The organism is Streptomyces sp. NPDC032822 (assembly GCF_055578825.1).
Genome location: NZ_JBVIOL010000005.1, coordinates 113173 through 343858, shown reverse-complemented (window position 1 = coordinate 343858; position 230686 = coordinate 113173). Strand labels below are relative to the sequence as shown.

General features: G+C 72.2%; 192 protein-coding genes and 6 pseudogenes (2 of these 198 running past the window's edge). 98 read left to right on the top strand and 100 right to left on the bottom strand.

The window, feature by feature from the left end; all coding sequences use genetic code 11:
- Positions 1–524 carry the 3' portion of a Tat pathway signal sequence domain protein gene (locus ACZ5VD_RS17120; RefSeq protein WP_468682595.1) on the top strand. 130 nt of this gene lie to the left of the window's left edge, so the window shows 524 of its 654 coding nt (coding positions 131–654); its start codon lies beyond the left edge, outside the window; its stop codon occupies positions 522–524.
- A gap of 107 nt (positions 525–631) precedes the next feature.
- Here ACZ5VD_RS17120 and ACZ5VD_RS17115 read toward each other — a convergent pair whose 3' ends face one another.
- The gene (locus ACZ5VD_RS17115) at positions 632–1591 is read right to left on the bottom strand and encodes a lytic polysaccharide monooxygenase (RefSeq protein ID WP_468682594.1); all 960 of its coding nucleotides are present in this window, start codon (positions 1589–1591) and stop codon (positions 632–634) included.
- Between the two features lie 530 nt (positions 1592–2121).
- Between ACZ5VD_RS17115 and ACZ5VD_RS17110 the strand changes: the two genes are divergently transcribed.
- A complete protein-coding gene (locus ACZ5VD_RS17110) occupies positions 2122–3927 on the top strand; it encodes a S8 family peptidase (protein ID WP_468682593.1) in 1806 nt (601 codons plus the stop codon).
- A 102-nt stretch (positions 3928–4029) separates the two neighbouring features.
- On the opposite strand, the gene ACZ5VD_RS17105 is transcribed toward ACZ5VD_RS17110, so the two are convergent.
- Positions 4030–4884: an SDR family oxidoreductase gene (locus ACZ5VD_RS17105; RefSeq protein ID WP_468548133.1), complete on the bottom strand. Its 855-nt coding sequence runs from the start codon at positions 4882–4884 to the stop codon at positions 4030–4032.
- A complete protein-coding gene (locus ACZ5VD_RS17100) occupies positions 4881–5528 on the bottom strand; it encodes a ScbR family autoregulator-binding transcription factor (protein ID WP_468548132.1) in 648 nt (215 codons plus the stop codon). Before ACZ5VD_RS17100 ends, ACZ5VD_RS17105 begins: the two co-directional genes overlap by 4 nt.
- Positions 5529–5745: 217 nt before the next feature.
- On the opposite strand from ACZ5VD_RS17100, the gene ACZ5VD_RS17095 reads away from it, so the two are divergent.
- The 9 genes and pseudogenes from ACZ5VD_RS17095 (at position 5746) to ACZ5VD_RS17055 (ending at position 15027) form a co-directional block, all read left to right on the top strand.
- The gene (locus ACZ5VD_RS17095) at positions 5746–6612 is read left to right on the top strand and encodes a ScbA/BarX family gamma-butyrolactone biosynthesis protein (protein WP_468548131.1); all 867 of its coding nucleotides are present in this window, start codon (positions 5746–5748) and stop codon (positions 6610–6612) included.
- A 70-nt stretch (positions 6613–6682) separates the two neighbouring features.
- Positions 6683–7330 (top strand): ScbR family autoregulator-binding transcription factor, encoded by a 648-nt coding sequence (locus ACZ5VD_RS17090; protein ID WP_468548130.1) that lies wholly within the window; start codon positions 6683–6685, stop codon positions 7328–7330.
- A gap of 193 nt (positions 7331–7523) precedes the next feature.
- Positions 7524–7766 (top strand): annotated as a pseudogene (locus tag ACZ5VD_RS17085) (AlkA N-terminal domain-containing protein); the annotation flags it as partial.
- 89 nt (positions 7767–7855) lie between these two features.
- Positions 7856–9034: a damage-control phosphatase ARMT1 family protein gene (locus tag ACZ5VD_RS17080; protein ID WP_468548129.1), complete on the top strand. Its 1179-nt coding sequence runs from the start codon at positions 7856–7858 to the stop codon at positions 9032–9034.
- A 6-nt stretch (positions 9035–9040) separates the two neighbouring features.
- Positions 9041–9466 (top strand): hypothetical protein, encoded by a 426-nt coding sequence (locus ACZ5VD_RS17075; RefSeq protein WP_468548128.1) that lies wholly within the window; start codon positions 9041–9043, stop codon positions 9464–9466.
- 114 nt (positions 9467–9580) lie between these two features.
- A complete protein-coding gene (cyc2, locus tag ACZ5VD_RS17070) occupies positions 9581–11737 on the top strand; it encodes a germacradienol/geosmin synthase Cyc2 (protein ID WP_468548127.1) in 2157 nt (718 codons plus the stop codon).
- Between the two features lie 160 nt (positions 11738–11897).
- On the top strand, positions 11898–12509 hold the full coding sequence (locus tag ACZ5VD_RS17065; protein ID WP_468548126.1) for a PDZ domain-containing protein: 612 nt from the start codon (positions 11898–11900) through the stop codon (positions 12507–12509).
- Positions 12510–12904: 395 nt separating this feature from the next.
- Positions 12905–14068 carry an aminopeptidase P family protein gene (locus ACZ5VD_RS17060; protein ID WP_468682592.1) on the top strand — a complete coding sequence of 388 codons (1164 nt, stop codon included), beginning with the start codon at positions 12905–12907 and terminating at the stop codon, positions 14066–14068.
- On the top strand, positions 14065–15027 hold the full coding sequence (locus ACZ5VD_RS17055) for an aminoglycoside phosphotransferase family protein (protein WP_468548124.1): 963 nt from the start codon (positions 14065–14067) through the stop codon (positions 15025–15027). The genes ACZ5VD_RS17060 and ACZ5VD_RS17055 overlap by 4 nt, the downstream gene beginning before the upstream one ends.
- Before the next feature lie 41 nt (positions 15028–15068).
- Here ACZ5VD_RS17055 and treZ read toward each other — a convergent pair whose 3' ends face one another.
- Complete coding sequence (gene treZ / locus ACZ5VD_RS17050) at positions 15069–16817, bottom strand: malto-oligosyltrehalose trehalohydrolase (protein ID WP_468548123.1); 1749 nt, start codon at positions 16815–16817, stop codon at positions 15069–15071.
- 176 nt (positions 16818–16993) lie between these two features.
- Between treZ and ACZ5VD_RS17045 the strand changes: the two genes are divergently transcribed.
- The 3 genes from ACZ5VD_RS17045 to ACZ5VD_RS17035 all read left to right on the top strand — a co-directional run bounded on the left by ACZ5VD_RS17045 (position 16994) and on the right by ACZ5VD_RS17035 (position 19464).
- Entirely contained in the window at positions 16994–17545 is a 552-nt protein-coding gene (locus ACZ5VD_RS17045; protein WP_468548122.1) for an FHA domain-containing protein, read from the top strand.
- Between the two features lie 138 nt (positions 17546–17683).
- Positions 17684–19048, top strand: a complete 1365-nt coding sequence (locus ACZ5VD_RS17040; RefSeq protein WP_468682591.1) for a M14 family zinc carboxypeptidase — start codon at positions 17684–17686, stop codon at positions 19046–19048.
- A complete protein-coding gene (locus tag ACZ5VD_RS17035; protein ID WP_468548120.1) occupies positions 19045–19464 on the top strand; it encodes an SSI family serine proteinase inhibitor in 420 nt (139 codons plus the stop codon). Before ACZ5VD_RS17040 ends, ACZ5VD_RS17035 begins: the two co-directional genes overlap by 4 nt.
- Positions 19465–19556: 92 nt before the next feature.
- Here ACZ5VD_RS17035 and ACZ5VD_RS17030 read toward each other — a convergent pair whose 3' ends face one another.
- The 3 genes from ACZ5VD_RS17030 to glgX all read right to left on the bottom strand — a co-directional run bounded on the left by ACZ5VD_RS17030 (position 19557) and on the right by glgX (position 25892).
- Positions 19557–20807: a M14 family zinc carboxypeptidase gene (locus tag ACZ5VD_RS17030; protein ID WP_468548119.1), complete on the bottom strand. Its 1251-nt coding sequence runs from the start codon at positions 20805–20807 to the stop codon at positions 19557–19559.
- Positions 20808–21344: 537 nt separating this feature from the next.
- On the bottom strand, positions 21345–23693 hold the full coding sequence (gene treY, locus ACZ5VD_RS17025; RefSeq protein ID WP_468682590.1) for a malto-oligosyltrehalose synthase: 2349 nt from the start codon (positions 23691–23693) through the stop codon (positions 21345–21347).
- Positions 23694–23774: 81 nt separating this feature from the next.
- The gene (glgX, locus tag ACZ5VD_RS17020; protein ID WP_468548117.1) at positions 23775–25892 is read right to left on the bottom strand and encodes a glycogen debranching protein GlgX; all 2118 of its coding nucleotides are present in this window, start codon (positions 25890–25892) and stop codon (positions 23775–23777) included.
- A 209-nt stretch (positions 25893–26101) separates the two neighbouring features.
- On the opposite strand from glgX, the gene ACZ5VD_RS17015 reads away from it, so the two are divergent.
- From ACZ5VD_RS17015 to ACZ5VD_RS17000, 4 genes are all read left to right on the top strand, one after another.
- A complete protein-coding gene (locus ACZ5VD_RS17015; protein ID WP_468682589.1) occupies positions 26102–26932 on the top strand; it encodes a Tat pathway signal sequence domain protein in 831 nt (276 codons plus the stop codon).
- A gap of 55 nt (positions 26933–26987) precedes the next feature.
- Positions 26988–28319 (top strand): copper amine oxidase, encoded by a 1332-nt coding sequence (locus tag ACZ5VD_RS17010; RefSeq protein ID WP_468682588.1) that lies wholly within the window; start codon positions 26988–26990, stop codon positions 28317–28319.
- A 103-nt stretch (positions 28320–28422) separates the two neighbouring features.
- Positions 28423–29661: an SAV2148 family HEPN domain-containing protein gene (locus tag ACZ5VD_RS17005; protein WP_468682682.1), complete on the top strand. Its 1239-nt coding sequence runs from the start codon at positions 28423–28425 to the stop codon at positions 29659–29661.
- A 121-nt stretch (positions 29662–29782) separates the two neighbouring features.
- Complete coding sequence (locus ACZ5VD_RS17000; RefSeq protein WP_468548114.1) at positions 29783–30505, top strand: exonuclease domain-containing protein; 723 nt, start codon at positions 29783–29785, stop codon at positions 30503–30505.
- A 12-nt stretch (positions 30506–30517) separates the two neighbouring features.
- Here the strand turns inward: ACZ5VD_RS17000 and ACZ5VD_RS16995 are convergent, their stop codons facing one another.
- Positions 30518–31522: a DMT family transporter gene (locus tag ACZ5VD_RS16995; protein WP_468548113.1), complete on the bottom strand. Its 1005-nt coding sequence runs from the start codon at positions 31520–31522 to the stop codon at positions 30518–30520.
- Positions 31523–31616: 94 nt separating this feature from the next.
- Here ACZ5VD_RS16995 and ACZ5VD_RS16990 point away from each other — a divergent pair, with 94 nt between their 5' ends.
- Positions 31617–32540: a LysR family transcriptional regulator gene (locus ACZ5VD_RS16990; protein WP_468682587.1), complete on the top strand. Its 924-nt coding sequence runs from the start codon at positions 31617–31619 to the stop codon at positions 32538–32540.
- Between the two features lie 87 nt (positions 32541–32627).
- On the opposite strand, the gene ACZ5VD_RS16985 is transcribed toward ACZ5VD_RS16990, so the two are convergent.
- Entirely contained in the window at positions 32628–33491 is an 864-nt protein-coding gene (locus ACZ5VD_RS16985; protein WP_468682586.1) for a phosphotransferase enzyme family protein, read from the bottom strand.
- 177 nt (positions 33492–33668) lie between these two features.
- Between ACZ5VD_RS16985 and ACZ5VD_RS16980 the strand changes: the two genes are divergently transcribed.
- Genes ACZ5VD_RS16980 through ACZ5VD_RS16970 form a run of 3 tightly spaced genes read left to right on the top strand, consistent with a single transcriptional unit; the run spans position 33669 to position 36717 of the window.
- Complete coding sequence (locus ACZ5VD_RS16980) at positions 33669–34604, top strand: carbohydrate ABC transporter permease (RefSeq protein ID WP_468548110.1); 936 nt, start codon at positions 33669–33671, stop codon at positions 34602–34604.
- Entirely contained in the window at positions 34601–35434 is an 834-nt protein-coding gene (locus ACZ5VD_RS16975; protein WP_468548109.1) for a carbohydrate ABC transporter permease, read from the top strand. Before ACZ5VD_RS16980 ends, ACZ5VD_RS16975 begins: the two co-directional genes overlap by 4 nt.
- Positions 35434–36717, top strand: a complete 1284-nt coding sequence (locus ACZ5VD_RS16970; protein ID WP_468682585.1) for an ABC transporter substrate-binding protein — start codon at positions 35434–35436, stop codon at positions 36715–36717. The genes ACZ5VD_RS16975 and ACZ5VD_RS16970 overlap by 1 nt, the downstream gene beginning before the upstream one ends.
- Positions 36718–36734: 17 nt before the next feature.
- On the opposite strand, the gene ACZ5VD_RS16965 is transcribed toward ACZ5VD_RS16970, so the two are convergent.
- Positions 36735–37655, bottom strand: coding sequence for a DUF3152 domain-containing protein (locus ACZ5VD_RS16965; RefSeq protein ID WP_468548107.1), 921 nt, complete (start codon positions 37653–37655; stop codon positions 36735–36737).
- 139 nt (positions 37656–37794) lie between these two features.
- Between ACZ5VD_RS16965 and ACZ5VD_RS16960 the strand changes: the two genes are divergently transcribed.
- The 4 genes and pseudogenes from ACZ5VD_RS16960 (at position 37795) to mgt (ending at position 41867) form a co-directional block, all read left to right on the top strand.
- Positions 37795–38484 (top strand): response regulator, encoded by a 690-nt coding sequence (locus tag ACZ5VD_RS16960; protein ID WP_468548106.1) that lies wholly within the window; start codon positions 37795–37797, stop codon positions 38482–38484.
- Between the two features lie 50 nt (positions 38485–38534).
- Positions 38535–39983: a sensor histidine kinase gene (locus ACZ5VD_RS16955; protein WP_468682681.1), complete on the top strand. Its 1449-nt coding sequence runs from the start codon at positions 38535–38537 to the stop codon at positions 39981–39983.
- A complete protein-coding gene (locus ACZ5VD_RS16950; protein ID WP_468548105.1) occupies positions 39980–40552 on the top strand; it encodes a hypothetical protein in 573 nt (190 codons plus the stop codon). The genes ACZ5VD_RS16955 and ACZ5VD_RS16950 overlap by 4 nt, the downstream gene beginning before the upstream one ends.
- 66 nt (positions 40553–40618) lie before the next feature.
- Positions 40619–41867 (top strand): annotated as a pseudogene (mgt, locus tag ACZ5VD_RS16945) (macrolide-inactivating glycosyltransferase).
- 67 nt (positions 41868–41934) lie between these two features.
- On the opposite strand, the gene ACZ5VD_RS16940 reads toward mgt, so the two are convergent.
- Entirely contained in the window at positions 41935–44181 is a 2247-nt protein-coding gene (locus ACZ5VD_RS16940; protein ID WP_468548104.1) for an MMPL family transporter, read from the bottom strand.
- 267 nt (positions 44182–44448) lie between these two features.
- Between ACZ5VD_RS16940 and ACZ5VD_RS16935 the strand changes: the two genes are divergently transcribed.
- Positions 44449–45000 carry a DUF1697 domain-containing protein gene (locus ACZ5VD_RS16935; protein ID WP_468548103.1) on the top strand — a complete coding sequence of 184 codons (552 nt, stop codon included), beginning with the start codon at positions 44449–44451 and terminating at the stop codon, positions 44998–45000.
- Here the strand turns inward: ACZ5VD_RS16935 and ACZ5VD_RS16930 are convergent.
- Complete coding sequence (locus ACZ5VD_RS16930; RefSeq protein ID WP_468548102.1) at positions 44969–45850, bottom strand: transglutaminase-like domain-containing protein; 882 nt, start codon at positions 45848–45850, stop codon at positions 44969–44971. The two genes, ACZ5VD_RS16935 and ACZ5VD_RS16930, sit on opposite strands and share 32 nt — an antisense overlap.
- A gap of 95 nt (positions 45851–45945) precedes the next feature.
- Here ACZ5VD_RS16930 and ACZ5VD_RS16925 point away from each other — a divergent pair, with 95 nt between their 5' ends.
- The 3 genes from ACZ5VD_RS16925 to ACZ5VD_RS16915 all read left to right on the top strand — a co-directional run bounded on the left by ACZ5VD_RS16925 (position 45946) and on the right by ACZ5VD_RS16915 (position 48560).
- The gene (locus ACZ5VD_RS16925) at positions 45946–46548 is read left to right on the top strand and encodes a TIGR03086 family metal-binding protein (protein ID WP_468548101.1); all 603 of its coding nucleotides are present in this window, start codon (positions 45946–45948) and stop codon (positions 46546–46548) included.
- A gap of 124 nt (positions 46549–46672) precedes the next feature.
- Positions 46673–48157: a hypothetical protein gene (locus tag ACZ5VD_RS16920; RefSeq protein ID WP_468548100.1), complete on the top strand. Its 1485-nt coding sequence runs from the start codon at positions 46673–46675 to the stop codon at positions 48155–48157.
- A gap of 79 nt (positions 48158–48236) precedes the next feature.
- Positions 48237–48560, top strand: a complete 324-nt coding sequence (locus tag ACZ5VD_RS16915; RefSeq protein WP_468682584.1) for a hypothetical protein — start codon at positions 48237–48239, stop codon at positions 48558–48560.
- A gap of 36 nt (positions 48561–48596) precedes the next feature.
- Here ACZ5VD_RS16915 and ACZ5VD_RS16910 read toward each other — a convergent pair whose 3' ends face one another.
- The 27 genes from ACZ5VD_RS16910 to ACZ5VD_RS16780 form a co-directional block, all read right to left on the bottom strand.
- Complete coding sequence (locus ACZ5VD_RS16910) at positions 48597–49934, bottom strand: protein kinase domain-containing protein (protein ID WP_468548098.1); 1338 nt, start codon at positions 49932–49934, stop codon at positions 48597–48599.
- On the bottom strand, positions 49935–50858 hold the full coding sequence (locus ACZ5VD_RS16905) for a protein phosphatase 2C domain-containing protein (protein ID WP_468548097.1): 924 nt from the start codon (positions 50856–50858) through the stop codon (positions 49935–49937).
- Positions 50852–51514 (bottom strand): vWA domain-containing protein, encoded by a 663-nt coding sequence (locus ACZ5VD_RS16900; RefSeq protein ID WP_468548316.1) that lies wholly within the window; start codon positions 51512–51514, stop codon positions 50852–50854. Before ACZ5VD_RS16900 ends, ACZ5VD_RS16905 begins: the two co-directional genes overlap by 7 nt.
- 206 nt (positions 51515–51720) lie before the next feature.
- Entirely contained in the window at positions 51721–53364 is a 1644-nt protein-coding gene (locus ACZ5VD_RS16895) for a TRAFAC clade GTPase domain-containing protein (RefSeq protein WP_468682583.1), read from the bottom strand.
- Complete coding sequence (locus ACZ5VD_RS16890; RefSeq protein WP_468682582.1) at positions 53361–56078, bottom strand: GTPase-associated protein 1-related protein; 2718 nt, start codon at positions 56076–56078, stop codon at positions 53361–53363. The genes ACZ5VD_RS16895 and ACZ5VD_RS16890 overlap by 4 nt, the downstream gene beginning before the upstream one ends.
- A complete protein-coding gene (locus ACZ5VD_RS16885; RefSeq protein ID WP_468548094.1) occupies positions 56075–57331 on the bottom strand; it encodes a TRAFAC clade GTPase domain-containing protein in 1257 nt (418 codons plus the stop codon). Before ACZ5VD_RS16885 ends, ACZ5VD_RS16890 begins: the two co-directional genes overlap by 4 nt.
- A gap of 3 nt (positions 57332–57334) precedes the next feature.
- The gene (locus tag ACZ5VD_RS16880; RefSeq protein ID WP_468682581.1) at positions 57335–60223 is read right to left on the bottom strand and encodes a hypothetical protein; all 2889 of its coding nucleotides are present in this window, start codon (positions 60221–60223) and stop codon (positions 57335–57337) included.
- Between the two features lie 115 nt (positions 60224–60338).
- Entirely contained in the window at positions 60339–61088 is a 750-nt protein-coding gene (locus ACZ5VD_RS16875; protein WP_468682580.1) for a sirohydrochlorin chelatase, read from the bottom strand.
- A gap of 4 nt (positions 61089–61092) precedes the next feature.
- On the bottom strand, positions 61093–61971 hold the full coding sequence (locus ACZ5VD_RS16870; protein WP_468548091.1) for an ABC transporter permease: 879 nt from the start codon (positions 61969–61971) through the stop codon (positions 61093–61095).
- On the bottom strand, positions 61958–62743 hold the full coding sequence (locus tag ACZ5VD_RS16865) for an ABC transporter ATP-binding protein (protein WP_468548090.1): 786 nt from the start codon (positions 62741–62743) through the stop codon (positions 61958–61960). Before ACZ5VD_RS16865 ends, ACZ5VD_RS16870 begins: the two co-directional genes overlap by 14 nt.
- A 36-nt stretch (positions 62744–62779) precedes the next feature.
- Positions 62780–63889, bottom strand: coding sequence for an aliphatic sulfonate ABC transporter substrate-binding protein (locus ACZ5VD_RS16860; RefSeq protein WP_468682579.1), 1110 nt, complete (start codon positions 63887–63889; stop codon positions 62780–62782).
- A 230-nt stretch (positions 63890–64119) separates the two neighbouring features.
- On the bottom strand, positions 64120–65448 hold the full coding sequence (locus ACZ5VD_RS16855; RefSeq protein ID WP_468548088.1) for a sulfate adenylyltransferase subunit 1: 1329 nt from the start codon (positions 65446–65448) through the stop codon (positions 64120–64122).
- A gap of 2 nt (positions 65449–65450) precedes the next feature.
- Complete coding sequence (gene cysD, locus ACZ5VD_RS16850; protein WP_468548087.1) at positions 65451–66395, bottom strand: sulfate adenylyltransferase subunit CysD; 945 nt, start codon at positions 66393–66395, stop codon at positions 65451–65453.
- Complete coding sequence (gene cysC / locus ACZ5VD_RS16845) at positions 66392–66979, bottom strand: adenylyl-sulfate kinase (protein ID WP_468548086.1); 588 nt, start codon at positions 66977–66979, stop codon at positions 66392–66394. The genes cysD and cysC overlap by 4 nt, the downstream gene beginning before the upstream one ends.
- Positions 66979–67686, bottom strand: coding sequence for a phosphoadenylyl-sulfate reductase (locus tag ACZ5VD_RS16840; RefSeq protein WP_468682578.1), 708 nt, complete (start codon positions 67684–67686; stop codon positions 66979–66981). The genes cysC and ACZ5VD_RS16840 overlap by 1 nt, the downstream gene beginning before the upstream one ends.
- Positions 67683–67862: a hypothetical protein gene (locus ACZ5VD_RS16835; RefSeq protein WP_468548084.1), complete on the bottom strand. Its 180-nt coding sequence runs from the start codon at positions 67860–67862 to the stop codon at positions 67683–67685. Before ACZ5VD_RS16835 ends, ACZ5VD_RS16840 begins: the two co-directional genes overlap by 4 nt.
- A complete protein-coding gene (locus ACZ5VD_RS16830) occupies positions 67859–69556 on the bottom strand; it encodes a nitrite/sulfite reductase (RefSeq protein ID WP_468548083.1) in 1698 nt (565 codons plus the stop codon). The genes ACZ5VD_RS16835 and ACZ5VD_RS16830 overlap by 4 nt, the downstream gene beginning before the upstream one ends.
- 126 nt (positions 69557–69682) lie before the next feature.
- Positions 69683–69766 carry a putative leader peptide gene (locus tag ACZ5VD_RS16825; RefSeq protein ID WP_374208414.1) on the bottom strand — a complete coding sequence of 28 codons (84 nt, stop codon included), beginning with the start codon at positions 69764–69766 and terminating at the stop codon, positions 69683–69685.
- Positions 69767–69893: 127 nt separating this feature from the next.
- Positions 69894–70466, bottom strand: a complete 573-nt coding sequence (locus ACZ5VD_RS16820; protein WP_468548082.1) for a GNAT family N-acetyltransferase — start codon at positions 70464–70466, stop codon at positions 69894–69896.
- Between the two features lie 87 nt (positions 70467–70553).
- On the bottom strand, positions 70554–71825 hold the full coding sequence (locus ACZ5VD_RS16815) for a hypothetical protein (protein WP_468682577.1): 1272 nt from the start codon (positions 71823–71825) through the stop codon (positions 70554–70556).
- 168 nt (positions 71826–71993) lie between these two features.
- Positions 71994–73301, bottom strand: coding sequence for a GAF domain-containing protein (locus ACZ5VD_RS16810; RefSeq protein ID WP_468548080.1), 1308 nt, complete (start codon positions 73299–73301; stop codon positions 71994–71996).
- 310 nt (positions 73302–73611) lie between these two features.
- Positions 73612–75246 (bottom strand): acyl-CoA dehydrogenase family protein, encoded by a 1635-nt coding sequence (locus ACZ5VD_RS16805; RefSeq protein WP_468682576.1) that lies wholly within the window; start codon positions 75244–75246, stop codon positions 73612–73614.
- Between the two features lie 78 nt (positions 75247–75324).
- Positions 75325–76299, bottom strand: coding sequence for a 2,3-diaminopropionate biosynthesis protein SbnA (sbnA, locus tag ACZ5VD_RS16800; protein ID WP_468548078.1), 975 nt, complete (start codon positions 76297–76299; stop codon positions 75325–75327).
- A gap of 37 nt (positions 76300–76336) precedes the next feature.
- Positions 76337–77365 (bottom strand): 2,3-diaminopropionate biosynthesis protein SbnB, encoded by a 1029-nt coding sequence (sbnB, locus tag ACZ5VD_RS16795; RefSeq protein ID WP_468548077.1) that lies wholly within the window; start codon positions 77363–77365, stop codon positions 76337–76339.
- Positions 77362–78354 (bottom strand): TauD/TfdA family dioxygenase, encoded by a 993-nt coding sequence (locus ACZ5VD_RS16790; RefSeq protein ID WP_468548076.1) that lies wholly within the window; start codon positions 78352–78354, stop codon positions 77362–77364. The genes sbnB and ACZ5VD_RS16790 overlap by 4 nt, the downstream gene beginning before the upstream one ends.
- 57 nt (positions 78355–78411) lie before the next feature.
- Positions 78412–80499, bottom strand: a complete 2088-nt coding sequence (locus ACZ5VD_RS16785; RefSeq protein WP_468682575.1) for a non-ribosomal peptide synthetase — start codon at positions 80497–80499, stop codon at positions 78412–78414.
- Positions 80500–80546: 47 nt separating this feature from the next.
- Positions 80547–82988 (bottom strand): Pls/PosA family non-ribosomal peptide synthetase, encoded by a 2442-nt coding sequence (locus tag ACZ5VD_RS16780; RefSeq protein WP_468548074.1) that lies wholly within the window; start codon positions 82986–82988, stop codon positions 80547–80549.
- Positions 82989–83337: 349 nt separating this feature from the next.
- Between ACZ5VD_RS16780 and ACZ5VD_RS16775 the strand changes: the two genes are divergently transcribed.
- Positions 83338–84486, top strand: coding sequence for a YihY/virulence factor BrkB family protein (locus ACZ5VD_RS16775; RefSeq protein ID WP_468548073.1), 1149 nt, complete (start codon positions 83338–83340; stop codon positions 84484–84486).
- Positions 84487–84581: 95 nt separating this feature from the next.
- Here ACZ5VD_RS16775 and ACZ5VD_RS16770 read toward each other — a convergent pair whose 3' ends face one another.
- Complete coding sequence (locus tag ACZ5VD_RS16770) at positions 84582–85424, bottom strand: Rossmann-fold NAD(P)-binding domain-containing protein (protein ID WP_468682574.1); 843 nt, start codon at positions 85422–85424, stop codon at positions 84582–84584.
- 80 nt (positions 85425–85504) lie between these two features.
- On the opposite strand from ACZ5VD_RS16770, the gene ACZ5VD_RS16765 reads away from it, so the two are divergent.
- On the top strand, positions 85505–86440 hold the full coding sequence (locus tag ACZ5VD_RS16765; protein WP_468682573.1) for an AraC family transcriptional regulator: 936 nt from the start codon (positions 85505–85507) through the stop codon (positions 86438–86440).
- Positions 86441–86531: 91 nt separating this feature from the next.
- Complete coding sequence (locus ACZ5VD_RS16760) at positions 86532–87224, top strand: helix-turn-helix domain-containing protein (protein WP_468682572.1); 693 nt, start codon at positions 86532–86534, stop codon at positions 87222–87224.
- On the opposite strand, the gene ACZ5VD_RS16755 is transcribed toward ACZ5VD_RS16760, so the two are convergent.
- Positions 87201–87608, bottom strand: a complete 408-nt coding sequence (locus ACZ5VD_RS16755; RefSeq protein ID WP_468548069.1) for a VOC family protein — start codon at positions 87606–87608, stop codon at positions 87201–87203. The genes ACZ5VD_RS16760 and ACZ5VD_RS16755 overlap by 24 nt on opposite strands.
- A 228-nt stretch (positions 87609–87836) precedes the next feature.
- Between ACZ5VD_RS16755 and ACZ5VD_RS16750 the strand changes: the two genes are divergently transcribed.
- Positions 87837–88676, top strand: coding sequence for a putative adhesin (locus ACZ5VD_RS16750; RefSeq protein WP_468548068.1), 840 nt, complete (start codon positions 87837–87839; stop codon positions 88674–88676).
- Between the two features lie 27 nt (positions 88677–88703).
- Here ACZ5VD_RS16750 and ACZ5VD_RS16745 read toward each other — a convergent pair whose 3' ends face one another.
- Entirely contained in the window at positions 88704–89336 is a 633-nt protein-coding gene (locus tag ACZ5VD_RS16745; protein WP_468682571.1) for a VOC family protein, read from the bottom strand.
- A gap of 112 nt (positions 89337–89448) precedes the next feature.
- Positions 89449–90489: a DUF5954 family protein gene (locus tag ACZ5VD_RS16740; RefSeq protein ID WP_468682570.1), complete on the bottom strand. Its 1041-nt coding sequence runs from the start codon at positions 90487–90489 to the stop codon at positions 89449–89451.
- A 153-nt stretch (positions 90490–90642) separates the two neighbouring features.
- Here ACZ5VD_RS16740 and ACZ5VD_RS16735 point away from each other — a divergent pair, with 153 nt between their 5' ends.
- The gene (locus tag ACZ5VD_RS16735; RefSeq protein ID WP_468682569.1) at positions 90643–91299 is read left to right on the top strand and encodes a ThuA domain-containing protein; all 657 of its coding nucleotides are present in this window, start codon (positions 90643–90645) and stop codon (positions 91297–91299) included.
- Positions 91300–91319: 20 nt separating this feature from the next.
- On the opposite strand, the gene ACZ5VD_RS16730 is transcribed toward ACZ5VD_RS16735, so the two are convergent.
- The 3 genes from ACZ5VD_RS16730 to ACZ5VD_RS16720 form a co-directional block, all read right to left on the bottom strand.
- A complete protein-coding gene (locus tag ACZ5VD_RS16730) occupies positions 91320–91835 on the bottom strand; it encodes a hypothetical protein (RefSeq protein ID WP_468548315.1) in 516 nt (171 codons plus the stop codon).
- 135 nt (positions 91836–91970) lie between these two features.
- The gene (locus ACZ5VD_RS16725; RefSeq protein ID WP_468548064.1) at positions 91971–93014 is read right to left on the bottom strand and encodes a LacI family DNA-binding transcriptional regulator; all 1044 of its coding nucleotides are present in this window, start codon (positions 93012–93014) and stop codon (positions 91971–91973) included.
- 258 nt (positions 93015–93272) lie between these two features.
- Positions 93273–93689 carry a hypothetical protein gene (locus ACZ5VD_RS16720; RefSeq protein WP_468682680.1) on the bottom strand — a complete coding sequence of 139 codons (417 nt, stop codon included), beginning with the start codon at positions 93687–93689 and terminating at the stop codon, positions 93273–93275.
- 213 nt (positions 93690–93902) lie between these two features.
- On the opposite strand from ACZ5VD_RS16720, the gene ACZ5VD_RS16715 reads away from it, so the two are divergent.
- Positions 93903–95501 (top strand): carboxylesterase/lipase family protein, encoded by a 1599-nt coding sequence (locus tag ACZ5VD_RS16715; protein WP_468682568.1) that lies wholly within the window; start codon positions 93903–93905, stop codon positions 95499–95501.
- A 450-nt stretch (positions 95502–95951) separates the two neighbouring features.
- Here ACZ5VD_RS16715 and mmuM read toward each other — a convergent pair whose 3' ends face one another.
- Positions 95952–96899 (bottom strand): homocysteine S-methyltransferase, encoded by a 948-nt coding sequence (gene mmuM / locus ACZ5VD_RS16710; RefSeq protein WP_468682567.1) that lies wholly within the window; start codon positions 96897–96899, stop codon positions 95952–95954.
- Between the two features lie 133 nt (positions 96900–97032).
- Here mmuM and ACZ5VD_RS16705 point away from each other — a divergent pair, with 133 nt between their 5' ends.
- On the top strand, positions 97033–98418 hold the full coding sequence (locus tag ACZ5VD_RS16705) for an amino acid permease (RefSeq protein WP_468682566.1): 1386 nt from the start codon (positions 97033–97035) through the stop codon (positions 98416–98418).
- 178 nt (positions 98419–98596) lie between these two features.
- On the opposite strand, the gene ACZ5VD_RS16700 is transcribed toward ACZ5VD_RS16705, so the two are convergent.
- Entirely contained in the window at positions 98597–100696 is a 2100-nt protein-coding gene (locus ACZ5VD_RS16700) for an autotransporter (protein ID WP_468682565.1), read from the bottom strand.
- 191 nt (positions 100697–100887) lie between these two features.
- Here ACZ5VD_RS16700 and ACZ5VD_RS16695 point away from each other — a divergent pair, with 191 nt between their 5' ends.
- Together ACZ5VD_RS16695 and ACZ5VD_RS16690 are read left to right on the top strand one after the other, a co-directional pair.
- The gene (locus ACZ5VD_RS16695; protein WP_468548057.1) at positions 100888–101994 is read left to right on the top strand and encodes a glycoside hydrolase family 43 protein; all 1107 of its coding nucleotides are present in this window, start codon (positions 100888–100890) and stop codon (positions 101992–101994) included.
- A 1-nt stretch (position 101995) separates the two neighbouring features.
- Complete coding sequence (locus tag ACZ5VD_RS16690; RefSeq protein WP_468682564.1) at positions 101996–103408, top strand: RICIN domain-containing protein; 1413 nt, start codon at positions 101996–101998, stop codon at positions 103406–103408.
- 22 nt (positions 103409–103430) lie between these two features.
- On the opposite strand, the gene ACZ5VD_RS16685 is transcribed toward ACZ5VD_RS16690, so the two are convergent.
- Positions 103431–105110 carry a rhamnogalacturonan lyase B N-terminal domain-containing protein gene (locus tag ACZ5VD_RS16685; protein ID WP_468548055.1) on the bottom strand — a complete coding sequence of 560 codons (1680 nt, stop codon included), beginning with the start codon at positions 105108–105110 and terminating at the stop codon, positions 103431–103433.
- Between the two features lie 225 nt (positions 105111–105335).
- Between ACZ5VD_RS16685 and ACZ5VD_RS16680 the strand changes: the two genes are divergently transcribed.
- From ACZ5VD_RS16680 to ACZ5VD_RS16670, 3 genes are all read left to right on the top strand, one after another.
- Positions 105336–106379, top strand: coding sequence for a rhamnogalacturonan acetylesterase (locus tag ACZ5VD_RS16680; protein WP_468682563.1), 1044 nt, complete (start codon positions 105336–105338; stop codon positions 106377–106379).
- A 91-nt stretch (positions 106380–106470) separates the two neighbouring features.
- Positions 106471–108183, top strand: a complete 1713-nt coding sequence (locus tag ACZ5VD_RS16675; RefSeq protein ID WP_468548053.1) for a DUF2264 domain-containing protein — start codon at positions 106471–106473, stop codon at positions 108181–108183.
- A 5-nt stretch (positions 108184–108188) separates the two neighbouring features.
- The gene (locus tag ACZ5VD_RS16670) at positions 108189–110207 is read left to right on the top strand and encodes a PE-PGRS family protein (protein ID WP_468682562.1); all 2019 of its coding nucleotides are present in this window, start codon (positions 108189–108191) and stop codon (positions 110205–110207) included.
- On the opposite strand, the gene ACZ5VD_RS16665 is transcribed toward ACZ5VD_RS16670, so the two are convergent.
- Positions 110197–110346 carry a hypothetical protein gene (locus ACZ5VD_RS16665; RefSeq protein ID WP_468548051.1) on the bottom strand — a complete coding sequence of 50 codons (150 nt, stop codon included), beginning with the start codon at positions 110344–110346 and terminating at the stop codon, positions 110197–110199. The genes ACZ5VD_RS16670 and ACZ5VD_RS16665 overlap by 11 nt on opposite strands.
- 123 nt (positions 110347–110469) lie before the next feature.
- Between ACZ5VD_RS16665 and ACZ5VD_RS16660 the strand changes: the two genes are divergently transcribed.
- Positions 110470–111252 (top strand): isocitrate lyase/PEP mutase family protein, encoded by a 783-nt coding sequence (locus tag ACZ5VD_RS16660; RefSeq protein WP_468682561.1) that lies wholly within the window; start codon positions 110470–110472, stop codon positions 111250–111252.
- A 7-nt stretch (positions 111253–111259) separates the two neighbouring features.
- Here the strand turns inward: ACZ5VD_RS16660 and ACZ5VD_RS16655 are convergent, their stop codons facing one another.
- On the bottom strand, positions 111260–111844 hold the full coding sequence (locus ACZ5VD_RS16655; RefSeq protein ID WP_468682560.1) for a TetR/AcrR family transcriptional regulator: 585 nt from the start codon (positions 111842–111844) through the stop codon (positions 111260–111262).
- A gap of 101 nt (positions 111845–111945) precedes the next feature.
- Positions 111946–113265 carry a jacalin-like lectin gene (locus ACZ5VD_RS16650; protein WP_468548048.1) on the bottom strand — a complete coding sequence of 440 codons (1320 nt, stop codon included), beginning with the start codon at positions 113263–113265 and terminating at the stop codon, positions 111946–111948.
- 362 nt (positions 113266–113627) lie between these two features.
- Here ACZ5VD_RS16650 and ACZ5VD_RS16645 point away from each other — a divergent pair, with 362 nt between their 5' ends.
- Together ACZ5VD_RS16645 and ACZ5VD_RS16640 are read left to right on the top strand one after the other, a co-directional pair.
- A complete protein-coding gene (locus tag ACZ5VD_RS16645; protein WP_468548047.1) occupies positions 113628–113750 on the top strand; it encodes a hypothetical protein in 123 nt (40 codons plus the stop codon).
- A gap of 69 nt (positions 113751–113819) precedes the next feature.
- Positions 113820–115145, top strand: a complete 1326-nt coding sequence (locus ACZ5VD_RS16640) for an MFS transporter (RefSeq protein WP_468682559.1) — start codon at positions 113820–113822, stop codon at positions 115143–115145.
- 14 nt (positions 115146–115159) lie between these two features.
- Here ACZ5VD_RS16640 and ACZ5VD_RS16635 read toward each other — a convergent pair whose 3' ends face one another.
- The 9 genes from ACZ5VD_RS16635 to ACZ5VD_RS16595 form a co-directional block, all read right to left on the bottom strand.
- Positions 115160–115960, bottom strand: a complete 801-nt coding sequence (locus ACZ5VD_RS16635) for an ABC transporter permease (protein ID WP_468548045.1) — start codon at positions 115958–115960, stop codon at positions 115160–115162.
- 5 nt (positions 115961–115965) lie between these two features.
- Positions 115966–116769: an ABC transporter permease gene (locus ACZ5VD_RS16630; RefSeq protein WP_468682558.1), complete on the bottom strand. Its 804-nt coding sequence runs from the start codon at positions 116767–116769 to the stop codon at positions 115966–115968.
- Positions 116769–117773: an ABC transporter ATP-binding protein gene (locus tag ACZ5VD_RS16625; protein WP_468548043.1), complete on the bottom strand. Its 1005-nt coding sequence runs from the start codon at positions 117771–117773 to the stop codon at positions 116769–116771. Before ACZ5VD_RS16625 ends, ACZ5VD_RS16630 begins: the two co-directional genes overlap by 1 nt.
- A gap of 131 nt (positions 117774–117904) precedes the next feature.
- Complete coding sequence (locus ACZ5VD_RS16620) at positions 117905–120799, bottom strand: glycoside hydrolase family 2 TIM barrel-domain containing protein (protein WP_468682557.1); 2895 nt, start codon at positions 120797–120799, stop codon at positions 117905–117907.
- Between the two features lie 28 nt (positions 120800–120827).
- A complete protein-coding gene (locus tag ACZ5VD_RS16615; protein ID WP_468548313.1) occupies positions 120828–121721 on the bottom strand; it encodes a carbohydrate ABC transporter permease in 894 nt (297 codons plus the stop codon).
- 8 nt (positions 121722–121729) lie between these two features.
- A complete protein-coding gene (locus ACZ5VD_RS16610) occupies positions 121730–122695 on the bottom strand; it encodes a carbohydrate ABC transporter permease (RefSeq protein ID WP_468548041.1) in 966 nt (321 codons plus the stop codon).
- Between the two features lie 20 nt (positions 122696–122715).
- Complete coding sequence (locus ACZ5VD_RS16605; protein WP_468682556.1) at positions 122716–123978, bottom strand: ABC transporter substrate-binding protein; 1263 nt, start codon at positions 123976–123978, stop codon at positions 122716–122718.
- Positions 123979–124220: 242 nt separating this feature from the next.
- Entirely contained in the window at positions 124221–125477 is a 1257-nt protein-coding gene (locus ACZ5VD_RS16600; RefSeq protein WP_468548039.1) for an ROK family transcriptional regulator, read from the bottom strand.
- Between the two features lie 112 nt (positions 125478–125589).
- Positions 125590–126843 (bottom strand): FAD-binding protein, encoded by a 1254-nt coding sequence (locus ACZ5VD_RS16595; protein ID WP_468682555.1) that lies wholly within the window; start codon positions 126841–126843, stop codon positions 125590–125592.
- Between the two features lie 129 nt (positions 126844–126972).
- Between ACZ5VD_RS16595 and ACZ5VD_RS16590 the strand changes: the two genes are divergently transcribed.
- The 7 genes from ACZ5VD_RS16590 to ACZ5VD_RS16560 all read left to right on the top strand — a co-directional run bounded on the left by ACZ5VD_RS16590 (position 126973) and on the right by ACZ5VD_RS16560 (position 135544).
- Positions 126973–127980, top strand: a complete 1008-nt coding sequence (locus ACZ5VD_RS16590; protein ID WP_468682554.1) for a hydroxyacid dehydrogenase — start codon at positions 126973–126975, stop codon at positions 127978–127980.
- 128 nt (positions 127981–128108) lie between these two features.
- On the top strand, positions 128109–129464 hold the full coding sequence (locus ACZ5VD_RS16585; protein ID WP_468548036.1) for a radical SAM protein: 1356 nt from the start codon (positions 128109–128111) through the stop codon (positions 129462–129464).
- Positions 129465–129807: 343 nt separating this feature from the next.
- A complete protein-coding gene (locus ACZ5VD_RS16580) occupies positions 129808–131295 on the top strand; it encodes a cellulose binding domain-containing protein (RefSeq protein WP_468548035.1) in 1488 nt (495 codons plus the stop codon).
- 468 nt (positions 131296–131763) lie between these two features.
- Positions 131764–132900, top strand: coding sequence for a ribosome small subunit-dependent GTPase A (gene rsgA, locus ACZ5VD_RS16575; protein ID WP_468682553.1), 1137 nt, complete (start codon positions 131764–131766; stop codon positions 132898–132900).
- A 132-nt stretch (positions 132901–133032) separates the two neighbouring features.
- On the top strand, positions 133033–134466 hold the full coding sequence (locus ACZ5VD_RS16570; protein WP_468682552.1) for a DNA-3-methyladenine glycosylase 2 family protein: 1434 nt from the start codon (positions 133033–133035) through the stop codon (positions 134464–134466).
- Positions 134466–134963 carry a methylated-DNA--[protein]-cysteine S-methyltransferase gene (locus ACZ5VD_RS16565; RefSeq protein WP_468548032.1) on the top strand — a complete coding sequence of 166 codons (498 nt, stop codon included), beginning with the start codon at positions 134466–134468 and terminating at the stop codon, positions 134961–134963. The genes ACZ5VD_RS16570 and ACZ5VD_RS16565 overlap by 1 nt, the downstream gene beginning before the upstream one ends.
- A 65-nt stretch (positions 134964–135028) precedes the next feature.
- On the top strand, positions 135029–135544 hold the full coding sequence (locus tag ACZ5VD_RS16560; protein WP_468682551.1) for a GNAT family N-acetyltransferase: 516 nt from the start codon (positions 135029–135031) through the stop codon (positions 135542–135544).
- Here ACZ5VD_RS16560 and ACZ5VD_RS16555 read toward each other — a convergent pair.
- Together ACZ5VD_RS16555 and ACZ5VD_RS16550 are read right to left on the bottom strand one after the other, a co-directional pair.
- Positions 135541–135930 carry a PPOX class F420-dependent oxidoreductase gene (locus ACZ5VD_RS16555; RefSeq protein ID WP_468548030.1) on the bottom strand — a complete coding sequence of 130 codons (390 nt, stop codon included), beginning with the start codon at positions 135928–135930 and terminating at the stop codon, positions 135541–135543. The genes ACZ5VD_RS16560 and ACZ5VD_RS16555 overlap by 4 nt on opposite strands.
- A gap of 142 nt (positions 135931–136072) precedes the next feature.
- Positions 136073–136555 (bottom strand): DUF456 domain-containing protein, encoded by a 483-nt coding sequence (locus ACZ5VD_RS16550; RefSeq protein WP_468548029.1) that lies wholly within the window; start codon positions 136553–136555, stop codon positions 136073–136075.
- Positions 136556–136893: 338 nt separating this feature from the next.
- Between ACZ5VD_RS16550 and ACZ5VD_RS16545 the strand changes: the two genes are divergently transcribed.
- Together ACZ5VD_RS16545 and ACZ5VD_RS16540 are read left to right on the top strand one after the other, a co-directional pair.
- Positions 136894–138615, top strand: coding sequence for a protein phosphatase 2C domain-containing protein (locus tag ACZ5VD_RS16545; protein WP_468682550.1), 1722 nt, complete (start codon positions 136894–136896; stop codon positions 138613–138615).
- A 66-nt stretch (positions 138616–138681) separates the two neighbouring features.
- Positions 138682–140424 (top strand): pyruvate dehydrogenase, encoded by a 1743-nt coding sequence (locus ACZ5VD_RS16540; protein ID WP_468682549.1) that lies wholly within the window; start codon positions 138682–138684, stop codon positions 140422–140424.
- A gap of 29 nt (positions 140425–140453) precedes the next feature.
- Here the strand turns inward: ACZ5VD_RS16540 and ACZ5VD_RS16535 are convergent, their stop codons facing one another.
- A complete protein-coding gene (locus ACZ5VD_RS16535; RefSeq protein ID WP_468548026.1) occupies positions 140454–141896 on the bottom strand; it encodes a helix-turn-helix domain-containing protein in 1443 nt (480 codons plus the stop codon).
- 177 nt (positions 141897–142073) lie between these two features.
- On the opposite strand from ACZ5VD_RS16535, the gene ACZ5VD_RS16530 reads away from it, so the two are divergent.
- The 3 genes from ACZ5VD_RS16530 to ACZ5VD_RS16520 all read left to right on the top strand — a co-directional run bounded on the left by ACZ5VD_RS16530 (position 142074) and on the right by ACZ5VD_RS16520 (position 144704).
- Positions 142074–142709 carry a hypothetical protein gene (locus ACZ5VD_RS16530; RefSeq protein WP_468548025.1) on the top strand — a complete coding sequence of 212 codons (636 nt, stop codon included), beginning with the start codon at positions 142074–142076 and terminating at the stop codon, positions 142707–142709.
- A 123-nt stretch (positions 142710–142832) separates the two neighbouring features.
- Positions 142833–143300 (top strand): hypothetical protein, encoded by a 468-nt coding sequence (locus tag ACZ5VD_RS16525; RefSeq protein WP_468548024.1) that lies wholly within the window; start codon positions 142833–142835, stop codon positions 143298–143300.
- A 921-nt stretch (positions 143301–144221) separates the two neighbouring features.
- Positions 144222–144704, top strand: a complete 483-nt coding sequence (locus tag ACZ5VD_RS16520) for an ATP-binding protein (RefSeq protein ID WP_468548023.1) — start codon at positions 144222–144224, stop codon at positions 144702–144704.
- A gap of 73 nt (positions 144705–144777) precedes the next feature.
- Here the strand turns inward: ACZ5VD_RS16520 and ACZ5VD_RS16515 are convergent, their stop codons facing one another.
- Both ACZ5VD_RS16515 and ACZ5VD_RS16510 read right to left on the bottom strand, forming a co-directional pair.
- Positions 144778–145818 (bottom strand): DUF2637 domain-containing protein, encoded by a 1041-nt coding sequence (locus ACZ5VD_RS16515; protein WP_468548022.1) that lies wholly within the window; start codon positions 145816–145818, stop codon positions 144778–144780.
- A gap of 304 nt (positions 145819–146122) precedes the next feature.
- Complete coding sequence (locus tag ACZ5VD_RS16510; protein WP_468548021.1) at positions 146123–146980, bottom strand: (2Fe-2S)-binding protein; 858 nt, start codon at positions 146978–146980, stop codon at positions 146123–146125.
- A 156-nt stretch (positions 146981–147136) separates the two neighbouring features.
- On the opposite strand from ACZ5VD_RS16510, the gene ACZ5VD_RS16505 reads away from it, so the two are divergent.
- The gene (locus ACZ5VD_RS16505; protein WP_468548020.1) at positions 147137–147925 is read left to right on the top strand and encodes a GntR family transcriptional regulator; all 789 of its coding nucleotides are present in this window, start codon (positions 147137–147139) and stop codon (positions 147923–147925) included.
- 57 nt (positions 147926–147982) lie between these two features.
- Here ACZ5VD_RS16505 and ACZ5VD_RS16500 read toward each other — a convergent pair whose 3' ends face one another.
- Positions 147983–148762: a hypothetical protein gene (locus ACZ5VD_RS16500; RefSeq protein ID WP_468548019.1), complete on the bottom strand. Its 780-nt coding sequence runs from the start codon at positions 148760–148762 to the stop codon at positions 147983–147985.
- A gap of 138 nt (positions 148763–148900) precedes the next feature.
- Positions 148901–150583, bottom strand: coding sequence for a PucR family transcriptional regulator (locus tag ACZ5VD_RS16495; protein WP_468548018.1), 1683 nt, complete (start codon positions 150581–150583; stop codon positions 148901–148903).
- A gap of 346 nt (positions 150584–150929) precedes the next feature.
- On the opposite strand from ACZ5VD_RS16495, the gene ACZ5VD_RS16490 reads away from it, so the two are divergent.
- The 5 genes from ACZ5VD_RS16490 to ACZ5VD_RS16470 all read left to right on the top strand — a co-directional run bounded on the left by ACZ5VD_RS16490 (position 150930) and on the right by ACZ5VD_RS16470 (position 157893).
- A complete protein-coding gene (locus ACZ5VD_RS16490) occupies positions 150930–151829 on the top strand; it encodes an FAD binding domain-containing protein (RefSeq protein WP_468548017.1) in 900 nt (299 codons plus the stop codon).
- The gene (locus tag ACZ5VD_RS16485) at positions 151829–152413 is read left to right on the top strand and encodes a (2Fe-2S)-binding protein (RefSeq protein ID WP_468548016.1); all 585 of its coding nucleotides are present in this window, start codon (positions 151829–151831) and stop codon (positions 152411–152413) included. The genes ACZ5VD_RS16490 and ACZ5VD_RS16485 overlap by 1 nt, the downstream gene beginning before the upstream one ends.
- Before the next feature lie 2 nt (positions 152414–152415).
- Positions 152416–154812 (top strand): xanthine dehydrogenase family protein molybdopterin-binding subunit, encoded by a 2397-nt coding sequence (locus ACZ5VD_RS16480; protein WP_468548015.1) that lies wholly within the window; start codon positions 152416–152418, stop codon positions 154810–154812.
- A 378-nt stretch (positions 154813–155190) separates the two neighbouring features.
- Positions 155191–156690: an NCS2 family permease gene (locus ACZ5VD_RS16475; RefSeq protein ID WP_468548014.1), complete on the top strand. Its 1500-nt coding sequence runs from the start codon at positions 155191–155193 to the stop codon at positions 156688–156690.
- Between the two features lie 51 nt (positions 156691–156741).
- The gene (locus tag ACZ5VD_RS16470; protein WP_468548013.1) at positions 156742–157893 is read left to right on the top strand and encodes an XdhC family protein; all 1152 of its coding nucleotides are present in this window, start codon (positions 156742–156744) and stop codon (positions 157891–157893) included.
- Here ACZ5VD_RS16470 and ACZ5VD_RS16465 read toward each other — a convergent pair.
- The 6 genes from ACZ5VD_RS16465 to ACZ5VD_RS16440 all read right to left on the bottom strand — a co-directional run bounded on the left by ACZ5VD_RS16465 (position 157845) and on the right by ACZ5VD_RS16440 (position 164344).
- Complete coding sequence (locus ACZ5VD_RS16465; RefSeq protein WP_468548012.1) at positions 157845–159155, bottom strand: lanthionine synthetase LanC family protein; 1311 nt, start codon at positions 159153–159155, stop codon at positions 157845–157847. The two genes, ACZ5VD_RS16470 and ACZ5VD_RS16465, sit on opposite strands and share 49 nt — an antisense overlap.
- A gap of 5 nt (positions 159156–159160) precedes the next feature.
- A complete protein-coding gene (locus ACZ5VD_RS16460) occupies positions 159161–159352 on the bottom strand; it encodes a hypothetical protein (protein WP_468548011.1) in 192 nt (63 codons plus the stop codon).
- A gap of 452 nt (positions 159353–159804) precedes the next feature.
- Positions 159805–160245 (bottom strand): SRPBCC family protein, encoded by a 441-nt coding sequence (locus ACZ5VD_RS16455; RefSeq protein WP_468548010.1) that lies wholly within the window; start codon positions 160243–160245, stop codon positions 159805–159807.
- Between the two features lie 146 nt (positions 160246–160391).
- A complete protein-coding gene (locus ACZ5VD_RS16450; RefSeq protein ID WP_468548312.1) occupies positions 160392–161813 on the bottom strand; it encodes a family 43 glycosylhydrolase in 1422 nt (473 codons plus the stop codon).
- A 56-nt stretch (positions 161814–161869) separates the two neighbouring features.
- Complete coding sequence (locus ACZ5VD_RS16445) at positions 161870–163345, bottom strand: family 43 glycosylhydrolase (RefSeq protein ID WP_468548009.1); 1476 nt, start codon at positions 163343–163345, stop codon at positions 161870–161872.
- An 87-nt stretch (positions 163346–163432) separates the two neighbouring features.
- Entirely contained in the window at positions 163433–164344 is a 912-nt protein-coding gene (locus tag ACZ5VD_RS16440; RefSeq protein ID WP_468682548.1) for an EamA family transporter, read from the bottom strand.
- A gap of 68 nt (positions 164345–164412) precedes the next feature.
- Between ACZ5VD_RS16440 and ACZ5VD_RS16435 the strand changes: the two genes are divergently transcribed.
- The gene (locus tag ACZ5VD_RS16435) at positions 164413–165267 is read left to right on the top strand and encodes a LysR family transcriptional regulator (RefSeq protein WP_468548007.1); all 855 of its coding nucleotides are present in this window, start codon (positions 164413–164415) and stop codon (positions 165265–165267) included.
- Positions 165268–165321: 54 nt separating this feature from the next.
- Here ACZ5VD_RS16435 and ACZ5VD_RS16430 read toward each other — a convergent pair whose 3' ends face one another.
- A complete protein-coding gene (locus tag ACZ5VD_RS16430; RefSeq protein WP_468548006.1) occupies positions 165322–166278 on the bottom strand; it encodes a threonine/serine dehydratase in 957 nt (318 codons plus the stop codon).
- 54 nt (positions 166279–166332) lie between these two features.
- Between ACZ5VD_RS16430 and ACZ5VD_RS16425 the strand changes: the two genes are divergently transcribed.
- The gene (locus tag ACZ5VD_RS16425; protein ID WP_468548005.1) at positions 166333–166980 is read left to right on the top strand and encodes a TetR/AcrR family transcriptional regulator; all 648 of its coding nucleotides are present in this window, start codon (positions 166333–166335) and stop codon (positions 166978–166980) included.
- Positions 166981–166992: 12 nt separating this feature from the next.
- Here ACZ5VD_RS16425 and ACZ5VD_RS16420 read toward each other — a convergent pair whose 3' ends face one another.
- Positions 166993–168210, bottom strand: coding sequence for a magnesium and cobalt transport protein CorA (locus ACZ5VD_RS16420; protein WP_468548004.1), 1218 nt, complete (start codon positions 168208–168210; stop codon positions 166993–166995).
- Between the two features lie 122 nt (positions 168211–168332).
- Here ACZ5VD_RS16420 and ACZ5VD_RS16415 point away from each other — a divergent pair, with 122 nt between their 5' ends.
- Positions 168333–169436 (top strand): winged helix DNA-binding domain-containing protein, encoded by a 1104-nt coding sequence (locus ACZ5VD_RS16415; RefSeq protein WP_468682547.1) that lies wholly within the window; start codon positions 168333–168335, stop codon positions 169434–169436.
- Between the two features lie 110 nt (positions 169437–169546).
- Here the strand turns inward: ACZ5VD_RS16415 and ACZ5VD_RS16410 are convergent, their stop codons facing one another.
- The 3 genes and pseudogenes from ACZ5VD_RS16410 to ACZ5VD_RS16400 all read right to left on the bottom strand — a co-directional run bounded on the left by ACZ5VD_RS16410 (position 169547) and on the right by ACZ5VD_RS16400 (position 174433).
- Positions 169547–170335 carry a S1 family peptidase gene (locus ACZ5VD_RS16410; RefSeq protein ID WP_468548002.1) on the bottom strand — a complete coding sequence of 263 codons (789 nt, stop codon included), beginning with the start codon at positions 170333–170335 and terminating at the stop codon, positions 169547–169549.
- A 252-nt stretch (positions 170336–170587) separates the two neighbouring features.
- Positions 170588–173434 (bottom strand): helix-turn-helix transcriptional regulator, encoded by a 2847-nt coding sequence (locus tag ACZ5VD_RS16405; RefSeq protein WP_468548001.1) that lies wholly within the window; start codon positions 173432–173434, stop codon positions 170588–170590.
- Positions 173435–173574: 140 nt separating this feature from the next.
- Positions 173575–174433, bottom strand: a pseudogene (locus tag ACZ5VD_RS16400) (helix-turn-helix transcriptional regulator).
- Positions 174434–174547: 114 nt separating this feature from the next.
- Here ACZ5VD_RS16400 and ACZ5VD_RS16395 point away from each other — a divergent pair.
- The 3 genes from ACZ5VD_RS16395 to ACZ5VD_RS16385 are packed head-to-tail and all read left to right on the top strand — an operon-like array spanning position 174548 to position 179014.
- Positions 174548–176218 carry an AMP-binding protein gene (locus tag ACZ5VD_RS16395; protein ID WP_468682546.1) on the top strand — a complete coding sequence of 557 codons (1671 nt, stop codon included), beginning with the start codon at positions 174548–174550 and terminating at the stop codon, positions 176216–176218.
- Positions 176215–177855: an AMP-binding protein gene (locus ACZ5VD_RS16390; RefSeq protein ID WP_468682545.1), complete on the top strand. Its 1641-nt coding sequence runs from the start codon at positions 176215–176217 to the stop codon at positions 177853–177855. The genes ACZ5VD_RS16395 and ACZ5VD_RS16390 overlap by 4 nt, the downstream gene beginning before the upstream one ends.
- Before the next feature lie 22 nt (positions 177856–177877).
- A complete protein-coding gene (locus ACZ5VD_RS16385) occupies positions 177878–179014 on the top strand; it encodes an NADAR family protein (protein WP_468547997.1) in 1137 nt (378 codons plus the stop codon).
- A gap of 55 nt (positions 179015–179069) precedes the next feature.
- Here the strand turns inward: ACZ5VD_RS16385 and ACZ5VD_RS16380 are convergent, their stop codons facing one another.
- Positions 179070–179399: a hypothetical protein gene (locus tag ACZ5VD_RS16380; RefSeq protein ID WP_468547996.1), complete on the bottom strand. Its 330-nt coding sequence runs from the start codon at positions 179397–179399 to the stop codon at positions 179070–179072.
- Between the two features lie 603 nt (positions 179400–180002).
- On the opposite strand from ACZ5VD_RS16380, the gene ACZ5VD_RS16375 reads away from it, so the two are divergent.
- The gene (locus tag ACZ5VD_RS16375) at positions 180003–183251 is read left to right on the top strand and encodes an RHS repeat-associated core domain-containing protein (RefSeq protein WP_468547995.1); all 3249 of its coding nucleotides are present in this window, start codon (positions 180003–180005) and stop codon (positions 183249–183251) included.
- Positions 183252–183753: 502 nt separating this feature from the next.
- On the opposite strand, the gene ACZ5VD_RS16370 is transcribed toward ACZ5VD_RS16375, so the two are convergent.
- Both ACZ5VD_RS16370 and ACZ5VD_RS16365 read right to left on the bottom strand, forming a co-directional pair.
- Positions 183754–184320: a GNAT family N-acetyltransferase gene (locus ACZ5VD_RS16370; protein ID WP_468547994.1), complete on the bottom strand. Its 567-nt coding sequence runs from the start codon at positions 184318–184320 to the stop codon at positions 183754–183756.
- Between the two features lie 57 nt (positions 184321–184377).
- Positions 184378–185058, bottom strand: coding sequence for a hypothetical protein (locus tag ACZ5VD_RS16365; RefSeq protein ID WP_468547993.1), 681 nt, complete (start codon positions 185056–185058; stop codon positions 184378–184380).
- Between the two features lie 173 nt (positions 185059–185231).
- Here ACZ5VD_RS16365 and gcl point away from each other — a divergent pair, with 173 nt between their 5' ends.
- On the top strand, positions 185232–187016 hold the full coding sequence (gcl, locus tag ACZ5VD_RS16360) for a glyoxylate carboligase (RefSeq protein WP_468547992.1): 1785 nt from the start codon (positions 185232–185234) through the stop codon (positions 187014–187016).
- Positions 187017–187025: 9 nt separating this feature from the next.
- Here the strand turns inward: gcl and ACZ5VD_RS16355 are convergent, their stop codons facing one another.
- From ACZ5VD_RS16355 to ACZ5VD_RS16345, 3 genes are all read right to left on the bottom strand, one after another.
- Positions 187026–187400: a hypothetical protein gene (locus ACZ5VD_RS16355; protein ID WP_468547991.1), complete on the bottom strand. Its 375-nt coding sequence runs from the start codon at positions 187398–187400 to the stop codon at positions 187026–187028.
- A gap of 760 nt (positions 187401–188160) precedes the next feature.
- On the bottom strand, positions 188161–189051 hold the full coding sequence (locus ACZ5VD_RS16350; protein WP_468547990.1) for a 2-hydroxy-3-oxopropionate reductase: 891 nt from the start codon (positions 189049–189051) through the stop codon (positions 188161–188163).
- A 26-nt stretch (positions 189052–189077) separates the two neighbouring features.
- Positions 189078–189899 carry a TIM barrel protein gene (locus tag ACZ5VD_RS16345; RefSeq protein ID WP_468547989.1) on the bottom strand — a complete coding sequence of 274 codons (822 nt, stop codon included), beginning with the start codon at positions 189897–189899 and terminating at the stop codon, positions 189078–189080.
- Between the two features lie 156 nt (positions 189900–190055).
- Between ACZ5VD_RS16345 and ACZ5VD_RS16340 the strand changes: the two genes are divergently transcribed.
- The 7 genes from ACZ5VD_RS16340 (at position 190056) to ACZ5VD_RS16310 (ending at position 195847) form a co-directional block, all read left to right on the top strand.
- Complete coding sequence (locus ACZ5VD_RS16340; RefSeq protein WP_468547988.1) at positions 190056–190322, top strand: YkoF family thiamine-binding protein; 267 nt, start codon at positions 190056–190058, stop codon at positions 190320–190322.
- Positions 190319–190687 carry a helix-turn-helix domain-containing protein gene (locus ACZ5VD_RS16335; RefSeq protein ID WP_468547987.1) on the top strand — a complete coding sequence of 123 codons (369 nt, stop codon included), beginning with the start codon at positions 190319–190321 and terminating at the stop codon, positions 190685–190687. The genes ACZ5VD_RS16340 and ACZ5VD_RS16335 overlap by 4 nt, the downstream gene beginning before the upstream one ends.
- A gap of 198 nt (positions 190688–190885) precedes the next feature.
- Complete coding sequence (gene uraD, locus ACZ5VD_RS16330; RefSeq protein WP_468547986.1) at positions 190886–191395, top strand: 2-oxo-4-hydroxy-4-carboxy-5-ureidoimidazoline decarboxylase; 510 nt, start codon at positions 190886–190888, stop codon at positions 191393–191395.
- 7 nt (positions 191396–191402) lie between these two features.
- Positions 191403–191801 (top strand): hydroxyisourate hydrolase, encoded by a 399-nt coding sequence (gene uraH, locus ACZ5VD_RS16325; RefSeq protein WP_468547985.1) that lies wholly within the window; start codon positions 191403–191405, stop codon positions 191799–191801.
- 2 nt (positions 191802–191803) lie between these two features.
- A complete protein-coding gene (gene pucL, locus ACZ5VD_RS16320; protein ID WP_468547984.1) occupies positions 191804–192730 on the top strand; it encodes a factor-independent urate hydroxylase in 927 nt (308 codons plus the stop codon).
- Positions 192731–192830: 100 nt separating this feature from the next.
- The gene (locus ACZ5VD_RS16315; RefSeq protein ID WP_468547983.1) at positions 192831–194210 is read left to right on the top strand and encodes an 8-oxoguanine deaminase; all 1380 of its coding nucleotides are present in this window, start codon (positions 192831–192833) and stop codon (positions 194208–194210) included.
- Positions 194211–194443: 233 nt separating this feature from the next.
- Complete coding sequence (locus tag ACZ5VD_RS16310; RefSeq protein WP_468547982.1) at positions 194444–195847, top strand: nucleobase:cation symporter-2 family protein; 1404 nt, start codon at positions 194444–194446, stop codon at positions 195845–195847.
- A gap of 116 nt (positions 195848–195963) precedes the next feature.
- Here the strand turns inward: ACZ5VD_RS16310 and ACZ5VD_RS16305 are convergent.
- Both ACZ5VD_RS16305 and ACZ5VD_RS16300 read right to left on the bottom strand, forming a co-directional pair.
- Positions 195964–196020, bottom strand: a pseudogene (locus tag ACZ5VD_RS16305) (hypothetical protein); the annotation flags it as partial.
- A 122-nt stretch (positions 196021–196142) separates the two neighbouring features.
- Positions 196143–196310 (bottom strand): annotated as a pseudogene (locus tag ACZ5VD_RS16300) (chitosanase); the annotation flags it as partial.
- Between ACZ5VD_RS16300 and ACZ5VD_RS16295 the strand changes: the two are divergent.
- Positions 196242–196579, top strand: a pseudogene (locus tag ACZ5VD_RS16295) (winged helix-turn-helix transcriptional regulator); the annotation flags it as partial. The pseudogenes ACZ5VD_RS16300 and ACZ5VD_RS16295 sit on opposite strands and share 69 nt — an antisense overlap.
- Before the next feature lie 51 nt (positions 196580–196630).
- Here the strand turns inward: ACZ5VD_RS16295 and ACZ5VD_RS16290 are convergent.
- From ACZ5VD_RS16290 to ACZ5VD_RS16270, 5 genes are all read right to left on the bottom strand, one after another.
- The gene (locus ACZ5VD_RS16290) at positions 196631–197053 is read right to left on the bottom strand and encodes an acyl-CoA thioesterase (protein ID WP_468682544.1); all 423 of its coding nucleotides are present in this window, start codon (positions 197051–197053) and stop codon (positions 196631–196633) included.
- 52 nt (positions 197054–197105) lie between these two features.
- Positions 197106–197756, bottom strand: a complete 651-nt coding sequence (locus tag ACZ5VD_RS16285; protein ID WP_468547980.1) for a hypothetical protein — start codon at positions 197754–197756, stop codon at positions 197106–197108.
- Positions 197757–197851: 95 nt separating this feature from the next.
- Entirely contained in the window at positions 197852–198451 is a 600-nt protein-coding gene (locus tag ACZ5VD_RS16280) for a histidine phosphatase family protein (protein WP_468547979.1), read from the bottom strand.
- Positions 198452–198454: 3 nt separating this feature from the next.
- Entirely contained in the window at positions 198455–199000 is a 546-nt protein-coding gene (locus ACZ5VD_RS16275; protein ID WP_468682543.1) for an HAD domain-containing protein, read from the bottom strand.
- 112 nt (positions 199001–199112) lie between these two features.
- Positions 199113–200321 (bottom strand): pyridoxal phosphate-dependent aminotransferase, encoded by a 1209-nt coding sequence (locus ACZ5VD_RS16270; protein ID WP_468547977.1) that lies wholly within the window; start codon positions 200319–200321, stop codon positions 199113–199115.
- Between the two features lie 86 nt (positions 200322–200407).
- Here ACZ5VD_RS16270 and ACZ5VD_RS16265 point away from each other — a divergent pair, with 86 nt between their 5' ends.
- The gene (locus tag ACZ5VD_RS16265) at positions 200408–201034 is read left to right on the top strand and encodes a winged helix-turn-helix transcriptional regulator (protein WP_468547976.1); all 627 of its coding nucleotides are present in this window, start codon (positions 200408–200410) and stop codon (positions 201032–201034) included.
- 61 nt (positions 201035–201095) lie between these two features.
- Here the strand turns inward: ACZ5VD_RS16265 and ACZ5VD_RS16260 are convergent, their stop codons facing one another.
- The 3 genes from ACZ5VD_RS16260 to ACZ5VD_RS16250 are packed head-to-tail and all read right to left on the bottom strand — an operon-like array spanning position 201096 to position 204745.
- Complete coding sequence (locus ACZ5VD_RS16260; RefSeq protein ID WP_468547975.1) at positions 201096–201920, bottom strand: hypothetical protein; 825 nt, start codon at positions 201918–201920, stop codon at positions 201096–201098.
- Positions 201920–203188: a VWA domain-containing protein gene (locus tag ACZ5VD_RS16255; protein ID WP_468547974.1), complete on the bottom strand. Its 1269-nt coding sequence runs from the start codon at positions 203186–203188 to the stop codon at positions 201920–201922. The genes ACZ5VD_RS16260 and ACZ5VD_RS16255 overlap by 1 nt, the downstream gene beginning before the upstream one ends.
- Before the next feature lie 45 nt (positions 203189–203233).
- A complete protein-coding gene (locus ACZ5VD_RS16250; protein WP_468547973.1) occupies positions 203234–204745 on the bottom strand; it encodes an IucA/IucC family protein in 1512 nt (503 codons plus the stop codon).
- A gap of 128 nt (positions 204746–204873) precedes the next feature.
- Between ACZ5VD_RS16250 and ACZ5VD_RS16245 the strand changes: the two genes are divergently transcribed.
- The 4 genes from ACZ5VD_RS16245 (at position 204874) to ACZ5VD_RS16230 (ending at position 209258) form a co-directional block, all read left to right on the top strand.
- The gene (locus ACZ5VD_RS16245; protein ID WP_468547972.1) at positions 204874–206394 is read left to right on the top strand and encodes an IucA/IucC family protein; all 1521 of its coding nucleotides are present in this window, start codon (positions 204874–204876) and stop codon (positions 206392–206394) included.
- A 141-nt stretch (positions 206395–206535) separates the two neighbouring features.
- Positions 206536–208011 (top strand): condensation domain-containing protein, encoded by a 1476-nt coding sequence (locus ACZ5VD_RS16240; protein WP_468547971.1) that lies wholly within the window; start codon positions 206536–206538, stop codon positions 208009–208011.
- 42 nt (positions 208012–208053) lie between these two features.
- Entirely contained in the window at positions 208054–208968 is a 915-nt protein-coding gene (locus ACZ5VD_RS16235) for a HipA family kinase (protein WP_468547970.1), read from the top strand.
- Complete coding sequence (locus ACZ5VD_RS16230; RefSeq protein ID WP_468547969.1) at positions 208965–209258, top strand: Rdx family protein; 294 nt, start codon at positions 208965–208967, stop codon at positions 209256–209258. The genes ACZ5VD_RS16235 and ACZ5VD_RS16230 overlap by 4 nt, the downstream gene beginning before the upstream one ends.
- 1 nt (position 209259) lies before the next feature.
- On the opposite strand, the gene aceB is transcribed toward ACZ5VD_RS16230, so the two are convergent.
- Positions 209260–210894, bottom strand: coding sequence for a malate synthase A (gene aceB / locus ACZ5VD_RS16225; RefSeq protein WP_468547968.1), 1635 nt, complete (start codon positions 210892–210894; stop codon positions 209260–209262).
- A 209-nt stretch (positions 210895–211103) separates the two neighbouring features.
- Positions 211104–211739: a nucleotidyltransferase family protein gene (locus ACZ5VD_RS16220; protein ID WP_468547967.1), complete on the bottom strand. Its 636-nt coding sequence runs from the start codon at positions 211737–211739 to the stop codon at positions 211104–211106.
- Positions 211740–211957: 218 nt separating this feature from the next.
- Between ACZ5VD_RS16220 and ACZ5VD_RS16215 the strand changes: the two genes are divergently transcribed.
- The gene (locus ACZ5VD_RS16215; RefSeq protein WP_468547966.1) at positions 211958–212245 is read left to right on the top strand and encodes a DUF5955 family protein; all 288 of its coding nucleotides are present in this window, start codon (positions 211958–211960) and stop codon (positions 212243–212245) included.
- A 60-nt stretch (positions 212246–212305) separates the two neighbouring features.
- Here the strand turns inward: ACZ5VD_RS16215 and ACZ5VD_RS16210 are convergent, their stop codons facing one another.
- On the bottom strand, positions 212306–213106 hold the full coding sequence (locus tag ACZ5VD_RS16210) for an IclR family transcriptional regulator (RefSeq protein ID WP_468547965.1): 801 nt from the start codon (positions 213104–213106) through the stop codon (positions 212306–212308).
- Between the two features lie 246 nt (positions 213107–213352).
- Between ACZ5VD_RS16210 and allB the strand changes: the two genes are divergently transcribed.
- The 4 genes from allB to ACZ5VD_RS16190 all read left to right on the top strand — a co-directional run bounded on the left by allB (position 213353) and on the right by ACZ5VD_RS16190 (position 217081).
- Complete coding sequence (gene allB / locus ACZ5VD_RS16205) at positions 213353–214690, top strand: allantoinase AllB (RefSeq protein WP_468682542.1); 1338 nt, start codon at positions 213353–213355, stop codon at positions 214688–214690.
- Between the two features lie 71 nt (positions 214691–214761).
- Positions 214762–215877 (top strand): allantoicase, encoded by a 1116-nt coding sequence (gene alc, locus ACZ5VD_RS16200; protein ID WP_468547963.1) that lies wholly within the window; start codon positions 214762–214764, stop codon positions 215875–215877.
- 99 nt (positions 215878–215976) lie between these two features.
- A complete protein-coding gene (locus ACZ5VD_RS16195) occupies positions 215977–216600 on the top strand; it encodes a dihydrofolate reductase family protein (RefSeq protein ID WP_468547962.1) in 624 nt (207 codons plus the stop codon).
- Between the two features lie 85 nt (positions 216601–216685).
- Positions 216686–217081 carry a ribonuclease domain-containing protein gene (locus ACZ5VD_RS16190; protein ID WP_468547961.1) on the top strand — a complete coding sequence of 132 codons (396 nt, stop codon included), beginning with the start codon at positions 216686–216688 and terminating at the stop codon, positions 217079–217081.
- Positions 217082–217093: 12 nt separating this feature from the next.
- Here the strand turns inward: ACZ5VD_RS16190 and ACZ5VD_RS16185 are convergent, their stop codons facing one another.
- Positions 217094–217288, bottom strand: coding sequence for a hypothetical protein (locus ACZ5VD_RS16185; RefSeq protein ID WP_468547960.1), 195 nt, complete (start codon positions 217286–217288; stop codon positions 217094–217096).
- A 169-nt stretch (positions 217289–217457) separates the two neighbouring features.
- Between ACZ5VD_RS16185 and ACZ5VD_RS16180 the strand changes: the two genes are divergently transcribed.
- From ACZ5VD_RS16180 to ACZ5VD_RS16170, 3 genes are all read left to right on the top strand, one after another.
- Positions 217458–218717, top strand: coding sequence for a sensor histidine kinase (locus ACZ5VD_RS16180; RefSeq protein WP_468547959.1), 1260 nt, complete (start codon positions 217458–217460; stop codon positions 218715–218717).
- 89 nt (positions 218718–218806) lie between these two features.
- Complete coding sequence (locus ACZ5VD_RS16175; protein ID WP_468547958.1) at positions 218807–219487, top strand: response regulator; 681 nt, start codon at positions 218807–218809, stop codon at positions 219485–219487.
- Between the two features lie 55 nt (positions 219488–219542).
- Positions 219543–220727, top strand: a complete 1185-nt coding sequence (locus tag ACZ5VD_RS16170; protein ID WP_468547957.1) for a cytochrome P450 family protein — start codon at positions 219543–219545, stop codon at positions 220725–220727.
- 238 nt (positions 220728–220965) lie between these two features.
- Here ACZ5VD_RS16170 and ACZ5VD_RS16165 read toward each other — a convergent pair whose 3' ends face one another.
- Positions 220966–221988: a Gfo/Idh/MocA family protein gene (locus ACZ5VD_RS16165; RefSeq protein WP_468547956.1), complete on the bottom strand. Its 1023-nt coding sequence runs from the start codon at positions 221986–221988 to the stop codon at positions 220966–220968.
- Between the two features lie 130 nt (positions 221989–222118).
- Here ACZ5VD_RS16165 and ACZ5VD_RS16160 point away from each other — a divergent pair, with 130 nt between their 5' ends.
- The 6 genes from ACZ5VD_RS16160 to ACZ5VD_RS16135 all read left to right on the top strand — a co-directional run.
- Complete coding sequence (locus ACZ5VD_RS16160) at positions 222119–222856, top strand: GntR family transcriptional regulator (RefSeq protein WP_468548311.1); 738 nt, start codon at positions 222119–222121, stop codon at positions 222854–222856.
- Between the two features lie 397 nt (positions 222857–223253).
- Positions 223254–224402 (top strand): ROK family glucokinase, encoded by a 1149-nt coding sequence (locus ACZ5VD_RS16155; RefSeq protein ID WP_468547955.1) that lies wholly within the window; start codon positions 223254–223256, stop codon positions 224400–224402.
- Positions 224399–224986: a sugar kinase gene (locus ACZ5VD_RS16150; protein WP_468547954.1), complete on the top strand. Its 588-nt coding sequence runs from the start codon at positions 224399–224401 to the stop codon at positions 224984–224986. Before ACZ5VD_RS16155 ends, ACZ5VD_RS16150 begins: the two co-directional genes overlap by 4 nt.
- 165 nt (positions 224987–225151) lie before the next feature.
- Positions 225152–227974, top strand: a complete 2823-nt coding sequence (locus tag ACZ5VD_RS16145) for an SNF2-related protein (RefSeq protein WP_468682541.1) — start codon at positions 225152–225154, stop codon at positions 227972–227974.
- Positions 227971–230259 (top strand): SWIM zinc finger family protein, encoded by a 2289-nt coding sequence (locus tag ACZ5VD_RS16140; protein WP_468682540.1) that lies wholly within the window; start codon positions 227971–227973, stop codon positions 230257–230259. The genes ACZ5VD_RS16145 and ACZ5VD_RS16140 overlap by 4 nt, the downstream gene beginning before the upstream one ends.
- Before the next feature lie 308 nt (positions 230260–230567).
- Positions 230568–230686: the start of a sulfite oxidase gene (locus tag ACZ5VD_RS16135; protein WP_468682539.1), read on the top strand. The gene runs 1132 nt beyond the window's last position; 119 of the gene's 1251 nt are visible here — the first part of the coding sequence; its start codon is at positions 230568–230570; its stop codon lies beyond the right edge, outside the window.

Below are 230686 nucleotides of genomic sequence, written 5' to 3'. Positions count from 1 at the left end.
TCGGCGACGTCCTCGTGGCGCCGCTGGCGACCGGCACCGCCGCCACCCTCTACTCCAGCGCGACCGGCACCAGCGGCATCTCGTGCACGTCCTCGCAGTTCACCGCCACCGTGACCGACAACCCGGCCGCGCCGGGCACGGCCACCGAGGCGGTCGACGCGCACACCTTCAACAGCAGCAGCTGCACCACCAACGTGGTCGGCGTGCTGGGCGTCACCAGCATCACGGTCAACAACCTGCCGTACACCACCACCGTGACCTCCGAGGGAGTCGTCACCGTCAGCCCGGCGAGCGGCTCCACGATCCAGACCACGGTCGTGCTGCGCACCCTGCTCGGCAGCATCAACTGCGTCTACCAGGCGCCCAACCTGGTCGGTGTGGCCGACAACGCCGACAACAGCATCGCCTTCACCCGCCAGCAGTTCACCAAGACGTCCGGCTCCACGCTCTGCTTCGCCAACGGCTACTTCACCGCGAAGTACGCCCCGGTGAGCGACGGCGAAGCGCTGGTCTACGTCAACTGACCGGCTGACCGGCCGGCCGACGGGTCGGCCGATCACCCCGGCCGACGGGCCGGTTGACCAGTCCGCCCACCGGTCGGCCGGTCAACCGGCCCACAAGTAAAGAGCGTTCAGCGTCGACGCAGACGCAGCGCCAGGGCGGCGCCGCCGGTGAGCACCAGCACCGCCGCGGCGCCGCCCGCCAGCATGGGCGTGGCCGGGCCGGAACCGGAGTCCCCGGAGGAGGCCACCGGGGTGCTCTCGGGAGCGGCCCCGGCCTCGGCGTGCGTACCGGCCGAGTGGCTCACCGCGGGGGACGGACTCGTCTGCGCGGTGCGCTTCTTGGCGGCGGTGGCCGCGGCCGAGGGGCTCGCACTCCGACGGTCCCGGTCCTTGTCGCCGGCTGCCGAGGGCGACGCGGCGCCCGCTCCGGTCCCGGAACTCTTCGCTGCCGGGAACACCACGTCCGAGCACGAGTAGTACGTGTCCGGCGTGCTGCTGTTCTGCCAGATCGTGTACAGCAGCTGGCGTCCCGTCCGGTCGGCCGGGAGCTTCGCGCTGATCCGGTACGCGCCGTCCGTCAGCGCCGGGTCCGTCACCTGTGCGAAGGGCTTCTCCGGCAGGTCGGACCAGGTCAGCGGCTGAGTGGGGTCGTATCCGGGCTTCGTCAGGAACAGCTTGAAGGTCCCGGTGTGCGGGATCGTCGAGACGTACCGCATGGTCAGGTTCCCGCCGGGTGTGAGCCGGGTCGAGGGCCAGTCGGAGCGGGCGAGGTCGAGCCCCTTGTAGGCGGCCAGCCCACCGCTGCACAGCTTCCCGTCGGGGATCGTCTGCCGATCCCGGCCGTTCACGTTCGCGACGCGCAGGTTGTCCCAGGCCGTGAAGGGCGCCCCGTTGGCGGCGACCCCCGCCGCGCAGGCCGCCGACCGGGACGGGGCGCCGCCGTCGGGGGAGCAGGCGAAGACCCGGCTGGCCGGATCCGTGGGGGCGCCGTGCGCCAGCGCGGGCGCCGCCGCCCACAGGCCGAGCAGCAGCGAGCTGGTGACGGAGGCCGCCAGGGCGGCGGTGCGGTGTGCGGTGGTCCGGAGCATCCGGAACGTCTCCTCGGCCGGGACGGGACGCACTGCCTGCGTGCGGTGAACGGTGAACGCTCTGCGGTGCATGGTGCGCGGTGAACGGTCTGCGGTGATCGGTGCGCTCCCCGGCGACAACGGGGTGCTCCCCAGCAGTACGGGAAACCGGCCCGGCGCGTTCACGGAGCCACCAACCGGAGCAAAGCGGTCTGTTCCCGGTCGACCGGCCGATGCCGAGGGTGTGTTTCCGGCCCGATCAAGGGTTTCCCCTGTATCCCCGTGACCTTTCCTTTGCCTATCGTTCGAGCACAGCCGCCCCACAGGCAACCCCGGACGGGCCGGCTCCCACGTTCGGCCGGCCACCGCCCGCCGCCTCGCAGGCCCCTCGCGGAGCCGCGCCCCTCCCTGGCCTCACCGCATTCCTGGCCTCACCGCTTCCTGTCTTCCTGGCTTCACCACCTCTTGGCCTCACCCCCTGCCGCTTCATCGCCGAAGCGATTCGCCCGCCGCTCCGCGCTGCCCGGAGCACGGCCACGAAAGGCAAGCCCTTGCGCCCCACCCCCGCTTCCTCCGGACGGAAACTCATATCCGTCGCCGCGGTCTCCGCCGCCCTGCTGACGGCCGCGACCACCACCGTCGCCGTAGCTGCCCAGGAACCCGCCCCGCGGGAGGCCGCCGTCCCGGCCGCGCTGACCGAGGCGGCCCCCGGCGCCCCGGCCGAGCGCCTCATCGTCGGCTACCGGTCCGGCGCCGCCGAGGCCAAGTCGAACACGGCCGCCGAGGCCGACGCCGCGGCCAAGGGCAAGGAGGCGGGCGAGGACCTCGACTTCAGCCGCCGCCTCGGCACCGGCGCCGCCCTGGTCGACCTGGGCGCCGACCTGACCAAGGCCGATGTCGCCGACGTCGTAGCCGAGTTCGAGGCCGACCCGCAGGTCGCCTACGTCGTACCGGACCGCCTCAACCAGGCGAAGGCCGACCCGAACGACACCGAGTACGCCAAGCAGTGGGACCTGTTCGAGTCGACGGCCGGCATGAACGTGCCCGGCGCCTGGGGCAAGACCACCGGCACCGGTGTCACCGTCGCCGTCATCGACACCGGCTACGTCACCCACACCGACCTCGCCGCGAACATCGTCGCCGGCTACGACTTCATCGCCGACACCGCCGTCTCGGTGGACGGCAACGGCCGTGACAGCAACCCGGCCGACCCGGGCGACTACTACGCCGCCAACGAGTGCGGCACCGGCGTCCCGGCCGGCTCCTCCTCCTGGCACGGCACGCACGTCGCCGGCACCATCGCCGCGGTCACCAACAACGGCAAGGGCATCGCCGGCATCGCCCACGGCGCGAAGATCTCCCCGGTGCGGGTGCTCGGCAAGTGCGGCGGCTACGACTCCGACATCATCGACGCCATCACCTGGGCGTCCGGCGGCACCGTCTCCGGCGTCCCCGCCAACACCAACGTCGCCAAGGTCATCAACATGAGCCTGGGCGGCGACGGCGCCTGCACCAGCGCGACCCAGACCGCGATCAACGCCGCCGTGAACCGCGGCACCACCATCGCCGTGGCCGCGGGCAACGACAACGAGAACGTGTCGGCGCACTCGCCGGGCAACTGCAACAACGTGATCTCGGTCGCCGCGACCAACCGCGCCGGCGCCAAGGCCTCGTACTCCAACTTCGGCTCCCTCGTGGACATCTCGGCGCCCGGCGGCCAGACCAGCACCGGCACCGCCAACGGCATCCTGTCCACGCTCAACTCCGGTGCCAGCACGCCGTCCTCGGAGTCGTACGCCTACTACCAGGGCACCAGCATGGCCACCCCGCACATCGCGGGCCTGATCGCACTGCTGAAGTCCGCCAACCCGTCGCTGACCCCGGCGCAGATCGAGACGGCCATCAAGAGCAACGCCCGTGCCCTGCCGGGCGCCTGCTCGGGCGGCTGCGGCGCGGGCCTCGCGGACGCGGCCAAGACCGTGGCGGCGGTCAGCGGCGGTACGACCACGGGCACGACCTTCTCCAGCACCACCGCCCTCGCCATCCCGGACAACGGCTCCGCGGTCGAGTCCTCCCTCGCGGTCACCGGCCGCAGCGGGAGCGCCCCCTCGGCCCTCCAGGTCGGTGTCGACATCACCCACACCTTCCGCGGTGACCTGGTCCTCGGCCTGGTCGCGCCCGACGGCACGGTGTACCCCCTGAAGGCCGCGAGCACCTCGGACTCCGCGGACAACGTGGTGACCACCTACGCGGTGAACGCGTCCTCGGAGACGGCCAACGGCACCTGGAAGCTGCGGATCCAGGACACGGCCGCGCAGGACACCGGCACGCTCAACGGCTGGAAGCTGACCTTCTGAGACAGGGCCCCCGCGGGGGCGAGTGAGCGGGCGGGCCGGCCGGTGCGGATGGGCACCGGCCGGTCCGCCGTTCGTCAGCTCCGGAACGCGCGGAGGCGGTCGTCAGGCCGTGAACGCGGACAGGTTCTCGCCCGCCCAGTCCCGGTAGGAACGCGCGGGCCGGCCCAGCACCTCGGCGAGAGCCGGTTCCACCCGCGCCTTCGTTCCGCTCCGCCCGCGTACGGCACTGTCCACCAGCGCCCGCGCCACCTCGGCGGGGTAGCGCTCCAACAGCCCCCGCATCACCTGATCCTCCGTCAACTCCACGAACTCCAGAGGCCGTCCGAGCAGCTCCGCGAGGATCTCCGTCTGCCGTACGGGACTCACGGCCTGCGGACCGGTGAGCGGGTACGCCCGGCCCGCGTGGCCCTCGGGGTCGGTCAGAGCCCGCACCGCCACCTCCGCGATGTCCCGCGGATCGACCGCCGCGACCGCCGTGCCGCCGTGCGGGGCGCGCACCACACCCGCCTCCCGCACCGAGCGGGCCCAGCCCAGGGTGTTGGACATGAAGGCCCGCGGCCTCAGCAGCGTCCACGCCAGGCCCGAGGCGCGCAGCAGCCGCTCGTTGCCGCGCTGCCACTCGGTGACCAGATCGGTGGCGTCGGGCTCGGTCACCGACAGGGTCGTCAGCTTCACCACATGGCGGACCCCCGCCGCGCGGGCCGCCGTCAGGAAGTTCTCGTCATGGACGTGCGTCAGCGGGTTCGCGGTGACGAGCAGCGCGGACCGCACGCCGGTCAGCGCTCGCCGCAGGCTGCCGGGATCGTCGAGGTCCCCGCCCACCACCTCGGTGTGCGGACCCTCCAGTCCGGCGGCACGGCGCGGGTCACGGGTCAGCAGCCGCACCGGTCCGGTGCCCGGCAGCAGCCGGGCCACGTGTCCGCCCACCGTGCCGGTCGCCCCGGTCAGCAGGATCACGAGGCCGCCACCTCCAGGGAGGCGAGGACCCGGGCGCCGCGGTCGGCGCTGCTGTCGAGGGCGATCAGCAGGCCGGGAACCGCGATGCTGGGCAGGACGTGCTTCCACAGCACGGAGAGCCGGTGGGCGAGATCGGCGCGGTCGGTCAGCGCCCGCGACATCAACTGGATGCCGGTGAACGAGCCGACCAGCAGTTCCACCGTCTCCCGCGGCCGTACCGTCGGCAGCAACTCACCCTGTACGCGGGCCTGTTCCAGCAGCGGCGTCAGCCGGTACGACCACTGCCGGAACGGCTCGCCGTGATCGACGCCGGTCGGCGTCTCCTGGTCCACCGCCAGCCGGACGCTGCCCCGCAGCAGGGAGTTGCCCAGCAACCGCTGCCCCACCACGAAGGTCATGTCGATGACCTCCTGCAACTTGCAGGGCTGCGGCGGGACGGCGCCGAACGGCACCTGCTCGTCGAGCACCGCCTGGGCCAGGGCCTCCTTGGAGGGGAAATGGAAATACAGGGCGCCCTTGGTGACTTCGGCCCGCTCCAGCACCATGGCGATGGTGGTGGACATGTATCCGTGCTCGTCGAAGACCGCGCCCGCCGCTTCCAGGATCGCTCTGCGCGTCCTGATGGCGCGCTCCTGTTGTGCCATAAGAGCCCCTCCACCGCACCGGGTTGTCCCATGCCGGCGATCGTCTGCCGTGGCGGCCCGATCATAGGATGCCGCCCACTGATCTCATTGAAAACAAACCGATCGGCTCGTACTCTAACGCCACCCGGAGCGGTGGCCTCACGGACTGTGCCATGGCCTTCGGAGGACCGTAGGGAGAGTTATGCCTCAACCGCGGCACCTTGCCGAAACCCCCTCCATGACGGCGACCGTCCCCTGTCAACTGGTCCATCGCACGGCGGTCGCGGAGACGTTCCTCACCGGCTGGAACCGGACCGCGGCCGACCGCTTCTCCGTATCGGCACAATGGCCGCGCGCCCACGGCTTACACGTGTCGCCGGACCGGTCCGCCTATGAACCCCTGCTCGTCGTGGAGACCGTGCGACAGAGCGGCACCCTGATCGCGCACACCGAGTACGACGTGCCGCTGGGCCACCACTTCGTGCTCCAGGAGTTCGAAGTCGACACGTTTTCCGAGCACTTGGCCGTGGGAGCGGTTCCTGCCGAGCCGTCTGTCGACGTCACCTTCACCGAGGTCCAGTACCGCGGCCGGCGCCCGGTGGCCGCCCGCTACACCGCGGACGTGCGGCGCGGGGGCGACCTCGTCGCGAGTGCGCGGGTGGCGTTCTCCTGCACCGGCGAGCCCGTCTACCGGCGGCTGCGCGGCGGCCGTACGCCCGCCACCGTGTCCCCTCTGCCGTTGCCGCCGGCCCTGCCGCCCGCGGCGGTGGGCCGCGCACTGCCCGAGGACGTCGTCCTCGCCGCCGCCGACCGCCCGGACCGCTGGCAGCTGCGAGTAGATACCGCACATCCCGTTTTCTTCGATCACCCGCTGGACCATGTCCCCGGCATGCTGCTCCTCGAAGCCGCCCGCCAGGCCGTCTGGGCGCGGAACCCCGCCGCGGGGTTGCCCACCTCGTTCCGGATCGCCTTCCATCGCTACGCAGAGCTGGACGAACCCACCTGGATCGAGGTTTCGGAAGACGGCGACGGCACCGTCCAAGTGGTGGGGAGACAGGGGGAGTCAGCGGTCTTCGCATGTGCCGTCGGCACGGCCACGGTGTGAGTTATCGTGGGGAGAGAGCAAGAAACAAACGGCGTGACCCGTTCTTTCCCGCACCAGGAGTGTCCCGTCGATGCCGAGGCAGTTACGCGCCGAGCAGACCCGCGCGACGATCATCACGGCCGCAGCCGACCTGTTCGACCGGCACGGCTACGAATCGACCAGCCTGAGCGACATCGTCGAACACGCCCAGGTCACCAAGGGTGCCCTCTACTTCCACTTCGCGGCCAAGGAGGACCTGGCCCACGCGATCATGGAACTCCAGTCCCGGGCCTCGCGCGGCCTGGCGCACGAGATGGAGGCCCGGAGCTCCTCCTCGCTCGAAGCCCTGATGCGTCTCACGTTCGGCATCGCGCACCTCTCCGTCGAGGACCCGATCCCGCGGGCCGGCCTCCGGCTCGCCACCGGGGGAGTGGAGGTACGCGATCCGCTCAGACACCCGTTCACCGAGTGGCTGGACATCGCCTCCCGCAAGCTCCTCGGCGCGGTCAAGGAGTCCGACCTGCACCCGGACACCGACATCGACGCCGCCGCGCACTCCCTCGTCTGCTCCTTCGTCGGCACCCGCGTCGTCAGCCGCCACCTCGAACCCGTCACCCGCCAGCCCCGCCGACTCGCCGAAATGTGGCACCTCCTCATCCGAGGCCTGGTCCCCGTCCCCCGCCGCGCCCGCTACCTGACCCTGGTCACCCAGCTGGAACGGGAGACCCGGGCCGTCTGAGCGGCGGCATCGTCGGGTTCGAGACGCGACGGCATCGGACGCGGGCGGCGGGAGCGACGGATCCGGGGTGGGTGCGGTGCAGGGCCGGTCCGGGGTGCACGGGGTGTCGTGGCCGGGCGTTGTGCGGGCCGCGGGACCGCCTGCCCGGGCGGGCACGCGGCGCCGCCGAGCCGCGTGCCCGCCCGGCCTGCGGAGCCGCTGCCGTCGCCTGCTCGACCTGGACGCCGACCCCGTCGCCGTGGACGACCAGCTGCGCACGGATCCGCTGCGCACAGATCCGTTGCTCGCGGCCCTGGTGGACAAGGCCCCCGGCCGGCGCGTCCCGCGGACCGTCGACGAGGCCGAGTTCGCCGTCCGCGCGGTCCTGGGCCGGCAGGTCTCCACGGCGGCGCCCCGTACCCACGCGGCCCGCCTTCCTCGCCGCACCGCGCGCCCGCCCGCCCCTCTCGCGGCGTCGCCGCCCCCGACCCCGCCGCCCCCCGTCGCACCCCCGGCCGCCTAGACCCGCGCGATACCGTGAGCCGCATGCCCTCCACGCCACCCCCGCCCCCGCCGGTGATCCTTGGCAACGAACCCGGCTCGTTCCCGTACAGCGTGCTCGCCGAGCGGCATCCGGCCATCGTCCGGCAGGTGCGGGAGGCGTTTCCGTACGGTCCGGAGCAGCACCGGGCTCTCGACGAGCTGGTCGCACAGTGCACCGAGGGGGTCGTCGAGCCGCTGCCCGTCGACGCGCACGACCGGGACCACTGGAAGAGCTGGGGGATCGACGGGTACCTCGGGCGCTCCTGGTTCGACGTGCCCTGGCTGTGGTCCGAGAGCTACTTCTACCGTCGGCTCCTGGACGCCGTCGGCTACTTCGGCCCGGGCCCCTGGCAGGGCATCGACCCCTTCCGCCCCTCCAAGCTGGCCGAGCTCGGCTCACGGGAGACCGACGAGGAACTGGCCGCCCTGGACGACCTCGCCGGCCGGCCCGAGGACGAACAGGCCGCGGCCCTGCTGCACGGCTCGCTGTGGGGCAACCGCGCCGACCTCGGCTTTCGTCTCTCCGATGCCGAGGCGGAGGCGCGGGACGCCGCCCCGGGTCTGGTCGCCGACGACAGCGACACCCTCCGGTCGCTCCTGACGGGCGAGGGCACGCTGTGCCTGATCGCCGACAACGCGGGCCGCGAACTGATCCCCGACCTGCTGCTCATCGCCCACCTCCTCACCCACGGCCGGGTCGAGCGGGCCGTACTGCACCTCAAGCCGTACCCCTACTACGTCTCCGACGCGACCACCGCCGACCTGGTCGACGCGCTGCGCCGGATCGCGGACGCCCCGGGCCGGGCCGCCGAGTACGGCCGCCTCCTCCGGTCCGCCATGGCCGACGGCCGCCTCACGGTCCGCGCCCACCCCTTCGCCGCCGCCCCGCTGCCGTACGCGGACCTGCCCGACGACCTCCGCGTCGAACTCGCCGGGGCCGCCCTGACCGTGGTGAAGGGCGACCTCAACTACCGCCGTCTGGTGGGTGACCGGCGATGGCCCCCGACCACGCCCTTCGCCGACGTCACGGCCCACTTCCCCGGCCGGGTCGCCGCCCTGCGCACCCTGAAGTCCGACGTGATCACCGGCCTCGCCGCGGACACGGAGGCCGCGTTGGTCGCCGCCGAGGGACAGCGCTGGCGGACCGGCGGGACCCATGCGCTGATCCAGGTCAGGCAGTGAGGGGCGGTGCGCCGCCGACCCGTACCGGTGGGTGCCGTACGTCCCGCCGACGGGCAGTCGAAGGAGACCGGCGCATCGTGGTCCGCCGTCCCTCGCACCCCGGCCGTCGGCGCGTCGCCCTGCCACCCTCCTCCTCATGACGAACCCTTCGGCTCCCTGGACGCCCAGAGCCGCGAGGACCTGGAGGACCTGCTCCTGAAGGTCCACCACACCGACGGCACGACCATCGTCTTCGTCACCCACGACATCGACGAGAGCGTCTGCCTCGGCGACCGGGTCGTCGTCCTCACCCCCGGACCCGGCTCGAAGACCGCCCTGGACCTGCCGGTCCGGCTGCCCGGCGAACGGGACCAGATCCTCACCCGGGGCCTGCCGGAGTTCGTGGCGCTGCGGGCGCAGGTGGGCCGGGCGGTACGCGGCCGGACGAGGTGAGCCGGACACCCACAAGGACGAGCCGCGTCCCCGATTCGCCCCCGATTCACGCGATGGTGTGATCATGTCCGCGCGCGCGGATGCCCTTGCGGAGCCCTGGGTAAGGCCCCGGCCATGACGCAGCAGCCCTTCGAACTCCCGCACTTCTACATGCCGTATGCCGCGCGGCTGAACCCGCACCTCGACGAGGCCCGGGCCCACTCCACCGAGTGGGCCCGCGAGATGGGCATGCTGGAGGGGTCCGGGGTCTGGGAGCAGGCCGACCTGGACGCACACGACTACGGCCTGCTCTGCGCCTATACCCACCCCGACTGCGACGGACCCGCCCTCTCGCTGATCACCGACTGGTACGTGTGGGTCTTCTTCTTCGACGACCACTTCCTGGAGATCTTCAAGCGCACCCAGGACCGCGCCGGAGGCAAGGCCTACCTGGACCGGCTGCCCCTGTTCATGCCGATGGACCTGTCCACGCCGATGCCCGAACCGCAGAACCCGGTCGAGGCGGGCCTCGCCGACCTGTGGACGCGGACCGTGCCCTCGATGTCCGCGGACTGGCGCCGCCGCTTCTCGGTCGCCACCGAGCACCTCCTCAACGAGTCCCTGTGGGAGCTGTCCAACATCAACGAGGGACGGGTCGCCAATCCCGTCGAGTACATCGAGATGCGCCGCAAGGTGGGTGGCGCCCCCTGGTCGGCCGGGCTGGTGGAGTACGCGACCGCCGAAGTCCCGCAGTCCGTCGCCGAGTCGAGGCCGCTGCGGGTCCTGATGGAGGCCTTCTCCGACGGCGTGCACCTGCGCAACGACCTGTTCTCCTACCAGCGCGAGGTCGAGGACGAGGGCGAGCTCAGCAACGGCGTGCTCGTCCTGGAGACCTTCTTCGGCTGCACCACCCAGGAGGCCGCCGAGACCGTCAACGACGTCCTCACCTCCCGCCTCCACCAGTTCGAGCACACCGCGCTGACCGAGGTGCCCGCCCTGGCCCTGGACCGGGGGCTCGCCCCGCACGAGGTGGCGGCGGTCGCCCAGTACGCCCAGGGGCTCCAGGACTGGCAGTCCGGCGGCCACGAATGGCACCTGCGGTCCAGCAGGTACATGAACGCACGGGGACGGTCCACCGCGCCCTGGCAGGGGCCGACCGGCCCCGGCACCTCCGCCTCCGACGTCCGCGCGCTGCTCGCCTCGGCCGGTGCCGAACGCCTGCGCGCCTACACACATGTGCCGTACCAGAAGGTCGGGCCGTCCCGACTCCCCGACTTCCACATGCCTTTCGCGGTCACGCACAGTCCGCACCTGGCCGCCGCCCGCCCTCGGCTCACCGAGTGGATGCACAGCGTGGGCATGCTCGAAGAGGGGGTCTGGGACGAGGACAAACTCGCCGCCTCCGACCTCCCGCTGTGCGCGGCGGGCCTCGACCCGGACGCCACCGCCGAGGCCCTGGACCTCAGTTCCCAGTGGCTGGCCTGGGGGACGTACGGCGACGACTACTACCCGCTCGTCTTCGGCAACCGCCGCGACCTGGCCGCCGCCCGCGTCACCACCGAGCGGCTGGCGACCTGTATGCCCGTCGACGGCGAGCCGGTCCCCGTCCCGGTCAACGCCATGGAACACGGGCTCATCGACCTGTGGGCCCGCACGACCGCGCAGATGACGCCCGACCAGCGGCGCACCCTGAAGGACGCGGTGAACAAGATGACCGAGAGCTGGGTGTGGGAACTGGGCAACCAGCTCCAGAACCGCATCCCCGACCCGGTCGACTACCTGGAGATGCGCCGCGCCACCTTCGGCTCCGACCTCACCCTGAGCCTGTGCCGCATGGGCCACGGCCCGGCCGTACCGCCGGAGGTCTACCGCAGCGGCCCCGTCCGCTCCCTGGAGAACGCGGCCATCGACTACGCGTGTCTGACCAACGACGTCTTCTCCTACCAGAAGGAGATCGAGTACGAGGGCGAGGTCCACAACGCGATCCTCGTCGTGCAGAACTTCTTCGGCATCGACTACCCGACCGCGCTCGGCGTCGTCCACGACCTGATGACCCAGCGGATGCAGCAGTTCGAGCACGTCGTCGAACACGAACTGCCCGTCGTGTACGAGGACTTCGCCCTGTCCGAGGAGGCCCGCGGCATCATGCGGGACTATGTGGACGACCTGCGGAACTGGCTGGCGGGCATCCTGCACTGGCATCGCGAGGTCGACCGCTACAAGGCCGAGTACCTGGCCCGCCGGGCCCACGGCTTCCTCCCGGACCGGCCTCCCGCCGTGCCCATCGGCTGACGCCCACCGGCGTGCGGGGGCTTCCCGGATGGCTTCCCGCTCCCGCCCGCCGGTCAGTCTCACTCGTTCGTGGCTCGTGGTGGGCCCGCGCGCCGGGTAGTGCTCAGCCGGGATCGATCCGCGTGGGCCGGAGGCGATCCGGAGCAGCCGGAGGCGAGCCATGGAACAGACTGCGTTGCGTCCCAAGCCGATGCCCGGTCAGGAGCCCGGCGGCGGCACCGGGCCCAGTGCCCGGCGTCCGCACGCCGCGCGGCGGCGCGGCCGGCGGCTGCGGGCCCTGCTGTTCGCCCTGTGCGTCGGCACGGTCCTGGTGCTGTCCGGGGTCGGCCTCGGCACGGTCGGCGCCACGGTGATCGGCATGAGCAGGCTCGCCGAACTCCAACGGCAGGCCGGGCAGCAGGGGCACCCCACCGGGTCGGCGCAGGCAGCGCAGGGCGGCCGGGGGAACGCGTCCGCCCCGGCGCACCCCGGCGCCTCCGCGTCGGCCGGGAGGTCCCCGGCGCATGTCGGCGCGACCCTGGGCCTGGAGGCGGTGGACGCCGAGAAGGCCGGCGCGCTGGTCGTCGGCGTCCATGTCCCCGGCCCGGGGTACACGGCGGGCCTGGTCCGCGGGGACGTCCTCCTCGCGTTCGGCCGTACCCGTGTCGACTCGGCGGCCGACCTCGCCCGAGCCGTCGCCGCCACCCGCCCCGGCAGGGAGATCGTGCTGACGGTGCGCCACAAGAGCGGGGGATACCAGCAGTTGACGGTCGTCCCGGGCGTCGTCACCTGACCACCCGGGAGGGCCTCGTCGGCCGCCCCGCGTCGGCCGCCCCGTGAAGGGGCGGCCCGAACCGGCACGTCCCGATCGGTACCCCCCTTCGCCGTCCCCGGGGCAGCCACGGCGTCCACGCCACCCCCGGCCCGACGACCGGCGGGCGCCCGGCATCGGATCACCGGTGTGCGCGGGGACGGCCACGGCGGGTGCCTCCCCGTGAGGTGTGCCTGATGGGGTGCGTCCGGTGGATGGAGCCGATCCGGGCATTGCCGCTCATGGTCACGCAGCGATCGGCCATGGGGCGAGATGCCCCAGGACACACACAAAAGACACGGCAACCGGCTCGCGCGGGCCTCGCTGTGCGGGCAGGATGCTGCCCGTAGTCCCTTCACCCGCCCAGGGAGGCCCGGATGACCGGCAGCACGGCCGCGCCCTTCACCGCCGACGACTACCGGGCCCGCATGGAGCGGGCGGCGAGCGAGGCCGCCGAGGCAGGGCTGGCCGGTCTGCTGGTGGCGCCGGGACCGGACCTGGTGTGGCTGACGGGCTACGCGCCCACCGCGACCACCGAACGGCTCACCCTGCTGGTCCTCGCACCCGGACAGGACCCCGTCCTGGTCGTCCCCACCCTGGAGGCCCCGGACGCCGCGAAGGCGTCCGGAGCGTCCGCCCTGACCCTGCGGGACTGGACCGACGGCAAGGACCCCTACGCCGCCACCGCGGCCCTCCTCGACGCCTCCGGCCGCTTCGGCGTCAGCGACAACGCCTGGGCGCTGCACCTCCTGGGACTCCAGAAGACGCTGCCCGGCACCTCCTACGCCTCCCTCACCGAGGCCCTGCCGATGCTGCGCGCCGTCAAGGACGCGGCCGAGCTGGAACTGCTGGCCGCCGCGGGCGCCGCGGCGGACGCCACGTTCGAGGAGATCAGGAACGTTCCCTTCGCCGGCCGCAGGGAGACACAGATCGCCGCGGACCTCGACCGGCTGCTGCGCGAGCACGGCCACGAACAGGTCGACTTCACCATCGTCGCCTCCGGTCCGAACGGCGCCCATCCGCACCACGAGGTCGGCGACCGGGTGGTCGAGCGCGGCGACATGGTCGTCCTGGACTTCGGCGGCCTCAAGGACGGCTACGGCTCCGACACCTCCCGCACGGTCCACGTCGGCGAGCCCACCGACGAGGAACGCCGGGTGCACGACCTGGTGCGCGAGGCCCAGGAGGCGGGCTTCCGGGCGGTACGGCCCGGCGTCGCCTGCCAGGAGGTCGACCGGGCGGCCCGCGCGGTCATCGCCGACGCCGGGTACGGCGAGTACTTCGTCCACCGCACCGGGCACGGCATCGGCGTCACCACGCACGAGCCGCCGTACATGATCGAGGGCGAGGAACGGCCCCTCGTGCCCGGCATGTGTTTCTCCGTGGAGCCCGGCGTCTATCTGCCGGGCCGGTTCGGGGTCCGCATCGAGGACATCGTCACGGTCACCGAGGACGGCGGCCGTCGCCTCAACGACACGAGCCGCGAGATGGTGATCGTGGACGAGCCGGCCCCGTCAGCGGCACGACCGGCGCGACCATGACCCAGGCACCGACCCCCACCGCGGACACCGTCCGACGCCTGGTCCGCACCCTGCTCAAGGAGGGCGCGGCCGACGCCGCCGGGCGGGACGTCCGGACCGGACCCGACGTGCGGCCCGTCACCGAGGGCGGCGAACCCGCCACCTGGTGGGTCGGCGGCCGCCATGTGCTGCGCCTCGCCCCCGACCGCGAGGCCGCCGCCCGCCGACGCCGCGAACTGCGCCTGCGCGACCTCGTCCGCCCCCACCTGCCGGTCGCGGTGCCGACGAGCGTGGCGCACGGCGAGTGGGCGCCCGGACTGACCTACACGCTGGACACCAAGGTGCCCGGCGGCTCGGGCGAGGACCACGAGGTGTCCGCCGTCGGCGAGGCCGACCTGGCCGGGCTGCTCACGGGCCTGCGCGAGGTGCCCGTACGGCAGAGCGAGGCGCTCGGGGTGCCCCGCGCAGGCCCGCGTTCCCTGGAGGGGCTGCGGCGGGAGGCCGAGCGGGCCGCCGGACACCTCGGCAAGGCCGACGAGTTCGACCCGGCCCGCCTCCAGCAGCTCACGGCCGCAGCCGCGGTCCAGCTCGCCGCCCAGCCCGGCACCGCCGTCCTCGTCCACCACGGCCTGACCGGCGACCACCTCGTGGTCAGCGCCGACGGCAGGGTGCGCGGGGTCCTGGACTGGACCGAGGCGGTCCTCGGCGACCCCGCCGAGGACATCGCCGGTCTCGCCCGCGCGGTGGGCTCCCCGGCCGCCGTCCGCGCCGCCACCCTCGCCGGCTACGGTGCCCGCCCCTGTCTGCGCGGCCTCTGGCTGGCCCGCTGCGACGCCGTCGTCCACCTCGCCGCCCGGCTGGAAGGCCGCGACGACACCCCGCTGCCCCTGCTCAGGACCCGGCTGCGACGCACCTGGGAGGCGATCCTGCTGGAACGGGTGACGGAACTGCGCGACGACGACCCGGACGACAGCCTCTAGCAGCCCCCCGCGACCGCTCCCGGGGAGCGCCGGGCCCGGTCTCAGTCCTGGAGGAACACCACGCACGACTCGCCGGGCACATGCAGCGTCCCCCCGTCCGCGCCCGGCACCTCCACCGGCTCCCACGCGGCGAGGACCCGGGCGGGCCGGGAACCGAGGGGGATCGCGGCGGGCTCCTCGGCCAGGTTCACGACCACCCGCACGTCCCCGCGCCGGAAGGCGAGCCAGCGCCTCTCCTCGTCGTAGGCCACCTTCGTGTCGGCCAGGTCCGGGTCGGTGAGGTCCGGCTGTTCGTGGCGCAGGGCGATGAGCCTGCGGTACCAGGCCAGCACGCGCGCGTGCGGCTCACGCTCGGGCTCGGACCAGTCGAGGCAGGAGCGGTCCCGGGTGGCGGGGTCCTGCGGGTCGGGGACGTCCTCCTCGGCCCAGCCGTGCGCGGTGAACTCCCGCCGCCTGCCCCGCCGTACGGCCTCGGCGAGGTCGGGGTCGGTGTGGTCGGTGAAGAACTGCCAGGGCGTGCCCGCCGCCCACTCCTCGCCCATGAACAGCATCGGGGTGAAGGGGGCGGTGAGCGTCAGGGTCGCCGCGCAGGCCAGCAGGCCGGGCGAGAGGGAGGCGGCGAGGCGGTCGCCCCGGGCGCGGTTGCCGACCTGGTCATGGGTCTGGCTGTAGCCGAGGAGCCGGTGCGCCGCGACCCGGTTGTGGTCCAGGCGGCGGCCGTGGTGCCGCTCCCGGAACGTCGAGTACGTGCCGTCGTGGAAGTAGCCGCCGGTCAGCGTCTTGGCGACGGCCGCGAGCGGGGCGCGCGCGAAGTCGCCGTAGTAGCCCTGGGACTCACCGGTGAGCGCGGTGTGCAGGGCGTGGTGGAAGTCGTCGTTCCACTGCGCGTGCAGTCCGAAGCCGCCCCCCGCGCGCGGGGTGACGACCCTCGGGTCGTTCAGGTCCGACTCGGCGATCAGGAACAGCGGCCTGTCCAGGTCCCCGGACAGGCCGTCCACGGCCGCCGACAGCTCCTCCAGGAAGTGGCACGCGCGGGTGTCCGCCAGCGCGTGCACCGCGTCCAGGCGCAGCCCGTCGATCCGGTAGTCGCGCAGCCACGACAGCGCGCTCTCCAGCAGATACGCCCGCACCTCGTCCGAGCCCGGCGCGTCCAGGTTCACCGCCGAACCCCAGGGCGTGTGGTGGGTGTCGGTGAAGTACGGGCCGAACGCGGGAAGGTAGTTGCCCGAGGGGCCCAAGTGGTTGTGCACCACGTCCAGGACCACGCCGAGACCCAGCTCGTGCGCCCGGTCGACAAAGCGCTTCAGCGCCTCGGGGCCGCCGTAGGGCTCGTGCACCGCCCACAGCGAGACCCCCTCGTACCCCCAGCCGTGCCGCCCGGGGAAAGGGCACAGCGGCATCAACTCGACGTGGGTGACGCCCAGTTCGACGAGGTGCCCGAGTCGCTCGGCCGCCGCGTCCAGGGTGCCCTCGCGGGTGTACGTGCCCACGTGCAGCTCGTACAGCACCGCGCCCGGCAGCGGACGGCCCGCCCACCGCGCGCGCCACGCGTACCGCTCGTGGTCGACGACGGCGCTCAGCCCGTCCGGGCCGTCGGGCTGCCGGCGCGACCGCGGGTCGGGCAGCACGGGCCCGTCGTCCACCGCGTACCCGTACCGCGAGCCGTCGCGCGCCTCCGCCTCGGTCCGCCACCAGCCGGCGCGGGCCGGATCGCGCGCCAACGCGCGCGTGAAGCCCTCGCCGTGCAGCGTCACACGATCGGCCTGCGGTGCCCACACCTCGAACTGCACGGACGGTTCCCCTAACGTCTGTTCACCGGGATGTCGCCGGTCTCCATGGTGCGTCACACGCGATCAATGCGCCGGTGAATCGGCCCCATTGCGGCAGGTGTCGCCAGGTGCGCACGCGTGGCGGCCGTTTCCGTGTCTTCTGGACACCCGGCGTCCGCTGCCCGACAATCACGAACGTGACGTCGTCATTCGAGTTCAACACGTACCCCGCGCGGCTGTCCGACGCGGAGCGCGACAAGGCGCTCAAGGTGCTGCGTGACGGCGCCGCGCTGGGCCGGCTCTCGCACGACACGTTCGTGCGCCGGATGGAACTGGCGCTCTCGGCCCGCCGCTCCGAGGAACTCGTGGCGCTCACCGCCGACCTGCCCACGGAGAGCCGCCTGTCACGGGCGGTGTTCGGCACCGTCGAGGCGGTCTCCGGCTTCACCGTACGGCTGCGCAGCGCCTGGCAGGCCGAGCGGCTGCCCAAGCTGCTGCTGCCCCACCCCGGCGCCGGCCACCCCCTGCGCATCGGCCGCGACCCCGCCAACGGGCTGCGGCTGACCCACGAGACGGTGTCCCGGGTGCACGCCGAACTCAGTCGCCAGGGCGGCCTGTGGGTGCTGCGCGACCTCGGTTCGACCAACGGCACGACGGTGAACGGACGTCGGGTCATCGGCGCGGCCGTGGTCCGCGAGGGCGACCAGGTCGGCTTCGGCCGGATGGCGTTCCGGCTCTCCGTCCACTGAGCCAACCCTTAGGCATGGCCCACGCCTTACGCACCGAAGTGCCTCAAGTCGCTTTGCTCCGCACGGTGTTGACGTACCCGTCAAGTCGTGACTGACTGTGCGTACACCATGCACATCAGGTGAACCGACGGCACCACATTGTGGAGGTGTGCCCTGCCGCCCCTCCTCCGCTACCCGACCGTCGACGAACTCGGCGCCCGGGCGGCAGCCCTCGCCGCCCGCCACCCCGGGGACGCCCGACTGCGCCGGGTCGGCACCTCGCGCGCGGGCACCCCGATGTGGCTGCTCTCCGTCGGACACGGCAGCCGCCAGGCCCTCGTCGTCGCCGGCCCGCACGCCAACGAACCGGTCGGCGGCGCCACCGTCCTGCGGCTGGCCGAGCGCGCCCTCGCCGATCCCACGCTCACCACGGGCGCCGACGCCACCTGGAACCTGCTGCTCTGCCTCGACCCCGACGGCCTGCGCCGCAACGAACGCTGGCTGCGCGGCCCGTACACCCTGGGCCGCTACTTCCGGAACTTCTTCCGGCCCGGCTTCATGGAGCAGCCCGAATGGCTGCCCGACGGCGCGGACCACGCCGTACTGCCCGAGACCCGGGCCCTGCTCGACCTCCAGGACGAACTGCGGCCCTTCTTCCAGTGCTCGCTGCACGGCGTCGACGTCGGCGGCGGCTTCGTCGAGCTCACCCGCGACCTGCCCGGCCTCGCCCAGCGCGTCGCGCACACCGCGGCCCGTCTGCGCATACCGCGCGAACTGGGCCCCTACGACACCCTGTACTGGCCGAACCTCGGGCCCGCCGTCTACCGGATACCGCCGCCCAGACCCACCGACCTGGCCGCGGCGATCACCGAGGCCGCCGTCGAGTCCACCTGGTTCCACCCGCACCGGCACGGCACGGTGACCGCGGTCGTCGAAGCACCCATGTGGGGCGTGGCCACCGTGGAGGACGGCGGACCGCCCGCCGACACCGCCGGGGCGCTCCGCACCGTCAGCCACACCCTGCGCCACGACGTGGACCTCCTGGAGCGGATCCTCGCCCGGATCCGGCCCCACCTCGACACCGCCCCCGACACGGCCCGACTGCTCGCCCCGGTCGAGGACTACCTGCTGGTCTGCCCAGGGCTCGCCGACGCCTGGGACCCCGACGTCGTCGTCGGCGAGCGGTCGCTGCCGCCCCTGAGCGCCGCCCATCTGACCGCCCTGCGGATCGCCGGCCGGCGCCTCGCCCTGCGGACGGCGGGGCTGCTCCACCAACTCGTCACCCGGGCCGGCACCGACCCGTCCGGCGTGCTGCCGGAACTCGACCGGCTGGTCGACGCGTGGTGCGCCGACTACCACGACGGCTTCGGGGCACGCTGGATCCCCGTCGCGCGTCAGGTGGAGTACCAGTCCCGGGTGGTGCTGGCCGCCTTCGAACTCGCCGGACGGTACGCGCCCGCGTGCTCCCGTTCGGGTGAGTCGGGGTGGGGTTCCGAGGCCGCCGTGCCGATGCACCGGGAATGACCCACACCACCACAGTGACAGCGCTGCGGGGCGGCCTGCTCGCGGCGGCCGCCCTCCTCCTCGCCACCGCCGTCCCGGCGCAGGCGGCGCCCCAGGAGTCCGCCCGGGGTGACTGGCTCTTCGTCACCGTCACCACGGGCGACGCCCGCTCCAGCGACACCCGCGGCACCCTGCTGCTGTGCGACCCGCCCCAGGGCCACGGACGCGCCGCGCAGGCCTGCGCCGAACTCACGGCGGCGGGCGGCGACATCGCCACCCTCGCGCCCCGGGACGTGTACTGCCCGATGATCCACGCACCGGTGACCGCCCACGCGCGGGGGGAGTGGCGGGGACGGCCCGTCGAGTACCGGCAGACCTTCTCGAACGCCTGCGTGCTGGGAGCACGGACGGGCGCGGTGTTCGCGCTGGACGGCTGACGCCACCCACGCCCGGCTGACGCCACCCACGCCCGGCGGGCGCCGCACGCGCGCGTGGCACCGGCCCCCGTACGACCTCGTACGGGGGCCGCTCACGGCACCCGGTCACGGGCGTGCAGCGCCGCCGAGACGACCGTGCGGGCCTGGTGCTCGACCTGGTGCTCCAAGGGCACCCAGCGGGCCCGGAAACGCGCGGCGAAGGAGTCGCTCCAGGTCGCGACGAGCCGTTCGAGACGCGGTGCCGCCCGGTCGTCGTGCTCCACGAGGACCCGGAGCAGCATCGCCGCCGTCCGCAGCGGCAGCCGGCGCCCGAAGGCGTCGACACTGCCCACATACGCTCTGCTGCGGTCGGCGGGCGGGGTGTGCACCCAGTCCGAGGCCAGCCCCGGCACCAGCTCCAGCCCCCACCGCACGGCCCGCAGCAGGGGCCCGTCGACGCCCGTCAGGCGCGGCTGCGCCTCGGCGAGCACCCGCTCCACCTCCCGCGAGTCCCGCAGCAGCCGGGCCGCCAGTCGGCGCATCGCCGTGGCCGGCGCCGGATGCGGCGACGGATCGTCCACCAGGTCGCTCGCCCACATCGGCACCTCGACGACCGCCGTCAGACCGCCGTACCGGTGGGCGTGGTGCCAGGTGCTGTGCCGTGCGTCGTCCGGCATGCTCGGGTACGCCGCGCCCGCTCCCGGCGCGGGCATGACGTGCACCCCGGGTCCGGACGCGGGCCAGCCCGCGGCGTCCGAGGCGCCCGTCTCCACCGGGATGTTCAGCTCCGCCGCGGACTTGGCGAACGGCTCGGCCAGACCCGGGACCTCCTTCGTCAACTGCACCCAGCTGCCGCCCAGGTCGGTCCCGTGCAGGGTCACCTGGAGGTAGGGGCGTACCTCGTCGATGACCCCGGTCAGGGCGCGCGTCTCGGGCGGCAGCCGGTCGGGGGGCAGGACGGAGGGCGACCACTCCGGCTGCTCGGGAGCCGCGGGCCGGAAGAACCCCAGGTGGTAGTCGAACAGGCTGCGCGGCGCCGGGGTCACATGGAGGCTCGCCCCGTCGGGATCGGCGCACAGCAGGAAGTGCCAGGACGTGTCGGCGCGCAACTCCCGCTCGCGCAGCACCCGTTCCGCGACCGCGATGAGTGTGGCGCCGCCGGTCGGCTCGTTGGCGTGGGCGCCCGCGACCACCAGTACGGCACGGCGGGCGTGACCCATGGACAGCAGATGCAGGGGCCGGCCCGCCCGGGAGACGCCCACCTGCCTCAGGGCGCACACGCCCGGTCGGTGAGCGGCCAACGCCCTTGCGGACGCGACCAGTTCGGTCGTCGTGGGATAGCGCGGCTCCGGCAGCAGACTCACCCCCGTCGCATCCGCCCGGCTTCGCAATCCGCAGTAGCCCATGCTCAGGTGGAGGTGTCAAGGTCGTCGTGGGGGAGGCTCCAGGGGGCGCCCAGACGCATTTACCGGCAGCCGGTAGCGGGGTGGGCGCCAGCGGGGTTGCGAGCCCCGGATCCCGCCGGGTGGCGGGCCCCGGCACACACCCCCGACGACGGCCGGCGAGCCCCTCCGCCGTCCCTGCGGCGCCCCGCCGAGCCCTTCCACCGCCCGGGCGGCGCCCGGAGGCACTCCCCGTCACCGCCGAGCGGCCACGCCCCCTCCGGTCACCGGCCACCGCGCCGCTGCTGCCGACCCCTCGCCACCGGCGGTTCCGGCCGCACCACCACACGCCGGACCGTCGGCACGGGCCCCGGGAGCGCACGCGGGTGCGCTCCGGAGTGGGGGAGCGGACACGGGCAGGCGGCGAGCGGGACACGGCGGCCAAAAAAGCCCGCCGAACGCCGCACCCCGCCTCCCCCGCTGCACCTCACCCCACCCGCCCTGCCCGTCCCGTCCGGCTCACCCCACCCGCTCCAGCAACGCCACCGGCAGCCCCTCGAAGAGCTCCGCCACGCGCGCGTGGCCCGTGAACTCCCGCTCCGGTCCGAGGACGTCGGCCCACCGGCCCGGCGGCAGCGGCAGCGTCGTGTCCCGCCAGCCGCCCGCATCCGCCAGCCGCAGCGACAGCCGGGTCACGGCCGTGAGGACCTCTCCCGAGCGGGCGAACGCCACACAGTGGGCCGCCGCCGGACCCTCGGCGGTCAGCGGCGCGTACGTCGCCGAGTCGCCGAAGGCATCGGGCCGCCGGGCCCGCAGGCCCAGCGCCGCGCGCGTGAGCGCGTCCTTGGGGCCGGGGTTCTCCGGGGGGAACCGCACGGGCCGCCGGTTGTCCGGGTCCACCAGGGCGCGGTACTCGCTCTCGGTGCCCTGGTAGACGTCCGGCACGCCCGGCATCGTCAGGTGGACCAGGGCCGTGCCGAGCAGGTTGGCCCGGACGTGGGGCTCCAGCCGCTCCCGGAAGGCGGCCACCCGCTCGCCGGGAGCCCCGCACGGCCCCGCCGCGACGAACGCCGCCACCGCCTCCTCGTACGCGGGCTCCTGCTCCGTCCAGCTCGTGTGCAGGCCCGCCTCGCGCACATGCTTCAACAGGGCCTCCTGGACCCGCTCCGGGGCCGCGAGGCCGAGGCCGAACACCGTCTGCCAGGCCGCCCACGCCAGCTGCGGGTCCGGCACGCCCTCACCGGTGCGGGTGACCTCGGCGAGCACGTCCGCCCAGCGCCGCGGGCACTGGGTGAGCACGGCGAGCGCCGCCCGTACGTCGGCGCTGCGCTTGGTGTCGTGGGTCGACACGGCCGTCCCCGACAGCGGCCAGTCGCGCTGCACGCGCGCGCAGTACGCGTGGAAGTCCTCCGGGGACACGGCCGGGCTCCCCGGGTTGCCGCCCACCTCGGTCGCCGACAGCAGCGGCACATAGCGGTAGAACGCCGTGTCCTCCACCGACTTGGCCCGCAGCGCGGAGGAGGTCTGCGCGAACCGCGTCCGGAACTCCACCTGCCCCGGCCCGTCGCCGTACCGCCCCAGGACCAGATCCCTGACGACGTCGACCGCGCCGGCCTCCTCGGGGACCAGGAACGCCGACCGGGCCTCGGCCGCGGCCTCCTCCGTGACGACCAGGGCCGCGTCCCCCGAGGCGTACGGCCGGTACACCTCCAGGCGGACGAGGAGTTCCAGCAGCGCGGTGCGCAGCGCCCAGGGCGCCCGGTCGCGCAGCGCGGGCTCCTCGGACCCGGCGCACAGCCTGCTCGCCGCCCGGGTCAGCCGGTCGGTCTCGGCGGCCAGCTCGTGGGTGAGCACCTTGTACGCGGCCCGCCGTACCGTCGCCTCCCAGTCCCCGCCCCGGTCCGGCTGCGGAGCCGCGAACCGTCGATACTGCCCGAGGAGTTCACCGGCCCCCGCCGGGTCCGCGAAGACGCCGTCGACATGCCGCAGGGCGTCGTAGCCGGTGGTGCCCGCGACGGGCCAGGAGGCCGGCAGGGGCTCCCCGTCCGCGAGGATCTTCTCCACGACCGTCCAGCGGCCTCCGGTCGCCCCGTGCAGCCGCTGGAGGTAGGCGTCGGGGTCGGCGAGGCCGTCGGGGTGGTCGACGCGCAGGCCGTCGATCACGCCTTCGCGCAGCAGTTCCAGGATCTTGGCGTGGGTGGCGTCGAACACCTCCGGGTCCTCGACCCGCACCCCGATGAGCTCCGAGATGCTGAAGAAACGCCGGTAGTTGAGCTCGGTGCGGGCCAGCCGCCACCACACCGGCCGGTACCACTGCGCGTCCAGCAGCCGGGGCAGCGGCAGTTCCTCGGTGCCCTCCCGCAGCGGGAACACGTGGTCGTGGTAGCGCAGCAGGCTCCCGTCGACCTCCAACTGGTCGAGCACCCGGCCGAGCGGCTGCCCGAGCACCGGCAGCAGCACCTGCCCGCCCTGCGCCTCCCAGTCGATGTCGAACCAGCGCGCGTACGGCGACTTCGGGCCCTTGGCGAGGACGTCCCACAGGGCGTGGTTGTGCCGCGGGGCCATGGCCATGTGGTTGGGCACGATGTCCACCACCAGGCCGAGCCCGTGCTCCCGCGCGGTGCGGGCCAGCGCGCGCAGCCCCTCCTCACCGCCCAGTTCCTCGCGTACGCGCGCGTGGTCCACGACGTCATAGCCGTGCGCCGAGCCCGGGACCGCCTCCAGGACCGGCGACAGATGCAGGTGCGAGACGCCGAGCGAGGCCAGGTACGGCACGGCCGCCGCCGCGGCCGGGAACGGGAACTCGGGCTGCAACTGCAGCCGGTAGGTGGCCGACGGCACTGCCGGGTCAGGTCGCTCAGGTGTCATGCAGACCTACGTACCCGCCCCGCCGCCTTTCGTGTCATCGGCCCCTCCATACGGCCGCGCGCGGACGCGCCGCCCGCGCTCCTACACCGGCCGCTGCAGCACCACCATGCTCCGGTCCACCAGCGTCAGCCGGTCCCCGGCCTGCACCTTGCCGACCGTGTCCGCGGGCACCCCGTCGGTGCGGGCGGTGTCGACCAGCACCTGCCACTGCCGGCCGTGGTTGACCGGCACCACGAACTCCAGGGTCTTCGGCGAGGCGTTGAACATCATCAGGAACGAGTCGTCGCTGATCCGCTCCCCGCGCGCGCCGGGTTCGGAGATCGCGTTGCCGTTCAGGAACACCGCCAGCGCGGACGCCTGCGAGTGGTCCCAGTCCCGCTGGGTCATCTCCTTGCCCTCCGGGGTGAACCAGGCGATGTCCGACAGCTCGTCGTGCGTGCCCTCCACGGGACGGCCGTGGAAGAAGCGCCGCCGGCGGAACACCGGATGCTCCTTGCGCAGCCGCACGATCGACCGGGTGAAGTCCAGCAGGTCACGGCCGGGCCCCTCGGCGTCCGGCCACTCGACCCAGGCCAGTTCGCTGTCCAGGCAGTACGCGTTGTTGTTGCCGCGCTGGGTGCGCGCGACCTCGTCGCCGTGGCTGAGCATCGGCACGCCCTGGGACAGCAGCAGCGTGCCGATGAAGTTCCGCATCTGCCGGGCCCGCAGCTCCCGCACCGCCGGATCGTCGGTCTCGCCCTCCACCCCGCAGTTCCAGGACCGGTTGTGGCTCTCGCCGTCCCGGTTGTCCTCGCCGTTGGCGTGGTTGTGCTTCTCGTTGTACGAGACCAGGTCGTGCAGGGTGAAACCGTCATGGCAGGTGACGAAGTTGATCGAGGCGAGCGGGCGCCGCCCGTCGTCCTGGTACAGGTCCGACGAACCCGTCAGCCGGGACGCGAACTCCGCGAGCGTGCGCGGTTCGCCGCGCCACATGTCCCGCACGGTGTCGCGGTACATGCCGTTCCACTCGGTCCACAGCGGCGGGAAGTTGCCCACCTGGTAGCCGCCCTCGCCGACGTCCCAGGGCTCCGCGATCAGCTTCACCTGGGAGACCACCGGGTCCTGCTGGACCAGGTCGAAGAACGACGACAGCCGGTCCACCTCGTGGAACTGCCGTGCCAGGGTGGCCGCGAGGTCGAAGCGGAACCCGTCGACGTGCATCTCGGTCACCCAGTACCGCAGCGAGTCCATGATCAGCTGGAGCACGTGCGGGGACCGCATGAGCAGCGAGTTCCCGGTGCCCGTGGTGTCCATGTAGTAGCGGGGATCGTCCGTCAGCCGGTAGTACTGCGGGTTGTCCAGGCCCTTGAAGGACAGTGTCGGGCCCAGGTGGTTGCCCTCGGCCGTGTGGTTGTAGACCACGTCCAGGATGACCTCGATACCGGCCTCGTGCAGCGCGCGCACCGCCGACTTGAACTCCAGGACCTGCTGGCCGCGGTCGCCCCAGGAGGCGTACGCGTTGTGCGGGGCGAAGAAGCCGATGGTGTTGTAGCCCCAGTAGTTGTTCAGCCCCATGTCGACCAGCCGGTGGTCGTTCACGAACTGGTGGACCGGCATCAACTCCAGCGCCGTGACCCCCAGTTCGGTGAGGTGCTCGATGATCGCCGGGTGCGCGAGGGCGGCGTAGGTGCCGCGCAGCTCCTCCGGCAGTCCCGGGTGCCGCATCGTGAGGCCCTTGACGTGGGCCTCGTAGATCACCGTGTGGTGGTACTCGGTGCGTGGGCGCCGGTCGTCGCCCCAGTCGAAGTAGGGGTTGACCACGACCGACGTCATCATGTGCGGCGCCGAGTCCAGGTCGTTGCGCCGGTCGGGGGCGTCGAAGTGGTAGCCGTAGACCTCCTCGCCCCACTGGATCGAACCGCTGATCGCGCGCGCGTAGGGGTCGAGCAGCAGCTTCGCCGAGTTGCAGCGCAGTCCGCGCTCGGGGGCGTTCGGCCCGTGTACACGGAAGCCGTACCGCTGTCCCGGCATGATCCCGGGCAGATACGCGTGCCGGACGAACGCGTCGCTCTCCCGCAGCTCCACCGCCGTTTCCGAGCCGTCGTCGTGCAGCAGACACAGCTCTACTCGGTCCGCGGCCTCCGAGAAGACCGCGAAGTTGGTGCCGGCGCCGTCGTACGTGGCGCCGAGCGGATACGCCTCTCCAGGCCAGACCTGCATGGATACGACTCTTTCAGGTGTCCGCCGCCGCTGGGGCGCCTTGGGCCCGAGTGTCCCCGAAAGTGATGGAACCACCTCCGACTTACGCCCCTCTTACCGGGCGACCAGTGCATACCCCGCCTTCGGTGGCCGGTATGCCGAATCAGTGGGGCACATTCGGATTCCCGGGATCTCGTAGGTCCGGGACATGGGGGGAGTGGGGGCAAGACGTGCGTGACACAGTGCACCGCCATCTCGGCAAGGTGGTGGCCGGCACGGCCATCGCGGTGGCCTCGACCGCCGCGATGATCGCCATCACCCTGCCCGGGTCGGCGGGGGCCGACGACACGGGCGGCGGGAAGGCCGGCGGCGGTACCGGGCAGCAGGCGGCACAGGGGCAGGGGCAGCAGGGCCAGGACGGCGCGGCCGTCTCGCCCGGGGTCGTCGAACAGGCACCGGCCGAGGGCGACCGGGGTCACGGCACCGACCCGCTGACCGACGACGAGATCCAGCGGGTCGAACAGATCGCGGTCAACCAGCAGTTGTTCAACGCCAGCGAGGACGTGGAGGGCGAGCGCGGCCCGCAGCGCCTCACCGTCGACCTGGCCGAACCCGACGCCGACCAGAGCGACGCCGCGAACCCGCCCCGGCGCGCCGACGTGACGTTCTACGACTACCGGGACGACACCCTCGTCACCAAGACCGTCGACCTCGACACCGGCAAGGTCGTGCAGACCGGCGAGCAGCGGGGCGTCCAGCCGCCGCCGAGCCGGGCCGAGAACATCGAGGCCGCCGCCCTCCTGATCGCCGACCCGCTGGGTGCGGGCCTCAGGGCGGACTACAAGGACGCCATCGGCAAGGAACTCACCTCGCCGGACCAGCTGTCGCTGAGCGGCGGCATCTACCGCGCCACCGAGGGCGCCCAGCCGGCCGCCCTGGACAAGTGCGGCGAGCACCGCTGCGTACGGCTGTTCACGAAGGTCAAGAACGGGTCGTGGATCGACACCAGGAACCTGGTGATCGACCTGAGCACCCGCAAGGTCGCCGACCTCGGCCGCTGAGCCCGCCTTCGTCCACCTTTCGAAACCGCACCTCCTGCGAGGGAGTCATTTCTTCATGCGCGTGACGTATTCGAGCGGCCCCGGGCCGCGTGGAACCAGCAGGGCCCGCAGGCGGACGGCCGTCGGCCTCGCCGTGGCCGCGCTGGCCGCCGGTCTGACGACCGGCACCGGACCGGCCGCCGCCCAGCCGAGAGCCGCCGCGGCGGCGGCACCCGACTGCAGCGCCGCCTACCGCATCGAGCAGAAGCTCTCCACCGGGACGACCTGGCAGATGTGCTGGCGCTACGACGGCAAGGCCGGCCTCATCCTGGACGACGTCTCCTACCTGCCCAAGGGCGAGACCAAGCCGATCAAGGTCCTCAACAGCGCCCGCCTCGGCCAGATCCACGTCCCCTACGACGACGGGAAGTGGGAGTACGACGACCTCACGGGCTACAACTTCGCCCAGGGGCTGATGAACCTGGCGCCGGCCGAGTGCCCCGGCGGCACCATCAAGAGCGTCAAGGTCCCGGACGGCGACCCGGACAACCCGAACGTCAAGGGCCTGTGCACCACGACCCGTTCCCGCGGCCACGCCTACCGCATGCAGGACAACTTCAGCAACAAGGTCTACCAGGCCCAGGGCAAGGACCTCCTCGTCTACACGGTCAACCAGGTCGGCTGGTACGAGTACATGACCGAGTGGCGCTTCCAGGACGACGGCACCATCACCATGAACGTCGGCGCCACCGGCAGCCTCTCCTACGAGGACTACGACTCCGGCGACGGACGCGGCTGGCCGATAGGCAAGAACGCCAAGGCGTCCGCCACCAGCCACAGCCACAACGTCTTCTGGCGCCTGGACTTCGCCCTCGACGGCTCCTCCAAGAACCGCGTCGAGCAGTACGACTCGGCCGTCACCACCCGCGGCACGCGGACCCCGACCACCAAGACCACCCGCACCAAGGTCGCCAAGGAGACCACCGGCGACGCCAAGGCCTACCGCTGGTGGCGGATGGTCAGCGCGACCGGCAAGAACAAGGACGGGCACCCCCGGTCGTACGAGATCGTCCCCGGCACCACCACCAAGTACCCGGGCCGCAGTTACACCAAGCACGACCTCTATTTCACTCAGTACAACAAGTGCCAGCTGTTCGCCAGCAACAATCCGGGCAGCTGTGGCGGCACCGGCAAGTCCGTCGACAAATGGGTCAACGACCAGACCCTCACCCACCCGATCGTCTGGATGAACGTCGGCTTCCACCACATAGCCCGGGACGAGGACCAGCAGCCCATGCCGATCCACTGGCAGGGGTTCTCCATCGCCCCGAGGGACGTCACCGCTATGAATCCGCTCACTCCCGCCGATCTCGCGTGGCAGAACGGCCACTGGCAGCCTCGTAGTTGAGAAATGACCCTGTCCATCCGGCTGCACCGCCGACCGCTCCCGGAGTACCCTTCCTTGATCGTTGACACGGGGAGTGCTCGGGGGAGCGGAAGGCGGTGCGCGGGTGGGCTCGGGAGGGCTGGAGCTGCCCCCTGGTGACGAGAGTCACCAGGGGAACTCCACAGACGTCCCGCCCGGCACGGTGTCCCTGGCCCGACCCATGGACGCGGGTGCCATCGGGCCGGAGCTGGACTGGGACGCCGACGCCTGGCGCGAGGTGCGTACGCGCGCCCAGCGGGCCGGCCGGGCCTACATCTGGCTGAACCTCGTCGAACAGCGGCTGCGCGCGGTCGTGGCCGCCGTTCTGCGGCCCATCTACGAACCCGTCCACGGCGACGAGTGGGTGGTCGCCGCCGCCGGCCCCGCCGGGCAGGAGTGGGTGCAGCGCGCGGTCGCCGTCCGCGAAGTCAGCCGACGCAAGGGCTACTTGCTCGACCCGGCCGACGACAACGTCCTCAGCTTCCTCACCCTGCCCCAGCTGCGCGAGCTGATGGTGCAGCACTGGCCGTGCTTCGAGCCGTACTTCGACGAGCGCCGGGACGTCGAACTCGCCCTGGACGAGCTGGAGGTCACCCGCAACGTCGTCTCGCGCAACCGGGCCCTGTCCGAGGCCGTCCTCGGCCAGGCCGAGCGGGCCTCCGCCAAACTGCTGGAGATACTCGGCACGGCCGGCGACGTGCCCTCCGCGCGCCGACTGCCCGTCGACGCGGTCGAGGACCTCGTCGGCGACCGGTACGGCGACGTGGTCGCCGTGCACTCCGACCGGGTACGGCTGCTGCGCCGGTTCCCCGCGGAGGACATCTTCGGCAGCGCCCGCCGGCTGGACGCCGTCGGTATCGGCCTCAACCTGCTCGTGCAGAACTTCTCCGGCCGCCGCCTGGTGCGGCTGGCCGAGTCGGGCTGCCGGGTCCGGCTGCTCTTCCTCAACCCGGCGTCCAGCGCGGTCAAGCGCCGCGAGCGCGAACTCGGCCTCAAGCGGGGCGAGATGAGCCGCGCGGTCGAGATGAACATCCTGCACATGCGCCGGGTGCGCTCCAAACTGCGCGACCCCGGAGCCTTCGAGATCCAGGTCTACGACGAGACACCCCGCTTCACCGCGTACCTGGTGGACGGCGACGGCACGGACGGTGTCGCCGTGGTGCAGTCCTATCTGCGGCGCTCGCGGGGCATGGAGGCACCGGTCCTGGTGCTGCGCGGTGGGAGCAAGCTGGTCAAGTCGGGCGAAATCGACGAGGCGGGCCTTTTTCCCACCTACCGCGAGGAGTTCGAGGTGTCCTGGGCGGATTCGCGTCCGGTGTCCTGAACCGTCCCCGTCCTCAGGGCCGTCCCGGTCCGGCAAGCGGAACGCGCTCCTCGGATTGTCAGTGGCCCGTGCGAAGGTGGAGACCACTGGGGGAAAGCACCACCAAGAAGGGGGACCACCCATGGGCTGGCACCGGGAGCTGCTGATCGGCTTCGACCTGGAGACGACAGGCACCGATCCGAACGAGGCACGCATCGTCACGGCGGCCGTGATCGAGGTCAGGGACGGACAGCCGGTCGGACGCCGGGAGTGGCTGGCGGATCCGGGCGTGGAGATCCCGGCGGACGCGGTGGCGGTGCACGGCATCAGCAACGAGCGCGCCACCGCCGAGGGCCGCCCCGCCGACCAGGTCGCGGACGCCGTCGCGGACGTCCTCGTGACGTACTGGAAGACCGGCGTCCCGGTCGTCGCCTACAACGCGGCCTTCGACCTGAGCCTGCTCTCCGCCGAACTGCGCAGGTACGGCCTGCCGTCCCTGCGCGAGCGCCTCGGCGGCATCGACCCCGCCCCGGTCGTCGACCCGTACACCATCGACCGCTGGGCCGACCGCTACCGCCGCGGCAAGCGCAACCTCGAAGCGGTCTGCACGGAGTACGGCGTCCGGCTCGACGCCGCCCACGACGCCTCGGCCGACGCCCTCGCCGCGGCCCGGCTGGCCTGCGCGATAGCCGACCGGCACAGCAAGATCGCGGCCCTCGGACCGGCGGAGCTGCACCTCCGCCAGATCGAGTGGTATGCCGAATGGGCGGCGGACTTCCAGAGCTTCCTGCGCCGCAAGGGCGAGACGGACGCGGTGATCGACGGCACCTGGCCCCTGCGGGAACCGGCGGACGAGACGGTCTGAGCGACCTGGCCCTCACTCCTGCGCGATGCTCCCGACGGGCGCCGGCGGGGGCGGTGCGGGTTCGACGGCGGGGGACCGAGACGCGGTCTTCGGCGGGGCCACCGCCGACCGGTGGGCGCGTTCCACCGCCTGGCCCCAGTAGGTGCCGGCGACCATCAGGGCCGCACCGAGGCCGGTGAGCGGGGTGAAGTGCTCCCCGGCCAGGACGATACCCACCGCCGCGGCCCAGATCGGCTCCGTGCCCAGCAGCAGGCTGGCCCGGCTCGCGGAGGTGCGCTGGACCGCCCAGGTCTGGGCGAGGAAGGCGAACACACTGCAGAACAGGGCGAGATAGACCAACTGCGTCCAGGTCGCGGTGTCGGCGCGGGCCAGCAGGGGCAGCTCGGGCGCGGCCGGTACCAGGAACAGGGCCGAGCCGACCAGGGTCTGCACCGTCGTCAGATGCAGCGGCCGGATCGCCCGGCCCGCGGTGAGCCGGCCGACCAGAGCCACGTGCGCCGCCCGGACGAACGCCGCGGCCAGCATCAGCAGGTCGCCGAGGCGCGGCGCGTGGAACCCGTTGCCGGACATGAGCAGCCCGACGGCCAGGACGCACAGACCCGCCGCGGCGTAGAAGGCGGGCGGCAGACCGCCCCGCCGCCCGCCGCGGTCGAGGAAGGGGGTGAGGACGATGGTCAGGCTGATGATCAGCCCCGCGTTGGCGGCCGTGGTGTGGGCGACGCCATAGGTCTCCACGACCAGGACGGCGGCCTGCGTCACCCCCAGCGGCACACCGGCCCGGAGCTCGGCACGGGTCCAGCGGCGGGATCGTTTCCGGGACTCGCGCAGGGATCCGGTCCGGGAGCCGGAGCGGGCGGCCACGAGCCCGAGGCAGGCGAGGGCGGACAGGGCGTACCGGGCGAGGAGGACCAGCAGGACGGGGAGGGTCGCGGTGGCGGTCTGGGCGGACAGATAGCTGGAACCCCAGACGAGCGCGACCAGCAGGAGTACCGCATCGGTACGGCGGGCGTCGGACACCCGCCCACGGTGCACCGACCGGGCCACTGAAGCCCAGAGCCACTTTCTAAAACGATCTTTTAGCAGTCCTACAGAGTCCTTCTACACTGAGGGGGTGGACGAACGACAGTTGCGGATCCTGCGGGAGCTGGGCGAACTGGGCAGTGTCACCGCGGTCGCCGAGGCGCTGCTCGTGACCCCGTCGGCGATCTCCCAGCAGCTGCGCCTGCTCCAGCGGTCGATCCCGGTGCCGCTGACCGAGCGCGACGGGCGGCGGCTGGTGCTCACGGACGCCGGGCAGGTCCTCGCGGGCGCGGCCGTGGAGGTGGAGACGGCACTGGCACGGGCCCGGCACGCGGTCGAGGAGTTCGTGGCGCGGCCGGACGGCGAGGTGTCGGTGGCGGCGTTCCACAGCGCCGGAGCGGCGTTCTTCCCGCCCCTGCTGCGCGCGCTCGCCGGCCCCGGCGCCCCGGTGCCCCGACTGTCCGACGAGGACGTCCCGCAGGAGGACTTCCCCCGGCTCACCCGGGAGTACGACATCGTCCTGGCCCACCGACTCGACCACGCCCCGGCCTGGCCGGACACGGTGACCGTGACGACCCTGCTGCGCGAGCCGCTGGACGTGGCCATGCCCGCGGACCACCCGCTGGCCGCCCGACGCCGGGTGACCCCGCGGGACGTCGCCGACGCGCCGTGGATCACCGTGCACGACGGGTTCCCGGTGCTGGCCACCATCGAGGCCATCGCCGCCGCGGCGGGCCGACGGCTCCATCTCGCCCACCGCGTCAACGAGTTCGCGGTGGTCGCCGAGATCGTCGCCGCGGGCGGCGGCCTCGCCCTGATGCCCCGCTGGACGATGCGCCCTCACCCTGCCGTGACCCTGCGCCCCTTGAGCGGCGTACAGGCCCGCCGTCACATCGACGCCCTGCACCGCCCCGAGCGCACGGCCAGAAGCGCGGTCCGCACGGTCCTGACGGAACTGGGACGGGCGGCACGAACGATCCAGGGGGACACGACCCACCCAGGGGCGCGGGACTGAATCGACATGCGGCTCCGCCGCGTGCGCGCGACCGTCCCCGGCGACCCGCAGCCGCCGAACCGGCCACGACCCCCGGACGCCAGGCGCTCAGAACGGATACCAGCGCACCGTCTCGTCGCCGTCGCGCAGAGACGCCACCCGGCGCTCGAACTCCGCCCGCGCCTTCGGGTTGCTCGGCGCGTGCTGCGCCACCCACGCGCAGCTCGCCGTCTCCCGGGCGCCCCGAAGCACCGAACACCCGGGCCACTCCCGGACATCCCAGCCGTACGTCCCGGTGAACGAGTCGTACGCCTCGCGCGTCAGTCCGTAGCGGTCGTGGGAGAGGGCCATCACCACCAGGTCGTGTTCGCGCAGGTCGGCGGAGAAGGTCTCCAGATCGACCAGGACCGGGCCGTCCGGACCGACCTGCACATTGCGGGGCAGCGCGTCGCCGTGGATCGGACCCGGCGGCAGCGAGGGTGTCAGCGCGGACGCGGCCGTCGCGAACCCGTCCCGCCGCTCCCGCAGATAGGCCGCGTCGGCCGGGTCGATCGCGTCGCCGGCGAGCCGCAGCCAGCGCTCCACACCGCCCAGCAGTTCGCGGGGCGGCAGGGTGAACGACGGGGCGGGCAGGGCGTGGACCAGCCGGAGCAGTCCGGCCAGGTCGCGGGGTTCGGCGGGGCGCAGCGGATCGGGGAGCCGGTGCCACACGGTCACCGGATGTCCCTCGACCAGGAGCGCCTCGGGCTCGGCCGCGCGGACCGCGGGCACACCCGCCTCTTCCAGCCATGCCGCGATGTCCAGTTCACGGCGTGCGCGGTCCAGGACCTCGGCGTCGCGGCCCACCTTGACGGCCAGGTCACCGGCGGCGAACACCGCGTTCTCGCCCAGGGCGAGCAGCCGAGCGTCCCGTGCCGGACCGGGCAGCACCCCCGCCGCGGCCAGGACCTCCCGCGCCCGTACCTCGTCCATACGCCCGCCTCCGTGTCCGGCCCCGGCCTGTCCTGATCCCACCACTTCGCCGGACAGTCTCGCATTCGCACAGGTCGTGCCGTGTGCGCGGTGCCTTGACGGCGTACAACGCGTTCACGACCATGACGGGGGCCCGCCGGGGCCGATCGTCGCGAGCCGCGCGAAGGAGCCGATCACGTGACCTTGGGGACCGCGACGAAGCGGTCGGCGCCGGGTGCGCCGCGCGCCGCCGGAGGCCGTCGGCCGCCGGACCACGGGGCCTGGTTCCTGGTGCTGCCCGCGCTGATCCCGATCCTGGTGCTGAGCGTCGGCCCCCTGCTCTACGGGATCCTGCTGGCCTTCACCGACGCCCAGTCGGGCCGCACCCGGCCCACCCGGTGGATCGGCGGGCTCAACTTCACGGATCTGCTGCACGACACCCTGTTCTGGGAGTCGTTCCGGATCGGCCTGGTCTGGGCGGTCGGGGTGACCGTCCCGCAGTTCCTGCTCGCGCTCGGTCTCGCCCTGCTGCTGAATCAGGAGCTGAGGCTGCGCTGGCTGGCCCGCGCCCTGGCGATCATCCCGTGGGCCATGCCGGAGGTCGTCGTCGGTGTGATGTGGCGGCTCGTCTACAACCCGGACGCGGGTGTCCTCAACGAGACCCTGCGCGGCCTCGGTCTCGGCGACGGCCGGGACTGGCTCAGCGGCCTCGGGACCGCCCTGCCCGCGGTGATCGTCGTGGGGGTCTGGGCCGGTATGCCGCAGACGACGGTCGCCCTGCTCGCCGGCCTGCAGAACACCCCGCGCGAACTCCACGAGGCGGCGGCGATGGACGGCGCCGGCGCCTGGCGGCGCTTCCGGACCGTCACCTGGCCCGCCCTGAGGCCGGTCGCGCTCGCCATCACGGCCCTCAACTTCATCTGGAACTTCAACTCCTTCGCCCTGGTCTACGTGCTGACCAGCGGCGGCCCCGGCGGACGCACCCGGCTGCCCATGCTCTTCGCCTACGAAGAGGCCTTCCGCTACGGCCAGTTCGGCTACGCGGCGGCGATGGGCTGTGTGATGGTCGCCGTGATCTCGGTACTGCTGGCCCTCTTCCTGGTGGCCCGGCTCAGGGGAGGTGACGAGGCATGAGGACCAGTACCGGAGGCCGCGTGGGCCAGTACGCCGCCCTGCTCGCCTATCTCGTCTTCCTCGCCTTCCCGTTCCTCTGGCTGGTCTCCACGGCCTTCAAGTCGCCCCGGGAACTGGGCAGTCTGCACCCCACCTGGATCCCGCGGGACCCCACCCTCGACAACTTCCGGCAGGCCTTCGACGAACAGCCGCTGCTGCGCGCCGCGGGCAACTCCCTGCTCGCCGCGCTCGGCGCCGCACTGATCGCCGTACTGATCGCGACCCCGCTCGCCTACGTCATGGCCCGCCACCGCACCCGGCTGGCGAAGGCCGCCACGGGATGGGTGGTGGTCAGCCAGGCCTTCCCGCTGGTGCTGGTGATCATCCCGCTGTTCCTGGTGCTGAAGAACCTGCGGATGATCAACTCCCTGACGGGGCTGGTCATGGTGTACGTGGTGTGGGCGCTGCCGTTCGCGCTGTGGATGCTCGTCGGGTACGTCCGTGCCGTACCCACCGAACTGGAGGAGGCGGCGGCGGTCGACGGGGCCGGGCGGCTGCGGACCCTGGTGTCGGTGACGGCGCCGCTGCTCGCGCCGGGGATCGTGGCGACCGGGCTGTTCGCGTTCATCACCGCGTGGAACGAGTTCTTCTTCGCGCTCGTGCTCCTGAAGACACCGGAGAAGCAGACCCTGCCGGTCGTCCTCACCCACTTCATCGGCGCGGAGGGCGTCGCCGACCTCGGCCCGCTGGCCGCCGCCGCCTTCCTCGCCACCCTTCCCTCACTGGTCGTCTTCGCGATCATCCAACGGCGGATCACGGGCGGCATGCTCACCGGGGCGGTGAAGAGCTGATGCGCACACGATGGATCGTCGGGATCGGCGTCCTCGTTCTGCTGCTGGCCGGCTGCACCAGCGGCGGCGGCCCGGACCCGGACGGCCGGGTCACCCTCCGCTTCCAGTCGCTGGCCTGGCAGGAGGAGTCCGTCGAGGTCAACCAGGAGCTGGTGAAGGAGTGGAACGCGACCCATCCGGACGTCAAGATCGAGTACGTCCAGGGGAGTTGGGACAGCGTTCACGACCAGCTGCTCACCTCCTTCGAGGGCGGTGAGGCCCCGGACATCATCCACGACGCCTCCGACGACCTCGCCGACTTCGCGTACGGCGGCTATCTCGCCGATCTGACCGACCTGCTGCCCGCGCGGCTCAAGTCGGACATCCCGCAGCGCAGTTGGGACACGGCCACCTTCGACGACGGCATCTACGGCGTGCCGTTCCTCCAGGAGCCGCGGGTCCTCCTCGCCAACGCCACCTGGCTCAAGGAGTCCGGCGTACGGATCCCGACCCCCGGACGGCCGTGGAGCTGGCCGGAGTTCCGGCAGATCACCGACCGGCTCAGCGGCGACGGGAAGTACGGCGTGGCCTGGCCCCTCAAGGAGCCCGTCTCCGCCACCCTCAACCTCTCCCTGTCGGCCGGCGGACAGCTCTTCCACCGGGGCGCCGACGGCAAGGTCACCGTCCGGTTCGACGAGGCCGACGAGACCGTGCCGCGCACGATCCACGACCAGGCGAACACCGACCACAGCGCCTCGCCCACCACGCTCGGCAGCGGCGGCTCGGACACCCTGCCCGGCTTCTTCGGCGGGAAGTACGCGATGGTCCCGCTCGGCTTCTCCTACCGGCAGCAGATCGCCCAGCAGGCGCCCAAGGGGTTCGCGTGGCAGGTGCTGCCCGCCCCGGCCGGCGCCGGCGGGCTCACCCAGGGTGTCAGCCCGCAGACCCTGTCCGTCGCCGAGGACAGCCCGCACAAGAAGGAGGCCGTCGCCTTCCTCGACTTCCTGTTGCGGCCCGAGAACATGGTCCGCCTCGCCCTCGGCGACTGGATGCTGCCCACCGGCACCCGGGCGCTCCGGGACCCGGCCCTGCGCACCGCGAAGGACGGCTGGTCCACCGGCACCGCCCTCGCCGCGCGACTGCGCCCGGCGCCCGCGCAGTCCGTGCGCGGCTATCCGGAGTGGAAGGACAAGGTCGCCACACCCGCCTTCCAGGAGTACTACAGCGGCGCGATCGACCTCGCGGAGCTGCGTGAACGCCTGGAGGAGGACGGCAATCTGGTGCTGGCCCGCTACCAGCGCTGAGCACCGGCGGGCCGGGGTCAGGAGACGGCGGGACCGGTGAGGTACCGCCCCTTCTCGTCGTACGGCCAGATGTTGGGCTCGCAGCCGTGCATGCCCTTGATCTGCTGCATCATCGCCGGGGCCGGTTTCCCCGGGCCGGGGCAGTCGACATGGCCGTGGCCGAGGAAGTGGCCGACCTCGTGGTTGATGATCAGCGCGCGGTAGGCCGTGACGTCCTTGGCGTAGACGGGGGTGGCCAGCAGCCAGCGCTTGAGGTTGACCATGACGTTCTCGGCCACGTTGCAGTTGACCTCGCCGCCGGTGTTCAGCCCGTACTCCCCGCAGATCTTGTCTACGGTGCCGGGCGTCGCGACCTTGACGACGAAGTCGGTGGCGCCGCCCGACACCCGCTGGAACGCCGAGCGGCCGTCCGCCGTCCAGCCGCGCCGGTCGGCCAGGACACGCTCCACCTGGCGGGCGACGTCCGCGGCGGACAGGTCGAGGCTGTCCTCGACGTCGACCCGGTAGCGCAGCGCCGTCCCCTTGCCCACCTTGGCGCTGCCGCCGGTCGCGACGGTGAACGTGCCGGTCCCGGTGGCCGGGATGTCCTCCTCGGCGGGGTTCTCGCCGACGTCGTCCGCCGGGCTCGCGGACGGACCGGTGGCGCGGCCGGTGGGGGGACTGGTGGAGGGAGTCGGCGATAACGAGCGGGACGTCTCGCGCCCGGTGGGCTCGCCCCGGGCCGCTGGTCCCTCGTCCCCCTGATCGCCGAACGTCCATCCCACGGCCGCGAAGCCGGCGACCCCGAGCAGGGCCAGCGCGGCAGCCCCGCCCCACAGCCCTCCGCGTCCTCTGCGCGCCCTGCGCCCTCCGTGAGCTCTCCGCCCGCCCGCCGATGCATGTGAAGGGCCGCTCCTACGGCGGCGGTTGGGAGTCGAGGATGATCGGTTCGCGCTCATGGCCGTTCAGATTGTGGCCGCGATGTGATCGGTTCTGGCCCGGATGGTAACGAAACGGCAACGGGTTGCCGTCGGGCTGCCATGTGATCATCCGGTAACAGGGCCCCGGGCGGGCGGAGCGCGAAACGATACTGGGCCCATGCCACGCGTTCTGCTGATCGAAGACGACCGGGCCGTGCGGGAGGGTGTCGTGCTCGCCCTGCGCCGCCAGGGACACGAGGTCGCCGCCGCCGGCAGCGGGGAGGACGGGCTGGAGCGGCTGCGGTCCTTCCGGCCGGACGTCGTGGTGCTGGACCTGATGCTGCCCGGCATACCGGGCCTCGACGTGTGCCGCCGGATGCGCGCCCTCGACCAGACGCTGCCGATCATCATGGCGACCGCCCGGGGCGACGACGAGGACATCGTCGTCGGGCTGGAGGCCGGAGCGGACGACTACGTGGTCAAGCCCGTGCAGGCCCGGGTCCTGGAGGCACGTATCCGTGCCGTCCTGCGCCGGGCGGCCGGCGCACCCGCCGAGGGCGGCATACCGAAGATCGACACCTACGGAGACCTGACCATCGACCGGGCCGGGCTCTCCGTCACCCGGCAGGGCGTGCCGGTCCCGCTCGCCCCCTCCGAACTGCGGCTGCTGCTCATCCTGTCGGCCTCGCCCGGCCAGGTGTTCAGCCGGCAGCAACTCCTGGAGGCGGTCTGGGAGCACAGCTACCACGGGGACGCCCGCCTGGTGGACGCCTGCGTCAAACGGCTGCGCTCCAAGATGGGCGAACCGCCGCGCGAGCCCCGCTACATCCAGACCGTGCGCGGCTTCGGCTACCGGTTCGCCCGGTGACAGGGGTGCCGAGACCACGCGCCCGCGCCTCCCTGCTGCGCGGCCTGCGCATGCGGCTGGTGGTGGCCTTCGCGCTCGTCGCCGGGCTCACCGCCGGGACCACCGGCGCACTGACCTTCCGGGAGGCCCGCACGGGCGTGCTCCAGCAGAGCCAGGACACCGTGATCAAGCTGCTGCGCACCCAGGTCAACCGGCTCGCCCCCGAACTGACCGTGCCCGCGGGCCGGTTCGCACTGCAGCGGTTCGCCGTCGACGTGGCCTACGCCGAACCCTCCGGGACCTGGCGGGTGTTGGTCGCCTACGACGGACTGAGCGCCACCTCCACCCCCGACGACCCTTTCGAGGAGCTGACGCCGGCCCTGCGCGCCGCCGTGGACGCCAGCACCGCCACCGTCTTCCAACGCGTGGACAGCGGCGACCACACCTCCCTCGTCGTCGGCATGTCGCTCACCTACACCTCCTCCACGGCGGCGACCGGGCCCGCGTCCGGTGTCCAGATCTTCCTGACCGTGCCGCAGGCCACCGAACAGGCCTCCGTGGACGCCCTGGTGACCGCCGTCGAACGGGCCACCGTGCCCGCCCTCGGGCTCGCCGTGCTGCTCGCCCTGCTCGCCGCGCGCGGGGTGCTGCGACCGGTGCGGGCCCTGCGCGGCGCGACCCGCAGCATCGCCGAGGGTCGGCTCGACACCCGGCTCGCCGTCAACGGCTCCGACGAACTCGCCGATCTGTCCCACACGTTCAACGAGACGGCCGCCGCACTGGAGGAGTCGGTGGCCGAACTGCGCGGCATGGAGGCCCGGGCCCGGCGCTTCGCCGCGGACGTCTCGCACGAGCTGCGCACCCCGCTGGCCGCGATGGCGGCGGTCACCGACGTCCTCGACGAGGACGCCGCCCGCCTCGACCCGGACACCGCCACCGCGGTCCGGCTGATCAGCGAGGAGACCGTGAAGCTGGCCCGGCTGGTGGACGACCTGATGGAGATCTCCCGCTTCGACGCGGGTGCCGCGGTGCCCCACCTGGACGAGATCGACCTCGCCGAGTCCCTGCGGCACACCCTCACCGCCCGCGCCTGGACCGACCTGGTCGACACCGAACTGCCGCCGCCCGACGCCCTGCGGGGCCGCGTCGACCCACGCCGCCTCGACGTCGTCGTCGCCAACCTGGTGGGCAACGCCCTGCGGCACGGCGCCCGCCCCGTCCACCTGCGGCTCTCCGAGGGCGCGGGAGCCGGCGTCGGTCGCTGGGCGGTCATCGAGGTGCTGGACAGCGGGCCCGGCATCCCCGACAGCGTGCTGCCGCATGTCTTCGAACGCTTCTACAAGTCGGACGCCGCCCGCACCCGCACCGAGGGCAGCGGCCTGGGCCTCGCGATCACCGCGGAGAACGTACGGCTGCACGGCGGCAGCGTCCGCGCCGCGAACCGGCCCCGGGGCGGCGCCGTCTTCACCGTGGAACTCCCGTTGCCCGCCGACGAGTCGCCCCAGGAGGGCCGGTCGTGAACGCCGTACGCCGATCCGCCCTGTTCCTCCTTCCGGCGCTGTGCGCCCTCACCTCCTGCGGCATCCCCACCACCGGCGTGGTCGAGGCGGGCGGGCCCGCGAGCGGGGCCGTGCCGACGATCCGGGTGTACTTCGTGGCGGCCGGCGCCCTGGTCGCCGTGCCCCGCACGCTCGGCGCGCCGGTCGATGTCGAGTCGGCCGTGACCGAGCTGCTCCGGGGCCCGACCGAGGCGGAACGGGCCAAACGGCTCAGGACCCTGCTGCCGGCGAGCACGGCCTTGCCGACGATGGCCCCCGAGGCCACGGACGGCGCCGACACTCCACCGCCGGTGGCCGCCCCGGCCGAACCGGCCCAGCTCGTGAAAGTGACGCAGCGGGACGACCGGGTCCTCCTCGAACTGCGCGCCTTGCGAGCGAAGGTGAGTGATCTCGCGGCGGCCCAGCTCATCTGCACGGCCGTCGCGGCGCAACGCGTCGCGGCTCCCGGGACCGATCCGGCGCCGGTGACCGTCACGACCCCGAGCGGCCCGCGCTACGAGGGGGCGGGAGCGGACTGCCCCGACGGCTAGCCATCGGGCTGTCCCGCCGGTCGGTTACCGGGCCGCCCCGACGTCTGTCGGCCGGGCCGTCCCGTAATACTGTTGCACGAGACGTATCGTCTCGCTTACGGTCGCTGTCATGACCAGTCGCCCCGCACACATCGCCATGTTCTCCATCGCCGCCCACGGCCACGTGAACCCGAGCCTGGAGGTGATCCGCGAGCTGGTCGCCCGCGGCCACCGCGTGACCTACGCGATTCCACCCGTGTTCGCCGAGAAGGTCGCCGGGACCGGCGCCGAGGTCAGACCCTGGAACTCGACGCTGCCCGGACCCGACGACGACCCCGAGGCCTGGGGCAGCACACTGCTCGACAACGTGGAGCCGTTCCTGGCCGACGCGATCCAGGCGCTGCCGCAGCTCGTCAAGGCCTACGAAGGTGATGAGCCGGACCTCGTGCTGCACGACATCACCTCCTACCCGGCCCGCGTCCTCGCCCACCGCTGGGGCGTGCCCGCGGTCTCCCTGTCACCGAACCTCGTGGCCTGGGAGGGCTACGAGGAGGAGGTGGCCGAACCGATGTGGGCCGAACCGAAGAAGACCGAGCGCGGACAGGCCTACTACGCCCGCTTCCACGCCTGGCTGGAGGAGAACGGCATCACCCGGCACCCGGACTCCTTCGCGGGCCACCCCGACCGTTCCCTGGTCCTGATCCCCAGGGCGATGCAGCCGAACGCCGACCGGGTGGACGACCGGGTGTACTCCTTCGTCGGCGCCTGCCAGGGCGACCGCTCGGCGGAGGGCGAGTGGCAGCGGCCGGCCGGCGCCGAGAAGGTGGCCCTCGTGTCGCTCGGCTCGTCCTTCACCAAGCAGCCCGGCTTCTACGGGGAGTGCGTCCGGGCGTTCGGCGAGCTGCCGGGCTGGCACCTGGTGCTCCAGATCGGCAGGCACGTGAACCCGGCCGAGCTGGGGGAGATCCCGGGCAACGTCGAAGTGCGCACCTGGGTACCGCAGTTGGCGATCCTCAAGCAGGCCGACCTGTTCGTCACCCACGCCGGCGCGGGCGGCAGCCAGGAGGGCCTTGCCACGGCCACGCCGATGATCGCCGTACCGCAGGCCGTGGACCAGTTCGGCAACGCGGACATGCTCCAGGGCCTCGGGGTCGCCCGCCGCCTCGACACGGAGGAGGCGAGCGCGGACGCCCTGCGGGAAGCCGCCCTCGCCCTGGTCGGTGACCCCGAAGTGGCCCGCCGGCTCAAGGGCGTCCAGGCGGAGATGGCGGAGGAGGGCGGCACCCGGCGGGCCGCCGACCTCATCGAGGCCGAACTCCGCGACAACCGCGCATGAGGGAGGGCCCGTTGGCTCCCCTGCAGCCAACGGGCCCTCCGTACAGGTGGGTTCCGAACGGGTGGGTTCAGACCCTCAGCGGCTCACCCTCGTCGTCCCGCGCCTGAGGTGCGATCGCCTCGGACGCCTCGTCGTGGGTGAGGTCGGGCAGCCCGTGCAGCCACTTCGGCAGGTACCAGTTGTGCTCGCCGAGCAGCGCCATCACCGCCGGGAGCAGCACGCCCCGGATGATCGTCGCGTCGATGAGCACCGCTGCCGCGAGGCCCACGCCCATCTGCTTCATGGACTGCATGGACAGCGTGCCGAAGATCGCGAACACGGCGACCATGATGACCGCGGCGCTGGTGACGACCCCCGCCGTGGTGACCACGCCGTGCTGGATCGCGTCCCGCGTCGTACGGCCCCGCAGGCGCGCCTCGCGGATCCGCGAGACCACGAACACGTGGTAGTCCATCGACAGGCCGAACAGGATCACGAAGAGGAACAGCGGCAGCCAGGTGATGATCGCGCCGACACCCTCCGCGCCCACCAGGGACGCGCCCCAGCCGTGCTGGAAGACCGCGACGAGGATGCCGTAGGCCGCGCCCACCGACAGCAGGTTCAGGACGATCGAGGTGATCGCGATGGTCAGCGAGCGGAACGAGAGCAGCATCAGCGCGAAGGCGAAGACCACGACGAACGCGAAGACCGGGATGACGGCTCCGGCGAGCTGGTCGTTGAAGTCCTTCGACCCGGCGACCTGACCGGTGATCGGCGCGTCGAGCCCGTCGACCTTGCCGAGGGTCGCCGGACGCACCTCGTCCCGCAGCTTGTCCAGGCTCCGGCCCGCCTTGTCGAGGTCGGAGCCGCCGACCAGCGGGACGTACACGAAGGCGATGTTCTGCTGGTCGTGCAGTTTGATCTCGACCGGCCCGCGCGAGGCACCGGAGGCGACCGCCTCCGCCTTGAAGGCCGCCAGCGCGTCCTTCACCTCGGGAGCGTTGATGTCGTCGGTCTGGACGACGACCTCGGCCGGCTCGGAGCCGCCCGGGAAGGCGTCGTTGACCCGGTTGTAGGTCTGCACGATGGGCAGCGAGTCGCCGAACTCCTGGTCCAGCGTGAGGTTCTGGGTCTTCATGCCGACCGCGGGCGCCGCGATGGCCAGGAGTGCGCCGGCCGCCACCACGACGGACAGCACCGGCCTGGCGAGCACACCCTTCAGCACGGCCGTCCAGAACCGGCTGTCGCCACTGCCGCCCGTGCGACGGCGGCGCAGGAACGGAATGCGGCCCTTCTCGACCCGCCCGCCCAGCAGCGACAGCATCGCGGGCAGCACGGTCACCGAACCGATCATGGCCACGGCCACCACCATCAGCGAGGCCAGACCCATCGCCTCGAACTCGGCGAGACCGGTGAACAGCATGCCCGCCATCGCCACGCACACCGTGACACCCGAGACGACGATCGCGCGACCGCTCGTCGCGGCGGCGATCCTGAGGGCCGTCTCGGCGTCCCGCCCGGCCTCACGTTCCTCGCGCTCGCGGCGCAGATAGAACAGGCAGTAGTCGACGCCGACGGCCAGACCGACCAGCAGCATCACCGAGTTGGCGGTGTCGCTCATCGGCATCACATGGCTGACGACGCCCATCAGACCCATCGTCGCCATGATCGCGGTGACCGCCAGCGCCACCGGCAGCAGCGCGGCCACCAGCGCGCCGAACGCGATCAGCAGGATGCCGAGGGCCACCGGTACCGCCGAGTACTCGGCCTTCTTGAAGTCGTCGCCGAACGCGTCGCCGAACGTCTTCATCATGCTGGCGCCGCCGATCTCCTCGATCCGCAGCGACCCGTGGTCCTTCTGAACCCCCTCGACGGCCTTCAGTACCGGCTCGACCCGATCGCCCGCGGTCGCCGCGTCACCGCGCATGTCGAACTGCACCAGCGCGCTGCGGCCGTCCTTCGAGATGGTGTCCGTGTCGTACGGCGACGTCACGTCGCTGACCTTGCCGGTCCCTTCGACCGCCTGGACGACCGCGGTGACGGCGGCCCGGAACTCGGCGTCCGTGGCCTTGACGCCACTGTCCTTCGCCTGGATCAGCACGCTCTCGCCGGCCGGCTCGTCGATGCCGGCGTCCTCGATGATCCGGGCGGCGGTGTGCGTCTCGCCCTTCAGCTGGTCGCTGTCCTTGACGTCGACCCGGCCGGCCGCCGAACCGAGCCCCATCGCCAGGACCACGAACAGCACCCAGATGCCGACGGCAGCCCATCGGTGTCGGGCGCTCCAACCGCCGGCCCGGGCGGCCAGACCCCGCACCCGTATGTCTCCGTTCCCCATGATGGGCTTGCCCCCTCGTGAGCGGTGACAGCCCCCTGCCGTCACCTTTCGTTTCGAAGGTATGGGCCGGATAAGGCCTTCTCGTCGTGCCTCCCGGTGAGGTGCCGACCGCGCGAATCATCCCCCTGGACCCCGCCCTCTCCGCACTGGGGAGGAGCTGAGGGAGAGTCGGCCCCTTACATCTATAGTTCTCGCGCGGATCGCAGCCGCGGACACGGCCGTCGTGCCCACCCCCACGGGGCACGACGGCCGCTTTATCGTGAGCGGATGACGACGACGTATGCGGCGCTGCTGCGCGGGATCAATGTGGGTGGCAGGAAGAAGGTCCCGATGGCCGAGCTGCGCACCCTGATGGAAGGGCTCGGGTACGAGGACGTCCGTACGTACCTGCAGAGCGGCCAGGCCGTCTTTGCGAGCGGCCACGGCGAGGAGGAGTCCCTCGCCGCCGAGCTGGCCGGCGCGATCGAGAAGCACTTCGGCTTCGCCGTGGACGTCGTCGTGCGCGACCACGCCTACCTGCGGGCCGTCGCCGACGCCTGCCCCTTCCCGGCCGCCGAACTGGAGGCCAGGCAGCTTCACGTCACCTACTTCTCCGCGCCGGTCGACGCCGAACGCTTCGCCGAGATCGACCGAACCGCCTGTCTGCCCGAGGAGTTCAGGCTCGGCGACCGCGCCCTGTATCTGTACGCCCCGGACGGCCTGGGCCGCTCCAAGCTCGCCGAACAGCTCTCCAGGCCGCGGCTGAACAAGGGCGTGATCGCCACCAGCCGCAACTGGAACACCGTCGTCAAGCTCGTGGAGCTGACGCGGACGCCGTGAGGGCGACCTTCCGCAGCTCGCGGTAGCCGCTGCGCGCGGTGTACGACATGATCTCGTCCGGCACCGCGAGCCGCGGGTCCGCGAACAGCCGGCGGGCGTCCTCGTCCGTCCGGGCCGCCGCGACCGTGTCCACCAGGGCGAGATCGTCCGCGGTGAGGTCGGCGTCGCCCCGGACCACTCGGCCCCACACGTCCCAGGGCAGCAGTTCCACCCCGTTGACCGCGGCGAGGTCCAGGAACACGTTGGTGCGGATGTACCAGAGCCCGTCGAGGTCGTCCTGCCCCCAGACCCCGAACGTCTTCGGGTCGGCCCGGCCCTCCCGGCACGCCCTCCACGCGTCCCCCGCCACCAGGAACCGGTCCCTCGGCACGTCCAGCGGATCGACGTCCACGGCGTAGGCGGGATGCAGGATCTGCGCGTCGACCAGCCGCCAACTCCCGTCCGGCAGACGGTACTCGGTGACCCAGTGGTCGTCGTGGTAGCCCGCCACGAAGTACCCGGCGAAACCGCAGCGGATCCTCGCGGCCGTGCCGGTGGCCCGCAGCAGTGCGCACAGCAGCAGCGAGAAGTCCCGGCACGTCCCCGCGAACCGCTCGTCGTAGGACCGGCTCGCGGTCAGCGGCCCGCCCCCGCGCTCCCGCAGGATCCGCAGCAGCCGCGACACGTACCGCGCCTCCGGTTCGTCGAGCTGCCGCTCCTGCGCAACCGCATGGCCAAGACGCTCGCCCTCACCCCGATGGATGATCAGATCCCTGACGAGAGCGGCGAGTTCGGCGGGGTCCCGGGGGAGTCCGCCGGTGTCCAGGTCGCCCGGATCGCTGTACGGCGTCTGCCGCAGGTAGAAGTCCATGCCGGGATCCTCTCCCCTGTCCCAGGGGCAAGGTCAACCGTCCCGTGTCGCGTTTGTTCAAGAGACCGGGACGCGCCCTCCCTAGCGTGAGACGCATGAACAAGGACGACCTGTACCCGTACCTGAAGGAATGCGCCGCCGAGGCGGCCCGTGTGGCGCGCGGAGTGCCGGCGGCACGGCTCGGCGCCCCCACCCACTGCCCGGGCTGGGACGTCCGCGCCCTGGTCGATCACTGGGTGCTGTACACCTCCCACGGCCTGGAGCACCGCGCCCTGCGTACCCAGCTGCCCGAGGAGCTGACCGCCCGCGACTTCGCCGCCGACCCGGACTGGGCCCGGGCGTATGCCGACCAGCTGGACCGGGCGGTCGCCGCCTGGGCGGACCCCGCGGTGTGGGAGGGCGAGGTGGACCTCGGCATGGGAACGCTGCCCGCCGCCGAACTCGTCTCGCTGATCATCAAGGAGACCGCCGTGCACGGCTGGGACGTCGCCACCGCCACCGGCCAGGAGTTCCGGGTCTCGGAGGGCGCCGCCCGCCTGGTCCTCGACGTCGTCGTCACCCACGGCGAGCTCTACCGGCAGTACGACGGCTTCGCCGACCCCGTGCCGGTGCCCGACGACGCGCCCGTGTTCGCGCGGGCGCTCGCGGCGAGCGGGCGGGACCCGTACCGGCGCGCCCTGGACGCACCGGGCCGCTGACCGCCTCGCCCCCTACCACCACGACCGGCTCCCGCGGGGCGACTCGCACGAACCACGGGACAAACGGCGCCTGTTGTCCCTAGGGTGAAGCGCGCGAGATCCGGGGGAAGGGCAGGTCACAGTGGTGGGCAGAGCACTACCGTCGTTGCCGCAGTACCGCAAGGACGGAGTGACGCGACGGCTGTGCGCGTCGGTCCACCTCGACGAGGACTTCGCCCGCCGGGTCGACCGCGACCTCACGGGAGACCGGCTGGACGCGCCGGGACTGACCCTCGGCATCAACTTCGTGGCCCTCGCCCGGCACGCGCGCGCCGCCCTGGCGCGCCGCGAGGCGCTGGACCGCCAACTGGCCTGGCTCGGCGCCGCCTTGCTGACCGCGCTCCTGGTCGCCCTGTGGGGGCTGGGCAGCGGGCTCGGATCGGTCGCCCTGATCGGGCTCTACGGCCCCCTCGCCGTCCTCGCGGCCTCGTGGTGGCTGGTCCACCGCACCCAGGCACAGGCCCGCGAGGCCGCCCAGGAGGTGTTCCGCAACCCCGACAGGGCCGAGAAGCTGGCACCGCCCGTCGACGCGGCGGCCGAGGCCTGGCTGCACGACCTCAAGCGCGCCAACGTCCTGCCGTACGCCGACGCGGCGGCCCGCACCACCCCGTTCGTCGGCAGCGGCCGCAAGATCAAGGAAGTGGTCTGGCAGCCCATCGACGTCAGCAGGCCCGCCGAAGGTCCCGGCGGCGGCAAGCTCCCCCTGCTCCCGTTCGACGCCGTCGACCTGCACACCTATGTGGCACGTCAGATGGAGGGCATCTCCGGCCTCGACGGACTGCGGGCCAGGAACCGCCTCTACGTCTTCGGCAGCAACGCGCACCTGCTCCCCGATCTGCTGCCCGACCCGACCCGGCGGCCACGTGCCCAGATCCCCAAGCAGCTGGTCCAGGCCGGACTGCTCAGCCCCGGCGCGGGCATGCGGACCCATCTGTGCCTGGAGCGGGTCGGCGAGGGCGGCCGGCTGATCGTCTCCATGTACCTGCGGGCGATCCTGCACCCGCCCAGCCTCACCTGGGAGGTCGCCGCCTACGCGATCCCGCCGCTGAGCGGCCGCTTCTACCGGGTGGACGCGCTGCCCGCGGCCCCCTTCGACCGCTGGCGGAGCCTGTTCTCGTACGCCAACGCACGCACCTGGCCCGAACTGCGGGGCGCACCGGGCCGCCGCCGGCAGCGGAGCCGGCAGCGGCGGAACACCGAGCGGAACCTGTCGCGGCTGCGGCGGGACATCCAGGAGCAGCACCTCCTCGTCGACCACGGCGCGCACGGCAGCCTCCGCGAGGACATCGGCGACTGGGACCAGGCGGGCTACGCCGAGCGCATCGACGCGCAGGACTTCCTGTTCCGGCTCCAGCAGGGCGTGCTCGTCGCCACCGAGCGCTTCCTCCAGGACCACCACGTCGACACCGGCTCCTTCGACAAGGCGCAGCAGATCATCAGCACGCAGACCTACAACATCTCCGGGGACGTCACGGGCCCGAGCAACTTCGGCAACAACGGGCAGATCAGTGTCAACGGGCAGCAGGGGCACGGCGGTCCGGGGCACGGCGGCGGGGCACCGCAGCCCTGAGCGGAGCAGGGCGGCAGGGGCACGGAAGCAGAGCACAGCAGCGGGCACGGCAGCGGGAGCAGGGAACAGGAGCCAGGACATGGGCACGTACAACTTCCACGGCAACATCAGCGGGCCGTCCAACTTCGGCGACAACGGCCGCATCGAGATCAACCACGGGACGGACGCCGCCGCCGTACTGAAGATCGCCGACCGGCTCGTCGAACGGCTGCTCACCGAGGCCCCCGCACTCGTCACTGCGGCGCAGGTCGTCCAGGGCGAGCTGGCGCGGGCCGAGCAGGAGGGCCGGCCCGCCGACGGCGGCCGTGTCCGCGCCGCCCTGGAAACCGTCGGCATCGGCGTCGCCGCGGGCAGCGGCAGCCTGGCCCTGGTCCAGGAACTGACCCGCGCGCTGGGGTTCTGAGACCGGGGCGCCCCGCCAAAGGCGCCCCGGGCCCCGTCACTTCGCCCGGACCACCGCCCTGACCCCGCCCCCGAGGTCCAGTTCGAGCCCCGAGCGCAGCGGGACCGTCTGGCCCGGGTCGATCTGCTGCGGGGTGCCGTCCGAGCGGGTGCCGGACCAGGACTCCTTGGAGCGGTTGCGGATGCCGAACCTGCCCGGCTTGGAGGGGTGTTCGACCAGCTCGGCGATCAGGGTGTCGTCCGAGCAGTCGTGCCGGGTGGGCTCCGGCAGCAGATGGTGGCCCTGCACGCGCGCGGCCCGCCGCAGCCGGATGTGGCGGACCGCACGCGGCGGCGGCGTGGTCACCGTCAGCCGCGGCGGCAGCACCAGCTGGGCACCGCACCCCCAACAGGCGCGCGGTGGCGGGTTCTCGCCCGGCTCCGTCATGTTCTGCCGGCCGCAGGACGCGCACTCGACCACCGAGTCGAGCACCGCCCGCAGCGCGTCACGCCACTCGGACTCCCGTACCCGGGCCGCCGGGTCGTGCAGTCCCACCGTGAAGCCGCGCCGGAACAGCTCCTGCAACGCGCCCGCCGCGGCCCCCCATGTGGCCAGCACCGTCGTGTGCTCCATCGGATCCGGCGCGTTGGAGTCGTCGGCCGGATCGAAGACGAACAGCGGATTCCTGCCGTACAGCTTGCGCTCGGCCGCCTCGTCGAGGCAGTGGATGCCCAACTCCCGTCTCCCCTTGAGCGGGTGATGGTTCATCAGCAGCATGAACAGCAGCACGGCCAGCGAGTGCAGATCGGACTGGGTGCCCGGCCTGGCCCCCGCGTCACCGCGCACCAGCTCCGGTGCCATGAACTCCATGGTCCCCGAGATGCCGCTGGCGTCCCCCTCCACCACCGCGTTGTCGTTGTCGCACACCAGAACGTCACCGGTGGCCGGGTCGAAGAAGATGTTCCCCCAGGAGATGTCCCGGTAGGCGATCCCGCGCGAGTGCAGCGCCTGGTACGCCTCCACCGTGTACAGACACGCCGTGAGCAACGCGATCGTGCTGGTGCGCAGTTGACGGCGGAACAGCGCCGGAAGCCCCTTGAAGCGGTCCGGGCGCAGCCCCATCAGATACCCGAACGACCCGCGGTACTCCGGCACGTACACCTCCGGCCACAGGAACCGGTCGTCGTCGAAGTCCCGCGACACCAACTCCCTGACGATCGCCTCCTGATCGGGTGTCGCACACGTCGGGTAGTACCACTTGAGGGCCTTGTCCCCGCCAGGCGTCCTGACCCGGTACACCTCGCCCTGGCCGCCCGCGCCCAACATGTCGACGACCTCGACCTCGTCGCCGTTCTCCGCGGTCAGGCGCGTCCCGCTGTCGAGCATGCCGCTCATCTATGTCTCCGCCTTCTGCTCCGACTGCTGTTCCCGCTGTTGTTCCGGCCGGGCTTCCGCCGGCTCCGGCGACTTCTGTTCCGTCGGCGGGTGCGCGCGCAGCGCCGCCGTCAGGGTGGTGTCGTCCCCCGAGTACCGCGAGGCGTGGCGCAGCCAGCCCGGCAGCGCGGCCCGGACCTCCGCGCTCCCCTCCGCGGCCAGCCGGCCGTCCAGCCCGGTCACGAACTCCCGGTAGCCGTCGGCCGCCGCGAAGCTCTTCGACAGCCCGTCCGTCGACAGCACCACCAGGCGCGGGGTGCGCGCCTCGTCGAACACCGGCGCCCAGTGCATCCGCATCGCCCGCCAGGCCTCCCGGCCGCACAGCGACTCCGTCTCGTCGCCGAGATCCTCCTCGGCGGGGGCCAGCGGCCGGCGCAGCGTGCCGTCGTGCTCGACCACCGCGAGATCCCCGTCGCCGAGCTGCCACGCCACGAACAGCCACGGCGTGAGCACCGCGCCGATCAGGGTCGAGCCGTACAGCAGCAGTTTCTCGTCCGGCTGCGGCTCCCGTGCCGCCTCGTCGGTCACCGGGCGGTGCCGCGCCCAGTGGCCGAGCGCCGCCTCCCGCCAGTCGTGCACCAGGGCGCGCGGGAAGTCGTCACGGGCATACGTCATCAGCCGTGCCAGGCGCCCCGGTTCATGGCAGTCGCGGGCCGCCCGGCCGAAGCCGTCGGCGAGCGCGACGAAGCGGTCCACGGCGAACCGGGCGCCGAGTTCGCTGCGCGCGTGGGCGGCCGAGCCGTGCCCGTCGGCCACCGCCAGGACCAGCGGATCGTCGGCGGAACCGGTGCCCTCACAGGCGTACCAGTCCTGGTTGCACCGCTTGCCGACGCCCTGGACGCTGTCTCCCAGCGTCTCCCAGCGTCGTACCCGGAGCGTCACCACACGTCGTCGTCATCGTCGTCGTCGAGGACCGGCGGCGCGTACGGCTGCTTGACCGTCGTGTCGGCCGAGCCCGCCACGGGCTGCGAGGCGGCCTTCACCGCCGCCGTGGACGCCCAACGGATCGCCGCCGCCAGCTGCTTGGGGCTGTTGGCGTCCAGCGGCTGGAGTTCGGGGTTGGCCAGGAACTCCTGGAGCACACCCCGGTCGGCGTCCGTGCCGATCGCGATGGCGACCCGCACCGCCTTGCGGCCCCACGGTGTCGCGTCGATCGCCTTGAGGCCCGCCTTCCAGTCGTCCGTGGGCACGCCGTCCGACACCAGCGCCAGTACCGGCTTGAGCGCGCGCTCCGGCATCGGGGGGCTCTGCAGCTCCCGCGAGACCAGGCTCAACGCCTCACCCAGGTTGGTCATGCCGTCGACCTCGACGTCCTGCCAGGTGAAGTCGTCGACCGGCACCGGTGTCTGGTGGTGCCAGCGGGCCGTGGTGGAGAAGGTGACCGTACGCAGCAGCAGTTGGGCCGCCGGGTTGTCGTGCGCCACCGCACGCATCGCCGGAACGGCTTCCCTGATCGCGTAGTTGAGGCGGGCGATCTTCTCGCCCTGCATCGAGTACGAGCAGTCGAGCAGCCAGATGAAGTGGACCGGCCGGTTGGCCATGGGCCCGCCGGGAATGTCGCTCACTCCGTGTCCTTTCCTGGAAGGGGACTTGGGTCGATGGGAGGGGTCTCGGGTTCATGAGGCGGCGGGTCAGGTCAGCAGCAGCCGGACGGCGTACGCCGCCGCCCCCGCCGCCAGGACGAGGGAGGCGACGAACAGCCCCGCCGCCATCCGCCTCCCGCGTCCGACGGGTGGTGTCACCTTGGTCATGCCGGGCTGTACCTCTTCTCGCGGTCCGGGCCCGGCCGCAGCCTGAGCCGGCGTTCCCTGCCGCCGGGCCCGCCGCCCGGCCCGGCCAGTGTGCCGGTCCGCAGCCCCGAGGCCGAGAGCAGCCACAACACCGGTTCGGCCGCCCGGCGTTGCTCGCTCTCCAACGCGCCGGCCCCGGTGGCCGCGTGGGCACTGACGGCCCAGTAGCGGGCGGCCCGGAAGTCGTGGCCGAGAGCCCGCACCAGGCCGCCGAGGCCGATCTCCTCCAGCCAGGTGTCGATCCGCGCGCCGGGCACCGGCAGCGACACCAGCTGGTCGAGGACGTCCCGCTTGGTGACGACGGTGGCCACCGACAGCCGTCCGCGCCGGCCGGTCAGCGCGGCGAGTTCACCGGTCAGCCTCTGGTACGTGTCCCACGGACCCTGCGCGGAGGGGCGGGCCGCCCCGGCCCGGGCCGCGTCCTCCGGGCTGAGCCGGCCGCGCACCTTCGGGTCGGCCAGCACATCGGCGACCAGCAGCACACCGTCCGCGTGCGCCAGGTACTGCTGGGCCCGCACCCGCTCGGCCTCGCTCACCGACTCGCCCATCGGGTCGTAGAGATACAGGAGCCGGCGCCGTCGCCCGCGGGTCACGGTGAGCATCAGCGCCCGCGGCTGCCCGCCGGTCGTGGCGTGCGCCCAACCGGACCGTTTCAGCTCCTGGTCGAGGTCGGCGGCCGTACGGCGGTCCTCGTCCAGGGCGTACTCGACGGTGAGGTCGCCGCGCCGCGCGCAGGCGTGCAGGCCCGCCACCATGGCCGCCATCAGCATGGTCTTGCCGGAGGAGGTGCCACCGACGAGCGGCGCGTGCACCACCCGGGTGGTACCGGCCGTCCGAGGCAACGGGCGGTCGCAGTGCGGGCATTGGGCGTCCAGGCGGCCCCGGCCCGCGATCCGGGTGGTCGGCAGCCGGTGCCCGCACGCGCAGGTGTGCCAGAGCACGCCGTACCGTCCGGGCCGCAGCGAGCCGTGCCGCGCCGGGCACTTCGGGCAGCGGTGCACGGCCAGCGGCACCGGCCGGTAACAGCCCGGATAGGGACACTTGACGCGGATGCCCCGGGCCAGCGCCCAGCCGCGCTCCACCCCGCGCAGCACCGGCACGGCCGCCGCGCAGCCGAGCCACACCAGGGCGAGCAGCAGCGCGAACACCACCAGCCCGGCGCCGAGCAGCGCGGAGGCGAGGACGGCGCCCAGGAACGCGCCCACCACGGTTCCGGGCGCCACGAACACCATCATCAGGAACCGGGTGAGGGGTACCGTGCCGGGCCTTCCGCCGGGGCGCCGGCCGTGGAACAGATGGCGGGCGACGCGCTCCAGCCACGGGTCGGAGAACGCCGTCCAGACGACCCGCAGGCCGTACCCCGACGCCGTCCACGCGTCCACCCTCATCTGCCGCCACCAGTACCCGAGATGGGCGGGCTCGGCCGGTCCGACGGGCGGTACGCGACGGTCGTCCAGACCGGTCCGCCAGGGTCCGAGGCCCTGCCAGACGGCCCGCACCCCCATCCCCAGGAGCTGCCACAGCACCCGGCCCAGACAGACCGCGGCGGCGACCAGAGCGACCCAGCCGACGAAGACGTACACCGGCGTCAGCACGGTCATCGGCCGTCTCCCTCGGGCGGCGGCTGGACGTCCCCGGTCCACTGCGGGGCCGCCTCGGCACCACGCCCGCGCCCGGACAGCCGCCCCGCGAGGCGCCCGAGCGCACCCGGCCGGTTCCAGGACCGGAACGCGTCGAGCTTGCCCCGACCGGCCCGGTCCAGAGCCGTCTCGATCTCGGTGTGGTCCTGGGCGGGCAGCGCCCGCACGACGGGCCGCAGCACCTTCGTCAGCAGGGTGGCGCGGGTGGCGTCCCACGCCGCGTGGGTGCCGGGGAAGGCGCTCCAGTCGCAGAAGCGGGCGGCGACGTACGCCGGGGAGGTCCGCAGCCGGTCGCCGACACGGTCCGACCGCCCGGCCCGCTCGTACGCCGCGAGCAGCGCGGGTTCGGCCGAACGGGCCAGCGAGTACACCTCGTTCTCGGGAGTCGTCCCGCGCAGCAGCCGCCGGGCGAGCGTCCGGTACACCCGCTCGGTCACCTGGTCCGGGACCGGCTCGGTCGCCGAGTCGCGCAGCGCCAGCACCCGGTCGACCCACTGCTCGCCCTCGCCCTCGGTGCCCAGCAGGCCCGCGAACTCCAGGAGGAGGAGGGCCGCGCGCTGCCCGGGCCGCAGTTCGGTGCCGAAGCAGCGCAGCAGGTCGGCGGCGAGGACCGGGACCCCGGGGTCGTCGGCGGACGCGGCGAGGGCGGCCTCGATCAGGAGGTCCCGGGTACCGGCCGACCGGTGGATGTCCGAACCCAGCTGGTTCAGCAGCAGACTCGCCTCCTGCCCCGACGGCAGCTCGTCCTCCCACACCAGACGCAGCGCCGTGCGCAGTACGGCGGTGTCGGCGTGCGGCGAGAGACCCGCGGCCCGCAGCACGCCGTGGAACCGTGCGAGCCGGTCGCCCGGTGTGTCGGTGGCCGACGCGGCGACGCACATCCGCAGATGCGGGGAGTTGGGCTCCAGCTCGACGCGCAGCCCCGACCCGGCGAGTGACCGGGCGACGGCCGGCGGATCCGCCGCGGCGAGCGCGTTGAGGGCGCCGAACAGCGCGATACGCAGCGCGGGATGGCCCTGCACGGCGTCGAGAAGAGCGGCCGGCGCGGGGGAGCCGGGCGCGGGGACGTCCCACTGCCCCGGGCCGTCCGGGCGGACCCGGTCCTCGTCGACCAGGCCCCGTGCGAGCCGCCCCGCGAGGTCCGGAAGCAGGTCCTGGCAGTCGACGTCGAGCAGGTCGGCGACGCGCAGCAGGGCGAGCGGACGTCCTACGGCCGGATCCCGCACGTCCGAGATCCCGGCCCGCAACGCCGGTGCCAGGTCACGGCCCAGCTCACCCCGCGCCCTCGGCGTCAGCGCCCCGCCGACGAGCGCCGGCACGGGGCCCCGGCCGAGCACCGCCGACGCCAGCACCCGCGCGGCGAGCGGCGCGGACACGGAGGTCGGCACCTGCCCGTCGAGCCGGACCAACAGGGCGGCCAGCGCGGCCTGTTCCTCGTCGGCGGGAGGGGGAGCGGTTGCGAGAGCGGGAGTGCCCGTGGGGGCGAGACCGCCACCGGTCGTAGGCGGAGCGCCGGGGTGGGGCGGCGCGGAGGGGAGCGGTGGCGCGGACCGGGGAAGTGGCGCGGCCGGGGGCTGGGGACGCGAGACGGCGGGCTGCGGCGGTACGCCGTCACCCGGCACAACCCCTTGATGCCGTACGCCGGCACCGGGTGCTGCCCCCGCTCCGGTGTCCGTACCCGCGCTCGCGCTCACGCACAGCCCCTCCACCAGCGTGGCCAGTGTCTCGTCGGCGAGTTCGTCCGCATGGTCGGTCGCCCAGCGGGCGGCGGCGGTGCGGGCGTCGGTGCGCAGGGCGATACCGGCGGTGAGCGCGGCCACGGCGAGCGGGCCGAGCTCCTCGGCGGCGTCGCGGAACAGGTCGGGGCGTCCGGCGCACCAGACGCGGGCGCACAGGTCGGCCCAGACGTCCGCGACCCGCTCGGGCGGCGGCGGAGCGGTGCTGTCGTGCACCCGGAAGCGGTGGTCGTGGGCGACCGACTCGGAGGACGGCAGCGCCCCGATGATCTGCTGGCGGGCCTGCTGCGGGCGGCGCGTGTAGGTGGTGAAGGTCAGCCGGTGGGCCTGCTCGCGCGGCAGGACCGTGCAGGCGAGCGCGATCCACTGGGCCACGTCGGCGCTGTCCCGCTCCACGAGCACGATCTGCCCGGCGTCCGGATCCGTGGTGAGCGCCCGCAGATCGGCGAAGAACGCGGCGAGCCGGTCGGCCCGGGACACCGCGAACGCGAGCAGGCTCTCCCCGCGGAGCATCCCGGACGGTTCGATGCGGTCGACGGGTTCGGGCCGGCCGCCCGGGGGAGTGGCGTCGGCCCAGCGCGCCGACTCCCACACCGTGACGGGCAGCGCCCCGTCCGGCAGCCGTACTCCGGGCGGCAGATGGAAGGCGTGCGCGTGGAAGTTGCCCCAACGCCCGCTGTAGTCGGCACCGGTGTACACACTGCGGCTGAGCAGCCGTCCCCCGTCGGCGAGTTCACTGCAGCTGAAGGCCTTGGGGAAGCTCCTGAGCTGTTCGGCGTCGGGCCGGGCGGGGGAGTCCCGGGGCGGCTCGTATCCGATGAGCTGTTCCGCCTCCCGCAGCAGCCCCTGCGGGACGCCGGCGCTGACCGCGGTGAAACGGAAGCCCGACCCGTCGGGTCCGGGCGGGGCCGAGGTGTAGTGCAGCTGGGCGAGGGTCACTTGACTTGTTCCTTCGTTGCGGCGCGGAGCGGCAGCAGCCCGCGGTGGGCCAGCAGCCACAGCAGCGGATCCTCCACCCGTACCGGCTGCGGGCCGGACTTGGGCACGTCCGCGGGGGCGTCGGCGGGCGGCGGCGCCCCGAGCGCGGAGAGACCGAACAGTGACAACCGGGCGAAGTCCAGCTCCAGTTGGCGCACCAGGGCGCCCGAGTCCCAGTCCGTCAGCAGGGAGCGGACCTCCTCGTGCACGGCAAGCCGGTCGTCGTCGTCGAAGGTGCCCCGCGGGTGCGGGGCGTTGCGCAGCAGCGGCGAGTGCGGGTCGAGGAGGGACCTGAGCATGTCCGACTTGGTGACGGCCACCGCGATCGGCGTGGTCACCCGGCCTCGCGACCCGCCCTTGCCGTGGGCGCGCAGCTGGGCCGCGAGATCGGCGGCGATCTGCTGCGGCGGGGTCTCCACGACGGGCAGGGGCGGCCCGTCGTGGACGGGCAACCGGTCGCGCACGGAGCCCAGTTGCAGCGGGTCCACCAGCAGGACGATGCCGTCGGCGGCGCTGAGATAGCGGGTGTAGCGGTCCATGGCCTCGGCCCCCGCGAGGTCCTCGCCGGCCGCGTCGAAGAACACCAGCGTGGTGTGCCGGGTGCCGTTGCCGAGCCGGCCGCGCCGGGGCACGCTGAGCCGGTACAGGAGCGGGTCGTTGAAGCCGAGGGCGGCCGGTCTGGTGGCGTCCGGCAGCCGCAGCCGCTCGTACAGGTCCTCGGCCATCTCCCGGTCCCGCTGCTGGGTGGTCTGCCCCATCGCCGCGAGCGAGGCCTGGTAGGCCTGACCCACCCGCTGGTTCAACTCGTTGACCAGGACGGAGACATACGTGCTCTTGCCCGAGGCCTTCGGCCCGACCAGGGCGATGATCCGGCTGTCCTGGTCGCAGTAGTCGCTGGGCAGGTCGTTGTGGCACGAGCGGCAGACCCGTACCGGGGTGGTCACTCCGCAGCCCGGGCAGGCCACGCTGCTGCCCGGGGTGCCGCCGCGCAGTCCGGACCTGAGCGCGGCCACACCGCGCGCCGGGGTGAAGACGGGACCTCGCATCCGGGCCGCCGGGGGCACGCCGGGCCCCATGAACCCCGCCCAGACGTCGTCGCGTTCGGGACCGCAGGGCGAGCCGCCGCGGACGCCGCTCGGGCTCATCAGGCAGCGGTAGGGCAGTCTGGCCGCCGACGTGCGGTCGAAGCAGTAGGGGCAGATGACGGTCGTCATGGATCAGCGCACCACCAGGGTCGCGGGGGACGGTTCTTCGAGTCGCACCGAGGCCGCGTGCTCGCCGAGCAGGAAGCCGCGCAGCGTGTACGGCACCGGGCAGGGCGCGGCCGGCAGTTCCAGCTCGACCGTGCCGAGACGGCTGAGGTCGGTGCCGGGGACACGCAGCAGCGTGGTGCCGTCGGTCGCGTTGCGGGGGCGCAGGGTGCCGGTGCGGGCGACGCACACGAACTCGGGGGCGTCGGGGCGGCTGCCGCCGTCCGGTGCGGAGAGCGTGACCCGCAGCAGCGGTCGTTCCCGGCCGCGACGCAGGCCGAGGAACGCGCGCTGCGGGCGCACCAGTTGGTAGCCGACGGCCGTGTCGGGCGGCAGCACCACCTCGGCGACCGGAGCGGCCACGACGACGGCCCCGGGCGTCCGGGGCACGGTCGCCGCGCGGATCCGGACCCCGCCGGAACCGACGGGCAGCCGCAGCCCACCACGCCGGTACGCGTGCGCGGTGACGATCCGCCCACCCCCACCGACCCCACCCGAACCAGCACCCGAATCCGGGCCCGGCCAGGGGCCCGAACTCGGACCCAGATCCCTGTCCAGGCCCTGCTCCCGGTCGGGGTTCCGGTCCGGGTCCGGGCTTCGGCCCAGGTTCCGGTCCGGGCCCCTCTCCAGGTCCAGGTCTCGCTTTCGGTCCGGGGCCGGGTTCCGGTTCGAGTTCTCGCCGCCGGGCGCGGTCGAGTCCGTGCCCCGGTCCTGGCTCCAGTCCCGGCGGGGGGTGGCCGGGTGCCGGCCTTGGTACTGGTTCCGGTTCGTGTCCCGTTCACGGGGCGTGGTCGGATCCCGGTCCCGGTCCCGGTCCCGGTCCCGGTCCCGGTCCTGGTTCCGGTTCGAGTTCTGGTCGTTGGGCGTGGTCGCGGCCCCGCCCCGATGCCGGACCTGGTTCCGGTCCCGGCCTTGATCCCGGATCTGATCCAGGTCCGGGTCCAGACTCCGGTCCCGCTCCCACCCCAAGTCCCGGTCCCGCTCCCGGCCCAGGTCCGGGTTCGGGCCTCGGCCCTGGTTCCGGTCCCGGCCCGTCCCCACGTCCAGGTCCCGGTCCCGGCCGTGACCCCGGTCCCGGTCCAGATCCCCTTCCCGGCCGTGTCCCCGAGCCCGGGTCGGCTCCGTGGGCTCCCAGGTGACCGTGATCTGTCCGGCGCCGTCGGGCCAGTCGAGGGTCACCTGGGCCTGGCCGTCCGGGAGGCGTCGGGCGGTGAGGCGGGTGATCTGGCCGAGGGCCTCGACGTCGGCCACGGGGCCGGCCAGGGCGCGTTCGCCGAGTACGGCGACGGCGGCCACCCGGGCGTGGGTGCCCGGCGGTGGACAGAGCCCCCTGTCCTTCTCGGGCCAGTCCAGCCGCGCCGGCAGGTCGGCGGTGCGCAGCTCGGCACCGGGCTCGGGGGCGTCGCCGGGCCATTCCACCAACTGGACGTCCGCGTCTCGCACCCCGGTCCAGTCGAAGCGGACGGCCGGGCCGTCGGGGTGGGCGGTGAGGGTGCGGACGGGCTCGGGCCAGCGGTGCACGGTACGGGTGGCCCGGACGCCGGGGGAGGGCACCAGGGTGCCGTCGGGAGACCGGTACCGGCACACGATCCGGAAGGCGTGGACGCCGGTCGGCAGACGGGTCGCGGTGAATCCGTCGGGGCCGGAGACCACCTGCGCGGCCGTTCCGGAGGCCGGCCCGGTGGCGGTGCCGGAGATCGGTCCCGAGGTCGCTCCGGCGGCCGGACCGATGTGCTCGACCGTCACCTCCGCGGCCCCCGACGGTCGCCGCCATGCCCCCGTGACGCGCTCGGGGCCGTCTCTCAGGACCACCCCGCTCACCTCGGGGGCGACCAGGACCCGCTGCGACACCAGCGGCGGACCGTCCACGCGTCCGTCCCGCAACGGCAGAACGGCGTAGCGCACCGACGTACCGAGCGCGGCCTCCTCGTCCCGGGCCGTGCCGCCCCGCACGGACACCTCGCGCACCCGCTGGGCGCCCTGTGCGGTGCGGTACAGGCACAGCAGCCACCAGCCACTGTCCGGCACTCCTTGGTCGGCCCAGGTCAACTCGACGTGGTCCGAGGCGAGTTCGGCGTGCAGCGGGGCCCGGTGGCCGGGACGGGGCCGGTGCACGCGGACCAGGCCGCCCAAGGCCCGCCGGTCGTCCACCGCCTCGCGCAGCGCACGCAGCAGGCCCGCGCTCGCCGTCCTGCCGTCCCCGCGGTCCTCGGCGCGGCGGGCGGCGCGCAGGCCCGCGTCCACGGCGGCGAGCCGCGCGCTCAGGGCTGTCCGCAGCGCGTCGAGGTCCCGGTCGTCGCCGTTCGTCGGCAGTCGCTCCAGCAGGGTGCGCGCCTGGTGGAGCCGATGCCGTTGCCAGGCGTCGGCGACGGCCTCGGCGGCGCCCCGCTGTCGTGCGGTGAGGGCGGGGCGCAGCCGGGCGGCCGTGACCAGACCGGCGGCCTCGTCGGGGTGGATCCCCAACTCCAGGGCAGCACGGGGGCGTTCGGCCTCCGGGCGGTCCTGGAGGAGGCCTATGAGCTGGTACAGCAGCACTCTGCGCGGTGCCCGCGGGTCGGCCCGGTGCAGGTCGGCCAGCAGCGCGGCGAAGCCGGACACCGGGCCCCCGGACCGGGCGAGGTCGTCCAGCAGCGTGCCGTCCACCCGCCGCAGGCCGCGCGGTCCCGAGGGCACGTAGAGCCCGTCGAGGACCCGTAATCCGCCGCCGGAAGGGGCCAGGGCGTCGCCGAGGTGCCGTAACCCCGACGCGTGCTGGACCGCGGCGAGTTCGGCGTAGGCCGGGACGAGGGGGCTCAGCGGCAGACCGGACAGGGCCCGCGGCAGCCCCAGATGATGCCCGAACTCACGACCCGCCACGTGTGCCGCTCTCCCCCGACTGGTTCTTCGAGGGACCATCCCAGCAGATACCGGGCCGTAAGGAGGCGACTTTTCCGGAATCCGCGCAGGGCGGACCGGTCAGGAAAACCGCACGTCAGGCGCCGACCGCGGCCAGCGCGGGCATCCTCGCCGCCGCATAGCGCGCCAGCAGCAGCCGAGCCACCTCCGGAGCCGCGCCCAGCACGTCGGCCAGGACGTCCGCCTCGGCCGCGCCCCGCGCGATCCGGTCCGGCAGGAAGCCCGGCGCCAGGACGTAGGGGGCGACGGCGACCCGCTCGCAGCCGAGGGCGCGCAACTCCCGTACAGCGTCCTCGGTACGGGGCAGGGACGCGGAGGCGAACGCAGGCCGCACGGCGCACCAACCGGTGTGCCGCCACTCCCGCGCGATGTCTGCGATCACTGCGATCGCCTCCGGGTCGGTGGACCCCGCCGAGGCCAGCACGACCCCGGTCGAGGACTTGTCGGTGGGCGTCAACCCCGCCTCGTACAGACGCCGTTCGAGTGCGGTCAGCAGCAGCGGCGACGGGCCGAGCACCTCGGCCTGCCGGATCCGCAGCCGCGGCGGCGCGTCCCGCAGGACCGCCGGGATGTCCGCCTTCGCGTGGAACGCCCGGGTCAGCAGCAGCGGAAGGGCGACGACATCACGCACGCCCTCCGCCGCCAGAGACTCCAACACGCCCTGTACGGAAGGGATGTTGAAGTCCAGGAAGCCGGTCTCCACCCGGATGTCGGGGCGCATCGCGCGCACCCGGCGCACCAGGGCGTGCACCGTCCCGGCGTGCCGCGGATCGCGGCTGCCGTGGGCGATGACGACGAGGACGGGGCGGACCGGCTTCTTGTCCATGGGATCAGCTCTTCACCAGCAGGCCTCGGCTGCGCAGCACCCACCGCTCCAGCGGACTGAAGATCAGCAGGTCGATCGCGATGCCGACGAACAGGATGAGCAGGATGGCCTCGAACACCATGGCCATGTCGCTGGCCGTGCGGCCGTTCTCCAGCAGTTGTCCGAGGCCGACGCCGAGGTCGGGGAACTGCGCGATGATCTCGGCCGCCATCAGCGAGCGCCACGAGAACGCCCACCCCTGCTTGAGGCCCGCGACATAACCGGGCAGCGCGGCCGGCAGGGTGACGTGCCAGATGCCCTTGACGCCGGTCGCGCCCATCGTGCGGCCGGCCCGCAGGAACAGCGGCGGCACCTGGTCCACGCCGGACACCAGTCCATTGGCGATGGAGGGGACCGCGCCGAGCAGGATCACCGCGTACATCATCGAGTTGTTCAGGCCCAGCCAGATCACGGCCGGCGGCACCCACGCGACCGACGGCAGCGACTGGAGACCGGACAGGATCGGGCCGATGGCCGCGCGGATGAACTTCACCCGGGCCACGACCAGTCCCAGCGGGGTGCCGATGAGCAGCGCGAAGAAGAAGCCCAGCAGACCGCGCGAGACGCTGGTCCAGATGTAGCCGAGCAGGTCGCCCTTCAGCCAGGCGTCCTGGAACGCGCTCCCCACCGCGCCCGGCGAGGGCAGCTTGGACGGGTTGTCGACGATCGGGTAGAGCAGGTACCAGATCACCATGACCACCGCGACCGCGATGATCGGCGGGAAGATCTTGTTGACGAAGGTCTGCCGGAAGGTCGGGCGGCTGGTGGCCGCGGTCTCCAGGGCGTCGAGGCCCGCCTCCACGCTCCCGGCGTCCTGGACCGGTGTCGTGTCAGTGCTGGCCATGACGGCGGATCTCCCCACGCAGTACATCGGTGATCTCAAGGGACAGTTCGGCCACGGGCGCGTCCTCGATGCGCCGCGGCTGCGGGATGTCGACCGTCCACTCGCGCGCGATCCGGCCCGGACGGGAGGACAGCAGGATGACCCGCTGCGCGAGCCGCACCGCCTCGCGCACGTTGTGCGTGACGAACAGGACGGAGAGGCCGGTCTCCTCCCAGATCCGGGTCAGTTCGTCGTGCAGCACGTCCCGGGTGATGGCGTCCAGTGCCGAGAACGGCTCGTCCATCAGCAGCAGGTTGCTCTCCTGCGCGAGCGCGCGGGCCAGCGCCGCCCGCTGCCGCATACCGCCGGAGAGTTCGTGGACGCGCTTGCCGTACGCGCCCTTGAGCCGGACCAGTTCGAGCAGTTCCTCGGCCTTGTCGCGGCGCTCGGGCTTGGCGACTCCCTTGAGCTTCAGGGCGAGTTCGATGTTCTTGCCCGCGGTCAGCCACGGGAAGAGGGCGTGCTCCTGGAACATCAGGGCCGGGCGGCCGTCCGTGGTGATGGCCCCGGCGGAGGGCTCGTCGAGGCCCGCCACCAGGTTCAGCAGCGTGGACTTGCCGCAGCCCGAGGCCCCCAGGAGGGTGACGAACTCACCCGGCGCGACATCGATGCTGATGTCGTCCAGGACGAGCTGCTGTCCGCCGGGTGTCGCGAAGGACTTCGAGACGCGCTCCAAGCGCGCCGCGTACTCGACGGTCTCGTCGGCCTTGGCGAGTGTCGTGGTCGTGGCCATGGTCGTCACCTCCTGGGAACTCGTCGGGTGTCTACGTCAGCTGGTGCCGAGACCGGCGTCGTCGACCGCGCTCTCGCCCTCGGCCTTGAGGACCTTGTTGAGGAGGGTGAGGTCGTAGATGCCCTTGAGGTCGGGCTTCTCCAGCAGGCCGGCCGTGACCGCGTGCTCCGCCTCGGTGTTGAGGGTGGCGGCCAGCGGGTCGTTGGTGAACTGGATCGACGTCCAGGCCGGGTCCAGGACGTCGGTCGGCAGCGCCTTGCCGGAGTCGAGCTCCAGCTGCTTGTTCGCCGAGGCCTTCGCCGCGTCCGGGTTGGCGTTGATCCACTTGTTGGTCTCGACCGAGCCCTTCAGCACGGCCTCGACCACGTCCGGGTGCTCCTTGAGGAAGTCCTGCCGCACGATGATGTTCGTGATCACGAACTTCTTGTCCGGCCACAGCGACGCCTCGTCGAGCAGCACCTTGCCGCCCTCGGCGACCAGCTTGGACGCGGTCGGCTCCGGCACCCAGGCACCGTCGATGGAACCGGACTTGTAGGCGTCCGGGGTGATCTTGTTGTCGGTGCGGACGACCGTGACGTCACCCTTGCCGCTCTGCGCGTCGACCTTCCAGCCCTGGTCGGCGATCCAGTTGAGGAACGCCACGTCCTGCGTGTTGCCCAACTGAGGCGTCGCGATCTTCTTGCCCTTGACGTCCTTCAGGGACTTGATCTTCTTCGGGTTGACGACCAGCTTCACGCCGCCGGACGCCGAACCGCCGATGATCTTCAGGCTCTTGCTGTTGGACTTGACGTACCCGTTGATCGCCGGGGAGGGGCCGATCCAGCCGATGTCGATGGACTTGGAGTTGAGCGCCTCGATCTCGGACGGGCCGGCGTTGAAGATCGCCGGCGAGACCTTGGTGGCGCCCAGCTCCTTCTGGAAGAAGCCCTTCTGGACACCGACCAGGGCGGTCCCGTGGGTCAGGTTGCCGAAGTAGCCGATCTTGACGGAGTCGAGACCGTCGATCTTCTTCGCCCCGGCGGCGACCTTGGCGGCGCCGTCGTCCTCGGAGTCGGACCCGTACCCGCAGGCGGCGAGCGTCAGCAGCGGCAGAGCGGCGACTACGGCGATGCCGCGGCGCAGGAAGGTGGAACGAATGGCAGGCACGGGAGGCTTTCCTCTCGTTGGCCCGGCGGTCACGGTCTCAGGTCGTGGCCGGGAGGTCGGCAGGTCTTCGTCGCATCCGGGACGTCGGGTGGGGGGACGGGGCGCGCAAGCGGTGCGCGTACGTCAGCACGCACATCGCGCCACCCCGCCCTGCCCGCTGCCGAGGTGCCCGCTGCCGACGCGGCCGCCCTCCTTCGCGAACGAGGAGTAGAAGTCGGTGGAGTTCATGCTCAGAAGTCCCACCCGTCGTCCTCGGAGGCGTCCTTGACGGGCTCCGGGGAGGCGAACGACTCGCCGACCATGCCGGCCGTGAGCGTGGTGCCGTCGTTCGGGTCGATCAGGATGAACGAACCGGTGCGCCGCGAGTCGGCGTACGAGTCGACGGGCAGCGGCTCCGCGGTACGGATCTTGACCCGGCCGATGTCGTTGGCGACGAGCTGCCCCGGATGCGGGTGCAGGGACAGGTCGTCGAGCGTGAGCCGGGACGGGATGTCCTTGACGATCGCCTTGACCGTGCGGGTGCCGTGCTTGAGCAGCACCCGGTGGCCGACGGTCAGGGGCGCGTCGGCGACATGGCAGACGGTCGCCTCGACGTCCTGCGTGGTGGCCGGCGCGTCCTTGCTGGGCACGATCAGGTCGCCGCGCGAGATGTCGATGTCGTCCTCCAGGAGGAGGGTCACCGACTGTGTCGTCCAGGCGATGCCGACCGGCTTGCCGAGCAGGTCGATCCCGGCGATCTTCGAGGCCCGCCCGGACGGCAGCACGGTGACCGACTCGCCGACGCTGAAGGAGCCGGCGGCGATCTGGCCCGCGTAGCCCCGGTAGTCCGGGTGCTCGGCGGTCTGCGGACGGATCACGTACTGCACGGGCAGCCGGGCGTGGCAGTGGCTCAGGTCGTGGATGACCGGGACCGTCTCCAGGTGTTCCAGGACGGTCGGGCCGCCGTACCAGTCCATGTTCGCGGACGGCTCCACGACGTTGTCCCCGGCCAGCGCCGAGATCGGGATCGCGGTGACCTCCGGGACGCCCAGCTCGGTCGCGTACGCCGTGAACTCCTCGGCGATGGCGGCGAACACGGGCTCCTGGTAGTCGACCAGGTCCATCTTGTTGACGGCGAGCACCACGTGCGGGACGCGGAGCAACGCGGCCAGTGCCGCGTGCCGGCGGGTCTGCTCGACGACGCCGTTGCGGGCGTCGATCAGGATCACCGTCAGCTCGGCCGTGGAGGCACCCGTCACCATGTTGCGGGTGTACTGCACGTGTCCGGGGGTGTCGGCGAGGATGAACCGGCGCCGGGGCGTGGCGAAGTAGCGGTAGGCCACGTCGATGGTGATGCCCTGCTCCCGCTCGGCCCGCAGGCCGTCGGTCAGCAGCGCGAGGTCCGGGCCCTCGGCGCCCCGGCCGACCGAGGCACGCTCGACGGCCTCCAGCTGGTCGGTGAGGATCGACTTGGAGTCGTGCAGCAGCCGGCCGACGAGGGTGGACTTGCCGTCGTCGACGGAGCCCGCGGTGGCGAACCGCAGAAGGGTCGTCTCGGTGAGTTCCGTGATCGTGCTCATGGCTAGAAGTACCCCTCGCGCTTGCGGTCTTCCATCGCGGCCTCGGACATCTTGTCGTCGGCGCGGGTGGCGCCCCGCTCGGTGAGCCGGGAGGCGGCGATCTCGGTGATCACGGCCTCCAGCGTGGTGGCGTCGGAGTCGACGGCGCCGGTGCAGGACATGTCGCCGACCGTGCGGTAGCGCACGAGACGCTTCTGCACGCTCTCGCCGTCCTTGGGGCCGCCCCACTCGCCGGCGGTCAGCCACATGCCGCTGCGCGAGAACACCTCGCGCTCGTGGGCGAAGTAGATCTCGGGGAGTTCGATGCCCTCGCGGGCGATGTACTGCCAGACGTCGAGTTCGGTCCAGTTGGAGAGCGGGAAGACGCGGACGTGTTCGCCGGGTGCGTGGCGGCCGTTGTAGAGGTTCCACAGTTCGGGTCGCTGGCGGCGGGGGTCCCACTGTGAGAACTCGTCCCGCAGGGAGAACACCCGTTCCTTGGCGCGGGCCTTCTCCTCGTCCCGGCGTCCACCGCCGAAGACGGCGTCGAACTTCTCGGCCTGGATCTTCTCCGTCAGCGGCAGCGTCTGGAGCGGGTTGCGGGTCCCGTCCGGACGCTCCTTGAGGACACCGCGGTCGATGTAGTCCTGCACGGACGCGACATGCAGCCGCAGGCCGTGTCGTTCGACCGCACGGTCGCGGTACTCCAGCACCTCGGGGAAGTTGTGCCCGGTGTCCACGTGCAGCAGCGAGAAGGGGACCGCCGCCGGGGCGAACGCCTTGAGCGCCAGGTGCAGCATGACGATGGAGTCCTTGCCGCCGGAGAACAGGATCACCGGCCGCTCGAACTCGCCCGCCACCTCGCGGAAGATGTGCACGGCCTCGGACTCCAGCGCGTCCAGGTGGGAGAGGGCGGACGGGGCGTCCGTGCCCTCGCCGCCCTTGACCTGGGCTGTGGTCGTCGTCATGCCAGTCCCCTCTCGGTGAGCAGCGCGTGCACAGCCGCCGCGGACTCCTGGACGGTCTGGTCCTGCGACTCGATCCGCAGGTCGGGCGAGTCGGGCTCCTCGTACGGGTCGTCGACGCCGGTGAGCCCCGTCAGCTCGCCCGCCGCCTGCTTGGCGTACAGACCCTTCACATCGCGTACGGAGCACACCTCGACCGGAGTCGCCACATGCACCTCGATGTATGCCGCGCCGCTCTTCTGGTGGCGCCCCCGGACGGCCTCGCGGCTGTCGGCGTACGGGGCGATCACCGGCACCAGCGCCGTGACGCCGTTGCGCGCCAGGAGCTCGGCGAGGAAGCCGATGCGCTGCACGTTCGTGTGCCGGTCCGCGCGGCTGAAGCCGAGGCCCGCCGAGATGAACTCGCGGATCTCGTCGCCGTCGAGCACCTCGACGAGATGGCCCTCCTCGCGCAGCCGGCCGGCCAGCTCGTACGCGATGGTGGTCTTGCCGGCACTCGGCAGACCCGTGAGCCAGACGGTGGCTCCGGTTCTCACGTGCAACTCCTCGGTGGTCTCGGGGTTCGCCTGAACGGCGGGCCTGCTCATCAGTGCAGCCCGCACTCGGTCTTGTTGCGGCCCGCCCAGCGGCCGGCGCGCGCGTCCTCGCCCTCCAGGACACGGCGGGTGCAGGGGGCGCAGCCGACGGAGGCGTAGCCGTCCATCAGCAGCGGGTTGGTCAGCACCCCGTGTTCGGCGGCGTACGCGTCCACGTCGTCCTGGGTCCAGCGGGCGATCGGGGAGATCTTGACCTTCTGGCGCTTCTCGTCCCAGCCGACCACCGGGGTGTTCGCCCGGGTCGGGGACTCGTCGCGGCGCAGCCCGGTCGCCCAGGCCTGGTAGGCCGTCAGGCCCTCCTCCAGCGGCTGGACCTTGCGCATCTTGCAGCACAGGTCGGGGTCGCGGTCGTGCAGCCTGGGGCCGAACTCGGCGTCCTGCTCGGCGACCGTGCGGCGCGGGGTGAGCGTGATGACGTTGACGTCCATCACGGCCTCCACCGCGTCGCGGGTGCCGATGGTCTCCTCGAAGTGGTAGCCGGTGTCGAGGAAGACGACGTCCACGCCCTTGCGGACCCGGGACGCCAGGTGGGAGACGACCGCGTCCTCCATCGAGGAGGTGACGCAGAACCGTGGGCCGAAGGTGTCGACCGCCCACTGGAGGATCTCCAGCGCGGAGGCGTCCTCCAGATCGCGGCCCGCCCTCTCGGCGAGTTCCCTGAGATCCGCTGTCGTGCGCTCTTCCTGAGCCGTCGTCATATCTTGTCTCCCCCTGCGTCGGTGGGCTGAAGGCCCCGGGCGAGCAGCCCGAGGAACTTCAACTGGAATGCGCGATTGCAGGCCGCGCATTCCCACGCGCCGTGAGCCTGCTCGCTGGGACGCAGGTCCTCGTCGCCGCAGTAGGGGCAGTAGAAGGGGGCGGCGCGCTCGCTCATGAGAGGGCCTCCTCGGAAGCACGCGTGGCCCAGACGGCGAAGCGCTCGCCCTCCTCACGCTCCTCCTGGAAGCGGGTGAGGACACGCTCGACGTAGTCGGGCAGCTCGTCCGACGTGACCTTCAGGCCACGGACCTTGCGGCCGAAGCCGGCCTCCAGACCGAGGGCGCCGCCCAGGTGCACCTGGTAGCCCTCGACCTGCTCGCCCTCGTCGTTGAGCATGAGCTGGCCCTTGAGACCGATGTCCGCCACCTGGATACGGGCGCAGGCGTTCGGGCAGCCGTTGAGGTTGATGGTGATCGGCTCGTCGAACTCCGGGATCCGTCGCTCCAGTTCGTCGATCAGCGAGGCGCCGCGCGCCTTGGTCTCGACGATGGCGAGCTTGCAGTACTCGATGCCGGTGCAGGCCATGGTGCCGCGCCGGAACGGGGACGGCTTCGCGGTCAGGTCCAGCGCCTGCAGGCCCTCGACCAGCGACTCGACCTGGTCCTGCTCGACATCGAGGACGATCATCTTCTGCTCGACGGTGGTACGGACCCGGCCCGAGCCGTGCGCCTCGGCGAGTTCGGCGATCTTCGTCAGGGTCGCGCCGTCCACGCGGCCCACGCGCGGGGCGAAACCGACGTAGAACCGGCCGTCCTTCTGGCGGTGCACGCCGACGTGGTCGCGCCAGCGCGCCACCGGCTGGGCGGGCGCCGGGCCGTCGACCAGCTTGCGCTGGAGGAACTCGTCCTCCAGGATCTGGCGGAACTTCTCCGGGCCCCAGTCGGCGACCAGGAACTTCAGCCGGGCGCGGGTGCGCAGCCGCCGGTAGCCGTAGTCGCGGAAGATGCCGATCACGCCGGCCCAGACGTCCGGGACCTCGTCCAGCGGGACCCAGGCGCCGAGCCGGACGCCGATCTTCGGGTTGGTGGACAGACCGCCGCCGACCCACAGGTCGAAGCCTGGTCCGTGCTCGGGGTGGTCCACGCCGACGAACGCGATGTCGTTGATCTCGTGGGCGACGTCGAGCAGCGGGGACCCGGAGATCGCCGTCTTGAACTTGCGCGGCAGGTTGGAGAAGTCCTTGCTGCCGATGTACCGGGTGTGGATCTCGTCGATCGCCGAGGTGCCGTCGATGATCTCGTCCTCGGCGATGCCGGCGACCGGCGAGCCGAGGATGGTGCGGGGCGTGTCACCGCAGGCCTCGGTGGTGGAGAGACCGACCGCCTCCAGGCGGTTCCAGATCTCCGGGACGTCCTCGATGCGGATCCAGTGGTACTGGACGTTCTGCCGGTCGGTGAGGTCGGCGGTGCCGCGCGCGAACTCCTGGGAGATCTCGCCGACCACCCGCAGCTGCTCGGTGGTGAGCCGGCCGCCGTCGATCCGGACCCGCAGCATGAAGTACTTGTCGTCCAGCTCCTCCGGCTCCAGGATCGCGGTCTTGCCGCCGTCGATCCCGGGCTTGCGCTGGGTGTACAGCCCCCACCAGCGCATCCGGCCGCGCAGGTCGTTGGGGTCGATCGAGTCGAAGCCGCGCTTGGAGTAGATCGTCTCAATGCGTGTCCGCACGTTGAGACCGTCGTCGTCCTTCTTGAACTGCTCGTTGCCGTTGAGCGGGGTGAAGTGACCCGCGGCCCACTGACCCTCACCGCGGTGACGGCTCACCTTGCGGCGGGGAGTCGCGGCAGCAGGATTCTGCGGGGTGGCGGCCATGGTTGATACGTCCTTCGGGACAGGCGGGACAGCGGCTCTGACCTGCGCGCGCGGGCGCATGGGTGTACGTGCGCGTCGTTGCGCAGAAAAAGGAGACGAGGGAAAACCGGGTGGTGCTGAGGCTCTTCAGACCACCGGACAGATGGCGCTGGACATGCGGCCGAGATCGACGTGCCGCCGACTCACCAAGGCGATTCCAGTTCCAGACATGACGGAAGCGTGTCACGGCGATCTGGACACAGTCCAGCTTCGTCCGTCATGTGGACACCCTTGTCTCGGAGGGTGAGACAAGGGTGTTCTCGGTCACAAGCGTCGCGGGAATACTTGTCGTCGCAGGTCAGGCGGGGTAGGCCCCGGGCCAGGGGCCCGGCGCGGCCACCTCCGGCTTCTCCTCCACCTGGGTGTCGAAGAGCCTGAAGCCCCGGCGCAGATAGTTCTCCCGCGCGTACTCGCCGTCCAGGCTGCACGTGTGCAGCCAGACCCGCTTGGTCGAGGCCAGCCCCGGCCCGCGGTCCGCGAGATCCCAGGCGCGGGCGACACCGTACGACAGCAGGTGTCCGCCGATCCGCCGGCCGCGGAAGGCCGGCAGCAGCCCGAAGTAGGCGATCTCCACGACGCCGTCGTCCTGGGCCTCCAGCTCCACGAACCCGGCGGGCGTCCCGCGGTCGAGGGCGACCCAGGTCTCCACCTCGGGCCGGTCCAGGTACTCCTGCCACCGTGCGTACGACCAGCCCAGCCGGTCGATCCAGCGGATGTCCCCGCCGACGGACGCGTACAGGAAGCGGCTGAACTCGGGCGAGGGGACCTCGGAGCGCACGACCCGCACGTCCCCCTCCGGCGCGGCGGCCGGGAGGAGGTCGGTCGGGGCGGTCTGCTCCAGGGACCAGGTGGTCACGGGGATGTTGGTCATGGCCGCCAGGGAACCATCTGCCCCGGTGATCTGTCGATCGCGCTCGGTGGTCGTCCCACCGAGCGGTCGACGGTGGTCGGCTGTGGTCTATTTCACCGAGTGGTCGATCGCGGCGAGCGGCAGGCCGAACAGGACCCGGCCCGACTGCGACCAGACCTCGCCGGACGCCTGCCCGTAGGAGAGGGACGGTGTCCGGGCACTCCAGCAGTGCTCCGTGTCGTCGGACCCGCACCGCGTGGACCGCGTCACGTCGTCGTCCAGCCGTGACAGCGTGCCGTGCCCGCCCCGCTCGTCGGAGGCGCGGCTCAGGTACCACTCGGAGCGGTACGAGAGCACGCCCTGGACGTCGGCGGCCTCCGTCTCGTACACCTGCGTGGCGTCCGCACGCCCGGCGAAGTCGGTGGCGAGCAGCCCGGAGCGGGCAGGGTCGCTGCCGAAGGCGTAGCGCCACAGGAGACCGTGCTCGTCGTCGTCCGCCGTGGCGCGCTCGCGAGCGACCAGGCTGTTCGGCGAGGTGCTGCGGTCGAGGGAGATCCCTGCGGGGTCGGCGCCCGTGCCGCTCGCGCGGTACGAGCCGACGGCGGGCAGGATGTAGCGGGCGCCGTGCGCCGACCAGCCGCCGGGCACCTTGCCGACCGCGTCGCTGTCCACCGTCGTGCGCTGGACGCGGTTCAGGTCGTAGACGTACATCCCGTCAGGGGCGGTGACCAGCAGTTTGTCCTGGTACCAGACCATGCCGGAGACATCGGAGTCCAGCGCCCGGTAGGTGCGCCCGCCGTCGACCGGGACGGTGAGCAGGACCCAGGCGTACGTCAGCCGGTCCATGTCGTTCGCGTCGACGAAGGCGACCCGGGCCAGGCCGTGGCCGCTCGCCGTGGCGTTCTGCGACCAGCCGGAGAGGATGACGCGGTTCTGGCCCCAGAAGCCGTCGTCGTCGGCGTCCCCGGACGTGGTCACCGCGCCGGCCTGCCAGGAGCGGGTGTCGGCGGCGTCCCAGCAGTGGGCGCGGGTGGCCGCCGGCTCGACGGGCAGCGCCTTGAGGTCCCCGGCCGGACAGTCGGCCGCGGCACGCAGGCTGTGGTCGGCGTCCTTGAGGACCGCGCCGACGCCGACGGGCTTGCCCATCACCGAGGCGAGACGGTCGAGGGAGGCCTCGGGCACCAGCTGCTCCTGCAACCGCAGGGCGGCGGTCCGCTCGGACGAGGTGACCGGCTTGAGGCCTGCCGGTTCCTCGTCCACCTGGGCCTGTGAAGCACTGATCATGGTGGCGGCGCCGGTCAGGGCGAGGGCGGTCCCGGCGAGGAAGGCGCGCAGCGCCCTGCCCCGCCTGCGGCGACGGTGTCTCCCGCGTTGCTTCATTCGTCCTCCCGAGGCGGGCCAACTGCGCCTGTTGATCCGTACGTTGACCGAGGAGCAGGTGGGGTGGCCCGTAGTGGGGATGCTACGGCAGTGGGACCCCGTAGCGGACGAAGACCCTGCAATTATGCGGAAGATGTACTCCGACGGTGCCCGGAACGTGTCGAAGGCTCAGTCCGGTCCGGCCGGTGCGGTCGTTCCGGTGGCCGCCCGGGCGGCGGCCAGGGCCGGCGCGGTCGAGTGGGGCAGCAGGTCGAGCGGGTCGGCCGGTAACAGCATCTCGACCTCCGCCTCTTCGCAGAAACGATACGGCCGATGTTGCAGAAACCCTCCGAGATAGCGCCGCACCCGGGACATCTCCGCCCGCACGGTCACCGTACGGCCCACATCGCCGAACAGGTCCTGCGCCAGCCCCGCCGCACTGCGACCGGTGCGGTGCAGGGCCAGCAGGTAGAGCAACTCGGCATGCCGGGGACTCAGTTCGTGACTCCAGGAGCCCGCCGAGCCCGACACCGTCACCGACCAGCGGCGCGACCGCGTCAGATCCAGCACGATCCGGGTGACGTCCTGCCGCGCGGGCTCGCCGTCGGGCCGCACCAGCCAGCCGCCCGGCAACGGCTCCAGCACGCACAGCCCGAGCGCCGGCAGCCACCGGCGGCCCGGCGACGGCGACTTGGGCAGCGCGATCCGGTTCGTGTACGCCATCCCGGTCACCGCGGCGGTCCAGCCGTCCCCGTCCACCACCGCGGCCTGCCCCGGGAGCCGGGCCAGCACCGGCGCGGCCACCGCCCGCAGTTGCTCCAGCGAGGCCGTGTGCAGCTCGCGCAGCCGTGCCTCGGCGAGCTTGGCCACCGTGTCGACCCAGGCGAGCGTCGCCGGATGCATCGTCTCCAGCGGCCCGCTCACGTCCACCACCCCGATCAGCCGGCCGTCCCGCGGGTCGACGAGCGGGGCGCCCGTACAGGTCCAGGTGGCGTGGGAGCGGACGAAGTGCTCGGAGGCGAAGACCTGCACCGGGCGCCGGACCACCGCCGGGGTGCCCACGCCGTTGGTGCCGACGACGTCCTCCCGCCAGTCGGCGCCGAGTTCGAAGCCGAACCCGTCCGCCTTGCGCAGCACGGAGGAACTGCCCTCCCGCCACAGCACCCGGCCCTGCTCGTCGGCGACCACCATGATGTGGTGGGCGACGTCGGCGACCGACAGCAACCCCTCCCGCAGCACCGGCAGCACCTGTCTGAGGGTCGTCGTCTCCCGGCGCCGTTCCACCTCCTCGCGGGACAACAGCCCCGACCGGAAGTCGTGGTCGGGGTCGACGCCGCCGCGCAGCATCCGCTCCCAGGACTGCTCGATCACCGGCCGTGGCGCGAACGGCGCGCGCTGCCCGGAGAGGGTGGCGGAGCGCACCTCGCTCAGGACCCGCGCCGCCCGTGCCGAGTCCACGGCGGCGAGCTGCGTCACGTCGGTCGGCGAGAGCGCCACGGGACCTCCCGGAGAAGTATCCGAACGACCGGTTCCCGGCGGCGTGTCGGCCACTCTCCGGAGGTTCGTCCTGACTGTCTGTCTCATAGTGCCGTCTGCCCGAGGCGGAGGGGCACACTCCGCCCACACGGGACGACAAGTTGCAACCCTCTGCAACCCTGGTGGACGGCCGTGCCGTGACTGAAACTTGAGCAACGCCGCCCAGTGCGGCGCACGTGGCTCGAACGGGCCAGTGGCGGGGGTGGTGCCGTGTCGGCGCAGCACCACCTCCGCGCCGTGCGCGGACGGGCGAGGAGGGGGAGTGTCCGGTTCAGGCCACCGGGCGGGCCCGTTCCACCACCGACGCCAGATCGAGCGTGTGCGGCAGCGTCCCGAAGGCCGCGCCCGCGTCACCGCCCAGGCGGGACGCGCAGAACGCGTCGGCGACCTCCGGCGGCGCGTACCGCACGAGCAGCGAACCCTGGAGCACCAGCGCGAGCCGCTCGGTCACCCGCCGGGCCCGGCCCTCGATGCCCTCCAGATCGGCGAGTTCGGTCAACAGGTCCTTGATCGCCCGGTCGAGACGGTGGTCGGCGCCGCGGGCCAGGCCGACCTCCTGGAGATAGGCGTTCAGCGCCGCCGGCTCACGCCGCAACGCCCGCAGCACGTCCAGCGCCTGGACGTTCCCGGCGCCCTCCCAGACCGAGTTGAGCGGTGACTCGCGCACCAGGCGGGGCATCCCCGACTCCTCGACGTACCCGTTGCCGCCCAGGCACTCGGACGCCTCGACGGTGACCGGCGTACACCGTTTGGTCACCCAGTACTTGGCGGCCGGCACCGCGATCCGCAGCAGCGCCCGCTCCTGTTCCCCGCCGTCGTCACAGGCGGCGGCGAGCCGCAGCGCGAGCGTGGTCGCCGCCTCCGACTCCAGGGCCAGGTCCGCCAGCACGTTGCGCATCAGCGGCTGGTCGACGAGCTTGGTGCCGAACGCCTCGCGGTGGGCGCAGTGGTGCACGGCCTGGGCCACGGCCTGCCGCATCAGACCCGCCGAACCGAGGACGCAGTCGAGCCGGGTCGCCGCCACCATCTCGACGATGGTGCGCACCCCGCGTCCCTCCTCGCCGACCCGACGGGCCCACGTCCCGTCGAACTCGACCTCGCCCGACGCGTTCGACCGGTTGCCCAGCTTGTCCTTGAGCCGCTGGAGCAGGAAGACGTTACGGGCGCCGTCCGCCAGCACCCTCGGCACCAGGAAGCAGGTCAGGCCCGCCGGGGCCTGCGCGAGCACCAGGAAACCGTCCGACATGGGCGCCGAACAGAACCACTTGTGCCCGGTCAGCTCGTACGTCCCGTCCTCGGCGAGGGGCCGGGCCGCCGTCGTGTTGGCGCGTACGTCGCTGCCGCCCTGCTTCTCCGTCATGCCCATCCCGAACAGGGCACCCGCCTTGAGGTGCGCGGGCCGCAGCTCGCGTTCGTAGACCTGCGAGGACAGCCGGGGCTCCCACTCGGCGGCCAGCGCCGGGTCGGTGCGCAGGGCGGGCACGGCGGCGTGGGTCATCGACAGCGGGCAGAGGTTGCCGGCGTCGACCTGCGTCCACACCAGGAACGCCGCCGCCCGCCGCACATGCCCGGCCGGTCGGGTCCAGGCCGCGGTGAGGCCCGCCGAGACGCCCTTGCCGAGCAGCCGGTGCCAGGACGGATGGAAGTCGACCTCGTCGACGCGATGGCCGTGACGGTCATGGGTGCGCAGCGCCGGCGGGTTCTCGTTCGCCTGCGCCCCCCACTCCTGCACCTGCGCCGACCCGGCGGCCCGGCCGAGCGCCGCCAGCTCGCCGCACACGTCGTCGAGCAGCTCGGGAGCGGTGTGCCGGTCCACCGCCGCCGTGAGAACCCGGTCGGCGGTGAACACGTCGTACCCGGTCAACGGCGGCGGCTGATTGGTCACGGTGTGGGTGGTACCTGCCATGTACGCGAACCTACCGCGTGACGGCGCGCCCACCGGGCCACCCCGATCCACCCGGCGGCGGCGCTCCCGTCGAACCGCTCACGCCAGATGGGCCAGGGCAGCGGGCGCCTCCGTCTCCGTGACGTCGTTCGGCCAGCCCTCTCGGTAGACCGTGTCGAGATAGCGCTCGCCGAGGTCCGGGGCGATGGCCACCGACGTGAGTTCCCGACGGCCGCCCTGGCCGGCGAGCCACTGGCCGGCGCCGCTGACCACGGTCCCGGTGGAGCCCCCGAAGAGGAAGCCCCGTCCGGCCAGCCGACGGCAGGTGCGGACGGTGTCCGCCTCCTCGACATGGACCACGTCGTCCACATACGTCTCGTCGAGCATCGGCGGCGGCACGCTCGTGCCGAGCCCGGGGATCATCCTCAGCCCCGGCGGCCCGCCGAAACTGACCGAGCCGACACTGTCCACGGCGACCACCCGTACCCGGCGCCGCCACTGCCAGAACCAGCGGGCGCAGCCCATCAGGGTCCCGGTGGTGCCGGCGCCGACGAACAGGACGTCCAGATCCGGGAACCGGCGGGCGATGGCGGGCGCGGTGGTGCGGTAGTGCGCCCGCCAGTTCCCCTGGTTGGTGTACTGGTTGAGCCAGACATAGCGGTCGTCGGCCGCGCACAGCGCCCGCACGTACGCGATCCGCGCGCCCAGGAACCCGCCGTGCAGGTCCGGCTTGTCGATGACGTGGACGTGCGTGCCGAGCGTCTCCATCAGCCGGACGGCCGCCGGGTTGCAGCGGTCGTCGGTCACGCACAGGAACCGGTGTCCCCGGCTCGCCGCGATCACGCTCAGCGCCACGCCCAGGTTGCCGGACGACGATTCGACCAGTGCGGAACCCGGCCGCAGCCGGCCCTCGCGTTCGGCGGCGTCCACCATCTCGGCCGCCGCCTTCAGTTTGATGGAGCCGGCGAAGTTGAACCCCTCGCACTTCAGGTACAGCGGCAGCCCCAGCGTGGCCCGTAGGTCGACGAAGAGTTCGTCCTCGTTGAACTGTGCGGGATCGGAAATGACAGGCATGGTGTCCCCCTATTCGTGCGCCACGAGCCCCGGCCGGTCACCCGTACCGGCGCAGCTCGTGGAAGAACCCGTCGACGACACGCAGTTCGCCCCGTCGGGCGACCTCGTCGTGGACGAACCTGCCGACCGCCAGGTCGAGCACCCCCAGCCCGAAGGGCGAGAACACCACCGTGCGGTCCTTCGGGACGGCGACCCGCCCGGTCAGTACGTCGTCCAGCGTGCCGTCGAGGAACTCCCGCCCTCCGGTGAGCTGTTCGGCCAGGTGCGGTGAGGTCTCGGCCTTGAGACAGTGCTCGACGTCGTCGACGAAGTTCGCCGAGTCGAGCAGGATCCGCGGGTCGAGATCCCTGAGCGACACATGCAGCACCAGCGGATGGTGCGCGAACCAGGCAGGCTCGTGGACGTGCGGCGCGGACGCCACCGTCGCGAAGACCACCAGGTCGCTCGACCGGATCGCGGACTCGGCCGAGGTGTGCACGGTGATCCCGGCCGCCCCCGACCGTTCCAGATAGCCACGGAACCCCGCCGCGCTGTCCGGGGACAGGTCGTACACCCCGGTCTCGTCGAACTCCCAGCCGGTGGCGGTCAGATGGGTGTGGAGGTAGCGGGCGATCAGCCCCGTCCCGACGAACACCACCCGCCGCGGACGCTCCCGCCCCTCGCTGAGGGCCCGGGCCGCCAGCGCCGCCGAGGACGCCGTACGGGTGGCGCTGATCACCGAACTCTCCAGACAGGCGTACGGATAGCCGGTGTCGGGGTCGTTGAGGATGAGGACCGCCGACGCCCGGGGCAGCCCCGACGCGATGTTCTCGGGAAAGCTGGAGACCCATTTCAGGCCGTCCACCCGGTTCGGTCCGCCCAGCGAAGCGGGCAGCGCGATGATGCGGGACGACGGGCGGTCCGGGAAACGCAGGAAGTACGACGGCGGGTTCACGGAGTCCCCGGCCCCGTGCAGCCGGTACACCGACTCCACGAGCTCGGCGATCTCCGGCTCCCGTCCGTTCAGGGCCTGTTGGACCTGTTCGCCGGAGACGATCGAGAACGGCGGGACGCTGAACGTGGTCATACGGCACTCACCTCACGGTCCGCGAGCCGCACCGGGTCGCCCAGCGCGGCCAGCACCTCGCGCGGGCCGTCGAAGGGCTCCCGGCTGTGCGCGGTACGGATGTTGTCGACGAGCAGCAGGTCACCGGTGCGCCACGGCTCCCGCAGGGTGTGGGTCTCGTACACCTCGTTGATCACGCGCACCACGTCCTCGCCGATCGGGTCGCCGTTGCCGAAGCGGGTGTTGAAGGGCAGCCCGTCCGGGCCGTAGACGTCCAGGAGGTAGTCGCGGACCTCGGGGTCCATCGTCCACTCGTTCAGGAAGGCGATCTGGTTGAACCAGCAGCGGCGGCCGTCGACGGGATGACGGACCACCGCGCCCCGCCGCTGCCGGGTGCGGAGCGAGCCGTCGGGCTGCCATTCCGCGGCGATGCCGTGGCCGCGGCAGTAGCGCTCGACGGCGCCGCGGTCGTCGGTGCCGAACGCCTCGGCGACCGACGCGCCGATCTCGTCGTTGTACGTGCGGGTCAGCAACCAGCCCTCCCGCTCGAACCGTTCGGACAGCGCGGAGGGGAGCGCGTCGAGCACCGCCGACGCGTCGGCGACCCCGGTGGCGCCGCCGACCGCGGGCGCCTCCAGGCAGGCGAACAGCAGCAGGGCGGGGAACTCCAGGGCGTAACTCAGCTCGTGGTGCATGCACATCTGCTGGTTGGCGGGCCACTTGGTGGAGGAGTACACACCGTCCGTGTAGCGGCGCCGGGGGGCGAAGGGCTCCCGGTCGGGCATCAGGGAGCCGGCCAGCCGGCGGAAGAGGGCCTCGGCGGCCTGCGGATCGGTCGGACCCAGGCCGCGGACCAGCACCGAGCCGTGTCCGGCGACGACGGTACGCAGCGCGTCACGGTGCTCGGCCGCCCAGCGCGCCGGGTCGCCGGCGGCATCGGCATGGAGAAGGGGAGGCCGGCCGGGGACGAGCTCGACGTCGGGGAGCAGGGTCGGAGATGAGGACGACATCTCGGTGTTCCTTTCGGGTGGTGCGTGGAGCGGTCGATCGGGGGTGGGCGCCGTGGGCTACGAGGCCGGTCGTTCCAGGAGTCCCGCCAGGTCGGCGAGGACCGGATGACGGGTGACGTCCTTGAGGGTGACCGCCCGGTCCAGGGCGATCGCCAGTTTCACGGCGGCCAGTGAGGTGCCGCCGCGGTCGAAGAAGTGGTCGAGGCGGCCGATCCGGTCCGCCGGAATGCCGAGCACCGCGGCCCAGGCCGCGGCCATCCGCCGCTCGCCCGGGGTGCCCGGCTCGTCCGGCGTGGCGTCGAGGTCCCCGGCGAGCGCGGTGAGCGTCCTGCGGTCGGTCTTGCCGTTGGCGGTCAGCGGCAGCCGCTCCCGCCAGTGCACGACCGTCGGGACCATGTACGCGGGCAGCGACCGGCCCAGCCGCTCCCGCACCAGGTGCGCGGGGACCGGCTCGGGCCCGGAGCAGAACGCCACCAACTGGCTGTCCCGGACGACGACCACCGCGCCGTCCCGGACACCGGCCACGCCCAGCAGCGCGTTCTCGATCTCGCCGATCTCGATCCGGAAGCCCCGGATCTTCACCTGGCTGTCCCGCCGCCCGAGGAACTCCAGCTTCCCGTCGGGCAGCCAGCGCCCGTGGTCGCCGCTGCGGTACAGCCGTTCGCCGGGCCGGTACGGGTCCGCGGTGAAGGCGGCCCTCGTCCGCTCGGGATCGTTGACGTACCCGCGCCCGACACAGACCCCGGAGAACACGATCTCGCCGGGCGCGCCCAGCGGGACGGGCACCAGGTCCTCGTCGACGACGTACACCCGGACGTTCGCGATCGGCCGCCCGAGCGGCACCCGCTCCCGGTCCGGCACCGCGTGCATGACCTCGTGGTTGGTGTCGTCCGAGGTCTCCGTCAGCCCGTACGCGTTGACCAGCCGGATCCCCGGGCGGGCCGCGAACCAGCGCTGCACCAGCTCCTTCTTCACGGCCTCGCCGGTGACCGACACACAGCGCAGGTCGGGCAGTTCGGGCGGTCGCTGCTCCCATTCGGCGAGCACGGCCTCCAGATACGACGGCACGACCTGGAGCACGTTGACCCGGCCCCGCACGATCGTGTCCACGAACCGCGGCACGTCCAGGATGGTCTCCTGCTCCACGAGCAGGGTCCGTCCGCCGACCAGGGGTGCGGCGAGCAGCTGCCACAAGGAGATGTCGAAGCACTGGGGCGCGGTCTGCGCGACCACGTCCCCGGCGCCGATCCCGAGGTCGTCGAGCTTGGCGAGCACATGGTTGAGGAACCCGGCGTGCTCGCACATCGCGCCCTTGGGCTCCCCGGTGGAGCCGGACGTGAAGTAGAGGTAGGCGAGTCGACCGGCGGTGATCTCCATGCCGAGGTCACCGACCGGGTAGCCCTCGGCGTACGCGTCGTCCACGTACAGCAGGGTCCGGGCGGTGGCGTCGAGGGCGCCGGCGCTGCCGTGCTCGGTGAGCACCAGCCGGCAGTCCGCGCGGTCCAGGGTGGTCGCGATGCGCCCGGCCGGGAAGTGCGGCTCGACCGGCAGATACACCCCGCCCGCCTTGAGCACGCCGAGCACGGCCGCCATCCAGTCCAGGTTCCGCTCCGTCACGACGGCGACGACGTCCTCGGGCCGCAGCCCTCTCGCCAGCAGCGCCCGCCCCAACTGGTTGGCGCGTGCGTTGAGTTCGCCGTACGTCCACTGCCGTTCGCCCTGGACGGCGGCCACGGCGTCGGGGTGGGCGGCCGCCCGTTCCTCGAACAGCTCGTGGACGCGCCGGTCGGGAAGCTCGCGGACGGGCCCGGCCAACTCGTCCAGCTGGAACCGGAGTTCCTCCTCGGTCAGCAGGCTGCGCCGCCCCGGATCGGCGAGCGCGGTGACGTGGTAGCCGGCCACACGGGCGGCGGCCGGTGCGTCCAGGACGTCCGTGCGGTACCGCAGCCGCAGGGTGCGGCCGGTGACGCTCACCCGTACTTCGTCAGCACTGGTGACCCCGGGTTCGCCGGACAGCGCGGCGAGCACCCGGGCGTGTGCGGCCGACAGCGCGGCCGGGTCCGCCGGCACCCCTTCGGGCAGCGGCACTGCGTACTCCGCCGTGCCCGGCACCGGTGCCGTGGCCCAGCGCGGAACTGTTTCCATGACTGATGTCCCCCCATTTTCCTGCGTGTTCACACGTGCCGCGGCTTTCAGACGTGCCGCACCGCGACCGCGGGATTTCCACCCCAGTGCGCCCCCGCCGGCATCTCCTCGCCCTTCATCAGGAACGAGTCGGGAGCGAGTACGGCGCCGTCCCCCATCGAGACGCCGTAGTGCACGAGCGCGCCGGTCCCGAGCGTGCAGCCGGCGCCGATCGTGATGTGGTCGGACTTGAAGGTGCCGTCCTCCTGGGAGTGGGCCTGCACCTTGGTGTGCGCGCCGAGCGTGCAGTCGTCGCCGATCGCGGTGAGCGTGCGCTCGGTGATCGTGCAGCCGTCGTCGAAGACGCGCCGGCCGAGCCGGACGCCGAGCAGCCGCCAGACGAGGTTCTTGAACGGCGTGCCGTTGAACACGACGAGGTGACGGTCGGGCACCTTCCACAGCCGCTCGTGCCACCAGAAGTACGGCTCGTAGATCGAGCAGAGCTGGGGCCGCAGTGGGCGGAAGCGTCCGATCAGCCGCTCCACCAGAACGTGGTAGCCGACGCTGAACAGCAGGCCTGCGAGCAGGGTCGCGCCGATCAGCAGGCCGCCGACCGGGCCGTGGACGCCGTACAGGTCGACGGCGGCGAAGCCGAGGACCGTCAGGCCGAACCAGTGCAGCCAGCGGATGAACAGGAACAGGCCCATGGAACGCAGGTTGTAGCGGTTCTTCAGGGCCAGCCGGCGTTCCAGTTCGCCGCCCTCGCGCAGGTGGTCGAAGCGGGTGTCGCGTTCCACCGTGCGCGGGATCTCGAAGCTGGGCGAGCCGAGCAGGCCCACGCCCTCGCGGATCTCGCCGTCGAGCGGGACCATCACCTTCGTCGCCAGCAGACAGTTGTCGCCGGTGCGTCCGCCCGCCGGGTACGCGATGAAGTTGCCGAGGAAGTTGTGGGCGCCGATCGTGGTGTGTTCGAGGCGGAAGGACGTGGCGGAGATGTCCGCGTTCACGACCGACAGGCCGTCGGCGACCATCGTGCCGCTGCCCACGGTGACCAGGTACGGCGTGTCGTGCTTCACCGCCGTACCGAAGTTGGAGCCGGTCTGCTCGACGGTCCGGAGGTCGTAGCCGACGGCCCGCAGGTAGGGAACGATGTACGAGCTGTCGCCGCACAGCCAGGTGAAGAAGCGGTTGTTGGTCAGGCGGGCGACGGCGCGCTGCACCGAGTAGTGGAAGCCGTAGAGCGGATACACCCGGTCCGCGTGCAGCAACGGTTTCAGCAGGCGGGGCAGCAGGGTCACCGAGATGAGGCCGAGCATCAGGAAGGCCACGAACAGGGCGACGGACAGGCCGAGGGCCTCCGCGTAGAAGCGGGCCGACGCCAGGTCCTGGGAGTCCGGGGCGAACAGCGTGTCCAGAGCCGGTGTGAGGTCCAGGAACAGGTAGGCGCCGCCGGTGGTGAGCGGGATGTGGACGAAGAGTGTCTGCAGCAGTCCGGCCAGGCCGTAGCCGAAGCGGCGGGCGGTGGAGCAGGAGGCGGGCGGGACGCGGACGTGGTCGACGTCGGTGCGCTGGGCGGGCGAGCCGTGCCACCGCTGTCCCGCCGGGACCGCGAGCCCCTCGTGCAGGGTGGAGGAGTGGCCGAGTTGGGCGCCGTCGCCCATCGAGGTGCCGATGTCGAGGACGGTCATCTCGCCGATGTACACGTCGGAGCCGAGGGTGATCCTGCCGGTGCGCAGCCGGCCCGCCTGGGCCCGGTAGCCGAGGAAGTGGCAGTCCTTGCGGATGACCGTGCCGGCGCCCACGGTCAGCAGGTCGGTGCAGACCGGGACCGTGCGGGACAGGATGGTGACGCCCGGCCCGATGCGCGCCCCCAGCGCCCTCAGATACAGCACGTACAGCGGGCTGCCGACGAACAGGACCATCGGATTGGCGTGCAGCAGCGCCCGGAGCGTCCAGAAACGGATGTAGGCCGGTCCCCAGACCGGGAATTCCGTCTCTTTCCAGCGGCCGATCAGCAGCCATTTCGCCGCCACCGGAAGGGCGCACGCGCCGAGGAACACCGCGCTGCCGAAGACCACCGAGCGCCCGTACACCTCGGCCACTCCGGAGGCGCCGGAAACCCATTCGTAACCCTCCGCGGTGACCAGGCCGGCCAGCACGCAGTAGAGGGCGAAGACGAGGAACTGCAGGGCCCCGCACAGGACGTAGCGGGTGGTGCTCGCGGGTTCGGCCGGTTCGGCGGGTGTGACCTGCGCGGACTGTTCGGGTGGCGCCTCGGCGAGGGCCGCGGCCAGGCTGCGGATGGTCGGATGGCCGTAGACGTCCTTCATGGACACCGACGGCAGGTCGTCGCGTTTCCTGACCCGGGCACAGAAATGTGCCATCACCAACGAGTTGGCGCCCAGGTCTTCGAAGAAGTGACTGTCGACCGGTACATTTTCCTTGCGTACTACACCGGCCAGCACCTCGGCGAGATCGCCTTCGGTGTCGGCGCCGGAAATTCCCCCCACGCGCGTTCCCCCTGAAGATCAGGCCCTGGTCAGGGGCCTCGTATACAGGCCGAATTCTCGCCAGATTTTCATGAGCGGTTCAAGGCCGTTTCAGTCATTGGCGCTTTTCTGACGGCGCACGGCGCTTCGGTCTCTTTTTACGTTCGCTCTTTTGCGGTACTCGACCGGGGTGCTCACCGAAAAGCCGGTGTAATCGCCGGTGCGGGTTCCGTTTGCCAGGACCGACATTCAGGCCAACGCGGACATGACAGAAAAATGGTTCGATTTACACCTGCTCGAACCGCCGCGCCGTCGCCGACCGGGGCACCGGGGGATGAGCGCGGCCGGCCACGACGGATACCTTTAGGTCGTGCAGCCAGCAAGTGAATCCCCCCAGCGGCCCTCCGGCCGTCTCCACCGGGCGCGTGCCCTCTACCGCGACGTCTCGAAGCGCAGGACCACCTGGCTGCTGCTCAAGGACACCGTCAACTCGTGCATGGAGTACCGCATCCTGGGCCTCGCGGCCGAGGCGGCGTTCTTCACGCTGCTGTCCGTGCCGCCGCTGCTGCTGAGCATGATCGGCCTGCTCGGCTACGTCGACGACTGGACCGGCGCCGACACCATCGCGAGCCTGGAGACCAACCTCCTGGAAGCCTCGCGCACGGTCCTGTCCGACAAGGGCGTCAACCAGATCGCCCAGCCGATCCTGCACGACGTCATGAAGGGCGGCCGGCCCGACGTCATCTCCATCGGCTTCCTGTTCGCCCTGTGGTCCGGCTCCCGCGCGGTCAACGTCTTCATCGACACCATCACCGTGATGTACGGCCTCGACGGCGTCCGCGGCATCGTCAAGACCCGCCTGATGGCCTTCCTGTTGTTCATCGTGGCCCTGCTGATCGGCTCCATCGCGCTGCCGTTGATGGTGGCCGGGCCGGACGCGGTGGTGAACATCGTGCCGTGGTCCACGACGGTCGTGCAGGTCTTCTACTGGCCCGTCGTCATCGTGCTCTCCATCGTCTTCCTGACCACGCTCTACCACGTCTCCGTCCCCGTCCGCTCCCCGTGGATCGAGGACGTGCCCGGCGCCCTGGTCGCCCTCGCCATGTGGGTCCTCGGCAGCTTCCTGCTGCGCATCTACCTGACCAACACCGTCGAGGGCCCCACCATCTACGGCTCCCTCGCCGCCCCCGTCGCCGTCCTGCTGTGGATCGGCGTGTCCGCGTTCGCCGTCCTCGTCGGCGCCGCCGTCAACGCCGCGATCGACCGCGTCTGGCCCGCCGCCGCGACGGCCGCGGCCCGCGCCGCCAACGAACGGCTGCGCGAGGCCCAGGTCGCCGAGTACGTGGCCCGCGCCGCCGCGGCCCGAGGCACCGAACCGGACGACCCCGACGACCCGGACATGCCCTCGGAGTTCCCGGAACGCTGGTCGCGCTTCCTCCCCCCGGAGGACGTCACGAGCCGCCTCCGCACCCACGTGAAGAGCACCCACCCGCCCCACAAGCCGGACGGTTCCCCGTAGTCGCAGGCCCAGTGGGCGCACCCGAGGGGCGCGGGGAACCGCGCGACCAGTCACCACACACCCGCGCGCGGCAGCCCTCCCGCACCCGGGCGGCGCTACACCTTCCACGCCCCCGCAGCGGCGGCGTCCCGCACGAACTCCCCGAAGTCCCGCGCCGGACGCCCCACCACCCGAAGGACGTCGTCCGTCACCCGCGCGTTCCGCCCGTCCATCAACCCCTCGAACACCTCGATCAACAGCTCCACCTCCTCCGCCGGCACCCCGAACCCCGCCAGCGCCTCCCCGTACGCCCGCGTGGGCACCGGCGTGTACACCAACGCGCCCCCGATCGCCGTCGAGATCTCCGCGACCGCCTCCCGCCAGCTCAACAGCCGCGGCCCCGTCAGCTCCAGCGTCCGCCCGACATACCGGTCCCCACCCGTCAGCACCGCCGCCACGACCTCCCCGAGATCCCGCAGGTCGACGAAGGGCTCGCGCACCTCACCGGCCGGGAACACCAACTCCCCGTGGCGCAGCCCCTCCACCAGCGGCCCCTCGCTGAAGTTCTGCGCGAACCACGACGCCCGCACGATCGTCCAGTCCGCGCCCGACGACGTCAGCGCCTCCTCCGTCGGCAGCGCCTGTTCCTCGCCGCGGGCCGACAGCAGCACCAGCCGCCGTACGCCGAGTCCGACCGCCTCCCGCGCCAGCGCGCCGACGCCCTCGGCCGCCGCGGGGGAGCCGACGTCGGACGGGTACATCAGGTACGCCGCGTCGGCGCCCCGCAGGGTCCGCGCCCACGTCGTCGGGTCCTCCCAGTCGAAGCCCCGCGCGCGGGACGCGGCCCGCACGCTCAGCCCGGCCGCGTGTGCGGCCTGGGCGACCCGGCTCCCGGTACGCCCGGAGGCACCGGTCACCACCACCGTCAAGTTCTGCGCGTTCGCCGCGTTCTCCGTCATGCCCCAAGTCAACGGCCGCGCGCTCCCTGAGCCCATCGCCGAACGGCTCATTCCCATGCGCGGGCGTCTACGCTGACGTCATGGACGCTCTCGCCGGTCTCCTGGAGGGCCCACGGGCCCGGGGCGCCTTCATGATCCGCGCGTGTTTCGATCCGCCGTGGGCGGTCCGCATCGAGGACCGCGCCCCGCTCACGGTGATGCTGATGGTCCGCGGCGAGTCCTGGATCCTGCCGGACACCGGGGAGCGGGTGCGGCTGCGGCCCGGCGAGCTCGTCATCGCGCGCGGCCCCGACCCGTACACCTGCGCCGACGACCCCGGCACCGCACCCCAGGCGCTGATCCTGCCGGGCGCCGAGTGCCGCTACCCCGACGGGCGGCCCCTCAACGGCTCCATGGACCTCGGCGTCCGCAGCTGGGGCGACCGGGCCGAGGGCTCGACGGTGATGCTGATCGGGACGTACCTGGTCCGGGGCGAGATCAGCGGCCGTCTCCTGGACGCGTTGCCGCCCCTGCTCTCCCTCACCTCCGACCGCTGGCAGAGCGCGCTCACGCCGGTCCTCCTGGAGGAGGTCGTGCGGGACGAACCGGGCCAGGAGGTCGTCCTCGACCGGCTGCTCGACCTGCTGGTCATCGCCGCGCTCCGGGCCTGGTTCGCCCGCCCGGAGGCGGAGCCGCCCGCCTGGTACGCGGCGCTCGCCGACCCCGTCGTCGGCAGGGTGCTCCGCCTGGTCCAGGACGACCCCACCCACCCCTGGACGGTCGCGTCGCTCGCCGCGAAGGCCGGGGTGTCCCGGGCCGCGCTGGCCCGCCGCTTCACGGAACTGGTCGGCGAACCCCCGATGACGTACCTCACCGGCTGGCGCCTCGCCCTCGCCGCGGACCGTCTCCGCGACAGCGACGACACCCTGGAGGCCATCGCCCGGCAGGTCGGGTACGGCAGCGCGTTCGCCCTGTCCAGCGCGTTCAAGCGGGTGTACGGGGTGAGCCCGCAGGAGCACCGGACGCGGGTGGCGTAGCACGGGTGGCGCGGGGCGAGCCCGCAGGAGCACCGGACGCGGGTGGCGTAGCACGGGTGGCGCGGGGCGAGCCGGCGTTAGCCTGGGCCACATGTACGCGGAGCGGGTGTCCCGGCTGACCGGGGCGGTGGTGTGGACCAGCACCCCGTCCGGCGCCGGAGCCGGACGCGTGCTGCCCGACGGCTGCATGGACCTGCTCTGGCACGAGGGTCGGCTGATGGTCGCGGGCCCCGACACGCGCGCCCACGTCTCCGGCGGCGGGCCGGGCACCTGGGCCGGCGTCCGCTTCTACCCGGGCACCGCGCCCACCCTCCTCGGCGTACCCGCGCACGAGCTGCGGGACCGGCGGGTGGATCTGGCCGACCTGTGGCCGGCCGCGGAGGTGCGGCGCGTCACGGCCGAGGTGAACGCGGCCGACGACCCGGAAAGCGGCCTGGAACGGGTGGCGTTGGAACGGGCGGCCGGTGCCGAACCTCCCGACGCGCTCCTGCGGCGGGTGGTCACGGCCCTCGACGCGGGCCGCCCGGTCGCCGCGACCGCCGACGAACTCGGCGTAGGTGCCCGCCGGTTGCACCGCCGCTGCCTCACCGCCTTCGGCTACGGCCCCAAGACCCTGGCCCGGGTGCTACGGCTCCAGCGTGCCCTCGCCCTCCTCCGCTCCGGTGTGCCCCTCGCGGAGACGGCGGCCCGGTCCGGCTTCGCGGACCAGGCCCATCTGGCGAGGGACGTAAGGGAGTTGGCGGGCCTGTCGCCGACGGAACTACTGGGCCGCCGCCCCGGGTAGCGGAGCGAACAGGTCGACGCCGTTGCCGTCCGGGTCGAGCACCACCGCGTACCGCTGCCCCCACACCGCGTCCCACGGCTTGAGCTCCCCGCGGTAGCCGGCGCCCACCATCTCCTCGAACACCGAGTCGACCTCGGCCGGGCTGTCGCACCGCAGCGCGAGCGAGATCCGCCCGCCCTCGGGAGGCGCCTCCCATCCCGGCTGGATCGAACGGACGGTCTCCTCGCTGTCGAGCATCAGCCTGAGCCCGCCCGGCAGTGGGGCCTCGGCGTGCGGCGACTGCTCGGCACCCTCGGGAAAGGCGAGACCGAGCCGGCGGTAGAAGGCGACGGAGGCGGCGAGGTCGGAGGCCACCATGCCGATCGCGTCGAATCGTGGAGTCATGGGGCCACCGTAGGCAGGAGGGCGGCGGGGAGTCTTGAAGAAATCGGACACTGCGCGCGACGCACCTCGGGGCCGGACACGACGACGGTGTGCGGTGAGCGTGTGCCTCCGGGGGCATCGTCGTTGCCCCCGATGGTGGCCGCGATGCTCTGGTGGCGACCCCGGGCGGTCCTCTAGCGTCGACCCTCCACCGTTTTCGAGTGGAACTCGCACCGACGGGAGTGACTCATGCGCGCGGAGAAGGAAGCGCGGGAAGGCCACTGGCCCCACCGGGTCCCCCAACCGGTCGCGCCTGCGGTGACCAAGGACTCCACGGAGTCCATGGTGTCCACGTCGGCCACGCAGTCCGCGGCGGCGCGGGGCCCGGGTGGGATGCTGCACCTTCAACGCTCCGCCGGCAACGCGGCCGTGACCCGGGCGCTCGGCGGCGGGGTGCCGTCCGTGCAGCGGGCGCCGAGCGACAACGGCCAGGAGCAGGAGGAGCAGCAGGGCCACGGCCTGACCGTGCTCAGCGGGCACGGGCGGTTCGGTGACAACCAGCGGCTGCCCAAGAACCCCGACAACCCGCGCAGCCGTGCCCTCAAGGCCACCTTCACCGTGCCGGAGGGCATCGAACTCGTCGTCTACGCGCCGCCGGGCGCGTGGCTGGAGAACGAGGTGGCCAAGCTCGTGGAGACCGGTGCGCCGCCGTCGGCGGACCAACTCCACATGGTGGGCCCCAACAACAAGCGCAAGCCCCTGCCGGACGGCTATCCCAAGACGTTCCACCCGGGCGAAGAGGTCATCAACTACAAGTTGATGCCGTTGGCGGCGAAGCATCTGGGCGCGGGCGCGACCTCGGTCGAAGGCGGCACTCTGCAGGCGAAGGTGAAGGAACTCGCCGACGCCCGCGAGAACCAGGAGGAGGGTGCGGAGCCGTTGACCGTCCACTACGCCTGCTGCGGTGTCGGCGCCTCCAGCATCCCGGAGATCGACCAGCTCTTCGAGCACCGCAACTACACGGTCGAGCTGCGCACCACGTCCAGGAGCCCGACGCCGGAGGCGTCGGCGCCCAAGCGCCGCAAGTAGGACCAGGGGTGAGGGGCGCCCCGCCCCTCAGCCGAACGTCACCGGCCCCCGGGGCGAGTCCACGGTGAACGAGATCCCCACCGGGCCCTGGGAGAGGGCGAGTTCGGTGCCGACCGCGGCCAGCAGCGGGTGGATCCCGTCCGGGTCGGGAGCGGTCGCGGACAGGGCGAGCAGGGGAGTGGCGGGCAGTCCCGAGGCCGACGGGTGGAGCGAGGAACCCCAGTCGATGAGGAAGGGCACCAGTCCGGACGGGTGCGCTCGCTCGCCGTCGGTCAGGCGCCACTCAAGGAGGGTGCCGTCGGGTCTGCGGCGGCTCATCGGCTGGACGGAGCCGGGGTCGTAGCCCCGCGCCCGTGCCGTCGAGACCGCCGCGTCCAGGTCGGGCGGGCTGATCGCCCAGGTCACCGTGCGCGGTCCGGAGAGCCGGTCGACGTCGAAGGGGTGCGGCCCGTCGTATCCGCTCTGTTCCGGGTCCGGGCCGATGATCTCCAGATAGCGGCTGCCGCCCAGGGACACCAGATGGTTCCGGGTGCCCAGCCCGACGTGCGCACCGCCCGGCGCGGGGGTCACTCCGGTACGCCGGGTGAAGTCGGCGACCGTCCCTGCCAGGTCGGGGGTCGCGAGGACGAGGTGGTCGAGTGCCGAGGGGATGGCGTTCATCGAAGCCGAGGCTACGCACACCGACTCCGGGAAGGGAACACCTGTACGGCGGCGGTTGGTAGCCCCGTTCGCCGGCCCGGGCATCGGCCCACGCGTGGGCTCACCGGCCGGCTCACTCGTCGGCCCGCTCACCGACTTCCTCGTAGGTGATGACGCCGTTCTCGTCCATGGACGGATGCATCTTCATGGGGCCGTAGTCGTCGACGTCCGAGGGACGCGGGGTCTCCGGGCCGTCCGGGCCCGTGCGGACCATGCGGCCCACCCGGCAGATCCGGAAGAGGCGCTGGTCGACGCGGAACTCGTCGGCGCGGGCGAGCGCCCTGTACTCCTCGGCGGCCTTCGCGTACCGGGCCTTCTTGGCGTCGTCGAACTGGAACATCAGGCCCCACACCTCGGCCATCCCGTCGTAGAACATGCGCCGTGCCTCGTGCGGGGTGGCGGTCAGACCCCCGCGAGGCCGCCAACCGTGCGCGCTGCGCTCGGCCATGCTGAACCCGGTGGGGAGCAGCACGATCTCGGGATGGGTGACCACCGCCCGCTCGGACTCGGCGCGGGCGTCGGAGGGGAAACGGGCACCCGTGTACGTGAAGTCCCGCAGCCCCAGTTTCAACGCTCCCTCGGCCGGGCCGTCCACCCGGTCCGCGTCGAGCACGAAGCCCACGTCCGGGGACCTGGAGTCCCGTGCCTTCCGGTCCCACGACCGCTCCACCGGCTCCGGATCGGTGGGCCGGGGCGGCTCCAGCCCGTCGTCACCGACGCGCGCGAACTCGTCGCCCCGCACGATCCGGTAACGCGCCCCGCACGCCTGCACCTCGTTCACCGACTCGCACTCCAACACCGCGACGGCGGCGAGGAGTTCACGCCGTACCGCCGGATCGTCGGTGTCGTCCTTGGCCGCGAACCACAGGTACGAGTGCAGCCCGTCCCGGGCCATCTGCGGCATCCCGTCCACCACGGGTTTCAGCAGCCGCCACTGAGGCCCGACCACGGGATCCTGCACGGCGACCCCGAACACCGGCCCGCGCAACGCGATATGCGGATACCGCCGGGTCGCCTCCACCGCGTCGACCTCCCGCACCCAGGCGGCCGGGTCGTCCCGGTGGATCAACTCGTCGTGGAGCGCGTCGACCTGTTGCTGCCAGTCGTCATCCATGCACACATTGTTGCCGGGTGTGTGCGGCCGCCGGGGCCGAACCGACTCAACAAACGGTGTTGTCGGGTACCTCCAGGAAGGCGGCCCAGGGGGCCGGGGTCCGCGAGTCACCGGAACCCGGTGCAACGAGCCCGGGGCCTAGGCTCCTGTGTCATGCCCCCTCACCCCCTGCGCCTGCTCGCCTACACCCGGACCACCGCCTACCGGCACGACTCCCTGCCCGCCGCCGTCGCCGCCGTACGCACCCTCGGTGATGCCGAGGTGGCCGCCACCGAGGACCCCGCGGCCTTCGAAGCACCCCTCGACCGGTACGCGGCCGTCCTCTTCCTCTCCACCAGCGGCGAGGTCCTCACCCCCGCCGGGCGTGAACGGCTCGCCGGGTACGTGGAGTCGGGCGGCGGCTTCGTCGGCGTACACGCGGCGGCCTGCACGGAGTACGCGTGGCCGTACTACGGCGAACTCCTCGGCGCCCGCTTCGACCGCCACCCGCGGTTCCAGCCCGGCAAGGTCGTCATCGAGGACTCCGGTCACCCGGCCACCCGACACCTCCCCGCCGTATGGGAGTTCACCGACGAGTGGTACGACTTCCGCACCAACCCCCGTTCCACGGCACGGGTGTTGGCCCGCGCCGACGAGTCGTCGTACGAGGGTGGAGGCATGGGCGCCGACCACCCGCTGGTCTGGTGCCGGGAGCAGGGGCAGGGGCGCGTCTTCTACACCGCCCTCGGACACGCCGCCGAGGCCTACGAGGACCCGGACTTCCGCGCCCACCTCCTGGGCGGGATCACCTGGGTGACGGAGAGCCGCTGACGCCGCGCACGGTCAGTCCCTCACCGCGATGCCGGGGACACCATGTGGAGGATCGCCGTACCGTCCTCACCCGCCGCCACCTGGATCACCACGGCATCGGGCTGAGCACTCGGCCGGGCGCCGTCCCCCAGGCCGCCGCACGAATTGCCGGAGCCGTTGGTGCGGAGCACGGTGACGCAGCCCTGCCCCGGGCCACTGGCCCCGGCCTCGGACCGGCCGGCGCCCGACTTCACCGTGTACTCGACCTTGCCGAGGCCGACCTCGGTCACGGACAGCGTCGCCGGACCGCCCGGTCCCGGGAAACGGAAGGTCACCGGGGAGGACACCGAGATCTCGCAGTCACCGTCCGCGCAGGCGCCGACGTCGGCCCCGTCCGCCGCCGACACCGAGGGCTTCGCCGAGGTGGAGGCGGATGGGGAGGGGGTGCGATCCGCGGACGGGCTCCCGGAGGACCGCGCGGGGCGTGACTCCGACGCCCCCTCGCCGGTCCCGTCCGAGCCACCGCAGCCGGCCACCGCCACGGCGGTCACCACCACCCACGCCAAGCCTGCTCCCGCCCGACGCGCACGCACTCCTCGCGTCCCGCGGGCCGATGTCGTCGCGGCCATGATGCTCCCCGTGTTCCGGCACATGTTCCGGCATACCTGGATTCGGTGTGCTGCGGACAGACCCTAGCCGCGCGGCCCCGCCGTACTCGCCCGCTCCACCAACCGCGTCGACAGTTCCGTCCGCGTGTTCTCCGGCCGGTCGCCGTCCATCATGCGTACCAGGAGCCGTAGCCCCGTCGCCGCCATCTCGGAGAGGGGCTGGCGGACGGTGGTGAGGGGCGGGGTGAGCCAGCGGGCCTCGGGGAGGTCGTCGAAGCCGACCACGCTGATGTCGCCCGGGACGTTCAACCGGCGCTCGGCCAGGGCCTCGTAGACCCCGAGGGCCATGTGGTCCGAGCAGACGAACACGGCCGTGGGCGGCTCGGGCAGGTCGAGGAGTTCGTGCGTCCGGCGGTGGGCGAGGCTCTCGTCGAAGCCGGCGTGACGGACGTACTCGGGGCGTTGCCGGATCCCCGCCGAGGCGAGTGCCGAGCGGTAACCGGCGACCCTCGCGGCGCTGCACATCTTGCGCTGGTGACCGGCGACCACGGCGATGCGCTCGTGGCCCAGGGCGAGGAGATGCTCGGTCGCCGTGACGCCGCCGTGCCAGTTCGCCGCGCCCACCGACACCACGCCCGGCGGCGGTTCGAGGACCGGGTCGATCATCACGTACGGGATCCGGTGCTGGTCCAGCCAGCCGTACTGGGAATCGGTCAGCTCCGCCAGGTTGAACAGCACCCCCGACGAACCGCGGGCGATGAGCTTGTCGAGCCAGCCGCGTTCGGGACGGCCGCTGCGGGTCCGGGTCAGCCCGGCAGACACCACCACCTCCAGGCCCGCGTCGTGCGCCGCCGCCTCCACCCCGTGCAGCACCGCGCCCGACCAGGAACTCTCCAGCGAGTGCACGACCAGGTCGACCAGGCCGGACCCCTTGGCCGTGTCGAAGCGGGGCCTGCGGACGTAACCGAGGCGGTCCAGCGCCTCCGTGACCCGGCGACGGGTCTCGGGGGCGACGTCCTCCCGGCCGTTGACCACCTTGGAGGCGGTGGGCACGGACACCCCCGCCTCCCGGGCCACGACCGCCAGGGTCGGCCCGGCCGTCACGCTCGCACTCTCGGTGCGGACCATCGGGAACCACCTCTCCGGCCCGCCCGAGGGCCATGAAAAGTTTCGACCAGCGCGAAACAGTAAGCGCTTCCTATGAGGTCCCTACCCTAGGTACGGCCTATGGAGTCGGGAAGGGGCCGGACTTCGCAGGTCTTGGTGTTCCCTGTTGGTGGTCCGCCGTGATCGGGTGCCGCGGCGGTGCCTCGGGTGATGTGTCATGGCGGGCCGTCGTGGTGGCCCTGAGCTGTGGAAACCTCGAACGCGACGCCGGTTGCACGGTCACCGGCCGGTGAGCCGGAAGCCGGTGGAGTCCGCCGTGAACGCCGCGCCCACGAGGCCCACGGCATGGATGCCGGCCATGGCACCGGTCAAACGCGGCCTGGAGCTGTAGTCGTCGGACGGCTTGCCGAAGTCCAACGGCGGCCCCACCGACGTACGCTCCGCCGCCGCCCCGTCCCGGAGGTACCAGAAGCGGGCCTCCGGGCCCTCGACCGTCACCCCGAGCCTCAGGGCTCGTCCGGGTCGGCGTCGACGACGGCCACCTGCCGGGTCACGGACTCGTCGCGCTCCACGAGACGGAGCACGGTAGGTCCGTCCCTCTCCGCCCCGCCACTGCTGCCCGCGCTGCCCCTCACCCGCCGGTTCCGCCCAGGTCAGGTCGAGACTCGGATACGCCTCGGTGTCGTACCGGAGCACGAGCCCGGCGGCCTGCCTGAACGTGCGGGGCCGCACCTCCGCCTCGGCACACTGATGTACGCCAAGCAGCGGGATCGCGACGAGTCGGCCACGGTCCGTGACGCCGTCCCCCGAACAGCCGTAGAACCGCGCTCGTGCACCGGAATACCCGGGCACCCTGTGGTGCTCTGATGTTCACGGTGCACGAGAGCGGCACGGGAGGCTGGTGGGCGCATGACGGCAGCGGACCAGGCGGAGGGCCTCACGGGCCCGGTGGTGGGGACGCCGTACGGGGCCGTGCGCGGCCGGTACGAACACGGCGTCGCGGTGTTCCGGGGCATCCCCTACGCGGCCCCGCCCTTCGGACCGCTCCGGTTCCGGCCGCCCGTCCCGCCCGAGCCCTGGGACGGCGTGCGGGACGCGGGCGCGTTCGGGCCGACGGCGCCGAAACCGCCGTACTCCGAGGCCTTCGCGCAGTACCTGTCCGACCCGGTCGTGCCCGGCGACGACTGCCTCAATCTGAACGTCTGGACGCCCGAGCCGGGTCCCGCAGCCCGGCTCCCGGTGATCGTGTGGCTGCACGGCGGCGCGCTCACCCGGGGCTCGTCGGCCGTGCCCGTGTACGACGGACGCACCTTCGCCCGCGACGGGATCGTCTTCGTCTCGGTCAACTACCGGCTCGGCGTGGAGGGCTACGGCCTGTTCCCGGACGCCCCCGCCAACCCCGGCCTGCGCGACCAGCTCGCCGCCCTCCACTGGGTGCGGGAGTCCGTCGCGGCCTTCGGCGGCGACCCCGACCGGATCACCCTGTGCGGCCAGTCCGCCGGGGCGATCAGTGCCGGCGCCCTGCTGGCCGCCCCGCAGGCCCAGGGCCTGGTCCGGCGGGCCGTGCTGCAGAGCGGGCCGCCCGAGGCGAGCGACCGCGACAAGGTCCGGCGGATGGTGCGCCGGATGGCCACCCGGCTGAAGATCCCGGCCACCGCCGCCGCCTTCGCCGACGTCGACCGCGAGCTGCTGCTGCGCACCCAGGCGGAGGTGGGCCGGCTCGGCAGCCCGGTGCTCGGCGGCCCCGCCTTCGGGATCGTCGTCGACGGCGACCTCGTCCCGCGCGACCCCCTGGAAGCCCTGATCGACGGGGACGCGGCCCACGGCGTCGACCTGATGACGGGCTGGACCAGCGACGAGTACCGGCTGTGGCTGGTGCCCGGCGGACTCCTGGAACGCGTCGACCGGCTCGGCCCGGTCGCGCTGGCCGGCGCCATGGCCCGCTGCCGCTGCGGCCACGAGGTGCCCCGCGGCTACCGCGCCCTGCACCCCGAGGCCGGCACCGCCGAGATCGTCGGCCAGATGGTCACCGACCACCTGCTGCGTCTGCCGCTGCACCGCCTCGCCGACGCCCGCCGCGGTTCGTCCTACGTCTACGAGTTCGCCTGGCCCTCCCGGCTCCCCGGCCTCGGCGCCTGCCATGCCCTCGAACTCGGCTTCGTCTTCGACACCGGCGAGGTCGCCGACTCCGCCAAGCTGGCCGGCTGGGGCACCCCGCGCGAACTCGCCGACGCGATGCACGGCGCCTGGGTCCGGTTCGCCGTCGAGGGCGACCCCGGCTGGCAGCGCTGGGACGACTCGCATCCCGTGCGGGTCTTCGGCGACGGCGAGCCGCGCACCGCGTACGGCCCCCGCGACCGGGAGTTCGCGGTGTGGACGGCGGACACCCCGGCGCGGGAGTCCGCCCTCGCCGTCGCCGCCCCACCGCCCGACACCGCCACCCGCGCCACCGAACTACGCTCGGTGGTACGCCGACTGCGCCACCAGGGCGACGCCCACCGCCCCTGACCCGGACGCGCCGCCCGACCGGGTTCGCCCGAGCCGGGTCGCCTCGCGCTCCACGCCGTGCGCCATCGGCGCGAACGACGGTCCGGTGATGTCCTCCAGGACGAGGGCCAGGGTCGGTGTGGCCAGCCCCGCGACCGCCTTGGCGCGGGCGTCGCGTGGTCCAGCTCCCGGACCGTCCGCATCACCCGGGTACGGGTCGCCGAGCTCACCGGATACACCCCGCCGAGCACCCGCGACACGGTCGACGCGGACACCCCCGCACGGGCCGCCCCGTCCCGGAACGTGCTCCGGCCCGGCTCCTCGCCCTTCCTCGTCGTGCCTGCCTCGCCCCTCTCCCGGGCTCTGTGGCCCAGCCCTCGGGAAGTGCGGCGACGTGGATGGCAACCGGTTCCCGAAGCGGAGGCCGGCAGCGCGGGGGGACGGCGACGAGAGGAAACGACAGGGCCGGGCCTACGTCTCCCGCAGCGTCCCCGCGATCGACGTGATCGCCTCCGGTCCGACCCGGCAGCACCCGCCGATCAGCCGGGCCCCGGACTCCCGCCAGCCCCGCACCTCCTGCGGCGCGAACGAGGAGCGGCCCGTCCAGGCGCGGGCCCCGGCGTCCCAGGTCTCCCCGCTGTTGGGGTAGACGACGACCGGCTTGCCGGTGACGCGGGCGGCGGTCTCGACGGCGCCGGCCACATCCTCGGGGACACAGCAGTTCACGCCGACCGCGATCACCTCGTCCACGTCGGCGGCCAGGGCGAAGGCCTCCTCCAGGGGCTGGCCGGCGCGGGTGCGGTCGCCCGCGACGCTGTACGACAGCCAGGCCGGCACCCCGAGCCCGCGCACCGCCCGCAGCAGCGCCTCCGCCTCGTCGGTGTCGGGGATGGTCTCCAGTGCCAGGACGTCCGGGCAGGCGTCGGCCAGCACCTCCAGGCGGGGCCGGTGGAAGGCCTCCAGCTCGGCCACGCTCAGTCCGTAGCGGCCCCGGTACTCGGAGCCGTCCGCGAGCATCGCGCCGTAGGGGCCGACCGAGGCCGCCACCCACAGCGGCCGGGTGACGCCCTTCGCCCGGGCCTCGCTCGCCGCGTCGACGGCCGACTCGACGCTCAGGCTCATGAGTTCGGCCGCCCGCTCACGCCGGATCCCGCGCTTGGCGAAGCCCTCGAAGGTGGCCTGGTAGCTGGCGGTGATCGCCACGTCGGCGCCCGCCAGGAAGTACCCGAGGTGCGCCTCGGTGATCGCCTCGGGCCGCTCGGCCAGCAGCCGCGCCGACCACAGCTCGTCGCTCAGGTCGTGCCCGGCGGAGCCGAGCTGGTTGGACATGCCGCCGTCGAGGACGACCGTCCCGGCGGCGAGGGCGTCGGCGAGGGGCGGCGCGGAGGAAGGGGCGGGGGGCGGGGCATCGCTGGTCATGTCTCGACGCTAGTCGACGGGGTCGTGCCACGGCCGTCTGTGTCCATCACATGAACAGGTCGCCCACCATGTGGGACGGCGGGTTACGATCGCGGCCTCCGCTCCCCGCTCCAACCCATCCCCGGGAACCGCCATGACCGCCCCCAGTACCGCCGAGACCGCCGAGCCGGACCCGACCGGACCGGCCGCCGACGCGGCTCCCCGCCGCCGCACCTTCGGCCTGTCCGCCGCCACCGCCCTCGTGATGGGCAACATCATCGGCGGCGGCATCTTCGTCCTGCCCGCCACCGTCGCCCCGTACGGCGGCGTCAGCCTGCTGGCCTTCGTGGTCCTGTCGGTCGGCGCGGTGCTGCTCGCGCTGCTCTTCGGCAAGCTGGCCCGACGCAGCCCGGTCACCGGCGGCCTGTACGTCTACCCGCGCGACGCGTTCGGCCCCTTCGCGGGCTTCCTGTCGGCATGGTCGTACTGGACGATGTGCTGGGTCAGCATCGCCGCCCTCGCGGTCGCGGTCGTCGGCTACGTCGACGTGCTGATCCCGCTGCACGGCAACCACACCCTCCAGGCGCTGGTCGCGCTCCTCGCGCTGTGGCTCCCGGCCGCCGCGAACTTCGCCGGCACCCGCTGGGTCGGCACGGTCCAGGTCGTCTCCACCGTCCTGAAGTTCGTGCCGCTGCTGCTCGTCGCCACGGTCGGCCTGTTCTTCGTCGACGCCGACAACTACGGCCCGTTCAACGCCTCCGGCGAGAGCGTCCCCGGTGCGCTGGCCGCCTCCGCCGCGCTGCTCCTCTACAGCTTCCTCGGTGTCGAGTCGGCCGCGGTCAGCGCGGGCGAGGTCCGCGACCCGGAGCGCAACGTCGGCCGCGCGAGCGTCCTCGGCACGCTGGGCTCCGCCCTCGTCTACATCCTCGGCATCGTCGCCGTGTTCGGTCTCGTCCCGCACGACAAGCTGGTGGACTCCGGCGCCCCCTTCGCCGACGCCGTGAACTCCATGACCGGCGGGACGTGGGGCGGCACCGCCGTCGCCCTGGTCGCCGTCGCCTCGATCACCGGCTGCCTCAACGGCTGGATCCTGATGGCCGCGCAGATGCCGTACGCCGCCGCCCGGGACGGCCTGTTCCCGGCGCCGTTCGCGAAGGTCGGCAAGGGCGGGGTGCCCGGCTTCGGCGTCTGGGCCGTCGCCGTCCTCGGCACGCTGCTCATCGCCCTCAACTACTCGGCAGGCCCCGACACCACCTTCCGTGTCCTCGTCCTGATCACCACGTTCACCGGCTGCGTGCCCTATCTGCTGTCCGCCGCCGCCCAGCTGTACTGGCTAGCCAGGGGTACCCGCGAGCGGGTCCGCCCGGCCGGTCTGGTCCGCGACCTGATCGTCGCCGTCCTGTCCTTCGCGTTCTCCTTCTGGCTGATCGCGGGCGCCGGCTACGCGGCCGTCTACCAGGGCGTGCTGTTCCTCTTCGCGGGCATCCCGGTCTACGTGTGGCTGCGTGGCCGGCGAGCGACGGCGGAGGAACCCGCCTGACCTGAGAACGTGCCGCCGCGTACCGGGCGGCCTCGGACGGCCTCCCGGTGCATCCGTCCCGTTCCGCTCGGCTGCGGGCGGTCATGCCGCCGGGGCGGCTCCCGACCCGGAGCGGCGCGGCACCCCGCGAGTGCGGGAGTGGAACACACACCCCCCCCCGCAACAGCTCCGGGCGGCGCTATCCGTGCGCCGCGTGCCGCCCGCCCCTCCGTCGCGGACCCCGCCGGTGCGTCGTGGCCGGCACCACGAGCCCGAGAAGGAGTCCGACCGCGAGCACATACGGCCACCAACCGAGCCCGCTGCTCACCGCGTTCGCGCTACGCGGGTCCGCCGCCACGGCTCCGGGCGACTGCTCGGTGGCGGAGGGCGACGGGCTCGGGGCCGCCGCGCGGAGGACCACGTCGTTCCCGTCGCCGCCCTGGTAGCTGAGCCGGTAGGTGGTGTCGGCGAGCTTCAGCTTCGCGCCCTCCCCGAGGCCGGTGAAGGATCCGCTCGTCCTCGCGTGCCCCGTGTGGTCGAGCACGGTGATCGTGCGGGCGGGGTCGGATCCGGCGGCCGACAGGTCCAGGCCCCCGGCCAGCCGCACCGCCCCCGTCACCTTCAACGGCCGCTCCCGCAGGACCAGTTCACCCTTCGCGCGCTGGGTGTAGTCCCCGGCGATCGTGAGTCCGCCCGCGACGAGGCCCTCGTTGGTGACGGATCCCCGCACGGTGCCCTCGCCGGTGAGTGTCGTCGCCACCCGCAGGCCGGCCGTCCCGGCGTCCAGTCGCGAGCCCGCCGAGGTGAGCCGGATCGCCCTGCTGCGTACGAGAGTCGCCCCGGAACGCAGGGCGAGCGTGCCTTTGGTGACGGTCGTCGTCCCCGTGTACGTCACGGAGGTGCCCGTGAGTGTCGTGGTCGCGGCGCCGGACTGGGTGAGCGAGCCGCCGCCGCCGATCCTGGACAGGGTGAGGGCCCTGTCGGTGTTCCGCAGGACCAGCGAGCCGTCGTCGACGATCCTGCAGAGGGCGCCCCGCGTGTAGAGCCCGCCGTCGCCGCCGGGCTTTCCGCTGCCGAGTCGCAGCACCGCGCCCTTCTGGACGGTCGTCGAGCCGTCGTAGTACTGGACGGCGGCGAAGGTGACGTCGTTGCCCCGGGTGCCCTTGATGACGATGTCCCCGGCGCCGGGCGCGGACAGCGTGTCGTGGAACCGGCCGCCGCCGATGGGGGCGCCCAGCGTCACGGGGCCGTCGTAGTCGAAGGTGAGCCGTGAACGGGAGCGCGCGGCAAGGAGGTTGATGTACACCGTGTCGGCGGTGCCCGGCAGGAAGATCTGGTCGGTCGTGCCGTCGCCCCACTGGACGTCGGCGCCCTTGATGTTGGTGCCCCGCTTGTTGACGTTCTTGGCGGCGGGTGTCCAGTTCAGGGCCGGGTCGCTCAGCGAGGGGTCGGTGTCGCCGCCCTGGTTCGACCAGCTGTACCGGCCGGTGAGGATCACCCTGCCGCCCGGCCGGGACTGGACGTTGATGTCGCTGCCGTACTCGCGCTGGTAGAAGTCCATGCGCTGGGTGACGGTCCGGCCGAGCGGGGTGTCCACCGTCCAGGTGCCCTGGTTGAGGACCTTGCGCACGTTCGGCAGCGAGGTCGCGAACTCCGGCCGTCCGGCGTTGACCTGGGTGCCGTTGTCGATCACGCCGGAGAAGGGGTGGGTGCCCGACAGGTCCCAGGTGCCCCAGAGGAACCTCGGCTGGGTGACCAGCCCGGATCCGCTGAGGGTGCCCAGGTTGTAGCCGACGTTCCGCAGCGAGAGGCGCAGGGTGCCGTCGACCCGGATGTTGTCCTGGTTGAGCCGGAACGCCGGGGTGTCGTACGGGAAACGGCCGATCAGGCCGGTCGTGCCGCCGTCGCCGTACTGGAGGGTCGCGCCGCGTTCGACCGTGATCGCGGGCGGGTCCGGGTCGGTGGTGGTGACGTAGGGGTGGTCGCCGCCGAGTGTCGACACCTTCTGCCGTTGCCGGGACCTCGGCAGCGTGAAGTCGCTGTCCCGGGTCAGGACCAGGGTCCCGGAGCCGCGCACGGTGAGCGTGCCCTCGCCGCGGAACACCCCGCCGTAGGTCGTCCTCCCGGGCGGCACGGTGACGACGGTGTCGCCGGTCAGTGTCACGTCACGGTCGGCGAGGACGTCGGAGGTGACGTCACGGCTGCCGGTGGCCACGGCCGGGGGAGCGGTGGCGAGGAGGGCGGCGACCGCCGCGAGGGCGCCGGCGGTCGCCGCTGTCTTGTGGGTATGGCTGCGCACGTCACGGGAGACGGAACGGGCCGGCGGCGGATAACAGAAAAACCGCACACAGAAAGCGCCTTCTATTGATCACGTCCAACCCGTTGACCTCCCGGTTGCCCACGCTTACCTTTTCGGCGTTTGGAATGACAACAGATGTTCTCAATATCGAACATCGCTCTCAGGTCACCCCACCCCGAGAGGCACCCCGCATGAGCCGCGACCACGACCTTCCCGACGATCCCCACCGCAGACTGCTGCTGAAGGGTGCCCTGGCCGCGGGCGCCCTGGCGGCGGCCGGCCCCGGTACCGCCCACGCCGCCCCGACCCGGAAAGCGCCCCCGTACGTGAACCCGCTCGTCCGCAACCGGGCCGACCCGCACATCCACCGGCACACCGACGGCCACTACTACTTCACCGCCACCGCCCCCGAGTACGACCGGATCATCCTGCGCCGCTCCCGCACCCTGAACGGGCTCGCGACCGCCGCCGAGTCCGTGATCTGGACCAAGCACGCCACCGGCGCCATGGGCGCGCACATCTGGGCGCCGGAGATCCACCGCATCGGCGGCAAGTGGTACATCTACTTCGCCTCCGCGCCCGCCGAGAGCGTCTGGGACATCCGCATCTGGGTGCTGGAGAACGCCCACCGCGACCCCTTCAAGGGGACCTGGACCGAACGCGGTCAGGTCAGGACCGCCTGGGAGACCTTCTCCCTGGACGCCACCACCTTCACCCACCGGGGCACGCGTTACCTCGCCTGGGCCCAGCACGAACCCGACTTGGGGAACAACACCGCCCTGTGGCTGTCGAGGATGGCGAACCCCTGGACCCTGACGGGCCCCCAAGTCCGCCTCTCCACGCCCGAGTACGACTGGGAGTGCATCGGCTACAAGGTCAACGAGGGGCCGTCGGTCATCGCCCGCAACGGCCGCCTCTTCATGACGTACTCCGCCAGCGCCACCGACTTCAACTACTGCATGGGCCTGCTGACCGCCGACGCGGACAGCGACCCGATGAACCCGGCGAGCTGGGCCAAGTCGCCGACGCCGGTGTTCACCAGCAACGACACCACCCGTCAGTACGGCCCGGGCCACAACTCCTTCACCGTCGCCGAGGACGGCCGCACCGACGTCCTCGTCTACCACGCCCGCCAGTACAAGGAGATCGTCGGCGACCCGCTGAACGACCCCAACCGCCACACCCGGGTCCAGAAGCTCGGCTGGCACGCGGACGGCACCCCGGACTTCGGCATCCCCGTGGCGGACACGGCAGCCCCGGCAGACCCGACCGCCACCACCGTCAAGGAGAGTGCGTGAGATGAGACGTGCCTACGCCGCCGTGCTCGCCCTCTGTCTGGCCCTGCTCGGCACCCTGGCCCTCGCGGGCCCGGCCCAGGCCGCACCCCAGACGATCACCAACGGCACCCAGTTCACCGACCCCTCGGGCAACCCCGTGCACGCGCACGGCGGCGGGGTCCTCAAGGTCGGCTCCTACTACTACTGGTTCGGCGAGAACCGCAACACCGACAACACCTTCCGGTACGTGGACGCCTACCGCTCCACCGACCTGAAGAACTGGGAGTTCCGCAACCACGTCCTGACCCAGTCGAGCGCCTCCGAGCTGGCCACCGCCAACATCGAGCGCCCCAAGGTCATGTACAACGCGTCCACCGGCAAGTTCGTGATGTGGATGCACAAGGAGAACGGCACCGACTACGGCGAGGCCCGCGCCGCCGTCGCCGTCTCCGACACCGTGGACGGCGCCTACACCTGGCGGGGCAGCTTCCGCCCGCTGGACACCCACATGTCCCGTGACATCACGGTCTTCGTGGACACCGACGGCGCCGGCTACATGATCTCGGCGGCCCGCGAGAACTACGACCTGCAGATCTACCGGCTCACCGCCGACTACACGGGCATCGCGAGCCTGGTCGCCGACCCCTGGCACGGCGGTCACCGCGAGGCACCGGCCCTGTTCAAGCGCAACGGCGTCTACTTCATGCTGACCTCGGGCGCCACCGGCTGGAGCCCCAACCAGCAGCAGTACGCCACCGCGACCTCCCTGGCCGGCCCCTGGTCGGCGATGACCAACGTCGGCGACTCGACGACCTACGGCTCGCAGACCGCGTTCGTCCTTCCCGTGCAGGGCAGTTCGGGCACCTCGTACCTCTACCTGGGCGACCGCTGGGGCAACTCCTTCGGCGGCACCGTCAACGACTCCCGGTACGTGTGGCTGCCGCTGACCTTCCCCACCTCGACGTCCCTGTCGATGTCCTGGTCCCCGGAGGTCACCGTCGACACGGCGGCCGGCACGATCAGCGGCACGAGCGCCACGTACAACACGCTGATCGCCCGGCACTCGTCCAAGTGCGCCGACGTCACCGGCCAGTCACTCTGGGCGGGTGCCCAGCTCAAGCAGTACACCTGCAACAGCGGCGGCAACCAGAAGTACTGGTTCAAGCCCGTCGCGGGCGGCTACTACCAACTGATGGTCCGCAACAGCTCGTTGTGCGTCCAGGAGAACGCCGCCACGGTCACGCAGGAGAACTGCGGTTCCTCGGCCACCAGCCAGCAGTGGTCGCTCACCACCACCGGCTCCTACGTCAAGGTCGTCTCCCGCGCGAGCGGCGAGTGCCTCGACGTGAACGGCGCGTCCACCGCCGACTCGGCCGCCGTCATCACGTACACGTGCGGCAGCGGAACGAACCAGCAGTGGACGCGCGGGACATGACGCCCCCTCGGGTCAGGCCGGCTCAGGTCAGCAGATCGAGCGCGTCGATCGCCGTCCCCGCGCTGAGGTAGGAGGCCGCTCCCGACCCGCTCACCACGTTGATCTTCAGCACGTTGTACTGACTGGTGTCCGTGAGCCAGGCGCTCGCCGGCACGTTGTAGGTGAACGTGGTGTTGTTGCCCCGGTAGGTCCCCACGGTCAGGGACCGGGTGCTCGGCTGGGTGGGCGGGGAGGGGATGGCCGACGTCCAGGCGTTGTTGACGACGACCTGCGGGCGGCCGTTCGCGTAGGCCGTCGTCACGCCGATGCGCAGGGTGTGCGCGGCGGCGGCCTGGGCGGCGGTCAGCTTGAAGTACACCAGCAGGCCGCTGTTGACGTCCTTCCAGATGTAGCAGGGGAAGCCCGAGGTCTCGGTGCCGCTGCCGATGACCACGTTGCCGGTCCAGGCGGCGGCCCGGACGTCGGACGGATGCGCGTACGTCATCAGGTCGGCGTTCTTGAAGCCGCTCGGCGTGCCGTTCCAGTCGTTGATCCGCCAGATCGCGCTCGCGTTGCCCGGGTCGTTCGTGGACGGGATCGCGATCGAGTTGAGCGTGGTCGTGCCACCGGCCGACACCGACACCGAGGTGGTGTAGACGGCGAGTTCGCCCTTGAACACGGTGAGCGTGTACGTCCCCGGAAGGACACCCGCGAGGGAGAAGTAGCCGTCGGAGGCGCGGGCCGAACCCCAGTACTGCGCGGCCGAGTTGGCGATCCCGACGGTGTACGCGTACGCGGTGTTGCGCCCGGTGATCCCGACGCCGGCGACCTTGCCCCGGCCGCCCGCGGCGACGTACCCGGAGATGCCGAGCGAGTCCGCCCACGGCGTGGTGAGGGTGCCCGGGAACAGCGACGAGGAGGGGGCGCCGCCGTCCGTGAAGGCGATGACGTACGGCCCCTGCAGGCCGAAGCGCTGGTCCTCGGTCTGGGACATGCCGTACCAGAGGATCTCGTACAGGCCGCCGCCGTCGGCGCTCTGGTGGCGCAGGAGGGAGCGGTAGAACGGGCCGCCGGAGGCCTTCTCGTGGTTGCTCCGGACCACGTACAGGCCGACACCGCCGGCCGCCCAGCCGACGTGGCTGTAGTCCATCACCCGCAGCTTCGAGTAGTGCTTCGAGCGGGTCTGGCCGTCGGACTTCGCGAAGACGTCCGAGGCCTCGACGGTGCTGTTCGTGTACGTGTACGCGTCGGGCTGGTCGTTGAGGAACAGGCCCGCCTTGACGCGCAGGATGAACCGGGTCGCCGAGACCGACGCGTCGGCCTTGTTGGTCCACACGTAGACGTTGTTCTCGCCGCTGCGGGCCGCGTAGTAGTGCCTGAGCGTGCCGTACGCGACGCTGACCAGGATCGTCGAACCGGACTGCTTGATCGTCACCGTGGAGGCGCCGAGGCCGGACTCGATGTGCGAGTTCATGCCGCCGTAGCCCTGGTACTCGGTGCCCCGGTAGACCAGCGACGACAGGTCGCCGTTGGACTTGCGGACCTTGAAGACGAGGTTGGCGCCGGTGTCGACGACGTAGTTCGTGCCGTCGTCGGTGTAGCCGAAGGCCGCGGCGGACGCGCTCTGGGCCGGCGGCCCGGCGAGGGCGACGGTACCGGCCGCGGCGGCGGTGCCGAGAACGAAGGTGCGGCGGCGAACCGGTCTGTTCACGGATCCGGACATGGGGGTGCCTCCTTCGGGAGGTGTGTGGGGGTGCGGGTGCCGGGCCGTGCCCGGCGATTCCGTTTGGCAGAGTGACAGTTGAATCGATTTCGCGAAAGGGCTTTCGTCGCCCTCGTGTTGGCGATCGTGTGAAATCGCCGCGGGGTCTAGAAAGCGCTTGCCGAGAGCGGTACGGTCCAGCGGCCAAGCCTGTTCGTCCCGTCGCAGGACTGTCGGAGGAGCCGTATGAGACGTTTCAACCTCGCCGTGCTGGCGGCACTGACCCTGGGTGCCGGCATGGTCGCCGCACCGGCCCAGGCACACGGTGGTCAGCGCCCCCTCGGCATCGAGAACTGCACCGCCACGTCCTGCCACTTCGACGTCGCGCCCGGCACGTACGACGTGAAGGTCCTCCTCGGCGGCGACGCCGGATCGAGCACGAGTGTCGCCGGCGAGACCCGGCGCTCCCTGCTCCCCGAGACCGCCGTCGCGGCCGGCAAGCGCCTCTCCCGCAGCTTCACCGTCGACGTCCGCACCCCCGAGGGCGAGCCGACCGGCCCCGAGGGCACCCCCGGCCTCGACCTGCTCCTCGGCGGCTCGGCGCCCGCGCTCGCCCGCATCGAGGTCACCCCGGCCCGGCACGCACGCCAGGTCTTCCTCGTCGGCGACTCCACGGTCTGCGACCAGCCCGGCGACCCGTACTCCGGCTGGGGCCAGCAACTGCCCCAGTACCTCCGCAAGGGCGTCTCCGTCGCCAACTACGCCGATTCCGGCGAGAGTACGGTGACGTATCTGGGGAACCCACAGCTGTGGGCCACCGTCCAACCACGGATCCACCGCGGCGACCTGGTCCTGATCCAGCTCGCCCACAACGACAAGACCACCGACGAGGCGACCTACCGGGCGAACCTGGAGACCCTGGTGGCGGGCGTCCGGGAGCGGGGCGGCAAGCCCGTCCTCGTCACCCCGATCGTGCGCCGCTGGTTCAACTCCGACGGCACCCTGAACAACGACGTCGCGCTGCTGGTCAACGGCCTGGGCGTGAACCATCCCGAGGTCGTGCGCTCGGTCGCCGCCGCCAAGAGGGTCCCGCTGATCGATCTGACGGCGAAGACGAAGGCGGTCGTGGAGGCGCTGGGCGTCGAGGGCTCCAAGGCGCTGTACCTCTACAACGAGAAACGGGACAACACGCACACGTCCGCCCACGGCGCGACCGTGTACGCGGAACTGGTCCGCGACGAACTCGTCGCCCTGCATCTGGTGCCCAAGGGCCAGGTGCGGGTGGGATAGACCCCTGGGGCGCTCCGACCGGAACCGGGGCGCCCCAGGCTTCAGCCGATCCACCGGACCGGACCGAGTGATCCCCGCGCGAAAGAGACCCATGCACCTGCCTCCCGACGACCGCACCCTCAGCCCGCTCACCGGCTGCACCCGCGCCCACTGGGAGGCCGCCGCCGACTCCCTGCTCGCGGCCGTGGAGCCGTACGCCACCGAGGACCGCGCCCTCTACCACTTCCCCTCCCCGGGCAACCGCCAGAGCGTGTCGGGGAGGCTCTCCGACGGGCTGGAGGGCTACGCCCGAACCTTGCTGCTGGCCGCCTTCCGCCGTGACGAGACCGCCCTCGAACGCTACGCCGACGGACTCGCCGCCGGCGTCTCGGGCGTCTGGCCCCGCATCGAGGACCGCGGCCAGCCACTGGTCGAGGCCGCGTCGATCGCCCTCGCGCTCCGGCTGACCCGCCCCCTGCTGTGGGACCGCCTGGACGACGGGGTGCGCGGGCGCGCGGCGGACTGGCTCGGCGACGCGCTCACCGCCGAGGCCTGGCCCTGCAACTGGGAGTTGTTCCCCGTCACGGTCGGCGGCTTCCTCCAGGAGATCGGCTACGAGAGCGACGCCTCCCGCAAGGCGATCGACAACGGCCTGGAACGCATCGAGCGTTGGTACGTCCGCGACGGCTGGTACACCGACGGCGACGGCCGCAAGTTCGACTACTACAACGGCTGGGCGATGCACCTGTACCCGGTGCTGCACGCCTGGCTCGCCGGCGACGACCGACTGCTCGACCTCTACAGCGGCCGACTGGAACGCCATCTCGCCGACTACGCCCGCCTGTTCGGCGGCGACGGCGCGCCGATGCACCAGGGCCGCTCGCTCACCTACCGCTTCGCGACGACCGCCCCGCTGTGGCTCGGCGCGATGACCGGCCGTACGCCCCTGTCCCCGGGGGAGACCCGGCGGCTGGCCTCCGGCGCGCTGAGGTACTTCCTGGACCGGGGCGCGGTCGACTCGCGCGGCCTGCTCACCCTCGGCTGGCACGGCCCCGACACGGCGGTCCTGCAAGGCTATTCGGGCCCGGCGTCGCCGTACTGGGCGAGCAAGGGATTCATCGGACTGCTGCTGCCGCCGGACCACCCGGTGTGGACGGCGGTCGAGGAACCCGGCCCGGTCGAGCGTGCGGACGCGGTCACGCCGATCGCCGCACCCAACTGGCTGCTCCAGTCCACCCGTTCGGACGGCCTCGTCCGCCTCCACAACCACGGCAGCGAGGACGTCCGCTACGACCCGCACTACACGCGCCTCGCCTACTCGACGGTGACGACACCTGCACCGTCGTACGACAACAGCGTGATCGTCGGCGACGATCCGAGCCGCACGGGCATCGAACCGCTGGGCGTCGGCGAGGGGTGGGCGGCCTCGCGGCACACGGCGGGCGGCGGAGCGCGGGTGACGAGTGTCGTGCTCGCGCGGGGAGCCGTGGAGGTGCGGGTCCATGTGGTGGCGGGTGCGGAGCCGGGGACGGCGGTACGGGTCACCGGGTGGGCGCCGGCGGACGGCGTACGGGCGGAACTGGTCCCGGTGACCGGCCTCGACGCCGGACTGACGGGGGTCACCGGTGACGGCGACACCCTCTTCGTCGCGCTCGCGCGCCTCACCGCCGAACCGGACGCCCTGCCGCTGGGGGAGACGGTGAGCGTGGCGGCCGACAGGGCGGGGGAGCTGACGGTCCGCTGGAGCGCGGGGCCCGAGGTGCGGGTGGGGTGGGACGGCTCCGGAGTGCGGGTCGATGCGGGGGAGCCCCGTCGGGCAGGATGAGCCCCATGACGGGTGACGGAGACGAGACGTTCGACCTGTTGCGGCGGGCCGGGCTGGAGATCGCCGGCGACCGGCGGGTCGAGGAGGTGCTGCCGCCGCGGTCCGCGGGGCGGCGCGTCGTCGGGTTCGAGATCGAACCGACTGTGCGGGTGCGCACGGACCGGCCCGATCTCGTCGACGCGGTCAACCGGGAGTGGCACCGCCTGGCGTCGGAGGCGGGGATCCTCGACGAGGACGGCGTCTTCCTGATCTCCGTAGCCGGCGGTGATCCCTGCGGCGGCCCGTGCGCAGGAGCCTGCGGCGGCACGGAACAGCCCTGGACCCGGGTCCGGCTCACCGCCGGCTGGGACCTGGCCGGCGTGCTCGGCGAACGGCCCGGGCAGCCGGAGTTCCTCACGCTCTCGCTCGACGGGGACGCCATGGTGGCCGCCACGGTCGAGGAGTACGACGTCTGGCTGATCGCCGAGGAACAACTCGCCGAGCGGCAGGAGGCGGAGGCCGTGGCGGCTGCGGCGGTCGCCGTCCGGGAGACCCCGCAGGAGCGGGCAGCCGCCTGGGCGTCCCTGTTCCGTGGCCCGGGCCCCGGCGAGAAACTGCTTGACGCCTGGGCGCGCGGGCTCTCCCGGAACCAGGCCACCCCCGGGGACGTCCGGGTCGGGCTCATCGGCAGGTCCCGCTACCTGACGTTCCGGCCCCTGCCGACCGAGGTGGCGGACGCGGCGCTGGCCCACCCGGACTGGAACGTGCGGTCCATCGTCGCCGAGATGCAGCTGAACCTCACGCCCGAGCAGTGGTCCCGCCTGATCCAGGGCGCGGCGAACACCCGGGAGCGACGGGTCCTGACCCTCGTCGCCGCCGACCGACGGGCCGAACTCACCGAGGACACCTGTCGCGGACTCGCCGCCGATCCGTCCGCCGCGGTCCGCGCCGAGGTGGCCGCCGTCGTGAACCTGCCCGCGTCCCTCGCGGTCTCCCTCGCCGCCGACGCCGATCCCGGGGTGCGGGCCTCGGCCTGCCGGGTGGCGTGGCCCCGGTTGGACACCGAGGGACGCCGGGCGCTGCTGGCCGATCCCGAGGACCGGGTGCGCGGGATCGCCCTGCTGCTGCACCACCGCGAACACCCGATGCCCCGCTCGGTGTTCGAGGCCGAGAAGGTGAGGACGTCCGAACTGGAGACGCTCAGTCTGGAGCCCGACCTCGCCGACCACCTGGCACGGCACGGCGAGTGGGGCGAGCGCGTCGCCCTCGCCGCCAACCCGTGTCTGGACCCGGACCTGGTCGCCCTCCTGGCCGAGGACTCCCACGCGGCCGTGCGCTACGCCGTGTCGCTGCGAGGCGATCTCACCGAGGAACAACGCGCCCGCATCCCCATCGACTTCGACCCCGGGGTACACGCCCGCGAACTCGCCTGGGTCCAGGCCCTGCACCACGACGAGGACGCCATGCGCCGCTTGGCCGCCTCGACCCACCCCCTGGTCCGCCGGAGCGTCGCCCGGGCCCGGCACCTGCCGCCGGACGTCGTCGCCCGCCTCGCCCACGACGAGGACCGGGTCGTGCAGCTCTTCCTCGCCGAGTCCTGCGACGACGCGCCGGCGGACGTGCTCATGCGGGTCTGGCAGTGGTGGACGGGCAGCCTCACCGCCCCCGACCGGCCGCGCGGCCACCCGAACTTCCCGCGCCACGACCTCCTGCGGTACGCCGACGACCCGAACCCGCGAATGCGCCGACTGGCCCCGGACGACCCGCGGTCCACGGCGGAGCTGGTGGAGCGGCTCAGCCGGGACCCGAGCAAGGAGGTCCGCTACCGGGCCCTGACCGACCCGCGGTTGCCGGTCGCGTGTGTGGTGCGCATGCTGGATGACCCGCACGAACACCTGCGCCATGCGGCGGCCGTCGACCCCCGGCTGCCGGTCCGCGTACTGGTCCGCCTGCTGCGGGACACCGCCACCGCGGTGACGGCCGCCGAGAATCCGGCGCTGCCCGAGGAGGTCATGCGCCGGATGGCGGGGTTCCCTACGGAGTGACCCGGGCGATGCGCAGGGTCGTCCAGGTCGGGGACGCGCCGGTGAGCGCGCTCGCGTAGCTCGGCTTGACGGGCACGTACGCCCAGCTCAGCGTCCCGTCCTTCCGTACTGCGATGTCACCCGTGATCCGCGCGCTCACGACCTTGTCCGCACTCTGGAACGTGCCGTTCCAGTCGATGAGCCGGAGATGTGTGCCCGCGACGGGGCTGTTGCCCGCACACTTCGGCCGCCACCGAACCGACCCGCCCCTACGGTGGCGGACATGACCGCCTTCGCCGCCCTGCACCACCACGACGCCGGGGAGCCCCTGCTGCTCCCCAACGCCTGGGACCACGCCTCCGCGACGGCCCTCGCCGCGCAGGGCTTCCGGGCGATCGGCACGACGAGCCTGGCCACCGCCGCGGCCGTCGGCCTGCCCGACGGATCACCGGCGACCCGTGAGCACACCCTCCAGCTCGCCCTGACCCTGGGCACGGAACCGTTCCTGCTCTCCGTCGACGCGGCGGACGGCTTCAGCGACGACCCGGAGCGGGTGGCGGAGCTGGCCCGCGAACTGTCGGTGGTCGGGACGGCCGGCATCAACCTGGAGGACGGCATGGGGCCCGTCGCCCTGCACGCGCGGAAGATCGCCGCGGTGAAGTCGGCCGCCCCCGGCCTGTTCGTGAACGCCCGCACCGACACGCACTGGCGGCGCGACGGAGACCTCACGGAGACCCTCAACCGCCTCGACGCCTACCGACAGGCGGGCGCCGACGGCGTGTTCGTCCCCGGCCTGACCGACCCCGCGCGGATCGCCGCCCTCGTCCGCCGCCTCGACGTCCCCCTCAACATCCTCTACTCACCCACCGGCCCGACCGTCCCCCACCTCGCCGACCTCGGCGTACGCCGCGTCAGCCTCGGCTCGCTGCTGTACCGGACGGCGTTGGGCGCGGCCCTCGATGCCGTGCGGGACATCAGGGCGGGCCGGTCCGTCCGGGGTGCGGTGCCCTCGTACTCCGAGGTCGAGGCGTGGTCACGCGGGCGGCGGGAAACAGGGTCTCCCTAGCCTGGCCCTAGCCCTGGCTCCGCTCCTCGCGGGGCCAGTGTGCGAGGGCGAGGTGCAGCGCGTCGATCGCCTTGTCCCAGGAGGCCTGTACGGCACGCGGGTGGGCGAAGGCGCCGGTGGACTCCAGGGCGCAGTAGCCGTGGAAGGTGGCACGCAGCAGGCGCACGGCGTCGGTGAGGTCGGGTTCGGTGAGGCCGTAGGCGCGGAGCATGCCGTAGGTGATCTCGGCGGTGCGGAGCATGGCGGTCGAGTCCGTGACGAGGGCCGGGTCGACGCGGATCTGCGTGGCCGCGTACCGGCCGGGGTGCTGGAGGGCGTAGGCGCGGTAGGACCCGGCGAAGGCCGCCAGCGCGTCCTTCCCCGAGCGTCCCGCCACGGCGGCGGCGATCCGGTCGATCATCTCCGCGCCGGCGAGCAGCGCGACCCGGACGCGCAGATCCTGGAGGCTTCGTACGTGCGAGTACAGGCTCGCGTCCTTGACGCCGAAGTGCCGGGCCAGGGCGGACAGGGTCACGTTGTCGAACCCGGCCTCGTCGGCGAGATCGGCGGCGGCCGCGGTGATGCGGTCCGGGGTGAGACCGGCTCTGGGCATGGGGGATCTCCGTGACACGACACCGTGGACCTGGTGGCCCTGGCCCACAGCCTAGAGCCACTAGGCAGAGCCACCAGGTTCTGCTGCCCGGCCGGTCGGCCTCAGCCGATCGGCGCGTACACCACTCCCACCTTGTCGATCTCGGCGCCCGCCCGGCCCGTGAAGCCGGCTATCTGCCAGCCGGACGGGGCCGTGAAGGTCTTGGTGTTCGTGGTCGCGGTGCCCGAGGAGAGGGTGCGGCCCTTGTCCGTGGTGAACGCCGCCGAGAAGATCCTGGTACGGCCGTCTTTCTGACCCTGCGTCAGCTTGACGGAGGTGAGGTGTTCGCCGGTGGCGAGGGTCAGCGAGGTGGCCGTGCCGCCCGTGCCGCCGTGGGAGACCTTCGTACCGCCGTCATGGGTGAGGGAAATGGCGTCCAGACGGGAGTCGCCGCGCAGCGTCAGCGTGCGGGGCGACGGCGACGCGGGCAGGTCGTCCGCGTCGTTGAAGGCGGTGCCGTGCGGGCCGCCGAAGAAGTCACTCGCCTTCAGGGACGAGTTGAGGGTGTAGGAGAAGTCGACCGTGTGCGGGAAGTGGTCGGAGAGGTTCCCGCCCGCCGAGTCGAGGAAGGACGCCCACTCGTTGTGGTAGCGGGTGGCGTCCAGGGTCAGCAGTTTGCTGCCGCGGTAGAGGACCTTGTCGACGACCTCGCAGTCGTCGGTCGGCGCCGTCGTGGGGCACACCAGCGCGTCCGCGCCCTGCGCCGGGGGCGTACCGCCCTTCACCAGCTTCACCCACGGGTCCGTCAGGCCGTTCTCGCTCACCAGCGTGCGGATGTTGTCGCCGGAGCGGGTGTACCGGGTGTTCGTGTCGCCCATCACGATCACCGCGTTGCCCGCGGAGTTCGCCTGGATGAAGTCGGAGAGCTGCTCGATGTTGGCGCGGCGGGCGGCGAGCGCGTCGTCACTGGCGTCGGCGTTGGTGTGCACGTTGTAGAGGTCCACGAAGACCCCCTCGGCGAGCCGCACCCGGGCCAGCGAGAAGCCCTTCGGGGTCAGGCAGTTGGTGCCGGTGCAGGCGTTCCACTTCACCCGCTCGAAGTCCTCGAAGGCGTGGTCCGAAAGGGTGTTGAGACCGTCACCGAACGGCACTCCGCCACTTGTCGCGGTGCGGTACGGGTGGTTGTCCCCCGCGTACAGGGCCGCGTGGTAGTTGAAGTCCTCCTGGACGTTCACGATGTCGTACGACGCCAACCGCGGGGAGATCAGCGGGGTGTTGGTCGCCGGTCTGCCGGAACTGAGGCCCTCGGGGAGGCCCGCGACGTTGTACGTCAGGACGTTGAACGTGCCGGTCGTGGCCGCCGCCGCGGGCATCGCACCCGTCGCGGCGAGGCCGGTCACGGCCAGCGCGGCGGCAGCGAGGGTGCCGATGAGTCTTCTCATGGGGGGTGTCTCCATCGAGGGTTCGAGAGATCGGGGGTTCGAGGCATCGAAAGATCGAGCTTCGGGGGTTCGGGTGGTGAAGGTGAGCGGAGTTCAGGTTCAGCGGCAACCAGTGTGACCGGCAAGGTCGGTGGGGGAAACAGTGAGGGACGAGGTGATCTGCCGCGTCCAGGCCGACCGCCGCTCATCCGTCGGCCGTACGACGTTCATGTCCCGCGCCGATCCTCCGCGGGCGGCGCATCGGCGCCGCCGAGTCCGCCGCCCGCCCTGACGGTCGCGGACCCGCTCACGTCCTCCGCCATCGACCGGGTCACGATTCCCGGCGCCGCGGGCCGACCCGCCCCGGACACCGGCCTGGTGACATGGGGGCACGTACGCCCGAGTGGCGGCACGGCGAACTCGGCCTCATCGCCCTGCCCGCCGTGGGCGGCACCCTCGTCCTCTTCGAGGTCCCGGCCCCCACCCGGTGCTGCGCGGGCCAGTGAATATTCGTGTGCGGGCCGCCTCGGGTCCTCGTAGGGTTGCCGCGGACCGTGACCTGGGGAGGGACCCGCTTGGCGTTCGAGGCACAGCGCGAGGACGAACCGGGCCCTCGGGCACCCGGCACGCCGTCCACCGACCCGCCGCCCGCGAAGGGCGGCCGTCCGCTGTGGCGGCAACGGAACTTCGGGATCTTCTGGGTCGCGCAGACCCTCTCCGTCCTCGGTGACTCCTTCGCCCTCATCGCCCTGCCCCTGCTGGTCCTCCAGGCCACCGGCTCCCTCGCCCGGATGGGACTGCTCACCGCGGTCGGCGGAGCCGCCTCGGTGCTCGCGGCCGTCTTCGCCGGAACCCTGGTCGACCGGGTCGACCGCCGCCGCCTCCTCATCGCCTGCGACCTGGTGCGCATGGTGCTGTACGGCGTGATCCCGGTGGTGTGGCTGTTCGGCGAGCAGGTCTGGCTGCTCTACGCCGTCCTGCCGCTGTGCGAGGCCGTCGGCATGCTGTTCGCCGTCGGCTATGTCACCGTCGTGCGCAGCCTGGTCGGCACCGGACAGCTCACCGAGGCCAACGGCCGGCTGAACGCGACCGCCGCCGCGGCCGGCGTCCTCGGCCCGCTGTGCGCGGGAATGGTGGCCGCCTGGACCGGGCCGGCCGCGGCGGTGGGCGTCGACGCGGCCAGCTTCGGGGTGTCGGCCGCCTGCCTGCTCTTCGTACGGTTCGCCCCGCGCTCGGGCGACGAGGGCATCCCGGCGAAGGGAACCGGGGCGGCCGGCCTGTGGCAGGACCTGCGCACCGGCGTGACCTTCCTCTACGGCCACCCGGTGCTGCGCTCCCTGACCGCCCTGCTGTTCGTCTTCAGCTTCCTCACCCTCGGCATGACCGACCTGGTCATCTACCACGTCAAGCACGACCTCGGGCACGACGACGGCACGGTCGGCACCGTCATGGCCGTCGGCGCCCTCGGCACCATCACCGGCGCCCTGCTGGTGGCGCGGATCCGCCGCGGGCTCGGCTTCGGCCCGACCTGGACCGGCGCGGTCGCGGTGTGCGGGCTCGCGTTCGCCGGACTGGGCTGGGCCCAGGACGTGGCCGTCGTCGCGGCGCTCGGCGCGGCCTTCCTCGCCTGCGGCGGCATCGCGGGCACCTGCTCCATGTCCCTGCGCCAGGAGGTGACCCCGGAACCGCTGCTGGGCCGGGTCACCTCCGCCTTCTGGACCCTCCAGTACGCCGCCGCCCCGATCGGCGCGGCCGTCCTGACCTGGACCGCCGAACACCACGGCACCGCACCCGTCGGCCTGGTCGCCGGAGGGTGCTGTGTGCTGATCGCGGTGGCCGCGCTGTTCACCCCGATCCTGCGGTCCGGCGCCGCCGTGCCGTCGGCCGGTCCGGCGGCGTGAGGCGCGGCCGGACGTCAGCCGTTCACGCCCGCGTAGTACCGCAGGCTCCGCCGCCACAGCAGCCTCGCCCCCAGGTACGCCAGTGCCCCCAGCAGGGGTGAGGCCGCCGCCAGCCAGTACGGGACGCCGGTGTCGTGGCCGTGCCCGGTGAGGACGGCGGCCGGGAAGTAGGCGACGAACGCGAGCGGGAGACCGAAGGTGAGGAAGCCGCCCACCGCCTTGGGCAGCACGTTCAGCGGGTAGCTGCCGAAGGTGCCGAGGAGCTCCTCCAGCCAGCGCCCCCAGTAGTCGGCGGCCGGGAAGCGCAGCGAGGCGCAGGCCAGGGCCGTGAACAGGGCGGCTTCCAGCAGCATGCCGCCGATGATCGCGGCGACCAGGTACGAGATACGGCCCGCCGTCCAGTCCAGGTCGCTCCGGCTGAGCGCGCCCACCATCAGGCCCGCGGCGACGGTCAGGTCGCCGATCGCGTTGGTGGGGAAGTAGGCGAGCTGGATCTGGCGGTGCACCGACATGGGTCGCACCAGATAGGTGTCGATCCGCCCTTCCTGGATGTGCCGGCCGACCAGGTGCACCCGCCCCAGCACCAGCACGAACAGCCCGTGCGCGAGCATCCGGGTCGCCGGGATGAGCAGCACCTCGGAGCTGTCCCAGCCGCCCATCCCGGAGAACCGGGACAGCAGCACCGTCGCGAACACGATCACCGACACCTGCCAGATCGCGCCGATCGCGATCATCAGCAGGAACTCGGTGCGGTACTCCAACTGGGCACGGAAGTTGAGACGCGTGATGCGCCAGGCGATACGGACGCCGTTCACGGGCCTCAGCCTCCCTGGGAGATGACACGGAGGGCGGCGCGCCGCCACAGGAAACGGGTGAACAGGTGGAGCAGCACGACCCAGGCGGCCTGGATCGCCAGCTGTCCGGGCGCGTCCGAGAGCGGGATGCGGCCGATGTAGAGGGACAGCGGCACGCTCAGCGTGGCCTGGAAGGGGAGGAAGGTGCTCAGCGTGACGAACCAGTCCGGGAAGAACCACAGCGGCGCGTACACCCCGGACAGCAGGTTCTGCGCGAAGATCAGGATCAGCATCGCCGCGTTGTTGCGCACGGTCCAGAAGCACAGCTGGTCCAGGAGGAGCATGACGTGGTAGAGGACCAGCTGCCCGAGCAGCAGGCTGAGCGCGAACACCCCCGCCACCGCGGCGGATCCGGGCGGCTCGACCACTCCGGCGGCGAGACACATCAGGTATCCGCCGAGCGCCCACGCCAGGCCGTACAGCTGCTCGCCCAACGCCCGCAGGGCGTGGTATCGCTGCGGCGGCAGCGGGCGCAGGTACCAGTAGACGATCGTGCCGAAGTGCATGTGCTGGAGCACGGTGTCCCGGCCCGCGTACTGGTCCAACTCCCTGAGCCGGGAGGCCAGTACGGCCAGCACGCCGTACGTCACCGCCTGGTCGACGTCGAGTCCGGCGGTGGTGCCGGTCTGCGCGTACAGGCCGTGCCACAGGGAGGCGACCAGCACCACCTGGACGGTCAGCCGCAGTAGTACGGCGGTCATCCGGGGCGGGGTGTGCAGCTCGCCGAGCGGGGTGACGCGGGCGGTCCGCCAGGCGTGGAGGACGGCCATCACGCGTCCCCGGCCTGGACGTAGGCGGCCCGCATGACATCCTCCAGGTCGGCCTCGTCGAGGGCGATGTCCGTCACCTCGTAGTGCTCGATGACCGCCTTGAGGGCCTGGTGGACGGTGGGTGAGTCCGCTCCGTCGGGTGCCTCGGGACCGAACACGACCCGGGCGCCCTCGTGCCGCAGCACCGCGATCCCCGGCAGCGCCACGACCTGGGTGTGCGGGTCGGCGAGGGTGGCCCGCACCTGCCAGGTCGAGCCGAAGCGGCGCCGGATCTCGTCCAGGCCGCCGTCCAGGACCAGCCGGCCGTGGTTGATCAGGACGACCCGTTCGGCGAGCCGCTCGACCTCCGTCATGTCGTGCGTGGTCAGCAGGACCGTCCGGCCGCGCTGCTCCACCTGATGGCGGAGGAACTCCCGCACCTGCTCCTTGACCACCACGTCCATGCCGATGGTCGGCTCGTCGAGGAAGACGACCTGCGGGTCGTGCAGCAGGGCCGCCGCGAGGTCGCTGCGGACGCGCTGGCCCAGGGAGAGGTGCCGCACCCGGGTGTCCCAGAACGACGACAGGTCGAGGAGATCGTCGAACTCCTTCAGCCGGGCCGCGTGTTCGCCCTTCGGCACCTCGTAGATGTCCCGGAGGATCGCGAAGGACTCACGCACCGGAAGGTCCCACCACAGCTGGGTGCGCTGCCCGAACACCGCCCCGATGCCGCGGGCGTTGCGCTCACGCTCCAGGTAGGGCACCACACCGGCGACCCGGACCTCGCCCGCGGTGGGCGTGAGGATGCCGGTGAGCACCTTGATGATGGTGGACTTGCCGGCGCCGTTCGGGCCGAGCAGGGCGAGGAGTTCGCCCTGCCCGACGTCGAAGGTGACGTCGAGGACGGCGTGTTTGGCGACGCGCTCCGGGTTGACCAGGGAGCGCAGGGCGCCGGTGAATCCCGGGCGGCGGACGGTGGTGTGGAAGGTGCGGGACAGGCCGCGCACCTCGATACTTCCGCTCACGCAGTCGACTCCCTTGCTCCGGACGTGAGTTGCGGCCGGTCGGCGGGGAACGCCGACCGGCCGCGGGCACCTCACGACCGTCGCAGAATGTCGATCAATCGGTCAATGGACTAATTGATCACGGAGTTGGACTAACCGATGGCCGAGAAGACGAAGGAGAACTCCGCCGGCTCGGCCCGCAGGACGTACTGCGGCAGCGGGCCCGGACCGCACGACTGCGTACCGACGCCGTGGTGGCCGTGGTCGAGGTTGACCCACACCCCCGTGGCGGAGCCGCCGTCGGACGCGGTGCCGGCCGTGAGGTCGGTGAGGTGCGAGGCCGCGTCCAGCTGCTCGGTCGTCCAGCGGCGGGCGCCGAACCAGAACTCCGGGTCGCCCTCGATCCGCAGACCGCCGAGTTCCACCCAGCGGACGTCGGCACGGGCGCCGTTCTCCTGGGGGCGGACGTAGGGGGTCTGGAGTTCGTCCACGGTGGACCGCCAGCGGCCGAGCATCGACGCCTTGCGGCTGTCGGGATACGCCTCGCCGGGGCCGCCCCCGAACCACTGCACCTGGTCCGCGCCGGACAGCCCGAGCCGGACGCCGAGCCGGGGCAGCGGCACCGTCCACTCACCCTCGGGCGTCACCGACACGGTCAGCCGCAGCCGGTCACCGTCCGAGGTCCAGCGGTACACCGTGGCCAGGCCCACCTCGCGCGCGGCGGGCGCCACCCGGGTCCGTACCGTCAGCGCGTCCTCGCCCGCCTCCACCGAGTCCAGGCGGTGCTGCATCCGGTGCAGGCCCAGCTCGCGCCACAACGCCGTGTAGTGGATGCCGGTCTGCCACTCCGTGCCGTCGTCGTTGTCGGTCGGCGCCCGCCACACGTCCAGGCGCGGGTTCCGCACGGACACCGTGCCGATGGTCCGCAGGGCACCGGTGCGGGCGTCGAAGGACGCCGGGCCGAGGGTGATCAGCTTCTCGCCGAGAGCCGGCCGGTCGGTGGCCGCTACGGTCGGCGCGGTGCGCGCCGCGGCCGGGAACTGGCCCCAGGCCACGACGTGGTCCTTCGAAGCCCACGAGGTGTCGGCCGCGAGCAGCGCCCGGACCGTCCACCCCGTCTCCGCCCCGCGCGCGTCCGCCGGCGGTGCCGGCAGCTTCACGTCGGCACTCTCGCCGGCCGCCAGCGCCGGCACCGCCAGCGTGCCGGCCTCGACCGTCTCGCCGTCGACCTGGTACGACCACTCGAAGGCGAGCGCGGACAGGTCGGCGAAGTCGTGCCGGTTGGTGATCCGGACGGTGCCGTCCGTGCCGTCGCCCTCGATACGGACCGGCTCGATGACCTTCTTGTACTCGACCAGGCCGGGGGAGGGCCGCCGGTCGGGGAAGATCAGCCCGTCGCAGACGAAGTTGCCGTCGTGCAGCTCCTCGCCGAAGTCGCCGCCGTAGGCGTACCCCAGCTCGGGGTGCTTGACGCCGTGGTCGATCCACTCCCAGACGAAGCCGCCCTGGAGACGCTCGTACTTCTCGAACAGCTGCTGGTAGTCGGCGAGTCCGCCAGGGCCGTTGCCCATGGCGTGCGCGTACTCGCACTGGATGAAGGGGAGTTCGCGACGCCCCAGCGTGCCGCCGTCCAGGTGCCGGCCGATCTGCTCGACCTCGCCGTGGAAGGCGTACATCCGCGAGTACACGTCCGTGTCCCGGCAGTCCCAGTCGCCCTCGTAGTGCACCAGGCGGGAGGAGTCCCGGCCGTGGATCCACTCGGCCATCGCGGTCAGCCCGCGGCCGGTGCCGGCCTCGTTGCCCAGCGACCAGAAGACGACCGACGGGTGGTTCTTGTCCCGCTCGACCATGCGGGCCGCGCGGTCCAGCAGCGCAGGGGTCCAGCGGTCGTCGTCGACGGGGTTGTCCCGCCACTTCTGCTCGACGAAGCCGTGGGTCTCCAGGTCGCACTCGTCGATGACCCACAGGCCGTACTCGTCGCACAGGTCCAGGAAGGCCGGGTGCGGCGGGTAGTGAGAGGTACGGACCGCGTTGAGGTTGTGCCGCTTCATCAGCAGCACGTCCTCGCGCATGGTCTCCAGGTCGAGCGTGCGGCCCGTCTCCGGGTGCCACTCGTGCCGGTTGACGCCCTTGAAGAGGACCGGCACGCCGTTGACCTTGATCAGACCGTCTTCGAGGACGACCGTGCGGAAACCGATGCGCAGCGGCACCCGCTCACCCTCGGTCGCCAGCACACCGTCGTACAGATACGGCGTCTCCGCCGTCCACGGCCGCACCGGGAGCGTCACTGGCTCGCCGGTCGCGACATCGATGTCGAGGCCCGGCACGGTCACCCGGCCGTCGACGTCGGAGTCGACACGCAGGGTGCCCTCGCCCGTGACATGGTCGTAGGACGCGTGCACGAAGAAGTCGCGGACGCTGCCCGCCGGGCGGTGCAGCAGCGTGACGTCACGGAAGATGCCGGGCAGCCACCACTGGTCCTGGTCCTCCAGGTAGGAGCCGGCCGACCACTGGTGGACCCGGACCGCGAGCACGTTGCCGCTCGGCTTCAGCAGCGGGGCCACCGCGAACTCGTGCGCCAGCCGGGAGCCCTTGAACTCGCCGATCTCCGTGCCGTTCAGCCACACCCGGGCGCACGACTCGACGCCGTCGAAGCGCAGCACGGCGTCGCCGTCCTCGGGCCACTCCGCGGGCAGGTCGAAGACCCGCAGATGGTCGCCGGTCGGGTTCTCGGTCGGGACGTGCGGCGGGTCCACCGGGAAGGGGTAGAGGTGATTCGTGTAAATGGGCGCCCCGAACGCCCCGTCGCCCTGGAGGACCCAGTGCCCCGGGACCGTGACCTCGGCCCAGGCCCCGGCGTCGTAGCCCTCCTCGGCGAAGGAGTCGTCCTCGGCGTCGGCGGTCGGCGAGAGACGGAAACGCCAGCTGCCGTTGAGGGACAGGGCCTCCGCGTCGGAGGCCGCGTACCAGGCGCGGGGCGGGAGAGCCCCGCTGCCGGGTGCGACGTCCTCGACGTAGTCGACGGCCGTGGTAGTGCGGAAAGACATGGGTCTCCAGGTCCTGGGGGAAGGGGTGTCAGCCCTTGATGCCGGTCTGTGCGATCCCCTGCACCAGCCAGCGCTGCAGGAAGAGGAACACGAACACCAGGGGCAGGATGGACATGGCCGTGGCCATGAAGATCATATGGAAGACGACGGTCTGGTTGGTCATGTAGTTGGAGAGCGCCACCTGGACGGTCCATGCCTCCGGACTCTGGCCGATGACCAGGGGCCACAGGAAGGAGTTCCACCCCTGGATGAAGGTGATGGTCGCCATCGCCGCGAAGAAGTTCAGAGAGTTGGGCACCACTATGCGCCAGTAGGCACCCCAGTAGCCCAGTCCGTCCACGCGCGCGGCCTCCTCCAGTTCCTTCGGGAACCCGAGAAAGTACTGCCGGAAGAGGAAGCAGGTGAAACCACTGAACAGCCCCGGGATGATGAGACCGCGGTAGGTGTCCACCCAGCCGAGCGAGGAGACCAGCACGAAACTCGGGATGAAGGTGACCGCCGTCGGGACCATCAGGGTGCCCAGGACGGCGTAGAAGACCTTGTTGGCGTGCTTGTACGGGATGCGGGCCAGACCGTAGCCCGCGAGGGAGCACACCAGCAGGACGCCGACGGTGTGCAGGACGGCCACCACCGCCGAGTTCCACAGGGACTGGGTGAAGGGCACCGTCTCGTCGGTGAACAGTTCGCTGATGTTGCCCCACTGGATGTCCGTGGGGAAGAACTTCCAGTTCTCTCCGGTGATCTCGGCGTCGGTGGAGAGGGCGTTGCGGACCAGCAGGTAGAACGGCACCAGGAAGAGGAAGGCGGCGATCCCGGTGGCGATGTAGAGCCCGGTGGAGCTCATCACGCCGCCGCCGCGCCGGACGCGGCGGGGCTTGTCCGGCACCGGCGCGGATTCCCGTACCTCGGGTACCTCGGGCATCGTGGTGGTCACTTGGACTCCTCCCCCCTTCCGAAGCCCATGAACTTGCCCTGGAGCAGGGTCACGGCGCAGATCAGCACGGTCAGGATGATCGCGCCCGCACTGCCGGCGCCGTAGTCCTGACTCTCGCCCAGGGCCTTGTAGTACAGCTCGAGGAGGGGCGGACGGCCCCAGGTGGTCTTCGACAGGAGGTTGTAGAACTCGTCGAAGGCCTGGTAGGCGGCGACCAGCAGCAGCAGGACCACGGCGGTGGACGTGGCGCGCAACTGGGGCAGCGTGATGTACCAGAAGGTCTGCCAGCCCGGCTTGGCGCCGTCGATGGCGGCGGCTTCGTACAGCTCGCCCGGGATGTTCTGCAGCGCCGCGATGAACAGGATCATGTAGAAGCCGGCCTGCAGCCACAGACGTGCGCTGACGATGACCATCCAGTACCAGGGCGGGTTGGGGTCGGCCAGCCAGGCGATGTTCTCGATCCCGAACCAGCCGAGGACCGTGTTCATCAGGCCGAACCGGACGCCGCTGAAGATGGACATCTTCCAGATCATCGAGGCGGCGACGTAGCTGACGGCGGTCGGCATGAAGAAGACCGACCGGAAGAACGCCCGCATGAAGCGCAGCCGGTTCACCAGCAGGGCCAGGCCCAGCGAGAGCGCCCAGGTGGTGGGGACGATGAACACGGCGAAGGCGGTGAAGGTGCCGAGCGAGCCGACGAAGTCGTCGTTCGTCAGCATGTACGTGTAGTTCTCGAAGCCGACGAACTTGTCGGGCGTGACGGTGAAGCGGGCCTCGAAGAAGCTGAGCCAGAGGCTCCAGAGGATCGGCGCGTAGACGAAGATCGCCAGACCGATGAGGAACGGCCCCGTGAAGAGCCAGAAGTTGAGGGTGGGGCTGCCCCGCAGACCCCGCCGCGGCTTGGCCGGGGAGGCCTTCGCCGAGGCGGGGCGCGCGAGGTCGCGCGTCTTGGTCGTCGACATGTCGTGGTCCGTCCCGCGGCCTATCCGAACAGCTTCTTGAGTTCGCGGTTGACGGCCGCGTCGGCCTTGTCGAGGGCGGCCTCCGGGTCCATGTCCTTGCGGACGGAGTTGGCGAAGACGTCCTCGAGAGCGGTGATCATGGCCTGGGTCCAGCCGATGTTGTCGAAGTGCCCGAACTCGTTGAAGAGCTTGACGCCCTCGGCGGCGTTGCCCGACTTGAGCTTGGTGGCCGACTCTGCGATCGAGGTGCGCGGCGGGATGTGGAAGCCGAAGGACGTGGCCCACTCCTCCTGGTACTTCTTCTGGTCGATCCACAGCCACTTGACGTATTCCTTGGCGGCCTCGACGTTCTTGCCCTTGGCGTTGACGAACATCGACCAACCGCCGTTGTAGACCGACTGCTTGCCGGAGTCGACGGTCTTCGGGAAGGGGAAGACCCCCCAGTCGTCGCCGAGCGCGGCCTGGATCCCCGGCATCGCCCACATACCGCAGAACTGGATGGCACACAGGCCCTGGTTGAGCGAGGAGGGGTCCCAGGACTCGGTCGGCGCGCCGAGGAGAAGGTCGCCGCTGGTGAACAGCTTGCGCATCTTCTTGAGGCCCTCGATGACGCCGTCCGTGTGGTAGGCGATCTGGTTCTTCTCGTCGAGGGTGTCGGCACCGGCCGACCAGATCATCGGGTTGACGACGTTGTGCAGGTCGTTGCCCATGTACAGGCCCTTGACCTTGCTGGTGGTCAGCTTGGCGGCGGCCTCCATCAGCTCGTCGAGCGTGGTCGGCACCTCGACCTTGGCCTGCTCCAGCATCGACTTGCGGTAGAAGAAGAACTGCGGGTCGTCGATCATCCGGACGCCGTAGATCTTGCCGTCGACCGTGTGCGACTTGATGTCGGCCGGGTTGAAGTCGTCCTTGACCGGGTCGACGATGTCGGTCAGGTCCGCCACCTGGCCGCTCTTGATCATCTGTATCTGCGGGTGGAACTCGAAGAGGTCGGGCGCGTTCTTGGTGAGCAGCGTGGCGAAGAGCTTGCTCTCGAAGTCGGCACTGGTGATCCACTGAGTGGTGACGTTGGCCTTGTCGTACGCCTTCGCGTACTTCTTGATCGCCTGCTCGGTGCCCGCTTCGCCGTACGCGTGGAAGTACTGGACGAGCGCGTCGCCCGACCCCCCGCCGCTGCGGCCGGTGTTCCCGCCGCACGCGGTCAGACCGCCCGCCGCGGCCAGGCCCATCGCGGCCCGCAGTACGGTGCGGCGGTCCCAGTTGGGGTTGCTCAGTGCCGACATGGTGACGTCCTTGTCTCGAGTACGGCTTGCGGCTCTGTCGCTCAGCGCCAGATGGCTCAAAGGGACTTGCGGTGCCGGGACGTTAACCTTCGGCTAAGGCTTCGGCAAGGGGTTGGACGAAGCCTGTTCCAAGCGTTGTGCGGCGTTCGGAATACCGGACGTGAGGGGGTTCGGGCGCCTGCGGACCCGGCCCGGCACCGGCCGCCCGGAGGTCCCGCGGAGCTCGGCCGGCCGCCGCGGCCTCAGCCCCTCGGGCCGCCGCGCACCCGCACCCTCGGCGTCGACGGGCTCCGCTGTCCGACCGACTGGAGCGCCCCTTCGAGCGCGAAGGTCGCGGCGCCCAGGCACACCGGGTCGGTGGGGATGGGGGAGAGGACGATCTCGGTGGCGGCCATCGGCCGCGGCAGCGCGTGCCGGGCGACGGCCTCGCGCACCTCCGCGACCAGGGGTTCGCCGAGGGCGGCCGCGACCCAGCTGCTGAGCACGACCACTTCCGGGTTGAACAGGTTGACCAGGTCGGCGATACCGGCGCCGAGATAGCGGACGGTGTCGCGGACCACCTTGAGCGCCACCGGGTCACGCTCCCGCAGCCCCCCGGCCAGCGCGGCGATGGTGGCCGTCTGGTCGTCCGGGTGCAGCAGTGTGCTGTCGGGGCTCAGCTCCCGCAGGCTCAGCATGATCCCGGACGCGCCGACGTACGCCTCCACGCAGCCGTGCTTGCCGCAGCGGCACGGCCTTCCGTCCAGGACGATCGTGGTGTGACCCCACTCGCCGGCGCTGTTGCTGACGCCCCGGTGCAGCCCGCCGCCCAGGACGAGCCCGGCACCCACCCCGGTCCCGAGGTTGATCACCACGGCGTCCCCGCGTCCGCGCGCCGCCCCGAACCACAGCTCGGCCACCGCGCTGGCCCGCAGCGGGTTGTCCAGGTAGAGGGGGTAGGCGATGTGCTCGGTGAGCAGGTCGAGCAGGGGCACGTCGTGCCAGTCCCAGTTGGGCGCGTACTCCGAGATACCGGTCGCGCGGTCCACCTGACCCGGCACGCTCACGCCGACGCCGAGCACCCGGGCGCCCTCGATGCCGGCCTGTGTGACCACCGAGCCCACGGCGCCGGCGACATGGGCGACCACCTGCTCGGGGAGGCTCTCGCCGGGCCGGACGTCCTCCTCGGCGCGGGCCAGGACGTTCAGCCCGAGGTCGAACAGCTCGACATGGACGTATGTCTCCGCGATGTCGACGCCGATCAACGCGCCCCCCGACGCGTTGACGGCCACGAGCCCCCGGGGGCGACCGCCCGCCGAGTCCTCGAACCCGACCTCCGTGATCATCCGGAGTTCGAGGAGTTCACCGACGAGCGTGGCGACGGTGGCCAGACTCAGCCCGGTGGCCGCCGCCAGTTCCTGGCGTGACGTGGGTGAGGCGGCGATGATCTGGCGCAGTACCTCGTAGCGGTTCGCGGTGCGGATGTCGCGTGATGTGCGCTTCACCGGAGTTGCCCCCATCCCTTCCAGGCCGAGCCGGGACGGCAGCAGCACCGGCGCGGCGCAAGGCTATGGGCCGTGGAGGACTTTCGACAAGGGGTTAGGAAAGGGGCTTTATAAAGTCACCCGGAGGTCAGTCCGCCAGTACATTCTGCACGAAGGCGTTGGCGAATTTTCCCTCCGGGTCGAGCGCCCGTGCCAGCTTCCGGAAGTCGCCGAGCCGCGGGTAGCGCCCGCGCAGCACCTCCGCCGGGGTGGTGAACACCTTCCCCCAGTGCGGTCGCGCCTCGAAGCCGTCCAGCGCCCCCTCCAACCGCCGTACGACCGGCAGTACCGCGGCGGTGTCCTCGACCCAGGTGAAGTGCAGGGCCACGGTGTCCCTCCCGTGGGCGGGGCTCAGCCACTGCTCGTCGGCGGCGACGGTACGCACTTCGCAGGTCTGCAGGACGGAGCCGACGGTGTCCCGGATCCCGTCGATCGCGTGCAGCGCGTCGAGGGCGTACCGGCGCGGCAGCAGGTACTCCGACTGCAGTTCGGCGCCGCTGCTGGGCGTGAACTCGGCCCGGAAGTGCGGCAGCCGCTTGTGCCACGGCCCCGCGACCCCGAACTGCTCGGTGCAGTTGACGGCCGGCATGCCCGGCACCGGGTGCATCTTCTCCACGGCGGGCGCGGCCCACGGGAAGTCCGGCAGCGGCTGGTCGGTGCGCCGCTTGAGCCACACCTGCCGGAAGCCGGGCGCCCGCCAGTCGGTGAAGAGGCTCACGCTGTACGCCGAGGCCAGCACCGCCTCGAACGTCTCGAAGTCCAGCCCGGCCGAAGGGAGTTCGGTGAACACATACTGCTCGACCTCGAAGGCGGGCTCCAGGTCAAGGGTGAGTGCGGTGACGACGCCGAGGGCGCCCAGGGACGTCACCGCGCCGCCGAAGCGCTCGTCCCCGCGCCCGAGGGTGAGCGTCGACCCGTCCGCGGTGACGAGCTCCACCTCGCGCACGGCCGAGGCGAGCGGGCCGTTGCCGACCCCCGACCCGTGGGTGCCGGTCGCCACCGAGCCGGCCACCGAGATGTGCGGCAGGGACGCCATGTTGGGCAGCGCCAGCCCGTGGGCGTGCACCCGGCGGGCCAGCTCCGCGTACCGGACGCCGCCGCCGACCCGGACCGTGCGGGCCGCCGTGTCGACGTCGATCTCGACCGGCAGCGCGGCCAGGGACAGCAGCACCCCGCCGGGGCCCGGCTCGGCGATCTCGTTGAAGGAGTGCCCGCTGCCCAGCACCCGCACCCTCGCGCTGTCGGCCACGAGGGCGCCGAGCGCGGTGAGCGAGTGCGGGCGGTGCAGCTCCCCGGCGAGAAAGGTGATGTTGCCCGCCCAGTTGGTGACCGTCTCCGCCATGTTCGTCGTTCCTCCCGGAGAGTGCGTGTGCGTTGACCTTCTCATTTACCGCCACCTACCGTAGAGAGCGGTTTCTACGGCCGTGTCTCCCGCATGCTGTCGCCGTGTCCTCGACCGGAAGGCCCCGCCTTGCCCGAGCGTCCCCAGGCATTGTTCGCCATGACCGCCCAGAACGTGCCGCTGGTCTTCCCGCCGGACCTCCTCGCCAGGCTGCGGGCGACCGTGGACATCGACCCCGCCCTGGTCGCGGAGGACCTCACGGCCCCGGCGGTCCGCGAGACGCTCGCCCGCACCGAGATCCTCGTCACCGGCTGGGGCTGCCCCCGCCTCGACGCGGCCGTCCTCGACGCGGCGCCCGAGCTGCGCGCGGTGCTCCACTCGGCCGGCTCGGTGAAGGGCTTCGCCACCCCCGAGCTGTGGCGGCGCGGTGTCGCCGTCTCCTCGGCCGCCGAGGCCAACGCCGTCCCCGTCGCCGAGTACACCCTCGCCATGATCCTCCTCGCCGGCAAGGACGTCCTCGCCGGCCGGGAGCGACTGCGCGCCGAGCGTGTCCACCCCGGGTGGGGCCTCGTCCCCGGCGTCGGCAACCACGGCCGCCGCGTGGGCGTCGTGGGCGCCTCCCGGATCGGCCGCCGCCTCATCGAGCTGCTGCGCCCCTTCGACCTGCGCCCCGCGCTCACCGACCCGTACGTCGACGAGGCCGGGGCCGCCGCCCTCGGCGTACCGCTGCTCGGCCTCGACGACCTCCTGCGCACCTCCGAGATCGTCACCCTGCACGCCCCCGAGACCCCCGAGACCCGGCATCTGATCGGCGCCCGTGAGCTGGCCCTCATGCCCGACGGGGCGGTGCTGGTCAACACCGCGCGCGGCGGGCTCGTCGACCACGACGCCCTGATCGACGAGCTGCGCACCGGTCGCCTTTCCGCGATCCTCGACGTCACCGACCCCGAGCCGCTGCCCGCCGACTCGCCCCTCCTCGACCTCCCGAACGCCTTCGTCACCCCGCACGTCGCCGGCTCCCAGGGCAACGAGGCGGCCCGCCTCGGCGCGAGCGCCGTAGCCGAGGCGGAGCGGTTCGTGTCCGGCGGGCGGCTGGCCCACCCGGTGGATCCGGGGGCGCTGGAGCGGGAGGCGTGAGACTCCGGACACGGACAGAAGCCGGTACATCGGGGCATCTCGTGCGGTGGGAGGGACCCGGCACGGCTCGCGCGCGGGTGAGGGCATACCGTGAGGAGTCGTACGCCTGAGCCGGGAGGAGACACGGGATGGGCAGTCGTACCGCACTGGTCGAGGATCTGATGGAGCGGTTCCCGCACGTACCACGGGAGGCCGTCTTCAAAGAGGATCTGCTCCGGGGCGGGGTGGCCTTCGACCCGTCTGCCCTGAGCGACAACGAGAGTGGTGAGGTCAAGCCGAAGTCGTACTTCATCTTCTCCTTCGACCACGGCACCCTTCCCGAGCTCGGCGAGGCCGCGCTCCGGCGCCCGCCGGAGGAGATCATCCTCACGGGCGGGCCGTACGACCTGCGCCGGACCGTCGTGTCCGTGCGGGTGAACCCGGCCTCGCCCTACCGCGTGGCCGCCGACGCGGACGGCGTGCTCGGCCTGTACCTCGACGGCAAGCGCATCTCCGACGTCGGGGTGCCGCCGATGCCGGAGTACTACCGGCACAAGCTCTCCAACGGGAAGTCCGTGATGGAGGTCGCGCCCACCATCCAGTGGGGCTACCTGATCTATCTCACCGTCTTCCGGGTCTGTCAGTACTTCGGCGCCAAGGAGGAGTGCCAGTACTGCGACATCAACCACAACTGGCGCCAGCACAAGGCTGCCGGACGCCCCTACACCGGTGTCAAGGACGTCGACGAGGTCCTCGAAGCGCTGGAGATCATCGACCGGTACGACACCGCGAAGGCGTCCACCGCCTACACGCTCACCGGTGGCGCGATCACCTCGAAGCTGCAGGGCCGCGACGAGGCGGACTTCTACGGCCTCTACGCCAAGGCCATCGAGGAGCACTTCCCGGGCCGCTGGATCGGCAAGGTGGTCGCGCAGGCGCTGCCGCGTGACGACGTGCAGCGGTTCAAGGACTACGGCGTGCAGATCTACCACCCCAACTACGAGGTGTGGGACCGCCGTCTGTTCGAGCTGTACTGCCCGGGCAAGGAGCGCTACGTCGGCCGCGACGAGTGGCACAAGCGCATCCTCGACTCGGCGGACGTCTTCGGCGCGCGCAACGTGATCCCCAACTTCGTGGCGGGTGTGGAGATGGCCGAGCCCTCCGGCTTCACCACGGTCGACGAGGCCATCGCCTCCACCACCGAGGGTCTGCGCTTCTTCATGTCGCACGGGATCACGCCCCGCTTCACCACCTGGTGCCCCGAGCCGACGACCCCGCTCGGCAAGGCCAACCCGCAGGGTGCGCCGCTGGAGTACCACATCCGCCTCCTGGAGGCCTATCGCGCCACCATGGACGAGTTCGGCCTGTCCTCGCCTCCCGGATACGGCCCTCCCGGGCCCGGCCGCGCGGTCTTCTCCGTGAGTTCGTTCATGGACAGCCTTCCGGCCAAGGAGTCGGAGCAGGACCCGACGCAGGGCTCGGCGCCGGAGTCGGCCGAGGTGTAACCCGCCTGCTCGGAGCGGTAGTAGACCGTCGCCCGCGACACCTTCTCGACGAGGTGCGCGGGCGTCGGCGTGTCGGCCCGTACCCTCGGGCAGGGCGGGCGAGGCACGGAATCCGTGCGAGGTGGGCGTGGGATCGATACGATCCGGCCTTCTGTCCGTATTACATCGGGAGCGACGGGGTGCGGGGGGAGAGCTCTGGCCCCGCGATGCCCGGTAACCGGATTTGAATAGCCCGCTTGTCAGTTGTGTGGGAGACGTGAAAAGCTCGTGGCCTGCCGCGAGGTTCCCCCCAACTTCTTTGCCAGTATGGCGAGTTGACCTCGCTTGTATACGCAGGAGACCCATGCCCGACCTGCCGACTCCCCAGGACGCCGCCGAGGCCGCGCTGTTCTCAGAATGCTGGGATGCCGTGCTCTCCTACGCCGACCTGTGCACGTCCGGCTCCACCGCGGCCACCCAACTGGCCACTGAGGCATTCTCCCTCGGCATGCGCGAGGCCCGCGACGCCGAGTACGCCCCCGCCCGCGCCGCGGGCCGCCGCCCCGCCCGGCTGCCCCGGATCCCGTTGCTGCTGACCGCCGTACGCAACACGGCGTCGGTCTGGGAGACGCAGGACCAGGGCCACAAGCTCGACCCCGAACTGCGCCTGTGGCTCAACTCCGAGAAGGCCGCCCGCTACACCGGCCCCCCGCTGCAGCGCCCGCTCGCGCTGCGCGGTCTGCGCGACCTCCAGGAACCGGACGCGGCGCTGCTGTGGCTGGCCGAGGTGGAGGCGCTGCCGCTGTCCGTGGTGGCCCGCAGGCTCGGACTCGACCCGGCCGTCGTGGGCGAGGAACTCACCCAGGTACGGGGCCTGTTCCGGGACCGCTGCCACCGCAACCATCTCGACACACCGATGGACGCGCAGTGCCGCAGCTACGCCCGGCTCCTCGACGCGGTCACCCGCTCACCCGCCGCCGACACCCCGAACGACCTGTCCCGGCACCTGGCCCGCTGCGTCGAGTGCGCGGAGGCCGCCGCATGCCTGCGGCTGCACGGGGGCGGGCTGCCCGCGGCGCTGGCCGGCGGCGTGATCGGCTGGGGCGGCCTCGCCTACCTGGAGCGCCGCCGCCGGGCGGCCGAGGTCCGTCTCGGTGCCGGACGCCCGGGACGCCCGGAACTCGACGGCCCGCCGAACCCGGGTGCCCACAAGGCGCGCGTCGTGCGCAACGGCCTGCTCGTCGCGGCCGTCCTGGTGTCCCTGCTCGCCCTGGCCGTCTCGATGATGCCGGGTGCAGGCGCCGACAACGGGGCCGCGTCGCCCGGCGACACGAGCGACCGGCAGCCGGTGGCCGACCCGCGCTCGTCCCTCCCGTCCACCCTCGCCCCGGCCGCCTCCTCCCCGCAGCCGACGCCGTCCGGCTCGCCGAGCACCTCCCGGGCGTCCGCCGGCACGAACCCCGGCACCACACCCCAGGGCACGGCCTCCACCACCGCACCCGGCGGCGCCGAACCGGACCCCGACAAGAGCGAACCCGCCTCCTGCGAGGTCGACTACGCCCTGGTCAGCGAGTGGCCCGACGGCTTCCAGGCCACCATCACCGTCACCACCGACGAGGCCCTCGACTCCTGGCGCGTCGGCTGGTCCTTCAAGGACGGCCAGAAGGTCGGCCAGATGTGGGACGCGAGCTTCACCCAGAACGACTCCCGCATCACCGCCACCGCCGCCGACTACAACAAGAAGGTCCCCGCGGACGGCACCCTCTCCTTCGGCTTCCTCGCCTCCTGGCAGGGGAAGAACTCACCGGCGTACGACTTCACGCTGAACGGCCGGAGCTGCACGAAGGACTGACCCGTCCGGCGGCCCGCCCGCCCCGAACTGCCCGTCGCCGCCCGACACGGCGCCGGGCAGTGGTGGTTCCTGCCGGTGCCCACCAGCCACGTCCCGCCACCTCGGGGCGCAGGCACGTCCACGCGTTCCCCGTCGTGGAACGCCCCCCTCGGCGGACGTGCTCGTCCCCTGCCGGTCACGTCGGCATCGGTGCGATCGGGCGGCGGGCGAGAAGAAGACGCGGTGGAGAGAAACCCGTGGCGCTGCGCGCGTGTCCGTCGCTATGGTGTCTGCGAGTCGTGCGGTGGCCGGTGGCCACTGCTGTCGAGCGAGCGAGAAACGGGAGGTGTGACCAATGGCTGTCTCTGTGACGGGCGCTGCCCGCAACCAGAACATCATCCACTCCACCTCCGCGGTCTCCGGCTGACCACTCCGTCCTTCGCGCGCCAGTGAGCGCGCCGCCGGGGCCGCCCTTGTGAAGGGTCACCCTTGACTTCCAGCGCAGCTTCCTCGGCTTCTGCTGCTTCTTCCGTCTCCACCGTCTCCACCGTCTTCTCCGCGCTCGCCCCCTACGGCTGGGACAGCGCATGGGCCGACGAGTTCGCCCCCCACGAGCCCGAGGGGCTCCTGCCCGGCCGTGTGGTCCGGGTCGACCGTGGGCAGTGCGACGTCGTCACCGCGGACGGGCTCGTCCGGGCGGACACCGCGTTCGTCACCCCGCACGACCCGATGCGGGTCGTGTGCACCGGCGACTGGGTCGCCGTCGAACCCGCGGGTAACCCGCGCTACGTACGGTCGTATCTGCCGCGCCGTACCGCCTTCGTGCGCTCCACCTCGTCCAAGCGGTCCGAGGGGCAGATCCTCGCGGCCAACGTCGACCACGCGATCGTCGCCGTGTCGCTGGCCGTCGAACTCGACCTCGGCCGCATCGAGCGGTTCCTCGCCCTGGCCTGGGAGTCCGGCGCGCAGCCCGTGGTCGTGCTGACCAAGGCGGACCTCGTGCCGGACCCCGTGACGCTCGGGCATCTCGTCCAGGACGTCGGGACGACCGCGCCGGGTGTTCCGGTGCTGCCGGTCAGCGCGGTGGACGGGGACGGGCTCGACGTCCTCGTTGCCCTCGTCTCCGGTGGCACGTCCGTGCTGCTCGGGCAGTCCGGCGCGGGCAAGTCCACGCTCGCGAACGCGCTGCTCGGCGAGGACGTCATGGACGTACAGGCCATCCGCGACGCGGACGGCAAGGGACGGCACACCACTACCACCCGCAACCTGCTCGCCCTGCCCGGCGGCGGTGTCCTCATCGACACTCCGGGCCTGAGGGGGGTCGGCCTGTGGGACGCCGAGACCGGCGTCGGACAGGTCTTCTCCGAGATCGAGGAGCTGGCCGCGCGCTGCCGGTTCCACGACTGCGCGCACGAGAGCGAACCCGGCTGCGCGGTCCTGGTCGCCCTCGACGAGGGTGTCCTGCCCGAGCGGCGGCTGGAGAGCTACCGCAAGCTCCTGCGGGAGAACCAGCGGATCGTCGCCAAGACCGACGCCCGGCTCCGCGCCGAGATCCGGCGGGACTGGAAGCGGAAGGGGGCGGAGGGCAAGGCGGCGATGGAGGCGAAGCGCGGCCGGTGGGCGTAGCGGCGCCGGTGCAGGTCGCGGTGCCGGGAGGGCGTGGCGGTGCGGAGAGGGGCGGTACTCGGCGCGCCCGCCGTCTCCGCGTCCGATTTCCGCCAGCCGCGGCCCTCGGCCAGGGCCACACTGGACGGTGTGATGGACGAGGACAGCAGGTATGAAGCGGTGCGCAGCCGGGACGGGCGGTTCGACGGCGAGTTCTTCTTCGCCGTCGAGACGACCGGCATCTACTGCCGGCCGAGCTGCCCGGCGGTGACGCCGAAACGGCACAACGTCCGCTTCTTCGCGACGGCCGCCGCCGCGCAGGGCTCGGGGTTCCGGGCCTGCCGGCGGTGCCGTCCGGACGCCGTGCCCGGCTCCGCCGAGTGGAACGTACGGGCCGACGCGGTGGGCCGGGCGATGCGGCTGATCGGCGACGGTGTCGTCGACCGGGAGGGCGTCGCCGGGCTCGCCGCGCGGCTCGGTTACAGCGCCCGGCAGGTCCAGCGCCAGCTCACCACCGAGCTCGGCGCCGGGCCCGTCGCCCTCGCCCGCGCCCAGCGGGCGCACACCGCGCGCGTCCTGCTGCAGACCACGGACCTGCCGGTCACCCAGATCGCGTTCGCGTCCGGCTTCGCCAGCGTGCGGCAGTTCAACGAGACCATGCGGGACGTGTACGCCTCGACGCCCAGCGCACTGCGGTCCGCCGCCCCGCGCGGCGGCCACGGCCACGGCCGCGCCTCCCGCCGTACGACCGCCCCCGCCGCCTCGGCCGCCGGCATCCCGCTGCGTCTCGCGCACCGGGGCCCGTACCTGTCCTCCGCCGTCTTCGACCTGCTGGCCGCCGAGGCCGTGGCCGGCGTGGAGGAGATCGGCGGGCCGCGCGGGCGCCGCACCTACCGCCGCACCCTGCGCCTGCCGCACGGCACCGGAATCGTCGCCGTCGACGAGCGGCCGGGCGCACCCGGGACCGCGTCCGGCGCCCACCCCGGCGGCTGGCTCGACGCCCGGCTCCACCTCACCGATCCCCGCGACCTGACCACCGCCGTCGGGCGACTGCGCCGGCTCTTCGACCTCGACGCCGACCCCTACGCCGTGGACGAACGGCTCGGCGCCGACCCGCGGCTCGCCCCACTGGTCGCCGCCCGGCCGGGCCTGCGGTCCCCCGGCGCCGCCGACCCCGAGGAACTCGCGGTGCGGGCCCTGGTGGGGCGGGCCGAGGCGGAACGGCTCGTCCAGCGGTACGGCAAGCCACCGGACGCCCCCAGCGGGAGCCTCACCCACCTCTTCCCGGAACCGGCCGTCCTCGCCGGAGCCGAGCCCGCCGGCCCCCTCGGAGCGCTCACCGCCGCCCTCGCCGACGGTGTCCTGAGGCTGGACCCGGGCGCCGACCGCGACGACGCCGAAGCGGCGCTGCTCGCCCTGCCCGGCCTGGACGCCCGTACCGCCGCCACCATCCGCACCCGCGCCCTGGGCGACCCCGATGTCGCCCCACCCCCCGGACCGGGCCTCCCGCACATCCCCGACACCTGGCGCCCCTGGCGCTCATACGCCCTGCGACACCTGCGCACAGCAGGGGAGTTGGAGTACTGATGACCCTCACCGACACGCACTACGCCACCGTGGACAGCCCGCTCGGGCCACTTCTCCTCACCGCCGACCCGACCGGCGTGCTCACCTCCCTCTCCGTGCCCGGCCAGAAGAACGGCCTTACCGTCCAGGAGGGGTGGCGCCACGACCCCGGACTCCTCCGTACCGCCGAGGAACAGCTCACCGCCTACTTCGCCGGTGAACTCAAGGAGTTCCGGCTGGAGTTGCGCAGTGACGGCAGTGCCTTCCGGGAGAAGGTCTGGGCCGCCCTCGACACCGTCCCGTACGGCGCCACCACGACGTACGGCGAGATCGCCGCCCGCATCGGCGCCTCCCGCGCCGCCGTCCGGGCCGTCGGCGGCGCGATCGGCGCCAACCCGCTGCTGATCCTGCGGCCCTGCCACCGGGTGATCGGCGCCGACGGCTCCCTCACCGGATACGCCGGCGGCCTCGACCGGAAGGTGAGCCTGCTCGCCCTGGAGCGCGAGCCCAAGGGCTGACCCGCTCCCGCCGACCACACCGCCAAGACCCGCACACCACCCAGGAAACGGATCAGCACCCCGCCATGAACCAGCGCACCGACTGGATCACCCGCCCCGAGACCGCCGCCGACCTCGCCGCCGTCCGGGAGATCGACCTGGCCGCCTTCGAGACCCCACTGGAGGCCGACCTCGTCGAGGCCCTGCGGACCGACGCCTCCTGGATCGACGGCCTGTCCCTGGTCGCCGCCGACCGGGACGGCAGGGTCGTCGGCCACGCGCTGCTGACCCGCTGCCACATCGACGACACCCCGGCCCTGTGCCTGGCCCCGGTCGCCGTCCTCCCCGCGTACCAGAAGACCGGCGCCGGATCCGCGGTCGTCCGCGCCGCGCTCAAGGCGGCCGAGGACAGGGGCGAGCACTTCGTCACCGTCCTCGGTCACCCGGCCTACTACCCGCGCTTCGGCTTCACCCGCGCCTCCGCCCACGGCATCGGCCTCACCATCGACGTCCCGGACGAGGCCATGATGGCCCTCGCCCTCGACGCGGGCCGTCCGCTGCCCGGCGGGACCGTCCGCTACGCGGCCCCCTTCGGCATCTAGGCCAGGTCCTCGGCCTCTCGGGGTTCCAGGCCCCAGCTGTGGATCCGCCGCGGATGGATCCGGATGACCTCCTCGCTGAAGTGCGGGCCCAGGTCGTGCGGGCCGGTCAGGAGTTCCGCCTCGCCCCGGATGTCGATGCCGCGCACCTGCCACGGCCGCACGCTGACGATGTCGTCGACGACCAGGGCGACCTTCGGGTTCTTCCGGAGGTTGCGCCACTTCTTGGTGGCGCCCATCGCGTACCCGCCGACCAGGATCGTGCCGTCGGGCCGGGGGTGGAAGCCGACGGGGTTCGCCTGGGGCTGGCCGTGCTCGTCGACGGTGGCCAGCCTCCCCAGGCGCTGGGAGCTGAGGTACGTGCGCTCGGCCTCACTGAATTCGGTCATGGCAGCCACCCAAACACCCCGGCCCCGCCCGGCGCATCGGATCCTGGGCCTACTTCCCCGGTCCTACAGCGGCCGGTACGGCCACCACCGTCGGCACGGCCACCGCGGTCACCGATGGGGCGGGCGGCCGTCGGGCGGGCGGTCATCCCCAGAACACGGCCCCCAGCCACGCCCCCATGATCAGCAGGCAGGTGAACAGCTCGGCCAGCACGCTGGAGCCGCCCGAGCGCATCGCCGTCCGCAGGGCCGCCCTGGCCTCGCCGTGGCGGCCGAGCCGGAGGCGTTCGCCCAGGTAGATGCCGCCCATGAAGCCGGGGATCGCGCCCAGCACGGGCAGCAGGAAGAAACCGAGGAACGCTCCCACCCCGGCGTACATCCCCATGCGCGGGGTGGCGCCGCTCGCCCGCAGCCGACGCGGCGGCAGCGCCCAGCGCACCACCTGGGAGAGGAACAGCGCGACGGTGGAGCCCACCAGGACGGCCCAGGCCAGTGGCTGGGGATCCTTCAGTGCCCACCACAGGACCGCCGCCCACACCAGCCACGACCCCGGCACACCGGGAACCAGCACTCCGCCCACACCGAGCAGAATGACCAGACCGACGAGCAGGAGATCCACCGCTCCCATCTGTCCAGAGTGCCGGAGCCTCGGCGAACGCGCAGGTCAGCGCGGCTGACCAGGGACGTTCACGTCGAGCCGGGCCGGGACGGGCGCAGGCGCGGGGAGACCGCGGCACGGGACGAGGCACAGCGGAGCGACAGGGAGGCAGGTCACACTCGGGGCATCCGGGCCCGGGTCGGCCGGGAGTCGCCGGGCGGTTCTCCCGTGGGGGGTGGTGCCGCCCGGCGACGTGTGTCGTACGAACATTCGACATGTCACTCGACGTGCCGTTCGATGTGTCCCGTGTCGCCGGATTTTCCCGATGCCCCGTTTCCATCCGGCCCAGGCGGTGGACAATCAGGGGCATGAGTCAGCAGGGGGGAAAGTCCAGCGGTCACGAGGACGACTGGTGGGGGCAGCTGTACGACGACACCACCCCGGACACGGGCCCCACGGCCACGCCGGACACCCTCGACGACCGGTTCGCCTCGGTGGCCGGGACGGTGGACGGGCAGGGCGGGTCCGAGGGCGACGGCGAGGCCGAGAGCGCTCCTTCCGCACCGCTCGCCGGTTCCGCCGCCCTCCCGGAGGCCGGGGTTCCGGCGCCGCGAGCCGGTCGCGTCGGGGCGGTGGACGTCCCGCGGCGCGCGGAGTCCGGCGGGCAGCGCGTTCCTTGGGAACCACCGCCCGACCCGCCCGCGGGACCGGCGACCTACCCGTCCGGCCCGAAACCGACCGACCTCACCGAGCCGGCAGCCTTCACCGAGCCGACGCCCCCGTGGGACAGCCTGGCCCCCGCACCGCCGCCCCGTGACGTCGCGCCCGGTGGCCGCACCTCCACGGACGCCCCCGCCGCACGGATGCCCCCGGACGCCCCGCCGCCCCCCTCGTCCGCGCCCCCGCCGCCCCCGCCGCCCTTCGGACCACCGGCCCCCACGATCCCGCCCACCACCCGCACCGAAACGGCGGACACCGCAGACACCGCAGGTGCCACCGGTGCCGCAGACGCCACAGGTGCCGCGGACACCGATACCGTCGCGCCGGAGCGGGACGGACCGCAGGGCGCGCCCGCCGACGCTCCCCGCACCCCCACCCGCGTCGACATCCCCGCCCCCCTGCCCCGGCCCGTCGCCGTCGTCGGGTCCGGGCCCCCCACCTACGAGGCCGAACCCACGGCGTTGCCCCCGGCCGACCCGGACGACCTCGACGACCTGGTCGCGGACACCGTGCTGGAAGGGGCCCGGTACGGGGCGTGCACCCTGCGGGCGGCCTCGGTGCGCGGTGACTCCGCGCGGTTCCGGGGCGAGCCGCGCCGGGACGCGCTGCTCACCGCCCGCTTCGGCGCGGGCGAACACGCGCTCGTGCTCGTCGCGATGGCGACCGGCGCGCGGGCCACCCCGGGCGCCCACCGTGCCGCCGCCGAGGCCTGCCACTGGATCGGGCGGGCCGTGGGCCGCAGCCACGCCCGGCTCGCCGAGGACATCAGGGCGGGCCGGCGCGGCGACCTGAAGTCGGGTCTGCACCGCCTCACCGACCGCAGCCTCGGCAAACTCCGGGCCAGCGCGGCGGAGCAGGGCGTCGACCCGGAGGAGTACGCGGCCGGGCTGCGCTGTCTGCTGCTGCCCGCCGACCCCGCGTGCCGGACCCGTGTCTTCTTCGGCGTCGGCCCCGGCGGACTGTTCCGGCTGCGCGACGGCGAGTGGCAGGACATCGAGCCGCGGGTCTTCGACGTCCCCGGCGCACCGGTCGTCGGCTTCGGCGCGCTGCCCTCCGAGACCCCGGACGGCGACCGGCTCACCATGGACCTCGGCATCCCGACGCCCCCGAGCCCGTACGAACCCGCCCCCGAGCCGCCCCGCGAACCCTTCCGCTTCCGCGCCTCCGTAGCCCGGCCGGGTGACACGCTCCTGATGTGCAGCGGCGGTCTCGCCGAGCCGCTGCGCGGGGAAAGCGGACTCAGCGCGTACCTGACCGAGCGGTGGTCGGCCCCCGCCGCCCCCGGCCTCGCCGCCTTCCTCGCCGACGCCCAGACCAGGGTCAAGGGGTACGCGGACGACCGTACGGCCGCCGCTGTGTGGGAGGCGTGACGGCCCGCGCTGTGAATTCATGGAACCCACAGGGATCTCCGGAGACCGAAGGGGCATGAGAGCACCATGGCCAAGCAGAACGTCGCGGAGCAGTTCGTCGACATCCTCGTCCGCGCCGGGGTGAAACGCCTGTACGGCGTGGTCGGAGACAGCCTCAACCCGGTCGTGGACGCGGTCCGCCGCACCCCCGCCATCGACTGGGTGCATGTCCGGCACGAGGAGACGGCCGCCTTCGCGGCCGGGGCGGAGGCGCAGATCACCGGGAAGCTGGCCGCCTGCGCCGGCTCCTGCGGGCCCGGCAACCTGCACCTCATCAACGGCCTGTACGACGCGCACCGCTCCATGGCCCCCGTTCTCGCGCTCGCCTCGCAGATCCCCTCCAGCGAGATCGGCCTCGGCTACTTCCAGGAGACCCACCCCGACCGGCTGTTCGCCGAGTGCAGTCACTACAGCGAGATGATCTCCAGCCCCAAGCAGATGCCGAGGCTGCTGCACACCGCCATCCAGAACGCCGTGGGACGCCGCGGTGTCAGTGTCGTCACGCTCCCCGGCGACATCGCCGACGAACCCGCCCCGGACAAGGCCGTCGAGACCGCCCTCGTCACCTCCCGGCCCACCGTCCGCCCCGGCGACGCCGAGCTCGACCGGTTCGTCGAGATGATCGACCAGGCGGACCGGATCACCCTGTTCTGCGGCAGCGGCACGGCGGGCGCGCACGCCGAGGTCATGGAGTTCGCGGAGAAGCTCAAGTCCCCGGTGGGGCATGCCCTGCGGGGCAAGGAGTGGATCCAGTACGACAACCCCTACGACGTCGGCATGAGCGGCCTCCTCGGCTACGGCGCCGCCTACGAGGCCACCCACGAGTGCGATCTGCTGATCCTGCTCGGCACCGACTTCCCGTACAACGCGTTCCTTCCCGACGACGTCAAGATCGCCCAGGTCGACGTCCGCCCCGAGCACCTGGGCCGCCGCTCCAGGCTCGATCTCGCCGTGTGGGGCGATGTGAAGGAGACCCTGCGCTGCCTCACACCCCGGGTGCGGGAGAAGACCGACCGGCGCTTCCTCGACCGGATGCTGAAGAAGCACGCCGACGCCCTGGAAGGCGTGGTCAAGGCGTACACCCGCAAGGTCGAGAAGCACGTCCCGATCCACCCCGAGTACGTGGCCTCCGTCCTGGACGAACTCGCCGACGAGGACGCCGTGTTCACCGTCGACACCGGCATGTGCAACGTCTGGGCCGCGCGGTACATCACGCCCAACGGCCGCCGCCGGGTGATCGGTTCCTTCTCCCACGGCTCGATGGCGAACGCGCTGCCGATGGCGATCGGCGCCCAGTTCACCGACCGGGAGCGACAGGTCGTCTCCATGTCGGGCGACGGCGGCTTCTCCATGCTGATGGGCGACTTCCTCACCCTCGTGCAGTACGACCTGCCGGTGAAGGTCGTCCTCTTCAACAACTCCTCCCTCGGCATGGTCGAGTTGGAGATGCTGGTCGCTGGACTCCCCTCCTACGGCACCACCAACAAGAACCCCGACTTCGCCGCCGTGGCCCGCGCCTGTGGCGCCCACGGAGTGCGCGTCGAGAAGCCCAAACAGCTCGCCGGGGCGTTGAAGGAGGCCTTCAAGCACAAGGGTCCCGCCCTCGTCGACATCGTCACCGACCCCAACGCCCTGTCCATTCCGCCGAAGATCAGCGCCGAGATGGTGACCGGCTTCGCGCTGTCCGCCTCGAAGATCGTGCTGGACGGGGGAGTGGGGCGCATGCTCCAGATGGCCCGCTCCAACCTCCGCAACGTGCCGCGCCCTTAGGGCCGGTCCGGCCGGTCAGGTCCCCGGCCCTAGTCCGTCCGCTCCACCCACCGGCGCTCGGAGCCCTCCGTGGCGTACCAGTAGCGCGGCAGGCCCTTGATGGAGGTCGTGCGGAACGGGCGGCCGTGGTCGTCGATGCGGACCGTGCCGGTGCGGCCCTGGGAGGACCAGTCCAGCTCCAGGTACCAGCGGCAGTCGCAGCCGTCGGTCTTCGCCGTGACCAGCAGCACTTCGGGGTCCTCGGCCGAGACGCGGTACGGCAGCCGCATCGCGGGGATGGGCGTGCCCGTGTCGTTGCCCGCGACCGGGCGGGCGAGGGGGCGGTCGATGTCCAGGTCGACGTCGAAGTAGCGGGGGGTGACGGCTCCGCCGCAGCCCTGGTCCATGGAGAAGGCGTTGCCGGGGGCGGGGTCGGCGCGTCCGACGACCCGGACCCGCAGCGCCTCCAGGACGACGGCCGTTGAGGTCCGCCCCTGCACCGAGATCCGTACGTTCGTGTCCCCGCCGTGCACGGCGTTCTGGGACGCCGCCCAGATCGCCGCGTCCTGCGAGGACGGCGGCGGCGGGACCTGCGCGGGCTGCTTGTCGACGACGTAGTCGTGGCCGCAGCCGAGCGACCAGATCTGGGAGTCGGCCGTCCAGGTGAGCGGCACGTCGGGAGTGCCGCCGCCGTCCCGCTCATGGCTTCCCGAGGGTCTGCCGCTCCCCTGGGGGCCGTCGGAGGGCTTCTTCGACGCGGTGCCCTTGGCCGAGGGGGAGCCGGTGGTGGCGGAGGGGCTCGGCGAGGTGGCCGGGGGACTGCCGGGGGTGCCCGGTGCGGTCGTACGTGACGGGCCACGCGAGGACTCCGCGGAGTCGGCCGAACCCTTCTTTGAGGAGGGCAGGGCCGCGAGGCTGCCCACGGTCACGAGGAGCACCGCCACGACGGCCGCGGACACCAGGGTGCGTCGACTTCGGTACCAGCGGCCGGGCGGGGGAGCGGGGACGTTGCCCACGGGTGCGGTCTCCGCGGCGGCGCCCTCCACCGCGGGGCCGGTCTCCGTGGAAGCCGTCGCCGCGGAGCCGGTCTCCGGAGAGGGCGCCGCCGCGGGGTTCGCGTCCCCGGCCGCCTCTCCGGGGTCCGCGGGGTCCATGGGGTCCGTGTCCGCGGACACGGTCTCCGCCGCCCGCGGTCGCTGCCGTGCCGCCACCGCCAGCAGCCACGCGCGGTGCAGCTCCAGCCGCTCCTCCGCCGACGCCCCGCACAGCGCCGCGAACCGCTCCACGGGGGCGAAGTCCTGGGGGACCGCCTCGCCGGCGCAGTACCGGTGCAGCGTGGAGGTGTTCATGTTGAGGCGGCGGGCCAGCGAACCGTAACTGCGGTCCGTCCGTTCCTTCAGCCGCGTCAGCAGCGCAGCGAATTCCCCGACCTGGTCCTGTGGTGCCGACACCGTTCCCCCGTCCGGCCCGGATCCGTATCCCAGGCACTCCATATACCTGCACGTCAGATGGGCTGGGACGGTTCCACCGTGGTGGATCGGGCATCCCCTGTTGCGCCCGCCCGCTGTGACCGCTGATGCTCTTGGTGTCGCACCGACGAAGGCCGGACCGACCATCCGGCGTCGCGGCGGCACAACCCACACCCATGCACTCGTCCACGGGGGACACCCATGCCCAAGCACATCCGAGCAAACGCGCTCACCGTACTGGCTATCACGAGCGTCACGCTCGGCGCCGCACTCGCGGTTCAGGCCGAAGCCCAGCCGGCCCCGGTCGCCGTCACGAAGGCCGCCGCCGCGCCGAAATTCCTCGCGGCCTCCGAACTGCCGCCGCACCCCTCCTCCGCGTGGACCGCCGGCAAGGTCACCGACGGCGTTCCGGACGAGCTGCGGTTCTGCCTGAAGGACGCACTCCTCGCCTACGACTCCCGCTACCGCGACTTCCGCACCGACCTGGAGACGAGCGCCCGCCAGCTCACCGTGGTCGTCGGCAGCACCGCCAAGGCCAAGGCGCTCGCCACGCGCCTCAACAAGGAGATCCGCTCCTGCGCGGACCGCGCCGAGCAGGACCCGGAGATCGAGGCCACCTACAAGAGCTACGGCACCCTGCCGGTGGAGGAGGGCGCCAGCGTGCACGGGCTGCACACCAACACCTCGTGGGGGGCCACGGACATCAGCCTGTACTCCGTCGGGCGGGACGGCCGGACCGTCACCGTCGTGGAGTGGGGGCAGATGGGCGACTTCGACGACGCGCCCGTGAAGGCCTTCAAGAAGACGACCAGGACCGCGGTGAACAAGCTGTACTGACCGCGACCGCCGCGGAATCCGGGGCCGCCCTCCCGCACGGGGGTCGGGCGGGCGGCCCCCGCACCACTTGCCGAGACAGTCCGAAGAGCGACGCACGACGCACACGGAAAACGGGGAACGCACGTGAACAAGACCAACGCCGTACGGCGCCGAACCGCCCTGGCCACCGGCCTCGCCCTGGTCCTCGGCCTCGGCGTGACCGCCCAGGCGTCCGCCGGGGCACCGCGCAGCATCAGCGGCAAGCCGACTGACCCGATCACCCGTATCGCCGACTTCTACGGCGCCTACATCGACGCCAAGAGCGACCCCGACGGGGGCGGCAGGCTCTCCGACGAACTGCGCGGCTACTACCTGACGGCCGGCTTCGGCAAGGAGCTGAAGGCCTGGGAGGCGAAGAACCACGCGGACGGTGTCCTGCGCGCCCAGAACGTCCCGGTGAGCTGGAAGGTCACCGACAACGGCACCGCCGACCACACCGAGGCCGGCATCACGCTGACCTGGGGCGACGGCTCGACGACCAAGCTCGTCGTCGACATGAACCGCGGGCATCGCATCTTCCACATCGGCGACAAGGGCGTCGGCGGGAAGTGACGGCGCCGCACGCGGCCGTGGCCGCTGCGTGCGGATCCGCGACGGCCGCGGCCCGAAATCCAGGGGGGATTCGGGCCGCGGCCGTTCCGTGCGGCCGGTCACCCTGAGTCCTCGGGTGACCCACCAATGGTTTCCGGACAGTTTCGTCGGCGGGGAGAGGACGGCCGCACGGCCGGGGAGTCCGAAACCGGAGCCCGTCCCTCCCGCCGGGCTTTCGGCGTCCGGGAGCAGTCGAGGACCAACGGCCCCACCGCTTCGTCGAGTACGGCGAGATCGGCAGACGGGAGTGGGCAGATCGGCCCATGACCCGCGGTCAGGGCGTCGCCCGGGTGCGTAGGCCCGAAGACGTGCGGTACCGCGGGGCCGACGGACGCCGGTGCCGGAAGGTCCCCGGCAGCGGGCGGTCGGACGGGCGCACACCCCTCCGGGGCCCGCCCGTCGTGTCGTACGGCCGCCCCCGCGCCCCGCAGCCGGGTCCGTCCCCCGCGCGGCCGTAGCCGATCACCGCCTCGACGCGCCGCCCGCCCGTTCCTCCGGGAGACGCCCCCCAACCGGAACGACCCCGTCGACCTGGGCTTTCCCCGCACCGGCCGGTCCGGCAGGTGCCGTACGGACCGGAACCCCGGCGCGCGTGCCCGGTACCGGGCGTGCCCCACGCATCGGCGCACGGCATGTTCCGGCGGAGCTTCCACCAGCGGTCGGTCCTCGTGCACGGCTGTTCCGGGACCGTCCGGGAGGCGTGATCAGGAGGGCCCGCCCCCGCCCCGGGCCACCGCGTCCGCCCTCGCGCAGGTCCCCAAGGATGGCCGAACACCTGGTCGTTGACGATTCGACATGACTGGCGCGTGAACTGGGGGGCATGGATCCCCGTGAACGTGTTCGAACAGGAGGGGAACCGACATCGGCACGCGGGCGGGGGTCATGAAGAGGCAGGCACGAGGAGGCGGTCCCACGGCAATAGGGGCCTTCTCGGCGGACACAGTGGAGGACAGGGCCGACAGCGTCAGGGACGAGGCGCCGGCGCCACAGCTCAAACGCAGACTCGGACGGGCGGACCTGACGGCCGTGCCCGAGACGCGCAGGGCGCTGCGCGAGTTGCTACGGCACTGGGGCAGGCCCGGGCGATCAGAGGTCGCGGAGCTGCTGACCAGCGAACTCGTCACCAACGCGATCATCCACACCGACCACGACGCGCTGCTGACGGCCACCGTCGGACCACGTGGTCTGCGGGTGGAGGTACGCGACTTCGTGGCCCGCAGGCCCAGACTGCGCGTACCGAACGCCGACGACGGTACGCACGGCCGGGGCCTGGTCCTCGTGCAGTCCCTCGCGGACGCGTGGGGCGTGCGGGTGCACGGAGTGGGGAAGGTGGTGTGGTTCGAGCTGGACGCGGGCGCCGCGTGAACCGGACCCACCGAGAAACGGGGCGGGGTGCGACTCCCAGGAGTCGCACCCCGCCCCGTACGCCCGCTTGTTACTAGCCGAACTGCTGCTCCAGGTCCTTGAGCTTGCGCTCCAGGGAGTCGAGACGCGGGAGGGCCATGGTGTCGTCCTCCGCGGTGAGGTCGACGGTGACAGGGTCAGCGGCCTTGCGGACGGGCTGCAGGGAGGGCCGCTGGCGTACGGGCAGTTGTTCCGCGGATATGGCAGGCTCCGAAGTGACCCGGTCCGACGGGCCGCGCTCCAGGGTGGCCTGCGTCTCCAACTGCCGGCCGCGGCCGACGAACCCGCGGTGACCCCGGCTGATCGCCTTGAGCTGGGCCCGCTCCACGCGCTCCTCGCCGCGCCGACGCAGTCGGGCGGCCTCCTTCTCGCGCTTGTCCTCACGGACCTCGTCGACCGCCTCGTCCAGGCTGCGCACGCCCTCAAGGAGCATCAGCGACCAGGCCTTGTAGGTCTCACGGGGCGCCCGCAGCCAGCGGACCACACGGATCTGCGGCAGCGGACGCGGCACCAGACCCTGCTCGCGCAGGGCGGCCCGGCGGGTCTGCTTCAGGGCGCGGTCGAAGAGCACGGCCGCCGACAGGGACATGCCGGAGAAGAACTGGGGCGCACCGTCGTGGCCGAAACCCCGGGGCGCGTGCACCCAGTTGAACCAGGCCGCGGCGCCCGCGAACGTCCACACGAGTATCCGGGAGCCGAGAGCGGCGTCACCGTGGCTGGCCTCGCGGACGGCGAGCACGGAGCAGAACATCGCCGCGCCGTCCAGGCCGAACGGGACCAGGTACTCCCAGCCGCCGGTCAGGTTGAGGTTCTGCTGGCCGAAGCCGACCAGGCCGTGGAAGGAGAGTGCGGCGGCCACCGCCGCACAGCAGAAGAGCAGCACATAGGAGGCGGTGCCGTATATGGCCTCCTTGCGCCTGCGGCGCTCCTCGCTGCGCTCCCACGAGTCGTCCGCACGCGAGTCCTTCGCCACGGAGCGTTTCCCGCGCGCCAGAACCGCAACCGCCGCCAGCATGCCCAGGAGCAAGACGGCGCCCGGAAGCAACCAGTTCAGCGATATGTCGGTCAGTCTCATCTGGGGTCCCTTGCATTGGGATAGGGCGGTAACGCCCGCCATAGTGGCCCAATCCCGACGGCCCTCAGGCGTTTTCGGGGCAAGAGGCCGCCAAGGAAGTGCAAGGGGATGCCCAGGGCGGCGTTCTGCTCGAACTGCCGCGTGAGGGGCGGGAGTTGAGTTCGAATAAGACTACCCGTACGGGTGGTTCCACGGAAAGTTCCTGCGGCAAGTGAGGAAGTTGTGAATTGCCTGTAACCCGGCGGGCGTCCCGGTCCGGAGTGATCTTACGGGACGGATGATCACGCGCCCGCCTGAGGGTGCCTCAACTGGCGGCGGCCGCCGTGAGCTTGGCGACCCGGACCGTGTCACAGGTGCGCGGGCAGGTGGCGCAGGTGTCGTCCGGGTCCAGGGTGTAGTACATGCAGCAGCTCGCCCGGTCCCGGGTGGGCAGCGGCTCGCCCAGCGGTCCGGTCAGCACCCGGAAGCCCGCCGTGCCGACGTAGGGCCGGGTCGAGCCCGGCAGCAGCAGTTCCAGCTCGCGCTCGGCCCGCAGCCGCTCGCTCTCCCCGAGCAGCCCGGCGACGTACCAGAGCCCCTCGACGATCTCGTCCGTCACCATGCCCCACAGGGCCCGGCCGCGCCGTCGCATCGGCGGCCCGAACCCGGCGAGCACCGGTTCCATGTGCTCGGCGACCGCCGCCCGCACCTCGGCCCGCAGTGCCTCCTCGTCGGGGACGACCCGGGCGCCGGGGAGTGCCGCCGCCGGGTCGTGTGGCAGGCAGGCGAAAGGGCCGGGGCGCACGGCGAAGGACATGGGGCCCTCGGTGCGGTCGTAGGAGACATGTGTCACGGGGAAGCGTGGTACCCGGCGGTGCAGGAACCACGGCACGGTGATCAGCAGGCAGGCCGGCCACGCGTACCGGTGCAGGCCGAAGCTCGCGATCACGTCCGGGCGGCCCGGGCGGCCGTGGTCCCGCCGGACCTGGGCGTCGTCCCAGGCGAGGAAGGTCTCCAGGCCGGTCCCGCCCGTCGCGAGGTCGGCCGCGGTGATCCAGCCGCCGCCCCGCGGGGCCTGCTCGCCGGGGTTCAGCTCGGCAACCGTGAAACCCGGGAAAACCTCGGTGACCTGCGTGAATGCGTCCGTGACGGCCGAGCGGGGCGCGGGCAGCGGGACGGGCATGGAGGACCACCGATTCGCGAGCGCTTAAAGGTAAGGCTTACCTTACCCAAAACTATCGAAATTTGAACTGTCGGTTTATGCGCCTAATCTTCTTGACGGACGAGTAACAACCCGCCGTAATGACCCCAAGTACCGACACGTCCGGAGGAGGACCCCGTGAAGCAGGGTGCGCAGGGCTCCGCCGGGACGGGCGTTCCCGCGGACACGGCCCGGGTGCCGGCGCAGCCCGGGCCCACGGGCAGGGAACGGGGGCGGCCCGCCGCCCCCGAAGCGGCGCGTGGTGAGCACACCCACAGCGAACCGCCCCTCCCGCGGCCCCGCCCGGCCGTCCAGCGGTCCTCCGTCCGCGGACAGATCGTCGACGCCCTGCGCACCGCTCTGGTCGCGGGCGACCTCCGGCCCGGCGAGGTCTACTCCGCACCCGCCCTCGCCGACCGCTTCGGCGTCTCGGCGACGCCCGTCCGCGAGGCGATGCAGCAACTCGCCCTGGAGGGCGCCGTCGAGGTCGTCCCCAACCGGGGCTTCCGGGTCGTCGAACGCGGCCGGCGCGAACTGGCGGAACTCGCCGAGATCCGCTCCCTGATCGAAGTCCCCGTGATGCTCCGCCTGGCCCGTACGGTGCCGGTGGAACGCTGGGCCGAGCTGCGCCCGCTCGCCGAGGCGACCATGCGCGCCGCCTCCTCCGGCTGCCGGGCGACCTACGCCGAGTCCGACCGCGCCTTCCACCGCGCGCTGCTCACACTCTCCGGCAACCGGCAGCTGGCCCGGATCGCCGAGGACCTCCACCGCCGCGCCCAGTGGCCCCTGGTCGGCGGCCCCGCCTCGCGCGGACGGGGCGAGCTGGTGGCCGACGCGGCGGAACACACCGCGCTGCTCGACGCGTTGATCGCCCGCGACCTGGACGTGGTCCGGGCGCTGGTCGGGGAGCACTTCACCGGAGCCTGAACCGCGGGCGCTCGAAGGCGCCCGCGGGCAGCGGCGGGCGCCCGCCGGAGCCGGCGGTTACGCCGTCGCCGCCGGAGGCACCGTCTCCAACTGCCGTGCCAGCCACGTCGGTACGCCCCCCAGGAGCTGGAAGAGCCGCCGGGCCTCCGCCCGCAGGCGCGTCGCCTCCGGCTCCACCTCCGCGTCCGCCAGCGACGCGAGCGCCGGAGCCGTCCCGACGAGATAGCCCAACTCCTCACGGATCCGCAGCGATTCGGCGAACCCGTGCCGCGCCTCCGCCAACTCCCCTTCCCGCAGGGCGAGTCCGGCGAGATGACGCCAGGTGAAGGAGAGCAGCAGTGGATCGGGATGGGCGGTGGCCCCCGCGTGCGCCCGCCGGTACGCGGCCCGCGCCGACTGCGGGGAGTGCGCCAGGTTCTCCGCCAGCAGCCCCCGCCGGAAGTCGAGCAGGGCCCGCCCGGGAGTCCCCGGAGCGATCAGCGCCGCCGCCCGGCCGAGCGCAGCCCGCGCCTCGTCGGCGCGGTCCCGTACGCCGTGCAGCGTGGCCGCGTAGGCAAGTTGCCCGCGTTCACAAGCGGCCGCGCCGCGCTCGTCGTCGCTGTGGGCCAGCGCCTCGGCCGTGCGCAGCGCGTCCTCGGCCTGCTCCCAGCCCTGCTCGGTGTACAGACACCGCTCCACCAGCAGGGACGCCCGCTGGAGCGAGGCCTGTGCGGTGACCGGTTGGAGCAGGGCGGCGGCATCTGCCCAGCAGGCGCGGGAGCGCAGCCGCCATACCGCGGTCTGGAGGGGATCGTCTCCGGCGGTCGTTCCGTTCCCAGACATGGCGGTATACGCCACGTTGCCCTCCCCGAGCACGCCATCGAGCCTTGAGTGGTGGCGGCATCTCAGCACGAATCCACCCGCCGGGCCAAGGGGGTGGGTGAAGGATTTCACAAAGTCGTGGGACTGATCGGCCGCCGATCCGCTCCCGAGGGTTCAGCTCATCCGCAGTGCCAGGAAGAAATCCAGCTTGTCCTCCAGTCGCGAGAGGTCACGGCTCGTCAACTGCTCGATCCGTCCCACCCGGTAGCGCAGCGTGTTGACGTGCAGGTGGAGACGGGCCGCGCAGCGCGTCCAGGAGCCGTCGCAGTCGAGGAACGCCTCCAGGGTGGGGATCAGTTCGGCGCGGTGCCGGCGGTCGTAGTCGCGCAGCGGGTCCAGCAGCCGCGCCGTGAAGGCGCGCCGCACGTCGTCGGGGACGAAGGGCAGCAGCAGGACGTGCGAGGCGAGTTCCTGATGACCGGCCGCGCACACCCGGCCGGGGCGGGCCGCCGCGACCCGGCGGGCGTGCCGGGCCTCCTCCAGCGCGCCGCGCAGCCCCTCCGCCGAGTGCACGGACGCGCTGACGCCGAGGGTGACCCGCCCGTCGTCGTCGAGGCCCGCCGACAGCGGCCCCCGTACGGACTCCAGGAGCTGGTCGGCGAGGATCCCCGCCTCCGAGCCGTCGTGCTCCGAGGACACCGCCGGCAGCGGCACGAGCGCGACGGCCTCGTCCCCGGTGTGGGCCACCGCGATCCGGTCGGAGGGCTCCGGGCCCGTGGACAGCGGGTCGACGAGGATCTCCTCCAGGAGCGCCTGGGCGATCGGCCCGCCCTCCAGGTCACCGCCCTGCCACTCGACGCGGGCCACGACCACCTGCCAGTGCGGCGCCGCACCCAGCCCGGGCAGCAGGACCGGCGCGGCCACCCGCAGCCGGGCGGCGATCTCCGAGGGCGCGGCACCCGTCTGCACCAGCTCCAGGACCTCCTGGGCGAGCCGTCTGCGCACCGTGCGCGCGGCGTCCCGCCGGTCGCGCTCGACCGAGATCAGCTGGGTGACGCCCTGGAGCAGGTCCAGCCGTTCCTCCGGCCAGTCCCCGGCGTCCGCCTCGACGGCCAGCAGCCAGTCCGACAGGACCGTCTCGCGCACGTCCCGGGAGCCCTGCGCGGAGTGTCCGCCGCCGCGGACGGGGAAGAGCGAGAACGTCCCCGAGGGCGCCGGGCCCGGCGTCACCCGGTGCGGGCCGCGCCGGCCCGAACGGACGGCCGCCAGGTGCTCGGCCGCGAGCTTCGCGCACAGGTCGGCCGGCAGTGCGGTGCCGGCCGCCTTCGAGCCCGCGATCGGCCGCCCGGTGGGGGAGAGCACCCAGGCGCGCAGGTCCAGGTCCGAGCCGAGCAGGTCCAGGACCACGTCTGGGCCGCCGCCCGCCGGGCCCGCGGTCATCATCCGCCGATGCCGGTCCACGACGGCCGCGAGGTCCCCTGCGCGCTCGCCGGAGACCTGACGTACGACGTGCTCGGTGATCGTCGCGAACGCCACCGACTCGTGCACCGCGAACAGCGGCAGCCGGTGCCGGGCGCAGGCCGCCACCAGGTCTTCGGGGACGGCCCCGAGCTCGGCCTCGCCGGCCGCCAGCGCGACCACCCCGGACTGCACCAGGATGCGGACGAAGGGTTCGGCGTCGGCGGCGTCCCGGCGCCAGGCCAGACCGCTCAGGACCAGTTCCCCGCCCGTGAGATAGCGGCTGGGGTCGCGCAGGTCCGTGGTCATCACCCCGCGCACGGTGCGGTCCAGCTCGTCCCCGCCGCCGAGCAGCCGCAGGCCCAGCGCGTCGGTGTCCAGCAGTGCGCGCAGCCGCATTCTCGTCGCCGCCGTTCTTTCTCTCGTCTTTTTGTCTCGAAAACTACGATGGATCTCGCGGAATCCTGACAGGTCCCGCGCGAGGGGCCGTGTCCCAGGTCACCTGGGGTGCGCCTCGCGTTTCCCTACGAAAACGAGGAGGTTTCCGATGGCCTCCGTTCAGATGAATCTACAAGATGGCCTCCCTGGCCAGCCAACTCCTTCATGGTTTCCGTGACTGACCCGCTCGGCGTACGGCGCTGTGTACTGGGCCCACTCCGCGTAAACAGCACATGAACGAGCCGGGCCCGCCGCACACGGAATGGCTCGATCTGTACGACCCACAAGACGATGAAGAGAGCCGGTCATGGACTTCCTTCGCCCCGCCAGCTGGGAGGAGGCGCTCGCCGCCAAGGCCGAGCACCCCACCGCAGTGCCGATCGCGGGTGGCACCGACGTGATGGTCGAGATCAACTTCGACCACCGCCGGCCCGAGTACCTGCTCGACCTGACCCGCGTCGGCGACCTCTACGAATGGGAGGCCGGCGAGGAGAGTGTGCGGCTCGGCGCCTCCGTCCCGTACACCGCGATCATGGAGAACCTGCGCGCCGAACTGCCCGGCCTGGCCCTCGCCTCCCACACGGTCGCCTCCCCGCAGATCCGCAACCGCGGCGGCGTCGGCGGCAACCTCGGCACCGCCTCGCCCGCCGGTGACGCCCACCCGGCCCTCCTCGCGGCCGGCGCCGAGGTCGAGGCCGAGTCCGTGCGCGGTACGCGGCTGATCCCGATCGACGCGTTCTACACCGGCGTGAAGCGCAACGCGCTCGCCGCCGACGAGCTGATCCGGGCCGTCCACATCAAGAAGGCCGACGGCCCGCAGCAGTACTCCAAGGTGGGCACCCGCAACGCCATGGTCATCGCGGTCTGCGCCTTCGGTCTGGCCCTGCATCCCGACACCCGCACGGTCCGCACCGGCATCGGCTCGGCCGCGCCCACGCCCGTCCGGGCCAAGGCGGCCGAGGAGTTCCTGAACGCGGCGCTCGAAGAGGGCGGCTTCTGGGACAACGGCAGGATCATCACCCCGTCGGTCGCCAAGCAGTTCGCCCAGCTGTGCTCGGCCGCCTGCAACCCGATCGACGACGTCCGGGGCACGGCGAGCTACCGCCGCCACGCGGTCGGCGTCATGGCCCGCCGCACCCTGACCTGGACCTGGGAGTCGTACCGCGGCACGGACGGCCGGACACATCAGAAGGGGAGTGTCGCCTGATGCGCGTCAATTTCACGGTCAACGGCCGCCCGCAGGAAGCCGACGACGTCTGGGAGGGCGAGTCCCTGCTGTACGTGCTGCGCGAGCGGATGGGCCTGCCCGGCTCCAAGAACGCCTGCGAGCAGGGGGAGTGCGGGTCGTGCACCGTCCGCCTGGACGGCGTGCCCGTGTGCTCGTGCCTGGTCGCCGCCGGCCAGGTCGAGGGGCGCGAGGTCGTCACCGTCGAGGGCCTCGCGGACTTCGCCAAACAGCGCGCCGAACACGGCGGCTGCGCCTCCGGCGCCTGTGGCACCTCCCTCCAGGACGCCCAGCGGTGGGCGGCCCGGGGACAGGACTCCCAGACCGGCGAGGGCACCGAACTCTCCCCCGTCCAGCAGGCGTTCATCGACGCCGGCGCCGTCCAGTGCGGCTTCTGCACGCCCGGTCTGCTGGTCGCCGCCGACGAGATGCTGGAGCGCAACCCGACCCCCACCGACGCGGACATCCGCGAGGCCCTGTCGGGCAACCTCTGCCGCTGCACCGGCTACGAGAAGATCATGGACGCGGTCCGCCTGGCGGCCGCCCGGCAGGGAGAGGCGGTCTGACCATGTCTGCGAAACCCACCAGCGGCGCACCCGTCAAGATCACCCAGGGCTCGAAGACCAAGGGCGGCATCGGCGAGTCCACGCTCCGCCCCGACGGCACCCTCAAGGTCACCGGAGAGTTCGCGTACTCGTCCGACATGTGGCACGAGGACATGCTCTGGGGCCAGATCCTGCGCTCCACGGTCGCGCACGCCGAGATCGTGTCCATCGACACCAGCGAGGCGCTCGCCCTGCCCGGCGTCCACGCCGTCATGACCTACGACGACCTGCCGACCGACGTGAAGAACTACGGCCTGGAGATCCAGGACACCCCGGTCCTCGCGCACGGCAAGGTGCGCCACCACGGCGAACCGGTCGCCATCGTCGCCGCCGACCACCCGGAGACCGCGCGCCGCGCCGCCGCCAAGATCAAGGTCGACTACCGCGAACTGCCGGTCATCACCGACGAGGCCTCCGCGACCGCGCCGGACGCGATCCTGATCCACGAGGGCCGCGACGACCACCACGTCGGCCATGTCGCGCACCCGAACATCGTGCACCGCCAGCCGATCGTCCGCGGCGACGTCGAGGAGGCTGCCAAGAAGGCCGACTTCGTCGTCAGGGGCGAGTACACCTTCGGCATGCAGGACCAGGCCTTCCTCGGCCCCGAGTCCGGCCTCGCCGTGCCCGACGAGGACGGCGGCGTCCACCTCTACATCGCCACCCAGTGGCTCCACTCCGACCTGCGCCAGATCGCACCCGTCCTCGGTCTGCCCGAGAGCAAGGTGCGGATGACGCTGTCCGGCGTCGGCGGTGCGTTCGGTGGCCGCGAGGACCTGTCGATGCAGATCCACGCCTGTCTGCTGGCGCTGCGCACCGGCAAGCCCGTCAAGATCGTCTACAACCGCTTCGAGTCCTTCTTCGGACACGTCCACCGCCACCCCGCCAAGCTCTCCTACGAGCACGGGGCGACCAAGGACGGCAAACTCACCCACCTCAAGGCACGGATCGTGCTGGACGGCGGCGCGTACGCCTCCGCCTCCCCGGCGGTCGTCGGCAACGCCTCCTCGCTGGGCGCCGGCCCGTACGTCGTCGACGACGTCGAGATCGAGGCCATCGCCCTCTACACCAACAACCCGCCCTGCGGCGCCATGCGCGGCTTCGGCGCGGTCCAGGCGTGCTTCGCCTACGAGGCCCAGATGGACAAGCTGGCCGACGCGGTCGGCATGGACCGGATCGCGTTCCGCCAGCTCAACGCGATGGAGCAGGGCACGCTCCTGCCGACCGGCCAGCCCGTCGACTCACCGGCACCGGTCGCCGAGCTCCTGCGCCGCGTCAAGGCGATGCCGATGCCGCCGGAGCAGCAGTGGCTCTCGGCCGGCGAGGCGGCCGACGTACGGCAGCTCCCCGGCGGTCTCTCCAACACCACGCACGGCGAAGGCGTCGTCCGCGGGGTCGGCTACGCGGTCGGCATCAAGAACGTCGGCTTCTCCGAGGGCTTCGACGACTACTCGACGGCCAAGGTCCGCATGGAGGTCGTCGGCGGTGAGGCGGTGGCCACCGTGCACACCGCGATGGCGGAGGTCGGCCAGGGCGGGGTCACCGTCCACGCGCAGATCGCCCGCACCGAGCTGGGCGTCACCCGGGTGACGATCAACCCGGCCGACACCCGGGTGGGTTCGGCGGGTTCGACCTCGGCGTCGCGGCAGACGTACGTCACCGGCGGCGCCGTCAAGAACTCCTGCGAGCTGGTCCGGGAGAAGGTCCTGGAGATCGGGCGCCGCAGGTTCGGCTCCTACCACCCCGCCTGGGCCACCGCCGAACTGCTCCTGGAGGGTGGCAAGGTCGTCACCGACGGCGGCGAGGTCCTCGCCGACCTGGTCGACGTCCTCGACGACGAGGCCGTCGAGATCGAGGCCGAGTGGCGGCACCGCCCCACCGAACCCTTCGACCTGCGCACCGGACAGGGCTTCGGACACGTCCAGTACTCCTTCGCCGCCCACCGCGCGGTCGTCGAGGTCGACACCGAACTCGGCCTGGTCAAGGTCATCGAACTGGCCTGCGCCCAGGACGTCGGCAAGGCGCTCAACCCGCTGTCCGTGATCGGCCAGATCCAGGGCGGTACCACCCAGGGTCTCGGCGTGGCGGTCATGGAGGAGATCATCGTCGACCCGAAGACCGCCAAGGTCAGGAACCCCTCCTTCACGGACTACCTGATCCCCACCATCCTCGACACGCCGACCATCCCCGTCGACGTGCTCGAACTCGCCGACGACCACGCGCCGTACGGGCTCCGTGGCATCGGCGAGGCCCCGACCCTGTCGTCGACCCCGGCCGTCCTCGCGGCGATCCGCGACGCGACGGGCTTGGAGCTGAACAGGACGCCGGTCCGCCCGGAACACCTGACGGGCACGGCGTAGCAGTCGGGCGGCGTGCCGCGTGAGAGCTCGGGTGGTGCGGGTTCGTGGGCGCGTGCGGGGGCGTGGGGCTTCTCGCGCAGTTCCCCGCGCCCCTGAAGGACACGGCCCTACGGGCCGTAAAGGACAGGGCCTCTTCGGGCCCGGAAAGCACGGGGCGCAGCCCCTGCTTTTCAGGGGCGCGGGGAACTGCGCGACCAGCCCCCACGCACCCGCAGCCGCCCACCGACCCGCACCACCCGAGCCAGTACACGACCACACCGCACCGCGCAGAACCCCCCGTTCGTCTCGGGCCGTCCCCCGGGTCGTGCACCTTCCCAAATCCCGCCGCAGTCCAGCGCGACGGCCGGGTGCCCCTGTGAACCTTGGGAGAAGGCCCACATGACCCCACACCCACTCCGACCGAAGACCAACGCCGAGACCGAGGCCAACACCGAGGCCGAGGCCGAGACCGAGACCGAGGCCGCGAACTCAGAACCCCGCGTCCCCGCCGACAGGTCCCGGCTCGACCGGTACTTCCACATATCCCACCGAGGATCCTCGGTCGCGCGCGAGGTGCGCGGCGGTGTCACCACCTTCATGGCGATGGCGTACATCCTCCTTCTCAACCCCCTGATCCTGTCCGGCAAGGACGCCGCGGGGAACACGCTGGGCCAGCAGGCGCTGATCACCGCGACCGCGTTCGCCGCGGCCCTCAGCACGCTGCTGATGGGCTTCTTCGGCAAGGTGCCCCTGGCCCTCGCCGCCGGCCTCTCCGTCTCCGGGGTCCTCGCCTCCCAGGTCGCTCCCGTGATGACCTGGCCGCAGGCGATGGGCATGTGCGTGATGTACGGCGTGGTCATCATGCTGCTCGTCGTCACCGGCCTGCGCGAGATGATCATGAACGCGATCCCGCTGGCCCTCAAACACGCCATCACCATGGGCATCGGTCTGTTCGTCGCCCTGATCGGCTTCTACAAGGCCGGGTTCGTGCACCAGGGCAAGGCCACCCCGGTCTCCCTCGGCGCGACCGGCGAACTCGCCGGCTGGCCGGTGCTGCTCTTCGCGCTCACCCTCCTCGCGATCTTCATGCTCCAGGCGCGCGGTGTGCCCGGCGCGATCCTGCTCGGCATCGTCGGCGGCACGGTCCTCGCCGTGGTCCTCAACGCGCTGGACGTCATCGACCCGAAGCAGTGGGCGAGCGGCGCACCCGAACTGCAGGGCGGCGCGGTCTCCATGCCGGACTTCTCGATCTTCGGACAGGTCGAGTTCGGCGGCTGGGGCGAGGTCGGCGCGATGACCGTCGGCATGATCGTGTTCACCCTGGTGCTGGCCGGCTTCTTCGACGCGATGGCCACCATCATCGGCGTCGGCACGGAGGCGAAGCTCGCCGACCGGCAGGGCCGGATGCCGGGCCTGTCCAAGGCGCTGTTCATCGACGGCGCGGGCGGCGCGATCGGCGGTGTCGCGGGCGCGTCCGGCCAGACGGTGTTCGTCGAGTCGGCGACCGGCGTCGGCGAGGGCGCCCGCACCGGCCTCTCCTCGGTGGTCACCGGACTCTTCTTCGCGGCCTGTCTGTTCTTCACCCCGCTGACGGCCATCGTGCCCGGCGAGGTGGCCGCCGCCGCCCTGGTGGTGATCGGCGCCATGATGATGATGAACGCCCGGCACGTCGACTGGGCCGACCGGGCCACCGCGATCCCGGTCTTCCTCACCGTCGTGGTCATGCCGTTCACGTACTCCATCACCGCCGGTGTCGCCGCCGGGGTCATCTCCTATGCGGCCATCAAGACCGCCCAGGGCAGGACGCGGGAGATCGGCCCCTTCATGTGGGGCCTGACGCTGATCTTCCTGGTGTACTTCGCCCTCGCCCCGATCGAGAGCTGGCTCGGCGTCCACTAGCCGCCCTCACCGACCGCCCTCCACGCAACCGCAGTTCAAGGAGACCGAGAGATGCTGGACATCGCCGAGGAGCTCAACAGGTGGGTCGAGCAGGGCCGTGACTTCGCCGTCGCCACCGTCGTGGCCGTCGGTGGCAGCGCACCCCGCCGGCCCGGCGCCGCCCTCGCGGTGGACGCCGACGGCACGGCGATCGGCTCGGTCTCCGGTGGCTGTGTGGAGGGCGCGGTCTACGACCTGTGCCAACAGGCCCTGCGAGACGGGGAGTCGGTCCTGGAACGCTTCGGCTACAGCGACGACGACGCGTTCGCCGTCGGCCTCACCTGCGGCGGGATCATCGACATCCTCGTCACGCCGGTCCGGGCCGGCGACCGGGTCCGTCCGGTGGTCACCGCCGCGCTGGACGCCGCCGCGGGCCGCCGGTCGGCGGCCCTGGCACGGATCGTGTCCGGCCCCGCCGAACTCGTGGGCCGCGCACTGCTGGTCGACCCGGAGGGGGCCTACGACGGCGGCTTCGGCGCCCATCCCGAACTGGACCGCACGGTCGCGGCGGAGGCGGGCGCGTTTCTGGACGCCGGCCGTACCGGCACCCTGGAGATCGGCGAGCGGGGATCGCGGTGCGGGGCGCCGCTCACGGTGCTGGTGGAGTCGTCCGTCCCACCGCCCCGCATGATCGTCTTCGGTGCGATCGACTTCGCCTCGGCACTGGTGAAGGTCGGCAGGTTCCTGAACTTCCATGTCACGGTGTGCGACGCGCGGCCCGTGTTCGCGACGAAGGCCCGCTTCCCCGAGGCCGACGAGATCGTCGTCGAGTGGCCGCACACCTATCTGGAGCGCACGGACGTCGACGCCCGTACCGTCCTGTGCGTCCTGACCCACGACGCCAAGTTCGACGTCCCCCTGCTGAAGCTCGCGCTGCGGCTGCCGGTCGCCTACGTCGGGGCGATGGGCTCCCGGCGCACCCACCTCGACCGCAACGACCGACTGCGCGAAGTCGGCGTCACCGAGCTGGAGTTGGCGCGGCTCAGGTCGCCGATCGGCCTCGACCTCGGGGCTCGGACCCCGGAGGAGACGGCGCTGTCCATCGCCGCCGAGATCGTCGCCGACCGGCGGGGCGGCAGCGGGGCCTCACTGACCGGGGCGCACACGCCGATCCATCACGACACGGCGTCCGTGCCGACGGGACGGATCGGCTCGGTCGCCTGAACACCGGCACGGCGCACGGCCGGCTGGTCGGGCCAGACGAACGCGTAGTCCGGATCGCCGCCCCGGCCCAGCCGGACGTAGCGCATCAACTCCCGGGCGATGCCCGCGCCGCCCTGCGCCCACCCGTTCTGGGGTTCGAGGTCGCCCGGGACGGCCTTGTGCTCGAAGTTGGACCAGCGGGCGCCGTCGGCGTCCCGGACCGCCCGGTCGGCGAGGTCCGCGACGAGGACGGCGGCGAAGTCGTGGCCATCGTCCTGCTCGGCCATCCGGTCGCAGGCCAGCGCCAGGACGCCCGCGGTGCCGCAGCAGCGCCCGTGGTTGTCCCAGAAGCCGGGGCGCAGCCTGTCCGGCAGGCCGGAGTGGGTCACCGTGTGCCAGCAGCGGTCCACCAGGGCCGACCAGGCGGGCGCGTCGGCGAGGACGTCCCGGAGCAGGCGGAACACCTGGGCGTCACCGGCGGGGCCGTGGCACCAGCCGTAGCTGTGGCGGGGGTTGTGGTCCGGAAGGTGTGCCGGGTCGGAGTGGGCGACGAGGAAACCGTCGGGTCCGTCCTCGTCGCGGGCCACGACACCCGCGACCGCCGCCTCGGCCAGTTCGACGAGGTCCGCGCGTTTGGTCGCTGCGCCGACGCGGGCCAGCGCGTACGCGACTCCGAGTGTGCCGTGCGAGACATGGTGCATCCGGCCGTCCCTGCCGGTTCGGAACTCCCAGTGCACGCCTGCCGGAACCGGCTCCGCGGCCCGCAGATAGGGCTCCAGCGCACGCACGGCGAACTCCTCGTCACCGGCCTCCAGCGCGCCCAGGGCGATCCCGGCGTTGCCGCCCATCAGCTCGAACAGCTCGCCCCACCGGGCCCCGTCGAACCGCGACCGTACGATCCCCAGCGCCTTGTCAGCGGCCACGCCCGCGTCGGTGTCACCGAGTTCCCCGTGAACGGCTCGCAGCACGAGCGCCGTACCGGTGAGCCCGAAGTACAGGGAACTGTCCTCGCAGTCGTCGACCGCCGCCACGAGCCCGCGCGCCGCGCGCAGGGCGGTGTCGGCGTACGCGTCGTCCCCGAAGTGCCGCCACGCCTCCAGCAGCACCGGCACGATCCCGGCGGTGCCGTTGTAGAGCATCGGGTTGACCTGCTCGTCGGAGGGCCGCGTGGCCCAGCCGACCCCACCGCGCCCGTCGTCCCGCGCGTTCCCGGTCAGCCAACGCAACGCGTCGACCGCCAACTCCTCGACCCCGCCCACCGTTTCCGCCCGCGCCTGCGTCATGCCGATCACTCTGCCACCCGGCCCGGCACGAGCCCAGAGGGCCCCTGTACGCGCAGGACGAAGCAGTGCGGGCCGCCCGCCTCCCGGTCATAGCCCTCGCCCCGCGGCCATCGGTCCGTGACGACGGCGACCTCCTCGGGCGTGAGCCCGATGCGTCGGCGTTCCTCGGGCAGCCGTCCGGTGAGGGGTGTCGTCACCCGTCAGATCCCGCCCGGCGTCGGCGGTTCCCGGACCCGCTCGGCGACGGCCCGCCTGTCGGCCGTGAACGCGAGGAGCAGCCGCATCGTCACGAGGTCGAAGGCCCCCGGGGCAGCCGCGCCGAGACCTCGGCCGCGTCCTCGAAGTCCGGCCGGCGGGTGCGCGGGCGAGGTTCCAGGCCGCGGTGTACCGGTCCCGGGTGGCCGCCACCGCCGACTCCGCCCGGTCGATGGCGAGCGTGCGACGCCCGAGGCCGACGAGCGCCGCCGCGTAGGCCCCCGGTCCGAGGCCGACGTCGAGCGCGCGGGTCCCGGCGCGGGGACGCACGCACCGCCTCGGCCGGCAGGCGCAGCTCGCGGGCGCGAGGCCGCGGAACCCCGGCCCGCGGCGAAGTGGACCTCCCGGCGGGCCCGTCCGGTATCCGCCGCTGTCGCCGTTTTCGTCTCCGTCGTCACCGGCGCCGCAGGAGTCCGTTCATGGCCCGTCCGAACACATATCGTGCCGAGGCCGTCAGCAGGGGATCGAGAAAGCCGGGCAGGAGTCGGACGTGGAGTTCCTCGCGCCACAGGACGCGGGTGCGGCCGCCGGGGCCGGGGTGGACCTCCAGTTCGGCCCAGCCGGTGATGAAGCGGCCGCGTTTGTCGAGGCGGCACAGGCCGGGGAGGCCGTCGGTGGGGGGACGCCAGAGGGTGACCTCCATGGGGTCGGTGAAGGAGAGCGGGCCGAGCCCCGAGCGGGCGACGAAGACCGTGCCCTCGTGCGTGGGCCCCGGTGTGGTCACGCTGGTCCGGGTCAGCGGGACCACGTCACCGTGCCGGGACCAGTCCGTGAGGCGGCGCCAGGCCTCGTCGAGAGGGAGCGGGGCGGTGCGTTCGAGCAGAAAGGAGGCCACGGGCCGATCGTAGGGAATCCGGGCTGCTCAGCCGGATGTTCGTATACGGCTCACACACTTGGCCCAACCGGGTATGGGTGAGGAGGCGTACCCCGGGCACCCCCCGCCTCCGACGAGGGCGCCGCCGACCGTGCGTACCCCCTCGCTCACTGACCGTAGAACGTGGCGTCCGCCCGGTCCGTGGCCGTGCTCAACGTCTGTACGTTCAGCAGGTAGTCGTAGTGGCGGATGTAGCGTCCGGCGGAGGCGTACGACTCGTAGGAGACGCCCGCCGAGTCCGCCAGGCCCGCCCGCCGGTGGAAGGTGGCGTCGGAGGCGAACCCCGCCGTCCCGTCGTTCTTCTCCAGCCGGACCTCGAAGTTGTTGCTCCGCAGGTAGTAGCCGGGGAAGTTGGCGGACTCCAGGGACACGGTGCCGCTGCCGGCCAGCCCGGTGACGACCCTGAACTGCGAGTCCGCGAGCGGGGAGACGTTGGTGTCGACCCGGGCGCGGTAGTCGTAGTGGCGGACGAAGCGGTCCGGGTAGTTGTACGACGAGAAGCGCTGCGGGGTGACGCCGTCGGCCACCGGGATGCCGAAGTCGGGGGTGCCGTCGGCCTTCCAGTACAGCTTCTGGACGCGGGTGCGGCGGTTGGGGTCGTTGAGCGGGTCGCCGCTGATGTCCTTGTAGTTGCGGTCGTGGTAGACGAGGACGTCGCTCCTGCCGTCCTCGGAGACGGTGAAGGAGTTGTGGCCCGGACCGTACTGGCCGGTGGCCGCGTTGCTGGTGAAGACCGGCGTCGGACTCTTCGTCCAGGACGCCGAGTTGAGCAGGTTCGCGCTCGCCGGGGCGGACAACAGGCCCAGGCAGTAGTTGCTGTCGGTGGCGCTCGCGGAGTACGACATGAACACCTTGCCGCCGTGCTGGATGACGGCCGGGCCCTCGTTGACCTTGTAGCCCACCGTCTCCCACGCGTACGTCGGCCGCGACAGCCGGACCGGCGTGCCGGTGATGGTCCAGGGGTCGGACATCTTCGCCAGGTAGACGTCGGTGTTGTTGTCGACCGACGGGTCGCGCTGCGCCCAGGCCAGATAGCGCACGCCGTTCACCACGAAGGTCGTGGCGTCCAGGGAGAAGCTCTCCCACTGGGTCCTGATCTGGCCCTTCTCGGTCCAGGCGGCGGTGAGCGGGTTGGCTCCGGTGCCCTCCAGGACGTACATCCGGATCGCCCACACGTCACTGGTGGAACCGGCGGCGAAGTACACGTACCACTTGCCGCCGATGAAGTGGATCTCCGGCGCCCAGATGTGCGCGCCCATCACCCCGCTGGCGTGCTTGGTCCAGATCGTCGTCTCGGGCGCCGTGGACAGGCCCTGGATCGTCGTCGCCCGGCGCAGCACGATGCGGTCGTAGGCGGGGACCGTCGCGGTGAAGTAGTAGTAGCCGTCGGTGTGTTTGAAGATGTGCGGGTCGGCCCGCTGCGAGGCGATCGGGTTGGTGTACGTCACGGCGGGGGAGTCGGGCACGGCGGCCTGGGCGGCGGGGACGGTTCCTGCGAGGCAGGCCGCCACGGCCACGAGGACGGCCATGAGGAGCCGAACGGCGTTGCGTCTCAAGGGAGTTCTCCAGAGAGGGGGGTGGGTGCTCAGGTGGTGGGGACGAGGCGCCACTGCTGGCAGGTGTTGTTCAGCCAGGTCCACTGGCGTACGTCGGATCCGTCGGCGGTGCCGCAGTTGGCCACGTCGGCGACCTTGCCGCTGTTCTCGTTGACGATCCGGACGTAGTCGCCGGTCGCCGTGTACACCAGCCGGTTGCGCTGGCACTTGTTGTTCAGCCAGGACCACTGACGCAGGTCGGCGCCGTCGGCGGTGGAGCAGTCGGCCGCGTCGAGCACTCCGCCGGTGGCCACGTTGACGAGCCGACCGGTGTCGTCGCCGAGGTCCTCGATCCGCCATTTCTGGTGGGCGCCGCCGTTGCAGCTCCACTGGAGGATGTTGGTGCCGTTGGCGGTGCTGCCGCCCTCGACGTCCAGGCACTTGCCGCTGTTGCGGTTGACCAGGGTGTACGCGGTCGGGGTGGCCGCGCTCTCGCCGGACGGGCCGGGCAGGGAGGTGCCGAGGGCGACCGGGGTGCCGAAGTCCGGGGTGCCGTCGGCGTTCCAGGTGAACTTCTGGGCGCGGGTGGTGCGGGCGTTGCCGCAGCCGGCGCCCGACGAGGAGTTGGCGTGGTAGACGATCCAGTTCTGGGTGCCGTCCGGTGAGGTGAAGAAGCCGTTGTGGCCGGGGCCGTACACACCGGCCGTGTCGCTGCGCTGGAAGACCGGCGTCTGCTTCTTCGTCCAGGACGCGGGGCTCAGGGGGTCCGAGCCGGTCAACTCCAGCTGCCCCAGCTTGTAGTCGGCCGTCTGGCAGGAACTCGCCGAGTACGACAGGAAGGTGCGACCGCCGTGGTACAGCGGCTCGGGGCCCTCGTTGACGGGGGATCCCACCCGTTCCCAGTCCAGCGTCGGACCGGAGATGACCGTGAAGGTGCTGCTCGCCAGGGTGTACGGGTTGCTCATCGGCGCGATGACCAGGCTCTGTGTGCTGCCGTTCACGAAGCCGCTGCCGACGAGGTACAGCTTGCCGTTCGCCTTCAGCACGCTCGCGTCGATCAGCCAGCCGCCCGGTGTGAGGTTGGATCCGGTCAGCGAACCCTTGTAGGTGTACGGGCCCATCGGGTCGGCCCCGGAGCTCTCCAGGACGTGGGTGCGCTGCGAGTCGCAGCAGGCCACCCCGCTCCGGCCGGCCGAGTAGTACAGGTACCAGTGGCCGTTCAGGAAGTGGATCTCCGGCGCCCAGATGTTGGTGTCGCGGGTCGATGTGGTGTCCGACCACACCTGGACGGTGGGCGCGGTGGCGAGGCCCGCCAGGGTCGGCGACTTGCGCATGCCGAGGACGCCGGTGAACGTCGTGGTCACCAGGTAGTAGTCGCCGTCGTGGAACTCCAGCCACGGATCCGCGCCCTTGGTGGACTTGAGCGGGTTGGTGAAGGGGCGGCCGTCGGCCGCGACGGCCGGCGGGGTCGTCGTGGCCACCAGGGCGATGAGTACGGCGATCACACCGACGAGCAGCCGACGCATGAAGAACCGTCCTGTCCGTGATATCGAACGTGGTTCGTGAATTCGATCAGAAGATAGGTCGGGGGCATGCTCGCGTCAACGGTTTGGTCACGTGCGCTTCACCTGCGCGATGCTCAGCGTGTTCGCGTTGACGATCGCCCCGATGCTCGCCCACTGGATCCACCCCAGGCTCTGGCCGAGCCCGATCCACCCCACCGCCGCCGCCAGCACGGGGTTGACGCTCATGAACAACCCGAAGGCCCGGGCCGGGACGTGCCGCAGCGTGAACAGATCCGCGAGGTACGGCACCGCCGAGGACAGCACGCCGGCCGTGACCGCGTACCCGACGGCCTCCATGCCCGGCGGCTGCCGCAGCACCAGCACCACGCCGACCGGCAGGAACAACAGGGCCGAGACACCGGCGGCGGCCGCCGAACCCTGGGCGCCCGGGACGCGACGGCCGACGGTCCGGTTCAGCAGGATGTACGACGCCCAGCAGGCGGCGGCGAGCAGCCCCAGTCCCATCCCGACGTAGTCGGCCGACGGCCGCGGACGCAGCAGTGCGACCGCCGCCGCCGCGGCGACCAGCGCACAGCACAGGTCCACGCGGCGGCGCGACGCCGCCAGGGCGACGGTGAGCGGACCGAGGAACTCCAGGGTCACCGCGAGCCCCAGGCCGATCCGGTCGATCGCGCTGTACAGGGACAGGTTCATCGTCCCGAACACCACGGCCAGCAGCAGCACCGGCCACCACTGCCGCCAGGTGAGGGAGCGCAGCCGGGGCCGGCCCACGGCCAGCAGGACCAGGGCGGCGACATACTGCCGGACCGCCACCACGCCCACCGGCCCGAGCGCCGGGAAGGCGAGGGAACCGATCGCGGCGCCGGTCTGGTTGGAGAGCCCGCTGCCGACCATCGTCGCGACACCGGCGAGCCGGCCGCGCACGGGATCCGCCGGGGACGCCGTGACAGGTGCCGGAGCGGTGGTCATGTGCTGCGCGGGGGCGTCGGCTGCTCGCATACGCCGATCGTGGAGCCTTCCACCCCATACGCAAAATGCGTCCGCGACCCCATCTATACGCTGGACGCATGGATGTGGAACTCCGTCAGCTGCGCTGCCTCGTCGCGATCGTCGACGAAGGCACCTTCACCGACGCCGCCCACACCCTCGGCGTCTCCCAGGCGGCCGTCTCCCGCACCCTCGCCTCACTCGAACGTGCCCTGGGCGTACGGCTGTTGCGCCGCACCTCGCGCGAGGTGACGCCGACCGCGACGGGCCTGCGCGTGGTGGCGCATGCCCGGCGGGTGCTCGGCGAGGCCGACGACCTGGTCCGGGAGGCCACCTCGGGGCACACCCGGCTGCGGATCGGCTACGCCTGGGCGGCGCTCGGCCGCCACACCCCCGCCTTCCAGCGCAGCTGGGCCCAGGCCCACCCCGGCATCGACCTCCACCTGGTGCGCTTCAACTCCGCCACCGCCGGTCTCGTCGAGGGCGGCTGCGACCTCGCGGTGGTACGCCGGACACCGGACGAGACGCGCTTCGACTCCGCCATCGTCGGGCTGGAGCGACGGCTGTGCGCGCTGGCCGCCGACGACCCCCTCGCCCGGCGCCGCTCGGTCCGGCTCGCCGACCTCGCCGGCCGCACCCTGCTCGTCGACCGCCGTACCGGCACCACGACCGCCGAACTCTGGCCGCCGGACGCCCGCCCGCGGACCGAGGAGATCCATGACGTCGACGACTGGCTCACCCTGATCTCCACCGGCCGGTGCGTGGGCGTCACCGCGGAGTCGACCGCCCACCAGTACCCGCGCCCCGGCCTCGTCTACCGGCCGGTCCGCGACGCCGAACCGATCGCCGTCCGCCTGGCCTGGTGGCGCGGCGAGCCCCACCCGGCCACCCAGCCCGTGATCGAACTGCTCACCGGCCTCTACCGCACCGGCTGAGGGAACCCGGGCGGGCGGCCTGGGGTCGGGCCCCGCTCTGCGCACGGACCGCGATCAGGGAACCAGGTCGCCGGGGTCGGTGTTGGCGCCGCAGAGGACCACGGCGACCTTCTCGCCCGCGGCGGGCCGGTAGGCGGGATCGGGTGCGACGAGTGCGGCGAGGGCGGTGGCGGCGCCGTGCTCGACGGCCACTCTGCGGTGGTCCCACAGGGCCTGGCGGGCCCGGACGATCTCACCGTCCGGCACGAGGACGCAGCGCGCACCGTCCTGCTGGGCGGCGTGCAGTGCCATCGCGGAGGCGCGGCGGGCGCCGAGGGAGTCGGCGGCGAGCGAGTCGGGGACGACGTCCACGGGACGGCCGGCTTCGAGTGCGGCGTCCAGCGCGCGGCAGTTCTCCGGCTCCACCGCGACCGTGCGGATGCCGTGGTGGCGGGCGGCGGTGGCCACGCCGCTGAACAGTCCGCCGCCCCCGACGGCGACCACGACCGTGTCCAGGCCGGGGAGCCGGGCGTGGATCTCCTCCAGGAGGGTGCCCGCTCCGGCGGCGATGAGGGGATGGTCGTAGGCGTGCGAGGAGAGCGCGCCGCTGGTGGCCGCGAAGTCCTGGCAGGCGGCCAGTGCCTCGGCGTACTCCGTGCCGACCAGGCGGACATCGGCGCCGTAGGAACGCAGCTTGGCGACCTTCACGGCCGGGGCCGTCGTCGGCAGGAACACGGTGGCGGGGATGCCCTGCTGCCGCGCGGCCCAGGCGCAGGCGAGCCCGGCGTTGCCGCCGGAGGCGATGGTCACCCCGGCATCGGGGAGGGCGCCGGTGTCACGGTGGGCCTGGAGGAAGTTCTGCGCGCCACGGGCCTTGAACGAGCCGGTGTGCTGCATGTACTCCAGCGCCAGCCAGACCTCGCACGGCTCCGACGCGCTCCCGGGGTCGGCCGGAGCGAGCGTCACGGGACGGACGCGTCCGTCGATCCGACCGGCGGCGGACAGGATGTCGCCGTAGGCGAGCTGGTGCATGGCGCTGCTCCTGCTGAAGGGGTGGACGGTACGCCGTATCGTACAGTGACCCGTATGCCCCGGCACTCTCCCTCCCTGGACCGCGCGACCCCCGACCGCATCGCCGAGACAGCCCTGCTGCTGGTCGACGAGGGCGGCCCCCAGGCGCTGACCTTCCGCGCCCTGGCCGCGCGGCTGGACATCTCGCTCGCCTCGCTCCAGCGCCGCTGCTCGGACCTGGCCGGACTGCTGGACCTGTGCACCGACCACCTGGCCGCCCGCCTGCCCCTGCCCGAACCGGGCACCGACTGGGCGACGGCCACCGAAGCGCGCTTCACCGCGCTGTACCGCCAACTCGCCGACCACCCCGGGCTGTCGGCCCTGCGCGGGACACGCCCCTGGCTCGGGCCGAACCTGCTGGCCCGCCTGGTGGAACCGCAGCTCGCCGACAGCCTCGCGGCGGGCATGACGATCGAGGCGGCGATCACCGCGTACCGGCGGATGTACCTGCTCACCCTCGGCAGCGCCGGCTTCGTCGACCACCGCGCCCCGAAGGCCGCCCAGGCCGCGACCCGCACCGCGCTGGCCGCGCTGGACCCGCAGGAGTTCCCGACACTGACCGCCCACCTGTCCGCGATCGTGCCCGCCGTGACCGACCACGAGGTCTACCACGGGGCCCTGCGCCAACTGATCCACGCGGCCGACCCGTCGACGTGCCGCTGATCCCCGACCCGCCTAGAGCCAGTCCCGTCGCTTGAAGACCAGATACAGGCTGACACAGACGACCCCCATCAGGCCGACCGCGAACGGGTATCCGAAGCTCCAGCCCAACTCCGGCATGTCCTCGAAGTTCATGCCGTAGATCGTCCCCACCAGCGTCGGCGCGAACAGGATCGCCGCCCAGGACGAGATCTTCTTGATCTCCTCGTTCTGCTCGAAGCCCGCCTCCGCCAACGCCCGCATCTCCGCGTTCTGTTGCTGGGTGACCAGGGTCGCGTTGACGGTGAGGATGTCGGTGAGGGCCTGGCGGAAGCCGTCGACGCGTTCGCTGGTGTGGGTCACGTGGTCGGCCACGTCCCGCAGGTAGCGCTGGAGTTCCTCGTCCGTGCCGTACTTCGCGAAGCCGGCCATCAGGGCGTGCAGCATGCCGACGAGGGGGCGGGTGGCGCGCTGGAACTCGACCATCTCGCGGGAGAGTTCGTAGATGCGGCGGGAGACCGCGGGGTCGCCGCGGAAGACCTCCGTCTCGATCTCGTCGATGTCGTTCTGGACGCCGACGACCACCGGCAGATAGCCGTCGACCACCGTGTCCAGGATCGCGTACAGCACCGCCTCCGGGCCCAGCCTCATCAACTCCGGTGTCTTCTCCATGCGGTGGCGGACCGCCGACAGGTCCGGGGCGGCGCCGTGCCGGACCGTGATCACGAAGTCGGGTCCGACGAACACGTGCAGCTCGCCGAAGTCGACCTCCTCCGAGGCGTCGAGATAGCGGGCGGCGCGCAGGACGACGAAGAGGGTGTCGCCGTAGCGCTCCAGCTTGGGGCGCTGATGGGCCTCCATCGCGTCCTCGACCGAGAGCGGATGCAGGTCGAACTCGGCTGCCAGCGTGAGGAGTTCGGCCTCGGTGGGGCGGGCCAGGCCGATCCACGCCATGCCGGAGGGCTGTTCGCGCAGTTCACGGAAGGTCTCGGCGAGGGTGGCGGGGGAGGCGACCCGGACGCCGCCCCGGTACAGGGCCGCCTGGACGATGCTCGCCGGTTCCGGCTCGGTGCCGGGCGACTCGGCACGGGGGTCCGGCCGCGGGTCCGGTGACACGGGCGGCGGGGTGGGTGTCAGGGCGCGGCGCCAGCCGGACCTCCGGGACCTCCGGGAGCCACCGGAGCTCCCGGAGGCTCCGTCGGTCCCGTTGTCTCCGGAGGTCTTCGAGGTCGGACGGTCGCGTCGCTCGGGCATCGCGGCTGCCTCTCGGGTCGGGTCGAACCCACGTCTGCTTGATCACGGAGCAGGATATACGGGGCATACGGCATCGGCCTTGCGGACCGAGGGTGTCCGCAAGGCTGGCTACCGTACGCACCATGACGAAGACGACGGCCCCGCTGCTCGGTAATCGCGCCCTCAACCGCGCCACCCTCGACCGGCAGCTGCTGCTGCGCCCCGCGCCGCTGTCCGCCGGGCAGGCCGTCGCGCATCTCCTCGGTCTTCAGGCGCAGAACGTCAAACCGCCGTACTACGCCCTCGCCGCCCGCCTCGACGGGTTCACCCCACAGGCGCTGTCGGAGCTGATGGCCGAGCGCGAGGTCGTCCGGATCGTCAGCATGCGCTCGACCATCCACACCCACACCGCCGACGACTGCCTCACCCTGCGACCGCTGGTGCAGCCCGCCCGGGACCGTGAACTCACCCTGTTCCGCAAGGGACTTCAGGGCGTCGACCTCGACCGGCTCGCCGCCCTCGCCCGCACGCTCGTCGAAGCCGAGCCGCGCACCATGAAGCAACTGCGCGAGGCCCTGCTCGTCGAGTGGCCGGACGCCGACCCGCAGGCCCTCGCTATCGCCGCCCGCTGCAGGCTCCCGCTCGTCCAGGTCACCCCGCGCGGACTGTGGGGCCGCAGCGGCCAGGTCGCCCTCACCACCGCCGAGCACTGGCTGGGCCGACCCGCCGAGCCCACCCCCGCACCCGACGCGACCGTGCTGCGCTACCTCGCCGCGTTCGGTCCGGCCTCGGTGAAGGACATGCAGGCCTGGGCCGGCCTGACCCGGCTGCGCGACGCCTTCGAACGGCTCCGCCCCGAGCTCCTCACCTTCCGCGACGAGAACGGCGTCGAGCTCTTCGACCTCCCGGACGCGCCCCGCCCCGACCCGGACACCCCGGCCCCGCCGCGCTTCCTCCCCGAGTTCGACAACCTCCTGCTCTCCCATGCCGACCGCACCCGGGTCGTCCCGTCGCAGCACCACGGCCGCACCTGGCAGGGAAACCAGGCCCACTGCACGTTCCTCGTCGACGGCTACCTGGCGGGTGTGTGGAAACTGCAGGACGACGCCCTCGTCGTCGAGCCGTTCGGCGGGCTCACCGAGGGGCAGCGGGAGGAGGTGTGCGCCGAGGGGGAGCGGATGCTGAGGGTGATGCACCCGGGGGAGTCGTACGCCATCCGGTTCGGGACCGTCGTACGGCAGCGGTGAGGCGCGCGACGCCGGGCAGGGACATGGATAGGGGGCGGTGCGGGCCGCTCGTGGAGGCCCGCAACGCCCCCTGGTATTTCACCTGAGAGGTGCTCAGGAGAACTTCTGGGTCATGAGTTGACCTGAGTGGTCACCAGGCTGGAGAACGTGGTCAGCCGGGTGTAGACACCCGGGTAGCCGGCCGCCGCGCAGCCCTCGCCCCAGGAAGTGATGCCTGCCAGGACGCCCCCGATGAGCAGGGGACCGCCGCTGTCGCCCTGGCAGGTGTCCACGCCGCCGGAGGTGTATCCGGCGCACACCATGTCGCTCGCGATGTAGTCGGAGCCGTAGGAACTGCCGCAGCTGGAGTCGGAGACGGTGGGCACCGTCGCCGTACGCAGCTGGTTGGAGGAACTGCCGTTCGAGGAGGTGGTGCCCCAGCCGATGATGCGGGCCGTGGTACCGGCCGCGTACACGCTCGTCTGCGAGGAGGAGACGTAGGACGCCGTGGTGTACGGCATCGACGTCGACAGCGTGAGGACGGCCACGTCGTCGCCGTTGGTGGCGTCCGAGTAGCTCGGGTGGATCCAGATCTTGCTGACCCGTGCGACCGTGCCGTTGGTGCCGTTCAGGTAGGTGCGGCCACCGACCACACGCACGCTGCTGGTGGTCTCGCCGACCATACAGTGGGCGGCGGTGACGACCTTGGTGGCCGATACCAGGGTGCCGCCGCAGAACTGGTTCTGCGAGGCGTCCGTGATCTGCATCATGAACGGGTAGGCGGTCGTGGTGGTCGTCGAACCGCCGACGATGGGCTGGGGGGCGGCGACGGCGGCCGGAGCGCTGGTCAGTGCGGCCGCCGCGGCGGCGGTGGCCACGAGGGCGGCAGCGGTCTTCTTGGCGCGGTGGAACCCGAACATGAGTCTCCTCATTGGGAATTGCCGGTGGGGGTCGCACGGGTGTGGGGTGTGGGGGGTGGCACGGGGGCCGCGGGACCGGCCCCCGTGTGCCCGGGCGAGCGGCACAGCCCCTACGCTAGGACCCGGAACACGCCCTTCCCAATGAGGGAACCCCCTAGGCGAGTTGGGCAGGGAAAACCCTCGGTCGGCCCTCGTCAAACCCACCCGACCGGTGAACCTGCCCGGGCCGCACCGTGTCCGTCCGCCCGGTGCTCACCGCGTACGACGGCCCGCCGCGAGTCTGACGATGTCGACCCGCGATCGGATCCCCAGTTTCCGGTAGACCCGGGTGAGCGTCGCCTCGACCGTCTTGACGCTGATGAACAGCCGCCCGGCGATCTCCCGGTTGGTCGCGCCCTCCATGACGAGCGCGGCGACCTGACGTTCCATCGAGGCGAGCCCGTCCAGGGCGTCCAGGGCGTCCGGCGTGGGGACGGGCGCGGCGACCGGATCGGGTGCCGGCGTCACGGCCGCCGCCTCCGCCTGCCGCAGCCAGGGCAGCGCCCGGCAGCGCCGGAACAGCCGGGTCGCCTCGTCGTACGACGTCGGGCCCGGCCGGCCGGTGCGCAGGGCGGCCAGCGCGAAGGCGGCGCGGGCCTCCTCCAGGCCGTAGCCCAGCTTGCCGAGCCGGTCCTGTGCCGACGTCAACTGGCTCAGCGCGGCCTCGTGTTCGCCGTGGTCACGGTGTTCGAGGTGCGCACCGCGTTTTGACCGCACCAGCGCCTCCGCCCGGTCCAGCACGGCGAGCACGCTCTCCCGGCCCAGCCGCAGCGCGTGTTCACGTGTCACGTCGATGACGTCCTGCGCCTCGGCGAGTTCGCCGACCCGTACGAGGGCCTCGGCGAGGTCGCCGTGCCAGCGCCCGCGCGCCGGGTCGGTGATGCCGAGCCCCAGCTCCAGCTCCCGCACCCGGCGCAGCGAACGGACCGAGCCCTCGGCGTCCCCGGCCACCAGCTGGGCGTGGCCGAGCGCGGCCAGGGCGCGGGAGACGTACATCTGGTCGCCGTTCACCTCGGCGTGCTCCGCCGCCTCCCGGGCCAGCGCCAGCGCCCGGTCCAGGTCCCCGCCGGCCGCCTCGGCGAACGAGGTGAGCAGGGCGCCGGCGACCTCGCCGATACCGGAGTCGCGGGCCAGCCGCAGGCTCTCCCGGGCCAGGTCCAGGGCCCGGCCGCAGTGCCCGGAGCGCAGTTCGGTGTCGGCGAGCAGACGCAGGAAGTGCACCTCGCTCTCGACCATGCCGCGCCGCCGCACCTCGCGCAGCAGCGCGGTGACGCTGGTGCGGGCCTCGGCGAGCTGGTCGCTCATGAGCAGCCAGCGGAACCGGGTCAGGCCGGGGCCGTTGTGATGGCAGGCCACCTGCGGATCCTGGGGTTCCTTCAGGGCCCGTCGGATGGTCGCGGGGGCGTCCGGGTGGCCCATCAGGGTCTCGGCCTGGGCCTGGAAGGCGAGCGCGAGGAGTTCGGTGCGCCGGTCGCCGGACCGGGCGGCCAGCTGGGCCGCGTGCGCGGCCTCCTCGCGGCCCTGAGCGAAGTCGCCCTGGACGACCAGGCCCCGCCAGGCCAGCTGATAGTGGACCAGGGCGAGCAGCCCGGGGTCGTCACCGGCGTCGGCCAGGGCCTGCGGGAAGACGGCGTCGACGTCGGCGAGGGCGTGCCCGGCCGACTCGATCACCACCATCCAGGCGCGTACCCGGTCCGCGGGGACGGTCGCCCGGGTCAGTACCTCGCGGGCGATGTCCCGGGCGAGGTCCACCTCGCCGGCGGTGATGGCGTCCTCGGCGGCCCGCAACCGCCGCGCGTCGGGGCCCGGCACGCTGTCGGCCGGGGTGTGCCGGGCCGCGAGCAGTCCGAGGGAGGCGGCCACCGAGGGCGCCCCGCGGTCCCGGGCCAGCGCGGCGGCCTCCGCGAGCCGGGCCGCCACCTCCGGATCGGTGCCGGAGCTGGCGAGTGCCAGGTGCCGGGCCCGCTCGATCGGGTCGGAGGCCGCCGTGGACAGCGCGGAGTGCGCGGCCCGCCGTTCCTGCGCGGGTGCCTCCGCGTACAGCGCGGCCGAGATCAGCGGATGCGCGAACCGTACGGCGGGCCCCTCGGGCTCGGTCGCGAGCAGGCCGAGGGCGGCGGCCTGGGCGGTCTCCGCCTCGGCGCCCGCCCGGCCGGCCGCGTGCAGCAGCGCCAGGGTGGGGCGCGCGCCGGCGCTGGCCACCAGCAGGGTGCGGCGGGCCTCCTCGGAGAGCATGTCCAGGCGGCTGAGCACCAGGGCCCGCAGCGAGGTCGGCACATGCAGCGGCTCGCCGGGCCGGGGCGGGGTGGGGTCCTCGGCCAGGGCGCGGCCCAGTTCGAGGGCGAAGAGCGGGTTGCCGCCGCTGGTGCGGTGGATGTCGCGGACCGTGGAGCGGGGCAGACCGGTGTAGCCGCGGTGGTCGAGCAGGGCGGACACCTGGGTGCGGGAGAGCGGGCTGAGGCGGACCGCGAGACTGTCCGGGGGCAACGCGCGTAGATGACGGTCGTACTCCTGCCCTTCGGTCCGCACCGCGCACAGCAGCTGGACCGGGGTGTCGCCGAGGCGGCGGGCCGCGAAGCCGAGGAGTTCGGCGCTGGCCGGGTCCAGCCACTGCAGGTCGTCCGCGACGATCAGGACGGGGCGCTCGGCGGCGAGCGCGCGCAGCACCGACAGGACGGCCAGACGTAGCGCGAGTCCGTCGCGCTGGAGGGTGGACTCGCCGCGTCCGGTGAGCGCCGACTCCAGGGCGGTGCGCTGGGCGGCGGGCAGCCGGCCGGACACCTCGTCCACGACCAGGCCGAGCAGATCGGCGAGGGCCAGGAAGGGGAGATGGGATTCGGACTCCGTCGCCGAGCAGCGCAACACGGTCCGGGTCGTGCCGGCGTAATCCGCGGTCAATGCCCGCAGCACGGTCGACTTTCCTATTCCGGCCGGGCCGTGGAGCAGCACGCTGCCGCCGCCGGTCAGCCCCTCACGTGCCGCCGTGAACAGCTCCTCCCGGCCGATCACCAGGTCGGGGCGGCATCTGGCAGGCTCCTCGAAGTCCCGTCGCACGGTCACCGCTCCCCTCCGAGTGTCGTGTCCTGGCCAATATTAGGCAACGGGCTTTGGAATTCGGGCGGACGACGTGGTGAGGGAAATAACAGCGGCCGGCATAGAGAAATTCACAGGTTCGTCCCATGAATCGAATACTGACGGAATCACGGCAGAAACCCCGCCCGGCGGGCGGCCACGACGGCCTCCCCACGGGTCCGGGACCCCAGCCTGCGCATGGCCGAACGGAGGTAGCCCTTGACCGTCTCGGCACTCACCCCGAGCCGCTCCGCGGCCTCCGCGTTCGTCGCGCCCGCGGCCACACAGGCCAGCACGTCCACCTCCCGCGGCGCCAGGCTCACCCCGTCCGACGGCATCGCATCCGAGGTCAACAGCCCGCACGCGGCGAGCAGTTCGGCCCGCAGGGTCTCGTCGGTGATCCGCGGCGCGAGCGTTCGCAGCGCCCTGTGCGCCTCCCGCACCTGCTCCCACGCGGCGCCGCCCGCCGGGGCGCGGGCCGGCTCCGTCCGCGCCCCGGCCGCCGGCCCCCGCGCTTCCTCCCGCAGCCGCCGTGCCTCCTCGCGCAGCACCAGCGCCTGTTCCACGTCCCGCGCCGCCGCCACCACCTCGGACACCGTGCGTGCGGTCGCCCAACGGCTGGGCGTCACGCAGCGCGCCGTACAGCACGCCGCGCACCCGGCGCCGTACCACCACGGGCACCGCCACCACCGAGCGCAGCCCCTCCGCGGCGACCGCGGCGTCGTACTCGTGGCTGATCTGCCGCGAGGAGGAGTAGTCCGTCACGGCGCACGGGCGGGCGAGGGCCACCGCCCGGCCGCCGAGGCCGTATCCGGAGGTCACCGCGAGGGCGCTCAGGGCGGGCGTGGCGGTACCGTTCAGTTCACTGATGCGCATCCTCGGCCCGCCCGACTCCACCAGTCCGCCGAACGCGACCGGCAGCCCCGTCGTACGCCGCAGCCGTACCAGCGCGCCCCGGATCTCCACCGAAGCCGACCCATCTGCCACGAACTCGCCCCTTCGCTGCGGCACACACCCCCGTTCGGGGGTAGTGAGACCTGCATCACGGATTACACGATGGCAGAGAGCCGCCCGGCAATGGTCCGGTGACAAGGAGGACAGATGACGACGGCGACGGAGCTCTTCCGCAGCGCGCGGGACTTCCTGCTGGAACACCGCGAGAACTACGCCACGGCCTACGAGGGATTCGCCTGGCCCCGCCCCCGCCACTTCAACTGGGCGCTCGACTGGTTCGACGTGATCGCGGACGGCAACGACCGGCCCGCCCTGCACATCGTCGAGGAGGACGGCTCCGAGATCCGGCTCTCCTTCGCCGAACTCTCCGAGCGCTCCAACCGCGTGGCCAACCTGCTGCGCGAGCGCGGGGTGGAGGCCGAGGACCGGATCCTCGTCATGCTGGGCAACCAGGTCGAACTGTGGGAGACGGCCCTCGCCGCCATGAAGCTGCGCGCCGTCGTCATCCCGGCGACCCCGCTGCTCGGCCCCGCCGACCTGCGCGACCGTGTCGCGCGCGGGCAGGTGCGCCACGTCCTGGTCCGGGCCGAGGACACCGCCAAGTTCGACGAGGTGCCCGGCGACTACACCCGCATCGCCGTCGGCGGCCTGCCGGAGGGCTGGCAGCCGTACGAGGACGCGTACACCGCCTCCGCCGACTTCCTGCCCGACGGACCGACCCTCGCCGACGACCCGCTGATGCTGTACTTCACCTCCGGTACGACGGCCCGCCCCAAGCTCGTCGAGCACACCCACGCGTCCTACCCCGTCGGGCACCTGGCGACCATGTACTGGATCGGCCTCAAGCCCGGTGACGTGCACCTGAACATCTCCTCGCCGGGCTGGGCCAAGCACGCCTGGTCCAACCTGTTCGCGCCGTGGAACGCGCAGGCGACCGTCTTCCTCTACAACTACACGCGCTTCGACGCGACCCGGCTGATGGCGGAGATGGACCGGGCGGGCGTGACCACGTTCTGCGCCCCGCCCACCGTGTGGCGGATGCTCATCCAGGCCGATCTGACCCAACTGCGCGCCGTGCCGCGCGAGGTCGTGGCCGCGGGGGAGCCGCTCAACCCGGAGGTCATCGAGCAGGTCCGGCGGGCCTGGGGCGTGACGATCCGGGACGGTTTCGGGCAGACCGAGACCGCCGTCCAGGTCTCCAACAGCCCCGGCCAGCCCCTGAAGACCGGTTCCATGGGCCGCCCCAGCCCCGGCTACCGCGTCGAACTCCTCGACCCGGTGTCCGGAGCGCCGGGCGCGACCGAGGGCGAGATCGCCCTCGACCTGTCCACCGCGCCGGTCGGCCTGATGACCGGCTACCACGGCGACCCCGACCTCACGACCGAGGCGATGGCCGGCGGCTACTACCGGACCGGGGACATCGGCGCCCGTGACGCCGACGGCTACATCACCTATGTCGGACGCGCCGACGACGTCTTCAAGGCCTCCGACTACAAGATCAGCCCCTTCGAGCTGGAGAGCGCCCTGCTGGAGCACGAGGCGGTCGCGGAGGCGGCCGTCGTCCCCGCGCCGGATCCGCTGCGGCTCGCCGTGCCGAAGGCGTACGTGGTGCTGGCGGCGGGCTGGGAGCCCGGCCCCGACACCGCGAAGGTCCTCTTCGAGCACGCCCGGCAGACCCTCGCGCCGTACAAGCGGGTCCGCCGGCTGGAGTTCGCTCCCCTGCCCAAGACCGTCTCCGGGAAGATCCGCCGCATCGAGCTGCGCGAGGCCACGGCCGCGGGGTCGGACGCCGAGTACCGCGAGGAGGACTTCCGGTGAGCGAACCGACCGAACCGAACCGATCGGGCGAGACGAACGGACCGAACGAGCCCTCGTACACGCACGGGACGAGCGGGACACCCCTGCTCGGCGACACCGTCGGGGCGAACCTGGACCGTGCGGTGGCCGCCTGGCCGGACCGTGAGGCCCTGGTGGACATGGCGTCCGGACGGCGCTGGACGTACGCCCGATTCGGCGCCGACGTCGAGGAGTTGGCGCACGCGCTGCTCGGCGCCGGGGTGGCCAAGGGCGACCGGGTGGGTATCTGGGCCGTCAACTGCCCCGAGTGGGTCCTCGTCCAGTACGCCACCGCCCGCATCGGCGCGATCATGGTGAACATCAACCCTGCCTACCGCACCCACGAGTTGGAGTACGTGCTCCAGCAGTCCGGCATCTCGCTGCTGTTCGCCTCGCTGAGCCACAAGTCGAGCGACTACAAGGCCATGGTCGGGCACGTGCGGGGCCGCTGCCCGGAGTTGCGGGAGGCCGTGTTCATCGGCGATCCCAGCTGGGAGGCGTTCGTCGCACGCGCGACCCCGGACGCCCCGCGCGACGACCTGTCCTGCGACGACCCGATCAACATCCAGTACACCTCGGGCACCACCGGCTTCCCGAAGGGGGCCACCCTCTCCCACCACAACATCCTCAACAACGGTTACTTCGTGGGGGAGTTGCTCGGCTACACCGAACAGGACCGGGTCTGCATCCCCGTCCCGCTGTACCACTGTTTCGGCATGGTCATGGGCGACCTGGCCGTCACCTCGCACGGCGCCTGCATGGTCATCCCCGCCCCCTCCTTCGACCCGGCGGCCACCCTGCGTGCGGTCCAGGAAGAGCACTGCACCTCCCTCTACGGTGTCCCGACCATGTTCATCGCGGAGTTGAACCTCCCCGACTTCGCCGCCTACGACCTGTCCTCCCTGCGCACCGGCATCATGGCGGGCTCGCCCTGCCCGGTCGAGGTCATGAAACGGGTCGTCACCGAGATGCACATGGCGGAGGTCTCCATCTGCTACGGCATGACCGAGACCTCCCCGGTGTCGCTGCAGACCCGCCGCGACGACGACCTGGAACACCGCACCGCCACCGTCGGCCGCGTCCTGCCGCACATCGAGGTCAAGGTCGTCGACCCGGCCACCGGAATCACCCGACCCCGGGGCACGGCAGGCGAGTTGTGCACCCGCGGCTACAGCGTGATGCTCGGCTACTGGAACGAACCCGAGCGGACCGCCGAGGCCGTCGACCCCGGCCGCTGGATGCACACCGGCGACCTGGCCGTCCTGCGCGAGGACGGATACGTCGAGATCGTCGGCCGCATCAAGGACATGATCATCCGGGGCGGCGAGAACATCTACCCCCGCGAGATCGAGGAGTTCCTCTACGCCCACCCGAAGATCGCGGACGTCCAGGTCGTCGGCGTCCCCCACGACCGCTACGGCGAGGAGGTCCTCGCCTGCGTCATCCCGCGCGACCCGGCCGACCCCCCGACCCTGGAGGAACTGCGCGCCTTCTGTCAGGACCGGCTGGCGCACTACAAGATCCCGAGCCGGCTCGAAGTCCTCGACTCCTTCCCGATGACGGTCTCGGGCAAGGTGCGCAAGATCGAACTGCGGGAGAAACACGCGGCACGCGGCTGATGCCTTCCGTCAGAATGTCGCGATGATCGGCAGACGCATCACCTACCGCATGGCGGACGGCATACGAGTACCCGGGACCTGGCGGCACGTCTTCATCCACAACTTCGACTACCACCTGACGGACCTGTTCATCTACGCGGACGGGCTCGTCGACTGCTGGGGCCTGGTCACCCTGGAGGAGTTCGAGGAGAAGCTGCGGTGCGGCTGGGTCGCCGTCGAGCTTCCGGAGGGCGCCGAGGCGTCCGGCCACGAACTGGCCCGCTGGAAGTTCGCCGAACCGCGCACCTGGCTCACCCCCGAACTGCTGCTCGCCGAGGTGCGGGACACCGTGGATCAGCTGGGTGGGCGTTCGGACTCGACGGACCGGTGCCTGGACGCCGTCGAGGCGTTCCTCGCCGACCGCACCGAGGAGAAGCGGGCCGTCGCCCGTGAGGCCTACCTCGCCATCCCCAGCACCCGACGCCACTACGCGCTCGGCGACATGGACCGCAAGGACTGGCCGCTCCAGGTCCTGGTGGCCGGGCCCGGCGGGCGCACGTACCGTCCGGACGACAAGGTGGTCACGCGGGAGTGGTACGACGAAGCGGTCCGCTACTTCGAGGAGCGGGCGGAGTGGATCGCCGGGCGTTCCTCGCGGGTCCCCGCCGACGGCCCGGTGACGTCCGTCGCCCCCGCGATCGAACTCGCCGAGAGCTATCCGCTGACCTCGTCCGACGACCCGGACACCAGGGCCCTGCGCAACAACTACCCGGCCCCTGTCGAGTTCGACGGGGTCACCTACCCCTCCGTCGCCCACGCCTACTGGGCCCTGTCCACCGCCGACCCCGGCGCCCGGGCGGCGATCGTCGCGGCGGCCGGGGCGTACGACGCCCGGAAGCTGGGCGCCGCCGCCCCTCGCCGAGAGGGCTGGGAGCAGGCCCGTACGGCGGTCATGACCCGCCTGATCCGGGCCAAGTTCGCCCAGCATCCGCACCTGGCCCGGATCCTCCTGGGCACGGACGACGCGACGATCATCTACAACGAGTTCGACTCCGACTTCTGGGGCGACAACAGCGGCCGCGGCCGCAACTGGACCGGCCGCCTCCTGGAACTCGTCCGCTCCGAACTGCACGCCGAGCGGGCCGGGACCGGACCGACCGCCGGCCAGTGGGAATCTTGACCCGATGTCGCAACTGGCCTTGGCATGCCAAGGCCTGACGGTTTGTCAGGCTGTGCTAGGCGGCGTGTTCCCACTCGTCCTGGTACGGGTCCTCGTCGTCGGTCGGCGGGTCGTCGGAGTTCTTCTCGCGGGCTCGCAGCAGTGCCCAGGCGAGGGCGGAGGCGCAGGTGAGGATCCAGGGTGCGGGCCAGGTGTAGGGCCACCAGGGTGCGCGGGGGTCGAGCAGGATGTCGGCGGCGGCCAGCGCCATCGCGGTGGCGAGGCTCCAGCACAGCAGGCGGCCGGTGTGCTGGACGGCACGGGAGAGGCGGCCGAGGTGGCCGGGTCTGATGCGGCGTGGGCTGCGCGCGCGGCATGAGGGCGTGGGTCTGCCCGGGTGGGTCATGGCGGGAAAGTCCTCTACTCAGAGCGGTGGCGGCTGCTGCGGAGGCGGTCGGGCCGGACGCCGTAAGTGTGCATTCGGTGAAGAGCCGTACACAGGGGCGTTCTTGGGGTGGAGGTGGCCTACGAGACAACTTTCAACGCGGGGTATATCCGGGCGAACCGGGACACGGCATCCCGTCTCTCATGGTCGACGTGACAGGTGGGCGGACTGAATTTGACTGGAATCCGGCGGGTAGAGGCCGATCAAAGCGCTGAAATCTGGGAAAGGAAGCGCTTTCAGTCAAGTCGTTTGTCATATTCAGGGCCGGAACTGAGCATTCCTCACTTTTTTCGCACCGATTCACGCCCTCCTGTCCCGTTATGGCGACCCGAAGGGGTAGGGCTGATTCCGGCCCGTATCGGAACGCGGTTGGAGGGCACTCCGCGCCGTTTCGTGTGCCTCTTCTGACAGCTTGTGCGTCATCTGTGACCACTGGGGTCACGGTTTCTGACTTCCTGTGGGGGGAAGCTGATGCATTCGCGTGCTGCGCGCATGCCGTCCCGGCGTGCCCGAAGATCGTCCAGAGTCGCTGTCACCGCCGCCGTCGTCACTGCGGCGTTAGTCGTGGCCGCCGCACCCGGTGCGGCGGTCCCCGGACCGGAACTGCCCAAGCCGGAGAGCCCGTGGACGAAGCCGACGAAGGTCGACGCGCCCGCGACGCCGGCCGGCGTGACAAAGGCCCCGAACTCCGAGGCGGAGACCGAGGTGTCGGCCGAGGTCGCCGCCTGGCGGGCGGCCCAGAAGGCCCGTACCACGGGAGGGATGGCCAAGTCCCGGAGTGCTGCCGTCAAGGCCGTCCCGTACCTGCCCGAGGGGCAGGGGCAGGTCCCCTGGCACCGCATTCTCGACACCCGCCTGAGTGACGCGATCGTGGCCCGGGTGAATCTGTCCAACGGCAACCTGATGCTGGCCGCCACCGATTTCGACATCGCGGGCGTCGGCCAGAACCTTCAACTGGCCCGCACCTACAACTCGTTGGAAGCCCCCTGGGGCAAGACCTCGCAGCGCTGGTGGCAGGGGTACGAGCGCTACCTCCAGGTCCACGACGGCGAGGTGGACGTCTTCGACGCCACCGGTGACCTGTTGCGCTTCACGGAGAAGAGCGGCGGCGGGTACACCACCCCGACCGGCTACTCCAAGGACCTCACCAAGAACGCGGACGGCACCTACACGCTGACCGACCGCAAGTCCGGCAGCCGCGACACCTATGACGCGGACGGCACCCTGACGAAGGTCGCGGACAAGAACAAGGGCACGGTCACCGTCGACCAGCACGACGAGGGCGCCGAGCACAAGGGCTTCAAGCTGACCGAGACCCGCTCCGGGCGCTGGATCGACCTGGTCAAGACCGACGCCTCGCAGTGGCAGGCCAAGGACCACACGGGCCGCACCGCCGTCCTCGACCTGGACGCGTCCGGCAACCTGGCCCAGGTCACCGACACGGCGGGCAAGGCCACCCACTACGAGTACGACGGCGACGGCCGGGTGACGAAGGTGACCACCCCGGAGGGCACGGTCACCGTCTTCACCTACGACGGCCACAACCGCCTCACCTCGATGCTGCGCGCCACGGGATCCACGAGCGGCGGTCACACCGGACCGACCTGGCGCTTCGGCTACTCGGCCGCCACCCCGGCCGAGGCGGGCACGACGACGGTGACCGATCCGGACGGCGACGAGACGCTCTACACGCACAACGCGGACGGCGAGGTCACCAAGGTCACCGACCCGCTCCAGCACTCCCGCCACAGCAAGTACACCAACCACCTCGTGCAGACCGCTGTCGACGCGATGGGCACGGGCGCGGACGGTACGGGCGGCAACACCACCACCTACGGCTGGGACGGCCGCAACAACGCCACCTCCGCCAAGCTCCCGTTGGGGGCGACGGCGTCGGTGACGGCGTATCAGACGATCGCGGGCACGGATCTGCCAGGCGACTTCACCAGTGCGGACGGCCGCAAGGACACCTTCAAGTACGACACCAACGGCAACACGATGTCGGTGACCACCTCGGGTACCGCCGGCGCGACCCGTGAGTACACGTACAACAAGGCGACCCCGACGTGCGGCGGTTTCGAGGGCCAGCGCTGCACGGCCAAGGACGGCAACGGCAAGGTCACCTCGTTCACCTACGACGCCAAGGGCAACCTGTCCAAGGTGACCCCGCCCGCGCCGCTGGGCGCGACGACGTACACCTACGACGAACTCGGCCGGGTGGAGACGGCGACCGAGGGCCGCGGCATCAAGACGGTCTACGTGTACGACACCCGGGACCGCGTGAAAACGGTGTCGTCGACGAACTCCACCGTCACCTACTCCTACGACGGTGACGGCAACGTGAAGTCCCGCACGGACGCCTCCGGCACCACCAAGTGGGACTACGACAAGCTCAACCGGGAGAGCGTGCGCACCCTGCAGAACAGTGCGCAGACCGCGCTGGCCTACACCCCGGGCGGGGACGTCGACCACTACACCGACCCGACCGGCACGACGGACTACACCTGGGACAAGGCCGGCCGCCTCGACTTCCTGACCGCCCCGGACGGCAAGAAGACCGACTTCGACTACGACAACAACGACAAGCGCACCAAGACGATCTACCCCGGCGGCACCACCCAGTCGTTCACCCTCGACAAGAACGGCCGCCCGCAGGCGATCAAGACAACCTCAGGCACGACGACACTGATCGACCTGACCTACAGCTACGCCAACGCGGGCAAGGACACCACCAAGACCCGCACCCGCACCGACAACCTCACCAAGCTGAAGACGTCCTACACGTACGACAGCCAGGACCGGCTGTCCTACGCTCTGGAGGCCGACTCGGCCGGCGCCCGCAAGGCGTCCTGGCTGTACTGCTGGGACAAGGCCGGCAACCTCACCGCCCAGGACGGCACCGCCGCCACCTGCCCCACCACGGCCACCTGGACCTACAACGACGCCAACCAGCTGACCGCGCAGAACGGCTCCACCACCGGCTGGTCCTATGACAAGGCCGGCAACGAGACGGCAGGCGGACGCACGGCCGCGACCGCGCGGACGAACGAGGCCTGGACGGACCACAGCCAGCTCTCCGCCATTGCGCAGGGCGGTACGAACTACGACCTGGTCCACGCGGGCACCGACAACTCCGAGCGCACGAAGCTGGGTTCGACCTGGTTCCACCACACCGCGCTCGGGCTGGCGTCCACCACGACGAACGGCGTCGACACCGGATTCATCCGCGAACCCGCGGGCACGTTGAACTCCATGACGACTGGGGGGAAGTCCCACTACTACCTCACCGACGCCACCGGCAACGTCCTCGGCCTGGTCGACGACGCGGGCAAGCGCACCCACACGTACGCCTACGGCCCCACCGGCCTGCCCCGCACCACCCCGACCGAGACGGTCCCGCAGCCGTACCGCTACAGCGGCACCTACCTGGACCCGACGGGCCTGTACAAGATGGGCCATCGCTATTACGACCCCCAGATCGGCCGCTTCACCCAGCCCGACCCCAGTGGACAGGAAAGCAATCCGTACCTCTACGCGGCCGGCGACCCCATCAACAACAGCGACCCCGCCGGATTGTTCAGCTTCTCCGACATACTCGACACGGGCAGCGACGTTTTCGGAGTGGTCGCAGGTTGCGTGGCGGGGATTGGAGCTGCGGCAGAGACCGGAGCCATCACATACGCCGGAGTGGTCGGCGGCGTGGTCGGCGCTGGAGTCGGCAGTGCTGTAGGCGTTGGTGCTGCCGTAGTCGGTAGCTGTGCGCTGGGAGGTGCCGCGGGATACTACGGAGCGGACATTCTCACCTACGGGTAACGCGTGAAGAATAGCTAGAAAAGGGAACTACGGCCCCCGTGGGTGGCTGTGGGCCGGGAATTCCTTCCCGGCCCACAGGTTTTCCTGCGAATGCGGAGGGAGTGGTGAAGGAATGCGACGGAAGGGTGCATCGATGAATGACACAGTAAGAGGATTGCGAACCTTCTCCGCGGGTTTGATCGTAGGAGGACTGTGTGCGTGCGTTGCAGGAACGGTCACTGGCGATGCTGTGCCGATCGCGCTCGGAGCGGTCGCCGCAGTCAGCGGAGTGGTTCTGGCGGTCCTCGCCTTTCTGGGCCATCGGAAGACTCGCTCCTGAGAGCTCACCAGCCGATGGTGTCGTCGACGAACTTCACCGTCACCTACTACCTACGACAAGCTCAAACGGGAGAGCGCGCACCCTGCAGAACAGTGCGCGGGTAGGTCCCGTTCTGCACGTGTGCGGCGTGGGTGCTCCATGTCGTCACCGGGAACGGGTGTTGACGAGGCTGTCCGGCATTCGTCACGGTCGGCGGCACCCATCGCGACCTGGTGCGTGCGGAGGCAGGGGTTCTCGGGGCAGGCGCATGCACACCCGGGGCCACCGGTCCAGGCCCGACTCCCGCTCATGGGCGCGGATCCGCCGTAGCCCGGGGGTGAGTTCGGGCTCCGTCAGGGTGCGGAAACCGAGGCGCTCGTAGTACGGCGCGTTCCACGGCACCTCCGTGAACGTGGTGAGGGTGAGGCCGGTCAGGCCTTCCTCGCGGGCGCGGTCGGCGGCGTGGGCGAGAAGGGCGCGGCCGACGCCCCGGCGGGCGGCGTCGGGGTGCACGGAGACCTGCTCGATGTGGAGGGCGCCGTCCACCGGTTCGCAGAGGAGGTAGGCGACCGGTCCGTCACCTACGCCGTCGCCCTGGTCGACGGCGACCCAGGCGCGGCCCGCCCGGCGGTATGCGTCCAGCACCTCCAGGGCGGGCGGCTCGTCCTCGGCGATCTCCGTCATACCGAGGTCGTGGAACGCGGCGCCGGCGGCGCGCTCGATGTCCCGGAGGACCGGAAGATCGGCGGCGGTGGCGGGACGGATGCGCATCCGCCGAGTGTCGGGTGGGTGAGCGTCGGGCGCGAGCGAATTACCTGGGCGGGTGGGTCAGGCCCCCGCCGCGTCCAGCTCGTCCGCATGGCAGTTCACCGGCTGTGGCGTTCCCGAGAGGTCCAGGACGAACAGCGGGACGCTCAGCGCGTCGGCGCGGTCGCGGGCATCGGGGGAGAAACCGGCCAGGGAGAAGTAGGCGCAGGACGCCGACTCGGCCATGGCGGACAGCCACAGGCACTCCACGTCGCGCAGGGACGTGGGCCGTACGGTCGGGTCGATCCGGGCCAGCAGACCGCGCGCGGCGAGGCCGATGCCGGACGGCGGTCGCTGGTCGGCACGGCGGACGTCCCGGTAGCCGAGCCAGCGCAGATAGAGGGCCGCGGCGGTGACCGCGTCGCGGGCGGTACGGATGGCGACCGGCTGGAAGGCGCGGCGCCGGACCGGGGCCGGGGCGGTCTCCGCGGGCATTCCGGCCACCGGTATCCGCAGCAGCGTCCCGCACGCACAGCCCAGTTCGGGGTACGGCCACTGGTTGCGCAGGCCGCAGTCGCCGCACCGCACGGTGACCCACTCCTCGTCCCAGGCGCGGTGGGTGACGGCGTCGGCCGCCCCGTGTTCGTCGAGGTCCGGGGCGACGGGCGCCCCGCACACACACGGGTACGCCGGGGCCTCGTAGACGTGTTCGCGTCCGCAGGCCGGGCAGCGCACCGACACGCTCTCGGACATGGGGCCCATCGTCCTCCCGCCGACCCCCGCTTGTCCGTCTCTTGACGGCCTTGGCCCCTCCACTTACATTGTTTCCAGATAGTAGAAGTTGGTTTCCGTATCGCGGAAACTGAAGATTCGGGAAGTGCTCGCCGCGGGGCGCGACGGCAGTACGGATCCGACAGCCGAAGCAGGAGTACTCGATGGCTCGAATGACCGCTGCCCGCGCGGCAGTTGAGATTCTCAGGCGTGAGGGCGTCAGCGCCGCGTTCGGCGTCCCGGGCGCGGCGATCAACCCCTTCTATGCGGCGCTCAAGGCCTCCGGCGGCATCCACCACACCCTCGCCCGCCATGTCGAGGGCGCCTCGCACATGGCCGAGGGGTACACCCGTACCCACCCGGGCAACATCGGTGTCTGCATCGGCACCTCCGGACCGGCCGGCACCGACATGATCACCGGCCTGTACTCGGCCCTCGGCGACTCCGTCCCGATCCTGTGCATCACGGGCCAGGCCCCGACCGCCGTGATCCACAAGGAGGACTTCCAGGCCGTCGACATCGCCTCCATCGCCCAGCCGGTGACGAAGATGGCGGTCACCGTCCTGGAGGCCGCACAGGTCCCCGGCGTCTTTCAGCAGGCCTTCCACCTGATGCGTTCCGGGCGTCCCGGCCCGGTCCTGATCGACCTGCCGATCGACGTCCAGCTCACGGAGATCGAGTTCGACCCGGACACGTACGAGCCGCTCCAGGCGTACAGGCCGGCCGCGAGCCGTGCCCAGATCGAGAAGGCGATCGGCATGCTGAACGCCGCCGAGCGCCCGCTGATCGTCGCCGGCGGCGGAGTCATCAACGCCGACGCCGCCGAACTCCTCGTCGAGTTCGCCGAGTTGACCGGCACCCCGGTGGTGCCGACCCTGATGGGCTGGGGCGTGCTGCCCGACGACCACGAGCTGAACGCCGGCATGGTCGGCCTGCAGACCTCGCACCGCTACGGCAACGCGACCTTCCTGGAGTCCGACTTCGTCCTCGGTATCGGCAACCGCTGGGCCAACCGCCACACCGGCAGGCTCGATGTCTACACGGCCGGCCGGACGTTCGTGCACGTCGACGTCGAGCCCACCCAGATCGGCAGGATCTTCGCCCCGGACTACGGCATCGCCTCCGACGCGAAGGCCGCACTGGAGCTGTTCGTCACGGTGGCACGGGAGTTGAGGGCCGAGGGCAGGCTGCCCGACCGCTCCGACTGGGTCGCCGCCGCGCAGGAGAGGAAGGCGACCCTCCAGCGCCGTACGCACTTCGACGACATCCCGATCAAGCCGCAGCGCGTCTACGAGGAGATGAACAAGGCCTTCGGCCCCGAGACCCGGTACGTCTCCACGATCGGTCTCTCGCAGATCGCCGGCGCCCAGATGCTGCACGTCTACCGGCCCCGCCACTGGATCAACTGCGGCCAGGCGGGCCCTCTCGGCTGGACGGTCCCGGCCGCGCTCGGCGTCGCCAGGGCCGACCCGCAGGCGCAGGTCGTCGCGCTCTCCGGCGACTACGACTTCCAGTTCATGATCGAGGAGCTGGCGGTCGGCGCGCAGCACAAGATCCCGTACATCCACGTCCTGGTCAACAACGCCTATCTGGGCCTGATCCGCCAGGCGCAGCGGGCGTTCGACATCGACTTCCAGGTCAAGCTGGAGTTCGAGAACATCAACTCGCCGGAGCTGGGCGTCTACGGCGTCGACCACGTCAAGGTCGCCGAGGGCCTCGGCTGCAAGGCGATCCGGGTCACCGACCCCGCCGAACTGGGCGCGGCCTTCGAGCAGGCGAAGAAGCTCGCCGCCGAGTTCCAGGTGCCCGTCGTCGTCGAGGCGATCCTGGAGCGCGTCACCAACATCTCGATGTCCACCACCAACGACATCAGCAACGTCGTCGAGTTCGAGGAGATCGCGACCGAGCCGGGGCACGCCCCGACGTCGATCAGGACACTGAAGGTCTGACGGTCACCGTCAGTCGCGCGGGGGGCGGCCCGGCCCGGGCCGCCCTTTCGTGCGCCCGGTCCCCGACCCCGTCGACCCTGCCGCCCCGCCGAGGTTGCGCGGGGACCGCGGACGGACCCCCTTGTCGGCGACCTCGGCCCGGGGCGTCGGCCCCGCCCGCATCGCGAACCGTGGGACGAGGGCGGCGAGGGCCGGGGTGCCGTGCGGGGCGACCGCGGGCAGCGTGTCGTCCGTCGGCAGGTCCTTCCGGCGGGCCGGTACCGGGTGTTCGGCGCGCAGGACGTCCAGGGCGCGGCGGGCGGCCCGGGTCCGGCGCGGCGGACACGCGTGCGGCGGCCCGGCGGCGGACAGCCCGCTCCGCAGCGCGGTGACCTCCTCGCGCACGGCAGGCTCCCGCACCAACCCACTGATCGCGAGGGGCTGTTGGAGGCGCGAGTGGACGGCCTGGTCGAGTGCGGTCAGGGCCTGCCCCGCGCTCCCGGGCTCCCCGAGACCCGTACCGTGCCCGGTCGGCCGGCGTCCACAGCACCCCGCGGACGCAGGGCGGGCACGGCGACCGTGACGGCGGCACGGGGACCTCCCCGCAGCGGCGCGACCTCGTGCGGTTCCGGCCGGACCGTCGTGGCGCTGTCCATGGCACCCCCGTGCACGGGGCCCGCCGCCCCCGTGTCGACGGGCCCCGTGTGAGGAGAATGTGCCCGGGCCCGGGGGCGGTTGAAGCCTCCCGGGCCCGGTTCAGAGCTTGATTTGAGGGTGCCGTAGCCCGCGTACGCCCGGTGGCGTACGCGTCCGGGCGTCGCTCCCTGGTGGGGAACTCGGGGAACCAGCGGAAGTCAGGGGACCGCGGCGGTTGCGACGGAGCCCGCCAGGCCCTTCCCTCAGGTCGAGAAGGGGCACGGGGGTCCTTCACCACCGCACTGGCTCGCAAGGCCGCCGCGGTCCTGCCCTGCCCGCGTCCGGGCCGGTCGACCACCCCTCATCCGGGTCGTCGGTGGTCGGGCGCGGGCAGGGAGTGGGGAAGTGGATTCCGGGCGGCGCCGACGCCTGGGCGCGACAGGACAGTTGTCAGCGTCGGCGCCGCCCGGGGTTTGGGGGAGGGGTGTGCCGGATGCGACGCAGGGGATCCGGTGTGCCGGTCCGGGGGTCAGACGCGGGCGCCGGAGAGGCGCTCCACCGCGCGCAGCAGCGCCGAGTGGTCGAGGCCGCCGTCGCCCTGCGACCGCAGGCCGGCGACCAGTTGGGCGACCAGCGCGCCGACCGGCAGGGCCGCGCCGACGTTGCGGGCGGCGTCCGTGACGATGCCCATGTCCTTGTGGTGCAGGTCGATCCGGAAGCCCGGCCTGAAGTCCCGGTTCAGGAAGTTGTCCTTCTTGCGGGTCAGCACGGTGGAACCGGCCAGCCCGCCGTTCAGGACGTCCAGCGCCGCCTTCAGGTCCACGCCCGACTTCTCCAGGAAGACCACGGCCTCGGCGCATGCCTGGATGTTCACGGCGACGATCAGCTGGTTGGCGGCCTTCACCGTCTGGCCCGAGCCGTGCGGACCGCACAGCACGATCGTCCTGCCGAGCGCCTCGAAGACCGGCTCCGCCTGGTCGAAGTCGGCCTGCGCGCCGCCCACCATGATGGACAGCACGGCCTCGATGGCACCGGCCTCACCGCCGGACACGGGGGCGTCCAGGACGCGGATGCCCTTGTCCTCGGCGGCCTTCGCGAGGTCGACGGAGGTCTGCGGGGTGATCGAGGACATGTCGATCAGCAGCGCGCCGGTGCGGGCGTTCTCCAGGATGCCGTCGGGACCGTAGGCGATGGCCTCGACCTGCGGGGAGGCGGGCACCATCGTGATCACGACGTCGGCGTCCCGGACGGCCGCGGCGATCGAGGCGGCCACGGTGCCCCCGGCGGCGGCCAGCCGGTCGAGCTTGTCCTGCTCCAGGGTGAAGCCGGTGACGTCGTAACCCGCCTTGATCAGGTTCTCGGACATGGGGGAGCCCATGATGCCGAGGCCTATCCAGGCGATCTTGGGAAGGTTGCTCATGGCAGGGGTGCCTCTCGGTACGGGGGTCAGCGGGACAGCCAGTCGAAGGCCTCGGAACTGGGACGGTCGCCCGGCTTGTACTCCAGACCGACCCAGCCGTCGTAACCGGACTTCTTCAGCTGGTCGAGGAGGTCTTCGAGGGGGAGCGAGCCGGTGCCCGGCGCGCCGCGCCCGGGGTTGTCGGCGATCTGCACATGGCCGGTCCGCGGCGCGTAGCGCTCGATCACCGACGGCAGGTCCTCGCCGTTCATGGACAGGTGGTAGAGGTCCATCAGGAAGCGCGCGTTGCCGAGCCCCGAAGCCTCGTTCACCTTGTCGACGATGCCCACCGCGGCGGGCGCGCTCACCAGCGGGTACAGCGGGGACTCCGGCTTGTTCAGGGCCTCGATCAGGAGGATCGCGCCGATCCGGTCGGCGGCCCGGGCCGCGAGGACCAGGTTCTCCAGCGCCAGCGCGTCCTGCTCGGCCGGGTCCAGGCCCTCGACGCGGTTTCCGTACAGGGCGTTGAGCGCCCGGCAGCCCAGCGATCCGGCGAAGTCGGCCGCCACGTCGATGTTGGCGCGGAAGCGCTCCGACTCCGCACCCGGGACCGAGAGGGCACCCCGGTCCGGGCCGGGCAGTCGGCCGGCGTAGAAGTTCAGCCCCGTGAGCCGGACCCCCGCGTCCTCGATCGCCTGCTTCAGGGCGTCGAGTTCGGACCGCTCGGGCGTGGGGGAGTCGATCCAGGGCCACCACAGCTCGACCGCGGTGAAGCCGGCCGCGGCGGCGGCCGCGGGGCGCTCCAGGAGCGGGAGTTCGGTGAAGAGGATCGACAGGTTGACGTTGAAGCGCTGCTCTGTGAATCCCATGTCGCGGGCGCTCCTTTCCGTGTCGAGAGGCTGTGCGGGCGTCAGTAGATTCCGTATAGTGGAAACTAGTTTCTGCTTACTGGAAGATTGCCGCCGGGTGTCGGAGCTTGTCAAGAGGGCTCGGCGGAAATCGGCGCCGCGCGTTAGGTTGTGCGCGTGCGATTGCGAGTGGAGTTCACGACCGAGCCCTTCGATCTCGACGAGGCGCCCGCGCACGCGGTGGTGGCCCGTGAGGTCGTCGAGGCGGCCGAGCTGGACGCGGTGGACGTCGGCCCGTTCGGCAACACGGCGGAGGGCGGTGCCGATGCCGTGCTGAGTGCCGTGGACGCGCTGCTGCGCCGGACCCTGGAGTCCGGCGCCACCCGGATCTCGCTCCAGCTCAACGTGATCGGCGAGCGCGCCGTCGAGGGGGACGGGAAGTGAGCGGCGCCGGGGAGGAGACCTTCGTCGCCGCCGTGAAGCCGCTGGTCGACGCGATGGGCGGTGAACTGCTCCCGCCGGACCAGGCCGGGCCCGACGACGTGGTGCTCGCCTGGGAGGGGGCCGACGTCGTCGCCGTACGCCTGCCGCAGCTCGCGGACTCCCTCGATCACATCCTGGCCGCCATGGAACGCAAGAAGGGCAAGCCCCTCGCCGACCTGGACCGCAAGGCCAAGCAGGAGGTCGTGCGCATATTGGAGGCGCGTGGCGCCTTCTCCGTGCGGCACGGCGTGGAGACCGTGGCGAGCGCCCTCGGGGTGAGCCGCTTCACGGTCTACAACTACCTCAACCGCGAGAAAGAGGCCTGACCGGAGCGGCTTGAGCGAAGCGGCCCGGGCGGCGAGGTCCGAGCGCCGGGCTCGCGGGGGCGAAAAGGACCTGTTCGTCGAGCTTGGCGGGCTTTGTTACCCGGAATTTTCAACAAAGTGTTGACGCACTCTTCGTCAGGGCGTTAGCTGACGGCAGCCCGTTCAGTACGACGGCCCTTCGCGGCCACGGAGGCTCCCGTGACGTCGACTTCCCCGCCCCCGGGCCTGGCCCGGTTCAACGCCCTTGAGGAGCACGCCGCCTTCGTCGCCCTCCACGAGGCGTGTGCCTCCACGGCATGGGCGAAGCGGCTGCTCGCGGCCCGCCCCTACACCACCCCCGACGACCTCTACACCGCCAGTGACGACGCGACGGCAGGGCTGAGCGCCGCGGATCTCGCCGAGGCCATGGCCGGACACCCGCCGATCGGCCGCCCCCGGCCGGGCGACCCGGCCTCGGCGCGGGAACAGCGCGGCATGGCCGGCGCCTCCGAGGACCTGAAGGCGGAGATGCTGGAACTGAACCTGGCGTACCAGGAGAGGTTCGGCCACGTCTTCCTGATCTGCGCCACCGGCCGCACCGGCGAGCAGATGCGCGACGCCGTCAAGGAGCGGATCGGCAACACGCCGGAACGGGAGCGGGAGATCGTCCGCACCGAACTGGGGAAGATCAACCGGATCCGGCTCGCCCGCATCGTCGAAGAGGACTGAGAACCGCATGAGCACCAGCACCACGGCCTCGGTGTCCACGCACATCCTGGACACCTCCGTCGGCCGCCCCGCCGGGGGTGTCGCCGTCCGGCTCGCGGCCCGCGGTGGCCGCGCCGCGGACTGGCGGGCACTCGGCGGCTCCGCGACCGACGCCGACGGCCGGTGCAAGGACCTGCCGGCACTGCCGGAGGGCACCACACACGTACGGCTCGACTTCGCCGTAGAGGCGTACTTCGAGCGTTCCGAGAAGAAGCAAGCCGATGCGCAGCAGGACGCCCCCGCGAATCGGGACAGCGACGCGTTCTTTCCGGAGGTGGCGATCACCTTCGCCGTCGAACCCGGAGAGCACTACCACGTACCGCTGCTGCTCAACCCGTTCGGCTACTCCGTTTACCGAGGGAGCTAGCTATGACTGTCCATTCCCGCCCTGACCGCCCCGCCCGCCCTGTGGTCCTGGGACAGAACCAGTACGGCAAGGCCGAGAACCGAGTCGTCAAGATCACGCGGGACGGCGCCACCCACCACATCAAGGACCTGAACGTCTCCGTGTCGCTCAGCGGCGACATGGACGAGGTCCACCTCTCCGGCTCGAACGCCAACGTCCTGCCGACCGACACCACCAAGAACACGGTGTACGCGTTCGCCAAGGAGCACGGCATCGAGTCCGCCGAACAGTTCGGCATCCATCTCGCCCGGCACTTCGTCACGAGCCAGGAGCCGATCAGGACCGCCCGGATCCGCATCGAGGAGTACGCCTGGGAGCGCACGACGGGCGGCCACTCCTTCGTCCGCAAGGGCCAGGAGACCCGGCTCACCCAGATCACGTACGACGGCCGGAGCTGGGAGGTCGTCTCCGGGCTCAAGGACCTGACGGTCCTCAACTCGACGAACTCCGAGTTCTGGGGCTACGTCAAGGACAAGTACACGACGCTGCCCGAGGCGTACGACCGCATCCTGGCGACCGAGGTGTCCGGGCGCTGGCGCTTCAACTGGACCGACGACGCACAGGAGATGCCCGCCTGGGAGGAGTCGTACGAGCAGGTCAGGTCGCATCTGTTGCAGGCCTTCGCCGAGACGTACTCGCTCTCGCTCCAGCAGAGCCTCTACCAGATGGGCTCGCGCATCATCGAGCACCGTGACGAGATCGACGAGGTCCGCTTCTCGCTCCCGAACAAGCACCACTTCCTCGTGGACCTGGAGCCGTTCGGGCTGAAGAACGCCACCGAGGACGGCGCCGTGTACCTCGCCGCCGACCGGCCCTACGGCCTGATCGAGGCGACCATTCTGAGGGACGGCTGCGAGCCGAGGATCCCGGTGGACCTCACCAACCTCTGACCACCTCCCTTCGCGGCACCCGTGGCCCGCCCGGGCGGGCCACGGCACTCAAATCCCAGGGTCCTGCCGTGCCCACTCCACCCAGTGAAAGGGACGAACCATGGCAGCAGACCGGCGCATCGTCATCGAGAACTGTTCGATCGCGACCGTCGACGCCCACGACACCGAGTACGCGAGCGGACACGTCGTCGTCGCCGGCAACCGCATCGAGTCGCTCGGCGCGGGCCGGGCCCCCGAGGGCCTGGAGAACGTCGACCGCCGTATCGACGCCACCGGCCACCTGGTGACCCCGGGCCTGGTCAACACCCATCACCACTACTACCAGTGGATCACCCGGGGCCTGGCCACCGACCACAACCTCTTCGACTGGCTGGTCGCGCTGTACCCGACCTGGGCGCGCATCGACGAGCCGATGGTCCGCGCCGCCGCGCAGGGCTCCCTCGCCATGATGGCCCGCGGTGGCGTGACCACCGCGATGGACCACCACTACGTCTTCCCGAAGGGCTCCGGCGACCTGTCCGGCGCGATCATCGGGACGGCGCGGGAGATGGGCGTCCGCTTCACCCTCGCCCGCGGCTCCATGGACCGCAGCGAGAAGGACGGCGGCCTGCCGCCGGACTTCGCCGTCGAGACCCTGGAGGGTGCCCTCGCCGCGACCGAGGAGACCGTACGGCAGCACCACGACCCCTCCTTCGACGCGATGACCCAGGTGGCCGTGGCCCCCTGCTCGCCGTTCTCCGTCTCCACCGAACTGCTCAGGCAGGGCGCCGAGTTGGCCCGCCGGCTCGGTGTGCGCCTGCACACCCACGGCTCGGAGACCGTGGAGGAGGAGCAGTTCTGCAAGGAACTGTTCGGCATGGGACCCACCGACTACTTCGAGTCCACCGGCTGGCTCGGCGAGGACGTGTGGATGGCGCACTGCGTCCACATGAACGACTCCGACATCGCCGCCTTCGCCCGGACCAGGACCGGCGTCGCCCACTGCCCGTCCTCCAACGCCCGGCTGGCCGCCGGGATCGCCCGGGTCCCCGACATGCTCGCCGCCGGCGTACCGGTCGGCCTCGGCGTCGACGGCACCGCCTCCAACGAGTCCGGCGAACTCCACACCGAACTGCGCAACGCCCTCCTCGTCAACCGCCTCGGCGCCCACCGCGAGGCCGCCCTGAACGCCCGTCAAGCCCTGCGCCTGGGAACGTACGGCGGTGCCCAAGTCCTCGGCCGCAGCGCCGAGATCGGCTCCCTGGAGCCCGGCAAGCTCGCCGACCTGGTGCTGTGGAACCTCGACACGCTGGCCCACGCCTCGATCGCCGACCCGGTGACCGCGCTGGTCCTCGGCGCGGCGGCCCCGGTCACGGCCTCCTTCGTGAACGGCCGGCAGATCGTCGAGAACAACCGGCTGCTCACCGTCGACGAGGACGCGATCGCCCGCTCCACGCGGCAGGAGGCCCGGCGCCTGGCGCGGATCGCCGCGCAGGGCTGACCGGTCCAAGATCTCCGGTCGAGGGGGACGGCCCTCGACCGGTGGCCGCGGCCGGGGCGTGCACGGACGTGCGCGCCCCGGAACGGCCCTTGCCCACCCCTGGGCCCACCCCCTTGCCCACTCCTGCGTTCATCCTTCTTTGTCCGTTTTCGTCCCCCCGGTCCCGCACGACCGCGCACCACCTCCTGAAACCCACGTCAGAGCCGACGTGTTACCCGCCCGGAGGAGCCGCCGTGACCGCCCAGCCCGAAACCCGGCCCGTCGCCGAACCCGCCGCCCATCCCGTCGACGAGAAACTTCCCGCACTCAAGATGGCCACCACGGGTCTGCAACACGTGGCCGCCATGTACGCGGGAGTCGTCGCCCCGCCCCTGATCGTCGGCGCGTCCATCGGCCTGACCGGCCCCGAACTCACCTTCCTCACCGGCGCCTGCCTCTTCACCGCGGGCCTCGCCACCTTCCTGCAGACCCTCGGCATCTGGAAGATCGGCGCCCGGCTGCCCTTCGTCAACGGTGTCACCTTCGCCGGTGTCGCGCCCATGACCGCGGTCGTCGCCTCCACCGACGACAAGTCCGACGCCCTGCCGATCATCTTCGGAGCGGTGATCGTCGCGGGCCTCCTCGGCTTCGTGGCCGCCCCCTTCTTCAGCAGGGCGGTCCGCTTCTTCCCGCCGGTCGTCACCGGCACGGTGATCACCCTCATCGGCATCTCCCTCCTGCCGGTCGCCTTCGGCTGGGCGCAGGGCCCGGACCCCACGGCGGCCGACTACGGTTCGACGACGTATCTGGGCCTGGCGGGCGCGACCCTGGTGATCGTGCTGCTCCTGCGCCGCTTCACCCGCGGCTTCGTCAAACAGATCGCCGTGCTGCTCGGCCTGGTCGTCGGCACCCTCGTCGCGATCCCCTTCGGCGTCACGGACTTCGGCCCGGTCGCGGACGCCGACGTGATCGGCTTCCCGACCCCGTTCCACTTCGGCGCACCGCAGTTCCAGGTCGCCGCGATCGTGTCGATGATCGTGGTGATGGTGGTCTCGATGACCGAATCCACCGCGGACATGCTGGCGTTGGGCGAGATCGTCGAGCGACCCGCCGACGAGAGGACCATCGCGGCGGGCCTGCGCGCCGACACCCTCGGCTCGGCGATCAGCCCGCTCTTCAACGGCTTCATGTGCAGCGCCTTCGCGCAGAACATCGGCCTGGTCGCCATGACCCGCATCCGCAGCCGGTACGTCGTCGCCACCGGCGGCGGCTTCCTCGTCCTGATGGGCCTGTGCCCGATGGCCGCCTCACTCATCGCCGTCGTACCGCGCCCGGTGCTCGGCGGGGCGGGCGTCGTCCTGTTCGGCTCGGTCGCGGCCAGCGGCATCCAGACCCTGGTCCGGGCCGGCCTCGACAAGGACAACAACGTCCTGATCGTGGCCGTCTCCCTCGCCGTCGGCATCGTTCCCATCACCGCGCCGGAGTTCTACCACTCCTTCCCGGAGACCGCGAAGATCGTCCTCGACTCCGGCATCTCCACCGGCTGCGTGGCCGCGGTCCTGCTCAACCTGGTCTTCAACCACCTCGGCAGGAACGGGGACGCCCAGGACGTGACACACCCGATGGAGGCGGGGGAGGAGATCGCCGCGGTGCGCTGAGCGCCCCTCCCGGCTGCCTGGCCGATCTCGTGACCGTCCCCGTACACCTGACACTTGAGCGGCGGATCCAGAGCGAGGTCGCCCTGCTCCAGGAACACCCGCTGGGGTGTCTCGACCCGGGTCATGTCACTGTGGGCGGCCTCCTGGAGCATCGCCCACACCCGTGCGTCCAGGAAGGCGTGCAGATTGGCCGTCTCGTCGCCGCCGTGCGCGGGCGCGTCCGCGGCGGCCCTCCCCGCGCCCGGGTGCGGACACCGCCGAGACCGACGGCGCCCGTGCCGGGGCCGTGCACGGCCGTCGCGTCGTAGGAGACGAACCGGCCGGGCGTGCCGAGGCCGTCCTGCCCGGCACGCTCGACGGCCGGGTCGCAGGAGCCCCGGTCGCGTTCGTCGCGCTGGGCCTTAAGGAAGGCAGGTCGGACCCGCCCGGCCGCAGGACCGCCGCGGCCGGTGCCGCCGCCCACCGGCCCATCCGGTTCACCGAGCCGGAGCGCGGCATCGAGGGCGTCGGTCGCCGCCTGCCGACGCTCACCCCGCGCGACCTGGAGCGCGACGGCCTCGTCACCCGGACCGCGCACCCCACGGTCCCGCCGAAGGCCGCGTACGAACTGACCCCGGCGGCCCGTGAGTCGCACGAAACCCTGCGACGGCCGACCGACGGGCCGAGCGCGACCGCGTCCGCAGCGCGGGGTCACGCGCCACCTGTGACGCGGAGCGGGACCCGGAGCCGGCCGACGCGAGGGCGGACGGACCGGAGCGGCACACGCTCACCGCCGCGGACGTCTCAGAGCCCGAACAGGCTCGGTTCCGACGCCAGTTCCTCGAAGTACTTCCGCGGGTCCGCCACCAGTTTGCGCTGCTTGAGGTCCATCAGTCCGCCGACCGCGGAGATCTCGGCCGCCACGGTGCCGTCGGTCTTGCGGATGGTCTGCTCGATGCGGAAGGTCTTGCCCTCGCCCCAGTCGAAGCCGCAGGTCACCTCGATGTCGTCGCCCGCGAGCAACTCCCGTCGGTAGCGGATCGTGGTCTCCAGGGAGACCGGGCCCACGCCCCTGCCCACCAGGCCGGCCTGACTGATTCCGGCGGCCCGGAGCAGTGACCAGCGGGCGTGCTCCGCGTAGTTGATGTACACGCTCTGGTTGAGGTGACCCTGCACGTCCGTCTCATACCCGCGGACGGTCACCGGGACGGAAAACGGTTCGGTCACGGCTGTCCCTTCTCGTCGTGGACGATCTGATCGACCGATCTTGGCATGTTCATCACGTCCGGCGCGGGGATGCCAGCAGATAACGGCCTCTCGTCCGCGGCTCGGTGTGCTCGCCGACCTGCCAGCCCGCCGCCTCCAGCGTGGCCGCGCAGGACCGCAGCAGCGTGGGGTCCGGCGCGTGCACGGCGACGGCCTCGGGCTGCGGGGTCGCCCGCACCCGGTAGCCCTCGGTGTCCCGTCCCGCCGGGGGATGGCCCGCCGCCTCCAGGGCGAGCGCGGCGGCCTGCACCAGATGCGCGCGCTCCCAGTCGCACGGCCGGTCCGTGACACCGTCCCGGCTGGTCATCCGACGCAACTCCAGCAGCCCCTGCCAGGCACTGTGCACCTCGCGGACGCGAGCGGGCCCGGTGGTCGCGGTGTCCGGCTCCGTGTCACCGCCGATGCGGGCGGCGAAGACACCGGTGGCCGGGGCGGCCTCCGAGGCGGGGCCGACCGGGGTGTCGACGGCGGCTTCCGGGGCCGTCTCCCGTATCCGGTGGCCCGCCGGCGTCAGGAAGTGGTCGTGCGGTGGTCGCGGATGCCGGAAGGCGAGCCCCCGCTTCACCAGTGCGGCGAGCTGCGCCTCCGTCCCCCTGAGCCGGCCGGTGACGGCTTCGGCCGTGTCGATGACACGCCGCTGCGCGGCGCTGGGCGGTCGGGTCACGGCGTGCTCCTCCCCGGTGGACGGCCTGCTCGAAGCGGGGCTGCGGCGATGCCGGGACGCGGTGCCCGGACTCGCCCGAAGACCCTGTTCGAACACTACGACCCGGGTCTGACATTCCACCCGGCGATCACCGGGCGCCCGTGCTCGGTGCCCAGCCGGCCCAGCGTCCCGGTCGCCAGCTGGAACAGCGCCCCGCCCGCCGCCGGCAGCCCCAGCCGCCGGGCCGTCAGGACCCGCAGGAAGTGGCCGTGCGCCACCAGGACCACGACCCCCTCGGTGTCGGCGAGCGCCGCGTCCACCTTGGCCAGCATCCGGTCGGCCCGCTCGCCCACCTGGTCCGGGCTCTCGCCGGGACGGTCGGGCGGCCCGGGCGTGACCCCGTCCGTGAACAGGAACCAGTCCGGCCGGGTGCGCTGGATCTCGACGGTGGTGATGCCCTCGTACCCGCCGTAGTCCCATTCGCGCAGGTCGGGGTCGATACGCAGATCGTGCAGCCCGATCAGTTCGGCGGTTTCCCGGGCCCGTTGCAGGGGGCTGACGAACACGGCTCCGATCCGGTGCGAGCGGATCAGCGGCGCCAGGCCCCGCGCCTCCTGCCGGCCGTGCTCGGTCAGCGGTACGTCGGTCCATCCGGTGTGCCGTCCGGAGCGCGACCACTCTGTCTCGCCGTGCCGGACCAGGAAGAGATCACCCATGGGTCACAGGCTACGAGCCCACCGCTCCAACTCCGCGAATTCGGGTTCGCGCAGCCCCTTGCGCGGGTCGACCCGCAGCAGCAGCGCCGCCCCGTCATGGTGTGCCTCGACATGCCGTACGTCGAGGTCGGTGACCATGTCGTCGCCCCATGCGAACGGCCGTCCCGCCGCCCACGCCACCACGTGCCGGGTCTTCCAGTACAGCCCGTCCGGGACGGTCGCGACCGGCTCCGGCCATTCGATGACCGGAAGATCACCCGGCAGCCCGATCACCGGCGCGATCATCTCGTTGGCCTGGTGCGTCCAGGTGGTCGCCCACGCCGGCTCGTACGGCAGCGTCAGCAGCCGCGCCCCGTGTCCGGGGTGCAGCCGCACCCGCAGTCCCCGCCGCAGCCGACGGGAGCCCGGCACCTGGCGGGCCGCCCAGTTCGACGGGTGCAGGCGCCGGCTCACATAGCCGCGGTGCCGCAGGAACCGGGCGCCGTACGGGTTCAGAGGGCCGTCGACGTCGAGGAGGAGCAGCGGTCGGTCGCTCGGTCGGTCGCTCATGGGGAGGGATTACCCGGCGACGCCCGGCAAGCCACCCCCGCGCCGAAGGTCCCCCTCGGGTCGACAGCCGCCCCTGTGTCCGACCGCCGGTTCCTCCGCCGACACCTGCCGCCTACTGCCGGTAGCCGCTGAGGAACCGCCCGATCCGTCCGATCGCCGCCTCCAGGTCGTCGGCGTGCGGGAGGGTGAGGATGCGGAAGTGGTCGGGGGCCGGCCAGTTGAAGCCCGTGCCCTGGACCACCTGGATCTTCTCCCGCAGCAGCAGGTCCAGGACGAACTTCTCGTCGTCGTGGATCTTGTGGACCTTGGGGTCCAGGCGCGGGAACGCGTACAGGGAGCCCTTCGGCTTCACACAGGACACCCCGGGGATCTCGTTGAGCTTCTCCCAGGCCACGGTGCGCTGTTCGTGCAGCCGGCCGCCGGGCGCGGTCAGCTCGTGGATGGACTGGCGGCCGGTGAGCGCGGCCTGGATGGCGTACTGGGCGGGCGCGTTGGCGCACAGCCGCATGGAGGCCAGCATGGTCAGGCCCTCCAGGTAGTTCTTGGCGTGCTGCTTGGGGCCGGTGACCACCAGCCAGCCCGAGCGGAAGCCGGCCACCCGGTACGTCTTCGACAGACCGCAGAAGGTCAGGACGACCAGGTCGGGGGCGAGCGCGGCGACCGAGTGGTGCACGGCGTCGTCGTAGAGGATCTGGTCGTAGATCTCGTCGGCGAAGACCATCAGGCCGTGCCGGCGGGCGAGGTCGAGGATGCCCTCGATGATCTCCTTCGGGTAGACGGCGCCGGTGGGGTTGTTCGGGTTGATGATGACCACGGCCTTGGTGCGGTCGGTGATCTTCGACGCCATGTCTTCCAGGTCCGGGTACCAGTCGGCCTGTTCGTCACAGAGGTAGTGGACGGCCTTGCCGCCCGCGAGGGTGGTGACGGCCGTCCAGAGGGGGAAGTCGGGGGCCGGGATGAGGATTTCGTCGCCGTCCTCGACCAGGGCCTGGACGGACATCGAGATCAGCTCGGAGATGCCGTTGCCGAGGAAGACGTCGTCGACGCCGACTTCGAGGCCCAGTGTCTGGTAGCGCCCCGCGACGGCCCGGCGGGCGGAGAGGATGCCGCGCGAGTCGGTGTAGCCGTGCGCCTGGGGCAGCATCCGGATCATGTCCTGGAGGATCTCCTCCGGCGCCTCGAAGCCGAACAGCGCGGGGTTGCCGGTGTTCAGCCGCAGCACGCTGTGGCCTGCCTCCTCCAGCGCGTCGGCGTGCTCGATGACCGGGCCGCGGATCTCGTAACAGACCTCGCTGAGCTTGCTCGACTGCCGGAACTCCATGCGCTTACGCCCCTCCGGTTGTGGTGGTACTTGGTTTTACCAAGTGTGAGCTTGGAAAGTCCAACAACATGTCTAGACTGCGTCGCATGTCACCGCGCCGAAGCTACGACCAGTACTGTTCCGCCGCCCGGGCACTCGATGTCGTCGGCGACCGCTGGACGCTCCTGATCGTCCGGGAGCTGCTGGGCGGTCCGCGCCGCTACACCGACCTGCACGCCGACCTGCCGGGCGTCAGCACGGACGTACTCGCCTCCCGGCTCAAGGACATGGAACGCGACGGACTGACGACCCGGCGTCGGCTGCCGCCGCCCGGCGCGGCGTACGTGTACGAACTGACCGGCCGCGGACGCGCGTTGCTGCCGGTCCTCCAGGCCCTTGGGGCATGGGGCATGCCCGAACTGGGCGAGCGGCGGCCCACCGACGCGGTGCGCGCCCACTGGTTCGCGCTGCCGCTGCTGCGGGCGATCGAGGGCGAGGGAACCGTCGAAGTCCGGCTGGAGGAAGGGGAGTTCCATCTCCACGTCGGCACCGAGGAGGGGCCCGTCTACGGCGACGGTCCCGCTCCCGTCGAGCCCGACGCCCGGCTCGCCCTGGACGCGGAGACGGGTGCGGCGGTCGCCCGCGGCGAGCTGAGCGTGACCGACGCGGTGCGGGACGGCCGGATCGAGGTGGCGGGCGAGGGCACCCTGGCGAAGGCGTTGCGGGACATGTGAGAGGCCCGCCGCACCGAGAGCGGGAACGATCCCCCGGCGCGACGGGCCTCCTGACGTACTGTCAGACCCCCGGCGGTACCCGTGACGGGCGGCCCCTCCCGCGGGTCAGCGTGTATCCGCCGACCCCCGCCAGCGCGGCCAGCACACCGCCGAGCGCGGTCCACGCCCACCGGTCGGACCACCAGCCGGAGGACCAGCCGTCGTCCGGCTCAAGGCTGGACAGGACGGCCGAGTCCGACGAATCGTCCTCGTCCTGCGTGGACCTGACCGCGACACCCGGTACCAGCGGCTCGGTCAGCGAGCCGTCCACCGCGGCCGAACCCCCGATGTCCTTGGAGTCGACCCGCACCTCCGTCCCGACGGGCAGGCCCAGGTCCGCCGTGGTGAGGTCCACGACCGTCAGCCGGACGTAGTACGTCCCGGGCAGCGGGTCGTTGGCCCACGGCTCCGACCAGGCGCGGACCGTGCGCAGCACGCAGGCCAGCTCCACGGAGGACGTGCCCGCCGCGGCGGTGCGCGACTGCGCCCCGTACTGGCAGGCCTGGCGGCGCCGCAGGCCGTCGTACACGTCGATCTGCCAGGTCTCGGCGGCGTGCGACTCAGGGAGCTTCACCGTCGCCTCGACGGTGGGGCGCTGCCCGGCGTCCGCGGGGAACGACCAGTACAGGTAGTCGCCCGCGGAGCCGTCCGCCGTGGCGGCCTGGCCCTGCTCGATCTCGGTCGCGGTACGGAAGGACGTGCCCGCCCGCGTCGGCGCCGAACCGTCCGGCGAGGCGCTCGGCGACGGCGTCGAGTCGGCCACGGCCGGGACGCCGGCCGCCCCGAGCACCAGCAGGGAGGCAAGGGAAGTGACGAAAGCGGCGCTCAACACGCTTGTGATCCGCATCAGTTGGTCCTCCAGACCGCGATCCGCAGACGCGACAGCCAGCCCCACAGCACACCGGCGAGGAAGCCGGTGAGGATCAGCGCCCCGAGCAGCCACCAGCCGCGCCCGAGGCCGAAGGAGGCCACGTCGCCCGCCGCCGAGGGCCCGTCCACGACGTCCACGGTCAGCTCCAGCGGCAGCCCCGGGGTGGTCTTCACCCCGGAGGCGACGGAGAAGGAGTTGGTGACCTGGAGGCAGACGGGCTCGGCCGCGTCCGTGGCCTCGTCGTCGTCGCTCTCCGCCTTGGGATAGCGCAGCCCCGTCGAGATCACATCGGTACGGCCGTCCCCCGAGGCCTCACCGCGCACGATCTCCCGGCCGTTGACCGTGACCGCCCGCAACAGCACCCCGTAGGAGGGGTTCACGGCCCGGTCGGCCCCCACGCTCAGCGAGGCCCGCAGCTCCTGGCCGGGCTCGACGTCCACCCGGTACCAGCGCTGACTGCCGAACTCCTCGCGGTCGGTGTACAGGCCGGACTTCAGCGTGGGCGCCTTCGCACACGCCTCGGCGCCCTCGGTGGCGACCGGCGTCACCACCGGATCGGCCGCCCGGTCCACCAACTGGTTGACGCGCTCGGTCAGTTCGTCGGTGTGCTCCACCGACGTGTACGTCCCGCCGGTCGCCTCCGCGATACAGCTCAACTGCTGCCGCATCTTGGCGTTGGGGACCAGGCCGAGGGTGTCGATGGTCAGGCCGATGCCCTTGGCGGCGATCTCCCGGGCGACCTCGCACGGGTCGAGCGGAGCGCAGGTGTCCTCGCCGTCGCTGATCAGCACGATGCGCTTGGAGCCGTCGCCGTCGAAGTCGCCGGCCGCCTTGAGGAGGGCGGGACCGATCGGCGTCCAGCCGGTGGGGGAGAGGGTCGCCACCGCGGTCTTGGCCTCGGTGCGGTCCAGCGGACCGACCGGATAGAGCTGCGCGGTGTCCTTGCAGCCCGTCTTCTGGTCGTCGCCCGGGTAGTTGGCGCCGAGGGTCCGGATGCCGAGCTCGACGTCCTCGGGCGTGGCGTCCAGCACCTCGTTGAACGCCTGCTTCGCCGCCGCCATCCGGGTGCCGCCGTCGATGTCCCGGGTCCGCATGGACCCGCTGACGTCGAGGACGAGGTCCACCTGGGGCGTGGCCTCGCCCGTGGGTTCACCGGCGTGGGCCGCGGCCGGGAGGACGATCCCGGCCGCCAGGGCGGCGAGCAGGGCGCACACTCCCGCCGCCAGCCGTTTACTTGTGATCATCGGCGGATCCTATTGACCAGGAGCGCCGCACTCCAAAACGACCGCTCACCGCAGGGGGTTGGGCAGTCCGGTCCACTGGTCCCCCGGCGTGCCCGGAGACAGCCGCATCAGCGTCAACGCCTTCGCGGGCAGCGGCTCTTCGAGCAGCGCCACGAGATCGGGCGTCCGCGGCAGATCCCGTACGGCCACCTCCAGCGCCCCCGCCAACGCCGCCCCCGACCCCGCCGTACCGGCCAGCGCCCCGGCCACCAGGGAGCCGAACAGCTTGCGGCGCAGGGTGGTTTCGTCGTCCGTGACGATCCGTCCGGTCAGCTCGGGGACCGCGATGCCGTGCCGGGCCAGCCGGGCCGGAGCGACCCGGATGTCCGCGAGGTCGCGGTAGACCAGCCGCAGCGGGGCGCCGGTCGACGACAGCACGACGAGGAGATTCTGGCCGTGCGCCTCCAGGGCCACGCCCAGGTCGAGCAGCCGCAGCCCCACGGTGAGGGCCAGTCGGGTGAACTCGGCCAGCCAGGCCGGGGATTCGGGCAGACCGGTGGTGGCGAGGGCGGCCACCGGCAGGACGCGCTCGCCGCGCCGTACGTCCGCGTACGTCTGCGGCGACTCGCGCCACACCGCCGCCAGGTCCGGCGAGCCGGCCGTGACCGCGCCCAGCGTGCGGGTGACGTGCAGCAGCCCGTCCAGGCGGGCCGCCAGGGCCTCCGCGAACGCCGACAGCGTCGCGGAGTGGGTGATCGAGTAGACGGAGATGTCCCGCACCGAAGAGGTCAGCCGGGCGCTCAGTGCGGTCTTGACGTGCGGCCCGTCCGGCCGGGCCAGCGTCCTGAGCGACATCAGCGGATGCGCGTCGAACCCGCTCTCGCAGCGGCGCTTGAGCACATGCTCCGCCTGCCACGGATGCACCGGCACCAACAGCCACGCCCCGTCCGGTGCTTCGTCCCGCAGCCCGGCCGGCCAGTCGCCCGTCACCAGGCACTCGTCGGCCGGCACCGGCAGCAGCCCCAGCCGCACGACCGGCCCGTGCTCGGGCCCGTAGGCCAGCTGCTCGGCCACCGAGAAGCCGGGCCGTGAACGGCAGTTGGGGTGGAACGGATGCCCGTCCACCACCCGCTGCTCCCACTCCCAGTCGTGCTCCGGCCACTCCTCGGCGGGAGCCGGCCGCCCGGCCCGCGACAGCGCCAACGAAGCGACACTGTGGCCCAGTTCGGTGGCGAAGTCCCCGCCGTGCGCTACGCCGAGGTCGGTCATCAGCCGGGCCGGATCGTCGTACACCGTCTCGTCGAGCCACACCTCGGTGACGTACCCGGCGGTGGCGTACGGATCCGGGTGCGGTCCGCGCACCCGGCGGCCGTCCGCGAGGCGCAGGGTGAGGCCCTGACGGCCGGATGAGCGGCCCACCAGCCACGGCAGCGGCTCACAGGCGAGCGCGCGCCACAGCCGGGTCAGCACGGCCGCCCGGGCACCGGGCAGTTCGGCCGTGTACCGGGGCACGAGGCCCGGGCGTACGACGGCCAGCTCGCCGGCGACCTCGGCCTCGGCGCTGAAGGGACGGTGCACGGGTGGGCTCCTCGGGTACGAAGCGGATGTCACGACAGGTGGTGACGACAGACATACTGATCGTCAGGTGGCGACGGCGGACGTACTGATCGTCTCCGCCCGAACGGACCGTGGACCGTGGAGAACGAGTGGAACGCGTGGATCTCATCCCCCCGCCCGCCGACGACGCCGCACCGCGGGGCGACGTGGCGGACCTCGCCGACGCCTACGCGGCGGCACCCCTCCTCAACTGCCTGCTGCGGGAGGTGGCCGAACACCTGCCGCCCGCCGGTGCGCACCGGGTGCACAGCGAGTACCGGCTGCCGAGCGGCCGACTGCTGCGCGTGCGCGGGGAACGGCGGCCGGCCGGCCCCGAGGTGCGCACGGCGAGCGGCTGGCAGCCCGTCCGCCACCCGGAACTCGTGAAACTGGTCGCCGAGGAACTGGTCCGGCACACCGGCCTGTCCAACCACGAACTGCCCGCCGAGATGATCGACAGCCGGGACGCGGTCGCCGCGCTGCTCACCGCCCGCACCCGGGCCACGGCACCCGAGGACCCGTACCTGCTCTCCGAGCAGTCCCTCATCACCGGCCACCCCCACCACCCGGCGCCCAAGGCCCGCGGCGGCGGCCCGGTCGCCGACTGGCTGCCCTACGCCCCCGAGGCGCACGCCCGCTTCCCGCTGACCCTGCTCGGACTGCGCGCGGACACGGTCGCCGAGGAGGGCGACACCGCGGCCCTCGACCCGCTCGGCGAGGCCCCGCCCGGCTACCGGCTGCTGCCCGCGCACCCCTGGCAGCTCGACCTCGCCGCCCGCGAACTCGCCCCCGCCTTCGCCGACGGCCGTCTGATCCACCTGGGCACCACCGCCTTCGAGGCCTGGCCCACGGCCGCGATCCGCACGCTGTACCTGCCCGCACACGACCTCTTCCTGAAGTTCAGTCTCGACGTGCGCATCACCAACGACATCCGTCGGCTGTGGCGCCACGACCTGCTGAGGCTGCGCCGCACCGACACGGCGGTCGTCCAGGCGTTCGAGACCGGCCCCGCGGCCTGGCTCGGCGACCACGGCTACCGCACCGCGGACTTCGCCTTCGAGGAACTCGCCGTCCTGGTCCGCGACGGACTGCGCGACCGACTGGTGCCCGGCGCGACCCCGCTGCTCGCCGCCGGCCTCGTGGAAGGCTTCCCCGGCAGCCCGCTCGACACCGCCCCGGATCCGGTGGCGTGGTGGGAGGCCTACCTCGCCCAGGTCGTGCCCCCGGTCCTGACGGCCTTCGCCGACCACGGCGTCGTACTCGAAGCACATCTGCAGAACACGCTGGTCGCCGTCGACGCCGACGGGACGCCCGTGCAGGCGCTGTTCCGGGACGCCGAGGGCGTGAGGCTGCTGCCGGACGTGACCCGGGCGGACGGCTGGGAACGGCTCGTGTACTGCCTGGTCGTCAACCACCTCTGCGAGATCGCCGCGGCCCTCGCCGAACGCCGGCCGGGCCTCGACCCCTGGCCCGCCGTCCGCCGCGAACTGTCCCGGCACGACCTCCCCGAGATCGCCGCCCTGCTCGCCGCACCCACCCTGCCCGGCAAGACCAACCTCCTGCTGCGCTGGACCGGCGCGGACGGCGCCGACGCCCGCTACCTGCCGCTGCCCAATCCACTGGCCGGATGAGCGCCGGTGCCCAGGAGCTCTCCTCGATCCCTCCTTGATCCCCCTTCGCGGAGCGCACCGGGAGGCCCGAGGTCGCCACCTGTTCGGCGCACGGTCGTTACCCGTCCGGAGAGTCGTTCTTCGTCGGCGGGAGAGTTCAGCATGAGGCAGTTCCCCTTGGAGACGCTCGACCTGGCGCCCGGGCGCTTGGTCGAGTGGCGGTTGCGACGGACGGGGGAGCGGGCCGGCGGCGGCGCCGACGGGCCGCTCAAGAAGGCCTCGTTCAACCAGGACAAGCACTTCACCGTGGCCGAGAAGGGCCGCCGGGCGGACGATCTGTTCCAGTCCTGGCTCGCCGTCACCTTCGAGGTGTCCGGCACCCTCGACCGGGAGGCACTGGAATCGGCGCTGCTGCACTTCGCCCGGCGGCACGAGGTACTGCGGTGCGAATTCCGGCGCCTGGCCGGAGAGTTGACGTGCGAGCCGCTGGGGCCGCGGGACATCGGCCTGGCGGCGGTCGACATGGGCGAGTTCGACTGTGCGGACGAGCTCCGGACCTACCTGGCGGACAGCTTCAAGGAGCGGATCGACACGCTCTCCTGGCCGCTGTTCCTGATGGGCGCGGTGGTCCGGGAGGACTCCTCGACGGTGTACCTCGCCTTCGACCACATCGTGTGCGACGGCATGTCGATGCCGAACGTCGTCAGCGACGTCCAGGCCGCCTACGCCGCCCACGCGGCCGGCGACGCGGTCGAACTCCCCGCCGCCGGAAGCTATCTGGACTTCGCGAAGGAACAGCGCCGGCGCTATCTGTCGATCAGCGAGTCCGACAGCCGGCTGGACTACTGGAAGTCCTTCATCGCGCGCAACGGCGAGTTCTTCCCCAGATTCCCCCTCGATCTCGGTATCGAGCCGGGACGCACCTACCCCACGGTGAACGAGGCGGACCCGCTCCTCGACGCCCGGCAGACCGCGGAGCTGGAGAGCCGGTGCCGCGCTGCCGGCGGGAAGGCGTTCATGGGGGTGCTGGCCGCGGTCGCGATCTCCCTCCGGGAGACCGGCGGCCCCGGCGTCTACCGCGGGCTGATGCCCGTCAGCGAGCGCGGCCAGGGCGACTGGCGGCACTCGATGGGCTGGTTCGTCAACACGATGCCCATCGAGTTCTCCGTGACGGCGGAAGAGAGCTTCGCCGAGGTGATGGCCAACGTGCGGACCGGCTTCACGGACATGCTGCGCAGCATCGACGTGCCGTTCGTCAGGGTGTGGGAGCTGCTGGCCCCGGCCGACTTCGCCCGGCTCACCTGGCCGTTCCCGGTGAACTTCTTCTCCTACGCCGACATGAGGAAGGTCCCCGGAGCCGAGCACCACGAGGGCTGGCGGCCCACGACGCACGTCTGGGCGTCACGCACCAACGGCACCTCCTCCTGGTTCCAGCGGGACACCTCCGGCCTCCACATGAACTCGATCTACGCCGACACCCCACAGGCCCGCCGCACCATGACGGAACTCCGGCGGACGCTCCAGCGGGTGCTGCTGGAGATCTCCCGTTCCGGCACGATCCCGGTCCAGCGGGGCGAAGCGAGGGCGTCCCACGTCCACGACGGCCGACTGTCACCCTCGGTTACTATGCTCACTTGATGACAGAGGCACAGGGCACACCGCGACTGACGGGTTGAGGACATGCTGAGAGAGGTCGCCGCAACCCGCTACGTCGAGCCCCTGAGGTCCGGCGGCTCCGTGCCCGGCGTCGTCGAGGCCGACGACCTGGGCACGTACGTCGTGAAGTTCACCGGCTCCGCACAGGGTCGCAAGGCGCTGGTCGCCGAGGTGATCGTGGGCGAGTTGGCCCGCGCCCTCGGCCTGCGCTTCCCCGAGCTGGTCCTGGTGCACTTCGACCCGGCGATCGCCGACGACGAACCGCACCAGGAGGTCCGCGAACTCCACGGCGCGAGCGCGGGCGTGAACCTCGGCATGGACTACCTGCCGGGCGCCCGGGACTTCACCCCGGAGATCGCCAGGACGTTCCCCGTCGACCCGCTGGAGGCCGGCCGGATCGTGTGGCTCGATGCCCTGACGGTCAACGTGGACCGTACGGTCCACAGCTCCAACCTGATGGTCTGGCCCGCCCTCGGCGTCGCGCCGCCGCGCCTGTGGCTGATCGACCACGGGGCCGCGCTGGTCTTCCACCACCGCTGGGACGGCGCGGACCCGGGGAAGGCCTACGACTTCCGCCACCACGCCCTCGGCCACTCCGCGCCGGACGTGCGGGCGGCGGACGCGGAGCTGGCGCCCCGGGTCACGGAGAGGCTGTTGCGGGAGATCGCGGCCGAGGTCCCCGACGCCTGGCTGGCCGACGAGCCGGGCTTCGCCACCCCGGACGACGTCCGTGAGGCGTACGTCGGCTACCTCCACGCGCGCGTGCGGGCCTCCGCCGCCTGGCTCCCCACCGACTTTCCCACCCGGGAGGAACGCGCCGCCGAGGAGGCCCTCCGGGCGGCGAAGACGGAGCGAGGCCGGCCGAACTGGCTCAAGCGGGTCCCCGACCTGCACGGCAGGCCGGCCGTGGAACAGGATGGGTCGGTGCATCTGGCATGAGTGGCCGTGTCGAGATCGAGTACTGCACCCAGTGCCGCTGGCTGCCCCGCGCGGCCTGGCTCGCGCAGGAACTGCTCACCACCTTCGAGGCGGAGCTGTCGGAACTCGCCCTCAAGCCCGGCACGGGCGGCGTCTTCGTCGTGCGCGTCGACGACGAGGTCGTCTGGGACCGCCGCGAGCAGGGCTTCCCGGAGCCGACCGCGGTGAAGCGGGTCGTACGCGACCGAGTGGCCCCGGGAAAGTCCCTGGGCCACTCGGACACGCCCGCGCGGGACCAGCCCGCCCAGTGACTCAGCCGCGCAACTGCTCGTACGCCGGCAGCGTCAGGAAGTCCGCGTAGTCGTCGTCGAGGGCGACCGTGAGCAGCAGGTCGTGGGCCTGCTGCCAGTTGCCGGCCGCGAAGGCCTCCTCACCGATCTCGGCGCGGATGTCGGCGAGTTCCCGGGCGGCGACCTCGCGGGCAAGCTCCGGGGTCGCCTTCACGACGTTCCCGTCGTGCTCGAACTCGACGCCGGCGTTGATCCACTGCCAGATCTGCGAGCGGGAGATCTCGGCGGTCGCCGCGTCCTCCATGAGGTTGAAGATGGCGACCGCGCCGAGGCCGCGCAGCCAGGCCTCGATGTAACGGATGCCCACCTGCACGGCGTTGACGAGACCGTCGTACGTCGGCTTCGCCTCCAGGGAGTCGACGGCGATCAGGTCGGCCGCCTTGACGTCGACGTCCTCGCGCAGCCGGTCCTTCTGGTTCGGCTTGTCGCCGAGGACGGCGTCGAAGGAGGTCAGGGCGATCGGGACCAGGTCGGGGTGGGCGACCCACGACCCGTCGAAGCCGTCGCCCGCCTCACGGTCCTTGTCGGCCTTGACCTTCTCGAACGCGACCTTGTTGACCTCCTCGTCACGGCGGGAGGGGATGAACGCCGCCATGCCGCCGATCGCGTGCGCCCCGCGCTTGTGGCAGGTGCGGACCAGGAGTTCGGTGTACGCCCGCATGAACGGGGCCGTCATCGTCACCGCGTTGCGGTCCGGGAGGACGAACCTGGCGCCGCCGTCACGGAAGTTCTTGACGATGGAGAACAGGTAGTCCCAGCGGCCCGCGTTCAACCCCGAGGCGTGGTCGCGGAGTTCGTAGAGGATCTCCTCCATCTCGTACGCTGCCGTGATCGTCTCGATCAGCACGGTCGCGCGGACGCTGCCCTGCGGGACGCCGACGTAGTCCTGCGCGAAGACGAACACGTCGTTCCAGAGGCGTGCCTCCAGGTGCGACTCCGTCTTCGGGAGATAGAAGTACGGGCCCTTGCCGAGGTCCAGCAGCCGCTGGGCGTTGTGGAAGAAGTACAAGCCGAAGTCGACGAGGGCGCCGGGGACCGGGCTGCCGTCGGCGGCGACGAGGTGCCGCTCGTTCAGGTGCCAGCCGCGCGGACGCATCACGACGGTGGCGAGCTCGCCGTCGTCCTTGAGGGCGTACGACTTGCCGGAGGCCGCGTCGGTGAAGTCGATGTTCCGGGTGTAGGCGTCGGCCAGGTTGACCTGGCCGAGGACGACGTTCTCCCAGGTCGGCGCGGAGGCGTCCTCGAAGTCCGCGAGCCAGACCCGGGCGCCCGAGTTGAGGGCGTTGATGGTCATCTTGCGGTCGGTGGGGCCGGTGATCTCGACCCGGCGGTCGTCCAGGGCCGCGGGGGAGGGGGCCACCTTCCAGGAGTCGTCCGCGCGGATCGCGGCGGTCTCCGGGAGGAAGTCCAGCGTGGAGGTGCGGGCGATCTCGGCGCGGCGCTCCGCACGGCGGGCCAGCAGCTCGTCACGCCGGGGCGTGAACCGGCTGTGCAGCTCGGCCACGAAGGCGAGGGCCGCTTCGGTGAGCACCTCCTCCTGCCGCGGCAGGGGCTCGGCGTCGACGATGGCCAGCGGGGACGGCGCTGGTGCGGACATGAGCGGTCACTTCCTTCAGCGAGCTGCGTTCGGGCTGCGGCACCGGGTGCCAGTCGACCACGGGAGGGCGACGGACGCCCGGAGAGCGGTCAGGCGCTTCTGAACAGTGGATACTAGTTTCCTCATTGTGGAACTTCAATGGTTTGTTGATATCAAGACTCTCCGAGTCGAGGCAAACCGGGGCGGGGTGGCGCTCGGTGCCACCCCGCTCACTCAAGGTGGATCAGGTCGGCCTCCGTGTCGATGTCGTACGGCAGGGCCACGTCCCCGCACTCGACGAGCTCGATCGCCGTGGCGTGCTCCTTCAGATAGGCGCGTGCCCCCCGGTCGCCGGTGGCAGTCGCGGCGATGCCCGCCCAATGGGCGGCTCCGAAGAGGACGGGATGTCCGCGGACGCCGTCGTAGGCGGCCGACACCAGGGAGGACTCGTCCCGGTGGGCGGCGAGCACGCGCGCGACCGCCCGCGGTCCGATGCCGGGCTGGTCGACGAGCGACACCAGTGCGGCCCGCGCGTCCGTGCGGGAGAGCGAGTCGAGCCCGGCCCGCAGTGAGGAGCCCATGCCGTCGGCCCACTCCGGGTTGTCCACGAGCACGCAGCCGTCGAGTCGCGCCCGCTCCCGTACGGCGGCGGCCCCGGCTCCCAGGACCACGTGGACGCGGGTGCAGCCGGCCGCCCGCAGCACGCCGATCGCGTGCTCGACCAGTGGCCGTCCCCGGTGTTCGAGCAGTGCCTTGGGGCGTCCGCCGAGCCGGCGCCCGCCTCCCGCGGCCAGGAGCACCCCGGCGACCTGCCGGGTGTTCGCCCGTGCCCGCTCCCGTTCCTTCTCCCGTGCGTTCTCCGTCATGGGTCCTGCATACCTGACGCCCCGGCGGGCGCCCGGTTTCCGTGGGCCGAATTTCGGTCAGGGCGGTGGCGTACCCGGTCCGGGGTGGCGTTTACTGACCCGCGTCCCCCCGGCGCCCGATCAGCGCGCACGGGATGCCCGGCGGGATCGGAGAACATGCGGGCGCACAACGGCGTGCGAGGGGGAGAGCTGTGTTGCGGAGCTTGGGGCAGAGGCCGGTGAGCGGCAGCGACGAGGATCTGAGAGTGGCGGAACTGCGGACGGCTGTGTCTCGCCTGCGCCGCGAACTCGCCGCGCACCCGGCCGAGTTCCCCGATCGCGCTATCGCCGAGGACGAACTCGCGGTGCTGGCCGCGATGACGGCCGACGGAACGCCCGAGGTGCCGCGACTGCGCCGCTCCCTGTTGCTGATCGCGGGCGCGATCGGCTCCGTCAGTGCGCTGTCCCGGGGGCTGGCGCAGGTGCGCGACGCGGTGGAGCTGTTCGCGCAGCCGCCGCGCCGCTGAGGGTCTCCCCGGGCGCCGCAAGGATGCGGCCGAGGTGTTCTCCGGCCGCCCGGGGGGTTCTCAGGCGGCCGGGCCGCCCGGGTTGGCCAGTGCCTCCGACAGTTCCACCGCCACCTGCTGGAGCACCGGCACGATCTTCTCCGTGGCCGCCTCGGTGACCCGGCCCGCCGGTCCCGAGATCGACAGGGCGGCGGACGTGGGGGAGTTGGGGACGGACACCGCGAGACAGCGGACGCCGATCTCCTGTTCGTTGTCGTCGACCGCGTAGCCCTGGTGGCGCACGACCTCCAGCGCGGCGAGGAAACCGTCCGGCGTGGTGATCGTCTTCTCCGTGGCGGCGGGCATGCCGGTGCGGGCCAGCAGGGCGCGCACCTCGGCGTCCGGGGTGTTGGCGAGCAGGGCCTTGCCGACGCCGGTGGAGTGCGGCAGGACGCGCCGGCCGACCTCGGTGAACATCCGCATCGAGTGCTTCGACGGCACCTGTGCCACGTAGACGATCTCGTCGCCGTCCAGCAGCGCCATGTTCGCGGTCTCGCCGGTCTCCTCGACCAGGCGGGCCAGATAGGGGCGGGCCCAGGTGCCGAGCAGCCGGGAGGAGGACTCGCCGAGGCGGATCAGGCGCGGGCCCAGCGCGTAGCGGCGGTTGGGCTGCTGGCGTACGTATCCGCAGGACACCAGGGTGCGCATCAGCCGGTGGATGGTCGGCAGGGGCAGCCCGCTGCTCGCGGAGAGCTCGCTCAGGCCGACCTCACCGCCTGCGTCCGCCATGCGTTCCAGCAGGTCGAAGGCGCGCTCAAGGGACTGGACTCCGCCGCTGGCGGATTTCGCGGAGTCGGTGGTGCTGGCGCTGGACGTCGGCACGGCGCGTTCCTTTCGGACAGGCGGGAAGGGCAGAAGCCTACCCGTCGGTCGGTTGACTCCCCGATGGTGCGTAGCTACGTTCTGTTGGGCGGAATTATATTTCCGTCTTGTGGAAACGTCCAGAGAGGGAGCCTTTGTGGTCCCCTGGGGAGGCGCGCCCTTGACGGCGTGAGGGCGGGAGTGAAGACTCCTTCAACAGAACGTTGAATTCCGTTACGTGGAAGTAAATCCGCGAGAGGGGTCCGGGTGTCCGACGTAGAACTGGTGCTGCGCTCGACGCGCGTCATCACCCCGGAGGGGACACGCGCCGCCTCGGTCGCGGTCTCCGCCGGCACCATCACCGCCGTCCTGGCGTACGACGCGGAGGTGCCGGCCGGTGCCCGCCTGGAGGACGTCGGCGACCACGTCCTGCTGCCCGGCCTGGTCGACACCCACGTGCACGTCAACGACCCCGGCCGCACCGAGTGGGAGGGCTTCTGGACCGCCACCCGCGCCGCGGCCGCCGGCGGCATCACCACCCTCGTCGACATGCCGCTCAACTCGCTCCCGCCCACCACGACGGTCGGCCACCTGCGGACCAAGCAGGAGGTCGCCGCCGACAAGGCCCACATCGACGTCGGCTTCTGGGGCGGCGCCCTGCCCGACAACGTCAAGGACCTGCGCCCGCTGCACGAGTCGGGCGTCTTCGGCTTCAAGGCCTTCCTGTCGCCCTCCGGAGTCGAGGAGTTCCCGCACCTCGACCAGGACGGGCTGGCCCGCTCCCTCGCCGAGATCGCCTCCTTCGACGGTCTGCTGATCGTGCACGCCGAGGACCCGCACCACCTCGACGCGGCCCCGCAGCGGGGCGGCCCCCGGTACACCGACTTCCTGGCCTCCCGCCCGCGCGACGCCGAGGACACGGCCATCGCCCAGCTCATCGCGCAGGCGAAGCGCCTCGACGCACGCGTGCACGTGCTGCATCTGTCCTCCTGCGACGCGCTGCCGCTGATCGCGGCCGCCAAGGCGGAGGGCGTCCGCCTCACCGTCGAGACCTGCCCGCACTACCTCACCCTCACCGCCGAGGAAGTCCCGGACGGCGCCAGCGAGTTCAAGTGCTGCCCGCCGATCCGCGAGTCCGCCAACCAGGACCTGCTGTGGCAGGCCCTGGCGGACGGCACCATCGACTGCGTGGTCACCGACCACTCGCCGTCGACGGCGGATCTGAAGACGGACGACTTCGCGACGGCGTGGGGCGGCATCTCCGGCCTCCAACTGAGCCTCGCGGCCGTCTGGACGGAAGCCTGCGGGCGCGGCCACGGCCTGGAGGACGTGGTCCGCTGGATGTCGTCACGGACGGCCGCCCTCGTCGGCCTCGACCGCAAGGGCGCCATCGAGGCCGGCCGCGACGCCGACTTCGCGGTCCTCGCACCGGACGAGACGTTCACCGTCGACCCGGCCGCCCTCCAGCATCGCAACCGCGTCACGGCGTACGCCGGAAAGACCCTGTACGGGGTCGTGAAGTCCACCTGGCTGCGCGGCGAACGCATCGTCGCGGACGGCGAGTTCACCGACCCGAAGGGGCAGCTCCTCACCCGCACCCCCTGATCCACCCGGCCCCGCGGCCGTGGTTCCCCGCTCCCGCGAGCGGCCGACTCCGAAAGGCAGACCTGATCATCGTGACGGCGACCCAGAGTTTCACCGGCGACGCGAACCCCTACGGAGGCGGCGACCCGTACGCGGACTACCGCACCGCCGACTTCCCCTTCACCCGGTACGCCGACCTCGCCGACCGGCGGCTCGGCGCCGCGGTGATCGCCGCCAACGACGAGTTCTTCGCCCAGCGCGAGAACCTGCTGGTGCCCGGGCCCGCCGAGTTCGACCCCGAGCACTTCGGGCACAAGGGCAAGATCATGGACGGCTGGGAGACCAGGCGCCGCCGCGGTGCCTCCGTGGACCACCCGTGGCCGACGGCCGAGGACCACGACTGGGCGCTGGTCCGCCTCGGCGCCCCGGGCGTCGTCCGCGGCATCGTCGTCGACACCGCCCACTTCCGCGGCAACTACCCGCAGGCGGTGTCGGTCGAGGGCACCTCGCTGCCGGGCTCCCCGTCCCCGCAGGACCTGCTGTCCGACGACGTGAAGTGGACGACGCTGGTCCCGCGCACCCCGGTCGGCGGTCACGCGGCGAACGGCTTCCCCGTGGCGGTGGAGCAGTGCTTCACCCACCTGCGTGTCAACCAGCACCCCGACGGCGGCATCGCGCGGCTGCGCGTCCACGGCGAGGTCGTCCCGGACCCGGCGTGGCTGGAGGCGCTCGGCACCTTCGACGTGGTCGCCCTGGAGAACGGCGGCCTGGCCGAGGACGCCTCCGACCTCTTCTACTCACCCGCCTCCCACACCATCCAGCCGGGCCGCTCCCGCAAGATGGACGACGGCTGGGAGACCCGCCGCCGCCGCGACCAGGGCAACGACTGGATCAGCTACCGGCTGGCCGCCCAGTCGCGGATCCGCGCCCTGGAGATCGACACGGCCTATCTCAAGGGCAACAGCGCGGGCTGGGCGTCGGTATCGGTGCGGGACGGCGAGGAGGGCGACTGGACGGAGATCCTCCCGCGCACCCGCCTCCAGCCCGACACCAACCACCGCTTCGTCCTCGCGGCCCCGGTGGTCGGCACACACGCGCGCGTGGACATCTACCCGGACGGCGGGATCTCCCGGCTGCGGCTGTTCGGCTCCCTCACGGAGACCGGCGGGGCCGCGCTGGCGGCCCGCCACCAGGAACTCGGCGGCTGACACCCGCCGCACTCCTCGAACGCCCACCGATGAGTTGCGGGTGCCGCGGGGGTCTGCCCTGATGACAACAGACCCCACCTCCGAAAGGCGGCACCCGCCATGGGCAAGCTCGTGCTCACCGGCTTCGTCACCCTCGACGGCGTCCACCAGGCCCCCGGCGGGCCCGACGAGGACACCCGCGACGGCTTCCGGCAGGGCGGCTGGACCGTCCCGTACGGGGACGACGACTTCGGCCGGTTCGTCGACGAGGTCTTCGGCCGCGTCGGCGCCTTCCTCCTCGGCCGTCGTACGTACGAGATCTTCGCCGCCTACTGGCCGAAGAACACCGACCCGGCCGACCCGGTCGCCTCCAAGCTGAACGCCCTGCCCAAGTACGTCGCCTCCGCGAGCCTCACCGACCCCGCCTGGTCCGGCACCACCGTGATCGGCGGCGACCTGGCCAAGGAGGTCACCGCCCTCAAGGAGCGCACCGACGGCGAGCTCCAGGTGCACGGCAGCGGCGCTCTCGCCCGCTCCCTGCTCGCCCTCGACCTGGTCGACACCGTCCATCTGCTGACCTTCCCGGTCGTGCTGGGCGCCGGCCACCGCCTCTTCCCCGAGGGCGCCGTCCCGACCGCGTTCCGGCACACCGAGGGGCGTGTCACCGGCAAGGGCGTCTCCATCCAGACGTACGACGTCACGGGCCCTCCGGAGTACGGCTCCTACGAGCTCCCCGCAGGTTAACTCCCCGAAAACTCCTCGGACCTGACGGGAAAATCCCCAAACTTGTCATTGACATGCCATCGTCTACGCGCGTCATCATGGATCCATGAGATTCCCCCCACGAGCAACCCGTATCGGCGCCGCGGCCGCCCTGATGTCCGCCCTCCTGGTGGGCGGCACGGTGACCGCCACCTCGGCGAACGCGGCCGCCACGGCGGTCGGCAGCGTCTGTTACAGCGACCTGCCCTCCCAGGCCCACGACACGCTCGACCTGATCGAGCAGGGCGGTCCCTATCCGTACTCGCAGGACGGGTCGGTCTTCCAGAACCGGGAAGGCGTCCTGCCCGGCCAGTCGAGCGGGTACTACCACGAGTACACGGTCATCACACCGGGCTCCTCCACCCGCGGCGCGCGCCGCATCGTCACCGGTGAGGAGACGCGGGAGGACTACTACACGGCCGACCACTACGCCTCGTTCGACCTGGTCGACCACGGCTGCTGAGCGACCGGGGCCTCACCTCCGGCTCTCCGCGACGGCGAACAGCGCGAACGCCAGGACGACCAGGGCGACGCTCGCGTAGACCCCGTAGCCGTCCAGGAAACCGATCCGCTGCACGAGACCCACATGCCAGTCGGTGAACTCGTGCAGGAGGCCCATCACGCCCTGCGCCAGGGCGAGAAAACCGAGTAGCTCCAGCAGCTGCTTCATGGAAAGACCCTCGCCCCGCGGACCCCCCACCCACATCGGCCGCGGGGCGAGGCACTTCCGACGGAAGTACCGGTCCCGCCCGGACCGCCGCGCCGAAAGTCTCCGGTGCCGCGACTTTGGTCGAGGATCCGGCGCGCGCAGGGGTGGCGCGGACCATCACTGCGTAGATTTGTCGACCGTGAGCGAAGACGTGACGGTACCCGAACCACCCGCCTTCCCCCGGCGGCGCTGGCTGTTGCCGTCCGCGGTGATCCACGACGTCGACCCCGGCACCGGGCGGCCCGGGGGGCGGCCCCGGCGGACCGCACGCGACTGGATCGTCGACTTCTCCTGCTTCCTGCTGGCCGTCGTCGTCGGCATCGTCGGCGCCGACGCGGTGACCTCCAACCCGCATGTCCCGCACTGGTTCGCGGTGGTGGACCAGTGGATCGGAGCCCTCGCCTGCGCCGCGGTGTGGCTGCGCCGCCGCTGGCCGGTCGGGCTGGCCGTGGCGACGATCCCCGTCGGCATCGTCTCCGACACCGCGGGCGGCGCCTGCATGATCGCCCTGTTCACGCTCGCCGTGCACCGCCCGCTGCGGTACGTGGCCTGGGTGGGCGGCATCAGCATCGCGCTCGTCCCGGTCTACTTCTGGCTGCGCCCCGACCCCGAACTGCCGTACGTCGTCGGAGTCGGCATCGTGGTGCTGATGACGGCGGCGCTGGTCGCCTGGGGCATGCTCGTGCGCGCCAAACGACAGCTCTGGCTGAGCCTGCGCGACCGCGCCCGGCGGGCCGAGACGGAGGCCCGGCTGCGCGCGGAGCAGGCCCAGCAACTGGCCCGCGAGGCCATCGCCCGGGAGATGCACGACGTCCTCGCACACCGGCTGACGCTGCTGAGCGTCCACGCGGGCGCCCTGGAGTTCCGCCCGGACGCGCCCCGCGCGGAGGTCGCCCGGGCGGCCGGCGTCATCCGGGAGAGCGCCCACGAAGCACTCCAGGACCTCCGGGAGATCATCGGCGTGCTGCGCGCGGGCGACGCCGACGACACCGGCCGCCCGCAGCCGACGCTGGCCGCCCTGGACACCCTGGTCGCCGAGTCCCGCGAGGCCGGCATGAAGGTCGTCCTGGACAGCCGTGTCACCGACCCCGCGACCGTCCCCGCCTCGGTCGGCCGCACCGCCTACCGCATCGCCCAGGAGGGCCTCACCAACGCCCGCAAGCACGCTCCCGGCGCGGAGGTCACGGTGTCCGTCACCGGTGCCCCCGGGGACGGCCTGACCCTGTCCGTACGCAACCCCCCGCCCGACGGCGAGGTGCCCCACGTCCCCGGCTCCGGCCAGGGGCTGATCGGACTGACCGAACGCGCGACGCTCGCCGGGGGCCGCCTGGAGCACGGTCCGGAACAGGGCGGGGGATTCGGGGTGCGGGCATGGCTGCCATGGGGCTGACACCGGCGGCCGACGGCGCGGGAACAGGCCCCAACTCGCCCGGCACCACGGTGATTCCCTTACCGCACAACCGTGATTACGTAGCCCCCATGACTGCGATCAGACTGCTCCTCGTCGACGACGACCCACTCGTCAGGGCGGGCCTGTCCTTGATGATGGGCGGCGCCGACGACATCGAGATCGTCGGCGAGGCCGCCGACGGCGGCGAGGTCGAGGCGCTCGTCGACCGCACCCGCCCCGATGTCGTCCTCATGGACATCAGGATGCCGACGGTGGACGGCCTTGCCGCCACCGAGCGGCTGCGCGCCCGGCCGGAGGCCCCGCAGGTCGTCGTCCTGACCACCTTCCACGCCGACGAGCAGGTCCTGTGGGCCCTGCGCGCGGGCGCCGCCGGATTCGTCCTCAAGGACACCCCGCCCGCCGAGATCGTCGACGCGGTGCGCCGGGTCGCGGCCGGCGACCCGGTCCTCTCGCCCACCGTGACCCGTCAGTTGATGGAGCACGCGGCCGGCGCCGCCGCCGACACACGCCGTACGCGCGCGGGTGCCCGGATCGCCGCCCTCAACGACCGCGAACGCGAGGTCGCCGTCGCCGTCGGCCGGGGCCTCGCCAACGCCGAGATCGCCGCCGCGCTCTACATGAGCGTCGCCACGGTCAAGACCCACGTCTCCCGCATCCTGGCCAAACTCGACCTCAACAACCGGGTGCAGATCGCCCTGTTGGCGTACGACGCGGGACTTCTGGAGGAACCGGAGGGGGGCGGGCACTAGCCCCGGCCGCCGTGCGTTGTGCGTGCGAGGGGACGAGGCGGGAGAGGGGGACGCCATGAAGGAAGTGATCGATCTCGGGGAGTACGGGGACGCCTTCCGCACGGATCCGCATCCCGTGTACGCCCGGCTGCGCGAGAGCGGCCCGGTGCACCGGGTGCGGCCGCCCGGGTCGCGCGCCGACTACTCGGTGTGGCTGGTCGTCGGGTACAAGGAGGCGCGTGCCGCGCTCACCGACGCCCGGCTGGCCAAGGACGGCCGGCGGATCGGCGTGACGTTCCACGACGAGGACCTGATCGGCAGACACCTGCTCGGCGCCGACCCGCCCGAGCACACCCGGCTGCGCGGCTTCGTCTCACGCGCCTTCACCGTGCGACGGGTGGAGGAACTGCGCCCGAGGGTCCAGGAGATCACCGACGACCTGTTGGACGCGATGCTGCCGTCCGGTCGGGCGGACCTGGTGGAAGCCCTCTCCTACCCGTTGCCGATCACCGTGATCTGCGAACTCCTCGGCGTACCCGAGAGGGACCGCACGGAGTTCCGGAAGCTGTCCACGGAGGTCGTCGCACCCGCACGTCCCGAGAACTCCTACGACGCCGTCCGGCGGCTCGGCGCGTACCTCACCGAACTGATCGAGGACAAGCGGTCCGCCGGTCCGAGCGGCGACCTGCTCGGGGACCTGATCCACACCACCGCGGAGGACGGCGACCGGCTGTCCGTGCGGGAACTGCGCGGGATGGCCTTCCTGTTGCTGATCGCCGGCCACGAGACGACGGTCAACCTCATCACCACCGGCGTCCACACCCTGCTCACCCACCCGGACCAACTGGCCGCCCTGCGCACGGACATGAGCCTCGTCGACGGCACGGTCGAGGAGGTGCTGCGCTTCGAGGGCCCGGTGGAGAACGCGACGTTCCGGTATGCGGCCGAGCCCCTGGAGATCGGGGGAGTCGCCATCGGTCAGGGCGATCCGGTGATGATCGGCCTCACCGCGGCCGACCGGGACGGCAGCCGCTGTCCCGACCCTGACCGCTTCGACATCCGCCGGGACACCCGCGGCCACCTCGCCTTCGGCCACGGCATCCACTACTGCCTGGGCGCCCCGCTGGCCCGCCTGGAAGCCCGCACCGCGATCCGCACCCTCCTGGACCGCGCCCCCGCCCTCGCCCTCGACGGCGACCCGGGCGACTGGCTGCCCGGGATGCTGATGAGAGGGCTGCGCACACTGCCGGTGCGTTGGTAGCCGGATAGCCGCGGGGAGCCGGGTGGACGGGCGCGGGCCCCGGCGGGGCACCGGGGAACCAGGCACAGCACCGGAACCCTCAGGGGGAGGGGCACAGGCGCAAATACCTGTCACAGCACAGAAGCTCTCAGGGTGCACAGGCGTAACCCCTGTCACAGCACAGGAGCCCTCGGCGGGGGCGCGGGCGCGGAACCCGTCGCAGCCTGGAGCCCCCGGTCGAGGCACCGGAGGGAACCTGTCACAGCATGGGAGCGCCGGCCCCGCCCGCGACCTCCGCCAGCCACACCACCCTGCGCTCCCGCCGCGACATCTCGGACGCCTCGGCGATCCGCAACGCCTGCAGGGCCTCGCGCCCGTCGCACGGATTGGGCAGCTCCCCCCGCACCACGTCGACGAACGCGCACAGCTCGGCCTCGTAGGCGGGCCCGAACCGCTCCAGGAACCCGGTCCACGGCTTGTCCGCGGCCGGCGGTCCCGTCGGCTCGGTGGACGCGATCGGCGTACGGTCGTCCAGCCCCACCACGATCTGGTCCAGCTCCCCGGCGAGCTCCATGCGCACGTCGTAGCCCGCCCCGTTCAGGCGCGTCGCCGTAGCCGTGGCGAGCGTGCCGTCGTCGAGCGTGAGCAGCGCCGCGCCGGTGTCGACGTCCCCCGCCTCGCGGAACATCGAAGGGCCCGCGTCGGACCCGGCCGCGTACACGTCGACGACCTCGCGCCCCGTCACCCAGCGCAGCACGTCGAAGTCGTGGATCAGGGTGTCCCGGTAGAGCCCGCCGGACAGCGGCAGCCAGGCGGCCGACGGCGGCGTCTGGTCGGACGTCAGCGCCCGCACGGTGTGCAGTCGCCCGAGCCGTCCCGAGCGCACCGCGTCCCGGGCGCCCGTGTAGCCCGCGTCGAAGCGGCGCTGGAACCCCATCTGGAGGACCGTGCCCGCCGACTCCACCTCACCGATCGCTTGTAATGTTCCCGTCAGATCGAGTGCTATCGGCTTCTCGCAGAACACGGGAAGTCCCGAGCGTGCTGCCCGACCGATCAGTTCGGCGTGGGCCGCCGTCGCCGTGGTGATCACCACGGCGTCCACGCCCCACCTGAAGATCTCGTCCACTCCCGGCGCGGCCGTCTCGCCCAGCCGGTGCGCGAGATCCTGGGCCCTGGCGGGGTTCACGTCCGTGAGGATCAGGGAGCCGACCTCCCGATGCCTGCTGAGGGTGTTCGCATGGATGGTGCCGATGCGGCCCGTACCGATGACTCCGATGCGCATGGGACCAACCTGCGGTCGGACCCGTCGGCCTGTCAATGCGTATGTCCGGACAACCGAACTACACAACTTCCCGTCAACCATCCACAGAGCTACGCTCGGGGCCGTGCCGAAACCAGAGGTGGACCCCGCCGTGACGCTCGAACTCAGTGTGGACCGGAGCAGCCCGGTGCCGTTGTACTTCCAGCTGTCCCAGCAGTTGGAGGCCGCGATCGAGCACGGAGCGCTGACGCCCGGAAGCCTGCTGGGCAACGAGATCGAGCTTGCCGCCCGGCTCGGCCTGTCCCGGCCGACCGTCCGGCAGGCCATCCAGTCGCTCGTCGACAAGGGCCTGCTCGTGCGCCGCCGAGGCGTCGGTACGCAGGTCGTGCACAGCCAGGTCAAGCGCCCCCTGGAACTCAGCAGCCTCTACGACGACCTGGAGGCGGCCGGCCAGCGGCCCGCGACGAAAGTCCTCGTCAACACCATGGTCGCGGCGACCGCGGAGATCGCGGCCGCGCTCGCGGTGGCCGAAGGGAGCGACGTGCACCAGGTGGAGCGGCTGCGTCTCGCGCACGGCGAGCCGATGGCGTACCTCTGCAACCACCTGCCGCCCGGACTCCTCGAACTGGACACCGGGCAGCTGGAGGCCACCGGCCTGTACCGCATGATGCGGGTCGCCGGGATCACCCTGCACAGCGCCCGGCAGTCCATCGGCGCCCGCGCCGCCACCGCCGCCGAGGCCGAGCGGCTCGCCGAGGACGAGGGCGCCCCCCTGCTCACCATGCAGCGCACGACCTTCGACGACACCGGCCGGGCGGTCGAGTTCGGCAGCCACACCTACCGGCCGACCCGCTACTCCTTCGAGTTCCAGTTGCTCGTACGTCCCTGAAGCAGAAGTTCCGGTTGGTCGCAATGTCAGGACATTTCGATCGGCTCGCCTTCCCCGGCCCTCCCGTCCCGGGGTGTCGTGTTCGTCACTCACCGCCCACGCCACGCACACCCGGTGGGGGACCGGTTCGTCCTGCTGGAACGGGGCACGATGGTGGACGGTCACATCCGTGACTCCAGACCCTGGACGAGTCGACCCGGCAGACGGCGGGCGGAGATGAGCTGGACGATCCACGCCATGAACGGCAGCGCGCCCGAGGCGGGCGGGGTGGTGACCTGTGGGCTCCGCCGCGTCGGCGCGACCGGCTCCCACGCACCCGCATCCCGCAAACGACAGGAACCGCCCCATTGCTCCCCCGCGCAGCACGCAGCGTGAGCGTGCGGCAGAATCGGCCCCGATGAGCACCTACGGCAACTTCAGCGCCCCCATCGGCTCCCGCCGCGCCCCGGCGCTCCGCACGGTCGGCACCCGGGAGCGCCGCTCGCTCCTCACCGCGCCCCGCGTGCCCACCGTCGGCATCGACATCGGCGGCACCAAGGTGATGGCGGGCGTCGTCGACGCCGATGGCAACATCCTGGAGAAACTCCGCACGGAGACCCCGGACAAGTCCAAGAGCCCGAAGGTCGTGGAGGACACGATCGTCGAACTGGTCCTGGACCTGTCCGACCGCCACGACGTGCACGCGGTCGGCATCGGCGCGGCCGGCTGGGTCGACGCCGACCGCAACCGCGTCCTGTTCGCCCCGCACCTGTCCTGGCGCAACGAGCCGCTCAGGGACCGCATCACGAGCAGGCTCTCCGTCCCCGTCCTCGTCGACAACGACGCCAACACCGCGGCCTGGGCCGAGTGGCGCTTCGGCGCGGGCCGGGGCGAGGACCACCTCGTCATGATCACGCTGGGCACCGGCATCGGCGGCGCGATCCTGGAGGACGGCCAGGTCAAGCGCGGCAAATACGGAGTCGCCGGGGAGTTCGGCCATATGCAGGCCGTGCCCGGCGGACACCGCTGCCCGTGCGGCAACCGCGGCTGCTGGGAGCAGTACAGCTCCGGCAACGCCCTGGTCAGGGAGGCCCGCGAACTGGCCGCGGCCGACTCCCCGGTGGCGTACGGGATCATCGAGCACGTCAAGGGCAACATCGGCGACATCACCGGCCCGATGATCACCGAGCTGGCCCGTGACGGTGACGCCATGTGCATCGAACTGCTCCAGGACATCGGGCAGTGGCTCGGCGTCGGCATCGCCAACCTGGCCGCGGCCCTCGACCCCTCGTGCTTCGTGATCGGCGGCGGCGTCTCGGCCGCCGACGACCTGCTGATCGGCCCCGCGCGGGACGCCTTCAAACGGCAGCTCACCGGCCGCGGCTACCGCCCCGAGGCCCGGATCGTCCGCGCCCAGCTCGGCCCCGAGGCCGGCATGGTCGGCGCCGCCGACCTCGCCCGCCTGGTCGCCCGCCGCTTCCGCCGCGCCAAGCGCCGCCGGGTCGAGCGGTACGAGCGCTACGAGAAGTACGCGGAGGCCCGCCGCACCTCGCAGGACACGGCGTGACGGCGTCGCTGCCGCGCCAGGCCGCGGCCCCGGACGAGGAGCCGCGCCGGCCGCCTCCCGAGGACCGTCGGCACCGCAACCGCCGGCGGGCGATCACCCTGCTCATCATCGTCCTGCTCATCGGCGTCCCGGCCGGCTATCTGGTGATCTCCGCCAACCAGAGCCGCAGCAGCGGCCGGGACAAGGAGGCCAAGTACTCGGCGACCGGCCTCAGCCCGGGCTACCCGTCCAAGGTCCAGCGCCGCATCTACCAGGTACCGGTCCCGCACCCGGCGGACCTCATCGCCTACTACGAGACCAACAACTGGAAGACCAGCCGCCTCTACGTCCAGTTCCGGACCAGCCCCGCCGGCCTGGACGCCTTCCTCACCGGGGTGGGCATCAACCGGGAGGACCTCAAGCCGGGCAAGATCACCATCGGGACGCGGGACCAGGGCATCACCGGCTGGTCGTTCAAGGGCCCGGGCCCGTGGTCCGGCATAGTCCACGCGCAGAAGAACCCGGCCCCCACCCAGGACATCGTCGTGAACCTGGCCGACCCGGCCAACCCCATGGTCTACGTCGTCTCACGCACGGTTCCCTAGAACCAGCCGCCCCGGCAGGACGCCGGCCCCGGGCAGGCCGAGCAGCCCGGCAGGGCGACCGACCCGGCAGAACGAGCCGCCCCGGCCGGTCGTCGGGGCCGATTGTCAGACCCCGCCCGTAGAGTCGAAGACGACTGATCCGACGGGCGGGAGGTGACAGGACGTATGAGCGGCATGGTGGCGGCCGAACCGGACGCGGAGAGCGTCCCGCTCCGTCTCGCGGCGGTGTTCCTGCCCGCGCCCCTCCCGCGGCAGGGGCGGATGGCCTTCTGGGATCCGGCGGACGGCGAACTGCCCACCGCCGACACCGAACTCACCGTCGTACGACGTCATGGTGCCGGAGTCCGCCGCAGGACCACCCCCGCGCTGTCCCTCCCGCTCGGCGAGGCCCTCCCGCTGCTGGTCCGCGCCCGGCGCGATCCCGCGGCCCACCCGGCCACCGCCTGCTGGGGCGCGGTCGCCCTGCACGCGCTGCGGCTCACCGCCCGCGGCCGACTGCTGCCCGGCCTGACGGCCAGCGGCCACGACGCCTGGCGGGCCGGGCCCCTGGACCCGGACGACATCGCCCACCTGCGCGCGGTCGCGGCCGCCCTGCCCTACGAGGGCCACGCGGTCCCGCTGCCCGGTTCCGGCGCCGTCCGGCTGCCCGAACCGGAAGCGCTGATGCGCGCCTTCCTCGACGCGGTCGCCGACACCCTGCCCCGCACCCCGGCCGCCGCGTACGCGTCCGGGAAGCCCTTCGCCGCCCGTGAGCCGCAGCGCCTGCCCGGTGCCGGCGACTGGGCCGCGGAGGTCGCCGCCGGCATGGACGCGGGAGTGCGGATCTCGCTGCGCCTCGACCTCTCGGCGTACCACCTGTTCGACGACCCCGGCGCCGGGGCGCGCAACGCGGGCGCGGCGATCGTCCAGGTGCACAGCCTCGCCGACCCCACCCTCGTGGTCGACGCGGCGGCCCTGTGGGCGGGCGACGCCGACGCGGCCTTCGGTCCCCGCGCGCGCGTCGACGCGGCCCTCGCGGTGCGGCGCGCGGCCCGCGTATGGCAGCCGCTGGACCGGCTCACCGAGCAGCACGCACCCGACGTACTGGCCCTGTCCGACGACGAGTTGGGCGACCTCCTCGGCGTGGCCGCGACCCGCCTCGCGGCGGCCGGCGTGGCCGTGCACTGGCCCCGGGACCTGGCACAGGACCTGACCGCGGCCGCGGTGGTACGACCCGCGCCCGGCTCCGCGACCGACGGCACCGGGTTCTTCGAGAGCGAGGAACTCCTCCAGTTCCGCTGGCAGTTGGCGCTCGGCGGTGACCCCCTCAGTGACGGCGAGATGGACGCCCTCGCCGAGGCCCACCGCCCCGTCGTCCGGCTCAGGGACCAGTGGGTCCTGGTCGACCCCGCGCTCGTCCGCAAGGCACGCAAGCGTGAACTGGGCCTCCTCGACCCGGTCGACGCGCTGTCCGTCGCCCTCACCGGCAGCGCGGAGGTCGACGGCGAGACCGTCGAGGCGGTCCCGGCCGGCGCCCTGGCCACCCTGCGCGACCGGCTGACCGCCGGGATCCTGCCCGCCGAGCCGCCACCCGGCCTGCACGCCACCCTCCGCGACTACCAACTCCGGGGCCTGGCCTGGCTGGACCTCATGACCTCCCTCGGCCTCGGCGGCTGTCTCGCCGACGACATGGGCCTCGGCAAGACCATCACCGTCATCGCCCTGCACCTGCGCCGGGCCCGCACCGAACCCACACTGGTGGTCTGCCCCGCCTCCCTGCTGGGCAACTGGCAGCGGGAGATCACCCGGTTCGCGCCCGGCGTCCCCGTCCACCGCTTCCACGGCCCGGACCGCAGCCTGGACGACGTGGACGGCGGCTTCGTCCTCACGACCTACGGCACCATGCGGTCGGCGGCCCCGAAGCTGGCCGAACAGCACTGGGGCATGGTCGTCGCGGACGAGGCACAACACGTCAAGAACCCGTACTCCGCCACCGCGAAGGCCCTGCGCACGATCCCGACCCCCGCGCGCGTGGCCCTCACCGGCACACCGGTCGAGAACAACCTGTCGGAACTCTGGGCGCTGCTGGACTGGACGACACCGGGGCTCCTGGGCCCCCTGAAGTCCTTCCGCGCCCGGCACGCGCGCGCGGTGGAGAACGGGGAGGACGACGAGGCGGTCGCCCGGCTGGCCCGCCTCGTCCGCCCCTTCCTCCTGCGCCGCAAGAAGTCCGACCCCGGCATCGTCCCCGAACTGCCGCCCAAGACGGAGACCGACCACCCGGTCCCCCTCACCCGCGAACAGGCCGCGCTCTACGAGGCGGTGGTGCGTGAGTCGATGCTCGCCATCGAGACCACCCAGGGCATCGCCCGCCGGGGCCTGGTGCTCAAGCTGCTCTCCGCCCTCAAGCAGATCTGCGACCACCCCGCGCTCTTCCTGAAGGAGGACGTCCCGGCGACGGCCACCGACCGACTCGCGGCCCGCTCCGGCAAGATGGTCCTCCTCGACGAACTCCTCGACACCCTGCTGTCCGAGGACGGCTCGGCGCTCGTCTTCACGCAGTACGTCGGCATGGCCCGCCTCATCGCCTCCCACCTGACCGCCCGCGCCGTCCCGGTCGACCTCCTGCACGGCGGCACACCGATCCCGGAGCGCGAACGCATGGTGGACCGGTTCCAGGACGGGGCGACACCGGTCCTGGTGCTCTCCCTCAAGGCGGCCGGCACCGGCCTGAACCTCACCCGCGCCGGCCATGTCGTCCACTTCGACCGCTGGTGGAACCCGGCGGTCGAGGAACAGGCCACCGACCGTGCCTACCGCATCGGCCAGACCCAGCCCGTCCAGGTCCACCGACTCATCACCGAGGGCACGGTCGAGGACCGTATCGCCGAGATGCTGGAGGCCAAGCGCGCCCTCGCCGACGCGATCCTCGGCTCCGGCGAGTCCGCGCTCACGGAACTCACCGACCGCGAACTCACGGACCTGGTCTCGCTCCGGAGGCCCCGGTGACACCCCACCCCGCCGACGAGGTCCGCCGCGCGCTCCAGGAGGCCCGGGAGCGGGCCGGGGAGCCCGGCGAGGCCTTGGCGTCCGAGGGCGCGGGGGAAGAGGCCGGGGCCGTCGAGGAACCCCCGCCGGCGCCCGTCACCGCCGAGGTGTCCGAGACGGCTCCCGATCCCGGCCGGCCTTCCCCGCCCGGGGAGTCGGCGGTCGCTCAGCCCCGCCCGGGCGACGAGGCACGCGCGGCACTGCGCCGAGCGCTCGCCGCGAGGCGGGCAGAGCCTGCGGACACCGACGGCTCGGACGGCTCGGACAGTGCGGAGAGCACGGACGGTGTGGAGAGCACCGACGACTCCGACGGCGGCCCGGGCGGGGCGGGTGAGGACGGCGACGGGGACGGGAGTGGGAACGGGGGCAGAGGTGTGTCCGGGGACGCCGTCCGCCCCGGTGCTCCCGAGCCTCAGTCCGAGGCGCCGCCGCAGGAGCGGCAGCCCGACTCGGTGTCCCGGCCCGGCAAGGGCGAAACCAGTCGTGAGGGTATGCGTCCCGCCGACGTCGCGCGCGAGGCATTGCGGGCGGCTCGACAGGCGCGGGCGGACGCGGTGGCCGAGGAGACCGAGGCCGCACGCCGACCGCGGCGTACCGCTCCGCCTGCCGCCTCCCGGGCGCGGAGCGACTCGCCGCCCCGGAGTGCCGAACTCCGGGCACGGGACGTGCGGGAGTGGCTGGCCGGTGCCTTCCGAATGCCGGACGAGGGGGAAGGGCCGGACGAGGAGCAAGGGCCGGAGGAAGAGGGGACAGGAGAGGATCCGAGGCCGGAGTCGAGGAACAACGACCTGGTGTGGCAAGGGAGTTCACCCACCTCCGACGGCAGCCCGACCGCTGTCGGTGCCGACGACGCGGTGGAACCGTTCGCACCGGACGGGACCGACGCCGACACCGGCTATGTCACCGCCCCTGCCCCCGCCTCCAGCCTCCCGGCCTCACCCGCATCGCCCCAACGTCCTCGTTCTATGGCCGCTCCCGGCCGGGACGGCGATCTGCGGCGTACCTTTCCCGCCTTCTCGCCGCGTCCGTCGGACGCGGCGGCCGGTGCGGAGGGGGCCGACTTCGCCGAGACCTGGTGGGGCAACGCGTGGGTCGACGCGTTGGAGGAGGGCGCGTTGGACGCGAAACGGCTGGCGCGCGGGCGCGGTTACGCGGAACAGGGGAACGTGGACGCCATCACGGTGACCCCGGGCCTGGTCCTCGCCTACGTGCAGGGGAGCCGCCCCCGGCCCTACCGCGTGCAGGTCCGGTTGCGCACGCTCGACGACGCCGACTGGGAGCGGTTCCTGGACAGTGCCGTCGAGCGGCCGGCGCATATCGCCGCGCTGCTGGACAAGGAGATGCCCCAGGCCCTCGCGGAGGGCGGCGTCCGGCTGCTTCCCGGCCCCGGTGACCTGGAGCCGCAGTGCAGTTGCCCCGACCACGGTCACCCGTGCAAGCACGCCGCCGCCCTCTGCTACCAGACGGCCCGGCTGCTCGACGCCGACCCCTTCGTGCTGCTCCTGCTGCGCGGTCGCGCCGAACGCGACCTGCTCGACGCCCTGTCCCGGCTGAACGCCACCCGCGCGGCCCGCGCCGCCCAGGACCAGGGACCGGCCCAACTGCCCGGCGTACGGGCCGGTGACGCCCTCGCGCCCCGCCGCCTCCCACCCCTCCCGGCCCCCCTGCCCGTACCCCCGCATCCCGAGCAGCCCCCGGTGTACCCGGCGGCGCCGGGCGGCCCGGACCCCTTCGCCCTCGACCAGTTGGCGACCGACGCGGCGGCCCGCGCACACGCGCTGCTCGGTACCGGTCGCGACCCGGTCGGCGAACTGACCCTGTGGCAGGACGCGGTGCGGCTCGCCGCGGCCAGACCCGGGTCCGGACTCACCGCCGGGACCCGCGCCCTCTACGCCGCGCTGTCCTCCGCCGCCGGTCGCACCCCGTCCGAACTGGCGCGTGCGGTCGCCGCCTGGCGTCAGGGCGGATGGGAGGGGCTCGCCGTCCTCGAAGAGCCCTGGGACCCGCCGGCCGGCCGCTTCGACCGGGCCCGCCCGCTCCTCCTCGCCGCCGACCTGCCCGCCTTCCGGCCCCGGCACAACCACCTCACCCACCCCCGCGGCCATGTCCAGCTCCGCCTAGGCCGCGACGGCCTGTGGTACGCCTACGAGTCCGAGCCCGGCCACGACGACTGGTGGCCCCGCGGCACCCCGGACCTGGACCCGGTCGGCGCCCTCACCGGCCTCGGCACGCCGAGCGACCTCTGAGGCCGACTCCGCCATTCACCCACCGACGCCGTCGAAGCTTTCGTACGATGGCGCCGTGATCCTCAGCCGACGCCGCCCCGCCGCTCCGCGGTCCCGCGCGCTCGCGTCGTACCGCTGTTGTTGTTGATCCTCTCCGCGTAACCGCGCGCACCCAACCCCCGCTCCGGACAGGCGAGTTCGCCGCACCCGTGCACTCCCGGCGGCCGTGCTCCCTCTGCCGTGCCGAGCGAGGCACCCGCGCACCCTCCCGTCGTGCCCCGCCGTCCCTCCCGTCGTCCGTTCCTCCTCCGGAAAGGCAGGACCTGCCCATGCGCACCCCCGAATCCGCCTACGACCGTCGCAGACTCCGCCAGTGGCTGGCCGGCGAGGCCCGTGCCGACGGTGTCTCCCGGCGGGACATGTTCCGCCTGCTCGCCGCGGCCTCACT

What these genes read in the sequence shown, in the direction of transcription:
- ACZ5VD_RS16255 (WP_468547974.1), bottom strand. Translation starts at nt 203,188, where the DNA reads ATGATCACAAGTAAACGGCTGGCGGCGGGAGTGTGCGCCCTGCTCGCC.
- ACZ5VD_RS16925 (WP_468548101.1), top strand. Translation starts at nt 45,946, where the DNA reads ATGAACAAGGACGACCTGTACCCGTACCTGAAGGAATGCGCCGCCGAG.
- ACZ5VD_RS16765 (WP_468682573.1), top strand. Translation starts at nt 85,505, where the DNA reads ATGGACGCTCTCGCCGGTCTCCTGGAGGGCCCACGGGCCCGGGGCGCC.
- ACZ5VD_RS16485 (WP_468548016.1), top strand. Translation starts at nt 151,829, where the DNA reads ATGCGCGTCAATTTCACGGTCAACGGCCGCCCGCAGGAAGCCGACGAC.
- ACZ5VD_RS16760 (WP_468682572.1), top strand. Translation starts at nt 86,532, where the DNA reads ATGTACGCGGAGCGGGTGTCCCGGCTGACCGGGGCGGTGGTGTGGACC.
- ACZ5VD_RS16560 (WP_468682551.1), top strand. Translation starts at nt 135,029, where the DNA reads ATGAACCAGCGCACCGACTGGATCACCCGCCCCGAGACCGCCGCCGAC.
- ACZ5VD_RS16410 (WP_468548002.1), bottom strand. Translation starts at nt 170,335, where the DNA reads ATGTTCGGGTTCCACCGCGCCAAGAAGACCGCTGCCGCCCTCGTGGCC.
- ACZ5VD_RS16185 (WP_468547960.1), bottom strand. Translation starts at nt 217,288, where the DNA reads ATGAAGCAGCTGCTGGAGCTACTCGGTTTTCTCGCCCTGGCGCAGGGC.
- ACZ5VD_RS16380 (WP_468547996.1), bottom strand. Translation starts at nt 179,399, where the DNA reads ATGACCCACCCGGGCAGACCCACGCCCTCATGCCGCGCGCGCAGCCCA.
- ACZ5VD_RS16275 (WP_468682543.1), bottom strand. Translation starts at nt 199,000, where the DNA reads ATGAGCGACCGACCGAGCGACCGACCGCTGCTCCTCCTCGACGTCGAC.
- ACZ5VD_RS16385 (WP_468547997.1), top strand. Translation starts at nt 177,878, where the DNA reads ATGATCGGCAGACGCATCACCTACCGCATGGCGGACGGCATACGAGTA.
- ACZ5VD_RS16910 (WP_468548098.1), bottom strand. Translation starts at nt 49,934, where the DNA reads ATGAGCGGCATGCTCGACAGCGGGACGCGCCTGACCGCGGAGAACGGC.
- ACZ5VD_RS16630 (WP_468682558.1), bottom strand. Translation starts at nt 116,769, where the DNA reads ATGGCCGTCCTCCACGCCTGGCGGACCGCCCGCGTCACCCCGCTCGGC.
- ACZ5VD_RS16715 (WP_468682568.1), top strand. Translation starts at nt 93,903, where the DNA reads ATGACGGCAGCGGACCAGGCGGAGGGCCTCACGGGCCCGGTGGTGGGG.
- ACZ5VD_RS16155 (WP_468547955.1), top strand. Translation starts at nt 223,254, where the DNA reads ATGAGCACCTACGGCAACTTCAGCGCCCCCATCGGCTCCCGCCGCGCC.
- ACZ5VD_RS16675 (WP_468548053.1), top strand. Translation starts at nt 106,471, where the DNA reads ATGCACCTGCCTCCCGACGACCGCACCCTCAGCCCGCTCACCGGCTGC.
- ACZ5VD_RS16960 (WP_468548106.1), top strand. Translation starts at nt 37,795, where the DNA reads ATGCCACGCGTTCTGCTGATCGAAGACGACCGGGCCGTGCGGGAGGGT.
- ACZ5VD_RS16735 (WP_468682569.1), top strand. Translation starts at nt 90,643, where the DNA reads ATGCCCCCTCACCCCCTGCGCCTGCTCGCCTACACCCGGACCACCGCC.
- ACZ5VD_RS16755 (WP_468548069.1), bottom strand. Translation starts at nt 87,608, where the DNA reads ATGACTCCACGATTCGACGCGATCGGCATGGTGGCCTCCGACCTCGCC.
- gcl (WP_468547992.1), top strand. Translation starts at nt 185,232, where the DNA reads ATGGCTCGAATGACCGCTGCCCGCGCGGCAGTTGAGATTCTCAGGCGT.
- ACZ5VD_RS16815 (WP_468682577.1), bottom strand. Translation starts at nt 71,825, where the DNA reads ATGAAGCAACGCGGGAGACACCGTCGCCGCAGGCGGGGCAGGGCGCTG.
- ACZ5VD_RS16695 (WP_468548057.1), top strand. Translation starts at nt 100,888, where the DNA reads ATGAGCCGCGACCACGACCTTCCCGACGATCCCCACCGCAGACTGCTG.
- ACZ5VD_RS16825 (WP_374208414.1), bottom strand. Translation starts at nt 69,766, where the DNA reads ATGTCTGGAACTGGAATCGCCTTGGTGAGTCGGCGGCACGTCGATCTC.
- ACZ5VD_RS16570 (WP_468682552.1), top strand. Translation starts at nt 133,033, where the DNA reads ATGGACGAGGACAGCAGGTATGAAGCGGTGCGCAGCCGGGACGGGCGG.
- ACZ5VD_RS16680 (WP_468682563.1), top strand. Translation starts at nt 105,336, where the DNA reads ATGAGACGTTTCAACCTCGCCGTGCTGGCGGCACTGACCCTGGGTGCC.
- ACZ5VD_RS16605 (WP_468682556.1), bottom strand. Translation starts at nt 123,978, where the DNA reads ATGTCGGCACTGAGCAACCCCAACTGGGACCGCCGCACCGTACTGCGG.
- ACZ5VD_RS16785 (WP_468682575.1), bottom strand. Translation starts at nt 80,499, where the DNA reads ATGGAAACAGTTCCGCGCTGGGCCACGGCACCGGTGCCGGGCACGGCG.
- ACZ5VD_RS16445 (WP_468548009.1), bottom strand. Translation starts at nt 163,345, where the DNA reads ATGCGTCGGCTGCTCGTCGGTGTGATCGCCGTACTCATCGCCCTGGTG.
- ACZ5VD_RS16915 (WP_468682584.1), top strand. Translation starts at nt 48,237, where the DNA reads ATGGGCACGTACAACTTCCACGGCAACATCAGCGGGCCGTCCAACTTC.
- ACZ5VD_RS16230 (WP_468547969.1), top strand. Translation starts at nt 208,965, where the DNA reads ATGAGTGGCCGTGTCGAGATCGAGTACTGCACCCAGTGCCGCTGGCTG.
- ACZ5VD_RS16435 (WP_468548007.1), top strand. Translation starts at nt 164,413, where the DNA reads ATGGATGTGGAACTCCGTCAGCTGCGCTGCCTCGTCGCGATCGTCGAC.
- uraH (WP_468547985.1), top strand. Translation starts at nt 191,403, where the DNA reads ATGAGCACCAGCACCACGGCCTCGGTGTCCACGCACATCCTGGACACC.
- ACZ5VD_RS16420 (WP_468548004.1), bottom strand. Translation starts at nt 168,210, where the DNA reads ATGCCCGAGCGACGCGACCGTCCGACCTCGAAGACCTCCGGAGACAAC.
- ACZ5VD_RS16175 (WP_468547958.1), top strand. Translation starts at nt 218,807, where the DNA reads ATGACTGCGATCAGACTGCTCCTCGTCGACGACGACCCACTCGTCAGG.
- ACZ5VD_RS16480 (WP_468548015.1), top strand. Translation starts at nt 152,416, where the DNA reads ATGTCTGCGAAACCCACCAGCGGCGCACCCGTCAAGATCACCCAGGGC.
- ACZ5VD_RS16270 (WP_468547977.1), bottom strand. Translation starts at nt 200,321, where the DNA reads ATGGAGTTCCGGCAGTCGAGCAAGCTCAGCGAGGTCTGTTACGAGATC.
- ACZ5VD_RS16475 (WP_468548014.1), top strand. Translation starts at nt 155,191, where the DNA reads ATGACCCCACACCCACTCCGACCGAAGACCAACGCCGAGACCGAGGCC.
- ACZ5VD_RS16985 (WP_468682586.1), bottom strand. Translation starts at nt 33,491, where the DNA reads ATGGACGAGGTACGGGCGCGGGAGGTCCTGGCCGCGGCGGGGGTGCTG.
- ACZ5VD_RS16450 (WP_468548312.1), bottom strand. Translation starts at nt 161,813, where the DNA reads ATGGCCGTCCTCGTGGCCGTGGCGGCCTGCCTCGCAGGAACCGTCCCC.
- aceB (WP_468547968.1), bottom strand. Translation starts at nt 210,894, where the DNA reads ATGTCCGCACCAGCGCCGTCCCCGCTGGCCATCGTCGACGCCGAGCCC.
- ACZ5VD_RS16805 (WP_468682576.1), bottom strand. Translation starts at nt 75,246, where the DNA reads ATGGCAGGTACCACCCACACCGTGACCAATCAGCCGCCGCCGTTGACC.
- ACZ5VD_RS16970 (WP_468682585.1), top strand. Translation starts at nt 35,434, where the DNA reads ATGCGCACACGATGGATCGTCGGGATCGGCGTCCTCGTTCTGCTGCTG.
- ACZ5VD_RS16520 (WP_468548023.1), top strand. Translation starts at nt 144,222, where the DNA reads ATGAAGAGGCAGGCACGAGGAGGCGGTCCCACGGCAATAGGGGCCTTC.
- ACZ5VD_RS16555 (WP_468548030.1), bottom strand. Translation starts at nt 135,930, where the DNA reads ATGACCGAATTCAGTGAGGCCGAGCGCACGTACCTCAGCTCCCAGCGC.
- ACZ5VD_RS16660 (WP_468682561.1), top strand. Translation starts at nt 110,470, where the DNA reads ATGACCGCCTTCGCCGCCCTGCACCACCACGACGCCGGGGAGCCCCTG.
- ACZ5VD_RS17095 (WP_468548131.1), top strand. Translation starts at nt 5,746, where the DNA reads ATGACGGCGACCGTCCCCTGTCAACTGGTCCATCGCACGGCGGTCGCG.
- ACZ5VD_RS16510 (WP_468548021.1), bottom strand. Translation starts at nt 146,980, where the DNA reads ATGCCCGTCCCGCTGCCCGCGCCCCGCTCGGCCGTCACGGACGCATTC.
- ACZ5VD_RS16975 (WP_468548109.1), top strand. Translation starts at nt 34,601, where the DNA reads ATGAGGACCAGTACCGGAGGCCGCGTGGGCCAGTACGCCGCCCTGCTC.
- ACZ5VD_RS17035 (WP_468548120.1), top strand. Translation starts at nt 19,045, where the DNA reads ATGACCCACACCACCACAGTGACAGCGCTGCGGGGCGGCCTGCTCGCG.
- pucL (WP_468547984.1), top strand. Translation starts at nt 191,804, where the DNA reads ATGACTGTCCATTCCCGCCCTGACCGCCCCGCCCGCCCTGTGGTCCTG.
- cysC (WP_468548086.1), bottom strand. Translation starts at nt 66,979, where the DNA reads ATGAGCAGGCCCGCCGTTCAGGCGAACCCCGAGACCACCGAGGAGTTG.
- glgX (WP_468548117.1), bottom strand. Translation starts at nt 25,892, where the DNA reads ATGCAGGTCTGGCCTGGAGAGGCGTATCCGCTCGGCGCCACGTACGAC.
- ACZ5VD_RS16615 (WP_468548313.1), bottom strand. Translation starts at nt 121,721, where the DNA reads ATGCCCGAGGTACCCGAGGTACGGGAATCCGCGCCGGTGCCGGACAAG.
- ACZ5VD_RS16600 (WP_468548039.1), bottom strand. Translation starts at nt 125,477, where the DNA reads ATGGGGGCAACTCCGGTGAAGCGCACATCACGCGACATCCGCACCGCG.
- ACZ5VD_RS16725 (WP_468548064.1), bottom strand. Translation starts at nt 93,014, where the DNA reads ATGGTCCGCACCGAGAGTGCGAGCGTGACGGCCGGGCCGACCCTGGCG.
- ACZ5VD_RS16490 (WP_468548017.1), top strand. Translation starts at nt 150,930, where the DNA reads ATGGACTTCCTTCGCCCCGCCAGCTGGGAGGAGGCGCTCGCCGCCAAG.
- sbnB (WP_468548077.1), bottom strand. Translation starts at nt 77,365, where the DNA reads ATGACCACGTTCAGCGTCCCGCCGTTCTCGATCGTCTCCGGCGAACAG.
- ACZ5VD_RS17065 (WP_468548126.1), top strand. Translation starts at nt 11,898, where the DNA reads ATGGAACAGACTGCGTTGCGTCCCAAGCCGATGCCCGGTCAGGAGCCC.
- ACZ5VD_RS16190 (WP_468547961.1), top strand. Translation starts at nt 216,686, where the DNA reads ATGAGATTCCCCCCACGAGCAACCCGTATCGGCGCCGCGGCCGCCCTG.
- ACZ5VD_RS16955 (WP_468682681.1), top strand. Translation starts at nt 38,535, where the DNA reads ATGCGGCTGGTGGTGGCCTTCGCGCTCGTCGCCGGGCTCACCGCCGGG.
- sbnA (WP_468548078.1), bottom strand. Translation starts at nt 76,299, where the DNA reads ATGCCTGTCATTTCCGATCCCGCACAGTTCAACGAGGACGAACTCTTC.
- ACZ5VD_RS16545 (WP_468682550.1), top strand. Translation starts at nt 136,894, where the DNA reads ATGAGTCAGCAGGGGGGAAAGTCCAGCGGTCACGAGGACGACTGGTGG.
- ACZ5VD_RS16530 (WP_468548025.1), top strand. Translation starts at nt 142,074, where the DNA reads ATGCCCAAGCACATCCGAGCAAACGCGCTCACCGTACTGGCTATCACG.
- ACZ5VD_RS16770 (WP_468682574.1), bottom strand. Translation starts at nt 85,424, where the DNA reads ATGACGGAGAACGCGGCGAACGCGCAGAACTTGACGGTGGTGGTGACC.
- ACZ5VD_RS16650 (WP_468548048.1), bottom strand. Translation starts at nt 113,265, where the DNA reads ATGAGAAGACTCATCGGCACCCTCGCTGCCGCCGCGCTGGCCGTGACC.
- ACZ5VD_RS16345 (WP_468547989.1), bottom strand. Translation starts at nt 189,899, where the DNA reads ATGGGATTCACAGAGCAGCGCTTCAACGTCAACCTGTCGATCCTCTTC.
- ACZ5VD_RS16745 (WP_468682571.1), bottom strand. Translation starts at nt 89,336, where the DNA reads ATGAACGCCATCCCCTCGGCACTCGACCACCTCGTCCTCGCGACCCCC.
- ACZ5VD_RS16145 (WP_468682541.1), top strand. Translation starts at nt 225,152, where the DNA reads ATGAGCGGCATGGTGGCGGCCGAACCGGACGCGGAGAGCGTCCCGCTC.
- ACZ5VD_RS16280 (WP_468547979.1), bottom strand. Translation starts at nt 198,451, where the DNA reads ATGGGTGATCTCTTCCTGGTCCGGCACGGCGAGACAGAGTGGTCGCGC.
- ACZ5VD_RS16750 (WP_468548068.1), top strand. Translation starts at nt 87,837, where the DNA reads ATGCGCGCGGAGAAGGAAGCGCGGGAAGGCCACTGGCCCCACCGGGTC.
- ACZ5VD_RS16170 (WP_468547957.1), top strand. Translation starts at nt 219,543, where the DNA reads ATGAAGGAAGTGATCGATCTCGGGGAGTACGGGGACGCCTTCCGCACG.
- ACZ5VD_RS16395 (WP_468682546.1), top strand. Translation starts at nt 174,548, where the DNA reads ATGACGACGGCGACGGAGCTCTTCCGCAGCGCGCGGGACTTCCTGCTG.
- cyc2 (WP_468548127.1), top strand. Translation starts at nt 9,581, where the DNA reads ATGACGCAGCAGCCCTTCGAACTCCCGCACTTCTACATGCCGTATGCC.
- ACZ5VD_RS16865 (WP_468548090.1), bottom strand. Translation starts at nt 62,743, where the DNA reads ATGGCCACGACCACGACACTCGCCAAGGCCGACGAGACCGTCGAGTAC.
- ACZ5VD_RS16220 (WP_468547967.1), bottom strand. Translation starts at nt 211,739, where the DNA reads ATGACGGAGAACGCACGGGAGAAGGAACGGGAGCGGGCACGGGCGAAC.
- ACZ5VD_RS16350 (WP_468547990.1), bottom strand. Translation starts at nt 189,051, where the DNA reads ATGAGCAACCTTCCCAAGATCGCCTGGATAGGCCTCGGCATCATGGGC.
- ACZ5VD_RS16690 (WP_468682564.1), top strand. Translation starts at nt 101,996, where the DNA reads ATGAGACGTGCCTACGCCGCCGTGCTCGCCCTCTGTCTGGCCCTGCTC.
- ACZ5VD_RS16265 (WP_468547976.1), top strand. Translation starts at nt 200,408, where the DNA reads ATGTCACCGCGCCGAAGCTACGACCAGTACTGTTCCGCCGCCCGGGCA.
- ACZ5VD_RS16820 (WP_468548082.1), bottom strand. Translation starts at nt 70,466, where the DNA reads ATGACCAACATCCCCGTGACCACCTGGTCCCTGGAGCAGACCGCCCCG.
- ACZ5VD_RS17060 (WP_468682592.1), top strand. Translation starts at nt 12,905, where the DNA reads ATGACCGGCAGCACGGCCGCGCCCTTCACCGCCGACGACTACCGGGCC.
- ACZ5VD_RS17010 (WP_468682588.1), top strand. Translation starts at nt 26,988, where the DNA reads ATGCGCGTGACGTATTCGAGCGGCCCCGGGCCGCGTGGAACCAGCAGG.
- ACZ5VD_RS16830 (WP_468548083.1), bottom strand. Translation starts at nt 69,556, where the DNA reads ATGGCCGCCACCCCGCAGAATCCTGCTGCCGCGACTCCCCGCCGCAAG.
- ACZ5VD_RS16550 (WP_468548029.1), bottom strand. Translation starts at nt 136,555, where the DNA reads ATGGGAGCGGTGGATCTCCTGCTCGTCGGTCTGGTCATTCTGCTCGGT.
- mmuM (WP_468682567.1), bottom strand. Translation starts at nt 96,899, where the DNA reads ATGACCAGCGATGCCCCGCCCCCCGCCCCTTCCTCCGCGCCGCCCCTC.
- ACZ5VD_RS16585 (WP_468548036.1), top strand. Translation starts at nt 128,109, where the DNA reads ATGGGCAGTCGTACCGCACTGGTCGAGGATCTGATGGAGCGGTTCCCG.
- ACZ5VD_RS16620 (WP_468682557.1), bottom strand. Translation starts at nt 120,799, where the DNA reads ATGTCTTTCCGCACTACCACGGCCGTCGACTACGTCGAGGACGTCGCA.
- ACZ5VD_RS16740 (WP_468682570.1), bottom strand. Translation starts at nt 90,489, where the DNA reads ATGGATGACGACTGGCAGCAACAGGTCGACGCGCTCCACGACGAGTTG.
- ACZ5VD_RS17000 (WP_468548114.1), top strand. Translation starts at nt 29,783, where the DNA reads ATGGGCTGGCACCGGGAGCTGCTGATCGGCTTCGACCTGGAGACGACA.
- ACZ5VD_RS16515 (WP_468548022.1), bottom strand. Translation starts at nt 145,818, where the DNA reads ATGAGACTGACCGACATATCGCTGAACTGGTTGCTTCCGGGCGCCGTC.
- ACZ5VD_RS16940 (WP_468548104.1), bottom strand. Translation starts at nt 44,181, where the DNA reads ATGGGGAACGGAGACATACGGGTGCGGGGTCTGGCCGCCCGGGCCGGC.
- ACZ5VD_RS16855 (WP_468548088.1), bottom strand. Translation starts at nt 65,448, where the DNA reads ATGAGCACGATCACGGAACTCACCGAGACGACCCTTCTGCGGTTCGCC.
- cysD (WP_468548087.1), bottom strand. Translation starts at nt 66,395, where the DNA reads ATGACGACGACCACAGCCCAGGTCAAGGGCGGCGAGGGCACGGACGCC.
- ACZ5VD_RS16540 (WP_468682549.1), top strand. Translation starts at nt 138,682, where the DNA reads ATGGCCAAGCAGAACGTCGCGGAGCAGTTCGTCGACATCCTCGTCCGC.
- ACZ5VD_RS16365 (WP_468547993.1), bottom strand. Translation starts at nt 185,058, where the DNA reads ATGGGCCCCATGTCCGAGAGCGTGTCGGTGCGCTGCCCGGCCTGCGGA.
- ACZ5VD_RS16870 (WP_468548091.1), bottom strand. Translation starts at nt 61,971, where the DNA reads ATGGCCAGCACTGACACGACACCGGTCCAGGACGCCGGGAGCGTGGAG.
- ACZ5VD_RS16440 (WP_468682548.1), bottom strand. Translation starts at nt 164,344, where the DNA reads ATGCGAGCAGCCGACGCCCCCGCGCAGCACATGACCACCGCTCCGGCA.
- ACZ5VD_RS16430 (WP_468548006.1), bottom strand. Translation starts at nt 166,278, where the DNA reads ATGCACCAGCTCGCCTACGGCGACATCCTGTCCGCCGCCGGTCGGATC.
- ACZ5VD_RS16260 (WP_468547975.1), bottom strand. Translation starts at nt 201,920, where the DNA reads ATGCGGATCACAAGCGTGTTGAGCGCCGCTTTCGTCACTTCCCTTGCC.
- ACZ5VD_RS16895 (WP_468682583.1), bottom strand. Translation starts at nt 53,364, where the DNA reads ATGACCGTGCTGACGCCGGTGTACGTCTTCGTCGGCTGGGTCGCTCTG.
- ACZ5VD_RS16790 (WP_468548076.1), bottom strand. Translation starts at nt 78,354, where the DNA reads ATGTCGTCCTCATCTCCGACCCTGCTCCCCGACGTCGAGCTCGTCCCC.
- ACZ5VD_RS16370 (WP_468547994.1), bottom strand. Translation starts at nt 184,320, where the DNA reads ATGCGCATCCGTCCCGCCACCGCCGCCGATCTTCCGGTCCTCCGGGAC.
- ACZ5VD_RS16835 (WP_468548084.1), bottom strand. Translation starts at nt 67,862, where the DNA reads ATGAGCGAGCGCGCCGCCCCCTTCTACTGCCCCTACTGCGGCGACGAG.
- ACZ5VD_RS16935 (WP_468548103.1), top strand. Translation starts at nt 44,449, where the DNA reads ATGACGACGACGTATGCGGCGCTGCTGCGCGGGATCAATGTGGGTGGC.
- ACZ5VD_RS16580 (WP_468548035.1), top strand. Translation starts at nt 129,808, where the DNA reads ATGCCCGACCTGCCGACTCCCCAGGACGCCGCCGAGGCCGCGCTGTTC.
- ACZ5VD_RS16840 (WP_468682578.1), bottom strand. Translation starts at nt 67,686, where the DNA reads ATGACGACGGCTCAGGAAGAGCGCACGACAGCGGATCTCAGGGAACTC.
- ACZ5VD_RS16655 (WP_468682560.1), bottom strand. Translation starts at nt 111,844, where the DNA reads ATGCCCAGAGCCGGTCTCACCCCGGACCGCATCACCGCGGCCGCCGCC.
- ACZ5VD_RS16670 (WP_468682562.1), top strand. Translation starts at nt 108,189, where the DNA reads ATGACGGGTGACGGAGACGAGACGTTCGACCTGTTGCGGCGGGCCGGG.
- ACZ5VD_RS16930 (WP_468548102.1), bottom strand. Translation starts at nt 45,850, where the DNA reads ATGGACTTCTACCTGCGGCAGACGCCGTACAGCGATCCGGGCGACCTG.
- ACZ5VD_RS16885 (WP_468548094.1), bottom strand. Translation starts at nt 57,331, where the DNA reads ATGACGACCGTCATCTGCCCCTACTGCTTCGACCGCACGTCGGCGGCC.
- ACZ5VD_RS16235 (WP_468547970.1), top strand. Translation starts at nt 208,054, where the DNA reads ATGCTGAGAGAGGTCGCCGCAACCCGCTACGTCGAGCCCCTGAGGTCC.
- ACZ5VD_RS16315 (WP_468547983.1), top strand. Translation starts at nt 192,831, where the DNA reads ATGGCAGCAGACCGGCGCATCGTCATCGAGAACTGTTCGATCGCGACC.
- ACZ5VD_RS16565 (WP_468548032.1), top strand. Translation starts at nt 134,466, where the DNA reads ATGACCCTCACCGACACGCACTACGCCACCGTGGACAGCCCGCTCGGG.
- ACZ5VD_RS16595 (WP_468682555.1), bottom strand. Translation starts at nt 126,843, where the DNA reads ATGGCGGAGACGGTCACCAACTGGGCGGGCAACATCACCTTTCTCGCC.
- ACZ5VD_RS17055 (WP_468548124.1), top strand. Translation starts at nt 14,065, where the DNA reads ATGACCCAGGCACCGACCCCCACCGCGGACACCGTCCGACGCCTGGTC.
- ACZ5VD_RS17115 (WP_468682594.1), bottom strand. Translation starts at nt 1,591, where the DNA reads ATGCTCCGGACCACCGCACACCGCACCGCCGCCCTGGCGGCCTCCGTC.
- ACZ5VD_RS17080 (WP_468548129.1), top strand. Translation starts at nt 7,856, where the DNA reads ATGCCCTCCACGCCACCCCCGCCCCCGCCGGTGATCCTTGGCAACGAA.
- ACZ5VD_RS16425 (WP_468548005.1), top strand. Translation starts at nt 166,333, where the DNA reads ATGCCCCGGCACTCTCCCTCCCTGGACCGCGCGACCCCCGACCGCATC.
- treY (WP_468682590.1), bottom strand. Translation starts at nt 23,693, where the DNA reads ATGACACCTGAGCGACCTGACCCGGCAGTGCCGTCGGCCACCTACCGG.
- ACZ5VD_RS17090 (WP_468548130.1), top strand. Translation starts at nt 6,683, where the DNA reads ATGCCGAGGCAGTTACGCGCCGAGCAGACCCGCGCGACGATCATCACG.
- ACZ5VD_RS16900 (WP_468548316.1), bottom strand. Translation starts at nt 51,514, where the DNA reads ATGGCCAACCGGCCGGTCCACTTCATCTGGCTGCTCGACTGCTCGTAC.
- ACZ5VD_RS16415 (WP_468682547.1), top strand. Translation starts at nt 168,333, where the DNA reads ATGACGAAGACGACGGCCCCGCTGCTCGGTAATCGCGCCCTCAACCGC.
- ACZ5VD_RS16165 (WP_468547956.1), bottom strand. Translation starts at nt 221,988, where the DNA reads ATGCGCATCGGAGTCATCGGTACGGGCCGCATCGGCACCATCCATGCG.
- ACZ5VD_RS17100 (WP_468548132.1), bottom strand. Translation starts at nt 5,528, where the DNA reads ATGGCACAACAGGAGCGCGCCATCAGGACGCGCAGAGCGATCCTGGAA.
- ACZ5VD_RS16470 (WP_468548013.1), top strand. Translation starts at nt 156,742, where the DNA reads ATGCTGGACATCGCCGAGGAGCTCAACAGGTGGGTCGAGCAGGGCCGT.
- ACZ5VD_RS16495 (WP_468548018.1), bottom strand. Translation starts at nt 150,583, where the DNA reads ATGCGGCTGCGCGCACTGCTGGACACCGACGCGCTGGGCCTGCGGCTG.
- ACZ5VD_RS16535 (WP_468548026.1), bottom strand. Translation starts at nt 141,896, where the DNA reads ATGGAGTGCCTGGGATACGGATCCGGGCCGGACGGGGGAACGGTGTCG.
- ACZ5VD_RS16875 (WP_468682580.1), bottom strand. Translation starts at nt 61,088, where the DNA reads ATGGACAAGAAGCCGGTCCGCCCCGTCCTCGTCGTCATCGCCCACGGC.
- ACZ5VD_RS16705 (WP_468682566.1), top strand. Translation starts at nt 97,033, where the DNA reads ATGACCGCCCCCAGTACCGCCGAGACCGCCGAGCCGGACCCGACCGGA.
- ACZ5VD_RS16685 (WP_468548055.1), bottom strand. Translation starts at nt 105,110, where the DNA reads ATGTCCGGATCCGTGAACAGACCGGTTCGCCGCCGCACCTTCGTTCTC.
- ACZ5VD_RS16645 (WP_468548047.1), top strand. Translation starts at nt 113,628, where the DNA reads ATGGGGGCACGTACGCCCGAGTGGCGGCACGGCGAACTCGGCCTCATC.
- ACZ5VD_RS16610 (WP_468548041.1), bottom strand. Translation starts at nt 122,695, where the DNA reads ATGTCGACGACCAAGACGCGCGACCTCGCGCGCCCCGCCTCGGCGAAG.
- ACZ5VD_RS16465 (WP_468548012.1), bottom strand. Translation starts at nt 159,155, where the DNA reads ATGACGCAGGCGCGGGCGGAAACGGTGGGCGGGGTCGAGGAGTTGGCG.
- ACZ5VD_RS16240 (WP_468547971.1), top strand. Translation starts at nt 206,536, where the DNA reads ATGAGGCAGTTCCCCTTGGAGACGCTCGACCTGGCGCCCGGGCGCTTG.
- ACZ5VD_RS16195 (WP_468547962.1), top strand. Translation starts at nt 215,977, where the DNA reads ATGGGCAAGCTCGTGCTCACCGGCTTCGTCACCCTCGACGGCGTCCAC.
- ACZ5VD_RS16965 (WP_468548107.1), bottom strand. Translation starts at nt 37,655, where the DNA reads ATGAGCGCGAACCGATCATCCTCGACTCCCAACCGCCGCCGTAGGAGC.